Source organism: Chryseobacterium aurantiacum (assembly GCF_003020585.1).
Classification (GTDB): Bacteria; Bacteroidota; Bacteroidia; order Flavobacteriales; family Weeksellaceae; genus Chryseobacterium; species Chryseobacterium aurantiacum.
In genome coordinates this window covers 57,672-288,357 of sequence record NZ_PXUE01000001.1, presented here as the reverse complement: position 1 = coordinate 288,357, position 230,686 = coordinate 57,672, and the positions used below count along the sequence as shown (strand labels likewise).

The 230,686-nt window shown below is 35.4% G+C and carries 207 protein-coding genes, 9 tRNA genes, 1 other RNA gene, 2 pseudogenes and 1 riboswitch (2 of these 220 only partly in view); of the genes and pseudogenes, 107 read left to right on the top strand and 112 right to left on the bottom strand.

The annotated features are described in order from the left end of the window. From C7D53_RS01340 to C7D53_RS01275, 15 genes and pseudogenes are all read left to right on the top strand, one after another. Positions 1 to 1,127: the 3' portion of a cation:dicarboxylate symporter family transporter gene (locus C7D53_RS01340; RefSeq protein ID WP_106914611.1), read on the top strand. The gene continues 94 nt to the left of window position 1, outside the view; 1,127 of the gene's 1,221 nt are visible here — the last part of the coding sequence; its start codon lies beyond the left edge, outside the window; its stop codon occupies positions 1,125 to 1,127. Positions 1,128 to 1,204: 77 nt separating this feature from the next. Further along, the gene (locus C7D53_RS01335) at positions 1,205 to 1,924 is read left to right on the top strand and encodes a DUF3108 domain-containing protein (protein WP_106914610.1); all 720 of its coding nucleotides are present in this window, start codon (positions 1,205 to 1,207) and stop codon (positions 1,922 to 1,924) included. Positions 1,925 to 2,099: 175 nt separating this feature from the next. Next, positions 2,100 to 2,234, top strand: coding sequence for a hypothetical protein (locus tag C7D53_RS21185; RefSeq protein WP_262497847.1), 135 nt, complete (start codon positions 2,100 to 2,102; stop codon positions 2,232 to 2,234). 170 nt (positions 2,235 to 2,404) lie between these two features. Then, a complete protein-coding gene (locus C7D53_RS01330; protein ID WP_034696138.1) occupies positions 2,405 to 2,683 on the top strand; it encodes a co-chaperone GroES in 279 nt (92 codons plus the stop codon). A gap of 95 nt (positions 2,684 to 2,778) precedes the next feature. Further along, the gene (groL, locus tag C7D53_RS01325; protein WP_077418951.1) at positions 2,779 to 4,404 is read left to right on the top strand and encodes a chaperonin GroEL; all 1,626 of its coding nucleotides are present in this window, start codon (positions 2,779 to 2,781) and stop codon (positions 4,402 to 4,404) included. Positions 4,405 to 4,582: 178 nt separating this feature from the next. After that, positions 4,583 to 5,038, top strand: coding sequence for an NTF2 fold immunity protein (locus C7D53_RS01320; protein WP_162926050.1), 456 nt, complete (start codon positions 4,583 to 4,585; stop codon positions 5,036 to 5,038). A 437-nt stretch (positions 5,039 to 5,475) separates the two neighbouring features. Then, positions 5,476 to 7,545 (top strand): YCF48-related protein, encoded by a 2,070-nt coding sequence (locus tag C7D53_RS21095; protein WP_106914608.1) that lies wholly within the window; start codon positions 5,476 to 5,478, stop codon positions 7,543 to 7,545. A 41-nt stretch (positions 7,546 to 7,586) separates the two neighbouring features. Continuing rightward, positions 7,587 to 7,787, top strand: a pseudogene (gene groEL / locus C7D53_RS21090) (chaperonin GroEL); the annotation flags it as partial. An 80-nt stretch (positions 7,788 to 7,867) separates the two neighbouring features. Further along, complete coding sequence (locus tag C7D53_RS01305) at positions 7,868 to 8,767, top strand: alpha/beta hydrolase family protein (protein ID WP_106914607.1); 900 nt, start codon at positions 7,868 to 7,870, stop codon at positions 8,765 to 8,767. Between the two features lie 163 nt (positions 8,768 to 8,930). Next, positions 8,931 to 9,737 carry an HNH endonuclease gene (locus tag C7D53_RS01300; RefSeq protein ID WP_106914606.1) on the top strand — a complete coding sequence of 269 codons (807 nt, stop codon included), beginning with the start codon at positions 8,931 to 8,933 and terminating at the stop codon, positions 9,735 to 9,737. 87 nt (positions 9,738 to 9,824) lie between these two features. After that, positions 9,825 to 11,267, top strand: a complete 1,443-nt coding sequence (locus C7D53_RS01295) for a S41 family peptidase (RefSeq protein ID WP_185126677.1) — start codon at positions 9,825 to 9,827, stop codon at positions 11,265 to 11,267. 206 nt (positions 11,268 to 11,473) lie between these two features. Next, the gene (locus C7D53_RS01290) at positions 11,474 to 12,430 is read left to right on the top strand and encodes a hypothetical protein (protein ID WP_106914605.1); all 957 of its coding nucleotides are present in this window, start codon (positions 11,474 to 11,476) and stop codon (positions 12,428 to 12,430) included. Between the two features lie 929 nt (positions 12,431 to 13,359). After that, entirely contained in the window at positions 13,360 to 14,076 is a 717-nt protein-coding gene (locus C7D53_RS01285; RefSeq protein WP_106914604.1) for a hypothetical protein, read from the top strand. A gap of 254 nt (positions 14,077 to 14,330) precedes the next feature. Next, positions 14,331 to 15,722 (top strand): DUF3696 domain-containing protein, encoded by a 1,392-nt coding sequence (locus tag C7D53_RS01280; protein WP_106914603.1) that lies wholly within the window; start codon positions 14,331 to 14,333, stop codon positions 15,720 to 15,722. After that, positions 15,722 to 16,579, top strand: a complete 858-nt coding sequence (locus C7D53_RS01275) for a hypothetical protein (protein ID WP_106914602.1) — start codon at positions 15,722 to 15,724, stop codon at positions 16,577 to 16,579. Before C7D53_RS01280 ends, C7D53_RS01275 begins: the two co-directional genes overlap by 1 nt. Positions 16,580 to 16,791: 212 nt before the next feature. Here the strand turns inward: C7D53_RS01275 and C7D53_RS01270 are convergent, their stop codons facing one another. After that, positions 16,792 to 17,049 carry a hypothetical protein gene (locus C7D53_RS01270; protein ID WP_106914601.1) on the bottom strand — a complete coding sequence of 86 codons (258 nt, stop codon included), beginning with the start codon at positions 17,047 to 17,049 and terminating at the stop codon, positions 16,792 to 16,794. A gap of 653 nt (positions 17,050 to 17,702) precedes the next feature. Here C7D53_RS01270 and C7D53_RS01265 point away from each other — a divergent pair. From C7D53_RS01265 to C7D53_RS01130, 27 genes and pseudogenes are all read left to right on the top strand, one after another. Continuing rightward, a complete protein-coding gene (locus C7D53_RS01265) occupies positions 17,703 to 18,227 on the top strand; it encodes a hypothetical protein (RefSeq protein WP_162926049.1) in 525 nt (174 codons plus the stop codon). 134 nt (positions 18,228 to 18,361) lie between these two features. Next, a complete protein-coding gene (locus C7D53_RS01260; protein WP_106914599.1) occupies positions 18,362 to 18,931 on the top strand; it encodes a hypothetical protein in 570 nt (189 codons plus the stop codon). 56 nt (positions 18,932 to 18,987) lie between these two features. Further along, positions 18,988 to 19,647 (top strand): DUF2461 domain-containing protein, encoded by a 660-nt coding sequence (locus C7D53_RS01255; RefSeq protein ID WP_106914598.1) that lies wholly within the window; start codon positions 18,988 to 18,990, stop codon positions 19,645 to 19,647. Between the two features lie 367 nt (positions 19,648 to 20,014). Beyond that, the gene (locus C7D53_RS01250; protein WP_106914597.1) at positions 20,015 to 21,316 is read left to right on the top strand and encodes a hypothetical protein; all 1,302 of its coding nucleotides are present in this window, start codon (positions 20,015 to 20,017) and stop codon (positions 21,314 to 21,316) included. A 54-nt stretch (positions 21,317 to 21,370) separates the two neighbouring features. After that, complete coding sequence (locus tag C7D53_RS01245) at positions 21,371 to 21,778, top strand: NUDIX hydrolase (RefSeq protein ID WP_106915538.1); 408 nt, start codon at positions 21,371 to 21,373, stop codon at positions 21,776 to 21,778. Positions 21,779 to 21,953: 175 nt separating this feature from the next. Next, positions 21,954 to 22,514, top strand: a complete 561-nt coding sequence (locus C7D53_RS01240; RefSeq protein WP_106914596.1) for an SHOCT domain-containing protein — start codon at positions 21,954 to 21,956, stop codon at positions 22,512 to 22,514. 56 nt (positions 22,515 to 22,570) lie between these two features. Beyond that, on the top strand, positions 22,571 to 23,995 hold the full coding sequence (locus C7D53_RS01235; protein WP_228422141.1) for a hypothetical protein: 1,425 nt from the start codon (positions 22,571 to 22,573) through the stop codon (positions 23,993 to 23,995). A gap of 22 nt (positions 23,996 to 24,017) precedes the next feature. After that, complete coding sequence (locus C7D53_RS01230) at positions 24,018 to 24,443, top strand: DUF1801 domain-containing protein (RefSeq protein WP_106914595.1); 426 nt, start codon at positions 24,018 to 24,020, stop codon at positions 24,441 to 24,443. A gap of 49 nt (positions 24,444 to 24,492) precedes the next feature. Beyond that, positions 24,493 to 24,771 (top strand): hypothetical protein, encoded by a 279-nt coding sequence (locus tag C7D53_RS01225; RefSeq protein WP_106914594.1) that lies wholly within the window; start codon positions 24,493 to 24,495, stop codon positions 24,769 to 24,771. A gap of 16 nt (positions 24,772 to 24,787) precedes the next feature. Then, positions 24,788 to 25,453 (top strand): hypothetical protein, encoded by a 666-nt coding sequence (locus C7D53_RS01220; protein WP_106914593.1) that lies wholly within the window; start codon positions 24,788 to 24,790, stop codon positions 25,451 to 25,453. 106 nt (positions 25,454 to 25,559) lie between these two features. Then, complete coding sequence (locus tag C7D53_RS21120; protein ID WP_228422139.1) at positions 25,560 to 26,507, top strand: DUF6985 domain-containing protein; 948 nt, start codon at positions 25,560 to 25,562, stop codon at positions 26,505 to 26,507. A gap of 136 nt (positions 26,508 to 26,643) precedes the next feature. Beyond that, entirely contained in the window at positions 26,644 to 27,237 is a 594-nt protein-coding gene (locus tag C7D53_RS01205; RefSeq protein WP_228422137.1) for a phosphodiester glycosidase family protein, read from the top strand. 77 nt (positions 27,238 to 27,314) lie between these two features. Next, complete coding sequence (locus tag C7D53_RS01200) at positions 27,315 to 27,854, top strand: dihydrofolate reductase family protein (protein WP_106914591.1); 540 nt, start codon at positions 27,315 to 27,317, stop codon at positions 27,852 to 27,854. 63 nt (positions 27,855 to 27,917) lie between these two features. Further along, the gene (locus C7D53_RS01195; RefSeq protein ID WP_106914590.1) at positions 27,918 to 28,292 is read left to right on the top strand and encodes a VOC family protein; all 375 of its coding nucleotides are present in this window, start codon (positions 27,918 to 27,920) and stop codon (positions 28,290 to 28,292) included. Next, positions 28,292 to 28,795: a hypothetical protein gene (locus C7D53_RS01190; RefSeq protein WP_106914589.1), complete on the top strand. Its 504-nt coding sequence runs from the start codon at positions 28,292 to 28,294 to the stop codon at positions 28,793 to 28,795. Before C7D53_RS01195 ends, C7D53_RS01190 begins: the two co-directional genes overlap by 1 nt. A 128-nt stretch (positions 28,796 to 28,923) precedes the next feature. Further along, positions 28,924 to 29,679, top strand: coding sequence for a hypothetical protein (locus tag C7D53_RS01185; RefSeq protein WP_106914588.1), 756 nt, complete (start codon positions 28,924 to 28,926; stop codon positions 29,677 to 29,679). Between the two features lie 105 nt (positions 29,680 to 29,784). Further along, a complete protein-coding gene (locus C7D53_RS01180; protein ID WP_106914587.1) occupies positions 29,785 to 31,392 on the top strand; it encodes a serine hydrolase in 1,608 nt (535 codons plus the stop codon). Positions 31,393 to 31,541: 149 nt separating this feature from the next. Beyond that, on the top strand, positions 31,542 to 31,994 hold the full coding sequence (locus C7D53_RS01175; protein WP_106914586.1) for a nuclear transport factor 2 family protein: 453 nt from the start codon (positions 31,542 to 31,544) through the stop codon (positions 31,992 to 31,994). An 11-nt stretch (positions 31,995 to 32,005) separates the two neighbouring features. After that, positions 32,006 to 32,389 carry a 5-carboxymethyl-2-hydroxymuconate Delta-isomerase gene (locus tag C7D53_RS01170; RefSeq protein ID WP_106914585.1) on the top strand — a complete coding sequence of 128 codons (384 nt, stop codon included), beginning with the start codon at positions 32,006 to 32,008 and terminating at the stop codon, positions 32,387 to 32,389. A 30-nt stretch (positions 32,390 to 32,419) separates the two neighbouring features. Then, a complete protein-coding gene (locus tag C7D53_RS01165) occupies positions 32,420 to 32,923 on the top strand; it encodes a DinB family protein (RefSeq protein WP_106914584.1) in 504 nt (167 codons plus the stop codon). A 282-nt stretch (positions 32,924 to 33,205) separates the two neighbouring features. Next, positions 33,206 to 33,991 (top strand): CHM family subclass B1 metallo-beta-lactamase, encoded by a 786-nt coding sequence (blaCHM, locus tag C7D53_RS01160; protein WP_106914583.1) that lies wholly within the window; start codon positions 33,206 to 33,208, stop codon positions 33,989 to 33,991. A gap of 50 nt (positions 33,992 to 34,041) precedes the next feature. Further along, positions 34,042 to 34,391, top strand: a pseudogene (locus tag C7D53_RS01155) (DUF2200 domain-containing protein). A gap of 59 nt (positions 34,392 to 34,450) precedes the next feature. Further along, positions 34,451 to 35,407 (top strand): DUF2157 domain-containing protein, encoded by a 957-nt coding sequence (locus tag C7D53_RS01150; RefSeq protein WP_106914582.1) that lies wholly within the window; start codon positions 34,451 to 34,453, stop codon positions 35,405 to 35,407. Further along, positions 35,397 to 36,464 (top strand): DUF4401 domain-containing protein, encoded by a 1,068-nt coding sequence (locus C7D53_RS01145; RefSeq protein ID WP_106914581.1) that lies wholly within the window; start codon positions 35,397 to 35,399, stop codon positions 36,462 to 36,464. The genes C7D53_RS01150 and C7D53_RS01145 overlap by 11 nt, the downstream gene beginning before the upstream one ends. Next, entirely contained in the window at positions 36,451 to 36,939 is a 489-nt protein-coding gene (locus C7D53_RS01140) for a GDYXXLXY domain-containing protein (RefSeq protein WP_106914580.1), read from the top strand. Before C7D53_RS01145 ends, C7D53_RS01140 begins: the two co-directional genes overlap by 14 nt. A 205-nt stretch (positions 36,940 to 37,144) precedes the next feature. Next, positions 37,145 to 37,270: riboswitch (FMN riboswitch) on the top strand. A gap of 92 nt (positions 37,271 to 37,362) precedes the next feature. Then, complete coding sequence (gene ribB / locus C7D53_RS01135; RefSeq protein ID WP_106914579.1) at positions 37,363 to 38,010, top strand: 3,4-dihydroxy-2-butanone-4-phosphate synthase; 648 nt, start codon at positions 37,363 to 37,365, stop codon at positions 38,008 to 38,010. 126 nt (positions 38,011 to 38,136) lie between these two features. Next, positions 38,137 to 39,135, top strand: a complete 999-nt coding sequence (locus C7D53_RS01130) for a T9SS type A sorting domain-containing protein (protein ID WP_106914578.1) — start codon at positions 38,137 to 38,139, stop codon at positions 39,133 to 39,135. Between the two features lie 63 nt (positions 39,136 to 39,198). Here C7D53_RS01130 and C7D53_RS01125 read toward each other — a convergent pair whose 3' ends face one another. Continuing rightward, entirely contained in the window at positions 39,199 to 41,283 is a 2,085-nt protein-coding gene (locus tag C7D53_RS01125) for a TonB-dependent receptor domain-containing protein (RefSeq protein ID WP_106914577.1), read from the bottom strand. A 165-nt stretch (positions 41,284 to 41,448) separates the two neighbouring features. Between C7D53_RS01125 and C7D53_RS01120 the strand changes: the two genes are divergently transcribed. Both C7D53_RS01120 and C7D53_RS01115 read left to right on the top strand, forming a co-directional pair. Beyond that, the gene (locus tag C7D53_RS01120; protein WP_106914576.1) at positions 41,449 to 42,201 is read left to right on the top strand and encodes a DUF3575 domain-containing protein; all 753 of its coding nucleotides are present in this window, start codon (positions 41,449 to 41,451) and stop codon (positions 42,199 to 42,201) included. 109 nt (positions 42,202 to 42,310) lie between these two features. Then, the gene (locus tag C7D53_RS01115; protein ID WP_106914575.1) at positions 42,311 to 43,603 is read left to right on the top strand and encodes an MFS transporter; all 1,293 of its coding nucleotides are present in this window, start codon (positions 42,311 to 42,313) and stop codon (positions 43,601 to 43,603) included. A gap of 56 nt (positions 43,604 to 43,659) precedes the next feature. On the opposite strand, the gene C7D53_RS01110 is transcribed toward C7D53_RS01115, so the two are convergent. Then, positions 43,660 to 43,875, bottom strand: a complete 216-nt coding sequence (locus tag C7D53_RS01110) for a hypothetical protein (RefSeq protein WP_106914574.1) — start codon at positions 43,873 to 43,875, stop codon at positions 43,660 to 43,662. Between the two features lie 226 nt (positions 43,876 to 44,101). Between C7D53_RS01110 and C7D53_RS01105 the strand changes: the two genes are divergently transcribed. The 6 genes from C7D53_RS01105 (at position 44,102) to C7D53_RS01080 (ending at position 49,336) form a co-directional block, all read left to right on the top strand. After that, a complete protein-coding gene (locus tag C7D53_RS01105) occupies positions 44,102 to 44,776 on the top strand; it encodes a DUF4919 domain-containing protein (protein WP_106915535.1) in 675 nt (224 codons plus the stop codon). A gap of 200 nt (positions 44,777 to 44,976) precedes the next feature. Beyond that, on the top strand, positions 44,977 to 45,828 hold the full coding sequence (locus C7D53_RS01100; RefSeq protein ID WP_106914573.1) for an alpha/beta fold hydrolase: 852 nt from the start codon (positions 44,977 to 44,979) through the stop codon (positions 45,826 to 45,828). Beyond that, positions 45,828 to 46,298, top strand: coding sequence for an RNA polymerase sigma factor (locus C7D53_RS01095; RefSeq protein ID WP_106914572.1), 471 nt, complete (start codon positions 45,828 to 45,830; stop codon positions 46,296 to 46,298). Before C7D53_RS01100 ends, C7D53_RS01095 begins: the two co-directional genes overlap by 1 nt. After that, positions 46,288 to 46,878, top strand: a complete 591-nt coding sequence (locus C7D53_RS01090; protein WP_106914571.1) for a hypothetical protein — start codon at positions 46,288 to 46,290, stop codon at positions 46,876 to 46,878. The genes C7D53_RS01095 and C7D53_RS01090 overlap by 11 nt, the downstream gene beginning before the upstream one ends. Then, on the top strand, positions 46,875 to 47,492 hold the full coding sequence (locus C7D53_RS01085; RefSeq protein ID WP_106914570.1) for a class I SAM-dependent methyltransferase: 618 nt from the start codon (positions 46,875 to 46,877) through the stop codon (positions 47,490 to 47,492). Before C7D53_RS01090 ends, C7D53_RS01085 begins: the two co-directional genes overlap by 4 nt. A 59-nt stretch (positions 47,493 to 47,551) precedes the next feature. Continuing rightward, the gene (locus C7D53_RS01080; protein ID WP_106914569.1) at positions 47,552 to 49,336 is read left to right on the top strand and encodes a GEVED domain-containing protein; all 1,785 of its coding nucleotides are present in this window, start codon (positions 47,552 to 47,554) and stop codon (positions 49,334 to 49,336) included. Positions 49,337 to 49,425: 89 nt separating this feature from the next. Here the strand turns inward: C7D53_RS01080 and C7D53_RS01075 are convergent, their stop codons facing one another. The 3 genes from C7D53_RS01075 to truA form a co-directional block, all read right to left on the bottom strand. After that, a complete protein-coding gene (locus C7D53_RS01075) occupies positions 49,426 to 51,183 on the bottom strand; it encodes an ABC transporter ATP-binding protein (RefSeq protein ID WP_106914568.1) in 1,758 nt (585 codons plus the stop codon). 161 nt (positions 51,184 to 51,344) lie between these two features. Continuing rightward, a complete protein-coding gene (locus C7D53_RS01070) occupies positions 51,345 to 51,692 on the bottom strand; it encodes a hypothetical protein (RefSeq protein WP_106914567.1) in 348 nt (115 codons plus the stop codon). 25 nt (positions 51,693 to 51,717) lie between these two features. Further along, positions 51,718 to 52,449 (bottom strand): tRNA pseudouridine(38-40) synthase TruA, encoded by a 732-nt coding sequence (truA, locus tag C7D53_RS01065; RefSeq protein WP_106914566.1) that lies wholly within the window; start codon positions 52,447 to 52,449, stop codon positions 51,718 to 51,720. Between the two features lie 109 nt (positions 52,450 to 52,558). Between truA and lpxK the strand changes: the two genes are divergently transcribed. From lpxK to C7D53_RS01035, 6 genes are all read left to right on the top strand, one after another. Further along, entirely contained in the window at positions 52,559 to 53,584 is a 1,026-nt protein-coding gene (gene lpxK / locus C7D53_RS01060; RefSeq protein ID WP_106914565.1) for a tetraacyldisaccharide 4'-kinase, read from the top strand. Then, a complete protein-coding gene (locus tag C7D53_RS01055; RefSeq protein ID WP_106914564.1) occupies positions 53,568 to 54,383 on the top strand; it encodes a purine-nucleoside phosphorylase in 816 nt (271 codons plus the stop codon). Before lpxK ends, C7D53_RS01055 begins: the two co-directional genes overlap by 17 nt. A gap of 131 nt (positions 54,384 to 54,514) precedes the next feature. Then, entirely contained in the window at positions 54,515 to 55,030 is a 516-nt protein-coding gene (locus tag C7D53_RS01050; protein ID WP_106914563.1) for a TlpA family protein disulfide reductase, read from the top strand. A 20-nt stretch (positions 55,031 to 55,050) separates the two neighbouring features. Next, positions 55,051 to 55,506, top strand: a complete 456-nt coding sequence (locus C7D53_RS01045; protein WP_106914562.1) for a GNAT family N-acetyltransferase — start codon at positions 55,051 to 55,053, stop codon at positions 55,504 to 55,506. Positions 55,507 to 55,548: 42 nt separating this feature from the next. Next, positions 55,549 to 56,646 carry a DNA polymerase IV gene (gene dinB / locus C7D53_RS01040; protein ID WP_106914561.1) on the top strand — a complete coding sequence of 366 codons (1,098 nt, stop codon included), beginning with the start codon at positions 55,549 to 55,551 and terminating at the stop codon, positions 56,644 to 56,646. A 45-nt stretch (positions 56,647 to 56,691) separates the two neighbouring features. Next, positions 56,692 to 58,173, top strand: coding sequence for an alpha-amylase (locus C7D53_RS01035; protein WP_106914560.1), 1,482 nt, complete (start codon positions 56,692 to 56,694; stop codon positions 58,171 to 58,173). Positions 58,174 to 58,238: 65 nt separating this feature from the next. On the opposite strand, the gene C7D53_RS20795 is transcribed toward C7D53_RS01035, so the two are convergent. The 3 genes from C7D53_RS20795 to C7D53_RS01025 all read right to left on the bottom strand — a co-directional run bounded on the left by C7D53_RS20795 (position 58,239) and on the right by C7D53_RS01025 (position 60,924). Continuing rightward, entirely contained in the window at positions 58,239 to 58,406 is a 168-nt protein-coding gene (locus C7D53_RS20795) for a hypothetical protein (protein ID WP_162926048.1), read from the bottom strand. Between the two features lie 121 nt (positions 58,407 to 58,527). Further along, on the bottom strand, positions 58,528 to 59,889 hold the full coding sequence (locus C7D53_RS01030) for a carboxylesterase family protein (RefSeq protein WP_106914559.1): 1,362 nt from the start codon (positions 59,887 to 59,889) through the stop codon (positions 58,528 to 58,530). Positions 59,890 to 60,021: 132 nt separating this feature from the next. After that, positions 60,022 to 60,924, bottom strand: coding sequence for a helix-turn-helix domain-containing protein (locus tag C7D53_RS01025; RefSeq protein ID WP_106914558.1), 903 nt, complete (start codon positions 60,922 to 60,924; stop codon positions 60,022 to 60,024). A gap of 131 nt (positions 60,925 to 61,055) precedes the next feature. On the opposite strand from C7D53_RS01025, the gene C7D53_RS01020 reads away from it, so the two are divergent. Next, positions 61,056 to 61,475, top strand: a complete 420-nt coding sequence (locus C7D53_RS01020) for a cupin domain-containing protein (RefSeq protein ID WP_106914557.1) — start codon at positions 61,056 to 61,058, stop codon at positions 61,473 to 61,475. A gap of 14 nt (positions 61,476 to 61,489) precedes the next feature. After that, on the top strand, positions 61,490 to 62,542 hold the full coding sequence (locus tag C7D53_RS01015) for an NAD(P)-dependent alcohol dehydrogenase (protein WP_106914556.1): 1,053 nt from the start codon (positions 61,490 to 61,492) through the stop codon (positions 62,540 to 62,542). 53 nt (positions 62,543 to 62,595) lie between these two features. On the opposite strand, the gene C7D53_RS01010 is transcribed toward C7D53_RS01015, so the two are convergent. After that, complete coding sequence (locus C7D53_RS01010; protein WP_106915534.1) at positions 62,596 to 63,024, bottom strand: winged helix-turn-helix transcriptional regulator; 429 nt, start codon at positions 63,022 to 63,024, stop codon at positions 62,596 to 62,598. A 169-nt stretch (positions 63,025 to 63,193) separates the two neighbouring features. On the opposite strand from C7D53_RS01010, the gene C7D53_RS01005 reads away from it, so the two are divergent. Continuing rightward, complete coding sequence (locus C7D53_RS01005; RefSeq protein ID WP_106914555.1) at positions 63,194 to 64,072, top strand: NAD(P)H-binding protein; 879 nt, start codon at positions 63,194 to 63,196, stop codon at positions 64,070 to 64,072. Positions 64,073 to 64,154: 82 nt separating this feature from the next. Here the strand turns inward: C7D53_RS01005 and C7D53_RS01000 are convergent, their stop codons facing one another. The 42 genes from C7D53_RS01000 to rpsU all read right to left on the bottom strand — a co-directional run bounded on the left by C7D53_RS01000 (position 64,155) and on the right by rpsU (position 105,688). Continuing rightward, the gene (locus C7D53_RS01000; protein ID WP_106914554.1) at positions 64,155 to 65,438 is read right to left on the bottom strand and encodes an alkaline phosphatase family protein; all 1,284 of its coding nucleotides are present in this window, start codon (positions 65,436 to 65,438) and stop codon (positions 64,155 to 64,157) included. Positions 65,439 to 65,532: 94 nt separating this feature from the next. Beyond that, positions 65,533 to 66,375 carry a GNAT family N-acetyltransferase gene (locus tag C7D53_RS00995; protein ID WP_106914553.1) on the bottom strand — a complete coding sequence of 281 codons (843 nt, stop codon included), beginning with the start codon at positions 66,373 to 66,375 and terminating at the stop codon, positions 65,533 to 65,535. Positions 66,376 to 66,667: 292 nt separating this feature from the next. Beyond that, a complete protein-coding gene (locus C7D53_RS00990) occupies positions 66,668 to 67,414 on the bottom strand; it encodes a T9SS type A sorting domain-containing protein (protein ID WP_106914552.1) in 747 nt (248 codons plus the stop codon). Position 67,415: 1 nt separating this feature from the next. Then, positions 67,416 to 67,940 (bottom strand): ankyrin repeat domain-containing protein, encoded by a 525-nt coding sequence (locus C7D53_RS00985; protein ID WP_106914551.1) that lies wholly within the window; start codon positions 67,938 to 67,940, stop codon positions 67,416 to 67,418. Continuing rightward, positions 67,940 to 68,482, bottom strand: a complete 543-nt coding sequence (locus C7D53_RS00980) for a YceI family protein (protein ID WP_106914550.1) — start codon at positions 68,480 to 68,482, stop codon at positions 67,940 to 67,942. The genes C7D53_RS00985 and C7D53_RS00980 overlap by 1 nt, the downstream gene beginning before the upstream one ends. Positions 68,483 to 68,493: 11 nt before the next feature. Continuing rightward, positions 68,494 to 68,841 (bottom strand): hypothetical protein, encoded by a 348-nt coding sequence (locus tag C7D53_RS00975; protein WP_106914549.1) that lies wholly within the window; start codon positions 68,839 to 68,841, stop codon positions 68,494 to 68,496. Positions 68,842 to 68,843: 2 nt separating this feature from the next. Next, the gene (locus C7D53_RS00970; RefSeq protein ID WP_106914548.1) at positions 68,844 to 69,686 is read right to left on the bottom strand and encodes a DUF5777 family beta-barrel protein; all 843 of its coding nucleotides are present in this window, start codon (positions 69,684 to 69,686) and stop codon (positions 68,844 to 68,846) included. Positions 69,687 to 69,811: 125 nt separating this feature from the next. Then, a complete protein-coding gene (locus C7D53_RS00965) occupies positions 69,812 to 70,462 on the bottom strand; it encodes a Crp/Fnr family transcriptional regulator (RefSeq protein WP_106915533.1) in 651 nt (216 codons plus the stop codon). Between the two features lie 193 nt (positions 70,463 to 70,655). Next, positions 70,656 to 70,961, bottom strand: coding sequence for a DUF3467 domain-containing protein (locus C7D53_RS00960; protein ID WP_002976436.1), 306 nt, complete (start codon positions 70,959 to 70,961; stop codon positions 70,656 to 70,658). An 87-nt stretch (positions 70,962 to 71,048) separates the two neighbouring features. Continuing rightward, positions 71,049 to 75,314 (bottom strand): DNA-directed RNA polymerase subunit beta', encoded by a 4,266-nt coding sequence (rpoC, locus tag C7D53_RS00955; protein ID WP_106914547.1) that lies wholly within the window; start codon positions 75,312 to 75,314, stop codon positions 71,049 to 71,051. Positions 75,315 to 75,397: 83 nt separating this feature from the next. Continuing rightward, entirely contained in the window at positions 75,398 to 79,219 is a 3,822-nt protein-coding gene (rpoB, locus tag C7D53_RS00950) for a DNA-directed RNA polymerase subunit beta (RefSeq protein ID WP_106914546.1), read from the bottom strand. A 456-nt stretch (positions 79,220 to 79,675) separates the two neighbouring features. Next, positions 79,676 to 82,276 carry a T9SS type A sorting domain-containing protein gene (locus C7D53_RS00945; RefSeq protein WP_106914545.1) on the bottom strand — a complete coding sequence of 867 codons (2,601 nt, stop codon included), beginning with the start codon at positions 82,274 to 82,276 and terminating at the stop codon, positions 79,676 to 79,678. 36 nt (positions 82,277 to 82,312) lie between these two features. Then, entirely contained in the window at positions 82,313 to 83,440 is a 1,128-nt protein-coding gene (locus tag C7D53_RS00940; RefSeq protein ID WP_162926047.1) for a hypothetical protein, read from the bottom strand. Between the two features lie 118 nt (positions 83,441 to 83,558). After that, the gene (locus tag C7D53_RS00935) at positions 83,559 to 84,053 is read right to left on the bottom strand and encodes a hypothetical protein (protein WP_106914543.1); all 495 of its coding nucleotides are present in this window, start codon (positions 84,051 to 84,053) and stop codon (positions 83,559 to 83,561) included. Between the two features lie 274 nt (positions 84,054 to 84,327). Next, a complete protein-coding gene (gene rplL, locus C7D53_RS00930) occupies positions 84,328 to 84,693 on the bottom strand; it encodes a 50S ribosomal protein L7/L12 (RefSeq protein WP_047493581.1) in 366 nt (121 codons plus the stop codon). 46 nt (positions 84,694 to 84,739) lie between these two features. After that, positions 84,740 to 85,324 carry a 50S ribosomal protein L10 gene (gene rplJ, locus C7D53_RS00925; protein ID WP_076354936.1) on the bottom strand — a complete coding sequence of 195 codons (585 nt, stop codon included), beginning with the start codon at positions 85,322 to 85,324 and terminating at the stop codon, positions 84,740 to 84,742. 17 nt (positions 85,325 to 85,341) lie between these two features. Next, positions 85,342 to 86,034 carry a 50S ribosomal protein L1 gene (gene rplA, locus C7D53_RS00920; RefSeq protein ID WP_002976422.1) on the bottom strand — a complete coding sequence of 231 codons (693 nt, stop codon included), beginning with the start codon at positions 86,032 to 86,034 and terminating at the stop codon, positions 85,342 to 85,344. Positions 86,035 to 86,045: 11 nt separating this feature from the next. Continuing rightward, positions 86,046 to 86,492, bottom strand: coding sequence for a 50S ribosomal protein L11 (gene rplK / locus C7D53_RS00915; protein WP_034723381.1), 447 nt, complete (start codon positions 86,490 to 86,492; stop codon positions 86,046 to 86,048). A gap of 355 nt (positions 86,493 to 86,847) precedes the next feature. After that, positions 86,848 to 88,476, bottom strand: a complete 1,629-nt coding sequence (locus tag C7D53_RS00910; RefSeq protein WP_106914542.1) for a T9SS type A sorting domain-containing protein — start codon at positions 88,474 to 88,476, stop codon at positions 86,848 to 86,850. A gap of 143 nt (positions 88,477 to 88,619) precedes the next feature. Next, a complete protein-coding gene (locus tag C7D53_RS00905) occupies positions 88,620 to 90,179 on the bottom strand; it encodes a tetratricopeptide repeat protein (protein ID WP_106914541.1) in 1,560 nt (519 codons plus the stop codon). Positions 90,180 to 90,343: 164 nt separating this feature from the next. Continuing rightward, entirely contained in the window at positions 90,344 to 91,012 is a 669-nt protein-coding gene (locus C7D53_RS00900) for a hypothetical protein (protein ID WP_106914540.1), read from the bottom strand. A 7-nt stretch (positions 91,013 to 91,019) separates the two neighbouring features. After that, on the bottom strand, positions 91,020 to 91,661 hold the full coding sequence (locus C7D53_RS00895) for a hypothetical protein (RefSeq protein WP_106914539.1): 642 nt from the start codon (positions 91,659 to 91,661) through the stop codon (positions 91,020 to 91,022). An 11-nt stretch (positions 91,662 to 91,672) separates the two neighbouring features. Next, a complete protein-coding gene (locus C7D53_RS00890) occupies positions 91,673 to 92,293 on the bottom strand; it encodes a hypothetical protein (protein WP_106914538.1) in 621 nt (206 codons plus the stop codon). A gap of 618 nt (positions 92,294 to 92,911) precedes the next feature. Further along, entirely contained in the window at positions 92,912 to 93,454 is a 543-nt protein-coding gene (nusG, locus tag C7D53_RS00885) for a transcription termination/antitermination protein NusG (protein WP_002976412.1), read from the bottom strand. Between the two features lie 19 nt (positions 93,455 to 93,473). Continuing rightward, a complete protein-coding gene (secE, locus tag C7D53_RS00880) occupies positions 93,474 to 93,680 on the bottom strand; it encodes a preprotein translocase subunit SecE (RefSeq protein ID WP_002976410.1) in 207 nt (68 codons plus the stop codon). 12 nt (positions 93,681 to 93,692) lie between these two features. Further along, a tRNA-Trp gene (locus C7D53_RS00875) sits at positions 93,693 to 93,763 on the bottom strand. Between the two features lie 55 nt (positions 93,764 to 93,818). Then, positions 93,819 to 95,030: an elongation factor Tu gene (gene tuf, locus C7D53_RS00870; RefSeq protein WP_106914537.1), complete on the bottom strand. Its 1,212-nt coding sequence runs from the start codon at positions 95,028 to 95,030 to the stop codon at positions 93,819 to 93,821. Positions 95,031 to 95,285: 255 nt separating this feature from the next. After that, positions 95,286 to 98,384 carry an efflux RND transporter permease subunit gene (locus C7D53_RS00860; protein WP_106914535.1) on the bottom strand — a complete coding sequence of 1,033 codons (3,099 nt, stop codon included), beginning with the start codon at positions 98,382 to 98,384 and terminating at the stop codon, positions 95,286 to 95,288. A gap of 60 nt (positions 98,385 to 98,444) precedes the next feature. Beyond that, on the bottom strand, positions 98,445 to 99,530 hold the full coding sequence (locus C7D53_RS00855) for an efflux RND transporter periplasmic adaptor subunit (RefSeq protein WP_106914534.1): 1,086 nt from the start codon (positions 99,528 to 99,530) through the stop codon (positions 98,445 to 98,447). A 4-nt stretch (positions 99,531 to 99,534) separates the two neighbouring features. After that, positions 99,535 to 100,776: a TolC family protein gene (locus C7D53_RS00850; protein WP_106914533.1), complete on the bottom strand. Its 1,242-nt coding sequence runs from the start codon at positions 100,774 to 100,776 to the stop codon at positions 99,535 to 99,537. A gap of 220 nt (positions 100,777 to 100,996) precedes the next feature. Further along, positions 100,997 to 102,361 carry an ATP-binding protein gene (locus tag C7D53_RS00845; RefSeq protein WP_106914532.1) on the bottom strand — a complete coding sequence of 455 codons (1,365 nt, stop codon included), beginning with the start codon at positions 102,359 to 102,361 and terminating at the stop codon, positions 100,997 to 100,999. 4 nt (positions 102,362 to 102,365) lie between these two features. Then, positions 102,366 to 103,046 (bottom strand): response regulator transcription factor, encoded by a 681-nt coding sequence (locus tag C7D53_RS00840; RefSeq protein WP_106914531.1) that lies wholly within the window; start codon positions 103,044 to 103,046, stop codon positions 102,366 to 102,368. A 212-nt stretch (positions 103,047 to 103,258) separates the two neighbouring features. Beyond that, positions 103,259 to 103,330, bottom strand: a tRNA-Thr gene (locus tag C7D53_RS00835). Between the two features lie 41 nt (positions 103,331 to 103,371). After that, positions 103,372 to 103,444, bottom strand: a tRNA-Gly gene (locus tag C7D53_RS00830). An 87-nt stretch (positions 103,445 to 103,531) separates the two neighbouring features. After that, positions 103,532 to 103,612: transfer RNA gene (locus tag C7D53_RS00825), tRNA-Tyr, on the bottom strand. Positions 103,613 to 103,632: 20 nt separating this feature from the next. Continuing rightward, positions 103,633 to 103,706, bottom strand: a tRNA-Thr gene (locus C7D53_RS00820). Between the two features lie 89 nt (positions 103,707 to 103,795). Further along, positions 103,796 to 103,868, bottom strand: a tRNA-Gly gene (locus C7D53_RS00815). An 88-nt stretch (positions 103,869 to 103,956) separates the two neighbouring features. Further along, positions 103,957 to 104,037: transfer RNA gene (locus C7D53_RS00810), tRNA-Tyr, on the bottom strand. A gap of 18 nt (positions 104,038 to 104,055) precedes the next feature. Then, positions 104,056 to 104,129: transfer RNA gene (locus C7D53_RS00805), tRNA-Thr, on the bottom strand. 109 nt (positions 104,130 to 104,238) lie between these two features. After that, positions 104,239 to 104,529, bottom strand: a complete 291-nt coding sequence (locus C7D53_RS00800) for an HPF/RaiA family ribosome-associated protein (RefSeq protein WP_106914530.1) — start codon at positions 104,527 to 104,529, stop codon at positions 104,239 to 104,241. Continuing rightward, complete coding sequence (locus tag C7D53_RS00795) at positions 104,526 to 105,413, bottom strand: tyrosine-type recombinase/integrase (RefSeq protein WP_106914529.1); 888 nt, start codon at positions 105,411 to 105,413, stop codon at positions 104,526 to 104,528. The genes C7D53_RS00800 and C7D53_RS00795 overlap by 4 nt, the downstream gene beginning before the upstream one ends. Before the next feature lie 77 nt (positions 105,414 to 105,490). After that, positions 105,491 to 105,688: a 30S ribosomal protein S21 gene (gene rpsU / locus C7D53_RS00790; RefSeq protein ID WP_045501128.1), complete on the bottom strand. Its 198-nt coding sequence runs from the start codon at positions 105,686 to 105,688 to the stop codon at positions 105,491 to 105,493. Between the two features lie 433 nt (positions 105,689 to 106,121). Here rpsU and ssrA point away from each other — a divergent pair. Next, positions 106,122 to 106,523, top strand: a transfer-messenger RNA (tmRNA) gene (gene ssrA / locus C7D53_RS00785). A 96-nt stretch (positions 106,524 to 106,619) separates the two neighbouring features. Here ssrA and C7D53_RS00780 read toward each other — a convergent pair. From C7D53_RS00780 to C7D53_RS00725, 12 genes are all read right to left on the bottom strand, one after another. Continuing rightward, positions 106,620 to 107,228: a hypothetical protein gene (locus C7D53_RS00780; protein WP_162926046.1), complete on the bottom strand. Its 609-nt coding sequence runs from the start codon at positions 107,226 to 107,228 to the stop codon at positions 106,620 to 106,622. Further along, positions 107,218 to 108,300: a PIN domain-containing protein gene (locus C7D53_RS00775; protein WP_106914527.1), complete on the bottom strand. Its 1,083-nt coding sequence runs from the start codon at positions 108,298 to 108,300 to the stop codon at positions 107,218 to 107,220. Before C7D53_RS00775 ends, C7D53_RS00780 begins: the two co-directional genes overlap by 11 nt. Continuing rightward, the gene (locus tag C7D53_RS00770) at positions 108,279 to 109,256 is read right to left on the bottom strand and encodes a hypothetical protein (RefSeq protein ID WP_106914526.1); all 978 of its coding nucleotides are present in this window, start codon (positions 109,254 to 109,256) and stop codon (positions 108,279 to 108,281) included. Before C7D53_RS00770 ends, C7D53_RS00775 begins: the two co-directional genes overlap by 22 nt. A 24-nt stretch (positions 109,257 to 109,280) precedes the next feature. Continuing rightward, entirely contained in the window at positions 109,281 to 109,637 is a 357-nt protein-coding gene (locus tag C7D53_RS00765; RefSeq protein WP_106914525.1) for a hypothetical protein, read from the bottom strand. A 23-nt stretch (positions 109,638 to 109,660) separates the two neighbouring features. Next, complete coding sequence (locus C7D53_RS00760; RefSeq protein WP_106914524.1) at positions 109,661 to 110,752, bottom strand: putative toxin; 1,092 nt, start codon at positions 110,750 to 110,752, stop codon at positions 109,661 to 109,663. 4 nt (positions 110,753 to 110,756) lie between these two features. Continuing rightward, the gene (locus tag C7D53_RS00755; protein ID WP_228422134.1) at positions 110,757 to 111,863 is read right to left on the bottom strand and encodes a tetratricopeptide repeat protein; all 1,107 of its coding nucleotides are present in this window, start codon (positions 111,861 to 111,863) and stop codon (positions 110,757 to 110,759) included. Continuing rightward, the gene (locus C7D53_RS00750; RefSeq protein ID WP_106914523.1) at positions 111,860 to 113,347 is read right to left on the bottom strand and encodes a hypothetical protein; all 1,488 of its coding nucleotides are present in this window, start codon (positions 113,345 to 113,347) and stop codon (positions 111,860 to 111,862) included. The genes C7D53_RS00755 and C7D53_RS00750 overlap by 4 nt, the downstream gene beginning before the upstream one ends. Before the next feature lie 174 nt (positions 113,348 to 113,521). Next, complete coding sequence (locus tag C7D53_RS00745; RefSeq protein ID WP_106914522.1) at positions 113,522 to 114,166, bottom strand: hypothetical protein; 645 nt, start codon at positions 114,164 to 114,166, stop codon at positions 113,522 to 113,524. Positions 114,167 to 115,338: 1,172 nt separating this feature from the next. Then, positions 115,339 to 116,274, bottom strand: a complete 936-nt coding sequence (locus tag C7D53_RS00740; RefSeq protein ID WP_106914521.1) for a hypothetical protein — start codon at positions 116,272 to 116,274, stop codon at positions 115,339 to 115,341. 2 nt (positions 116,275 to 116,276) lie between these two features. Continuing rightward, a complete protein-coding gene (locus C7D53_RS00735; protein WP_106915531.1) occupies positions 116,277 to 116,555 on the bottom strand; it encodes a helix-turn-helix domain-containing protein in 279 nt (92 codons plus the stop codon). Between the two features lie 61 nt (positions 116,556 to 116,616). Continuing rightward, on the bottom strand, positions 116,617 to 117,375 hold the full coding sequence (locus C7D53_RS00730; protein WP_106914520.1) for a polysaccharide deacetylase family protein: 759 nt from the start codon (positions 117,373 to 117,375) through the stop codon (positions 116,617 to 116,619). A gap of 5 nt (positions 117,376 to 117,380) precedes the next feature. Next, on the bottom strand, positions 117,381 to 118,628 hold the full coding sequence (locus C7D53_RS00725) for a site-specific integrase (protein ID WP_106915530.1): 1,248 nt from the start codon (positions 118,626 to 118,628) through the stop codon (positions 117,381 to 117,383). Between the two features lie 659 nt (positions 118,629 to 119,287). On the opposite strand from C7D53_RS00725, the gene C7D53_RS00720 reads away from it, so the two are divergent. Genes C7D53_RS00720 through pyk form a run of 5 tightly spaced genes read left to right on the top strand, consistent with a single transcriptional unit; the run spans position 119,288 to position 123,468 of the window. Further along, the gene (locus tag C7D53_RS00720; protein WP_002976354.1) at positions 119,288 to 119,527 is read left to right on the top strand and encodes an acyl carrier protein; all 240 of its coding nucleotides are present in this window, start codon (positions 119,288 to 119,290) and stop codon (positions 119,525 to 119,527) included. A gap of 33 nt (positions 119,528 to 119,560) precedes the next feature. Continuing rightward, positions 119,561 to 120,805 (top strand): beta-ketoacyl-ACP synthase II, encoded by a 1,245-nt coding sequence (gene fabF / locus C7D53_RS00715; protein WP_106914519.1) that lies wholly within the window; start codon positions 119,561 to 119,563, stop codon positions 120,803 to 120,805. A gap of 9 nt (positions 120,806 to 120,814) precedes the next feature. Then, positions 120,815 to 121,579: a ribonuclease III gene (gene rnc, locus C7D53_RS00710; RefSeq protein WP_106914518.1), complete on the top strand. Its 765-nt coding sequence runs from the start codon at positions 120,815 to 120,817 to the stop codon at positions 121,577 to 121,579. Beyond that, positions 121,557 to 122,030 carry an IPExxxVDY family protein gene (locus C7D53_RS00705; protein ID WP_076354982.1) on the top strand — a complete coding sequence of 158 codons (474 nt, stop codon included), beginning with the start codon at positions 121,557 to 121,559 and terminating at the stop codon, positions 122,028 to 122,030. The genes rnc and C7D53_RS00705 overlap by 23 nt, the downstream gene beginning before the upstream one ends. Next, complete coding sequence (gene pyk / locus C7D53_RS00700; RefSeq protein ID WP_106914517.1) at positions 122,023 to 123,468, top strand: pyruvate kinase; 1,446 nt, start codon at positions 122,023 to 122,025, stop codon at positions 123,466 to 123,468. The genes C7D53_RS00705 and pyk overlap by 8 nt, the downstream gene beginning before the upstream one ends. A gap of 129 nt (positions 123,469 to 123,597) precedes the next feature. Here pyk and C7D53_RS00695 read toward each other — a convergent pair whose 3' ends face one another. The 4 genes from C7D53_RS00695 to hutI form a co-directional block, all read right to left on the bottom strand. Next, positions 123,598 to 124,890, bottom strand: a complete 1,293-nt coding sequence (locus tag C7D53_RS00695; RefSeq protein ID WP_106914516.1) for an aldehyde dehydrogenase family protein — start codon at positions 124,888 to 124,890, stop codon at positions 123,598 to 123,600. Between the two features lie 133 nt (positions 124,891 to 125,023). Next, entirely contained in the window at positions 125,024 to 125,947 is a 924-nt protein-coding gene (gene hutG / locus C7D53_RS00690) for a formimidoylglutamase (protein ID WP_106914515.1), read from the bottom strand. A 126-nt stretch (positions 125,948 to 126,073) separates the two neighbouring features. Continuing rightward, positions 126,074 to 126,334: a hypothetical protein gene (locus C7D53_RS00685; protein ID WP_106914514.1), complete on the bottom strand. Its 261-nt coding sequence runs from the start codon at positions 126,332 to 126,334 to the stop codon at positions 126,074 to 126,076. Positions 126,335 to 126,388: 54 nt separating this feature from the next. Continuing rightward, positions 126,389 to 127,615 (bottom strand): imidazolonepropionase, encoded by a 1,227-nt coding sequence (hutI, locus tag C7D53_RS00680; RefSeq protein WP_106914513.1) that lies wholly within the window; start codon positions 127,613 to 127,615, stop codon positions 126,389 to 126,391. A gap of 312 nt (positions 127,616 to 127,927) precedes the next feature. Here hutI and ruvB point away from each other — a divergent pair, with 312 nt between their 5' ends. From ruvB to coaE, 4 genes are read left to right on the top strand one after another with little or no spacing between them, the layout of a single operon-like run. Next, on the top strand, positions 127,928 to 128,950 hold the full coding sequence (gene ruvB, locus C7D53_RS00675) for a Holliday junction branch migration DNA helicase RuvB (RefSeq protein ID WP_106914512.1): 1,023 nt from the start codon (positions 127,928 to 127,930) through the stop codon (positions 128,948 to 128,950). A 38-nt stretch (positions 128,951 to 128,988) separates the two neighbouring features. Then, a complete protein-coding gene (locus C7D53_RS00670) occupies positions 128,989 to 129,600 on the top strand; it encodes an FMN-binding negative transcriptional regulator (protein ID WP_106914511.1) in 612 nt (203 codons plus the stop codon). 13 nt (positions 129,601 to 129,613) lie between these two features. Continuing rightward, positions 129,614 to 130,480, top strand: coding sequence for an MBL fold metallo-hydrolase (locus C7D53_RS00665; RefSeq protein WP_106914510.1), 867 nt, complete (start codon positions 129,614 to 129,616; stop codon positions 130,478 to 130,480). Between the two features lie 9 nt (positions 130,481 to 130,489). Continuing rightward, a complete protein-coding gene (gene coaE, locus C7D53_RS00660; RefSeq protein WP_106914509.1) occupies positions 130,490 to 131,116 on the top strand; it encodes a dephospho-CoA kinase in 627 nt (208 codons plus the stop codon). Positions 131,117 to 131,433: 317 nt separating this feature from the next. On the opposite strand, the gene C7D53_RS00655 is transcribed toward coaE, so the two are convergent. Together C7D53_RS00655 and C7D53_RS00650 are read right to left on the bottom strand one after the other, a co-directional pair. Continuing rightward, entirely contained in the window at positions 131,434 to 136,611 is a 5,178-nt protein-coding gene (locus C7D53_RS00655) for a fibronectin type III domain-containing protein (RefSeq protein ID WP_106914508.1), read from the bottom strand. Between the two features lie 290 nt (positions 136,612 to 136,901). Beyond that, positions 136,902 to 138,917, bottom strand: coding sequence for a M43 family zinc metalloprotease (locus tag C7D53_RS00650; protein ID WP_106914507.1), 2,016 nt, complete (start codon positions 138,915 to 138,917; stop codon positions 136,902 to 136,904). 124 nt (positions 138,918 to 139,041) lie between these two features. Here C7D53_RS00650 and C7D53_RS00645 point away from each other — a divergent pair, with 124 nt between their 5' ends. After that, positions 139,042 to 139,464 carry a hypothetical protein gene (locus C7D53_RS00645; RefSeq protein ID WP_106914506.1) on the top strand — a complete coding sequence of 141 codons (423 nt, stop codon included), beginning with the start codon at positions 139,042 to 139,044 and terminating at the stop codon, positions 139,462 to 139,464. A 70-nt stretch (positions 139,465 to 139,534) separates the two neighbouring features. Here the strand turns inward: C7D53_RS00645 and C7D53_RS00640 are convergent, their stop codons facing one another. From C7D53_RS00640 to lpxB, 10 genes are all read right to left on the bottom strand, one after another. Next, on the bottom strand, positions 139,535 to 140,197 hold the full coding sequence (locus C7D53_RS00640; RefSeq protein WP_106914505.1) for a DUF6048 family protein: 663 nt from the start codon (positions 140,195 to 140,197) through the stop codon (positions 139,535 to 139,537). After that, positions 140,163 to 140,615: a DUF6452 family protein gene (locus tag C7D53_RS00635; RefSeq protein WP_228422133.1), complete on the bottom strand. Its 453-nt coding sequence runs from the start codon at positions 140,613 to 140,615 to the stop codon at positions 140,163 to 140,165. The genes C7D53_RS00640 and C7D53_RS00635 overlap by 35 nt, the downstream gene beginning before the upstream one ends. Before the next feature lie 53 nt (positions 140,616 to 140,668). After that, on the bottom strand, positions 140,669 to 142,075 hold the full coding sequence (gene rlmD / locus C7D53_RS00630) for a 23S rRNA (uracil(1939)-C(5))-methyltransferase RlmD (RefSeq protein ID WP_106914503.1): 1,407 nt from the start codon (positions 142,073 to 142,075) through the stop codon (positions 140,669 to 140,671). A gap of 159 nt (positions 142,076 to 142,234) precedes the next feature. Then, on the bottom strand, positions 142,235 to 143,764 hold the full coding sequence (locus tag C7D53_RS00625; protein WP_106914502.1) for a TlpA family protein disulfide reductase: 1,530 nt from the start codon (positions 143,762 to 143,764) through the stop codon (positions 142,235 to 142,237). Between the two features lie 310 nt (positions 143,765 to 144,074). Next, positions 144,075 to 144,842: a succinate dehydrogenase/fumarate reductase iron-sulfur subunit gene (locus C7D53_RS00620; protein WP_106914501.1), complete on the bottom strand. Its 768-nt coding sequence runs from the start codon at positions 144,840 to 144,842 to the stop codon at positions 144,075 to 144,077. A 24-nt stretch (positions 144,843 to 144,866) separates the two neighbouring features. Beyond that, on the bottom strand, positions 144,867 to 146,879 hold the full coding sequence (locus tag C7D53_RS00615; RefSeq protein WP_106914500.1) for a fumarate reductase/succinate dehydrogenase flavoprotein subunit: 2,013 nt from the start codon (positions 146,877 to 146,879) through the stop codon (positions 144,867 to 144,869). 15 nt (positions 146,880 to 146,894) lie between these two features. Continuing rightward, positions 146,895 to 147,557 carry a succinate dehydrogenase cytochrome b subunit gene (locus C7D53_RS00610; protein ID WP_076355016.1) on the bottom strand — a complete coding sequence of 221 codons (663 nt, stop codon included), beginning with the start codon at positions 147,555 to 147,557 and terminating at the stop codon, positions 146,895 to 146,897. Between the two features lie 147 nt (positions 147,558 to 147,704). Then, positions 147,705 to 149,477, bottom strand: a complete 1,773-nt coding sequence (locus C7D53_RS00605; protein ID WP_228422131.1) for a ComEC/Rec2 family competence protein — start codon at positions 149,475 to 149,477, stop codon at positions 147,705 to 147,707. A gap of 152 nt (positions 149,478 to 149,629) precedes the next feature. Next, a complete protein-coding gene (locus tag C7D53_RS00600; protein WP_106914498.1) occupies positions 149,630 to 150,721 on the bottom strand; it encodes a glycoside hydrolase family 99 protein in 1,092 nt (363 codons plus the stop codon). 39 nt (positions 150,722 to 150,760) lie between these two features. Then, a complete protein-coding gene (gene lpxB / locus C7D53_RS00595) occupies positions 150,761 to 151,864 on the bottom strand; it encodes a lipid-A-disaccharide synthase (RefSeq protein ID WP_106914497.1) in 1,104 nt (367 codons plus the stop codon). A 156-nt stretch (positions 151,865 to 152,020) separates the two neighbouring features. Here lpxB and C7D53_RS00590 point away from each other — a divergent pair, with 156 nt between their 5' ends. From C7D53_RS00590 to C7D53_RS00580, 3 genes are all read left to right on the top strand, one after another. Next, the gene (locus C7D53_RS00590; protein WP_106914496.1) at positions 152,021 to 152,530 is read left to right on the top strand and encodes a DUF2480 family protein; all 510 of its coding nucleotides are present in this window, start codon (positions 152,021 to 152,023) and stop codon (positions 152,528 to 152,530) included. Positions 152,531 to 152,532: 2 nt separating this feature from the next. After that, complete coding sequence (locus tag C7D53_RS00585; RefSeq protein WP_106914495.1) at positions 152,533 to 153,792, top strand: protein O-mannosyl-transferase family; 1,260 nt, start codon at positions 152,533 to 152,535, stop codon at positions 153,790 to 153,792. A 79-nt stretch (positions 153,793 to 153,871) separates the two neighbouring features. Continuing rightward, entirely contained in the window at positions 153,872 to 154,525 is a 654-nt protein-coding gene (locus tag C7D53_RS00580) for a DUF937 domain-containing protein (protein ID WP_106914494.1), read from the top strand. A gap of 60 nt (positions 154,526 to 154,585) precedes the next feature. Here the strand turns inward: C7D53_RS00580 and C7D53_RS00575 are convergent, their stop codons facing one another. Both C7D53_RS00575 and C7D53_RS00570 read right to left on the bottom strand, forming a co-directional pair. Continuing rightward, positions 154,586 to 154,705: a 30S ribosomal protein THX gene (locus tag C7D53_RS00575; protein ID WP_106914493.1), complete on the bottom strand. Its 120-nt coding sequence runs from the start codon at positions 154,703 to 154,705 to the stop codon at positions 154,586 to 154,588. A 144-nt stretch (positions 154,706 to 154,849) separates the two neighbouring features. Then, positions 154,850 to 156,244: an MATE family efflux transporter gene (locus tag C7D53_RS00570; RefSeq protein ID WP_106914492.1), complete on the bottom strand. Its 1,395-nt coding sequence runs from the start codon at positions 156,242 to 156,244 to the stop codon at positions 154,850 to 154,852. A 111-nt stretch (positions 156,245 to 156,355) separates the two neighbouring features. Here C7D53_RS00570 and C7D53_RS00565 point away from each other — a divergent pair, with 111 nt between their 5' ends. The 3 genes from C7D53_RS00565 (at position 156,356) to C7D53_RS00555 (ending at position 159,280) form a co-directional block, all read left to right on the top strand. Beyond that, positions 156,356 to 156,715, top strand: coding sequence for an ankyrin repeat domain-containing protein (locus C7D53_RS00565; protein WP_106914491.1), 360 nt, complete (start codon positions 156,356 to 156,358; stop codon positions 156,713 to 156,715). Between the two features lie 136 nt (positions 156,716 to 156,851). Beyond that, entirely contained in the window at positions 156,852 to 158,606 is a 1,755-nt protein-coding gene (gene aspS / locus C7D53_RS00560; protein WP_106914490.1) for an aspartate--tRNA ligase, read from the top strand. A 56-nt stretch (positions 158,607 to 158,662) separates the two neighbouring features. Continuing rightward, positions 158,663 to 159,280: a hypothetical protein gene (locus C7D53_RS00555; RefSeq protein WP_106914489.1), complete on the top strand. Its 618-nt coding sequence runs from the start codon at positions 158,663 to 158,665 to the stop codon at positions 159,278 to 159,280. A gap of 25 nt (positions 159,281 to 159,305) precedes the next feature. Here C7D53_RS00555 and C7D53_RS00550 read toward each other — a convergent pair whose 3' ends face one another. The 7 genes from C7D53_RS00550 to C7D53_RS00520 all read right to left on the bottom strand — a co-directional run bounded on the left by C7D53_RS00550 (position 159,306) and on the right by C7D53_RS00520 (position 165,344). Then, the gene (locus C7D53_RS00550; RefSeq protein WP_106914488.1) at positions 159,306 to 160,574 is read right to left on the bottom strand and encodes an adenylosuccinate synthase; all 1,269 of its coding nucleotides are present in this window, start codon (positions 160,572 to 160,574) and stop codon (positions 159,306 to 159,308) included. 210 nt (positions 160,575 to 160,784) lie between these two features. After that, positions 160,785 to 161,354, bottom strand: coding sequence for a Crp/Fnr family transcriptional regulator (locus C7D53_RS00545; RefSeq protein ID WP_106915529.1), 570 nt, complete (start codon positions 161,352 to 161,354; stop codon positions 160,785 to 160,787). Positions 161,355 to 161,500: 146 nt separating this feature from the next. Further along, a complete protein-coding gene (locus C7D53_RS00540; RefSeq protein ID WP_106914487.1) occupies positions 161,501 to 162,355 on the bottom strand; it encodes a mechanosensitive ion channel family protein in 855 nt (284 codons plus the stop codon). 385 nt (positions 162,356 to 162,740) lie between these two features. Beyond that, the gene (locus C7D53_RS00535) at positions 162,741 to 163,475 is read right to left on the bottom strand and encodes an SDR family NAD(P)-dependent oxidoreductase (RefSeq protein WP_106914486.1); all 735 of its coding nucleotides are present in this window, start codon (positions 163,473 to 163,475) and stop codon (positions 162,741 to 162,743) included. A 97-nt stretch (positions 163,476 to 163,572) separates the two neighbouring features. After that, positions 163,573 to 163,926 carry a preprotein translocase subunit YajC gene (gene yajC, locus C7D53_RS00530; protein WP_106914485.1) on the bottom strand — a complete coding sequence of 118 codons (354 nt, stop codon included), beginning with the start codon at positions 163,924 to 163,926 and terminating at the stop codon, positions 163,573 to 163,575. A gap of 4 nt (positions 163,927 to 163,930) precedes the next feature. Beyond that, positions 163,931 to 164,437, bottom strand: coding sequence for a DUF1573 domain-containing protein (locus tag C7D53_RS00525; protein WP_106914484.1), 507 nt, complete (start codon positions 164,435 to 164,437; stop codon positions 163,931 to 163,933). A 1-nt stretch (position 164,438) separates the two neighbouring features. Beyond that, positions 164,439 to 165,344 carry a transcription antitermination protein NusB gene (locus C7D53_RS00520; protein WP_106914483.1) on the bottom strand — a complete coding sequence of 302 codons (906 nt, stop codon included), beginning with the start codon at positions 165,342 to 165,344 and terminating at the stop codon, positions 164,439 to 164,441. A 91-nt stretch (positions 165,345 to 165,435) separates the two neighbouring features. Between C7D53_RS00520 and C7D53_RS00515 the strand changes: the two genes are divergently transcribed. Both C7D53_RS00515 and C7D53_RS00510 read left to right on the top strand, forming a co-directional pair. Continuing rightward, a complete protein-coding gene (locus C7D53_RS00515) occupies positions 165,436 to 167,097 on the top strand; it encodes an ABC transporter ATP-binding protein (protein ID WP_106914482.1) in 1,662 nt (553 codons plus the stop codon). Positions 167,098 to 167,196: 99 nt separating this feature from the next. Next, a complete protein-coding gene (locus C7D53_RS00510) occupies positions 167,197 to 167,532 on the top strand; it encodes a DUF3276 family protein (RefSeq protein WP_106914481.1) in 336 nt (111 codons plus the stop codon). 125 nt (positions 167,533 to 167,657) lie between these two features. On the opposite strand, the gene C7D53_RS00505 is transcribed toward C7D53_RS00510, so the two are convergent. From C7D53_RS00505 to C7D53_RS00445, 13 genes are all read right to left on the bottom strand, one after another. Next, positions 167,658 to 172,703, bottom strand: coding sequence for a DUF4132 domain-containing protein (locus tag C7D53_RS00505; protein ID WP_106914480.1), 5,046 nt, complete (start codon positions 172,701 to 172,703; stop codon positions 167,658 to 167,660). Between the two features lie 26 nt (positions 172,704 to 172,729). After that, positions 172,730 to 173,164: a hypothetical protein gene (locus C7D53_RS00500; protein ID WP_106914479.1), complete on the bottom strand. Its 435-nt coding sequence runs from the start codon at positions 173,162 to 173,164 to the stop codon at positions 172,730 to 172,732. Positions 173,165 to 173,496: 332 nt separating this feature from the next. Next, positions 173,497 to 173,572: transfer RNA gene (locus tag C7D53_RS00495), tRNA-His, on the bottom strand. Between the two features lie 35 nt (positions 173,573 to 173,607). Then, on the bottom strand, positions 173,608 to 174,327 hold the full coding sequence (gene bshB1, locus C7D53_RS00490; protein ID WP_106914478.1) for a bacillithiol biosynthesis deacetylase BshB1: 720 nt from the start codon (positions 174,325 to 174,327) through the stop codon (positions 173,608 to 173,610). Positions 174,328 to 174,408: 81 nt separating this feature from the next. Further along, positions 174,409 to 176,061 carry a tetratricopeptide repeat protein gene (locus C7D53_RS00485; protein WP_106914477.1) on the bottom strand — a complete coding sequence of 551 codons (1,653 nt, stop codon included), beginning with the start codon at positions 176,059 to 176,061 and terminating at the stop codon, positions 174,409 to 174,411. 91 nt (positions 176,062 to 176,152) lie between these two features. After that, positions 176,153 to 177,025, bottom strand: a complete 873-nt coding sequence (locus tag C7D53_RS00480; protein WP_106914476.1) for a PstS family phosphate ABC transporter substrate-binding protein — start codon at positions 177,023 to 177,025, stop codon at positions 176,153 to 176,155. Next, positions 177,015 to 177,212, bottom strand: a complete 198-nt coding sequence (locus C7D53_RS00475; RefSeq protein ID WP_174567026.1) for a DUF308 domain-containing protein — start codon at positions 177,210 to 177,212, stop codon at positions 177,015 to 177,017. Before C7D53_RS00475 ends, C7D53_RS00480 begins: the two co-directional genes overlap by 11 nt. Positions 177,213 to 177,289: 77 nt before the next feature. Further along, complete coding sequence (locus tag C7D53_RS00470; protein ID WP_106914475.1) at positions 177,290 to 178,129, bottom strand: energy transducer TonB; 840 nt, start codon at positions 178,127 to 178,129, stop codon at positions 177,290 to 177,292. A 29-nt stretch (positions 178,130 to 178,158) separates the two neighbouring features. After that, the gene (locus C7D53_RS00465; protein WP_106914474.1) at positions 178,159 to 178,725 is read right to left on the bottom strand and encodes an ExbD/TolR family protein; all 567 of its coding nucleotides are present in this window, start codon (positions 178,723 to 178,725) and stop codon (positions 178,159 to 178,161) included. Between the two features lie 11 nt (positions 178,726 to 178,736). Then, the gene (locus C7D53_RS00460) at positions 178,737 to 179,345 is read right to left on the bottom strand and encodes an ExbD/TolR family protein (protein WP_076355070.1); all 609 of its coding nucleotides are present in this window, start codon (positions 179,343 to 179,345) and stop codon (positions 178,737 to 178,739) included. Between the two features lie 61 nt (positions 179,346 to 179,406). Then, positions 179,407 to 180,270, bottom strand: coding sequence for a MotA/TolQ/ExbB proton channel family protein (locus tag C7D53_RS00455; protein ID WP_089738024.1), 864 nt, complete (start codon positions 180,268 to 180,270; stop codon positions 179,407 to 179,409). A 240-nt stretch (positions 180,271 to 180,510) separates the two neighbouring features. Beyond that, entirely contained in the window at positions 180,511 to 183,324 is a 2,814-nt protein-coding gene (gene leuS / locus C7D53_RS00450; protein WP_106914473.1) for a leucine--tRNA ligase, read from the bottom strand. Positions 183,325 to 183,503: 179 nt separating this feature from the next. Next, entirely contained in the window at positions 183,504 to 183,983 is a 480-nt protein-coding gene (locus C7D53_RS00445) for a lipocalin family protein (RefSeq protein ID WP_106914472.1), read from the bottom strand. A 199-nt stretch (positions 183,984 to 184,182) separates the two neighbouring features. Between C7D53_RS00445 and C7D53_RS00440 the strand changes: the two genes are divergently transcribed. Genes C7D53_RS00440 through C7D53_RS00430 form a run of 3 tightly spaced genes read left to right on the top strand, consistent with a single transcriptional unit; the run spans position 184,183 to position 186,567 of the window. Then, entirely contained in the window at positions 184,183 to 185,160 is a 978-nt protein-coding gene (locus C7D53_RS00440) for an acyltransferase family protein (protein ID WP_106914471.1), read from the top strand. Between the two features lie 25 nt (positions 185,161 to 185,185). Beyond that, on the top strand, positions 185,186 to 185,941 hold the full coding sequence (locus C7D53_RS00435) for a glycosyltransferase family 2 protein (RefSeq protein WP_106914470.1): 756 nt from the start codon (positions 185,186 to 185,188) through the stop codon (positions 185,939 to 185,941). Continuing rightward, the gene (locus C7D53_RS00430; protein ID WP_106914469.1) at positions 185,941 to 186,567 is read left to right on the top strand and encodes a calponin homology domain-containing protein; all 627 of its coding nucleotides are present in this window, start codon (positions 185,941 to 185,943) and stop codon (positions 186,565 to 186,567) included. The genes C7D53_RS00435 and C7D53_RS00430 overlap by 1 nt, the downstream gene beginning before the upstream one ends. Here C7D53_RS00430 and C7D53_RS00425 read toward each other — a convergent pair. The 5 genes from C7D53_RS00425 to C7D53_RS00400 form a co-directional block, all read right to left on the bottom strand. Beyond that, the gene (locus C7D53_RS00425; protein WP_106914468.1) at positions 186,559 to 187,797 is read right to left on the bottom strand and encodes a 3-deoxy-D-manno-octulosonic acid transferase; all 1,239 of its coding nucleotides are present in this window, start codon (positions 187,795 to 187,797) and stop codon (positions 186,559 to 186,561) included. The two genes, C7D53_RS00430 and C7D53_RS00425, sit on opposite strands and share 9 nt — an antisense overlap. 41 nt (positions 187,798 to 187,838) lie before the next feature. Continuing rightward, positions 187,839 to 188,555 (bottom strand): C40 family peptidase, encoded by a 717-nt coding sequence (locus C7D53_RS00420; RefSeq protein ID WP_106914467.1) that lies wholly within the window; start codon positions 188,553 to 188,555, stop codon positions 187,839 to 187,841. Between the two features lie 85 nt (positions 188,556 to 188,640). After that, complete coding sequence (locus tag C7D53_RS00415) at positions 188,641 to 189,288, bottom strand: O-methyltransferase (RefSeq protein ID WP_106914466.1); 648 nt, start codon at positions 189,286 to 189,288, stop codon at positions 188,641 to 188,643. Between the two features lie 113 nt (positions 189,289 to 189,401). Then, on the bottom strand, positions 189,402 to 189,560 hold the full coding sequence (locus C7D53_RS21225; protein ID WP_106914465.1) for a CCPGW family putative bacteriocin: 159 nt from the start codon (positions 189,558 to 189,560) through the stop codon (positions 189,402 to 189,404). Between the two features lie 465 nt (positions 189,561 to 190,025). Beyond that, positions 190,026 to 190,859, bottom strand: a complete 834-nt coding sequence (locus C7D53_RS00400; protein ID WP_106914463.1) for an OmpA family protein — start codon at positions 190,857 to 190,859, stop codon at positions 190,026 to 190,028. 87 nt (positions 190,860 to 190,946) lie between these two features. Here C7D53_RS00400 and tilS point away from each other — a divergent pair, with 87 nt between their 5' ends. The 5 genes from tilS to C7D53_RS00375 all read left to right on the top strand — a co-directional run bounded on the left by tilS (position 190,947) and on the right by C7D53_RS00375 (position 196,937). Then, the gene (gene tilS / locus C7D53_RS00395) at positions 190,947 to 192,296 is read left to right on the top strand and encodes a tRNA lysidine(34) synthetase TilS (protein ID WP_106914462.1); all 1,350 of its coding nucleotides are present in this window, start codon (positions 190,947 to 190,949) and stop codon (positions 192,294 to 192,296) included. Next, on the top strand, positions 192,286 to 194,352 hold the full coding sequence (locus tag C7D53_RS00390) for a protein-disulfide reductase DsbD family protein (RefSeq protein WP_106915528.1): 2,067 nt from the start codon (positions 192,286 to 192,288) through the stop codon (positions 194,350 to 194,352). Before tilS ends, C7D53_RS00390 begins: the two co-directional genes overlap by 11 nt. A gap of 276 nt (positions 194,353 to 194,628) precedes the next feature. Continuing rightward, on the top strand, positions 194,629 to 195,156 hold the full coding sequence (locus C7D53_RS00385) for a biopolymer transporter ExbD (RefSeq protein WP_106914461.1): 528 nt from the start codon (positions 194,629 to 194,631) through the stop codon (positions 195,154 to 195,156). A 123-nt stretch (positions 195,157 to 195,279) separates the two neighbouring features. Then, on the top strand, positions 195,280 to 196,062 hold the full coding sequence (locus tag C7D53_RS00380) for an alpha/beta fold hydrolase (RefSeq protein WP_106914460.1): 783 nt from the start codon (positions 195,280 to 195,282) through the stop codon (positions 196,060 to 196,062). A gap of 62 nt (positions 196,063 to 196,124) precedes the next feature. Beyond that, positions 196,125 to 196,937 carry a patatin-like phospholipase family protein gene (locus C7D53_RS00375; RefSeq protein ID WP_106914459.1) on the top strand — a complete coding sequence of 271 codons (813 nt, stop codon included), beginning with the start codon at positions 196,125 to 196,127 and terminating at the stop codon, positions 196,935 to 196,937. Between the two features lie 88 nt (positions 196,938 to 197,025). On the opposite strand, the gene C7D53_RS00370 is transcribed toward C7D53_RS00375, so the two are convergent. Further along, complete coding sequence (locus tag C7D53_RS00370) at positions 197,026 to 198,030, bottom strand: DHH family phosphoesterase (RefSeq protein ID WP_106914458.1); 1,005 nt, start codon at positions 198,028 to 198,030, stop codon at positions 197,026 to 197,028. Between the two features lie 234 nt (positions 198,031 to 198,264). Between C7D53_RS00370 and rpmH the strand changes: the two genes are divergently transcribed. Together rpmH and C7D53_RS00360 are read left to right on the top strand one after the other, a co-directional pair. Next, a complete protein-coding gene (gene rpmH / locus C7D53_RS00365; protein ID WP_034701860.1) occupies positions 198,265 to 198,423 on the top strand; it encodes a 50S ribosomal protein L34 in 159 nt (52 codons plus the stop codon). 154 nt (positions 198,424 to 198,577) lie between these two features. Next, positions 198,578 to 199,288, top strand: coding sequence for a cell division ATP-binding protein FtsE (locus C7D53_RS00360; RefSeq protein ID WP_106914457.1), 711 nt, complete (start codon positions 198,578 to 198,580; stop codon positions 199,286 to 199,288). Positions 199,289 to 199,338: 50 nt separating this feature from the next. Here C7D53_RS00360 and C7D53_RS00355 read toward each other — a convergent pair whose 3' ends face one another. Genes C7D53_RS00355 through C7D53_RS00345 form a run of 3 tightly spaced genes read right to left on the bottom strand, consistent with a single transcriptional unit; the run spans position 199,339 to position 202,074 of the window. Continuing rightward, entirely contained in the window at positions 199,339 to 200,034 is a 696-nt protein-coding gene (locus tag C7D53_RS00355) for a tRNA1(Val) (adenine(37)-N6)-methyltransferase (RefSeq protein ID WP_106914456.1), read from the bottom strand. After that, positions 200,034 to 201,488: a sensor histidine kinase gene (locus C7D53_RS00350; protein WP_106914455.1), complete on the bottom strand. Its 1,455-nt coding sequence runs from the start codon at positions 201,486 to 201,488 to the stop codon at positions 200,034 to 200,036. The genes C7D53_RS00355 and C7D53_RS00350 overlap by 1 nt, the downstream gene beginning before the upstream one ends. A 1-nt stretch (position 201,489) precedes the next feature. Beyond that, the gene (locus tag C7D53_RS00345) at positions 201,490 to 202,074 is read right to left on the bottom strand and encodes a riboflavin synthase (RefSeq protein WP_106914454.1); all 585 of its coding nucleotides are present in this window, start codon (positions 202,072 to 202,074) and stop codon (positions 201,490 to 201,492) included. 48 nt (positions 202,075 to 202,122) lie between these two features. Here C7D53_RS00345 and pdxA point away from each other — a divergent pair, with 48 nt between their 5' ends. From pdxA to C7D53_RS00275, 14 genes are all read left to right on the top strand, one after another. Further along, on the top strand, positions 202,123 to 203,214 hold the full coding sequence (pdxA, locus tag C7D53_RS00340) for a 4-hydroxythreonine-4-phosphate dehydrogenase PdxA (protein ID WP_106914453.1): 1,092 nt from the start codon (positions 202,123 to 202,125) through the stop codon (positions 203,212 to 203,214). 84 nt (positions 203,215 to 203,298) lie between these two features. Continuing rightward, on the top strand, positions 203,299 to 203,835 hold the full coding sequence (locus tag C7D53_RS00335; RefSeq protein WP_106914452.1) for a YceD family protein: 537 nt from the start codon (positions 203,299 to 203,301) through the stop codon (positions 203,833 to 203,835). Between the two features lie 67 nt (positions 203,836 to 203,902). After that, the gene (rpmF, locus tag C7D53_RS00330; protein WP_007843326.1) at positions 203,903 to 204,106 is read left to right on the top strand and encodes a 50S ribosomal protein L32; all 204 of its coding nucleotides are present in this window, start codon (positions 203,903 to 203,905) and stop codon (positions 204,104 to 204,106) included. A 127-nt stretch (positions 204,107 to 204,233) separates the two neighbouring features. Further along, positions 204,234 to 204,713, top strand: coding sequence for an acetyl-CoA carboxylase biotin carboxyl carrier protein (gene accB / locus C7D53_RS00325; RefSeq protein ID WP_076355118.1), 480 nt, complete (start codon positions 204,234 to 204,236; stop codon positions 204,711 to 204,713). Positions 204,714 to 204,804: 91 nt separating this feature from the next. Further along, positions 204,805 to 206,160, top strand: a complete 1,356-nt coding sequence (gene accC, locus C7D53_RS00320; protein WP_068944864.1) for an acetyl-CoA carboxylase biotin carboxylase subunit — start codon at positions 204,805 to 204,807, stop codon at positions 206,158 to 206,160. A 213-nt stretch (positions 206,161 to 206,373) separates the two neighbouring features. Beyond that, a complete protein-coding gene (locus C7D53_RS00315) occupies positions 206,374 to 207,405 on the top strand; it encodes an MAC/perforin domain-containing protein (protein ID WP_106914451.1) in 1,032 nt (343 codons plus the stop codon). A 360-nt stretch (positions 207,406 to 207,765) separates the two neighbouring features. Then, positions 207,766 to 209,016 (top strand): ornithine--oxo-acid transaminase, encoded by a 1,251-nt coding sequence (gene rocD / locus C7D53_RS00310; RefSeq protein ID WP_106914450.1) that lies wholly within the window; start codon positions 207,766 to 207,768, stop codon positions 209,014 to 209,016. 385 nt (positions 209,017 to 209,401) lie between these two features. Next, complete coding sequence (locus C7D53_RS00305; RefSeq protein WP_106914449.1) at positions 209,402 to 210,148, top strand: glycosyltransferase family 2 protein; 747 nt, start codon at positions 209,402 to 209,404, stop codon at positions 210,146 to 210,148. Between the two features lie 4 nt (positions 210,149 to 210,152). Next, entirely contained in the window at positions 210,153 to 211,139 is a 987-nt protein-coding gene (locus tag C7D53_RS00300; RefSeq protein ID WP_106914448.1) for a glycosyltransferase family protein, read from the top strand. Between the two features lie 3 nt (positions 211,140 to 211,142). Continuing rightward, entirely contained in the window at positions 211,143 to 212,330 is a 1,188-nt protein-coding gene (locus C7D53_RS00295; protein ID WP_106914447.1) for a glycosyltransferase, read from the top strand. A 6-nt stretch (positions 212,331 to 212,336) separates the two neighbouring features. Next, complete coding sequence (locus tag C7D53_RS00290; RefSeq protein WP_106914446.1) at positions 212,337 to 213,374, top strand: glycosyltransferase family 2 protein; 1,038 nt, start codon at positions 212,337 to 212,339, stop codon at positions 213,372 to 213,374. A gap of 5 nt (positions 213,375 to 213,379) precedes the next feature. After that, positions 213,380 to 215,260: a glycosyltransferase family 2 protein gene (locus C7D53_RS21115; RefSeq protein WP_167392464.1), complete on the top strand. Its 1,881-nt coding sequence runs from the start codon at positions 213,380 to 213,382 to the stop codon at positions 215,258 to 215,260. A gap of 203 nt (positions 215,261 to 215,463) precedes the next feature. Beyond that, complete coding sequence (gltX, locus tag C7D53_RS00280; protein ID WP_106914444.1) at positions 215,464 to 216,972, top strand: glutamate--tRNA ligase; 1,509 nt, start codon at positions 215,464 to 215,466, stop codon at positions 216,970 to 216,972. A gap of 49 nt (positions 216,973 to 217,021) precedes the next feature. Continuing rightward, positions 217,022 to 217,978 carry an acetyl-CoA carboxylase carboxyltransferase subunit alpha gene (locus tag C7D53_RS00275; protein ID WP_106914443.1) on the top strand — a complete coding sequence of 319 codons (957 nt, stop codon included), beginning with the start codon at positions 217,022 to 217,024 and terminating at the stop codon, positions 217,976 to 217,978. A gap of 55 nt (positions 217,979 to 218,033) precedes the next feature. On the opposite strand, the gene C7D53_RS00270 is transcribed toward C7D53_RS00275, so the two are convergent. Then, on the bottom strand, positions 218,034 to 218,816 hold the full coding sequence (locus C7D53_RS00270) for a DUF6759 domain-containing protein (RefSeq protein WP_106914442.1): 783 nt from the start codon (positions 218,814 to 218,816) through the stop codon (positions 218,034 to 218,036). A 143-nt stretch (positions 218,817 to 218,959) separates the two neighbouring features. On the opposite strand from C7D53_RS00270, the gene tsf reads away from it, so the two are divergent. The 5 genes from tsf to C7D53_RS00245 all read left to right on the top strand — a co-directional run. Beyond that, positions 218,960 to 219,787 carry a translation elongation factor Ts gene (tsf, locus tag C7D53_RS00265; protein ID WP_106914441.1) on the top strand — a complete coding sequence of 276 codons (828 nt, stop codon included), beginning with the start codon at positions 218,960 to 218,962 and terminating at the stop codon, positions 219,785 to 219,787. Between the two features lie 197 nt (positions 219,788 to 219,984). Then, positions 219,985 to 223,332 carry a T9SS type B sorting domain-containing protein gene (locus C7D53_RS00260; RefSeq protein ID WP_228422129.1) on the top strand — a complete coding sequence of 1,116 codons (3,348 nt, stop codon included), beginning with the start codon at positions 219,985 to 219,987 and terminating at the stop codon, positions 223,330 to 223,332. A gap of 78 nt (positions 223,333 to 223,410) precedes the next feature. Further along, positions 223,411 to 226,221: a T9SS type B sorting domain-containing protein gene (locus tag C7D53_RS00255; protein WP_106914440.1), complete on the top strand. Its 2,811-nt coding sequence runs from the start codon at positions 223,411 to 223,413 to the stop codon at positions 226,219 to 226,221. Between the two features lie 113 nt (positions 226,222 to 226,334). Then, on the top strand, positions 226,335 to 229,730 hold the full coding sequence (locus C7D53_RS00250; protein WP_106914439.1) for a T9SS type B sorting domain-containing protein: 3,396 nt from the start codon (positions 226,335 to 226,337) through the stop codon (positions 229,728 to 229,730). Between the two features lie 195 nt (positions 229,731 to 229,925). Beyond that, positions 229,926 to 230,686, top strand: partial view of a hypothetical protein gene (locus tag C7D53_RS00245; RefSeq protein WP_106914438.1) — the 5' portion only. The gene runs 31 nt beyond the window's last position; the window shows 761 of its 792 coding nt (coding positions 1–761); it begins with the start codon at positions 229,926 to 229,928; its stop codon lies beyond the right edge, outside the window.

The window sequence follows — 230,686 nt, the reverse complement described above, 5'->3', positions numbered from 1 at the left end:
CTGGGCACTACGCTCCCGAGCAAAGCATTAAGCTGGGAGTGGTAAGCCGGTATTTTTTTATGATTCTGGAAACCCTGATTCTTCCTGTTATCTTTATGGCAGTCATGTATGGAATCAGCCAATTGTCTGAAATCAAAAATGCAAGAAATGTGATAGGACAAACCATTTTATATTTTTTGATCCTGAGTTCGGCAGCCATTATGATAGGTTTTATTTTTGGGTTAATGATGCAGCCCGGCGCTGATACAGGAATTGATATCACCAGAATCAATACTTCTCTTCCCAAAACATTTGAAATCAAAGACGGTAGTTTATCTACTCTTTTATATCTCAACAGGCATGGTATTTTTCTTCTTCTCTCTATTTTGATGGGAATTGCCATGAACCTTACGCCCCAAAAAGCAAAGTTCCTGAACATATTGGATCGTGGAGGAAATATCTTCTACACGGTTATTAAGTATCTTTATATTATCCTGCCACTTATTATTTTCTGCAACATCGCATATGGTGTCGCTGTATATGGTATCAATACCCTTTTACCTTTGAGTAAGGTGGTTGCCACAGTATATATTGCAGATATTGTATTCATTTTTGGGGTTCTGGGGCTTGTTTCTTACCTGTTTAAATTTAATCTCTGGAAATTCTTACTGGATATCAAGGAAGAAATTATTCTGGTTGTGAGTACATCTTCCTCTAAAACAGCTTTTCCTTTAATTTTTGAGAAAATGGAATCTCAGGGATACAGCAGAAAAATCTTAAGATTTATTATTCCTTTGGGATATAATTTCAATTTAGCAGGAGCCTGTATCTACCTTTCCGTCACTTGTTGCTTTCTCGTCCAGTTTTATAATATTTCATTGAATATTTATGATTATCTATGGCTGTTTATTATTATTTCCATTACTTCAAAAACAGCCTCCGGAGTGCCTGGTTCAGGATTTCTGGCCCTTATTTTTACATTGAACAGATTCGGAAAAATTCCGTTGACGGATATTGCTCTTCTTTACAGTGTAGATCGCTTTATGAATGAAGCCAGATCCGTCACCAATTTTATAGGAATTGCAGTTTCAGGCGCCATTATTTCAAAGATCAATCAACAGCAGAAAAACAAATCACTTTCTGCTTAGTGCTATTTTTTTATGAACTCCTTGTATCCCATCATGTAACTTTTTAAATATCAGTACAACTAACTATTAAAAAGATCATGAAAACATTTATTTTTCTTTTGTTAGTTAGCACTACTCATTTTTTTTCACAACAGCTTCTTACCCCGCAAAATGTAAATATCAATTCCAAATTGATAAAAGACGAAACATCAGAGGCCGTATGGTATACTGAAAATGCAGGCTCCAAAACAGAGATCGGAAGTATTATCACAGAATTTAAAAAGCTTAGCAAAAACGATCTGCTCATTAAGACCACCGTCAAGATGAAACAGATGCCTGATGCCAGCTGGGTAGATTCCGCTATCGTAAAGACTGCTAATTTTCAGCCGGTACAACATTCATCTTATAATATGATGAGAAATATGGCTCTTATCTATAATAAAGGTAAAGTAACCGGTTATTACCTCGATAAAAAGACCCAGCAAAAAGAAGATATAGAAATTCCTGCAGAAAATTATTTTGACAGCAGCAGTTACCCAATGTTGTTACGCTTCTTTCCATTGAAAGAAAATAGTACCACAGAGCTTTCCATTTTCGATTATAATCCACGGGCTAAAAAAGGAGTAATCAAAGCCTATATTCTGGATGTAAAGAAAACCGATCTGAACGGTAAAAAAGTTTGGGCTGTAAAAACAACTGATGACATTAGTGATAAAACAACAATTGTTACCTACTACATCGATCCAGAAACAAGAAAGATGATGAGGCAGGACATCGACATGAATGGAAGAAAAATGTATATGGAAACTATAAAATAAAGACAATCCATTAATTACAATCTGATAACCAATTATTTAATTAAAAATAAATTTTAAAAATATATCACATATTAAGGAAAAAGTTTTATATTTGAAATACCACTTCAACACCAAATGTCAAAAACCTGATTGACTTTAAATGTTCAGGAACTGTACAAATAAAACATTATTAACTATGAAAAATGCTAAATTACTAAGCAGAGATGCTCAGAAAACGATCAATGGCGGAGCTGCAGGACGCTTCTGCTGCGAGTACAATTATAAAGGACAATGTATCCTATGGATTGGGCCAGGACAGCACTGTCCATAATAAAATCAACTCATAACATACAAAAATAAAAGTCGGAGAATTCCGGCTTTTTTTATTTTTCTGCCAAATTTTCACATTCAGAAACAAAAGTCTGCCATTTCATCCACCGGCATCTCGTGGCATACATTTAGAGTCTTACAAGACAGGAATAATTAAAAAATAAATATATTATGTCAGTAAACTTTAAACCATTAGCAGACAGAGTTCTAGTAGAACCAATTGCTGCAGAAACTAAAACAGCTTCAGGTATTATTATCCCGGACACTGCAAAGGAAAAGCCGCAAGAAGGTACTGTAGTGGCAGTAGGTCCTGGTAAAAAAGATGAGCCTACAACTGTTCAGGTAGGTGACAAAGTTCTTTATGGAAAATATTCAGGTGCTGAATTAAAGTTAGAAGGAAAAGACTATCTAATCGTAAGAGAAGCTGATCTATTAGGAATCATCGGTTAATTTGTAAAAAGTAAAATGTATTCATGTAAAATGATATTTTCGGAATACAAAATCATTAATACATTGTACAAAGTACATTAATACAATAAAAAAATATGGCAAAAGAAATAAAATTCGATATTGAATCAAGAGACGCTCTAAAGAGAGGGGTAGATGCATTGGCTAATGCGGTAAAGGTAACTTTAGGTCCTAAAGGTAGAAACGTGGTAATCGAAAAATCTTTCGGTGCTCCTCACGTAACTAAGGACGGTGTTTCTGTTGCAAAAGAAATCGAACTTGAAGACAGAGTAGAAAATATGGGTGCGCAAATGGTAAAAGAAGTTGCGTCCAAAACTAATGATATTGCAGGAGATGGTACTACTACCGCTACTGTTTTAGCACAGGCTATCGTAAGAGAAGGTCTTAAGAATGTAGCTGCTGGTGCTAACCCAATGGATCTTAAAAGAGGAATTGACAAAGCAGTAACTGCAGTTGTTGAAAACCTTAAAACACAGTCTCAAACTGTTGGAGATTCTACAGAAATGGTGAAGCAGGTTGCTTCAGTTTCTGCTAACAATGACGAAACTATCGGTGCATTAATCGCTGAAGCTTTCGGAAAAGTTGGAAAAGAAGGGGTAATTACTGTAGAAGAAGCTAAAGGTATTGACACAACAGTAGACGTTGTAGAAGGAATGCAGTTTGACAGAGGTTACCAGTCACCTTACTTCGTGACTAACCCTGAGAAAATGTTAGCTGAACTAGAAAACCCATATATCCTTTTAGTAGAGAAGAAAATTTCTTCAATGAAAGAATTACTTCCAGTTCTTGAGCCAATTGCACAAGGTGGTAAGTCTCTATTAATTATCTCTGAAGAAGTTGAAGGTGAAGCTTTAGCTACTTTGGTAGTAAACAAACTAAGAGGTTCTCTTAAAATTGCTGCTGTAAAAGCTCCAGGATTCGGAGACAGGAGAAAAGCAATGTTAGAAGATATCGCTATCCTTACAGGAGGTCAGGTAATCTCTGAAGAGCAAGGTTTCACTATGGAAAACATCTCTTTGGATATGCTTGGAACTGCTGAGAAAGTAACGATTGATAAAGACAACACAACTGTTGTAAACGGGGGTGGTGACGAAGCTAAAATCAAAGGAAGAGTAGCTCAGATCAAAGCTCAGATGGAAACATCTACTTCTGATTATGATAAAGAAAAACTTCAGGAAAGATTAGCTAAATTAGCTGGTGGTGTTGCTGTACTTTATGTAGGTGCTGCTTCTGAAGTTGAAATGAAGGAGAAAAAAGACAGAGTTGATGATGCCCTTCACGCTACAAGAGCAGCTGTTGAAGAAGGTATCGTAGCTGGAGGTGGTGTTGCTTTAGTAAGAGCAATCTCTGCTTTAGAAAACCTTACTGGAATTAACTCTGACGAAACTACAGGGATCAAAATCGTGAAAAGAGCAATCGAAGAGCCATTAAGACAAATCGTTGCTAACGCAGGTGGAGAAGGTTCTGTAATTGTTGCTAAAGTAGCAGAAGGAACAGGTGACTTCGGATACAATGCGAAAACTGACGAGTATGTTCACATGCTTGAAGCAGGTATCATTGACCCAACTAAAGTAACAAGAGTTGCCCTTGAAAACGCAGCTTCTGTATCTGGAATGCTTCTTACAACTGAATGTGTAATCACTGAAGTGAAGAGCGCAGAACCAGCTATGCCAATGGGTGGTGGAATGCCAGGAATGATGTAGTCTTAGCTACTATATATAATAAACTAAAACCGTTCTATTTTATAGAGCGGTTTTTTTGTGGTCTTGATATAAAATAGGGTTACAAAAAATATATATAATAACTATAGGTCTATACTATTTACACAATGTGTAAATTTGGGTGTTAGCAGGAACTTTAAGCTATACATCACTGATCAAAATGGACTTCGATAAATACATAGAAAATACTTTGCCAGACACCGACAGAACATCAATGGAAACTGTTATTGAGTTCGTAAAAGTCTATAACAAATGGGCGAACGACTGTCATAATTTGGTAAAAAGAGACCGAACTCAATTAGATGAACTTGCAAAAATTGACAGTGTGGCAAGAAAAGTTTTGCAGAGCATTTACAACAAATACTGCACTTCAAAAAACAGACAATATCATAGGGCACATACAGGTTATTTTTTCTATGGTGGAACTTATAACTCGAGCTCTGAAATTGCAATGTGCACAGAATTAACAAAAAATAAAGTAGAAATACAAACACCAAAAATTAAAAACATAACTCCGTCGAAAAAATATAGCGTGGTTAAACAAGGGAAAGTTTGGAAAATTGATACCGTTGAAAGCCTAGCAGGAAACAACAAATGGACCTCTGATATTTTATAAATTTTTGACAACAGAAATAACTAAGATATGTACTGTTATCGAATTGCTTGACAAAAAAGAGGCTTGGCAATAGTTGTTAACAACTGAATGTATTATCACTAAAGCGAAGAGCACAGAACCAGCTATGCCAATGGGTGGTGGAATACCAGGAATGATGTAATAGCGTATCGCTAAAACAAATTAATATATTAACCGTTCTGCCTTGCAGAGCGGTTTTTTTATCTGTATTAGTTTTTTAACTATATTTGGACCTCTAAATAAAACCATGAAAACATACAATAAAGTTCTTGATTATACAAACTTTAAACTTGAATCAAAGCTCTAAAAAGATTTAGCAATTAACTAAAATTGCATTCACAATATTTTTGCTTATAAATATTATATTTCCCCTGATCACACTTGATCACAATAAAAACGTTATAAAAAGAAAATCATAAATGAAAAAAATACTTTTACTATTTTTAATTACTATTACTTTTAATGAAACATTTTCTCAGACTAATTGGGAATTATTAAATCCCAAACCAACAGCAAACACTGGGAAGCATATTGAATTCATTTCTAGCAATAAAGGTTTTATAATTACATCAAATGAACTCCTAGAAACTATAGATTCTGGTACAACTTGGACAAAAAAACAAAATATTTACAGCGGTAATGATATTAGTTTTAAGAATGGGATTGGGTACATTGTAGGGAATTCCGGCTATATTTTAAAGTCCATAGATAATGGTGTAAATTGGCAACAAATAGCTACTGGTTTTAATGATTCTTTTAATACAGTAAATATTATAGACAATAACACAATTATTCTATCAGGTTCGAATAGTATTATTAAAACCCTTGACGGTGGAATTACATGGTTAAATTATACTATTCCAAACGTAACTGTTGTCAAAACTGCCTTTACAAGTTCTTTGGTTGGACATGCTGTTTGTAATGACGGCAAGATACAAAAGACTGTAGATGGTGGAAACACTTGGTACAATACTTATAATACAAATGGAGCCCCATCTGACTTTTTCACAGTTTATTTCATAAACCAGAATATCGGTTTTGCATCAAGAGAACACGATTCCTTATTTAAAACCACAAATGGTGGCGAAACTTGGACAGAAATTACAGGATCATTTGAAGCAATGTATGATTTTTACTTTTTAGATGAAAATAATGGTTTTGCTACAGGAAAGTATGGAGCAACTTATAAAACAACCAATGGTGGAATTACTTGGAGCTATATTCTTTTCCAAAACGGATACTTTTACAATACTTCAATGTATGGCATTTTCTTTCAGGACAGTAACAAAGGCTTTGCTACAGGGGCAAGAGGACGAATAATTAAAACCATAGATGGAGGAAACACATGGACACAACATTCGCCCACCTACGATGATTTTAGCCAACTACAAATAGTCAATAATAATGTTGGTTTTGCATTAACTGGTAATCAATTTTACAAAACCAATAATTTTGGTGACACTTGGACATTGGTTGGCACCTTAAATCTTGGCACTTCTGTTAATAGTAGTGATTTCACATTTATTAATGAAAACTTAGGGTATGCAACTACTGGAGGAACATATGGAGGACATGTTTATAAAACAACTGATGGAGGAGCAACATGGTCTATATTAAATAATGGAAATGATATTATAGACGAAGGGATAACTGCAATTTGTTTTTTAGATGGTAATATTGGTTTTATTTCTGGTGGTTTTAACCAAAGAAAAGTCATGAAAACAACAAACGGAGGAGACAGTTGGACACAGGTATCAAACCAAGCCTTTGGAAATATTCAGTTTGTAAACTCGCTTGTGGGTTATGCCAATAGAATCGGGAATTATGATGGTGCGATGTATAAAACAATAGATGGAGGTAACACATGGAATCCTCTCATTGAATTAGCAGGAAAGGGAATCAACTCTTTTCATTTTGTTGATGAAAATAATGGTTACTTTGCGGGAGATAATTCTCTATTTTACAAAACAACTAATGGTGGTACAAGTTGGACACAAATATCTGTTCCTTACAACGATTATACGTTAACAAAATTTTACACCCCTAATATAGGATATATTGTAAATAAAAATGGTGAAATATACAAAACCATAAATGGCGGAATAGATTGGTCATCATTAACAACTCAGTATAGCTTAAACTCTCTTGAATTAGTTAATAATTATATTTTCACAGCAGGAACAAATGGAAAAATATACAGAAGCTTTACCGGGGATACAGTTTTAGGTACATCAGAAAAAGAAACTGAAAAACAATTTGTTGTATATCCAAATCCTACTTCCGATTATATCAATGTAAGTTTAAATGGTAAAGCCGAAAAAGTAGAATTATATAGTACTGATGGAAGGTTTTTAACTCCTAAATTCATTACAAATACAAAAGATTTCATTAAATTAGATATGACTGATTTTTCTCTTGGAATATATTACTTAAAATTAACTTTCAAAAACAATAAATCCCTCACAAAGCAAGTTATTGTAAAAAAATAAATACAATTACTCTTGACACAAATCCTTACAAAACAATATATTTTGGACACAACGCAAAAATCGACGAGTAGTTCAATATACTTGAAGCAGGAATCATTGACCCAACTAAAGTAACAAGAGTTGCCCTTGAAAACGCAGCTTCTGTATCTGGAATGCTTCTTACAACTGAATGTGTAATCACTGAAGTGAAGAGCGCAGAACCGGCTATGCCAATGGGTGGTGGAATGCCAGGAATGATGTAGTCTTAACTACTATATATAAACTAAAACCGTTCTATTTTATAGAGCGGTTTTTTATTATATTTGACCCGTAACTATAACCCATGAAAAATAACTTTTTTTCTAACCTATTTATTTGGCTGTTATTAATAGCCTTACCAGAAATGGTATTTTCACAATCAGTCGATTTTACCATTCAGGATGTAAAGTTTGAAAGTCAGAATATCACTCTTGCGGGCTCCATTTTAGAACCTAAGAAATCAGTTGCAGCAGTGGTCATTGTTCACGGATCAGATCCGGTAAAAAGAGAAATGGAATTCGCAAAACGTCTTGCCAAAGAAGGCATTGCCGTATTCACCTACGACAAACGCGGAGTTGGAGAATCTGGTGGTGTATATGTAGGTCCCTCAGTGGGCACCAATAATATAGATCCTGCCAATCTTACTTTACTGGCTCAGGATGCCAATGCAGCCGTAGCAACATTTCAAACCTATTTGAAAGATAAAAAAATACCCATTGGATTAGTTGGCTTCAGTCAGGCAGGATGGATCATCCCGATGGCGGCAAGCAAAAACCCGCAGATTGACTTTATGGTGTTATTTAGCGGCCCTACCATTACCACTCTGGAACAACTTCGATTTCAGTTTTATACCAATGGAAACAAAAATTTCTGGGAAAATCATACCGAAGCAGATGCCGTTGAGCATACTAAAAATGATCCGGACAAATACCAATTTGTAGCCACCGACCCCAAAACCTATCTGAATACCCTTTCAATTCCCGGGCTTTGGCTTTTTGGTGAAAAAGATATACAGATTCCTGTAAAGTTGTGTATAGAGGAATTGAATACCCTTAAAGCTCAGGGCAAACCTTTCGAATATGTTTCTTTCCCCCAATTGGGACACAATACTTCCTCCAGCAAAGATACAGCCCCTGTTGATACTGCCGTACAATGGATACAGCAGAAAGCATTGAATAGTAAAAAATCTAAATCTTCAAAGTAAAGCATACATAAGAGACCATTTAATATCCTAACCGTTCTAATAATATCTAAACCTCACGAAAGGACCCGTGCGGTAGTAGGACTACAAGGATTTATTTTCCTAACATTGGTTTCGCAGAATACAACATACTGTTTTACAAAATAATCTTAAAGAAAATTCAACAATGAATTATACCCATATAGAAATCTTTAATATTGGAACTTCAATAGTGAATGGAACCATATCCAAGCAAGATGGAATTAAATTATTAGTAGAAAAAACCAATTTTAATAAAGGCTATGCTCAAATGATTATTGGACAGATTTTTCCAAAGTTTTTTACTGGTGAAAAATTTACAAGAACTCTAAATGTTCAACTTTTTGATGATCTGCTACTTCTTACTTTTGAAAACTATGGAATCAAACAATTAGAAATTACACTAAATGCTTTAAAACAACATATTGATTACATTAAGACAAAAGGAGATGCAAAGGTAAAACTCAGAAAAGTTTTCAAAAGATATATTGAATTAATTGAAAATACAGCCATTCTTGAGATAAGCGAAAATTTCATTAATGAAAAAGAACAAAGAGAAATTGCTGAATTTTATACAAAGGAGAAAAGCAGAGATGAATTAATAGAAGAATTACAGAAAAACAGAAATTTCGAGGATGAAGAAGTGACAGTTAATGTAAAAAAATACAAAAGAAATAATAAAACAATTGCATTAATTAAGTTGCTAAGAAACTTTGAATGTCAAATTTGCAACACATTCATATTGAAAAAAGATGGCTCTAAATATATTGAAGCAGCACATATAAATCCAAAGCATAAAAAAGGTAAAGAGATAGAGGAAAACATTATTCTTTTATGCCCTAATCATCATAAAGAATTTGATTATGGAGATTTAAACATTATTGAACATACAAAAGAAAGAATAGAGTTTATTCTTAATAAACAAAATTACTATATCAACCTAAAAATATCATAGCTATTACCTCGTTAACGTACGAAAGAATTCTTGTGCAAGCCACGCCGGATATCATTCAAGAAAACTCAAGTATAAAGAAAATCAAAGATGAATTTTAAATTATTATTACCCTTATTGCTTTTAGCCATTCATACTGTTTTCGGACAAAATACAAAGACTGAAAATCTGTTGTTTGAAAAATCATTAAAAAAAGACAGCGTTCTGGCAGAGTTTGCAGAACTGTATCGCCTTACCAATACCATTCATCCGGGACAGTTTTTGTTCTGTTCTAAAAATGAATTCGACAAAACCTACCTATCACTAAGAAAGTCAATCAAAACAGATCTTTCCATTCCAGAATACTACAAGATAACGGCAACTTTAATGGCAAAAATTAAAGATGGACATACCGCTGTTGACAGAAACCAAATTACAACTTTACTCAAAGAAAGGCCTGTATTTCCATTCAGTATTTATAAAATTAAAGACAAGTATTATCTGGATAAATCCACTATTGAAAACAAGGATTATACGGGCTTGCAAGTATTAAAAATCAATGGAAAAGAGATGAATTCTATTGTGAAAGAAATCCAGAAATTCATTCATCTTGAGGGTAGAAATGAAACAGGACTGAACACCCGATTTAAAAACTTTCCTTTTTTCTATTTTATTTTTAATCCAACAAATAAATTTGAGATAGAATATTTAGACCATAACAATCATAAGCAAAAAGAAAAACTTCAAGGGATCACTTTTGAAACTTACACAAAAAATAATACTGAAAAAATTGACCCTTTAACAACCGAATTTAAAACCGATAATTTGGCAATTTTGAAATTTCATTCATTTGAAAATGGTTATAATGAAAATGACAGAAAAATTGCTGAAAAGCAAATCGATCGATTCTTTAAACAACTGGACAGTTTAAATACAAAAAACTTAATTATAGATTTACGAAATAATGGTGGTGGTTCTGCGGATATTGCAAGCTATCTTTTCTCCTATTTATCCGGCAAACCTTTTTACTATCTTGATTATAGAGGAGCCAAATATAGCACGGTAAAAGAATGGAAACATTATGCCCAATATCCGGACTATATTGAAGAAATAGATTTGAGTGAAACAAAATTTAAAAATGGGCTGCACTGCTATACAGAAACTGATGGCACAGATGATTGGTGGTTTGAAAAACAGCAAAACAAGCCCAATTATTACAAAGGTAAAATCAGCGTATTAATAAACGGAGGATGTTTTTCTACAACAGGACATTTATTGGCCTTGATGAGGGAATATAAAATCGGAAGTTTTTTTGGCGAATATTCCCAAGGAAGTAATTATAGCAATGCAGGCGGGCAAGCCTTTATTCTACCCTATTCCAAAACACTGGTTTGGATCCCTACTTTCCAATACAAAATGAGGACACCCAATTTTCAGTCTGATCCAAAAGGCATTAAACCAGACGTAGAAATACAAATTGAACCAAGTGACTTGAAGACAAAATTTGACAGACCTATGGACTTTTTAATACAACAGATTGAACAGAATAAATAAACACCGCGCTATCTTATGAAATTAGCTTTTAGGTTATTTATTTGAATGTTTCATTTATACTATTTAAATCACACAAAAGGATTTGTGCGAGAACAGAGGAAATAATACATTTAATGATTAATAAATAGATAGCTAAAACCAAAACAACATTAGCGCAATGCGTAAATTTGGATGTTGTACAATGTTTTGACCGAAAAAAACTAAAAATGAAAAACCTATTAATTTTTGCTCTAATTTTTAATCTTTTATCTTGTAAAGCACAAGAATTCGAAAAACTATCTGTTTCAAAAACAGATGATTCTGACCTGTACATTAATGATGATGATTCTACAGAATTATTTTATTATAAATATGTACCAAAAACTAGTATTAAAGGTGTTTTGGTTATTATTCCTTCTGGTGGAGAACTTGTTGAAAATACAATAAAACAAATAACTCTGCCAAAAATAGCAGTTGAAAAAGGAATTATGGTCATTGTTCCATCAATCAATTGGGGAACAGATAATCGAGAAGCAGAATTCAAATTACTTGATAAAATTTTCAGTGAAATTGTCGCAAAGCATAAAGTACCGAAAGATAAATTTATAATCGGGGGCCTTTCAAGTGGCGCAATGATTTCTTTAACCTACGCTGAAAAGGCAACTAAAAATCCGGAAAAGTTCTTTCTAATACCAAAAGGAGTTTTTGCATTAGACGCCCCTTTAGACCAGGCCAGATTTTACAAATATTGCGAAAGAGAAATCGAAAGAAATATTTATCAGCCTGCAGTAGATGAAGCAAAATGGATAAAGAATAATTGGGACAGTATTTATGGAGGATCTCCAGACAAATTTCCGGAAAAATATCTGGAAAATTCTATTTATTCTTACGGAGCAAAAGATGGCGGAAACGCAAAGTATTTAAAGAAAATGCCTCTTTTAATGTTTACTGATTTGGATACAGATTGGTTAATTAATCAAAGACATCGTGACCTACATGATTGGAATGGAATTGATATCATCTCAATGATAAACCAATTAAAAATAATGGGAAATGAAAACGCCAGAGTAATCGTTAGTCAAGGAAAAGGAGTTCGATTAGACGGAACCAAAAATCCACATTCTTGGTCAATTATGGATTCCGAAGTTTGCCTGAATTGGCTACTAGAAACATTAGAAAAATAAAAACATCACACAACAGGTGTTTGGCAAGATTGCAAATTTTGTAGTGAATACACGTTTACAGTTCGCGAAAAATTTCATCTTTCATAGAAAACAATCGGTTCCGTAGTTCGCAACCTCTCCAAGCCCCGAAACATTATTCCATTACCTAATCAATTAATAAAGAAAAAATCCCGGTTCTCACTAGGATTTTTTCTTTATTTCTCTTACCAATTCATATTTCTCCTCCAAGATTGGTTCCTCTGGCTAGAAGTCTTTTGGAAAGCATCCCCTATCATAACCCCCTCTAGGGACTATGATAAGGGGTGACCCCCTCTTCATAACGGCCTGAAGCCCGTTGGGTAAGTATCTCTAGCCCGTTATGTAACCGGTTCTACCCCCTTAGGTAAGGGGGTATAGGCACTTCCTCAAGGGGGTAAAGGGGGTTAGGTAAGTGCCCAGAGGTGCTTTGGAACCGCCTATAGCCCGTTTGGTAAGTGTCCCGAGGCCGTTTATAACTGGCTCTACCCCATTGGGGAAGGGGGTATTTGCGGTTCCTCAACTACGTTTGGGCTATTGGAAAGAACCTTGATATAGTTGAGGAATTGCCTAGTGGCACTTTGGAACGGTCTACAGACTTTGTAGTGAGGTTTTAATGAATTGTATTGTTCTTGTTTGAAATAAAATCTCCGAAGTTGAGAGAGTTTGGAGAGCACGGTAATACTAAAAACCACATGAAAAGATTCGTGTGGGAGCGGTAGTTAAATAAAAAAATAAAGCATATATAAACATACTTGAAGTAGATCACTGAAGTAAAGAGCGCTAAACCAACTATGTCAATGGGTGGTGGAGTGCTAGGAATGATGCAACAACGTGTCGTTGAGACAAATTTAATATATTACCGCTCTGCTTTTGTAGGGCGGTTTTTTTATCTATTTTAAAAATTAATAATTATGGAATACAGTAGAAAATTTGGGATTACTAAAGATAGCCCAGCTTTGTGGACAGAAATATTTTTGATTGAATATGACATTAGTCTGTCAATTGATGCTTTAAAAGCAATGATTGATTTACAAAATAGAGCTTATTCCGTTTTAGATGCTGAATTATATATGAAAATAAAATCTACTCGACGGGATAATGGGTCTATGAACGAGAATGAACTTGAGCAATACATTGGACATTTACATGGTATTGAGGAGAGTATTTTATTGGAAATGGAAAATATTCAAACTGCAAATCAAATAGGTGCTATATTCAGTGTTTTTGAAAATAAAATGAAAATGATTTGCGAAAAATTGAAGAAATATTTTAATTTTGACTTCCCAAAAAAAGAAGGATCATATATTCCTTATTATTGGAAAATATTAAAAGGATTTCTTGAAGAAGAATCAAATCAAGTAGAGAGATATTATACTCCAATATGTAATAAATACACTACCAGAAATGTATTGCAGCATCAGAATAATGTAGCTAACAAAAGACAGTTTGAAGCTTTTAAACACCTTAAAGAAATAGAAACTATAGAATTCGAAAACGAGCATCATATAATAAAAATAGATAGTCGATTTTGCGAAGTTTTATTGTTTGAAATTAATCTTTTTTTCGAAAAGCTAATATTAGCTTTAAAAACTAAAACATCCAATATATATCTGACAGAGCGGATTTAAAACCGTGACTTCTCTATAATATAAATCCACGCTATCTAATTAACAGCGCATATCTTAGATAATTTAATATATAACCGCTCTGTTTTTATAGGGCGATTTTTTGTTTGAATTATAATTTTCCGTTAAGGAAAAATAGTATATTTAGATTTTAATTTAATTATTAATAAATAGCTAAAGCCAAGATAACATTAGCTCAATTGTGCAAGCTACATTGGTGCAGTGCGTAAATTAGAAGCAATAATAAAACAAATACTATGTTTAATATAAATATAAATAATTTTAGAAGTTTTCAAGAACAAGATTTTAATTTCTCAAGAATAAATATTTTAATCGGAGAAAATAGTGGTGGTAAAAGCTCTCTTATAAAATTCTTACTTGCTTGCAAACAAACGCTTAAATCCCAAGTAGAATCTAATTTTAAATTGAAAGGTAACTTAATTGATTTAGGAAATTATGAAGAAATGATTTACCAAAAGGATCCTAATAGGGACTTAAAATTCAAATTCTCAAACACTGTAAAATATGCACAATATTTCACAGATAACTATCAATATTACATTGACTTTGATGAAGATGAAAAAAAAAGAAAATCTCTTTTAAAAATTGTTGAAAAATACATAAATGAGGAAACATCTGTTGAATTCACAATTAATAAGAATTTATCTATTCACAATAATATAAAAACTATTTTTTCAAATACAAAAGCAGGAACCTTAGAAATCATACCACAATTAAGAAGTGATAATGAAGATTTTTTCAATGAAATGAAATGCGACCTAGTTTTTAATTTTAAAAAGATTAAAGGTGTACTAAAAAATGTAACTTTTTATAAAGAAGGTTTTTTCAGCATAATTAACGCAAATCTAAAAAAGACACTTACTGAACAACATCCTGAACATAAAGATTATTTATTTTATACAATTGCATATTTGCTTCTGTATCAAAACTTTTTGATTATCAACATTGATAAGCTGAGATATGTCAATCCAATAGTTGGAAGTTCACCAAAAAGATTCTATTTTCAGGAAGATAGAAAATCAAGTTACAATATAACTGACATTGAGAAATTTATAAATATAATAGGAGATCCTTTTTTGACAAAACAAGAATCAAAGGATAGACTTGACACTTTAAATAAAGTTATTAAGAAACTTGGAATTGCTGAGAAAATAGAGATTAAAAAAAATGAAGAAATGTCAATTCTTAGCATAAATGTAAAAACTAAAGAATTCTGGTCAAATTTAACTGATGTAGGGTATGGAGTTTCACTACAACTTCCAATTCTATTTCAGGCAATATTATCTGAAAATTATACGAACGGACAAACTCTATTAATTGAGCAACCAGAAGTTCATTTACACCCTAAATTACAAGCTAATTTCATAGAAACATTATTAAGTATTGGTAATAAAAACTCATATTTCATAGAAACTCACAGTGAACATATGGTTAGAAAACTTCAAGTTTTAGTAAAAAATAAAACTTTTGGAATTTCTAATGAAGATATACGTATTTATTATTTTAAAAGAGGAGAAAAGAAATTTGAAATCACCGAACACAAAATTATGGAAGATGGATTATTAGACCATATCTTTCCAAATGGTTTTTATGATACATCTTACAATTTAGCAAAAGACTTAATTTAATGAATATTCTCCCTGAATTAGAATTTTACGAAGAAATCTTTTGTAATGATAAAATCATTACAAAAGATTTAATAAATATTGTTTTTAATGAGCATAACGAATTTGTAATAAATAGAGAAATTATTGATTATATCGAAAACAATGTTCATGAAAAAAAGAAAGACTTACTCCAAGCTTTTATAAAAGAATTAGTAGATTTCCAAAGATTAAAATCTGAAAAAAGTTTAAAGGTAAGTGACTATCTTAACACTGCAAAAAATTATTATTCAAAATGCAGTGAATATTATTTAACGCCGTTAACATTAAATAAATTAAAGTTCAACGAAATTGATTTTATGAACCTAATTAATTTATCAGACACTACAAAAAATAACTATAATTATATTGGTAAAGAATTACTAACTAAAAGCTTTATTTCAACTGATTTTGGTAGTTTTACTACAGACGATGAGATTATAAATTTTATTGGAGAACTATTTAAAATTCCTAGAAATATTCAATTAGTTGAATGTTTTAATAGGGATTATAGTTCAAAATTCCTGGATAAATTAAAAGGGAAAAAAGTAAATTACTATTCACTAGTAAGAAGAGAATTCCCTACTAACATTGCTGAGTACAAAGGATATAAGGCTGAAATGAAAAAAAACGTAGGAAGTAAATTGAATATTTACTACACTAAAAAGAAAACACTTATCCACGAAAGGAAAATTTTCATAGGACCACTAAGTCTAACCTTTGATAATGCATTTGAAAATATTTGTATTGCAGAACCTACATGGGAAATATTTATCGAATTTAATAAAAAGAAACATTTAAAATGGCAGGAAAAAACTAAACATTTTAAATTATTAAACTAGAATATTACTGCTGCTAACAAGGGCTTTGCAAAATGGCGGGTTAAGTGATAGTTGAAAGTTTGGGTTTCGTAATCCGCAAAAGCCAATTTTATTGGCTTTTTTGTATAAATTAGCAAATAGAAACCCCGCTGCGCAAAGTCTCCTGACTTTGAACCAATAAAATAAATCTATTAAAAAATAATCTCCGAAGTTTTCAAACTTCGGAGATTATTTTATTTATCTAATTCAGAATAATATTCTTCAAAATCAAAAACAATATCAAATAATTCTTTTGGGTGTATTCTTAATCCAGTCGCAATTTCAATGAAAGTACTGAGTTGACAATCAATCTTGTTATTAGCAACATCACTAATTCTAGCAGCAGTAACATTACACCTTTCAGAAATCTTAGAATAAGGAGTTTCTCCTTTTATTTCTTTTATTCTTTCTGATACCATTTTTTTGATTTCATCAGTCTTAAACTCGTTCATAATCGCACTGTTTAGTGCAAATTGTAATTATTAGCATAAATTATCATTACCGAATTCGGTAACAATAAGATATTTTTATTATATTTGGAAAAGATTACTCATTAAAGTAATTTTGCGATACTTCAACGAAATATAGAAGCTATTGCTTAGAATCTTGTAATAGAAAACTGGTAATTTTTAAGAGACAAGAAGATAAGCAGGAAGCTCACGACCTAGGCGTGGGTTCTCCTTATCTGTCTCACGGTATACCAGTACCTCTATTACAGATATTGTAGAGTCCCATGCCGTTTTTATTTTCATGTTGTTCTGCTTTTCTACAATTATCTTTTCTAAGCCCGCTTTCCCACATTAAGTATCATGAGATGTTACAATGGGGTGTACAATCCATTGGGGCCATAGGCTTTTCAGGAAAACACAGTTATGTCATATTATTTTTAGGTTCGTATGGGCAGGGGGCTCGACATTTTTGGGCTTCCTCTTTTACAGCCCCTAAAAATCGTTAACAGAAAACCAATAGTATCTAGCACAGAAGAATTACAAGACAATTCGGCTTTTATTGGTATCATGAAATCTTCATGGTGCATAATGCGCTGTGCCCAACCCAAAACCACCCAAGCATGATGAAAAAAGACGTATTACAAAAACACAACCCCATGAAGAAAACAATAGCTACCTTTGAAGCCAGCTTTTGGGCAGGCAATAGGAAGCGCTCAGGATTGCAGCTAATGGAGACCTTCTTTCAGTTCCATGACCTTACAGCCTCTAAGGAAAGACTCAACAACATTATGAACTACGCGGTAAAGAGAAATAGCTGGATCAATGAGGATCCATCCGTTATCTTTCAGTTTCACCAGTCTATACGGTCCTTTGTACGGGCAAGCTATCTCATCCATTTGAAAAAAAAGAAGAAAAATATCAATGTCCCTTTGGAAAGTGTTTCTCCATCTCTTCTCGGCTTGCTCTCTGAGAAAGAATATCAAAATCCTCTGCTGGTCTTCAAAAAAGCATTTAGGGAATACAGCATTAAGGAGTTTGATTATTTTATGTCGGGTATCGTCTACTTCTCAATGGGAGTATATGATAACCTGCCGGAAAGAAATATTGTGAGTCCTTACATTCACCTCACTAAAATGCTGGATGCCGCCCATCTTATTCTTGAAAGAAAAGAGAAAAAATAAAGTTATTCCCTGGCAAGTTTGAGCCAGTCAACAATCATCAATCTATTTTACAATATAAAACTACCTTACAAAACGGTTTTTTATCAACAAAAATAGTATTGTAATTCGTAGATTTGGTGATTAATAACCGTAATATGACTGCTCAGGAACTAGAAACAGATTATATCGAAAGAATACATTCAAATTTTATCGGACAAAAAATAGAACAGGTTTTTTATGAAGAAATAAATTATGAAACAGAGTTAGAATATTGGAATTTTGCAGAAAATATTCACTCTGTTGATATGAATGTCATTTTCAAAATGGAAAATGGGAAATTGTTTCAAATAAAATGGGACAGTGAATTTTACTCCTATGGAATAGGGTTTGAAGAAATTGGTGAGCTGAAAATAAAAGAGGGTTTCAAAACAATTAATGTCACAGAAAATGAAAATTGGAAGTCCAAAATTCTAAAAAACATATCATCCATTACTATTTATTGGGATGAAGCTGAAATTCAGCAATATCGGGAAATGACTAACAGTCTGGTTTCAAAAAATATTAAAAAAACTATTAGAATACCTTTAACCTGGGAAATCAATGTAGATAAAGAAAAAGTATATATTTCAGCATTTGAGATCAATGAAGATGGAAACAATAATTATTGGACAGATCATCTCACCATACATTTTAATGAACAGGAATTAAAGAAGCATAAATTATAAAAGATCAAAACAGATTCCTACCACAAACCTACAGCATCAAACATCATTATACCCACATGAAAAAAGCATTTGAATTCCTTACTCATTTAAAAGAAAATAACAATCGGGAATGGTTTTCCAATCATAAGTCTGAATATGATTCGATTGTAAAAGAAAACAAAGTTCTTTTTAATCAGATCTTTACTGAGCTTCAGGAATATGACAAGTTAAAAGGAATTCATATTTTCAGAATTTACAGAGATGTTCGTTTTTCCAAGGATCAGACTCCTTACAAAACCAATTTTGGAGTGGGATATTCTCGATCTAAACCGATGTTGAGAGGTGGCTATTATATTCAACTGGAACCCGGCAACAGTTTTGTAGGAGGTGGATTTTGGGGCCCTGAAGCCAAGGACTTACTCCGCATCCGTAAAGAATTTGAACTTAATACCACAGAAATCGAAAAAATTACCTCTGACGAAACCTTTGTGAAATATTTTGGAGAGCTTAAAGGAGATTCTGTAAAAACGGCTCCACGAGGTTTTGATAAAAATCATCCGGCCATAGATTTAATCAGAAAAAAGCAATTCGTAGTGATGCGAAAATTTACAGATAAGGAGGTTTTCTCTGACAGTTTTCAAAAGGAAGCTCTTCTCACCTTACTGGCCATGCGTCCTTTTTTTGATTATATGACTGAAGTGCTGACGACGGATCTCAATGGGGAACCTTTATTTTAAAACCGGAACCCACTGGATAAAAAAATATTTTACTGTATTAGCCTTCAGTTAAATCTGGCCAGCATTTCACCTCTATTTTTTCCGTTAGTGACTATATGACACTTCCATTTTTATCTTGACTTTTGAATCTCTTTACGATCAAAAGAAAGTGTTGACAGTTCCGTTTGACTTTCAGAAAAACAGTTTAACGGCTGTATGACAGGATGGAAGTATTCGGAAGCACTTTGACACTGTACTATACCACCACAAAAGACAAAAAGTTAAACCTGAAAATAAATTTAAAAAAATAGAGAGCGTACACATCTGACCAACAATAAGATTTAATACGTAAATTTATCTGTTAGAGATCTAACCCAACTAAGCATTCATGAAAAGAAAATTTTTAAACTTTATATTTCTCATTCATATTGCCGCTATATCCGCACAAAAATCGGAAGTGCAAAATTTAGAGCCTATTTCTAATTATTTTGAAGAAATTAAAACAGCAACACAGCAAGAGACTCCATTATGGAATCAAAACTTGTATGGTGGAATTCTATTGGTAGAACCTAAAACCAGACAAGTATACAGCAATGAACCAGATTCTCACAACAGTTTAAAAGAAAACGGAAATATCTATACAGGAATACTTCCGGAAAACATTAATATTGCCAACACCTCTATTTTATGGAATGGTAAAAACTGGGCAATGATTATGCTTCCTCTTCCAGAGAATAAATATGACAGAATCAACTTATTGGCTCATGAACTTTTCCACAAAGCACAGTCTTCTTTAGGATTTATACAAAGCAATAAAGAAAGTAATCATTTAGATCAAAAAAATGGAAGGGTCTATCTTCGTTTAGAGCTTGCAGCCCTTACAAAATCAGTTCTTTCCAGTTCCAAAGCAGAGCAAAAAAAACACCTTACTCATGCACTTATCTTCAGGAAATACAGAAATTCTCTTTACCCGGAGTCTTCAACCCTTGAAAACCAACTGGAATTGAATGAAGGTCTTGCAGAATATACCGGATTTATAATCAGTAGAAGAGATGAAACACAAGCAAAAGAACATTTTTTAAATACCATTAATCGTTTTCTTAAAAACCCTACATATGTCCGCTCATTTGCTTACAGTACAACTCCTGTTTATGGGTACTTACTCAGCTTACAAAATCAATATTGGAATCAAAAAATAAAAGCAAATACTAACCTTATAGATTTTTTTATTCAGGATTTTGGAGTAGAAATACCAGTAAACCTGAAAACATCTGTTGAAAGCATTGCTCCCCAATATAACGGAAGAAATATTGTATTGGAAGAAAAAACGAGAGAAAAAAAAATAAAAAAACAAATCGCCGCATATACAAATAAATTGATTGAACAGCCACATCTTGATATACAATTTGAGAAAATGAACGTCTCCTTTGATCCTAGAAATATTCTTCCGATCGAAGACAAAGGCACTGTTTATCCACAGATCAGAGTAACTGACAACTGGGGAATTCTGGAGGTAGAAAAGGGAGCATTAATGGAGAAAAACTGGAAAAAAATTTCGGTAAGTTTTCCCACAAAAATAAATGAAAAAATGGTGGAAGGTGATGGCTGGACACTCCTGCTCAACAAAGGGTATATCATCAAAAAAGATGAAAAAAGCAGACACTACAAGCTTACTAAAAATAAGGATTGATTATTTATGATCAAAATCCCGAACAATCACGTATTAAATATTATAGCTAAAAAAATGCAAAACAAAACAATCATTGATAAACTCGCCTGGATAGAATTGAAAGACAAATCCATTCTCTCCACAAAAAGTTTTGGAAAAGAAAAATATTACATCCCCGGAGGCAAAAGAGAAGCGGGAGAAACGGATGAACAAGCCCTGGTTCGTGAAATATGGGAAGAATTAAATGTCACAATTGACAGCAAAACATTACATTATATTGGAACTTTTGAAGCCCAAGCCCACGGACATGCGGATGGTATCATCGTAAAAATGACCTGCTATTCCGGAGAATATTCTGGGGAATTAAATGCCAGCTCTGAAATTGAAGAAATGAAATGGCTTACCTATTCAGACAAGGATAAAATATCTGAGGTTGACAAAATAATTTTTGACAGTTTACATCAGAATAATTTATTGGATTAATATTTTTCATTACCGTATTAAGCATAAAAACAAAAGCCGTTCTGAAAACAGAGCGGCTTTTGTTCTTCAAAGATAATTAGTATAGAATTTCCCTCCTGATAAGGATTCCCGTAAGGTTTGCCTTGCCACTTGTTTTACTTTTGGATTTCAATTTTTGACCATTAAAAATAAAACAATGAAACAAGTACTATTAATTTTTTCCCTTTTAATCTCTGGAATCTTTTATTCTCAAATCGCTCCAAAATTTGAAAATGACACCCTCACCACTTCAACAGGCTTTAAAGTATATGAAGGTCTCGATCTAAAAATAGGAACCGGTTCTATGAATGACGGTGACTTTAAATTTATCCGAACCAATGCTTCTTCAATGTTTAATTATTCTTCAACAACGGGATATCAGGGGCTTGCCAATCAGGCCAACTCTTTTAAAAGAAGTAATTCAGGATTGACTTTTAAGGTTAGAAAAATAATGACAAGAGGAAACAAAAAAAATGGTTTTGTCTATTATGCTAAAATTGGAAACGGAATAATGAACTATGAAATTGATCTTGAAAATGCAATTAAATCAGGTGAGTTGATTGTTCCCGATGAGTTTTTGCCTAAAGAAAAATCCCAACTTCTTCATTCAGAAACAAAATATGATAAACTGAAAAAAATAAAGGATCTTAAAGATTCCGGAGTTTTATCTGAAGATGAATACCAAAAGGAAAAAGATAAGATAATGACTGAAAAATAACTCATACATCACCGTTCTGTTTTGCAGAGCGGTTTTTTATTATTCAAAAAACAATCATGGTAGAATATCTCGATAATTATTTACATTTGGATACTCATTATACAAACACCATGAAACAGAAATTTTTTGCATTATTTTTTTTACTGTCCTTTTTCGCTTTTGGGCAGAAAATTAATTTCAATATTAAATATTCTGAGCAATTGGCTGTTTTTGTTTTTATACAAAACCTTTCGGATAATTATCCTGAAAATATTTTTAAAACAGAATTTAGTCAATCAAAATATAATACTCAAAAATATAAGGATCTCATTGTCAACTTTGATAAACTGCCTATTGATTACAGTTATTCGTTTACAGAATATCCTTATGGTTCAAAAATACCGATGCAGTCGAGGGACATTTTGAAAAAAAACCTTGTTGAGACCAAAAATTTAAATGATTTTAAACTTCGCACCATCGGAATTCTTCCTAATGCAACCCTACATAGTCTGGCTGAAATTATCTCAATATTCATGCCTGTCTACAATGAGCTCATTTATATTCCGAATAAAGAAAAATTTGAAGCTCAACTGAAAGCCATGAGTGCATATTCTGTTGATAAAAATATGGAATCTTATTTTCAGACAGGTTTACTTTTTTATAATTCAAGTTGGGATCCTGCTATCCCTTTTGAAATTGCACTTTATCCCTTGCCTAATTCAACAGGCTTTACAGCGCAGGCCTTTTACAACAATTTTATAAGTGCTGTTCAAACAAATTTGAGAGATTACAAAGACCTGTTCAGTGTTATGCTGCATGAAACTTATCATATTCTTTATGATGAACAGTCTCTGGAGATGAAAAATGAAATTGCTCAAAACTTTAAAAAAAATCCATCAAAATACAGCAATTACGCCTACCAATTATTAAATGAGGCATTGGCAACTGCTTTAGGAAACGGATATGTCTACGAGAGCCTAAATGGAAAGACAGAAACCGATGAGTGGTACAACAGCAAATACATAGATCTGATGGCAAAAAAAATATATCCACTGGTAAAAGAATATATTGCTCTGAAGAAACCTATGGATAAGAATTTTATTGATACCTACATCAGGCTTTATGAGGAAAGTTTTCCTGAGTGGATCAGTGAGCTTGATCATATCATGACTTACAGATATATATTGTCTGAGAATAAAACCGATTTTAATACGATACGCCAAATATATCCAGCCCGTTCAAGCGAGGAAACTGAGACCGAAATTTCTATGCTTAGTATTGAAAAAATGAAAAAAACATCTTTAACAAAGATTATTATTGTATCAAAAAATAATAATGAAAAACTTAAGTTAATTAAAAGCCAGTTCAAGGAATTAAAGCAATGGAAATATACACCTGACAAAGAGTTTCAGTACAAAATTCTTTTGGATGATAACAGCCAGCTTTTGATCATTAATCAACAAAAATCAAGTCTTCAAACTCTTTTTGCAAATTTCAAATAGAAGACTTTAAAACTAACAAAACATGCGCACCGAGGAACAAATCAAAGACTATATTGACAGCCAGCCTGAACCCAAACGTGAAGATATGCAAAAGCTGCATCACTTTATTCTGGACCTCATGCCGGCATGTAAGCTATGGTTTCTGGATGGTAAAAACAGTGAAAACAAAACAGTTTCCAACCCGAATATAGGCTATGGAGTTTATACCATTCAATATGCTGACGGAACAAACAAGGAGTTTTATCAAATTGGAATGAGTGCCAACACAACAGGAATTTCTGTCTATATTATGGGGATGAATGATAAGACCTACCTGTCTGAAAATTTTGGAGAAAAAATAGGCAAGGCAAGTGTGACCGGATATTGCATCAAATTCAAAGCTTTGAAAGACATCAACATTGAGGTACTTGGAGCTGCAATACGATATGGAGCTGAACAAAAACCTTAATTTTAAAAACTAATTTCCTAACAAAAGACGGAAAACACCATCCATTACAATGACAAAAAAACTTACTTTATTTTTTATTTTAGGACTATTAACGGTTCTTGGCGGATTGATTTTTGCCGTCGTTGCATTCAACAGCGTTTCTGCGGTAGATGGACTGGCAGGAATTTATGCATTATTCGGGCTGATTCCTGTGATAATAATCATTATATTGGACAGAATTTGTGTCTGGAAATTTGGATCTCAAAAAGTGAATAAAGTAGAGTTCTACATTGCCGGAATATTTATTTTACTTTTTATTCTTAACTGGATAAGACTACAACTTCAATAAAAAAACTAAATACCTTATGAACGTAAAAAAATTACTTAAAGCCGTAGGAATCACCTTGGGAATCATTGTATTATTTCTCATCGCCAGCAACTTTATATGGCTTAACGAAAGAGAAAATCTCCTTTACAAAATTCAGCAATATGCAACTTACAGCAAAGAAGACTGGAAAAACTACGAAACCAATGAAAAATTACTGGCTGAAAATCCTGTGAGTAGCAACCAAACGGATGTAGCAGCACCTGTGCTAGATTTTCATCCTTATGATGTTAATATGCTAACGCCAAGTGCCAAGGAAGAGGAATTGAAAAAGATTCAAAATGCACACTTTGAAAACCTAGTTCCTGCCAAAAACAAACCGTCTGATGATGAAGCCCAGGCTGCTTTAATACGACTAACAAAAGGTCAATTAACGGATGTGATCATCAATCAAAAATTGGATATAAAAATCGGAAAATGTTATGAAAATCCAAATACAGAGGGAAACTTCAACTGTGTAAGCTGTATGATCTTATTGTATAACAGGGATAAAAAAGATTGGCAGGAAGCTCCCGACGGAGATAACTTCTTGTCTAATTCTTATGATTTTTATCAGCCTTCTGAAGGAGATATCTGGGAAGCAAAAGATTTATCAATCATGATTCCTTATGATTATGATTTGATTAAAAAATATGAAAAAAAGTAGACTGGTTGTATTCAATCATTTTTATCTCATAATAATATAGTGAATAATGAAATGCAATAATGGGATATGATAAAAAGAAAGATAATCTATTGTTATAAAAAACACCATGCCAAACGCAGAAAAAACTATTGAAGAAATCAATGTATTTCTAGAAAAATCAATGTTGAAAACTTCCAAAACGACTAAAGAAGAAGTTATTAATTTTATTGAAGAAAAATGGAAAGAGGCTGATGATGAAAAATATAATAATTACACAGCCTATATTATAATTAACAGAATGATCCAGGAATATATCTGGAAAAAGGATTTCAACAATATGATGAGATGGCTTGAAATTTCGGATCTCCATAAAGCATCTCAGAACAATGCCCTTTATATCCGGAATTATTATGCAGGTCAATGCTGTCTGGAATGTGGCAATGAAGAAAAGGCTCTTGAGTATTTTAATTTGTGTTATGCAGAAAATCCTGATTATATTTTTTCCCGTGCTCCTTTCTGCTATGAATTTTTTAATAAACATCTTGAAAATCCCCGAGACTTATCTCAAACTGAAATTTGTGAATATGAATCCATTGACTACCCTCCACTCCAATTAGAATATTGGCAATCTTTTTTCGATGAAGAGGACGAAGAACTGAGCTACGAAATATTGGATGAAGATGATGACTATGCAGAAGAACCAACTCCAGAGCAGCAAAATGGCCTTGATTATCTACAGGAAAACCAGAAAATAATCTTGGAAAATATCCTGAATGAACTTTTGAAAAAATATAAAGAACTGCAAAAAATATATGATTATTCCGAAGAAGATAAGGTAGATTTTATGCCAGATTTAAAAGATAGTATAGGCTTTGCTCCTCTTTTATCTCCGAACTGTTTCTATATCACCTCTATGATTAAGGATAATTACCCCTACATTGGCATTAGCTTTTCCTGTTCTTGGGATAATGAACATGGTTTAGGAATAATGACCCATAAAGACAGGATAATTGAGATTGGAGGCGCAGATACTGCCTTTAGTAGTTGGGCCGCCGAAGAGGATCTATCTATTTAGAAAATTATTTATGCAACTAAAATATCACCATCTCCTCTCCCTCCTACTCCTACTTTTCATATGTTGTCAAGAAAAAATACAGGATGAAAATAAGTTTATCATTTATCAGGTTAATCCCCAAAAACAGAGCTTAAAGTTGTATTGGAAAAATGATAAAAATGAGATTCTGAAAAGTATCGATCACTTAAAGAATCAAGTAGAATCCAAAAACGAAAGGCTTGTATTTGCCATGAACGGCGGAATGTTTGAGCTGGATAATTCTCCGAAAGGCCTTTACATTGAGAATTCTAAAATATTGAAATCTATAGACACTCTGCAAGGTTCCGGAAACTTTTATCTTCAGCCTAATGGGATATTTTATGTAAACCAAAACAATCAGCCGGGAATTTCTGAAACAAAAAAATATATTCAAAATACAAGCATCAAGTACGCAACTCAATCCGGGCCAATGTTACTACTGAACGGAAAAATAAATCCAATTTTCCAAAAGGATTCTAAAAATCTGAATATCAGAAATGGAGTCGGAATTCTGGAAAATGGGGAAATTATTTTTGCCATGTCTAAAAAAGAGGTCAATTTCTATAGCCTCGCAGAGCTGTTCAAAGAAATGGGATGCAAAAATGCGCTGTATTTGGATGGATATGTTTCAAGAGCTTATCTTCCTGAGAAAAAATGGATTCAGAAAGATGGAAATTTCGGGGTCATCATAGGAGTTACAGAACCAAAATAAAGGTTGATGATCATTAAAAATTAAAATATCCTTATCTTTAAAACTCTCATTTAATACTCAATTATTTAGTACTTACCATGAAAAAAATAATAGTAGACCTAGCCACAACATTAGACGGATTTATTGAAGGTCCCAACGGAGAAATCGATTGGTGCATTATGGATGATGACATGGATTTTGATGGCTTTATTTCAGGTATTGATACTATTTTCTATGGAAGAGTGAGCTATGATGCATGGGGAAATTACCATCCCGACGAAAATGCTGACCCAAAAGAACATGACTTCTGGAAAACCATTCATGCAAAAAATAAATTTGTGTTTTCAAGCCAGAACCGCGAAGATGAAAATGCCACTTTTATCAATTCTGATCTTATAGAAAAAGTTTCAGAGATAAAAAAGAAAGGAGGAAAAGACATCTGGCTGTATGGAGGAGCAAGCCTTATCAAAAACTTTATTCAAAATAACTTGGTTGATATTTACAGAATATCTGTTCACCCAGTAGCTTTAGGAAAAGGGAAACCTCTTTTTGAAGATCTAAAGGAAAGATTAAATTTAAAGCTTGTTGAAACGAATGTTTTCAAATCCGGTGTTGTACAGCTTATTTACCATCCATAAAATACAAAGCTTAGATTATCTTATTTATTCCACAACTGAATATTTATCAATACACCTTAGGAAATGAATGTAAAACTGAACTCCATTATCCTGTACGTACAAAATATTGAACTGCTCAAAAACTTTTATGTTGAAAATTTCAATCTAAAAGTGATTGAGGAAGATCACATTTGGGTCCTTATGAGTGCCGGTGATATCAATATTGGACTTCATAAAATCGGAAATGAATATTTGGAAAAAATAGAAGCCGGATATCGGTTTGATAGCAATACCAAGCTCGTTTTTGAAATTAATGTGAATATTGAAGCTGCAAGAAATGAATTATTGTCAAGAAATATCCAGATGAGAGAAATCAAGACATTTGAAAATTATGATTTTTGGTTGTGTGACGGCACCGATCCAGAAGGCAATGTATTTCAATTAAAATATAGAAAATAATGCCTGTAACTATTGAAATAAAGAACAGTACGAACTGGCTACTCACTGTTGCCATGAGTATTGGATTAATACTATCTTCTTGCGTCATCGTTATTATTCTTCTTATTGGGCTTCTTCAGAATATTGATATTTCTGCTATTTTAAGCATCCTATCAATGGCTGGAGTTGCAATTGGATTTTTTATACTATTCCTGTACATCTGGCTATGGAATACCCTTGGGAGAACAGTATTTCATGTTGAAGCAGATGCTATTACGATAAGCTATAAAAATAAATTATTTGCAAAGCCAAAGACATTCTTGAAAAATGAGATTAAGGATATTCAGGCAATAGATTATAGCATAGAACATTATAAATATGGAGTCCGTTATCATTTTTCATGGACAGGAACTACCTATTCTGTTGTTTTGATAACTCAAGATTATGAAAAAAGATTAATCAACTGGATTACGGAAGACAAGGCCAATGAAATAGTAGACAAAGTAAAAAAAGCATGGCGCTAAATTTTTAAACATCTTTTACAGTTCTATTTTATTTAATTTTAATTATTGCCATATCTACTTATAGTTCAGATCAATCCAATAAAAATTTTCATAATTCTTCTTTACAATTAAAAAACTACCCTTAATAGATGCATAATCCAGTCAGAAGAAACAGAAATATAGGAACTGAAAAGCAAGGTTATGGACAAAATAACAAGTTAAAAATATCTTCACCTTATGGAAGTTTAAAATCATTTCACGAACAGCTTACCATTTATCGAACAGAAATCTGGACAATAAATAATCATGAATTTGTATTTATTGTTGAAGAAACACGCAAGCATTCTATCCACTCTTGCTCCATCAGTGACATAAAAAAAATAATAGAACAAATTCCTACAGAAGACTATGGAGAATTACGGTTCATTATTTTAAGACAGCCAAAACGAAAGGAGGAAATACTATCTCCTGTTTGGGGAAGATTAATTTACAGTTATGAATTCGAAGATGAATACTACCCTGCTATAATTTTAGATGCAATTGACCTGGAAAAGAAATTATTATGGCCAAAAAAGCAAACTATTGAAGATCAAAAAGAATTCGAAAGACTGAAAACAGATGGCCATATCTTTACTGAAACAAAAAGAAACTTTATAGCTGAATTTAAACCTGACCTAGTAAGAAACACCCAGCTTTACAGAACTTTACCTCACGAATTTGGGCATTATGTTCATTATTTAGAAGTAGTAGAACGTCCTGAAAATGATGATGAGAACGATGAAGAGAAAGAAAGAAGGTTGGATTTTTATTTTAATATTCCTAAGAGTGAAAAGGAAAAATTTGCACATACCTATGCAGAAAAACTTAAAAGCAAATTAATCTCTGAAAATAGGATACCTTTTTGAAGTCATCCAAGTAAAAGAAAAAATTAACTTAGAAAACAAATTGACTTTTTTTGAAAACAATCTGTAATACTATTTCATTTACAATTGTCTTACTTAAAAAAATACATGAAATCTATTTTAACCTGCCTTATTTTACTAGTGGCCGTTAATCCTTTTTTATCTCAGAAAACCAAGCAATTAGAACAATTATTAGCTAATTATGATAAAGCCGGACAATTCAGCGGGTCCGTGCTCGTTGCTGAAAAAGGAAAAATTATTTTCGAAAAAAGCTATGGGTATAGAAATGGGCCTAAAAAAGAAAAAAATACCAATAATAGTCTTTATAGAATCTACTCTACTACAAAAATGTTTACAGCAACAGTTATTCTCAAGCTGGAAGAACAGGGAAAACTGTCTATAAATGATAAACTATCCAAATATTATCCGGGCTTTCCAAAAGGAGACAGTATTACTGTTGCCAACTTACTTTCTCATACCGCGGGAATTCCCAGTGACGAAAATACTGACAACACGGTAGATGAAGCAACATTCATAAAGTATATTTCTGCAAAACCGTTGGATTTTTCGCCAGGTACAAAATGGAGTTATTCTAATTCCGGATATTATATCCTTGGATATATCATCAAAAAGGTAACAGGTTTAGATTATGATAAAGCTATAGAAAACTACATCCTTAAACCTTTACAGATGAACAATAGCGGCTTTAATTTTAATGCTTTAAACCATGAAAACAAGGCTTTAGGATATGAGTTTTTATCTGAGAATACTTCCAACGAAGCGCTTCGTTTTAAAACCGATCATCCTTTTGCTGCAGGAGCTATGTATTCTACTGTTGAAGATCTTTTCAAATTCAATGAGAGCCTGAAAAATTATAAGATTCTGAAAAAAGAAACTATTGAAAAAATGTTTACCCCTTATCTTAATGATCATTATGGACTGGGGACTGACAGCTCCACCGTATTTGGTAAAAAGAAAGCGGGACATGATGGTGGCGGGCCTGGCTACCGAAGCAGATATTATAGGGTTTTGGAAGATGACATTTGCGTTATTGTAATTTCTAATTCTGAATTATCCCATACAGATGCCATTATCCCAAAGATAGAAAGCATATTATACAACAAGCCTTACACTACAGTAGCAGCTAAGATAAATCCGCAGGACTTAAAAAAACTGGAGGGAATATATACTGCTGAAGATACCTACTTCAATGTAACAGTGGTAGACGGGCTGGTTATCTTTAAGGAAAAAAATTATCCAAGATGTTCATTATTCCCTATTACCAATACTTCATTTCAATTGTATGACAAGATTTTTTTTACATTTAAGCCCGATGAAACAGGGAAAATAAATTCACTTACTGTTCAATTTCGAGACGGCAGTGTAAAAACAGGGAAGAGAGAAATGAAAAGTATCCGTTGGGGAATTATCGGAAACGCAACCCCTGCCGGTTGGGGTGAAAATGATATTCCATTGCAGAATGATCCCAAAAATCCGGACATTTATTTTCTTAAAAACTATCAGCTAAATAAAGGCGGGTTAAAATTCAGACAAAATAATGATTGGGGTTACAACCTTGGTTTAAATAACGATGGTAAAAGCATTGCCCTTGATGCCTATGATTTCCCCATAGAAGAAAATGGGATTTATGATATTGTCCTTGACATGTCTAATAAAATGAAACCTACTTACAGCATTAAGAAATCTGTGAAGTAAAACCTGATATTCAAACAATACAAAAAACATCCCTTGAAAAATTGTTGTTTTTTGTATTGTCTTTTTTATTAATTTCGATGGTATTCTAATCGGCTATCTCACCCATAGTCAAATCGTTGGAAGCACAGATCACCATTAATAAATTGTATATGAAATATTTTTTCATTTATATTCTTTTCTTTTCAATAAACCAGCTTGTTTCAGGCCAAACCCAACAGGATTCATTGGCTATAAAACAGGCGGCACTGGATTATATTGAATCACAGCATACCCCCAACACATCCAGAATGGAACGTGCTTTACACCCCAGAATGGTAAAAAGAACTTTCTGGAAAGACAAAGCCACAGGTAAAGATTATCTGCGTGAAACCAATGCTGAATCCATGATTTTACTTGCAGAAAGCTATAACAAAAACAAGGATAAATTTCCTGCTTCCCCAAGAAAAGAAGTCAAATTTCTTGATGTTTCTCAAAAAACAGCTTCGGTCAAATTAATTGCAGATGAATGGATTGATTATATGCATCTTGCCAAACTAAACGATACATGGAAGATTGTCAATGTTCTTTGGCAATACAATGATCCCCAGCGACAAACTAATTAAAATTAACCGCTATGCCTCATTTTATCATAGATTGTTCACAGGATATTCTCCTGCAAAAGACGCCTGAAGAAATCATGGATGCTGTATATAAAGTTGCAGATTCTACGGGTTTGTTTGCCATCAATGATATTAAAGTGCGGCTCCAACCCTATCAATATTACCAATTGGGTGACCAAAAGAAAAACTTCCTGCATGTTTTCGGATATATTATGGAGGGCCGTAGTACAGAACAAAAGGCCAGTCTATCCAGGCAGATTAGCATCCGGCTTACAGAATTATTGCAGGATATTTCCTTTCTATCTGTAAACATCAGTGAATTTGAAGCTGCCACCTACAGCAATAAGGCCCTCATTAATCCTGAAAATAGAGATCAGGATAGGCATTTTGGGCTTTAATTTTCTTTAAAACCAACACAAAACAATACAATGAGCTTAAAAACATTAATCAACAAAACCGTTCAGTACAATAATTGGGTGGTCAATAAATACATTGACTGGTTATCCACAAAATCTGATGAACAGCTTAATCAGGAAACCATCTCCAGCTTTCCTACCATTTTAAAAACCCTACATCATATTTGGCAGACCCAAGAATATTGGTGGAGTCATATTTCTGAAAACAACGACTTTGATTTTGCCAAAACAACTGCTGAAACCAGCAAAGAAGAAGTTTTTAGAAATATCAAAAGTAATTCGCAAAAGCTAATGGATTATGTGGAAAGCCTTTCTGAGGAAGATCTTACAAAAAATGTAAAGATAGAATCTCAATGGTTTCAGTGTGATTTTTCAAAATATGAATACATCCAACATGTTATTCTTCATGGGACCTATCACAGGGGGCAAATTGTAACCATGGGGAGAAATGTAGGAATAACGGATGCACCCATGACAGATTACAACTTCTGGAATATTTATAAGGATCAGAAATAAAATAAGTATTCTATTTTTTTAGGTTATTTATAATGTTCAATATTATGTGGATAACTTTTCCACACTCATCATTTCCTTACGAATAAAATGTGGATAACTTTTTTTAAACCACAAGAATTAAAAATAAATAAACTGATAATTAATACATTAAATTAAAACAAACAACCCATATAGTTTATCCACATTTATTTTTAAATTGTGGATAAATTATGTGAATAACTTTTTCATCATGATGATTACTTGTTGAAATTTAGTAATTTTCTCTACAGAAAACCAATCATCATGATATCTATAAAAAATCACAAGCCAGCACTATTCACCATTAAGCATATATTTATCATTTTATTTTCGTTCATTATTTTCAGTTGCAGCTCTCAGCATTCTGATAAATTTAAGGCTAAGGAAATTTACAAATCTGACAATTTAATTATTACTCAAATTTCTGAAAACTCGTTTGTCCATACCTCTTTTAAACAGACCAATGACTTCGGAAATGTCCCCTGCAATGGTCTCATCGTCACAAGCAAGCAGGAAGCAATCGTTTTTGACACTCCAACAAATGACAAAGATTCAGAAGAACTGATCCAATGGATCACCGGAACGCTCCATTCTAAGATCAACGCTGTTATTCCAACTCATTTTCATGACGACAGCATGGGCGGGTTGCAGGTATTTCATAATCATAATATCCCCTCGTATTCCTACTCTAAAACCATTGAACTTGGGAAGAAGAATAATTTTGTTGTTTCTAAAAACAGCTTTAATGATTTCATAACTTTAAAAGTAGGCAATGAAGAAGTGGTCGCCAAGTTTTTCGGAGAAGGACATACAAGAGACAATACTGTCGGTTATTTTCCAAGCGAAAATATTTTGTTCGGAGGATGCCTGTTAAAAGAATTAGAAGCCAGCAAAGGATATTTAGGAGACGCCAACGTTTCAACATGGTCCAACACTGTTGAAAAAGTAAAAAAGGAGTATCCGAATGTAAAAATTGTAATTCCGGGGCATGGGGAATATGGAGATAAAAAATTGCTTGACTATACCATTAAGCTATTTAAAGTTCAATAAAAAAAACAGCTCCTGATTGAGCTAAAAAACTAATCTAAAAATACGGAGCCATGCAAAACACTAAAATCTTTACCACAGCTTTTGCCAGTGTTTATCCACATTATATTCAAAAGGCAGAAAAAAAGGACGCACCCAATCAGAGGTTCACGAAATTATCTGCTGGCTTACCGGCTATGATGAACAGGGCCTGCAACAACAACTGGAACATAGAAATGATTTTAAAACTTTTTTCAACGAGGCTCCTCACATGAATCCCAATGTATCATTAATAAAGGGTGTGATTTGTGGATACAGAGTAGAAGACATTCAGGATGAACTAATGAGAAACATCCGCTATCTTGATAAATTGATAGATGAACTGGCCAAAGGAAAAAAAATGGAAAAGATATTGAGGGAATGATTTTAGCTATCCTCAATATTGTCTAAAAATTTTAAAATAGACTATTAAAAAAAACTTAAATGAAGAACGTACAAAGAGAAGACATTCAAATCCTTAACCGGCACAGCAATCTGACCGAAAAAGACATCTCCGAAATTCTTACCAACAATGTTTATAGCAGTAAAGATGCCTGGCAGAAATTTCTTCGGTTTTTTCTTATCAGTCTTGGAATTGGCTTTACAGTATCCGGCATTATTTTCTTCTTTGCCTACAACTGGGCAGAGCTGCCAAAATTTGCAAAATTAGGATTAACAGAAGCCCTTGTAATTGCTACTACCGGACTGGTTTTATTACCCAAAATCAACATTACCATCCGGAATATTATTCTCACCGGAGCCTCGGCCCTTGTGGGAGTTTTATTTGCCGTATTTGGACAAATCTATCAAACCGGAGCCGATGCCTATGATTTCTTCCTGGCTTGGACAATTTTTATAACACTATGGGTGCTCATCTCGGATTTTGCTCCTTTGTGGCTTCTTTATGTAGCCTTAGTTAATACCACTCTGGTTTTATATTCACAACAAGTGGTAAAAGACTGGGATACCATGGTCCTCAATCTCTTACTTTTTGCGCTGAATACCGTTATATTGATAGGCTCCCTTCTTTTTTCTCACTATAAAAAAACAGTCAGTGTTCCCAATTGGTTTACTAATATTCTGTCTCTGGCCATTGTAAGCATATCTACTTTCGGGATCTCTATAGGAATTATGGATAGAGATGAAACATCATTATATCTTTTATGCTTACTGAGTGCCTGCGTATATGCCTTGGGAATCTGGTATGGTTTTAAAACAAAAAACAGCTTTTATTTTGCCATCATTCCACTTAGTATTGTCATTATTATTTGCTCTTTACTTTTCCGGACAGGAGATAATGAAATTGTATTTCTATTGGTATGCCTTTTTGTTATTGTGAGCATTACTTTCATTATTAAAAATCTGATGGACCTTCAAAAAAAATGGAAAAATGAGAAATAAAGAAAATATAAAAAATTTACTGGACGATCTTCGTGCCGCAAGCAGTAAAGAAATTCATTTTGATGAAGAAGCCATTATTGCAGCCTATCAGGAAAAAAGCACCAACCACCAGTCATTATCCATCAAAATACTCTCTATTTTCGGAGGGGTAATGGCGTGTCTTGCGTTTTTAGGTTTTATTTTTATAGCACAAATCTTCGATTCTAAAATAGGACTCATTATACTGGGAGGCATCTGTATTGCAGGGTCTGGCTTTATCAGCAGGTTATCCGACAAAACCATCATGGATACTCTGAGTGTTACCTTTTTTATTACAGGATTTACCCTTCTGGGTTTTGGTATTTCCAAGGATGAAAATATCGTCTATATTGTGTTTATCCTCTTGTCATTATGTACCCTATTTTTCGTACAAACCTATATTCTTTCCTTTATTTCAGTTTTGATTATCAACGGATGTATTATAGCATTTGCTGCAGACAACAATATGTACAGCCTACCTTATATCATTATGGCACTGCAGGTTATCGCCATCACTTTTCTTTTTCTACAGGAAGCAAAGATCATAACAAGGAACAGGACTTTCTCTAAGCTGTATGATCCGGTTAGAACAGGAATGGTATTTTCATTCTTATCTACACTTGCATTTTTGAGTATGGAACCCCTTGTTGCTGTACCTGTTTTTTACAATTATATCACCTCTATCGTGATCGTTTTAGCCATCCTTTATGTGGTAACCCTTTTATTCAAAACTCTGCATATTACCAATACAACACACAAGGGCATTGTTTATGTTCTTACTGTTTTACTTCTATTACCCACCTTGTTAACACCTACTATATCAGGAGCCATGCTTATTATTCTGTTAAGCTTTTTTGTTAATTACAGAACCGGATTTGCTGTAGCCATTATTGCCTTAGTTTACTTTATTGGAAAGTTTTACTATGACCTTCACTTTACATTGCTAACCAAATCAATACTCTTATTCGTGTCCGGAGTTATTTTTCTGGCAATTTATTTCTTCACCCACAAAAAACTGACAACAGATGACAAAGTATAAATGGATAATCATACTCTTAAACCTGGTTTTGTTACTGGTATATTTCAACTATTCGGTAGCAGAAAAAGAGACATTATTAAAGGAAGGGCAACCCATTTTATTAAAACTAGCCCCCGTTGATCCCCGCTCATTAATGCAGGGTGACTATATGAGTCTGAGATATGATATTTCAAGAAATATAGACGCAGAAAAGATTCCCAAACGAGGCTATTGTGTTGTAACACTAGATACAAAGGGCATTGCCCGGGCAGTAAGGTTTCAAAAAGATCCAATACCTCTGAAAGCAGGAGAACATTTGATTAAATATTCTTCTCCTAATCAGTGGAACATTAATATTGGTGCCGAATCTTTCTTTTTTCAGGAAGGGCATGCCAAAAAATATGAAAAAGCAGCCTATGGCGGCATAAAAACTGATAAAGACGGAAATAGTTTATTAATAGGACTTTATAATGAACAATTACAACAAATTAAGTAGAACAGAACCGTTTTTTCTTTAAAATTCAAAACCTATGCAACTGAATGATTAAAAGTCACCTGCATAGTTTTTTTTGTATCCATTGATAAAAAAAATCAAAGAATTGTACTCATTTCAAAAAACTTCCCGAAATTAGCGGCCTGTGCATTAAATTTATTCAATGAAATAAAAATTTAAATTAAAACATACAGCAAAACTTAGTATAAGTTTTCTTCGGGGCAGGGTGAAATTCCCTACCGGCGGTTACAGTCCGCGACTCCTTTCTTTTGAGAGGACTGATTTGGTGAAATTCCAAAACCGACAGTTAAAGTCTGGATGGGAGAAGAAAATGAAACGAACAGTAAGATTCCTTACGGATTCTTGTTGTGACGTATTTCATTTCCATGTACCGAAGACTATTTTAACTTTTAAAAGTAAAATAACATGGAAAAATTATTAGAACAATTCGGAGCAACCTCCAAAGAACGTGTAGAAAAGGCACTTTCAACATTACAACAGGGAAAAGGTATTCTTTTAGTAGATGATGAAAACCGTGAAAACGAAGGTGACATCATCTTTCCCGCATCCACTATTACAGAACAGGACATGGCACTTTTGATCCGCGAATGCAGCGGCATCGTTTGTTTATGCATTTCTGAGGAAAAAAGTAAACACCTCAACCTGCGTCCAATGGTGGAAAACAACAATTCAAAAAATCAAACTGCATTTACCATTACAATCGAAGCCAGAGAAGGAGTAGAATCCGGTGTTTCAGCTAAAGATCGTGTAACAACCATCAGAACGGCAATAGCAGCCAATGCTCAGGCAGAACATATTGCAAGCCCTGGGCATGTTTTTCCTTTGATCGCCAAAAAAGGAGGAGTCTTTGAAAGACGTGGTCATACCGAAGGGAGTGTAGATCTTGTGAAAATGGCAGACCTTGGTGATGATGCCGTACTTTGTGAGCTTACCAATGAGGATGGTTCCATGGCAAGACTTCCGGAAATTGTAGATTTTGCAATCAAAAAAGGGATGAGCGTCGTTACCATTGAAGATATTCATGCTTACCGCAAAATGATCATGAGCAACTAAACTTATATATTTAATGCACAGAACAACCGTCCGAAGTTATCGGGCGGTTTTTTTAGATATTTCATTGAAAGTAAATTATATTAAAATACAATAACTGTTTTTAACTATATTTAACAAAAAATTGACATGAAAAAATCTATACTCTTTTTACTGGGAACTTCAGCTGTTCTTTCCGCACAGATTACCCTTACAAAAGCTTCTCACGATCCTGTTATCAGTGATGTCGTTAACAACAATTTGATAACCGGAACGGTAGATAACTCTGCCACAGGACCTAATGTTACATTTTCTAATGGTAGCCTTGTCATGGGAAGTGCTTCACAAACCAATTACTTAGCTCCAATATCTTCTGAAATTACTACATTTCCTGGATCAAACCTTAAAATGATAGATGGGGCAACAACAATCTTTTATAAAGCATCGGCTACAAAACTTGAAATTACCGGAATTGTAAATCCTCAAGCTACTTTGAATTTCACACTGGATAATGGAACCTATATTACCTATCCCACAGCTTACAACACTCCACAAAATGACACTGCTAAAGGAACATTTTCTTCATCTGTAGCCAACGGGTTATTCAATGGTACACTAAATACCGTCGCTGATGCCTACGGAACATTGATGGTAGGCGGACATACTTATAGCAATGTTCTCAGAGTAAAATTTACACAGAACTTTAACCTATACTCACCTATCGATCTAACCTATTCTAACCCCATAGGAACCGTAACCAATACTGCTTATTCTTATTATGACGCCACCCACAGATATCCACTGCTAAGTTCTACCAATGGAAATATCACCGTTACATTATTAGGAATCAATCAGTCTACGTCAAGCGCACAAGCTTTGAGTGAGACGTTTCTGGCAGTAAGCAATGTGATTAAAAAAGAAAACTTAATTGTATACCCTAATCCTGCACAGGATTTTATCGGGTTTAAGGGAAATACCGACAATTATTCTACAGCAAAAATCTATAGCCTCGATGGTCAACTTATCAAGACATCAGACATAAAATCCGGAAATATTTCGGTTTCTGATCTTCCTCCGGCTTCCTACTTCATTGAAGTAAGCGGGAAAAGTTCTGAAGCAAAGAAAAACACGAAATTCATCAAGAAATAACAATAAAAAATCCTCGTTCAAAAGTAAAGAACGGGGATTTTTTCTATTAAGGAATATATTGATTTAAAAAGTAGCAGCCGGCGCTGTTTCATTATTCAGTTTTCTCTGAATTTCAGTTTTCTTTCCTTTGGAAAAATCATAGCTTATTCCTAATACAAACATTGATTTATTATTCATGATTTGGGTATGAACTTTATAATCAACCAAGCTTTCCGGTAGACTTTTCGTTTTATATTCAGATGGCATTCCCATCCAGTACATTCCGGTAGAAAGCGTCCAGTTTTTGTGCTTGTAGCTCACAAAAATATTATTCTGATTCTCATTGGTATTAAGAAAAGCTCCGTTAAGATTATACGTTGGAATATTGAACTGATACTGAAGTGAAAAAGCTTTATATTCCGAAGACAGCACAAAATAGTTCCCCAGATAATCATTCTTGATTAAAGCTCCCTTGCTTGTTCTCACGGTTTCAGAAGTAGGTACCAATACGGCTTTTATAACAAGCAGGCTGTTTCCAAAGGGTTTATAAGAACCTGTAAGCTGTACTCCATATCTTTGTCCGCTTTTCCCGTTTTCATAAGTCAATGCATAACCTCCCAATTCATTATCTTGAATATAATATTGATTGATTACCCGATCTGTATAGCGATAAAATAAAGCAGCATTGAAATCAAAATATTTATTATTAAAAGAATACGTCAGATTATTGGAAAAGACCTGCTGCGACTTCAGAAAAGGATTACCTCTTTGCACAATATTAGGAGCCAATTGTACCACATTACTACTCAACGCATTACTTACCGGGCTTACCGGACTATAGCTTCCCGTAAAGCGAATGCTCTGATTATTTTTCACCTGATACCCTAAAACAACTTTGGGAGTAAAGCTCCACTCATCGAAAACATTTTCAGCACTCTTATTATGGATATTGGTAAGACCCGCTCCTACTCGGTAACTGAATTGATTTATTTTTCCTGAAAACTCCGTATAAAAATATTGCTCCAAATAAGTAACGCTATATTGAGAATAGCCTGCAAGATTATTCAGGTCATTGGAAATAGAAGATCTAGAAATACGATATCCTGATGACAATTTTCCACTTTTAAAATCATGAACATGAGCAAGCTCTCCTACTATACTTGTTTGTTTTGCTTTCAGCATCATATCATTATCATATACAGAAATCCCGGAACCTACGATCCATTCTTTAGCTGTTTCTGAAGTATTGGTCGTGTAATGCGACCCCACCAGATTAATACTCAGTTCATCTTTTTCACCGATCTTTTTAGAATAATACAAATCTAATTTAGGGATCACATAATCTGATCCATTATTTTTAAACATCGCATGTGATTCACTAAAATTATCTTCCGAGAAAATACTTTGCCCAACTCCTTTTGAAAATCTACTGAAAATATCCATGTTTAATTTTGCCTGAAAAGCATAATTATCCGGAACAAGCCTCGTATAACGTAATGCTATATTCTGAAAAGTATAACCAAAATGATCTTTCCTGTTCTCATCAGAACGGTAATGATTACCATTCAGTTGATAATCGTAGATGCTGTTTACACGTCTGTCATTGTAATCTCTAATATTTAGGGAATATTCTAGTCCGAAATTATTTTTCCCTTTGGTATAATTGGCATAAGCAGAACCATTAACAAACCCTGTATCTAAAGCAGAAAATACATCAGCACCAAAAACATATCCTGTCTCTGTAGATCTTGTCAGAATATTGATCACTGTATCTGCCCTCGTAGACCATCTTGCCGGCGGAATATCATAATATTCCACTTTTACCACTTCAGCAGGCGCCACACTGCGAACCTGTAAGTCTGTTGCCTCTACTCCATTGATTAAAAATAAGGTAGTTCCTCCCTTGGTACTGGTTATTGTATTCGAAACAGGATCCAGCTGTAGCTCGGGAAGTGTGCGGAGTAAATCTTTTGCATAGCGTGCTCTTTCCAAAGCTTCTTTATCAAAGGTATAAACAGCTTTATCAGCAAACTGTTTTTTTCTTTGTGATTTTAAAACAACCTCCTGAATTTCCTTTGTAGCCACAGCATCTGTAGAGTCATTTTTCTTTTCCTGTGCAAATATGAATGTTCCACAAAGAAGGCATAGGGTATATATCGTTTTTTTCATATCAGAAATGGAATTATACTTTTAGGACAATCAATTACTGATGTATATTACATTTATCCCTTTCTGACATTTAAAAAAATTCATTTTTTTTATTAAAATTCAAATTATTATGTTAAATTCATATTGCTTTTTGCTGTACTTTTTAACATCACAAAATATATTGCTATGAAAAAATTAGTCATGCTGCTTCCAATCTTATTGTTTTCTACAATAAGTGCACAGGAAATTGAAAACAGCTCTGCAGAAAAGATGAATATCATCAAGACCAACGTTACTGCTTATGCGTTCAGAAATATTAATCTCACCTATGAAAGAGCGATCAACCAGTGGTTTTCTGTAAATGTAGGCTTCGGAACAATGCCCGAGGGAAAAGTACCTTTCATCAACGCTTTTTTGAAAGATGAGGATGAAAAAAGATTTCAGAACCTTAGAGTAAAAGCCACTAATTTTACGATAGAACCCAGATTTTATATTGGAAAAGGATATGGAAAAGGATTTTATTTTGCACCTTACTATCGCTATTCTGATGTTTCATCCAACACTTTTGATTTTTATTATGACTATAATGGTCCTGGGAATGTCACCTATCAAATCCCTCTTAAAGGCCAAGGGGACACCAATGGAAACAGCGGAGGCCTGATGGTGGGAGTACAGTTTTTCCTTACCAGAAGCCAAAATCTTGTACTCGATTTCTGGATTGCCGGAGCTCACTACGGAAGTGGAAAAGGTGATTTTACAATGACCAGTGATTACGTTTTGACTCCCGATATGCAGGAGCAGCTCAAAAAAGAGATAGAGAATCTGGATATTCCATTTGTAAAATATACCGTAGAAACCAATGCCAATGGTGCCAAAATAAAAGTAGACGGTCCTTGGGCTGGTTTCAGAAGCGGACTTTCCTTAGGATATAGATTTTAAAAATTACAACCTTATCATATTAAACCGTTCTTTTCCAGAATGGTTTATTTTTTTCTAAAATTTGTATTTTAGATGCCGTTATTACAAAATTTTCGGGAAAATAATACATATGAATTCATCCTCTATTACCACCAGTCAAAGAATTAAAGCCATTATAGGCGGTTCCATCGGAAATCTTGTAGAATGGTATGATTGGTATGCCTATGCAGCCTTTGCCATTTATTTTTCTCACTCCTTTTTTCCGGATTCAGACCTCAATGCACAGTTGATGAATACTGCAGGTATATTCGCTGTTGGTTTTCTTATGAGACCTATTGGCGGATGGATGTTTGGAAGTATTGCGGATAAGATTGGAAGAAAAAGAGCGATGACGCTTTCCGTCCTGTTGATGTCTTTTGGTTCATTGCTTATTGCCCTTACACCCACCTATCAATCAATAGGAATTTTGGCACCGGCATTATTGCTCCTTGCCAGATTACTTCAGGGGCTGAGTGTAGGTGGTGAATATGGAGTTTCTGCCACTTACCTCAGCGAAATGGCAACCCAGGACAGACGAGGATTTTATTCCAGCTTTCAATATGTAACATTAATTGGCGGACAGCTTATTGCACTGGGAATTCAGCTTATTTTACAAAAATTATTACTGACTGAAGCCCAGCTGGAAGATTGGGGATGGAGAATTCCCTTTGTAATAGGAGCAATGCTTTCCATTATTGCATTGTATCTTCGGGCCAATCTTCATGAGACAGAAGCCTTTGAAAACAAGAAAAAAGTGAATGATGAGAAAAAAGGCACTGTAAAAGAACTTCTGAAGCACCCTAGAGCTTTACTTACTGTTGTAGGCTTAACATTGGGTGGTACTCTTGCTTTTTATACGTATACCACCTACATGCAGAAATTTTTGGTGAATACCGTTCATCTTACCAAGGAAGAATCTACCTTAATTTCATTTATATCTTTATTTATATTCGCCTGCCTTCAGCCTGTTTTTGGAGGATTATCTGATAAAATAGGAAGACGTCCTCTTCTTTTAGGCTTTGGTATTCTTGGAACATTATGTACAGTTCCGCTTTTGACGGCACTTAGCACTACAACCTCAATGTGGAGTGCATTTTTCCTCATTATGGCTGCATTAATTATTGTAAGTGGCTACACTTCCATTAATGCTGTGGTAAAGGCTGAGCTTTTCCCATCCGAGATCCGTGCTTTGGGGGTAGGACTTCCCTATGCCATTACGGTAGCTGTTTTTGGAGGAACTGCAGAATATATTGCCCTTTGGTTTAAAAAAATTGGTTCTGAAGAATACTTCTATTGGTACATTACAGGTTGTATCTTATTTTCTCTTGTAGTATATATCGGAATGAAAGACACCAAAAAAACCTCAACACTGGATAAAGATTAGATGATTAATCCTATAAAAAGTGAGCGCCGCAGATTTTCTGCGGCGCTCATTATATTTTAATGATAAGCTTGTTTAAATTTCTCTATCATACTGTCCAGATTATGACGTTGGACATACACACTCTTTACCTCTTCATACCTTGGAGATTTGTAGAAAACCTCATGAAAGTCCATACTTCCATTTCCTACTTTTACAACTTTCTGTACTTCGATATTCAACTTCTTCAATTCGTCTTTAAAGACTTTAAATTCATCTTGGATGTTATTGCTCATTTATATTTTTGGATTTAATTAAAAAACTACTATTCACATTGGGCACCCTCCCAACACTAGGGGTAGTGTCCCAAATTCCGAATAAAGTTAGTAAATTTATTGACACAAAGTAACACTTTGTTAATATTTTATTGTTTTTTTTGCAAATATCAAGTCGATATAATTCGATTAATACATATTCCGTATTTTTAACATGTCAAAAATTGATAATAACGTCATACAAACCATGAATATTAAAGTATTTTTTTCTTTATTCTTTTTAATTCTGCTTCCTTTCTTTCATGCTCAAAAAATGGAATTGAAGGCTCCTGATTATTTTCTGATTCAAAAAAATATTGAGGATAAAAATTCAGAATACTATTATCCGAACCTTTTAAAAAGATTAAAACAGAATGATCCGAGTCTTACCAACAATCACTACAGCCATCTTTATTTCGGTTATACCTTCCAAAAAGAATATCAGCCGTATAAAATTGGTAAGAAAGCGGAAGAGGTTGCCAAGTATTATCGTGGGGAGGGTATTTCGCAAAAAGATCTTTCTAAAGGAATTCAGCTTTTTCTGGATGTTTTGGAGGAAAATCCACTGGATCTACGGGCAATGAATTATCTTGCTCATTTATATCATTTAAGTAATGATGATGCCACAGCAGAAAAAATTGCCGGAAATTTCCATGGATTATTAAATGCAATTCTTACCTCCGGGGATGGTCTGAAATGTGAGACAGGCTTTCATGTGATTTCTGTTACGGATGAGTATGTCCTTTTAAACAGATTTCAAATGGAAACCCAAGCACAAAGCCACACTGGCAAATGTGATTATCAGGAATTTGAAAAAGGTAAGTATAAAATTTCGGGATTCTATTTTGACATCAGTAGATTCTACGGAAGAATATTAGATTAATAATCTTCTGTTTTTCATCATTTTTTTATCATTAAAAACAATGATCAATTTTTATAAAAATAAATTTCATGTAATTTTCCCCTAACAATAAGGGTTTCTAAGAAGTAGAAATGTTTTTTCAAAAAATAAATAAATTTGAGTGTAACATTTTTTCAAGGTTCGTCTCTAAAAGGCAAATAAACTTTAAAACTTTAGAAATCATGAAAAAATTCACGTTCCTTCTTATTATCATGCTATTTTTTGCTGCGGTATGCAATGTTTTTGGTCAGAAAAAAACATATCCGTTTGAAGTAAAGAAAACCGGAAAAGGAAAACAATCTTTACTATTTATTCCTGGATTTGCCTCTTCAGGAGATGTATGGAATGAAACAACAGCTAAGTTTGAAAAAGATTTCACCTGTTATACTTTAACAATGGCTGGATTTGCTGGAGCAAAGCCAGATACGGACCCTACCTTTAAAGACTGGGAAAAAGGAATTGCTGCTTATATAAAAGAGAACAACATTCAAAAGCCTGTTATTATTGGACACAGTATGGGTGGCGGCCTTGCCCTGGCCATTGCAGCAGACTATCCGGATCTTGTGGGTAAAATTGTTATTGTGGATACTTTACCCTGTCTGGCTGCTATTTCCAACCCTGCTTTTACTTCCAGGGAAAATAATGACTGCTCGGCGATGATTAATACCTTCACAGCGATGTCTGATGAACAGTTCAAAAAAATGCAGATTCAGTCTATTCCGCGTCTTCTCGCAGATACTTCTATGCAGAACACGGTGATTGACTGGAGCATGAAGTCTGACAGGAAAACTTTTGCAAAAATGTTCTGTGATTTCTCCAATACAGATCTTAGAGAAACCATAAAAAATATCCAATGCCCTTCCCTTATTCTGCTTGAAGCCTATTTTGTTTCGATGAAACCAGCCATTGAAGCACAATATAAAAATCTTAAAAATGCCAATTTTCAATATTCCACAAAAGGCTTGCACTTCATTATGTATGATGATAAAGAGTGGTATTTTAACCAGTTAAATAATTTTTTATCTTCGAAATAATGGTATTTGAGGATATATACGAACTCTACTGGCAGAAAATATTCCGTTTGTGCATGGGATATGTAAATGATACTGAACTGGCTCAGGATCTGGCCCAGGAAACCTTTATCATTGTATGGCAGCAACTCCCAAAATTCAGGAATGAATCCAGTATTGGAACATGGATATTCAGAATCGCTTCCAACAACTGCCTCCGACAGATTGAAAAGGAAAAAAGGTTTGCTAAAACAGATCTCCCGATCAATTTGGAAGAGAAAAAGCAGGAATCAATGGAGCCCCAGATACAAATGCTTTATCAGTTTATTTCTGAACTGCCGGAAACAGACAGAATTATCATTTCTCTGGAACTGGAAGAGGTAAAACAGTCTGAAATTGCTCATATCGTGGGACTTTCAGAATCCAACATACGGGTAAAGATTCATAGGATAAAAGAAAAATTAACGCAAAAGTTTAAAGAAAATGGCTACTAATATAGATTTCAAAAATATATGGAAGCAACAGACTTCCAACAAGCCCAATATGGAAGAGCTGTTGGGTAAGCTGAAAAAATTCAAGAATGAGAATCTGCGTAAACTTATTCTAACCAATATTTTACTGATTTCAACATGTTTGGGTATTGCTTTCATCTGGTATCATTATCAACCTCAGCTGGCTACAACTAAAATTGGGATTGTACTTGTTATTCTTGCAATGATTATTTTCTTACTTGCCTACAATAAGCTGTTTATGATCTTTTATAAGATCGATAATACTCAATCCAACAGTGATTATCTTCAAAATCTTTATCTGGTGAAGAATAAGCAGAAATTCATGCAAAACACAATGCTCAACCTATATTTCATCATGTTGCTTCTGGGAATTTGTCTGTACATGTATGAGTATGCCTCAAGAATGAAGTTGACTTACGGGATACTGGCTTATGGATTAACGTTTATCTGGATAGGAATCAATTGGTTTTATCTGAGACCAAAAACAATCAAAAAGCAACAATCGAAAATTGACGGATTAATTAATAAATTTGAAGAAATCAATAATCAGTTAAAAGAATGACAAGCTCTTCCGAAAATAAAAAGCACTGGGAAAATGTATATGAAACCAAGAACCCGGATCAGGTAAGCTGGACTCAGGAAAAACCTAATACTTCTCTTGAACTTATCCGTTCTTTTGGATTGGATAAAGGGGCAAAAATCATAGATATTGGCGGTGGAGACAGCAACCTTGTTGATTATCTGCTTGAAGAAGGCTATGAAAATATCACTGTCTTGGATATTTCTGCCAAGGCGTTGGAAAAAGCAAAGGAAAGGCTTGGAAGCTCAGCCAATACAATCAAATGGATTGCTACAGACATCACCACATTTGAGCCTACAGAAACCTACGATATCTGGCATGACAGGGCTGCCTTTCATTTTCTGACTACTCCAGAACAGGTTTCAAAATATATAGATATTGCAGAAAAAAATATAAAAGGTTTTATGGTTTTAGGAACATTTTCTAAAAACGGACCTACAAAGTGCAGCGGACTGGATATTCAACAATATGACGAGTTATCACTGACTGAAAAATTTGAAGCAGGATTTGAAAAAATAACCTGCATTACTGAAGATCATAAAACTCCTTTCGGAACTACCCAAAATTTTGTTTTCTGCACCTTTAAGAAGCCTTAGTTCTTTTATAGAATTTTTGATTTATCTTTAATAATGAAAAAACATTCAATATAAAAACTATGAAAAAACTATTATTTCTTTGTATTGCAGGGGCTTTGTCATCAAATTTTTATTCACAGAAGGTAGAATTTGAAGTATGCGGAACAGATGAATTAATGAAAAAACATTACGCAAGGTTCCCGGAACAGAAGGTGCAGGACGATGCTTTTAATCTGGAATTATCCCGAATGATCAAAAGTGGAAAGGTAGCCTCCAGACTCAATCAAAATCAAGTGTATGAAATTCCGATTGTTGTACACGTTGTAGGTGATGGAAGTGCAATTGGGACCGTTAATAATAAATCTGATGCAGATATTATTGCATGGGTTAATTATACCAACGGTGTTTTTGCAGGAAGTGCCTCCAGTGGAATGTCTTCTACAAGCTCTATCTTGCCCGTAAAGTTTGTTTTTGCCAAAATAAATCCCAGTTGTAATGCTACCAATGGAATCAACAGAATCAATGCTTCTCATCTTCCAAAATATGTAAGCGGAGGAGTGAATGATGATAATACGACTAATGCTGTACCGGCAACAGAGATTACAGCCTTGGGCTTATGGGATACCAGCAAATACTATAATATTTATGTTGTCAAAAAGCTAACCTCTAATGTTGGAGCGCTGAACGGCTATGCTTACTATCCGGGCGGGAGCAATGATTATTCTTTCATGTCTACCTCTGCCTCCTCTGTTAATGCCCAGACCCTAGCCCATGAATTTGGGCATGCTTTGGGACTTAGACACACCCATGAAGGATATAATACAAGTACCGGAGCCTGTCCCGTAAATAACGACTGTACTCTGGAGGGAGATCTTGTTTGTGATACCGAACCTATGAAAAGCCTCTATCACTCTTCTGTTCCTCAGAATTGCCAGGTAGGACAAATTAATCCATGTACCAGCCAAACCTATGCAGGTGGAGAAAAAAATGTAATGGCTTATACCTATTGCTTCAGAGATTTATTCACACAAGGGCAAGCAGACAGAGCAACTGCACAGCTTCTTCAGTACAGACAATCTTTAATCAACTCTCCTGTAGCCTCGGCAACGGCAATCAATAACAATGTATCTCTTACGAATGCATGTGCGCCAACATCCATAACCAATCCGGGAGGGTTTAACATTGGGATTACCTCTGTAAAGTTTGGCAGCATCAATAATTCTTCCAATAATTATAAGCAGGCTTCAAATAATTTTTATGAAAATTTTACGGGCAACTACTGCTTTGGAGTAAGCAAAACGACTATTCCGCAAAATACAGCAACTACAATTACTGTAGCTCCGGGAACGAGCAACTCACATATTATAAAAGCCTACATTGATTATAATAATGATGGCCAGTTTAATGAATCTACAGAATTGATACTTAATCAGAGTGGGATAAGCAATGGAGCATTTGCAACAGCTTCTGTCACTCCTCCATCCGGAGCTGTAACCAATACTCCTTTAAGAATGAGAGTAATCGGGGATTTTAACGGAACAGCCATCACTGCCTGCTCTACTCCGAAGTATGGACAAGTAGAAGATTATTCTGTAATTATTGAGCCTCAGACTTCATTATCTATACAAAACAGTCTGAAAAAAGATAACGCATTCATTACTAAAGATGAAAATTCTGTATATGTAAAAAGTGATTCTAAAATCTCAACACTACATATCTACGATGCCTCAGGAAAATTACTTACCCACAAGACAGATATCAACTCTTCAGAATTGAAAGTTCCGATAGATCAGAAAAACACCATCTTAATGGTGGCCATTGTTTTAAAAGACGGGAGAACAATTACCCAGAAATTAAAGTTCTAACAACCTTACCTATAATAAAAAAGAGAGCATTTTGCTCTCTTTTTCTATTAATTTAATCCAGTTATATTGCTTGGATATTGTATTATATACTATGATTCTTTCTCCACTTCTACTTCCACCTCGTGACGCAGTTGTGCTTTATAAAGGGTAGAATAATAACCATTCTTATCCAAAAGCTCCAAGTGTTTCCCTTCTTCTACAATTTTCCCATGCTCCATTACAATAATCTTATCTGCCTTTTCAATTGTGGAAAGTCTATGGGCAATAATGATGGATGTTCTGTTTTTGGTAATTTTTTCCGTGGCTCTCTGAATAAGCTTCTCACTTTCATGATCAATAGAAGATGTTGCTTCATCCAGAATTAAAATCTTCGGATCAGATAGATAGGCTCTAAGGAAAGATAATAATTGTCTTTGCCCTAAAGATATTGATGAGCCTCTTTCGCTTACCACATAATCGTACCCACCCGGAAGCTGTTCTATAAACTGATCTACTTCAATTTCCTTAGCACCGGCCTTTATTTTATCCAAAGTGATCGTGTCATCTCCAAAGGAAAGGTTTTCAAAAATACTTCCGTGGAAAAGGAAAACATCCTGCAATACAACACCGATATGACTTCTAAGGTTGTACAGTTCATAATCTTTTAAGTTCACATCATCAATGAGGATATTCCCGGAATTAATATCATAAAGTCTGGTAATCAAGCTGATAATTGTAGATTTTCCGGCACCGGTTGCTCCTACAATTGCTACAGTTTCTCCCGGATTTACCTTAAAATCAATCCCTTTCAATACTTCCTGCTTTTCATCATAGGCAAAATGTACTTTCTGGAATTCTATTTTACCGGCAAAATGATCTTTTTTCACAGTTCCAGTATTCGGCATTGAAATTTCTTCATCCATTAATCCCAATACTCTTTCTGCTCCTACAATCCCTCTCTGGATATTATTGAAACGATCTGCAATCTGCCTTAAAGGGCGGATTAGCATTGAAATATACTGAATAAATGCAATCACCACACCGGCACTGATTGTTATGTAACCTCCATAAAAAAGAATAAATCCGATGAACAGGGAAGAAATAAGTTCTACTACGGGAAAGAATAATGAGAAAATAAAAACTGTTCTCAGCAAAGCACCTTTCAGCGTAATATTAATATCATCAAATTTCTTGAATTCTGACTCCTGTCTGTTAAAAACCTGAATAATTGACATTCCCGCCAACCTTTCCTGTACAAAGGAGTTCTGGGTAGCCGTCCAGTTTCTTTCATCTCCAAATGCCTTTTTCAGCCTTTTTTGAAAGAATCTTGTGATAACCACCATTAAAGGTAGAATTGCCAATGTAATATAACTCAGGTGCACATTGGTACTGAACATCATTACCAACACAAACACAATTCTCAGGATATCACCGAAAACCATCAGGAAACCGTCGGTATAAACCGTTGCAATGGTTTCTACGTCACCTACAGCACGGGTAACCAATTGTCCGATAGGAGTTTTATCAAAAAATGATGTTTTGAAATAAATCAATTTAGAGTATAATCTTTCTCTGATATCCCTGATTACATTTTGTGAGATAAAATTTGAAAAATAGACTAAAAAAAAGTTTAAAACGGTTTCTGCAAAAACCAATCCCACAAGGATATAGATATGCTTCATCATTAAAGCCTTGTCCTGCAGCTTTGTGATGTCATTATCCACCACTTCCATGGTAAGGTATGGTCTGTAAGTAGAAACAATTGAAAGTATTACGGAGATGATTAAAGTAAGGATGAACCAAGAACGAAATTTCATTCCGATAAAGAACAGCCTTTTTACAATTCCCCAGGTATCTTGTTTTTTCATTGTACGAATCGAAGAAAAGAATTAAAATTCTATGCAAAAATAAGACTTTCTAAATTGCCAGCCTTTAGAACTTTTGCAAATCGTTATAGAAAATTTCAGATACCTATCATTTACAAAATGAATATCTTCCGTCTCCTGACGTTTCATGTATATCTATCAATTTACTGATGTTCAGAAATTTCACCTATTTTTTCTATTTCAATAGATGGTTTTTGAATATTTTCTCTTTTAAACTTTTTCTCAAGAAACTGATGAACTCCCCAAACTAAAGCGATGGAAATCAGCCAGCCGACAATATTAACCGCCGAAAAACCTGTATAGTTTACATTATTCAAAGATTCCGGGTTGGTTATAGTTAGATACATCCCGAAACTAAATGCTAAAAAGATTTGAGACCCAAGGTAAATTCCTATTGCCAAAAGGCCAAAATGCCACTTTGTTTTCCCAAACCTTTCAGCCAACTGGGCATAATATCGGTAGGCACCGATAAGGATAAAAATTGATAACATGATTATTATTTTGTTTTTTAGTTTTTTAAAATTCGTAGCCTACATCTACTAAGTAGAGTCCATGGGCTGGTGCTGAAGTTCCTGCTGCATTACGATTTTTATCTTCAATTACCCTACGCATATCCTCAGGCTTCAGTTTTCCGGTCCCCACTTCCACCATGGTTCCCACAATAGCACGTACCATATTTCTCAGAAAACGATTGGCAGAAACGGTGAACTTCAGTTCTGTTCCCTCCTGTTCCCAATGTGCTTTATACATTTTGCAGATGTTCGTCTTGTTGTCTGTTTTTAATTTTGCAAAGCTTGTAAAATCTTCATACTCGAATAAAATTTTACAGGCCTCATTCATTTTGTCGATATCCAATGACCTTTTCCAGTGCTGCCATGCTGATTCCTGGGTAAATGGATTTTTTTTCAGTGAAATATAATATTCATAGGTTCTGTATGTAGCATCAAAACGGGCATGAAAATCATCTTTCACCTTAAAAATCCTGTGGATGGAAATATCAGGAGGAAGAAAACCGTTCAGTCTGCGAGGAAATTCGTTATTCAGCTCATGTTCTGTATCAAAGTGAGCAAATATTTTTTTAGCGTGAACCCCTGTATCCGTTCTTCCGGCACCAGTAGTTTTAATCTCTTCCCTTAAAATTGTGGAAAGTGCTTTTTCCAGTTCTTCCTGTACAGAAATGGCGTCCGGCTGTATCTGATAGCCGAAATAATTCTTTCCGTTGTAAGAAAATTCAATAAAGTATCTCAAAGTATTATAATAACTCCACAAAAATACTTTAATTTAACGAAATATTTGTTGAAAAGTCTTTGAGAATATTATATCAAATCCCTATGAAAATTCCTATTTTTGCAATCGTATGAAAAGATGGTACCTTTATCCTTTTTCCCTTGGTTATCATTTGGTAACGGGTATCCGAAACACAATGTATGATTGGGGAATTTTTAAGTCGACAAAATTCAAGACACCGATAATCAATGTCGGGAACCTCTCTGTGGGCGGAAGCGGTAAGTCACCAATGGTGATGTATCTTGCCCAATACCTATCCAAACACTACAGAACCGGAGTTCTTTCGAGAGGCTACGGAAGACTGAGTAAAGGGTATGAGGTTACCAACTATGACAGTAATTACAAAGTAGTAGGCGATGAAGCCATGCAGCTTTTTGAACGTTTCAAAAACCGTTTTGTTATTGCTGTATCAGAAGAACGTGTGCCCGGTGCTAAAAAAGTAATTGATGATATGGATCTGGAAGTACTGGTATTGGATGATGCCCTACAGCACAGAGCCATTAAGGCTGGTTTCAATATTTTGATGACTGACTTTAATGATCCTTTCTTCAAGGATTACCTGCTTCCTGCCGGAGATCTTAGAGAATCCCGAGCGGGCGCAAACAGAGCAGACATTATTATGGTGAGCAAATGCCCTGATGAGCTTACGGAGGAAACCAAAAGGTATTATATTTCAAGGATCAGACCGTCTTATAGCCAGAAAGTATTCTTTTCATCTATTGGTTATGACGAGAATGTATACGGAAAAGATAAAATGCTTCCGGATAACAACCTGAATTATTATGATATTCTCCTGATCACAGGAATTGCCAATCCTAAACCACTTTTAGAGCATTTGGCTAAATTCTCGAAAAGAGTTAAGCATCTAAAATTCAGGGATCATCACAATTTTACGGATGATGATATTAAAAAAATTCTTGCTGAGTATAAAAAATTAGGAGAATATAAACTGATATTAACCACAGAGAAAGATTATGTCCGTCTGAAAACTTTTGACTACCTTAGAGATATTGTTTACTACTGGCCTATCAATGTCATTATTGATAAAAAAGAGGAATTCAATCAAATCATCTTAGATTATGTTAGAAAAAATTAATGAGACAGCTGATTTTATCAAGAATATCATTCAGGAAACACCTGATTTTGCTGTAATTTTAGGATCCGGACTTGGAAAACTGCAGAATGAAGTAGAACCGATCCATGTTTTAGAGTACAAAGACATACCCAACTTTCCACAAACTACAGTTGCCGGCCACACCGGTAAGCTTATCTATGGAATATTGGAAGGAAAAAAAGTTCTGATGATGAGTGGCCGCTTTCATTATTATGAAGGCCATTCCATGGAAACGGTAACTTTTCCTGTAAGGGTTTTCCACCTGTTAGGAATTCAAAATTTAATTCTGTCCAATGCTTGTGGAGGAGTAAATCCTGATTATAACATTGCAGATGTTGTGATATTGAAGGATCACATCAATATGATGCCTGAACACCCGCTTCGAGGGAAAAACATTGATGAACTCGGACCACGATTTGTGGATATGAGTGAACCATACAACAAAAAAATGATTGCCGTAGCCGAAAAGGCAGCCTCTGAAAATAATATTAAAATCCACCAGGGAATCTACGTTGCCTTACAGGGCCCAACTTTTGAAACTCCTGCGGAGTACGGAATGATCAAAGCCATTGGAGGTGATATGGTAGGAATGAGTACCGTACCTGAGGTGATTGTTGCCAAACATATGGGAATGGATGCGTTCTGTATCTCTGTTATTACTGATCTTGGCGGACCGGATATTGCGTTTGCAGTTTCTCACGAAGAGGTTTTAAATGCAGCCAACAAAGCAATGCCTAATGTGATTACAGTAGTGAAAGGCTTAGTTAAAGACTATCAATAGAACAGTTCTTTTGTAAGCACTCCCTATCTATCCATAGAAATTTTCAATTTTATAAATTTTTCCTAATTCATGAAAAATCAATCTCAAATTGCAATTCATTGTTTAGATTTGTATAAATGAAATTGTAAGAAATGAGAAAGTTGTTATTAATTTTTATGATAGGAATATTTGGATTAAGCTATTCACAGAAAATTCCTACTGTTCTTAAAACCGGATTTTCCAAGGAAGCCTTAAAGCAGAAACTGGAAGATGAAGACGGAAAAGCAATTACCATCCAGCAGATTCTGAATCAACATAAAGGAAAAGTTTTGGTGATTGATTTCTGGGCAGGATGGTGTAGAGATTGTTTACAGGCTCTTCCAAAAGCCGAAATACTGGAAAAAAATAATCCCAATGTTGATTTTGTCTTCCTATCTCTGGAGAGATCTAAAGAAGGATTTGATAAGAGTCTTGTAAGATTCAATATGAAAGATAAGGATAACTACTGGTTTGCATCAGGATGGAAAAATGATTTCAACAATTATATTGATCTGAACTGGATTCCAAGATATATGATTATTGACCAAAAATCGTCTATTGCAAAATACTATGCAATATCTCCGGAAGATCCTGAAATACAAAAAACTATAGATAATCTTTTAAAATAATCTCACCTATTTTTCATACCATGATTACAAGAGAAGCTACGAAGGAGGATTTAAAGACTCTTTTAGAATTTGAACAAGGAATAGTTTTTGCGGAAAGACCTTTTAACAGTACATTAATTGATGGAGAAATTCATTATTATGACCTGAATGAGTTTATACAATCACCAGATGCAACATTAATTGTTGTAGAAGACAATAATGAAATTGTAGCATCAGGTTATGCCCTGATTAAGAAGTCTGATAAGGACTACAACAATTTTAAAAGCTATGCTTATCTGGGGTTTATGTATGTAAAACCTGAATATAGAGGAAAAGGAATCAACAAGCTGATTACCGATGAATTAGTAAACTGGGCAAAATCCAGGAATATTTCAGAAGTAAGGCTGGATGTTTATGCTCAAAATGATTCTGCTATAAAAGCTTATGAGAAAGCAGGATTTGAACCACTGCTTCTTACAATGAGGCTGAAAGCGTAACGAAACATTTACAATAAATAAAGGAATCCATATCTTTGTGATATGGATTTTTCTTTGCCGCTTCGTAAAATTATTCACGTAGATATGGATGCATTCTATGCTTCTGTGGAGCAATATGATAATCCAACATTGAAAGGAAAACCTATTGCAGTAGGTGGGCAGCATCGAGGTGTAGTGGCAGCAGCAAGCTATGAAGCCAGAAAGTATGGGGTTCGTTCCGCAATGCCTAGCAAAACAGCAAAGGAAAGGTGTCCTGATCTTATCTTTGTACCACCCCGCTTTGCCCGCTATAAAGAAATTTCAAAAAAAATCCGCGAAATATTCTACGAATATACCGATCTGGTAGAGCCGTTATCTCTGGATGAAGCCTATCTGGATGTTACCGAAAATAAAAAGGGAATGGAATCTGCCAACCTCATCGCCAGAGAAATTCGTCAGAAAATATTTGATGAAACTGGGCTAACGGCCTCTGCAGGGATTTCTGTAAATAAATTTTTGGCAAAGGTAGCTTCAGATATCAATAAACCCAATGGCCAAAAGACCATTCACCCTGATAAGGTGGAAAGTTTTCTGGAGGAGCTGCCCGTTGAAAAATTTTATGGTGTAGGAAAGGTTACGGCTAATAAAATGTTTAGTTTAGGAATTTATAAAGGAAAAGACTTAAAAAAAAGATCTTTGGAAGATTTGGTAAGACTCTTCGGAAAATCCGGTAATCATTATTACAACGTGGTGCGTGGTATTCATACTTCGGAAGTAAAACCTCATCGTATCCAGAAAAGTGTTGCCGTGGAAAGAACTTTCTTTGAGGATCTTTTTGATGAACAACAGATTAATGAGAAGCTGGAAAGCCTTAGCCAGGAGCTTCACCAAAGATTACAGAAAAATAATATTCTGGGAAGAACCTTAACCTTAAAAATTAAGTACAAAGATTTCTCTCTTTTTACGAGAAGTATGACCAGAGAGGATTATTTTACTTCTCCTGAACAGTATTTCAATACCGGAAAAAAACTATGGGAACTTCGCCCCTATGATAAAGCCGTCCGTCTGCTCGGATTATCTCTCTCACACCTTAATACAGAGGAAAAAAAACAAATTTCGGTTCAACTAAAAATCCCGTTTGAGGAATTCGAAAATCAGTAGGTCATATTTTTTCGCTAACTTGTAAAAACCAAATCAGCAAAATTTATGAACTCAACAATGATTCAGTTTTTCCACTGGTATTCTGAAGGTGATGCAAAGTTGTGGAAAGAGGCTCAAAAACAAGCTCAATATTTAGCAAAACTGGGAATTACCTCTGTATGGTTTCCTCCAGCCTACAAAGGGACAAATGGAGGTTATTCTGTGGGATATGATGCCTATGATCTTTATGATCTGGGGGAATTTGATCAAAAAGGGACTATTGCTACCAAATACGGAACTAAGGAGGATTATTTAAAAGCGATTAAAGCTTTAAAAAAACAAAATATAGAAGTCATTGTAGACATCGTTCTGGGCCATAAAGCTGGTGGCGATGAGCTGGAAAAATTCAAGGTGGTAAAAGTAGATGAAAATAATAGGGATAAGGTTATTTCCGATGTCCTTGAAATAGAATCCTATACCAAATTTACCTTTCCGGGAAGAGGAAAAAAATATTCTGATTTTGAATGGAATTTCACCTGCTTCAGTGGTGTTGACTATGCAGAGGGAATGGATTCTCATATTTATAAAATTCAATCTGAATATGGGGATGACTGGGAGGAAATGATTCATGATGAGAAAGGAAACTACGATTACCTGATGTATAATGACATTGAGCACAGAAATCCTTTTGTACGTGAAGAACTTAATGAATGGGCAAAATGGTACTTTGATCAGACAAATTTTGATGGTGTCCGGCTTGATGCTTTAAAGCACATATCTCATGATTTTTATAAGGAATGGATTACCCTGCTGCGTTCCAATTCAGGCAAAAATATCTTTGCTGTAGGAGAATATTGGGCACCGGGTTACCTTCATCTTCTCCAAAAATATATTGAAGTTACCGAAGGCTGTATGAGTCTTTTTGATAGCTCGTTACAAAACAATTTTCATAATGCTTCAAAGGAAGGAAATTCTTATGATCTTAGAAAAATTTTTGACGAAACCCTTACACAGGCAGACCCTTTACATGCTGTAAGTATTGTTGCCAATCATGATACTCAACCTCTTCAAGACCTGGAAGCCCCTGTTGAAGCTTGGTTTAAACCTCTCGCCTATGCTCTGATTTTACTAAGGAAGGATGGTTATCCGTGTGTATTCTATCCCGATTTGTATGGTGCTCATTATGTGGATAAAGACAAGGCAGGAAATGACCAGGAAATTTTCATGCCGAAAGTAGATGGAATTGAAGAGCTGCTTAAAGCCAGAAAAGAGCATGCCTATGGAGAGCAACGTGATTATTTTGAGGACGCCAACTGTCTGGGATGGGTACGGGAAGGAGATGATCAGTATAGCGGGTGTGCTGTTGTACTCAGCAATAAAGATGCTTACAACAAACCCATGGAAATAGGGAAAGCCTATGCTGGTAAAAAGTTTATGGATCTACTAAAACGATTCAAGGATAAAGTAACGATTGATGAAAACGGTTGGGGAAATTTTCCTGTGCCTGCAGGAAATGTAAGTGTATGGGTTCCTGAACAGAAACTATAGTAAACCTAATACAATATAAAAGCGTACATCAATGATATACGCTTTATTTTATATACTACTGAGTATTAGCATTTAATTCCGCGGCAGCTCCATAGATCCTGAGCCCATTCACAGCAATAATTGTCTTCGTTATAAAAACAGCATATTCTGTCTCTGATGATAATTCCGCCTTTTAAATTTTTAAGTTCTTCTCTGTTAACTTTTCTTGCGTTTTGAAGTTTTGTTGATTTCATAGTTTACTGTTTTAGAATTTGGTTCTATAAATATAATAAAAAAACACCACCAATATCATAATCAACTACAAAACAACTAAATAGAGCCGTAACATTACAAAAACAGCACTTAAATTAAAAATTATTTCTTCGAATTTATTGACAACTCTATTTTTTTAATTTTTAAAATTTCCGGTCTTTCTGATTGATCAGAAATGATCCCTGTTCTGGCAAATTCAGTCCAAAGTGCCCTTAGCTTTTTACCGTTTTCATGAATATGTTCCCAAGGAATATTTTTCAACATTTCTGAGGATTTCCAGGCAGATTCGTTGCCAAAGATTAAAGGAAGATCAACGCAATGGGATGCTCCAATAGGATTTTCTTTTAATTGAGAATGTATCCTGAATAAATAGGCATTTCCACCGCCTTTTGAATGGTTTTCCGCAAATTGTCTGGATGGAACTCCATAGATAAATTCTGTAGTTTTTTCAACCACCTTATCCATGATCTTTAATCCCAATCCTTTTCCAAAGTATTTATTTAAAGCTTCTGAAGTTTTAAGATAAAATGCTGTTTCATCATTATTCAGGCCAATCAGCAGATCATATTTTTTTGCATTTTCTCTCCACTTTTCAACAGCCTCTTCTTCTTTACACAAGGGTGGAAAACCATACTGGGTCCCGAAAGGCATAGCAGATTTCAAACCGAATTTCATAAAAGAGGGTACCAATTTATCGTATTCATCCATCATTTTTAAGACATCGGGGTCATCTTTCATATCTTCAGTTTTTTTCAGAAATTCTACAGACATTTTCTGTCTTTTATGTCGCAAACCCAAAGGTGCACTTTGAATAATGACCCGCTTAAATAAATCATCAATACCGTCCGAGATCATCAAATGGGCTATGGCATCTCCTCCTGAAGATTGCCCAAGCAATGTAATATTTTCAGCATCTCCACCAAAGTCTGTGATATTTGTCTTTATCCATTTCAAAGCTTCAATCATATCAAATAACCCAAGGTTTGCAGGTCTTTTTTCATTGCCTCCCAAAAAACCAAAGAGCCCTAAACGATAGGAAACAGTAACGATAATGATATGCTGTTCCTTTACCCATTCTGCAGGATCTGCAGTAGCCAGATCTCCACACCCAATTTCATGGGAACCACCATGAATCCAGACCAACACAGGAAGTTTTTCTTTTTCAATTATATTTTCAGGACGGGTTATTGAAAGATACTGGGTAGATTCTTTAGCCTCAAATTCTTCAACGGGAGTTCTCCCAATCATTTTTTCTACAAGTGGGCTGAGCTTCTGTGGGCAAACCGGAGTTTTATCCGGATAAAGGCTATCGGAAGCTGAATATTGTATCGGAACAGGTTTTTGAAATCGTTCGGAACGGGCATACCGAATACTTTTAGCCCTGATCACTCCGTCTTTCTTTAAAGCTGCAATTTTCCCAAAACGGGTATCAAAAATAAGTATCCCTTTCTGTTGTGATTTCATTTTAAAAAAAATTATGAAAACTTCTATCCTTAAAATTAATTCGGTTTTTTGAGAAGAAAAAATTTAATTGATTCTTTTAAACACAAATACTTATTGATAGATTCCATCAATAGAAACGGTATCATTTGTCCTTTAATTGAGGACCTTGTATTCGCTTGGGGAAATACCTACTTTTGTTTTGAAGAGCCTTGTAAAGTGCTGTGGATACTTGAAGCCTAGGTCATAGGAAATTTCACTGATGGATTTTCTATGATCCAGAATTTGTTCTTTGGCTACATCTATTAATTTATTGTGGATAAATTCCTGTGGGGAAATTCCTAATTCTTTTTTAATCAAATCTCCAAAGTAATTGGCAGATAAATTGAGTTTTTCGGCAAAGTAATTCACCATTGGAAAGCCTATATTCTTAGGGTTGTCAGATTTTAAATAATCATCAACAAGATTTTCAAATTTTCCGATTACTCCCTGATTGATGTGATCTCTTGTGATGAACTGGCGGTCATAAAAACGCATACAGTAATTTAAAAACAACTCAATATTATTCACTACTAAAGACTTACTGTGCTTATCAATGTTTTGCTCGAGTTCCCATCTGATATTCTTAAAGCACTCCAAAACAGTTTCTCGTTCTTTTTCAGAGAGATGCAGGGCCTCGTGTACATCATAGGAAAAGAAATTATAGTCTTTGATGTGCTTTCCTAGATTTGTTCCTTTTATTAAATCAGGATGGAAAATTAATGCAGAACCTGCGGGTTGAACATATTTGTCTTTATTATAAATCCCATAAGTCTGCCCCGGGGCGATGAAAACGAGTGTTCCTTCCTGATAATCGTAGCTATGTTTCCCATACAGCATGTCTCCACACATAACATCTTTCAGAAAAACGGTATAAAACCCAAATTTCCTTTTATGCTGGCAAATAGGATCAGATTTGGAAAAATCAATGACACTGACTAAGGGATGCAGGGTTTCATGATTGGCCATTTTATTGTATTCCGAGACACTATTATAGATTTCAACCTCCTGATTTTCCATGAAGTATATTTTTATTACCATTCAAAATTACCACTTTCCTTTGTAACTGAAATGATGTCTGTAAAATTGGTAAGTAATTCGGTAATCTGTATAAGTTAGGTTTACTAAAAAGTTTCGACTTTTGTATCGTTATGGAAACTTTGAATACAAACATTTTTCCAAAAGGAGAAAAAGCTCCATCCGATTATTTTTCGGGAGGAACAGCTTGGGTACATATTATAAAACCCAACGAAGATCAACTCAACTGTCAGATTGGAAATGTCGTCTTTGAGCCCGGGTGCAGAAATAACTGGCATACTCATGGAGGTGGACAGATATTAATCGTAACTTCAGGAACAGGTTTTTATCAGGAAAAGGGTAAACCTGCACAGATTTTAAAGCCGGGCGATGTGGTTAATATCCTCCCCAATGTGGTCCATTGGCATGGTGCTGCTTCTGACAGTGAATTTACACATATTGCCATTAACCCTAATACCCTAAACGGAATTGTGGAATGGCTGGAACCTGTAACGGATGAAGAATACAACAATTTAGAACTTAAACCTAATTAAAAATAAATAATCAAATGAGCACATTTACAGTAAAAGCCTATGGAGCAGAGTCTACCACGGCAGATCTGAAAGAAATGAATATTGAAAGAAGAGAGGTTACCCCCAAGGATGTAGAAATTGAGATTCTATACTGCGGAGTATGCCACTCTGATCTTCATACTGCAAGAAACGACTGGGGAGGAACCATCTACCCTGCTGTTCCGGGACATGAAATTGTAGGAAGAATTACAAAGATTGGAAGTGATGTAACGAAGTTTAAAGTAGGTGACCTTGCCGGCGTAGGATGCATTGTGGATTCTTGCGGTCATTGCGGAAGCTGCCAACACGATTTGGAACAATATTGCGAAAATGGATTTACCGGAACTTATAACGGGCAGGACAAACATTTGGGAGGACATACTTTCGGGGGATATTCTCAAAAAGTGGTAGTGGATTCTCAGCATGTATTAAAAGTTCCTGAAAACCTTGATCTGGCAGCTGTAGCACCTCTTTTGTGTGCAGGAATTACTACATGGTCACCTTTGAGACACTGGAACGTAGGACCGGATTCTAAAGTTGCTGTAGTTGGACTGGGAGGATTAGGTCATATGGCCATCAAATTAGCAAAAGGATTGGGAGCTGAAGTTACTCTATTCTCCAGAACTCCGGGAAAAACTGAGGATGCTAAGCAATTGGGAGCGGATCATGTTATCATTTCCACAGATGAAGCACAAATGAAGTCTGTAAAAGGAAAATTCGATCTGATTATTGATACGGTTCCTTATGTACATGATGTGAATCCTTATGTTGCCACCTTAACTATTGATGGGACCCATGTTCTTGTTGGTTACCTTGGAGGTCTGGAACCAATGCTGAATACCGTTCCTATGATTTTGGGAAGAAAATCTGTAGCCGGATCTGTAATTGGCGGTATTGCAGAAACTCAGGAACTATTGGATTTCTGCGGTGAACATAATATTGTTTCAGAAATTGAGATGATTAAAATGCAGGAAATTAACGAAGCCTATGAGAGAATGCTGAAAAGTGATGTGAGATATCGTTTCGTTATTGACATGCAGTCTTTATAATTCTTTTATAGAATAGTAACAGAAACAGGCTCTTCGGATTGAAGAGCCTGTTTTTATTTTTTAAGGTTTTGACTAAAAGCATTCTGATCCTGATTTGTGATGTATCTGTTTGCTTCAGCACCTTTGATATCGTTTCTTTCCATATCCTGAAAAGCCCATGCAGCCATGGCATCAATTACGGGAGCCAGCTCATTACCGGCTTCACTTAGCTTATAAGTCACATGAGGTGGTACTACGGGTTTTGCCTTTCTTATGATTAATCCGTCTACTTCAAGTTGTTTTAAATGCTGAATGAGCATTTTTTCTGTTACTGCAGGAATGGCTCTTTTCAATTCACTGTATCTTTTTTCTCCTGTGGAAAGATTAAACAGGATGATAGGTTTCCAGAATCCTCCAATTCTTTCCATAACATACATTACAGGACAATCCTGTACTGTTTTCTTATTCTCCTGAATGGTTGAACTTTCTTTGATAGCTGTCATATCTACATACTTTAGGGTAAGTACTTGCATAAAAGTAAGTACAAATATAACTTTGTATTACGAAATAAAAAAATATTTATTATAAAATCACTGTCGTTTGATCAATTCATCAATACTCATCAATATGCAGTGATTACATAGGATCATTAAAACAATAAAAAATTTACATATGAAAATTATAATCACAGGATCACTAGGAAATGTAGCCAAGCCTTTAGCACAGCAACTTGTAGAACAAGGACATGACATCACCGTAATCAGTAGTAATGAGGCAAGAAAGCACGATATTGAATCATTGGGAGCAACGTCTGCCATCGGATCAATTACAGATATTGATTTCTTAACTCAAACTTTTGACGGAGCAGATGCTGTCTTTGTGATGACCCCTCCTGCTATAAGCCCCGACAACATTGTTCAAAATACAATAAGCGTAGGAAAAAACTATGCGGAAGCTTTACAAAAAGCTAATGTAAAAAAAGCAGTAATGCTAAGCAGTGTAGGTGCTGAATCTCCCGTGGAAAACGGTCCTATTAAAGGTCTATATCATATAGAAAAAATTTACAATCAGCTAGAAAACATTTCATTTACTTTTTTAAGAGCCGGATATTTTTATACGAATTTCTTTAATGATATTCCGTTGGTTAAAAATGCAGGAATCATAGGTGGAAATTATTCGGAAAACATAGAAATCCCTGTGGTTCATCCCATTGATATTGCTAATGCCGCAGCTGAAGAACTTGTAAAAAATGAAATCGGAAAAAACATCCGATATATCGTAAGTGACTCCCGAAAAGCTTCTGATTTTGCAAAAGTACTGGGAAGTTCTGTAGAAAAACCTGAATTGCCATGGGTAGAATTTTCGGATGAAGAAGCCCTCAACGGAATGCTGCAGGCAGGTCTTCCCCAAGATATGGCGGAATTATATGTTGAAATGGGGCTAGGAATGAGAACCGGAGTGGTACAGAAAGGGTTTATAAAAAATGGTTCTCCTGTAACAGGAAGAATTAAACTGGAAGATTTTGCCAAAGAATTTTCAAGTCAGTTTTAATTTATTTCTTTGGTATTACTCTACAACATAAGCTTCGGCGCACCAAAGGTGCGCCGAAGCTTATGTTGTAGAGATTATTATATTATTTTTTTTCTTTTAATGTTTCTTTCAACACCTTTATTTTTCCGTCAATAGGCTGGTCAATTTTTAATCCTAAAATTTCAGCGACCAAAGGATAAACATTAATATTGGTAAATTCATCAATGACCAGATTATTTTTAAATTCCGGGCCCCATGCATAGAATGTGGCTTTCATTTCAGGAACTAATCTAGGATTGTATCCATGTTTTCCTACTGATGTTTTTTTCCCTTTTTCAAGGAAGATCTTTGGAGCTTTCGGAATCAGGAGAATCTGCCCAATTCTGTTGTACTGATCATCTCTAGTTGCAAAATGCAGATATTTTGGAAGCTTTTTATCTAAATAAACTTCATAGTCATCTGTTTTATTCTTTTTTAATTCTTTATAAACAGATTTTACCTCATCCTTATTTTTAACATATACTCTTAAAAGGGTCTGAGAGTTGTAAAAATCAAACCTGTTTTTATCAAAAAGCAGAGTCGGAATTTCCAATGGAGTCCCCCCATCTACCTTAATCATACCATGATCGGAAACAAAAATAAAGTTGACATTTTTCAATCCTAAATCATTTACTTTCTGAACTAAATTTCCTATTGCCCCATCAATCAGGTGAACAGCAGTTTCTGTTTCCTTGGCATCAGGTCCGTAATGATGTCCGCTTCCATCCACTTCAGGAAAATATAGGGAAATAAAATGGGGTCTTTTGTCTTCAGGCAATTTCAGCCAGTTGACCACTTTTTCTATTTTTTCGGAGGGGGTAAATTTTTCGTGATAAGGATAATAATACGATGGTCTCATTCCACCTGCATCACTGGCAGAGCCTACCCACATTAATGAAGCAGAAACCATTCCTTGTTTTTCGGCTAATCCCCAAAGCGGAGTTCCGCCATACCAACTTCCGTCTTCTGCATTTTTTTTATTGCTCATGGCATAAGCTTCCTTTCTCTTATAATCATAGAAAAAGTTATCAATTAAACCGTGATGTGATGGATAAAGCCCGGTGATCAGACTCCAGTGATTGGGAAAAGTAATACTTGGGTAGCTCGGAATCATTGCTTCAGCCCTTACTCCGCTATTGGAGAACTTCAAGAGGTTTTCAGCATTATATTTTTTAGCATAATCATATCGGAAACCATCTGTAGAAATCATGATAACATATGGTTTGGACTGGGTTTCCGTACTATTCTGTCTTTCCGGAACGACTACCTGAGCCGTATCAATATTTACTTGTTGAGCAAAAGCCGTTAAGGAAATAAACAGCAGTAAAAAATGTATTCCTCGCTTCATTATTAAAATTTTCGACAAAGTTACATTCTCTACTGCACCCTGAAAAGTTTAAAAGATTAAAAGTATATTAAAACCTGTTATTTTTGAGTTGTAATCAGATTTCTCTTTTCATTTCAAATTGTGAAACCTTGTTTTCAAGACCTATTTTATTTAGAAAAATACGTGTGCCTTCGGAAATTTCATCTACGTTATTTAGAGATACTGTCTGCCCGTTGATATTACTTTTAATAGCTTCAAAAAGTGTGGTACCAATACTCTGTTTTCTATAGTTTTTATCAACTGCAACCTGATATATTTTCCTTACTTTAGAATTATAAACAGCATATCCTACAAGCCTTTCGCCCTTAAAAGCTCCCAGAACCGTACAATCTTTTTTCATGTCTTTAAGTACAAAAGCTGATCCCTGCCATGATGGTTCAATATCCCAGAATGAACAGAATGTTTCCCATTGAAAACCTGTCAATTCTTTAATTACAATCTCTGGGTTATCCTTCATTGGATTAATATTTCCATTAAAGCAAAGTAATCTTCTGACGATGGTAAATCCAAGATTTTCATATGCCCTGATAGCCTTTTGATTCTCATCAATGACTTCCAGAACCAAAGTATTAATATTTTTTTCCTTTAAAACCGGTATTATAAAATCATACATTTTTCTTACCAAGCCCTTTCCTCTACCCTCAGGAACAACTCCGGTTCCGGCATTGTAAGCCATTCCCTCTCCGTTCTCCATTTTTTCTGCCTGAAGAATAAACCCTATCAGCTTTTCATTTTCAAATGCTCCTACTGATAAACTTAGGTCAATTTTTTCAGTAGCTATTTTAAAATTTAACAATTCCCTTGTCAGATGAAAGGGAACTACATAATCTGAAAAAGAAAGGTTGAACACTGATAAAAGTTCTTCTACATCTAAATTCTTTAAGGTTTTAAACTCCATTGATCTTTATTTAAAAAATTATTCATTTGCAATTACCACTCCCTATCAATATCTTCTTTCCAATCGTAGGGCATAAGTATTTTAAAGTTACAGAAGCACGGTTTGTAATGGATTCAAATTCACTTTTCCAAAAGTAATTTTCATGGGTATCCGGCTCCTACACAAATATACAAAAACTCAATCAATCCCTTTAGAATTAAGCATTTTAGAGGTTTTATCAAAATCTGAAAATAATCAATACCCCTGAAAAAACAGAGGCATTATTCTAAATATTTCGATTGTGTTCTTTTACTTATTCTTTAATCAATTTTTCATAGGATAAGGTTCCGTCTTTCAATTTGATTTCAAAATAATAAATTCCTGATTTCAGGTCTTCAACATTCATATTTTGCTGATCAGACTGTAATGACTTTACTTTTCTGCCGGTAGCTTCATAGACATCAATAGATTTTATTTTGTCAAAATTATTAAAGCTTATACTTGTCTTGGCCGGATTGGGATAAAAATTAACTTTCTTGCCAGAAGCAGTAATTTCATTTGTAGATAAAGTGCTGGCAGTCATTGTTAAAGTTGCATACCCTCTTCCTGCATCATGATATCCTATGCCGGTACCTGTTTTTCTTGCATAAAAGATATTGATTGCTCCTGCTGCATTGGAAATAGCAAAGTCTCCTGCACTTCCGGATAGAGATCTTGTAGCAACTACAGTTCTTGTGCTTCCGGATACTGTATTGGAAGTTTCTGTCCAATCTTGTGACGGGTCAATGGTGGGCGGCATCATAGGACCTGGAAATGTATAATCTCTGTTGGAAGAGGAGTTATATATAAATCCATCGGAACCCGTAGCCATCCCTACGCTTCCAAAACCAATTCCAAGCATTGAATTACTGTCTCCTGTCACTGTAATTGTTGCTCCTGTAGGGGTAGTGTCTAATTTCACCGTCATGGTAGTAGCCGAAAGGGGTACTGTTCCCGATGAAAACTGGGCCCAGGCAAAATTGGCAAGGACCATACTGACTGTTAGTAAAAGTTTTTTCATATCAATTTTTTAAAAGGCTAATGATTTCTTTGTTGTCTGTTTTCAAAGCATATTCAAAAGGGGTTACCCCCATTGAGTCTTTTATTGATTTATCTGCTTTGTATTTAAGCAGCAGTTCAACCAATTCTTTGTTTCCTAGCTTTACTGCCCAAAAAAGGGGTGTAGAGCCTGTGTCATCTGCAATATTGGGATTGGCGTTTTTATTCAATAAGCTTTCCACCAATTTTTTGTTATACTTTACTGAAAGGCCGGCCAACGCTGTTCCCTCCCGGCTTTTATAGTTTACATCTTTTACATGATCTATCAAAAATTCGCCAACATCTACATTTCCTCTATAACAGGCCAAAATAAGGGGTGAGAAACCTCCTTCATTGGTTTGATTGATAATGTCCGGGTTCTGTTTCATCAGTTCTTTCACTTCGGATACTGTTCCGCTTCTGGCAACATCAAATATTGACTTCACTTTTTCCTGAGCAAAGAACAGGGAACTCAAAAATAGGCCTACCACTAAAATCAGGTTTCTCATTACTTTATCAAGATATAGTTATACTCAACATTAACATTTTCTGCAATTTTCTTAGTAACCATTTTAGGAATCGTTACTTTATAATCTACAGGTTTTGCTACAAAATTTCCCTGCATATAGATTTTTCCGTCTTTTGTATAAATGGCTGCTGTAGAGACCACGGCCTTATCTACTCCATGAAAGTTTAATGTTCCCTGAACGGTATATTTCTGAGGGCTGGCTGTAATTTTCGTTTTATCAAAACCTGCAATTTTTCCTTTAAAGGTAGCTTTCGGATATTTCGAGGTTTCTGCATAACTTTCATTGAAGTGCTCTTCCATTAATTTGGTTTTAAAGCGAAAATTTTTAACTGCGGAAACAGAAGCCATCTCTCCATTATCGGCATTGAGGATCACAAGATTATTATCATCCTGTGCATAAATATCTTCAAACAAAGGAACTGAGGCTTCAAAAATTATTTTACCTGTTTTGGAACTGTATTTCTGTGCAGATGCGTAACCCGCAAAAAGTAAGGAAACGCTAAGTAGTGCTATTTTTTTCATATCAAATCTTTTTAATTTTCCGTTAATCCGTCTGCTTTCCATTTGATGAAGACATTGATTTGTGTTGCAGACAATGAGCCGCCTTTGGGCATTCTTTGTGGATCACCATTTGGCCTTTGAATTCTGTCCAAGATTCCATCTATATTATTTTTCACCTGATCATAAGTAACCAAAGGTTTAAAGCTTCCTGCGGAATGACATCCATTGCAGCTGTTATCCATAATTGGCTTTATATCTGATGTATAATTTACAGGCAATATAACAGGAGTATTGTCTGAAATTTCTTCGTAGGTTCTGCTTTCACAAGCAATGGTTGCTAATGCAGATGACAGGGTAAGTAGGTATATTATCTTTTTCATATTTAAAAAACTCTATAAAGGTTAAATCCAAAGAAAATATGTCCTTTTCCCCAGTTTCCAGAAGCATTCGTAAGATACCCGATATCTGAATTGAGCTGGGAGTTCGTGAATAAAAGCTGGAAAATATGTCCGCCGGTTTCTATATCCACGCCTAATGATAATGGATTTTTATAGAAACTGTGATTGTCGAAATTCACAAAATATTCTGCATTTACAGAAACTCTTTTTGAAATTTTATAGCGTCCTCCTATGCCGGCTAAAAATTGATTTTTATCTTCAATAGTTAGTTCGTAGAGATTTTTATGAACATATGATGGGGTAAGCTGCAATGAAAATTTATCGCTAAATCTTCTGGAAATTAAAGCTTGGGTAAGGTAAGAAAGTCTGTCACTGAACCTTAAATGTGGATAGGCATCCTTATCGAGATCTGTATTGGCCCCCATTACATGATATCCCAGAATATCCACAGGGAAGTTTTCATTTTGCTTTACCAATCTGTATTTAACTCCGCCCTCAAAGGTTTTCATGTTGGTTTCCCGTGACAGGCTTACGGAAACGGCGTCAGTAACACCATATATAACCCCCAGTTTAGTAGAAGCATTATCTAGTCCGAAAAAATTTTTGAACCCTGTACTCACATCACCAAACCGGTGTGCTACCACCATGTACCATTCTTTTTTGGCGGCAAGTTTTGTGGATTGCCCTGTAACAATCTGCAATGCCTTAAAGGCAGGTTGTGAGGATTCTGTATGGGTTGTAATGGTATCAATATCTTTCAGCAGATCTTCCTGTGCAAAGGCAAAAACTGATGAAAATACTGATAAAAATAAGAAAGCTTTTGTCATATACAATTTGTATTAAATTATGATATAACAAAACTATAGAGTTATTAATTCAAATACATGTGATAAAAGTCACCAAGAAGATCGTTTTTATCAATCATAAAACAAAAACTTTCAAACAATTTTAATTAGATCAATCTAACTTTTTCATTTACAATGACTTTTATGCCTTCTTTTGTTTGTGAAATATCGCCATCACTTTCTATTTTTTTTAATACCCTGCTTACCACTTCTCTGGAAGTACCAAGATTATTGGCAATTTCGCGATGTGTTATTTTGATGGGATTGTTTCCGGTGATAGAAATTTGCTGCTTGATGTAATTCAGTACCCTTTTATCCAGCCTGTGGAAAACGGCATCATTTACCATACCCATAACTTCTGAGAAACGCTTGTCATATTCGCGATAAAACAATTTATTGATCTCAGGAAATCTGATCAGCCAATCGTGCATTATGGAAACAGGTATTAGTAAGGCTTCTGAGTCCTCTTCAGCAATGGCATATACCCTGCTTACGTAATCCGTAAAAATAGATGAAAAGGTCATAAGACAGCTGTCATTTTCTTTGATGTAGTAGTAGATCAACTCTCTTCCATCGTTGAGTGTAAAAACTTTTATAGATCCTTTAACCAGAAAGGGAACATATTTATTTTTCTGGCCTTCTCTTATTATTTCAGTCTTTGCTTTTATATCTGTAATAACGGCATGCTGCTGAAGTGCGTTTAAAAAATCACTTCCTAAAAAACCAAATTTACTTAGGATGAATGAACTATTAACCATATCAATATTTTCTACTTTTTCTAAAAACAAATATATAAAAATGAAATATCGATATGGTATTTTTTTATTTTATTAAATATTATTAACAATTCAATAAATAATTTAACTTTTTAAAAGAATCATTGCTATTTTAGGCAGCCAAAAAAAATACCCCGGTAAAACCGAGGTATTCTATTTTATTGTAAGAGAAATCTTAAGCTTGTACGTTGTTTCCTCCTAATACGAAAGGCTCAACTTCTTTAATTTCTCCGAACTGTTGCTCGTAGTTAGCGATGTTCTGTTGAAGAGCGTTTAATACTCTTTTAGCGTGAAGTGGAGCAAGAATTACTCTTGATCTTACTTTAGCTTGCTGAACACCTGGCATCAACTGAATAAAGTCTACTACAAATTCAGATGGAGAGTGGTTTACTAAAGCTAGGTTAGCATAGATACCAGCAGCTACCATTTCGTTTAATTCGATGTTGATGTTTCCGTCTTGTGGATTTTGATTGTTGTCCATTGTTATAAATTATGTTTTTAAAATTCGAAATTTGAGATTGTGAAAATATAAAAATAAATTCAAATCCCAAATTTCAAATCATTAATTTTAGTTAAGGTCTTCGAATTCTTTCTTAGAACCTACGATAACATTCTGATACTCTTTAAGACCTGTACCTGCAGGAATTCTGTGACCTACAATTACATTTTCTTTAAGACCACCAAGAGAGTCAACTTTACCAGCAACTGCTGCTTCATTAAGAACCTTAGTTGTTTCCTGGAATGATGCTGCAGACATGAATGACTTAGTTTGAAGTGCTGCTCTTGTAATACCTTGTAATACAGGAGTTGCAGTAGCAGGAAGTGCTTCTCTTACTTCTACTAAAGCCTGATCTTCACGCTTCAACTTAGAGTTTTCGTCTCTTAATTCTCTTGCAGTGATCATCTGACCTGGTTTAAATTCTTTAGAATCACCAGCTTCAGTAACTACTTTAAGACCGAATACTCTGTTGTTTTCTTCCAAGAAGTCATACTTATGTTCAAGAGCGCCTTCAAGGAATTGAGTATCACCTCCATCTACGATAGATACTTTTGTCATCATCTGTCTTACGATGATTTCGAAGTGTTTGTCGTCGATTTTTACCCCTTGTAGACGGTAAACTTCCTGAATTTCGTTTACTAAGTATTCCTGAACCGCAGTTGGGCCTTTAATTCTTAGGATATCGTCCGGTGTAATAGAACCGTCAGAAAGTGGAGAACCTGCTCTTACGAAGTCATTCTCCTGAACCAAGATCTGGTTAGAAAGTTTTACTAAGTAAATTTTTCTTTCTCCAGTTTTAGCTTCAACAATAAGTTCACGGTTACCTCTCTTAATTTTTCCGTAAGAAACTACCCCGTCGATTTCAGTAACAACCGCTGGGTTTGAAGGGTTTCTTGCTTCGAATAATTCGGTAACTCTCGGAAGACCTCCGGTGATATCCCCTGCTTTTGCAGATTTTCTTGGGATCTTGATTAGGACTTTACCAGCCTTAATTTTTTCACCATCGTTTACCATTAAGTGGGCTCCTACCGGTAAGTTGTAAGCTTTTTGCTCAACACCTTTAGAGTCTACCACCTTCAGGGTAGGTACGGCTTTCTTATTTCTAGATTCAGAGATTACTTTCTCTTCAAATCCTGTTTGTTCGTCAATTTCAAGTTGGAATGAAATACCCTGGATGATATCCTCGTATTCTACCTTACCTGAAGTTTCAGCAATGATAACCGCGTTATATGGATCCCATCTACAGATTGTATCTCCTTTCTTCACTTTATCACCTGGTTTTACAGCTAATATAGATCCGTAAGGTACGTTAGCTACCATTAATGGAGTTCTAGACTCATTATCAGCAACTAATCTAAATTCTGTTGAACGAGAAACTACAACCTCAGCTGTATTACCGTTTTCATCTTCAGAAGTAATTGTTCTTACTTCGTCCATTTCAACGATACCATCTCTTCTAGCTACAATGGATGGGTTTTCAGAAACGTTACCTGCAGTACCACCTTGGTGGAAAGTTCTCAACGTAAGCTGAGTACCTGGTTCCCCAATTGATTGTGCTGCAATTACACCTACTGCTTCACCCATGTGAATCACTTTACCTGTTGCTAAGTTTCTACCGTAACATTTCGCACAGATACCTTTCTTAGCTTCACAAGTTAATGGTGAACGAACCTCCACAGCTTCTAATCCTGCTTCTTCGATTCTCTTCGCCAATGATTCAATGATCACCTGATCTGCGCTAGCAATAAGCTCGTCACTTTCAGGATCGTAGATATTATGAAGGGATACTCTACCTAAGATTCTTTCAGAGATTCTTTCAACGATCTCGTCATTTTTCTTAAGTGCAGTAACTTCTGTACCTCTTAGTGTTCCACAGTCATCTTCTGTAACGATAACGTCCTGTGCAACGTCTACCAATCTTCTCGTTAAGTAACCAGCATCGGCTGTCTTAAGAGCGGTATCCGCAAGACCCTTACGAGCACCGTGGGTAGAGATAAAGTACTCTAGAATCGAAAGACCTTCCTTAAAGTTTGCAAGGATCGGGTTTTCGATGATCTCCGCTCCGGTAGAACCGGCTTTTTGCGGTTTTGCCATCAAACCTCTCATCCCTGATAACTGACGGATCTGTTCTTTAGAACCCCTCGCTCCAGAGTCAAGCATCATATATACAGAGTTGAAACCACCTTGGTCAGTTTTCATTCTGCTCATGATCATTTCAGTTAATCCTGCGTTGGTGTTTGTCCAAACGTCGATTACCTGGTTATAACGTTCTGTATCGGTAATTAGACCCATGTTATAGTTAGCTCTAATTTCGTCTACAGTTTCAATTGAAGTAGCAATCATCTGTTTTTTCTCAACAGGAACTACAATATCCCCAAGTGAGAATGAAAGACCTCCTTTAAATGCATTTGAATATCCTAAATCTTTCATTGCATCAAGGAACTTCACAGTTGTAGGGAAATCTGTATCAGCAAGGATCTTACCGATAACGTTTCTCAATGATTTCTTAGTAAGAAGTTCATTGATATATCCTACCTGCTTAGGTACAATCTGGTTAAATAAAATTCTACCTACAGAAGTTTCGATTAATCTTGTTACGATTACACCATCTTCTTTGATAGGAAGTCTACATCTTACTTTAGCATTTAAAGATACTCTACCTTCTGCATAAGCGATTTCCGCTTCTTCAGGAGAATAGAATGCAAGACCTTCTCCTTTCACTTTCATATCTTCTGTAGAGCTCAATTCTTTAGTCATGAAATAAAGACCAAGAACCATGTCCTGAGAAGGTACTGTAATTGGAGAACCGTTGGCAGGGTTCAAGATGTTTTGAGAACCTAGCATTAATAACTGAGCTTCAAGGATTGCTTCTGGTCCTAACGGTAAGTGTACCGCCATCTGGTCACCATCGAAATCGGCGTTGAATGCTGTTGTTACTAACGGGTGTAGCTGGATTGCCTTACCTTCGATCATCTTAGGTTGGAAAGCCTGAATACCCAATCTGTGAAGCGTAGGTGCTCTGTTCAGTAGAACAGGGTGACCTTTCATCACGTTTTCAAGGATATCATAAACTACTGGTTCTTTTCTATCAATAATTCTCTTTGCAGATTTTACTGTTTTTACAATTCCTCTTTCAATTAGTTTTCTAATGATGAATGGTTTGTAAAGTTCAGCTGCCATATCTTTAGGAATACCACATTCGTGAAGCTGTAAGTTTGGACCTACAACAATTACCGAACGCGCAGAGTAATCTACCCTTTTCCCTAGTAAGTTCTGACGGAAACGACCTTGCTTACCTTTCAATGAATCAGAAAGTGATTTCAATGGTCTGTTTGATTCAGATTTTACTGCAGAAGATTTTCTTGTGTTATCGAATAATGAATCTACTGATTCCTGAAGCATACGCTTCTCGTTTCTCAAGATTACTTCAGGAGCTTTGATCTCCAATAATCTCTTCAAACGGTTATTTCTGATAATAACTCTTCTATAAAGGTCATTTAAGTCAGAAGTTGCGAAACGTCCTCCATCCAATGGAACTAATGGTCTTAGTTCTGGTGGTATAACAGGAAGTACACGCATGATCATCCACTCTGGTCTGTTGATCATTCTTGTATTAGCACCTCTTAATGCTTCTACAACGTTCAATCTTTTTAGAGCTTCAGTTCTTCTTTGCTTAGAACCTTCATTGTGAGCTTTGTGTCTCAAGTCGAAAGACAATGCATCAAGATCGATTCTTTTTAATAGATCTTCTACCGCTTCAGCACCCATTCTGGCGATGAATTTGTTTGGATCAGAATCATCAAGATACTGGTTTTCTACAGGAAGAGTCTCCATGATATCAAGATACTCTTCTTCTGTAAGGAATTCCATATTTTCAAAATCAGAACCGTCTAATTTCTTAGCAATACCTTGTTGAATCACTACATATCTTTCGTAGTAGATGATCATATCTAATTTCTTAGAAGGAATTCCTAGAAGGTAACCGATTTTGTTTGGTAAAGAACGGAAATACCAGATGTGAGCGATAGGAACTACAAGATTAATGTGTCCGATTCTCTCTCTTCTTACTTTTTTCTCAGTAACTTCTACTCCACAACGGTCACAAACGATCCCTTTGTAACGAATTCTCTTGTATTTACCACAAGCACATTCGTAATCCTTTACAGGACCAAAAATTTTCTCACAGAATAATCCGTCTCTTTCCGGTTTGTGAGTTCTGTAGTTAATAGTTTCCGGTTTTAAAACTTCCCCTCTTGAGTCTTGTAAAATAGACTCCGGTGAAGCTAAACCGATGGTTATTTTATTAAATCTACTTGATTTATTTTTATTTGACATTTTTTAGATTTTAGATTTTGGATTATAAATTTTGGATTATAAAATTTTGAATTGATTCAAAATTTGACATTCAAAATTTAAAATTATTCCTCAAGTCTTACGTCAAGTCCAAGTCCTTGTAACTCGTGAAGTAATACGTTGAATGATTCCGGAATACCTGGTTCAGGCATAGATTCACCCTTAGCAATTGCTTCATAAGTTTTCGCTCTACCAATCACGTCATCTGACTTCACAGTCAAGATTTCTCTCAAGATGTTTGATGCACCGAATGCTTCAAGTGCCCAAACCTCCATCTCTCCGAATCTCTGACCACCGAACTGAGCTTTACCTCCTAACGGCTGCTGAGTAATCAATGAGTAAGGTCCGATAGAACGTGCGTGCATTTTGTCATCAACCATGTGTCCTAGTTTCAACATGTAAATGATACCTACAGTTGCAGCCTGAGTAAATCTTTCTCCGGTACCACCATCATAAAGGTGAGTGTGACCGAATTTAGGAAGACCTGCTTTCTCTGTATATTCAGTAATCTGATCAAGAGTTGCCCCATCAAAAATTGGCGTAGCGAACTTCATACCCAGCTTCTGACCAGCCCATCCAAGAACTGTTTCATAGATCTGACCGATGTTCATACGAGAAGGTACCCCTAGTGGATTCAATACGATATCTACTGGTGTTCCATCTTCTAAGAATGGCATATCTTCTTCACGAACGATTCTTGAAACGATACCTTTGTTACCGTGACGTCCTGCCATTTTATCTCCTACATTCAGTTTACGTTTCTTAGCGATGTAAACTTTAGCTAGCTTCATGATACCTGCAGGAAGTTCATCTCCGATTGAAATTGCGAATTTCTCACGGTTTTTAACTCCTTGGATGTCGTTATATTTGATTTTGTAATTGTGAATTAATTGTTTGATCAATTCATTCTTGTCAGCGTCTACTGTCCAGTCTGCACCACTAACGTTTACATAATCTTCAACTGAAGTTAACAATTTGTGAGTGAACTTCACACCTTTACCGATGATCTCTTCGTCAAGGTCATTTTGTACCCCTTGAGAAGTTTTACCGCTTACCAGTGTATTTAATTTTTCAATTAAAGTGTTTCTCAACTCATCAAACTTAGCCTTATAAGTGTTTTCAATCTCTTCTAGTCTAAGTTTTTCTTCAGTTCTTTTCTTTTTGTCTTTAATGTTTCTAGAGAACAATTTCTTGTTGATAACAACTCCTCTTAATGAAGAGTCAGCTTTTAATGATGCATCTTTTACATCACCAGCTTTATCACCAAAGATTGCTCTAAGAAGTTTTTCTTCAGGAGTCGGGTCAGATTCACCTTTTGGAGTAATTTTACCAATCATGATATCTCCAGGCTTCACTTCAGCACCGATTCTGATCATACCGTTCTCGTCAAGATCTTTAGTAGCTTCTTCAGAAACGTTTGGAATATCTGCTGTAAGTTCTTCCATACCTAATTTGGTATCACGAACTTCAAGAGAGTACTCATCCACGTGGATTGAAGTAAACCAGTCTTCACGTACAACTTTTTCGTTGATTACGATTGCATCCTCAAAGTTGTATCCTTTCCAAGGCATGAACGCTACCACTAAGTTTCTACCAAGAGCTAATTCTCCTTTTTCAGTAGCATAACCGTCGCAAAGTACTTGTCCTTTCTCCACTACGTCACCTACTCTTACGTTTGGTCTTAGTGTGATTGTTGTACTCTGGTTGGTTTTTCTAAACTTAGTAAGTTTGTATGTTTTAGTAGCAGACTCGAATTGTACTAAATCTTCGTCTTCGCTTCTTTCGTATTTAATAGTGATCTTATCAGCATCCACATACTCTACAGTACCTGTACCTTCAGCATTGATCAAAATTCTTGAATCTCTTGCAACTTGCTGCTCAAGCCCAGTACCAACAATTGGAGCCTGTGGCTTCAATAGAGGAACGGCCTGACGCATCATGTTAGATCCCATCAATGCACGGTTCGCATCATCATGCTCAAGGAACGGAATCAATGAAGCAGAGATACCAGAGATCTGGTTTGGTGCAACATCAATAAGGTTAACCTGAGATGGCTCAACTACAGGGTAGTCACCATCTAATCTTGCAATAATTCTGTCTGTTAAGAAGTCTCCATTATCACTCAATTCAACGTTTGCCTGAGCAATTACTTTGTCTTCTTCGTCTTCTGCATTAAGATAAATAGGGTCAGCATTAAGATTAATCTTGCTGTCTTCTACTTTTCTATATGGAGTTTCGATGAAACCTAGTCTGTTGATTTTAGCATAAATACCTAGAGATGAAATCAAACCGATGTTTGGTCCTTCCGGAGTTTCAATCGGACAAATTCTTCCGTAGTGAGTATGGTGAACGTCACGAACCTCGAAACCTGCTCTTTCTCTTGATAAACCACCAGGCCCTAGTGCAGAAAGTCTACGCTTGTGCGTGATTTCTGATAGAGGGTTGGTTTGGTCCATGAACTGAGAAAGCTGGTTGGTACCAAAGAACGAGTTAATTACAGATGTTAAAGTCTTAGCATTTACAAGGTCAAGCGGAGTAAAGATTTCGTTATCTCTAACGTTCATTCTTTCCTTGATTGTTCTTGCAATTCTTGAAAGACCTACCCCGAACTGTCCTGCTAATTGCTCACCAACAGTTTTAATTCTTCTGTTTGATAAGTGGTCAATATCATCAACCTCAGCTTTAGAGTTTACAAGCTCGATTAAGTGTCTTACGATAGCAATGATATCTTCTTTTGTAAGAACCTCAGTTGTAGTTGGGATGTTTAGACCTAACTTTTTGTTCAATCTGTAACGTCCAACTTCACCCAATGAATATCTTTGCTCAGAGAAGAATAATTTTTCAATAATTCCTCTTGCAGTTTCCTCGTCTGGTGGATCTGCATTTCTTAACTGACGATAAATATACTCTACCGCTTCTTTTTCAGAGTTAGTAGGGTCTTTTTGTAATGTATTCTGGATGATAGAGAATTCATTGCTGTTTTCTTTGTGAATCAAGATAGACTTCACACCAGCATCCAAGATAAGATCTAAGTGTTCTTTTTCAAGAATAGTTTCTCTATCTAAGATGATTTCGTTTCTTTCGATAGAAACTACTTCACCTGTATCTTCGTCTACGAAATCTTCGAACCAAGTGTTCAATACTCTCGCAGCCAATGTTCTCCCTTCTACTTTTTTAAGTGCCGCTTTAGAAACTTTCACTTCTTCTGCAAGGTCGAAGATCTGAAGGATATCCTTGTCAGATTCGTAACCGATAGCTCTTAATAAAGTTGTTAATGGTAATTTTTTCTTACGGTCGATATACGCGTACATTACGCTGTTAATATCTGTTGTAAATTCCATCCAAGATCCTTTGAAAGGGATAATTCTTGAATAGTAAAGTTTGGTTCCGTTAGCGTGGTAAGTTTGTCCGAAGAATACACCCGGAGATCTGTGTAACTGAGTTACGATTACACGCTCTGCTCCATTGATAATGAATGAACCAGAAGGAGTCATATAAGGAACCGGACCTAAATATACATCCTGAACCACTGTTTGGAAATCTTCGTGTTCCGGGTCAGTACAATATAATTTAAGTCTTGCTTTTAGAGGAACTGAATAAGTAAGTCCTCTTTCCACACATTCATCGATTGAATAACGTGGAGAATCTACCAGATAGTCCAAGAATTCCAATACGAATTGATTTCTAGAATCTGTAATTGGAAAGTTCTCTTGGAAAGTCTTGTAAAGAGCTTCTGTCTTTCTGGCTTCAGGAAGTGTATCAAGCTGGAAAAATTCTCTGAAAGACTCGATTTGGATATCCAAGAAGTCTGGAGTGATGATTTTTCCTTTCGCTGATGAGAAATTAATTCTCGGATTTCCTTGAGTTGTTGATTTTGTTTTACTCATAAAACTTTTAAGAAAGGGTTAAAAAATATTTTGATTCATTAAAAAATATCAGGAGAGAAAAAGGGAAAAGAGTAATAAAAAAAGAAAAAGAGAAGAAAATTTTGGCGCAATTATCGATCTTTGTTCTTTATTCTATGTTCTTTAGGTCTTTTATCTGATTCCTAACTGCAACACTGGTATATCTTTTCACAGCGTAATGCAAAATACTTTTATTACTTTTGAGGCTATATTACCTGCAATATCCATAAACACGAAACCCCTTTCATGTTTTTACACAATGAAAGAGTTGATTTTCAATATTTTATAAATTTACATACAAATTTTCGCGCCAAAAGAGGTGCAAAGATACAAAATTTCATTCACAAATACAAACAAATACGCTCATTTTGAGATTATTAAAATAAAAAAGACTGCCCATTATTGGACAGCCCTTATTAACATTAAGAATTTTTATATTTATTTTACAATCACCTTATAAGATTTTACCGTAGACTTAGTTTCTATCTTAATAATATAGATGCCTGTAGGCAATGAAGAGGTATTAATACCTGTACGTGCGGTGAATTTATCAGACTTAACTACTTGTCCCTGTGATGAGAACAATGTATAAACTCCTTCTTCCGCCGCTGTAATCATAAGGTTATCCCCTGATTTTACCGGATTAGGAAATACCTTAACATCGTTTGCAACACCCGTTATTTCTGAACTTTTTGTAATTTTCTCAAAATTCATTGATGCATTTTTCAACAATGAGGCATAAGGAGAAAGTGGAGAATTAGGTGATCCTCTCTTCACCAGATCAGTATCTACCACTGCCTGAATACCATCTCTATCCTTATCATCAATCGTAGAAATAAAGCCTCCTCCTGTTGTATCCAGATTACCTTTTCCAATTTGGTACAAGTCAAGATCTGAACCATTGGAAGTAAGATCAAGGAAATCAGGAAGACCGTCTCCGTCTGTATTTTTAATAGGATATTTCAAAGTACCTGAATCCGGATAAGTCTCCAGTACATCAGCTAAACCATTGTTTCCTACCACTACCCCAGCATCTATGACCCCATTATGATCTGCATCAATTTGATTGATTACTGAGGTAGGAATTCCAGATTCGAATAGATCCAGGATTCCGTCATTATCAGAATCCAGGTCACGATAATTTGGAATGGCATCTCCAAGTATAGGCGTAATTAAAATATCTCCTTCCATATCATCATCTTCAAATTTTCCGTTTTTATCAAAATCTTCCATTGAATCCGGAATACCATCATTATCAGAATCAAAATCACAAGCATCAACAATACCATCGCCATCTGTATCTAATGTTGGCGACTTATCATTAACCACCGTACATCCTTCTGCGCAATCCGGAATACCATTTCCGTTATTATCAATGCTGTCATCACCTCCAGGGCAGCGATCAAAGCAATTTGGTGTTCCGTCATTATCATCATCTTTACTTGCAAAGGCATTGTAGATATAGTAGTTCTGAGGAATACGAACAGCGGTTCCGCTATTGAAAGTAATCTTCATACGGTTAAAGGGCTTTGTAGCTTTACCTCCTACATAGAACTTATTTGAGTTGGTAGTAAAGAAGTTTCCGCTGATAAGACTTCCTGAGCTTGTAAAGGTATCTGTAACGGCGTTTCCATTGTACAAGGTCACTGTAATATTTTCCAGAACGCTTACTCCAAGAAGGTTTCCTGCCTTTTCTACTGTAAATCCGGCCATTGTATTGACAGGCAGTATGGAGTTACTGCTTACTGTAGCAAATGCTGAGAAAATACTAAAGATTGATGCCGCAGGAACTGTTGCTGTTGCATAATTGGATGGATTATTATCAACAATAGCCTCTGGATTTGTCATTTTTGCTAAAATAAGTCCCAGAAAACCAGGTCCTGATGTCCAGCTTCCTCCTGTTACCAAGTTTCCGGGGATAGCAGAGCCACTTGTCTGTATTTTATCATCACATTCACATGACAGGGGTTCTTCAAAAGCATAATATACTTTAAGCGCTCCTAAGTTAAACCCTAAAGTCTGGGTAATTTTCAATCTTACTTCATTGAATGGCTTGGTAGTCGTAAGGGTAACTTTTTGTTTTCCGGAACCATAACCAAGAACTTTAATATTGATTAATCCTCCACCATCTGATAATTGTCTTGAATCCTGAAGTTGTCCGAATAAATAAGTTTCAATGGTAATATTTTTTAAGAATTCAGCACTTAAAAGTTTCCCCTGATCATCTGGTTCTATTACAAACCCCGTTCTATTACCAGCAGGATACACCTGATTTTTATCCAAAACTCCCACTGAATAAGATCCTAACAACCCTATTGGAAGAACTACTTTCCCGAAAGAGTTTTTATTTCCGTCTCCAATATTTTCTTTATTCTGAACATAGGAAAGCGGAGCAAGGAAACTACTGCTTCCAGACACATTACCATCTACACCGCTTCCTGCAATGATATCATCACAAATACCATTATTATCCGTAGGTACTTTTGCCGGATCAAATGCAAATGCATAATACACATTCATAGCACTGAAAACAGAAAGAACGTTTGTCTGGTATAGCCTCACTTCATCAAACTCCTTGGTGGTTTTTAAATGTAAGAATATTCTGTTTTTGCTTCCTCCAAATGCGGGCACCGATAAAAGAGTACTGCTGGTAGTTGTTTCCTGAAGAACACCATTTTTATACGTACTGATCCTCAAAGAACTTAGCAGATCAATTGTAATAAAGCTTGTCCCAAGATCAACATTAAATCCGGTGATATATCCTGCCGGATAAGAGGTATTCTTATTCTTCACAGAGATTCCGTTTCCACTTACCAGAGAGGCAAAATTCCCCATACTTACGCTGTTATCTAAGTTAGCATCTACTACCGGATTCATACTTCCGTTGTAACATGCCAGACAAATCCCTGAATTGTTTACAGGTTTTGCTTCTACTCCCATCCCTCGGATAGGTTCATAGCCTTGTTGTGCAAATACTACAGCAGACATTACTAATGTCATGAGCATTGCAGTCAATTTCTCGAATAATTTTTTGGTCATTTTTTTATTTTTAAGGTTTGTGTTTAATTTTTTTTGCTAGAATGTTTTCCATATTGTTCCATTACATCCCTCGTGCGCTTTCGCTGTCGCATTGTAACGGATAGCTCCTTCTTCTTTGCTTGTACATGTATTATTGGATGGAGCGATTCCTTTCATTTGAATAGCTGCTCCGGATGCTGTATCTGCTGTGGGCACCATATTAACTCCAACAATGGCATCAGTCCCGTTTCCTATATTAAAAAAGGCATGAGCTTTATTGGCATATACTGATTGGCCTGCTAATGCTTTTCCTGTAAATCCTATGGCTATGGCCTGCCCTCCTGAAACATCATTTGCAGAACCTATGGCAACGGTATTGGTTACTGCTGTATTTCCGGCTCCCACAATAATACCTCCGTTATTAGTATTACTGTTTCCAAGGGTTAACCCTGTAATTCCTGTTATTGTGTTCAGATTTCCAAAAACTAAATTATTGGCTCCCGATGCATTATTAGAGTTTCCAATAACCTTAGCACCATTATTTGCTGTATTACCTAATCCGATCGCAACTGCAGGAAAATTTCCCTGTGCAGAAACTGTATTATCTTTTCCTAAGGCCACATTGGAAGAAGTACTATTTGTGAGCGTATTATTAGACCCCCATGTGAATGATGCAAAAGTCCCTGATGTAGAATTAGAATTCCCTCCACGCAGGGTTCCGTTTACATCCAAAATTCCTTTTACATTTTTCTGGGTTGCCAGTATCAAATTTTGCCCATCATTGGTTCCTAAATAATTACCGGAGGAAACATCATTTCCCAAGCCAGCAGTGGCAGCTACAGTTCCTGTATTTCCTGTTGTCCGCCAGTCAGAACCTAAGTTGCTCCATTTTGTACCATCAAAATAATAATAGCCGGGCACTACAACATCAACGGTTTGTCCGGTAGGCGTTGTTTCCGCTACAGTTACATATACTATTGCCCCTGTTTGGGCTGTTGTATAGGTCTTGGCTTTCAACTGTACCCCTGTAAGCCTTGGGGCAATAACGCCGTCCAGTTTATTATTATCGGATGGAAAACCTACCACGTCAAGAGAGGCCTGTGGCATCGATACATTAATCCCAACCTGTGCATATATAGAAATACCTGCAGATAAGAATGCTAGTGTGAATAATTTGCTTTTCATTGTAATGATATTTGTTGTTTTTTTTGTGTTTGTTTTATAAAATAGGCAAACCGATAGCTTTCTCATTTAAAATTGTAAATGAAAATATTCATGGCTTAGCCAAAGAGTTGTAAAATTTTTAGAAAATAATTAGAGGAGTAACTGATTTATCCGGAATCTTGATGATACACATAAAGCCATCAATCAATTTGAAAGAATTGAAAGTAAACTTCTTGACTTTTTCAAATGCATCTTTTGTATTTTCACTATCACCTGAGTATTGTTCTTTCCATTTATACTGTATGGAAATAAACTTCATATTCTCAACAGAAAACAGAAAGAAATCTTTGTCATTAATGATTGGAGAATTGTTTTGTAAAGTAGGATGATGAAATTCAGTATATTGAAATGTATCATCATCTTCTGTATGATGATAGGGTTTCACATTCATATTCTTTTGGATTTCTTTATTTTCCGTCAGCTGATATGAACCAGTTTTATTTATATCTGTATAATGCAGCAATTCAGACTTACTGATCGTAACAGATACAAACTGAGTGTTTAGTTTCCCTATAGCCGATATAAGCAATAAGAATGCAATTTGACTATAGGAAAGAAAATAATTTCTATCCAATTATATTGTGTTTTTCTTACTGCAAATATAATAATTTTTCAATAAAAACAATTTTTTAATAAAAAAAACACATACAAAACATAAAATACATGTAATAAATATAAAATATACTCTTAGTTTTTAAGAAATAAATAACAATAATTAAATATTACACAATACAAAGCAAAGATATTTTAATACATATATCAATTAAATGACTGATTTTTAAGGGATAACAACAAAAAAAAGCCCGGGCAAATGCCCGGGCTTCTTATATTTATAATAAAATTGAAAATTATTTCAATTCTACTTCAGCACCAGCTTCTTCTAATTGCTTCTTAAGAGCTTCAGCTTCGTCTTTAGAAACTCCTTGCTTAATTGCAGCTGGAGCACCATCTACGATATCTTTAGCTTCTTTAAGACCAGCACCAGTTAAATCTTTTACTAATTTAACGATAGCTAATTTAGAAGCACCTGCAGACTTAAGAATTACATCGAATTCAGTCTTTTCTTCAGCAGCTTCTCCACCACCTGCAGCAACAACTACAGCAGCAGCAGCTGGCTCAATTCCGTACTCATCCTTAAGGATAGTAGCTAATTCGTTTACGTCTTTTACAGTTAGGTTTACTAGCGTTTCAGCTAAATTTTTTAAATCTGACATTGTTGTAATGTTTTTGTTGATTATTTATTTAATTTTTTGAGTATAATTATTCAGCACTTGTTTCTTCAGTGCTTTCTGCAGCAGCTTCTGGAGCTTCAGCAGGAGTTTCTTCTACAGCAGGAGCAGCTTCTTCAGCTTTAGCTTCTACAGTTTCAGATTTGTTTTGAAGAGCAGAAACAACTCTTTGAATTGGAGATTGAAGTAATCCAATGATTTCTCCGATCATTTCTTCTCTAGACTTGATGTTAGCAAGTGCAGATAAGTTTTCGTCTCCAACGTAGAAAGTTTCTTGAACAAAAGCAGACTTTAAAGCTGGCTTTTCTTCTTTCTTTCTGAACCCTTGGATTAATTTTGCTGGACCGTTTGCAGTCTCAGAAATCATTAATGCAGAGTTTCCTTTAAAAGTTTGGAACATTTCAGAGTAATCTACTCCTTCAATTTGTTCCATTGCTTTTTGTAAAAGTGTATTTTTTACAACTTTTACTTTGATATTTTGTTTGAAAGCCTGTCTTCTGAATTCTGAAGACTTAGCAGCGTTCAATCCGTCTAGATCTGCTACGTATACTACTTTTGCATCCTGAAGCAAGTCTTTGATCTCTTGTATTGCTACAACTTTTTGGTCTTTTGTCATTGTCTTAAGGATTTATATTAGTTAACAGATTTAGTATCAATTGCAATACCAGGGCTCATTGTAGAAGACAAATAAATGCTCTTTACATAAGTTCCTTTAGCAGCAGTTGGCTTCATTTTGATCAATGTCTGGATAAGTTCCTGAGCATTTTCTTTGATCTTAGCAGCATCGAAAGATACTTTACCAATACCAGCATGGATAATACCATACTTATCTACTTTGAAATCAATTTTACCTGCTTTTACTTCAGTTACTGCTTTACCAATTTCCATTGTTACAGTTCCTGATTTAGGGTTAGGCATTAAACCTCTTGGACCTAATACTCTACCTAATGGACCTAATTTACCCATTACAGCTGGCATAGTAACGATAACGTCAACATCTGTCCAACCTTCTTTGATTTTTTGTAAATATTCGTCAAGACCTACATAATCAGCACCAGCAGCTTTAGCTTCTGCTTCTTTATCTGGAGTTACAAGAGCTAATACTTTAACATCTTTACCAGTACCGTGAGGAAGAGATACAACACCTCTTACCATTTGGTTTGCTTTTCTTGGGTCTACACCTAATCTTACAGCGATATCTACTGAAGCATCAAACTTTGTAGTGTTCACTTCTTTTACAAGAGCTGAACCTTCTTCAAGGTTATAGATTCTTCCTTTTTCTACTTTGCTTAAAGCTTCCTTTTGCTTTTTAGTTAATTTTGCCATTTCTTTAGGTTTTAAGCGTTAAAAGTTGGTTTAGTTCCTGTTACTCTTAATCCCATAGATCTAGCAGTACCTGCAACCATAGAAACTGCAGAATCGATTGTAAAGCAGTTAAGGTCAGTCATTTTGTCCTCAGCGATTTTCTTCACTTGATCCCAAGATACAGAACCTACTTTGTTTCTGTTTGGTTCACCAGAACCACCCTTGATCTTAGCCGCATCCATTAACTGGATTGCTGCAGGAGGAGTTTTAATTACGAATTCAAAAGATTTGTCTTCGTATACTGTAATTACTACAGGTAAAACTTGTCCTGGCTTATCTTGAGTTCTTCCGTTAAATTGCTTACAAAACTCCATGATGTTCACACCTGCAGAACCCAATGCTGGACCTACTGGTGGAGAAGGGTTAGCTGCGCCACCTTTCACCTGAAGCTTTACCATTTTAAAGACTTTCTTAGCCATTGTTTGTTTTTTAAATTTGAATAATTAATGAGTTTGGAAGCATTTATTATTCAGCAGGTTATGCACTCACATAACAATAAACCTACTTTTTGGACTGCAAAAGTATAAAATATTTTTGAAACCACAAACGGATAATGCTGATTTTTAAAAAGTTTTGTATTTTTTTTCTTTGTGAATTTTTTTTCCGTTCAAAAATTTATTTAAAGTTTATGCTTGTACTATTGAAAAAATAAATTGACAGTAAGGCTTATAGAGCGTAAGCATTCTCAGCAACATTTATACGAAGAAAAAGAAGAGCAAATACATGCTCTCCTTCTCCCATTGTAATCCTATTTATTATTACTATTCTGATGGATTATTTTTTTATGAACTTCATCCCTTGCTCATTTTCCTTTATTTTTAAAATATAAATCCCTTTTACAAGATCCCTAACTTCTGCTATTCCCTGTTTTAGAGTCCCCGTTTTTATCAACTGTCCCGTTGTATTGTAGATTTTAAAGTCCTGATCTTTCACACCATCTATATGAATAAGGTCAACTGCGGGGTTTGGATACAGCTTAATATGGGAACTTTTACCAGGCAACTCATGAGTTCCCATTGTACCATTGGGTAAGATTAGGTTCTGTGCATATATTCCCATACCGGTATTTTCAGTTCCTTTATTTTCCTGAAATACCACTACTCCTTGTCCATTTACAGGCTTTAATACAGAGATATAGGCTTTAGAAGCGGGGAAAGTAGCCACCGGAAGATAGTTTTGAGGCCATGCAAAATCACCATTACCATTCAATAGTACAGCATTCAAAGAGATATTAAGAGCAGTTCCTTCTTTTTTCTGCACTACAAAATATGGGCTATCATTGACCAGCTGAAGTCCTCCATAATGATACATAGATAAATTATCCACCGGAAATACCTGTTTTGCATTATTTGTGAATAACCTTGCTCCGGTATTTTTATCAAATTTTTGTACAAATTCTCCATTCTCTCCCTGGGAAGAAGTACTGTAGTTAGCAATTGACCAGACATAAGGAGACCCGGACTTAAAGGCAATCTTCATATCTTTTTCAAAATAGGTCTGATTGGTATCAAAATCCATCCCGGTATTTCCCCACGGTAGACTGCTGTCTGCATTTACTCTTTGAAGATATCCGTCAAATCTCATATTCTCACCGGTACTAAATCCGTAATATACCACGTTCCCATCTACAGCTCCGGAGTATTTTGCATTATAGGCTGTAGATTTGGTTGTAATCTGCTTGGCTCCATCCCAAAGCAGAGATCCGTCTTTCAGGCTAATTTTCTGTGCAAACAAATAGCTTGTTGTACCAAAGGATAGTTGCTTATGAAAAATAATTTCACATTCGTCATTCATTAACTCGAAGAGATCACCGGGAATTGTATTTTTTGTGGTATCATTTGATAAAATCTGTACTGGGTTTGCCCATAATGGCTGCCCTGAGGGATTATATTTTTGAACTTTAGTATATTTTTGACTTGAAGGAAAATATCCCACCACAATATCTCCGTTAGACAATGGCAGAATAGTGGGCAGATAAGCTTCTCCTAAACTGATACCATTGGGCCAAACTGATGCTCCCTGTGGTGTAATTTTAAAAACATAGCCCGGTGTTCCTGCGCCGGTTCCTGTAACTCCTATATAAAAATTATCAGATGCATCCACAGCTGTTCTTTCTACCACAGTATAGGTACCCATTGGAATCTGATCGCTTATTTTCACTCCATTGATCCCTAATTGTTTATTTCCGTCCTTATCTAAAATCTGGACCCATAGCTCAAAGTTTACAGGAGCCGGAACTTTCTTCCAGAATCCAATATATGTTTTTCCGTCACTTGTGGTTTCGGCAAAGGAAGATCCTCCAGGATTTGTCACTAGAAAGTTTTGATCTACGGCAGGATTCCATTGAGCCATTCCCATAAAGTAAATTGAAAGGCTCATAAAAAGAGTAAGTAATTTTTTCATTGTGGTATTGTTTTAATAGGGAAGCAAAGGAATGCAATGTCTTGGAACAGCATTCAAAATTCCACACACAATTACCACTTAACAAGAGAAAAAGACCACACTATTTCCACACACCAAAAACCAAAACACTGCAAAACAGATCATTACAATTCATTCAGATATTGAGCAAGGTCTTCCTTTGTATTGGTTAAATTCATTTTTTTTCTCAAACGGGTTCTTGAGTTTTCGATCGTTTTAGGCGTAACATTCAGAAGATTAGAAATTTCCTTTGTAGATAGCTTAAGCTTCAGCATTGCTGCAAGCCGTTTATCATAAATGGTAAGGCCCGGATGCCTGCGGTCAAGGTTTTCATAAAACGATTCGTGAATATTCAGGAAATGATATTCAAAGTCTCCCCATGAATCCTGTTTAGTATTAAACTTAATTTCGTTAATGATTCTTGAGACTTCATTAATCTCGCTATCTTTGAGTTTAGATTTCAATACATTCACCTGCTCGAGAAGGGACTTAAAGATTTCTTCTATCTTGGATTGTTCCATAGATTTATAAACCAACATTTTTTCTTTCATCTGATTATCTACTTCCAATTGCTTTTCTCTGTTTTCGATCAGCTTCTTTTCCAATCGAAGTTTCTCTGCCTTATTTCTAAAATTAATCAACAATAGGATACTGATGATCACAACCAGTAAAAGAATAATGACCATCACTATATATAACATATTCTTTCGATCCTGTTCTATTTTATCCAGTCTTTTTTGCAGTTCATAGTCATGCTGTATTTTCACTCTTTCAACATTCACTGCTTTTTCTTCTACATTCAGCAGCTCCCGGATAGAATCATATTTTTTAAAGGTTTCAGTAGAAAGTTGATAGGCTTTGTTTAATTGATAGGCTTTATATAAGGTCCTTAAATAATTTGTGTTGTCAAAATTAACCGTATTGGAAACAATATATTTCCCCACGTTTTTTGCATACAGTAATGCTTTTTTAGGATTTCCTGTTTCGATATAAAAATTGGCAAGGTTATAATTGACCTGATAGTTTGATTTGTCATCCTCAATATTGCTTTCTTTAAGGATATTTCCTGCCTCCAGAAGATAATCCTCCGCCTTTGTATGATTTCCCTCCAGAAAATTAAGCTTACCAAAGTTTGAGAAAACAAATGCCTTTAAAACCGGATTGTCATAGGTCTCGAAAGCAGCCAGCCCTTTCTCAAAATAATACCTTGAAGAATCCAGTTTGGATACTACCAGATAAGCATTCCCCAAATTGTTGAAAGATTTTATGGTTTCTGTTTCCCGTTTTTGTTTCTGATAAAAGCTTAGGAGCTTTTTATAATATACAATAGCCCGTTTGGTATCGTTAAGCTGAGAATAGGTATAGGCAAAAACACCATCTATTTTCGCCATCTTCTCTTCATCTTTATCTAAAAATAGGTGATACGCTTTGTTTGAGTAATCCAATGCAAAATCAAAATAGTTTACATCGCTGTAAATTTTTGCAGTTTCCATATAGAAGTCTCCCAAATCCTTATCGGAAACCTTTTTTCTTGCCTGCTGTATATTGGCTTCTGCTTTTTTCCAGTCTTTAAACTTCAATTCATTGGCAGTATTTAGGTATTGCTCGTACTCTTTCTTATTCTGGCCAAAACAAAACACCGCTGAAAGCAATAACAATAATATAAAAGGTATATTTTTTCCCATTTTAATATAATTCCATATAAAATTATAAAATCATTTGAGAAAACAACAAGTAATATTCACCTATACTCAAAAACTGATAAAACCACAACTGCAAATTTATCAAAAACAAAAAACCAGACTATTTGCCTGGTTTTTCTTGAAAGTAAATATATAAGCTAATTATATTAAAAGCCTGAAGGTTTATTAATTGTCTGTGTAGAACCATTAGTCCCTCCCAGATCCGCATTAACATCACCGATATTTTGTTTTGTAATGAGTCTTTTGTAAGCCATTAAATAAAGATCTACTGTAAAATTATTATAGGATCTTGATGGCCCCCCAGTAACATTCGCAATAATTCTACTGTCAGTAAACTTTGCTCTTATGTGCCAGGTCCCATTGCTTTTGAATGCTACAACATCCGGTGACCCCTGTTTATTGTCATTAATTCCGTTATCAGCATAATCGAGCATTACATTTGTATTGCCATTATTAAGTCTAAAGGAATAATTATGCAGGACCACCAAAAAGCTACTCGCATCTATTTTCGTATCATAATCTGTAATTCCTTCTCCAGATACTCCCGTTAGTGAAAGTTTAATATAATTGAACAATCCACTACTTTCCTGATTTGGATCATACAGCTGCATTGCATTTTCTGATGTTGCCAGAAAGCTTCCTCCAGTCATAGTTGGTTCTCCTGGATTTCTAAGATATAGAGAGTTGGTATGTGTTTTACCATTTACATCAAGAGTTTCTGTAGGCTTATCTGTTTTGATCCCTACTTTACCGATCTGAGCATTCATAAATATCCCCAGAACCATCATTATTGTAATATAAATTCTTATTCTCATGTTTTTTCTATTGAAGCCCTAAAGGCGTGTTGGTTGATACTCCCGAAAAAGAGGCCGCCGCAGAAACGGAACCTGTAAATGTTCCCCAATCTTTTACCAGTGATTTTTCAAATACATTCAGGGTAAGAGTCCATGTACCATTCTGATCAGATGTAGTACCAGCTCCTTTAAAACTTAAATTAACTGCATGATAGTTTTTTCCACCTTTCGCTACTTTAGTTACTTCAGTAGAATAAGCACCATAAGATTTGGGGCTTGTAGAAGTATTTGCAGCTGATATAGCTCCACTAAAAACGGCTCCTGTAATTGCCAAAACATATTTATCAGCATCTAACCCTGTGTTTAGGTTAATTACTTCATCCAGCCTCACATTTTTTAAGATAACCCTATACATGTTTACCGGTGCTACGTTACGAAGTGTAATATCAAGAAGCTTAACCTTTCCTACAGGCGAAGTATCCTTGGAACGTGTAAGTAACAAATAGTTTCCCTTTGCAGTTGTATTTTCTGTATCAATCAAGTAAGATTCAACTAGTGTTTCGCCTTCTACATCCAGGGTACCTTTTGGATTGGGAGTATTTATTCCGACTTGTGCTTTCATGCCTAAAGAAGCAATTGCCACAAGAAATAATGCTGTAATTTTTTTCATTATTGTATTTTTTATTGAATTAAAGGTGCTGCCGCGGCACCTGTTGTAGAAGCTTTAAGATCTTGTGTAGAGTTAACTTCCTTGGCGTATGATCTGTCATATACCAATAAATTAAGTGTCCATTCTCCTGTAGGGAAAGATGCAGCGGGAGAAAACCCTTCATAATCGGCTTTCAACTTCCATGTTCCTCCTGAAGAATAGGCAAAAATCTGCGGTACCGGCGTTAACCAATCTGCAGTAGTAGTTCTTATAGGCTGGGTAAATCCAAAAGAAGAAATTACAACAAGAAATTTTTGGGAATTGATTTTAGTATCAAATTGGTTTACCCAGTCCTTATCTGAAGGATCACAGGTAATTTTAAACTGAATAATGTTAATGGGTGCCGGAGAGTTAGGCACAAAAGTGTCATTATAAGCTGTAATTTTATTTTCCGGTGCTGGAGACTTAATGATAAATGTATAATTCTCATCAGCACCAAGCTTTTCCATAGGTTTTTTGAATACCATTCCGGATGTCTTCATAGTACCATTAACGGTCAGTTCCTTTTCTGGTTTCGTAGTATTAATACCAACCTGAGCGTTCATAAGTCCTACTGACCCCATTAAAAGGATCATCGAAGTAATTTTTGTCATTATGTGGATGTGTTTATTTATAAACTTCTCTACCCAACTTTCCTCTAACTCATTTACGATTTAAAAATAAAACACAAAACCGTTTTGTACATCTGCCGGGCAGTGTACCAAATGAAAAACAAAAAGTTTTATGGGTTGATGCAGGTTAGGTTACAATAAACATGCCATCAAAGATGAAATAACCACTAGAAAAGTCCATGGATACAGGAAAACACAAACATTATCCCATAAGAGTGATTATTATATTTAGGCTAAACACTGTGCAGGAGCATGATACGAAAGTCTTGCAATTATATTTTCAATAAAATAATGTTTATTAAATTATGAAAAATAAAATAATAAGAATAAATATTAACTTTATTTTTCGATATTCATATATTTTCAAGAAAAACATGATTACGAGTTGAATTTTTATCCCCAAAAAACCTTATTGGATAACAGTTCCAAAAGCACAATAAAACCCTAATTAACAGTGGGTTATATTGTAATCTTGTAAATTATTACCTTGCGAGAAAAAGATTATTAAAGAGTTAGAAAATAACACAATAAATTAGAGCATTATAAAGCAAAAAAAAGACCGCTTAAATAGCAGTCTTTTTTATATTATATAAGTAATTATTATACTTTTTCTACTTGCATGTAGCTTAATTCCATTGGAGTTTTTCTACCGAAGATCAATACAGAAACTTCAATTTTCTTTTTGTCTTCAAGAATTTTCTCAACTGTACCATTGAATCCGTTGAAAGGACCATCGATCACTTTTACGTTTTCACCTACTACATATGGAATCTCCACGTCGCTTGCGAATTCTGAAAGCTCATCCATTCTTCCAAGCATTCTGTTCACTTCTGATTTTCTCATTGGAACAGGATCACCTCCTTTTGTTAAGCTTAAGAAAGAAATAACTCCAGGGATGTTTTTGATAACGTGAGGAATCTCCCCCATCAGGTCAGCTTCAATCATTAAGTATCCAGGATAGTAAGGTCTTTCTTTAGGAACTTTTTTACCGTTTCTAATTTGGATAACCTTTTCCATAGGAATAACCACTTGAGTAACGTACTGCTCAAACCCTAAACGTTTGATTTCTGTCTCAATATAGTTTTTCACTTTATTTTCCTGTCCGCTGATAGCTTTCAGCACATACCATTTCAATTCGCTCATTATGGGAAAATACTTTTAATTAATTGAACAAGTTGATTAGCATTCCGATGATGTTGCTGATTGCTTTTGAAAACAATTCATCAACTCCAAAGGTAAATAGAGCCAGAATAACTGTCGCAATAGTCACTACAATTGTAGAAGACTGAAGGTCAGCCCATTTTGGCCATTCAACTTTATGTCTGAATTCGTTATAAGAACCTTTTAAAAAATCGACAAATGAACTCATAATTTATATTTGCACGGGCACAAGGATTCGAACCCTGATCAACGGTTTTGGAGACCGGTATCCTACCATTGGACGATGCCCGTAGTTAAAAAAGCTTCCGAGAGTTTCCTTTCGGAAGCTTTATTTATTTTAAGATGATTAGTCTAAGATTTCAGTAACCTGACCTGAACCAACTGTTCTACCACCTTCTCTGATCGCAAATCTAAGACCTACGTTAAGAGCGATTGGTTGTAACAATTCTACAGTGATTTCTAAGTTATCTCCTGGCATTACCATTTCAACACCTTCTGGTAAGAAGATTTCACCTGTAACGTCAGTAGTTCTTACGTAGAACTGAGGACGGTACTTGTTGTGGAATGGAGTGTGACGTCCACCTTCTTCTTTAGAAAGGATATAAACAGAAGCCTTGAATTTTTTGTGTGGCTTAACTGAATCTTTCTTAGCGATAACCATACCTCTCTTGATGTCAGTTTTTTCAATACCTCTCAACAATAGACCTACGTTATCTCCAGCTTCACCTCTATCTAGGATCTTTCTGAACATCTCAACTCCTGTAATAGTAGAAGTTAATTTTTCGTCACCCATACCTACGATATCAACTGGATCACCAGTGTTGATAACACCAGCCTCGATTCTACCAGTTGCTACAGTACCTCTACCTGTAATAGAGAATACGTCTTCGATTGGCATCAAGAATGGCTTTTCAGTATCTCTTGGTGGTTGCTCGATCCAAGTATCAACAGCATCCATCAATTCTTCAACGCTCTTGAACCACTTGTCTTCTGTGTTAGCAGGAGATGAAGTAGCAGCAGTAAGAGCTCCTAGTGCAGAACCTTGAATTACTGGAGAGTTGTCTCCGTCAAATTCGTAAGTAGATAATAAGTCTCTAAGCTCCATTTCAACAAGCTCTAATAACTCTGGATCATCTACCATGTCAACTTTGTTCATGAAAACAACGATTCTTGGTACGTTTACCTGACGGCAAAGTAGGATATGTTCTCTAGTCTGAGGCATTGGACCGTCAGTTGCAGCACATACTACGATAGCTCCATCCATTTGAGCAGCACCAGTTACCATGTTCTTAACATAGTCGGCGTGACCTGGACAGTCAACGTGAGCATAGTGTCTTTTTTCAGTTTCGTATTCGATGTGAGCAGTATTGATAGTAATACCTCTTTCTTTTTCTTCTGGAGCAGAGTCAATTGCAGAGAAGTCTTTTTTCTCAGCAAGACCTTTGCTAGCTAATACAGCAGAAATAGCAGCTGTAAGAGTAGTTTTACCATGGTCAACGTGACCAATAGTACCAATGTTCAAGTGTGGTTTGTTACGATTAAACGTTTCCTTTGCCATGATTTAAAATTATTTATTTATTGTTTTTCAAATTTTCGGTGTGCAAATATAATGATTTTTTAAATACCAAAATCTTTTTCTTGGAAAAAAATTCAATATTTGCATCCAATGAAATACAATCTCTATATTTCAATGTATTGAGACTGCAAATTTACACATTTTTCTGGATTGAAAAAAACTTTCTAAAACCTTTTATGAAAAAGCCTGAAATACAGAATATTCCAGGCTTCGTTACTATATAAAATGAAAGATAAATCAGCTATTTCGCAGTTTTTTGGTCCTGTTGAAGATCCAGAAAATAATTGGAAAAATAAGCAGGGTAAGTACCGTTGCCGTGATCAGTCCGCCAATAATTACAATGGCCAATGGTTTTTGTGATTCTGAACCAATTCCTGTGGATAAAGCGGCAGGCATTAATCCGATGGAAGCCATAAGGGCTGTCATGATTACCGGTCTGGTTCTGGATTTCACTCCATTTAAGATGGCTGTATCTATATCCATCCCGTCTTTAACGTTCTGATGAAATTCTGTGATCAATATTACTCCGTTCTGTATGCAGATTCCCAGCAAGGCAATCATGCCTACTCCGGCAGAGATTCCAAAATTGATTCCCGTAACATGTAATGCAATAATTCCTCCTATCAATGCAAAAGGGACATTCGCTAACACAAGAAGGGAATCTTTCATGTTTCCAAACAGGATAAACAACAGAAAGAAGATCATCAGGATACTTACCGGAACTACCTGCGCCAGTCTGTGTGATGCACGCTGCTGGTTTTCAAACTGACCTGTCCAGCCAACAGAATATCCATCAGGAAGCTCAATGGTGGCCACTTTTTTCTGTGCATCTGCAATGGTACTTCCTAAATCTCGGTCACGAATAGAGAACTTCACCCCAATATACCTTTTAATATTATCTCTGTAAATGAATGCGGCTCCGTTGTCTTTAACGATAGTACTGATCTCCTTTAAAGGGATTTTTGCGCCATCCTGTGTAGGAACCATCAAGGCTGCAATATCATTCTCATTGGTTCTGTATTCCTGGGAATAACGAAGACGGATGGGAAACTTTCTTTCTCCATCAAACATTTCGGAGGCTGTTTTTCCTCCAAAGGCCATTTCCAATACAGCTTGTGCGTCGGCAGGCATTACTCCGTAGGCTGCCATTTTATCTCGATCTAAGACAACACTTACTTCCGGCTGACCAATATTTTTTATGATACCCGGATCTTTTACCCCTTCTACATCTTTAATTTTAACTAAGATTTCCTGAGCCAATTTATCCAGGGTTTCCAGATTATCTCCGTAGATTTTAATTCCGTTTTCAGCTTTAAAACCTGCTACAGCTTCTGCTACGTTATCCGAAATAGGCTGAGAATAGTTGAATGTGATCCCCTGATAACTTCTAAGCTTTTTATCAATTTCATTAATAAGTTCATCATAGGTGATCTTTCGTTTCCATTCCTCTCTTGGTTTAAGGTTGACGGCAAACTGTACAAACCCAAATCCGTTCGGGTCTGTTCCATCATTACTTCTCCCTGTCTGAGCCAGAACATCTGTAACTTCAGAAAAGCTCATGATATCCTTTTTTAAAAGATCCGCCGTTTTTAATGATTCTTTTAATGAAGAACTCATTGGCATCTCAGCAGTAATCCACAGTGAGCCTTCATTGAGCTGGGGTAGGAATTCTGTTCCCAGAAATTTCCCGGAGAATAATGTCAATGCAAGAAATGAGATGGCAACAATCATACTGGTTTTTTTATGCTTAAATGTAGTATTGAAGCCTTTTAGCACAATTCTATCCCAGAAATTAACGAATGGGTTATTTTTTTCCCTTACATTTTTATTTAAAAGAATATGCGAAAGCACCGGAACAAGGGTTAATGTAAAGATCAAAGCCCCAATTAGTGCAAATCCCAAGGTAAAGGCCAGCGGTGAAAACATTTTTCCTTCTACTTTTTGGAATGAAAAAATAGGAATCAAAGAAGTAATAATGATAAGCTTTGAAAAGAAGATTGCTTTTCCTAAGCCTGTTCCTGTCTGCTTAATCCAACCACCTTTTGCCAATTTATTGAACTTTTCCATACCGTATTTGTTGGCTTTGTGGTCGAGCATTACAAAGAGCCCTTCCACCATGACGACGGCCCCGTCTATAATGATTCCGAAATCTACAGCTCCTAACGAAAGTAAATTGGCACTCATACCTGCAAGCTTTAAACATAAAAAGGCAAATAATAAGGATAGAGGAATGATGATGGAGACAATAAGTGTCGTTCTCCAGTCTGCCATAAAGATCAAAACGATTACTGTTACCAATACAATTCCCTCAATCAGGTTGTGCATTACGGTATGGGTGGTAAAGTCCATCAGGTTATCCCTGTCATAGAATGTCACCATTTTTACGTCTTTCGGAAGGATCTTTTCATTCAGTTCTTTAATTTTAGCTTTCACTCCAATCAGAACTTCTCTTGGGTTCTCTCCTTTTCTCATTACGACAATTCCTTCTACAGTGTCATCATGATTATTCAATGCAGCCTGTCCTACTCTAGGCATAGAGCTTTCGTGAACTTCGGCAACATTCTTTACTAAAACCGGGTTTCCGCTGTCATTCTGAATGGTAATATTTCCGATATCGGCAATCGATTTTACCAAACCAATTCCTCTTACTACATAGGCCTGTCCGTTTTTTTCAATTACATCTCCTCCTACGTTCAAATTACTTTTGGTAACTGCATCATATACCTGAAGTGGGGTCAAATTGTATTTATCCAAGGCTCTTGGATCAATGCTTAACTCGAAGACCTTGTCCTGTCCTCCAAAAACATTAATGTCTGCAACTCCGGGCACTCCTCTTAGGGCACGGTCTATCACCCAATTTTGCAGGGTAAGTAACTTACGGGAATCCTTTGTTTTACTTTCCAGTGTGTATCTGAAAATTTCTCCGGTTGGCCCGTAGGGTGGCTGTACTTCAGGATCTACCTCATCAGGAAGGCTAATGGTTCTTAATTGGTTATTGACCTGATTTCTGGCAAAAGTATCATCCACCCCATCATCAAACAGAATTTTAACAATGGAAAGTCCAAACATTGTTGTACTTCTCACGCTTGTTTTCTTCTGAACCGGGCTCATTGCCAACTCGATAGGTGTAGTGACAAAACGTTCTACTTCTTCTGCACTACGCCCATTCCATTGGGTAATGATTACAATCTGGGTATTGGTAACGTCCGGAAATGCTTCAATGGGCATGTTCTTGAAGCTGATAAAACCGGCAATCGCTAAAATAGCTACCCAAATAAAGGTAAATGCTTTATTTTTTAAGGAAAAAGCGATTATATTTTTTATGAATTTATTCATGATAGATAATTGATGACCTAAAAAAGTCGTTGAAAGATTTATTTTAAATCATTACTGTCTTTAGCTGTTCAAAGAACGATATATAAGCAGTTGATTATTGGTAATCACCTCTTCTCCCTCTTTAAGACCGTCTGCTATGTAAGTAACATCACCCACCTGTTTTGATACTTTAATCTCACGAACTTTCACATCTGTTCTTGATTTAAAGATCACAACAAAGCTTTTGTTATCATCAAAGATCACTGCCTTAGACGGGACAGTAAGCATCGTATTACTTTCCAGGCTGGAAACTTTTATGGTTGCTTTACTATCGGGAATCAGCAGACCATTGGCATTATCCAGAACCACTCTTGCCTGCATGGCATTGGTTTGCGGATCGATGATTTTAAATATTTTGTCAATTTTACCATCAAATAGCTTATCTGGATAAGAAAGTGTAGAAACCTGAGCTTTCATTCCAAGACTTATTTTATCAATATCTGATTCATTAACGTTCATAATGGCCCATACGTTGGTGGTATTGGCAACATCAAAAATATTTTCACTTCGGTCACTTCTCAGCTGCATATCCTTATTGATACTTTTCTGAACAATATATCCGTTAATTGGTGCTACTACACTGTATATATTTCCTGTTTTAACGTTATAAACCGTACTTACTGCGGTCGCTCTCTGTAGCTGGTCTTCTGCTTTCTGCAACTGGCTTTTTGCTTCCAGTACATCTCTCTCCGTATTCAGTTTTCCCTCATACATCTCTTTGGCAACACGAAGATTATTCTTGGCTACCACCATATCCGTTTTTGCATCGCTTACATCCTTTTGAATTTCTGCCAGCTCTGTACTCCTGATAGTTGCCAATACCTGCCCTTTCTTCACGTAGTCTCCCAGCTCCACATTTACGCTCATTACATTTCCTCCCACTAGTGGATAAACATCGATATAACTGTTCTTATCTGCAGAAATCTTCCCGTAAAAACTATATTCGTCTTCTACGTTCTTTTTTTCAACCTTTGCCAGAGAAATGGAACTTAGCATGGTATTACTAAGCTCAAATCCTTTTTGGGCCTGATTTTTTTTCTCTCCCTCTTTTTTTGAGCAGGCTATTAATGATAATACCATCAATACCGGAATAATATAAGTTTTCATTGTTTTAATAGAAGATTTTCGTTTGTACTAGTTGATTAAGTTGTTCTGCAGACTGCATAATCTCGTTTTTCATATCATAGATCTGAAGTGCTGTCTCTCGATAGCTGTCCATAAAGTCTGTAAATTCAATAAGGTTGACATTTCCTTTTCTGAAATTGGTCATCATCCCGTTATATACCAACTCCATATTTTTTAGATCTGTGGTTTTAATATCCAATAACTGATCGTACTGTGCTTTCCAGGTTTTATAGGCAGACTGCACTTTGGTTTCAAGGGTCAATTTTTGAAAGTCTGCATTTTTTTGGTTCTGCTGAATGGCATAATTGGCCTTTTCTACATTTCCCTGGTTCACTCTCCATAAAGGAAGGGGGATTCCCAGTGTCAGATTAGCTTCATTATTAAAGGTCCCACCCGCTTGATCCCAAGCTGCGCCTACATTCAGATCCGGAACATTTAATGATTTTTGCCATTGGGCATACAGCTTACTATTGTCAATTAATTTTAAATTGTAGCGATAATCTGCATTATTTTCCAATGCTTTCCTCTTCAGCTCTTCTTCTTCACCAAAAGGCTGGGTTGCCAAAGCTTCCTTGGCTTCAGCTTCAGACATCAATGGTTCAATATCTTCTGTAACTCCTGTAAGAACTTTCAGGTTTTGTTCAAACCCGAGAATATTTTTGTTGATTTCAAGTTTATCATGATTCAACTGGATCACAAGGCTCTGAAGCCTTACAGCATCCTTAAGAGATACATTTCCTTTTGCCGACTGTACACGATAAGCGCTTAGTAGCTCATTCATATACCCTAGCTGCTTTTCAGTATTTTCAAGTTTGAGTCTTTCGTAGTAAAGATTGAAGTACGCGGCACGTAGTTGAGCTCTTAAATCAACAAGAAGTTGTGAAAACTGAAGCTGTGCTAATTCTTTATTAGATTTTGCAAAGGCAATTTCATTTTTCTTTTTACCACCCATATAAATTAATTGAGTGATTCCTGCTCCTTTGGAATGCCCTACATCAAAAAACTTTTTGCCTTGTGGATTGTAAGCATTGAACTGCCCGCTTAGTTGTGGGAGTTCCCAGATTTTGGCCTGTAGAATATCAGCATCTGCCATATTGATGTTGTATTGTTCGGCGAGCAGCTGGAGGTTGTTCTTTTGAAAGGCTTCTTCGCAATCCAAAAGAGACATTTGCTGTTGTGCCGCCATGAATGAGGAAACGGCAAGACACAGCACTGCAATTCTGTTCATTATTTTTATTTTTAAATTACAAAATTGCTTGGATACGATTAAAAGAAACTTAAATGAGGCTTAAAAAAATATTAAAATCGCCTTAAACAGACTATTTTCAAATAGGTTTAGTACAATAAGAAGAAATATTTTATTCTCCAACCTTTGAGTTTTTTCTGAAGTTCAATCTGTTGTTTAACAAAAAACAACTCTGACTTTTGAGAACAACAATGAAAAGAATTTATTTCTTGAAAATTATAGTGAATTTATTCATGTATTCGGAAGGAGAAGAATAGATGATCTCCGCATCATGATATTCCAGAATTCTTTTGACAATTCTAAGTCCCAGACCGGATCCGGCTATATTTTGAGCATTATTTCCACGGGTAAAGGCTTCGAATAGCTTCGTCTGCTCTTCTTCGGAAATAGTATCGCCATGGGATATTACGTCAACACTAAGGTTCTCATTGGTCTCTGTAATAAGAACCTTTACCTGGGTATTATTGGAATATACTGCCGCGTTTTTAAATAAATTGATAAAGACAATCACCAATAATGACTGAATCCCTGCTATGGTCAGATAGGCATTCTCCGAGGTATCTTCAGTGATGAGGAAATCCAGTTTGAGATCCGGATAGCTTTTTTCAACTCCATCAAAGGCTTCGAAAATAACTTCATCAATTCTTACTTCTTCATAAATACTCTGAATATTTTCTTTATCAAATTTTGTGAGAAGCAATAATGAGTTGGTTAAGTCAGACAATTGGTAAACGTCCCGTTGTATTTGCTGCAGGGAGGAAAGCGTTTCTGGAGAATGTTCTTCAAACTTAATCAGATTTTCTAGCTGAAAGGCCATTCTTGTAATAGGAGTTCTGATTTCATGTGATGCACTGGCTGTAAAGTCTTTCTGAGACTGAAATACATCATCCAGCCTTCCAATCATGGTATTAAATGATTTTGCCAAAACACTGATCTCATCACTGGAGTGCTGAACAGGAATCTGAGTGGTTAGTTTATGAGCCGTAACTTCTGATATTTCCTTATTCAGATCTTCCAGGGGTCTTAAAAATTTTTCAACGAAATAATAGCTGAAAAAACCAATAAGAAGTGTACTCATTACATAAGCTGTGATCAAAAGATATTTAAGATAGCTTAATTTCGACTTTCCATTGGTGTCAAGGGCACTTGTAAGGATATAATAATTTTCACCATTAATATTCCTAAGTGCGGCATAAATCTCCGGAACGGTTTTTTCAGTGTAAATAATCTTCTTTTTATCAAGCTCTTTCAGCATGGCACTATCCCAGGTAACATTGCGATCCTTAATAGTACTATAGATAAGTTCTTTTTGTTCATTAAAGATTAAAATCTTTTCATTCAAAAGGATATTATCTGAATTTTCATTGAAAAAAATAGGAGCTTCTTCTTCAAAATCCTTGGACTTTGAGATAAAATGAGTGGTAAACTCTAATCGTTGCCTGAACCTTTCCTTAAATTCATCTCTTCTAAAATCATTGAAAGATAAATAAATAACCGCCATCACCATTCCAAAAAGCAATGAAAAGGCGATACTGATCGTTAAGGCTATCTTTCTTTTTAAAGACATTGATCTATAATGGGCTTAGGTAATATCCGAACCCTGAGCGGGTATGGATTAACTTTATTTTAAAATCCTTATCAATCTTCTTTCTTAAGAAATTGATATAAACTTCTACGGTATTTGTGTTTGTGTTGAAATTATGCTCCCAGACATGTTCCGTGATCTGTTGTTTGGATACAGTTCTACCCTGCGCTTCTGCAAGATAAACCAATAGCTGAAATTCTTTCAGGGTAAGCGTAATTTCGATTCCACCGCGGTAAACCTTCTGTTCCGTTTTATTGATAATAAGGTCATCCACTCTCAAAATATCCTGATCGGAGGTATCTGACGGCATTTTTCTTCTTAGCAAAGAATTTATCCTTAAAAGCAACTCTTCAAATTGAAAAGGTTTCACCAGATAATCATCCGCAAGTCTGGTAAAAGCATCCTTTTTATCGGAAAGATCTCCATAGGCAGAGATAATAATGATGGGGGTATTTTTATCAAAAGAACGAATGGTCTGGCAGACATCCAGTCCGTTTATTTTGGGAACATTGATGTCCAGCAAATACAGATCATAGGTCTTACTTTTAATCTGGCGAAGAAATGTTTCTCCGTCATATATTTTATCACAGACAAAATTATTTGATTCTAAAAATCTGCAAAGTTCTGCAGAAAGAATGAGATCATCTTCTAATAAAAGAATATTCATCAAAAATTATTTTACACGAATTTAACGAAAATTTTTAGGATTCTTCTTTTTATTAGTCTCAGGGAAAAAGTTTTTAGATATAATATGGATAAAGGCAGGAGCGGTACAAAGGATTTTATTGAAAATTGAATGATGCATTTGATCTCTCCTATAGGGATACCTTGTAAATTTTGGGCAAAAAAAATTCCCGAAAGAAATTCGGGAGCTTCGAGAGCCAACTACGGGACTTGAACCCGTGACCTCTTCCTTACCAAGGAAGCACTCTACCGCTGAGCTAAGTCGGCATTAATTAAAAAAATCACACTGAATAGCGTGATTTTTATTGAGCGGAAGACGGGGGTCGAACCCGCGACATTCAGCTTGGAAGGCTGACGCTCTACCAACTGAGCTACTTCCGCAATTTTGTTTCCAAAATTATTGGTAAACGCTGTGCAAAACTAAGAAATTTAATTTAATCTTGCAAGTTTTTTTTATAATATAAAATGTGGGGAGAGCAGGATTCGAACCTACGAAGCCGAAGCAACTGAGTTACAGTCAGTCCCATTTAGCCACTCTGGAATCTCCCCAGATATTTTATATTAAAATGAGCCTCCAGAGGGATTCGAACCCACGACCCCGAGATTACAAATCACGTGCTCTGGCCAACTGAGCTATGGAGGCATTTTAATAATTGACTGAAAGTGATAGAGAAACTCTACTCTACACGTTTCAGTGTTAAAAAAAATCACTTTTAAAGTGTGATTTTATTGAGCGGAAGACGGGGGTCGAACCCGCGACATTCAGCTTGGAAGGCTGACGCTCTACCAACTGAGCTACTTCCGCAATTTTGTTTCCAAAACCATTGGTAAACGCTGTGCAAAACTAAGAAATTTAATTTAATCTTGCAAGTTTTTTTTATAAAAATATAAAGTGGGGAGAGCAGGATTCGAACCTACGAAGCCGAAGCAACTGAGTTACAGTCAGTCCCATTTAGCCACTCTGGAATCTCCCCAAAGTTTTATATTTTATGAGCCTCCAGAGGGATTCGAACCCACGACCCCGAGATTACAAATCACGTGCTCTGGCCAACTGAGCTATGGAGGCAAATATAAAAAAGAATTCAAAAGATCGCTGTTCCTTTTTTGCGAGTGCAAATATAGAACGGATTTTTTGAATTCTCAAATATTTTATAAACTTTTTTTAACTTTTTTTTCTAAGCCATTTCTTTTTTCTTGATTAGTAGCTTTTTAGCTGTATCAACACAAAGGTCCAAACTTTCTTCAAAACTTGCAGAAGTCTTCTTTACCACGATATCATCTCCCGGAACGGCTAAAATAAGTTCAGCAGTTTTATTTGCTTTATCAGCATTGTTTTCTACTTTTAGAAATACTTTACACTCCTGAATCTTGTCATAGAATGTATCTAATTTGCTTACTTTTTTGTCAATGTGTGATTCTAATGGTTCGTGTGGTGTTAAACCAATTGATTGTACTGAAATCTTCATAATTCTTCTTTTTTTGACGCTCGAGGGTGAGCCTGATTAAACACTTTTTTCAATTGTTCAATATTAGCATTCGTATAGACTTGAGTACTTGCAAGACTTGAATGCCCTAATATTTTTTTCACTTTGGAGATCTCCGCCCCATTATCCAAAACGTGAGTAGCAAAGCTATGACGAAGGATGTGAGGACTTTTTTTTTCTTTCGTTGTTATAAGACTAAGGTACTTATTAACTACCACATAAACAAATTTTTCGCTGAGTTTTTTCCCTTTCTTATTTACAAAAAAATATGATTCATATTCTGCCTGGGGTTTTCTTATTTCCTGATAACTTTTAAGAAGCCCGGACAAATCCCCGGAAATAGGAATTACCCTTTCTTTATTCCCTTTACCGACGACTTTTAATTCATATTCATTTAGATCAACATGCTCAAATATCAGGCCACAAAGTTCAGCTTTCCTCATACCGGTTTGATAAAGAACTTCCATGATACATTTTTCCAGCAAATCCCGCACCTGTTCGAATACCCGGTCATTCAGATCGGCCATTTCCTCTTTAGACATAGGAATTTGCTTCTCTGCATAAAATTTCAGGGAAGAGATACCTTCTGTAGGAGAAACCTTAATTTCACCTATCTTTAAAAGGAAAAGATAAAAACTTCGGAGTGAGGACAGTTTTCTGTTGATACTTCTCTTGGAAATATTGTTTTCGCTGAGCTCCACAATAAAATTTCTGATAATTTTCTTGTCGGCTTTACTTATATCTTCAGATGACTCTGTTCGGAGATAGAAATGAAAAAAGTCATCAAGGTCTTTTTTATAGCTTGTAATGGTGTGAGGTGAGTACCTCTTTTCGAATTGTAGATATTCTAAGAACTTATCCAGCATCATGGTATAAAAACAAAAATTCACTTCTCAAATATAAGAATTTAAGAAGTGAATTAGTATATGGTTAAGAAAAAATCTTAAGCCTGCTCTTCCTTGCTAAGTGCTCTTTGTTTGTAAGCAGCTTTTAACTTAGATTGTCTCAAAGTTACAGAAGGCTTGATAAACGCTTGTCTAGATCTTAATTGACGAACTGTACCTGTTTTATCAAATTTTCTCTTGTATTTTTTTAAAGCTCTGTCGATGGATTCACCATCTTTTACTGGAATTATTAACATATTTTACATCTCATTTTGGATTGCAAAACTAGACCTTTTTTCTTAAAGTACAAAATATCATTACCCTTTTCTTTAAAAAAATTACAACATTGCTCTACTACAAAGGGTTTAAGGAACCAATAAAACATCAATACAAAATCAACAGAAAACAGAATCTATAGATTAAAGTCTAATATACCTCATTCTATTATTTGGCAAATAAAACATCCTATTGACAACAAATTATACTGAAAATCGTTAAAACTTTCCATAAAACCCTTGAATCTTAAAGTATTTTACTTTCCTCATGCTCAAATACAAGGCATTATGTTGACACCTTGTTATGATTGAGCAGACCACAATAAATATACCTCTCATTATAATTTAAAAAAGCAATGACTAGTATTAACGGTATTTAAACAAAATATTCTATCTTTGCAGTCACTTAATTCATGGGGTTGACTGGTTTCGACAGCAAGACCAATGGGTAAGTAAGCATGCAGAGAACCGTAGCGCGATCTCTATAATCCCTTGCTACAAAATTTTAACTGGCAACGAAGAGTTCGCTCTTGCAGCTTAATATCGAAGTATAGTAGATCAAGCGTTTTCCCGAAGATTTCAGTAGGGAAGCAAGATATTCCACAAATGCTCTGTTCTGCGGCGTTTGATTCTGGGATATAGGAATGCGGAAATAAGATTTCAGAAGCTTCGGCTGAAATTCGAAAACCTTAGAAGATAAGTTGGAAGTTGGGTGTCTACTCTCTGCTTTCAGTCGAAAACCAATAGTAGAATAAGCATGTAGAAAGCTTATGTATTGCTTGTTTGGACGAGGGTTCGAATCCCTCCAACTCCACAAAAACAAAGCCTTAATTAACTAATTATCAGTTATTTAAGGCTTTTATTTTATCTTGATTTGTACGATTATTGTACGGTAGATATTTTTTTACAATTATTACTCATTAATTACATCTTTGTAATTCTCAATAAACTCGCAATAAACATCTTTATATGATTCTAAAAACCCTTCAATAATTTCGTGTAAGGTTTTTAAATCTACAAAATATTCGTCTTTAATATCATTTTCAATAAGAATACTTAAAATATCAATGCTTTCTAACTCCTTTAAAAGTTCATTATCAGCTATTTTCTTATAATGCTCATTGTTTAATTGCTCCAACCTAAACGCTTTTTCTTGCCCTAACCGATGTATTGCAATGTTGTTATAAAATGCATCTTCATCATTCTTACCAAAATATTTAAAACAATACTCTAATGTTTGGGATTGTGAAAAATATGATTGAAAAAGACACCCATATATATAGCTTACAAGATTTTCAGATAACGTCTCATAGAATAATATATTCTTTTTGTAATCTTTAGGTTTTATAGGTTCGGTCTTTCCGCAAAATTCATCTTGTTTATTTTCGCACCTATGTATTTTAATATATTCTGAGCCATAACCAGTAAAGTATTTTTTATTTAAAAATGCAGACACATAATGTCCTAATTCGTGATAAAAAACTCTTCTTATTTTATGTCTATCATTACTTTTAATACTCATAATCATGTGGGCTTATTTTCAAAGAAACATCCTTATTAATCTCTGTAATTTCTAAAAACTTATCATAATCGTTTTTATCAGTTATATATGCTAATGCAGTAACTGTTGCCGTAGTAGTCCTTTCAATAGGCTCAATACGCACTCCATAAAAATGCATAATTTTTTCCTCATCATCATAATATGAATTTTCTTCATCATCAATAGTCAATTCAACATAATATGATAACTCTACATCTATTTCTATCTCTATACATTCTTCTTCAATCGAAATTATTTGGTAAGACTTTTCTAAAATTGTAATATCGGTAACTTTCAAATTATGTATCTCGTAATATATAAAATGATAATAAAGAGTTTCATCATCCAAACTCTGAGTATACCATTTGATAATTTCTTCATCAATTCTATCCGAATTAGTTTCGAAAATTTCATCTAAAACCTCAACCCTTTCTTCTTCCAGTATTTCTTTCAGTTTATTATTTAAATAATTTTCGTAATCTTTAGTTATGAATAAAACAGGACTTATATATCCTAAGAAGTCTTTATCAGTAGAAAAACAAGTACATTTAATTTTCTTTTTATTACACCATTTTTCTAAAAGTGCCAAAGAGAATGCGTCAGGAAATTCATTCTTTTTATCGGCATTATTAAATGGATATTGTCCTTTAAAATATTTCTCAAAAATTGGCTCTACATTTATTTCAGAATAATCAATAATAATAACATTTGACCTTAATAATAATTCATCTAAATCACTATTAAATTTTTCTGAAATAGGTTTATCATAAAGGCGTTGAAAAATATCTTTACCATGTATATCATTTTTCAAAACAATATTATCATAGTTATTCTTAAATTTTCCAAACTCTTCCAGAGCCTTTTTAATTTGTTTTTTAAATCTTACCTTAACTTCTTCAATTGTAATTTTTGTCATTACAATATTTATCTTTCTCTCCTCAGATAATTTCATTAATTCCCTAATACGACCTCCCTCAAGAAAGTTTTCTTTCACAAAAATACTTGTATCTAAAAAAATATAATCCATATTCATTATAAAATATTTTTTATCCATTGCGCCGACTTCAAAAATCGTTTTGCTGTATCATCAGCCCATTGCGCTCCATAATCGAACTCATAGTTTTTACAGTTTTCATTTTCTAAAATTGATTGCACAATTTGTAAAAACTTGTTTTTATCAATAGTTACAGACAGCTCTTTGAATTTTTTTTTCCAACTGGTCGTAGGATTAGCACCTTTGGCTGTATCGAAAAAATTAATCAGAAGAACTTTAATCTCAAAGTCATTCCAATTGTTATCTGATATTTTCAAATTTAAAATGTCATTAATAATCTTATAACATCCCTGTTTATTTTCTACTTTAAATTTCTTCAAATACTCAATTAACTCTGTATCTTTTTCTGAAACTAATTTTAAAATCTTTTTAAAGCAGATTATATCATGGTGATAAGTCTTTTGATATATAATGTGCAATATATTCTTCAAAGTTTCATACTTTACTTTAATCGTAGCGTGTTTAAGAATACCCCGTACCTGTTCTATCTTAAATATGTCTTCCAAAAAATTACTATTTGGAGAAACAAAATAATTATCTCTAAGATAAGCGGTAGTATGTAAAAAATCTTCTGGTGAATAGATAATCATGTTATCATTTACAAGTTTGGGTATTAAGTTCTCTCTAAGTAAAGTCCCTAATCTTGCAACATATAGTGACCTTAAAAATGAGCCATTAAATTCGTTATTATAATTCAATAACTTGGTTAATACATATTTATAGCTTTTTCTTTCAATTTCTGATGAAATAAGTTCGCTGAATTTGGTTTCTAAATCTTTTTCTGCTTTTAATTGCTTCTCTCTATCACTACTCGATTCTTCATGCTTCAAAAGTAACAAATCAAACCAATTTTGAATGTTGATGAAATCATTTTCAGAAATATTTAGCTCTTTAGCTAAAATTTTCGATTTTGTCAATTCATCGTTTTTAAAAGTCAAATATGGATTATTAGTCATTATTTTTAGAAATTAATAAATTCATTAAAGCTGTTCGCCAAATTTCACCTTTTTATTTTCTATGGTGTAGGGATAGATTTGTTGATATTTATTTTCTGGTGATAGAATAAATTCAACAACTAACACATCTTTTCCATGATACTTCCCGTCCATAGCAATACCATAGATTCGAACGTCCTCATCTTTTAAGTCGTCATAAGCTCCAGCTAATAAAATATCATATAATTCTTGTGAGTCGGTTGATTCCGAGTAAGCACCAATATATGTAAGTTTTCCGTTCGCTCTAATATGAGTAGCATACGGAGCAAATTCGCCATTTTCAAGTAAGAATTTTTCTGCTTGTTCTTTAATTGCTTCAAGCAATTTTTCAACATTATTCATTTTTAAATATAATAAATTTTAAACTATGCACAATTAGGAATACCAGCACAAGGGTTCTTGGGCTTGGGCACAGGTATAAGTTTTGGAGCAGGAGCAGGAGTAACTTTAATATTATCTATTTTAGGTTTTGCAGGAGGTGTATATCTTTGAATATTAATTCCTGACTTTTCTAATGGCTTGGATAGTTTAGCCGTTTCATTTATTTTTAATAACGCTTCCTGTCCATTCGCTTTTGAAATTTCCTGCTGTCCTCTTAATTGTTTAGTAAGAGATTGTTTTTGTACGTGCTTTATCTCTACAGTTCCTCCTTCATCGGTAATAGCATCAGGTATGGTTCTCTCTGTTTTTCCAGTTTTTGGGTCTTTAAATTCAAATGTTCTATTATTTTTTTCAAGACCCATTTCTTCGAGTTGCTTTTTTTCGACATATCTACCAAAATTAAAGTGTTCTTGTTGAGCTGATGACTCTCCTGCTTTAGTTCCTGCCTCACCTGTTTTTGTAAGAGTTTCAATAACAGTTGGCTTGATAGATGTTTCTTCAAATAATGGCATTAATCTAAACCACCAACAACATTGTGTTGCATCTTCTGGTGCTAATCCTGTCGGGTCTGTAAATCTCATCGGATTATTAAACGCATAATTATATGGTGACCAACTCGGAAACTCTTCACTCAATGGGTCAGGGCTTATCCAACGTCCCGCTGTATCTAAATACGGTTGTGTATCGGGGTCGCTCAAATCAATCTCTCTAAATTCTATGATAGATTTTGTTTTCCTGTTGAATCGCACTGAACCAATGCTTACAATACTATCCATATCGTGAAATTCCAGATACTTTCCTTTGCTGAGTGTTGCAATTTTCGGATAAACTCCATACTTCGCAAAAGGATTTCCGACAGCAATATTTTTTCTACGTCTTTCTGCTTCCTGTGGTGTTAATGAATCTCGGGTTTTCAAAACCTCATCCATATAAGGACGGTTTCGCTCTTCTTTTGTCAGTTTAACAGGGTTTACCCATTTCTTTTCCGTTTTTTGTCTGGTGGAGGTGTGTTTCTTTGTCTGTGCCTGTAAAAATCCTGCTAATATGGCAAAGACAATTAATAATATTTTTTTCATTTGGTTATTTTGTAAAGTTGTTTAATAATTTTTTGTTCTCAAATTTTTCTCTTTCAGTTTTTAGTGACACCAACCAATCTAAATACATTTCTTCGGGCATTTGTCGGTAGCCTATTTCGTAAATATGTCCGTACTCCTTATTCATCAATTCAAACAGTTCTTTCGCTTTTGGGTCTTGCTGTTGTACGAGTTTTAAATTTTCGGCATTATCTGTTTTCAGGTTGTGTCTATCCATCAATTTAGTAAACTGCTCTTTGTGGGTTTCTGCTTGTAATATCAGTGCTTTAGCAAAATTTGGATAGACTTCTAATGCTCTGACAAGCGTTTTTAAAACAAATTCTCCGTCATTACTGGGAAAACTTCTATTGTAAGCCTGTGCTAAATCAAATAAGCATAATGCTAAACTTTCCTTGTTGTTCAGGGCTTTCATAAATACACCATTTTTAATGGCATCCAAATGAATATACCCCGAAGCTGTCAACCACGCATCAATAGGAAAAATACCGCTTGTAAGCTCCGTATTGAACCAACCACCTGCTTTAATGTTATGCTTGATATAAACATGGTTCGGTGCTAACGCTAAATTGGCATCTGCTCCGATTTCCTCTGCCAAAATCTTGTATAGATACGGCATTGAATTGCAGTTTCCTTTTTTCGTTACCAATAACTTTGATACAAACAGGTTGCTAATATCATTATGTCCGAACACATCTGTAAAATCATAAGTAAATGGTTTGTACTGTATCACAGTATCTTTGTAGGCAACAGGTAAGGTTTGGCACATAATGGAATATACTGTTGCATACTTGCTTACCTTGTCTTTATCGGATTCTTTGTATGTTAAATCTCGGCTCTTCAAAATAGAGTTTGCGAAGTTCTTTAAAAAGCCGATTTCTCCGTTTAATTTGTTAATATCTAACTTCCCTTGATAATAGGCATTTTCCACGCTAAAAACGGCTTCTTTGAAGCTGTACAGCTGTGTATCATTAAGCATATTATCAATAGTCTGGTAGGAATCATTGTAAAACTGATTATTTTGTGCTTTTATGCTTGTAATACTGCTGATAAAAAGTATTGTAAAGAGTTTAATGTGTAATAGTTTTTTCATCATAATTTTGTTGGGTCTATTGGGAAATATTGGGCTTTTCCCTTTGATTTCTCTGATTCTTTTTTCTTCTGTTCCTGTGCTTTTCTTACTGCTTCCTGCTGTTGTTTATCTATTTGTTTTTGACGTTGGTACAGATATATTTTTTGTGCGAGTGCTTCGCTTTCCTGTTTATTCTTCTCCGTTTTCAGACTTGTCAACCACGATTCATAAGCTGATGCAGGCATTTCCGTATAACCAAGTTCATCAATCTTGTTAAATTGCTGATTAACATTATTTAGTTGTTCAATCGCCTTTGGGAAATATCCAATCCTCTGTAAATCTTGTCTGTTTTCGGGATTGATTCCTAAGTTTTTCATTACACGGGCAAATCTTGCCTGACTTACATTTGCCTTTTCCATGTTCGGAGCAAGTCCGTTCGGATAAAGTTCTAACGCCTTTTCTACTACCTTGCCTACAAACTCGTCATATCCAAATTTTTTAACATATCCTCTCGCCAAATCGAAATAAGCCATTCCTAATAATTCATTTTTGGAAAGGTTTTCCATGTATGCTTTATTCTGCAAGGCTTCGGACTTGATGTAACCAGATTCTAACAAAGAGGTATCCGTTGAAAACATACCGTTGGTAAGTTCAATATTTCTGTACTGTCCTTCATCATCCATAAAACGAACGTAAGAATGATTCGGAGCTAATGACAAGTGCGCTTCTGCTCCCATAGCTTCTGCAATAATCAGGTATAATAAAGGCATTGAGTGGCATTGTCCTGAACCCGTCTTTAGCAATTTAGAAACGAACATCTTTGAGTAATCTTTTTCGCCCATATAATCCTTAAAATCATATTCAAAGGCTTTATGGGTTGTTCCTCCTAATTTCATATCCTTAGAAAAATATTCAAACAACATCAGGTTTTTAGAAACATTGCTTTCCGTGTCCTGCTTTCGTTCCTTCATTTTCTGCAATAATTGTTTGGCTGTTTTTTGGATTCCCGATTTGAAGCCTTTTAAATCTCGTTTATTGTCGTAATAAGCATTTTCTACTGTAAAATTGACATCAGCTAACGAGTAATTTTCGGAATCCATTCCTGAAAGTGTACTAAAAGCATCATAATAAGATTGTGTTCCTGCTTTTGCTGATAATGACGGTAAATCATACGGCATATTTCTACCGTTGTTTACCCACTCACGGAATTGCATTTCCTGAACTTCTGCCATATCCCTATCTATATTCTGCATGACAGCATTATTCTGTGACCTTGACTGTTGTAGTGCATAATCATTTTGTTGCTGTGCGGAGTTTGAACGATTCGGAATATTGGGAGTATAGTTTCTTGGGGAGCTTCTACCACTTACAGAACTTCCAAAATCATTACTGGAGTAATTGCCTAACCCACTTGCTTGTGGTCTGGAGATAGTAGGTAAGTTAGGAATTTGCGTAAATCCTAACTGATAGATACATAATGAGATAGCGGTAAAATAAATTTTTCGCATTGCATTGGTGTTTTATAGTGACAATTATAATTAAAATGTCTTTAACATATTATAGGTATTTTCACGGTATTTTGAATTTACACCTATATTTTTGACAAATCTAAAAACAGAATGCGACAAAAAACGTCGCATTAACTTTTGATGTCTGTTTTTTTTCTTTTTTTTCTGAGGTTGCTATTTACCCGTTTTGATAATAGGGCTAATTTTCTCCTTAAACGCTTCAAATTCTTCTTTAGTAATAATATCGAGGTCTAACTCCTCCTTTTTCTTTTTAAGAAGTTCTATCGCTTCCTCTCGCGTTAATGGTCGGGTGCTTCTCAACGGCTTAATTTCTCCTTTCATAATAGCATTATCAACCATTGTCAAGGTAATATACTGGTCAAGCAGATTAAAGTTAGTAGAAGGTAAAGGCTTTACATAGAAGAAAACATAATTTTCCAGACCTAAAGAACCTTTATTAAACTGAATCTTTTCAACTGTTACTTTGTAATCTTTGTATTCTTCCTCGACATACCTCATCCCTTTAAGCAATACACCCGCAGGCTTTCCGTAAAAAAGGTATTCGAAATTTCTTTTTTTGCTGAATGCGGATTTTGATTCTCCCGTAGGATTACCAAGCACTAATGTATCTCCAACCTTGTAAACATTCTTATCTGAGGCTAAATAATGTTTAATATCCATTCCCATTTTAAAACTCTTTGCTTCCTGCTTATCAAGCATTTTTGTATAGGTCAAAGTGTCAATTTCAGAGAGCTTTTGCGCATTCGTTGAGGTAAAGACAATAAGAACCAGTCCTGCGATGTAAAATTTTGATTTCATTTATTTGATTTTAATAGGTTTTAAGATTCAGAGGTAAGGCTTTATACACTGTATTAGAGTAAAAGGATTTTTGAGCCTCTTTTGAAGCAAATAAGAATGCAAATACTTAATAATGGATGAGGTTTCCTTACGGGAATCCGCAGGAAAAAACAAAAATTTAGTAAAAACACTTTTTTTCATTCTCAAAAGGTGTTCTACCATGTCTCGAAGTAGAGTAATTATAATGCAAAAGGCGTGAGACAAAAGCCAATCCGTTACAGAGGCACTCGGATGCCTAAAGACCAGAAAGACTTCGCCCACGCCCACTATAAGGCACGGGCGTAAGTCTATCGAGTTTGGTCTTTTAGAAGATTCCGAGTTTTCTGTAACCGACACGATAGCTTACGCTTGTTTATCGTAAAAATTTGAATGTCAAAAGTAGTGTTTTTTTCTTTCCTGCAAAATGAATATAAAAACGAAAAATTGAGAGTTTTGTTTTGGCATTGCTACTATAGTCGTTTTTTACATGGCAACTGATTCGAGTTATTCGCTGTAACATCTATTGATAGTGGCATTACAGCAGTTTTTTATCACCCGAAATAGATTTTAATAAAAAGACCGCTTTTTTGCTTTTCAGTTCTTTCTACTTTCTAAAGTCAAACATCTTTAAACAGACAGTTTAAAGTGTTCATTTACTTTATTCTTTTGAAAAGTATCTAATCATGAAAAGTATATTTATATGATATTCTAAAAATAATTTTTCCTGCGGAAAACATTGCTTTATTTGACATGAGAGAAAGAAAAACGGTGAAAAACACTTTTTATTAAAATTAGAAAGCCTCTTTAGCTGAAAACATAGTAAAGCGAAAAAGAGATGAAAAAGGCTATGAACAAAGCTTTTTCGTTTCTTAAAAGGAAGCTTTACACCTGACTCATGTTGTGTTTACTTTTCCTCTCCCATTGGCGTACCATAACGTGACATATATTTACGCTTCTTTTTGTAAGCAAAGCACCATGAATAGGAAGAAATAGGCTACTTCACAAAATCATTCAATTTGCCTTTTTTGTTTCTCATAACATCTATACTTGCAATATTATAAGTGTAGGCTTACGAATCTTTGAATAGCACAATACTACTTGAGTTTTACTGCTCGGGTTTATTTATGTATAAAAAAATCCCCATGTTTCCGAACTCACATTTGAACTTCGGAAACATGGGATTTTGTAAAATATTCTTTTTGCAAGAGCTCTAAAGTCCATATAACATTTTCTTTGACAATCGATAAATAATTTTCGTCACCATATTTTTTAATGATAGTACGAAATTTATCTTTTGCGCTCCTGCGTTCCTCCGCATCCAACCCCCTATACAAGGTGTTTTTTTGCTTTTTATTTTTCCTGCACCAATATTCACTATTTCGATACTTTGCCAGTTCTACCTGTTGTTTGGTCGTTAATTCGTTTTCGTTTATACTCCAATCATCGAAAATAAAAAGGTTGAATATTTTTAATAGTTCATTTGCAAGTTTTTGTACATTTAATTTTTTGAATAGGTCTGCCAGTGTATAAATACCCTTTGCACGCAAATAACCACTATCCTTAACCTTTCTTTCAATTCTTAGAACATGGGTAGATAGACGGCATTGAAAACTCTTGCTATAAAACTTATCCTCATACTCTGTAAGGGTAAATTTACGCCCAATCTTTCCCATACGGTCAAAAGATGTGTGTCCATAGGCAATCAATCGGTTAATAAAATCGAACGGGTCAAAATCAATTGGTACATTTATTCCGAACTCCAGTTTTAATATCAAACAATCTCTAAGTTTAATACCGAATTTATCTAACAAATGAGTAAACGCCTCTTCTATCTCAGTAAGTGTAATAGAACTGTAATTGTTTCCGTTCCAGTACTTATGGATACTACCACTTATCCACACCCTGCCTGTTTCAAATTGAGTAAGCTCAAAACAACATCCTTTTATATCGAATATTTTTAAGTAGGCTTTGTAGTTCTTTCCTGTTATATCTCCTGTTTTTTTGCCCGTAAGTATTTCCCAGTCTAATTTTTCTATAAGAATATCCGAAAAAGGTCTTAATACCTCTATTTTAAGCCAGTCGTAGCACATAGCTATTTTTTTAGGATTAGACTTTCTAATAGCTCACTCTTTTTGTAATAACGACGATTGGCTATACCATAGGCTTTTACTTTGCCTTTATTTGTCCAGTGCCATAATGTAGAGGCATCAATTTTGAGTAGTTCACATACCTCAGCACGAGTTAACAGCTCTTCGGAGTCTTTAGGAGAGTAGGATTTTAAAACCTCTTCCAACTGAATACGTACAGTTTCGCTAATAAGCTCCGAAAGAGCGTCTTTGTCAATGCTTTGTAAAATGATTGCTTTGTCCATATCTGTTTGCTTTGAGAGCAAAATTAGATGCATTGCAAACCATACAAATTATTGATACGTATTACTTTTGTATTGTTTTTGATTCATGTTGAATAGTATTGTATTTATCGAGAAACTCATCGCAAAGCTCAATATTATTTTCAATACAATATTCATAAATTATTTGTGTATGATCGGGGTCGAAATAAATATTTTTATTTCTATCAGGAGTACTATTATCAAAAGAAGAACTAAAATACGGAGCATAACTTTTATTTCCCAATTCACCAGCTATAAAATCAAAAGATTTTAACCGCCCATTAAGTTGCTTTTCCTTTCTCATTCTGTATAAATCCCCGTTTGCAATATGTATTCCCGCCTTAAACCAAACTCTATCCATAAAATCACTAACGCTTTGAGTACTTTCATTTATTTTTTTGGTAGAATACTTTTGTTCTAACTGAATTACTCCTATAAGCTCTTCAATACGACTTTTAAAATATTTGTATTGAATTTTATTGATAAGGTTATCCGCTTTGCGTGTTTTCAGTGCATTTAATAGTAACTGATACATATCTAAGAATATAACCAAGTCATACTCTTTAGTCTGAATTTTTTTAAACTCCTCACTGTAAAATGCGTCAATACAGTGCTTAAAATCCTCATTAAATATATCCTTTGAATCGTAATCAGGCTTCCTGCCTGCCAGCCTTTTAAATCGCTCTACATAAGCTTTTCTTAAATGAAAATTTTCATCGATGTTAATAAATTCAGGACGCTTTTGTAAAAAATCTTCAATCGGTATTTTGTTACCATCTTCGTCTATAATGTGTGTAATCATAAAGCCTAAAAATAATTAAACAGTTCAAGCGCAGTATCTTTTGTACTTTTCCCTATATATTCTAAAAACATTCTTTCGGTAGTGTGTCCCGTCATAAAAATTAAATGGCTTGTAGGTATTTTACCATAGAAGTTGGTGGCAAAAGAACGCCGTCCTATATGCGAGGATACAAGCTCCCATTTTTCATATATTCCTTCATCTTTCCTATATTTCCCGCTGTTTAACTCTACTTCCATTTTTTTGCTACCCTCAATTTCTTGATTTATTTTCGCTTTTTTACAAACCTCTTTTAAATAATCATTATATTTTTGGTCGGATATTTTGTTGGGAAACTCCCCACCTCTTTTTTCTAATATCTGCATTACTTTAGGAAGCACTGGGATAGTCATTAATTTATTGGTTTTCTTTTGTCTAAATTCAAGCAGGGATTTACCATTTTCTACACGTATCATACCTGTATTAAAATTCATAAAATCAGATATTCTCTGCCCTGTATAGCACGAAATAATTAGCCAGTCCCTAACATTTGAAAGGCTATCGCTTAGCTCCGCTTTCTCTATTTGTTCAAGTTCGGAAAGTGATAAATAAGGGTGCTTAATTTCTTTTTTTACTTTTATTCGCAATTTGCTGAGGTTTCTATCTACCTCTAATCCTTTTTCGTAGGCATAATTGCAAAAAGTTTTAATAAATACTAAATCTCTTTGCACAGTACCAATAGCGTAATTTTCCTTTGTACAGTACGCTATAAAATTATTTTTGAATTGTTCGTTAATCTCCGAAATAAGTAAGGTTACTTTTTTTTCTTTTTCGTAACGCTCTAATTTATGCTTGACTACATTTAGCTTTTTAACTGTAGAGGGAGTAATATCATTCCCTTTCTCTTGTATATAATAATCAACAAACTGTATTAGTCCTTGCGGGATTCGAACCCTATCAGGTTCTCTGTTATAATAGCTATCTATTTTTGTTTGTAGCCAAACTTTATCAATCTCAGTCGGCAAGGCTTTTTCAAACGCATTTAAAACGAAGTTCTGAATATCGTTTATCTCTGTGTTTACCTCCCTTTGCCTGTTTGCTATTTCAATGGTTTTAGGGCGCTTTTGGTCGTGATATTTTTCCCAGTACTCTTTATCTACTTTTAGCAGGGTTTTTGCCCCGTACACATAATCTACTCCATCACACCTAAATAATAACCTTATGTTGAGGGGTGCTTGCTCTTTGGCAGAGCGGTAAAGAAAGTTTATTGTAGCCAAGTCTTTTTGTTTTACCGTACAAATATATAAAATACTGTACGGTTTTTGTACGGTAAATTTCAATTTAATTAAATTCACCTCAACTTAAATCAAAATAAACCAGTTCTAAAATCATACTTAAACCATTGTAAACAAAGGTAATTACATTTAAAACAGGTGCTTTATAAGATTTGTAAAATTGAATTATTCGTACTCCCTCCAACTCCACAAAAACACTGATATTTTCAGTGTTTTTTTTTATTTTACTCCCTACCTATCCTCCCCCTTCTACTCTATTATATATAAGTAAAGAACTTTTACACATCTGTCAAAATCAGTATTTATAATTTTTGAATACAACCATTGAAAAACACTCTTTCAAAAAACTGATATTTTAATTTCTCAACATCAAAAAACACGCTCTTTTGATTCTTTTTTATGTTAAATAGGATCAAAATCGACGTTTTTAAAATATTTTACACCCTAAATAAGTCAGCTAAACAGAAAATAAAAATTAATCATCTATAATACAATGAAATATAAATAGCTGAAAATTAAAACACTAAAGCTACCCAATCTAAAATGACAGCTACGTGTCCACAAAAAAGACTAAAAAAATGTTTTATCGTAAAGAATTTTATATATTTGCACCATCTAACAATTAAAAAAAATAATTTACTATGTCAGACATTGCATCAAGAGTAAAAGCTATCATCGCTGATAAGCTTGACGTTGAAGAAACAGAAGTAACTCCTGAAGCTAGCTTCACTAACGATTTAGGAGCTGATTCACTAGATACAGTTGAACTAATCATGGAATTTGAAAAAGAATTTAACATTCAAATCCCTGATGATCAAGCTGAAAAAATTACTACTGTAGGACACGCTATCGCTTACATCGAAGAAGTAGTAAATAAATAATATTCTTCAACAAAAAGAAATTAAACAAAGTTTATGGAATTAAAAAGAGTAGTTGTAACCGGATTTGGAGCAATAACACCAATTGGAAATAATGCAAAAGAATACTGGGAAAATCTTGTGAAAGGTGAGAGCGGAGCCGCTCCGATTACTCTTTTTGATGCCACAAACTTTAAAACAAAGTTCGCTTGCGAGGTAAAAAATTTCGATCCATTACAGCATTTCGATAAGAAAGAAGCTAAAAAAATGGACCGAAATACTCAATTGGGACTTGTTGCCGCTAGAGAAGCAGTAGCACATTCCAGAATTATGGAAGACAATGTGGATAAAAACAGAGTCGGTGTAATCTGGGGTTCCGGAATCGGAGGTTTAGAGACTTTTGAAACAGAAGTTTTAGGATGGGCTAATACGGAAATTCCGAGATTCAACCCGTTTTTTATTCCTAAGATGATTGCGGACATCACTCCTGGACATATTTCTATTGAATATGGTTTCCATGGGCCCAATTATACTACTGTATCTGCATGTGCTTCTTCAGCAAATGCTATTATCGATTCCAAAATGCTGATCCAACTAGGAAAAGCAGATGTAATTGTATGCGGAGGCTCTGAAGCAGCCGTTACAGCAAGTGGTGTCGGTGGATTTAATGCAATGATGGCACTTTCTACAAGAAATGATGATCCAAAAACAGCTTCAAGACCTTTTGACAAAGACAGAGATGGATTTGTACTAGGTGAAGGGGCAGGATCTATTATTCTTGAAGAATATGAGCACGCGGTAAAACGTGGTGCAACAATTTATGCAGAATTACTAGGAGGAGGTCTAAGTGCTGATGCACATCATATGACTGCTCCGCATCCTGAAGGTCTTGGTGCTTATCTGGTAATGAAAAGTTGTCTGGAAGATGCAGGTTTAACTGCTGATGAAGTAGATCACATCAATATGCATGGTACATCTACTCCATTAGGAGACATCGCAGAATCCAATGCAATTTCAAAGTTATTAGGCGAGCATGCTTTTGACATTCAGATTAATTCTACAAAATCAATGACGGGTCACCTTTTAGGTGCTGCTGGTGTTATTGAAGCTATCGCTGCATTGGGAACTATTATTCATGGTACTGTTCCTCCTACCATCAACCATTTCACTGATGATGAAAATATTGACAGCAGACTAAACTTTACGTTTAACACTGCTGTGAAGAAAGATGTAAAAGTAGCCATGAGCAATACTTTTGGATTTGGCGGGCATAATGCTTGCGTTCTATTTAAGAAAATCTAAATTCAATGAATGGAGTTACAGAAATACTTTTCTAAATTCCTTCTCAAAAAAAGAAAAAGACAATTAACGGAAAGAGATTATTTTCTCAGTACCGAGCTTAAAAAAGTTCTAGGTACAGAGGTACAAAATATTGCTCTTTATCGTGAGGCTTTTTCTTTAAAAAATTCTTCTAAAAATCAAGACAGCAACTACGAAAGACTTGAATTTTTGGGAGATTCTGTTTTGGGTACAATTATATCTTGTCATTTGTTCCAGACCTATCCTCAAGCCAATGAAGGATACCTGACACAGATGAAATCTAAGATTGTTAATAGGAAAAATCTCAATAAATTAGGAGAAGACCTTAAGCTCACAAGTCTTCTGCAAAAGCAGAATAATTCTTCGGCTTTAGGGGAAAATATCTCCGGAAACTTATTTGAAGCCCTTATTGGTGCTGTATATTTGGACTTCCATTATGATGCTTGCAGAAGAATCATTTTGGAAAAACTTTTGACCCCTTCCGAGATTAACAAGCTTGAAAACAAAATTGTAAGCTACAAAGGTCTCCTTCTTGAATGGAGCCAAAAGAAGAAGGTAAATATAAAGTACGAAACCTGTGAGGAAATACAGGCCAATAAAGCCATTGTATTTCGATGTCATGTATGGTTGGGAGATGAAAAGATTGCCAATGCATCAGAAACTTCCAAGAAAAAAGCAGAAGAAAAAGCTGCACAAAGGGCATTTTATATTTTAAATAAAAAAGAAAATATACTTGGAAATTCAAAAACTTTATGATCTTGATGATATAGAATTTGAAGATATTGCCATAGGATTGGTAAGATTAGCAAAAGATATACCCGCTCATGAGTTTTTCTACAAAATAAATCAAAATAACAATCTCAGTTTTTCAAGAAAAAAAGATCTTGTTTTTCATGGGGATTACTTTGACTATTTTTTCCCAAGATATGAGGCCTACCACAAGTTTTCAAAGACCTGCTTTACCTTTATTTCTAATAAATCTTCGGAAAGTAAGCAAAAAAAAGTTCAAACCGAGCTCTTTACAGAAGAAGAAAATATTAAGTTTTTATTAAATAATCAGGTAGATGTAGAATATATTCTGCATAGTTCGGAACAGTTTCCTGATTTTTCCGTAATTTTGCTCCCTGAAAATCTTGTGTTTCCAATTCAAGATTATACACTGAGTTCTGATGAGGAACTTTATCAAATTATCCAGTATTATGAATAAGTATTTAAAGAAGACAAAAATTATCGCAACACTAGGCCCTGCTTCGTCATCGAAGGAGGTGATGTTAGATTTAATGAAAGCGGGTGTTGATATTTTCAGAATAAATTTTTCACATGCAGATTACGACTTAGTTCGAAAAAATATTGAAATAATTAGAGAGCTCAATAATGAGTATGGTTATTCAGTGGGTATTTTGGGAGACCTTCAGGGGCCTAAACTAAGAGTAGGTGTTGTAAAGGAAGGTTCTTACCTAAACCCTGGAGATATTCTTACTTTCACCAATGAGAAGATAGAGGGTGACTCTACTAAGGTATACATGACCTACCAACAGTTCCCACAGGACGTAAAAGTAGGTGAAAGAATCCTTATTGATGATGGTAAGCTGGTGTTGGAGGTTACTGAAACCAATGAAATTGATACTGTAAAGGCTAAAACAATTCAAGGGGGGCCTCTGAGCTCTAAGAAAGGAGTAAACCTGCCTAATACGCTTGTATCTCTTCCTGCATTGACAGAAAAAGACATCCAAGATGCTAATTTCATGCTTGATATGGAAGTAGACTGGATTGCTCTTTCTTTCGTACGTCATGCTCAGGATATCATTGACCTGAAAGAATTAATTTCAAAACATCCAAACGGTAAATTCAAGACTCCAATTATTGCGAAGATTGAAAAACCTGAGGGGGTTAAAAATATTGAGGAAATTTTATTGGAATGTGACGGATTAATGGTTGCCCGTGGTGACCTTGGAGTTGAAGTCCCAATGGAAGAAGTTCCTGCTATCCAAAAAAATCTGGTAGAAAAGGCAAGATTCTATTCTAAGCCGGTAATTATTGCTACCCAGATGATGGAAACTATGATTAACAGCTTAACTCCAACAAGAGCAGAGGTGAACGACGTTGCTAACTCTGTATTGGATGGTGCTGATGCTGTAATGCTTTCTGGTGAGACTTCTGTAGGTAGATATCCGGTACAGGTGGTAGAAAACATGGCTAAAATTGTGAAAAACATTGAAACCACTCACTTCTACCAACACAAGAATGAACCTATTGAAAAAGACTACAACTGTATTGACGAAAGATTCATTACCAACAGAGTATGTCTTGCAGCAGTAAGAATTGCTAAAACAACCAATGTTTCTGCTATTGTAACACTTACTCACTCGGGATATACGGCTTTCCAGCTTGCAGCTCACAGACCAAACTCTCAGATTATTGTCTACAGTGGAAACAAAAGGGTTATCACAATGCTAAACCTTCTTTGGGGTGTTCACGCTTACTACTATGATATGAAAAAGTCTACTGACGAAACGATCATTCAGGTAAATATGTTAACCCATAATTATGGATATATCGAAACAGGTGACTTTGTAATCAACATTAATGCAACTCCATCATACGAGGGTGGAAAAACAAATACGTTGAGATTAACAACAGTTTAGGCAAAATCGTAAAATATCGAAATAGCTTAAGTTCAAGATAAAAAAGCTCCCGAAAATTAATTTTCGGGAGCTTTTTATTTATTAGCTAGATCTTTATTATCAATCCAATTTACATAATCATTGTACGAATTAATTTCCGACAATAGTTTTTGCCGTTACAAACTCTTTTAATGCCAATAAAGAAAGCTCGGTTCCATATCCTGAGCCCTTGCTTCCACCGAAAGGAAAACGCGGGTCAGAACTTGTCATTCTGTTGATGTTTACTGTTCCGGATTCAAGGTTTTCAATAAAGAATACTTGACGCTCCACTTTCTTTGTCCAAACTGAATTTGAAAGCCCGAAGGGAATATCATTGGCTATTCGTAGAGCTTCTTCATCATTTTTAGCAGTCATTACCATTCCAAGAGGTCCGAAAAGTTCTTCTTTTAGAATTGGATTACCCTCCTTAACTCGGATTAACCCAGGTATAAATTCGTTATCGGAAATTCTTTCTAAAGGAATAATAATTTCTGCTCCATTTTCTAAAGCCCTGTTGAATTGAGCTTCCAGTTCATCTGCCAAGTCCGGTCTTGCCATTCCTGCCAGGTTAGTTTCCTTGTTTAAAGGATCTCCAACTTTATATTTTTTATATTCTTCAATGAATATTGGTAAAAACTCATCTTCAATCTTTTCATCAATGATAAATCTTTTCGCAGCAGTACAAGTTTGTCCACAATTTTGAAGCCTAGATTTTACTCCCGCCTTTGCTGCTTGTTCCAAATCTGCATCATCAAAAATGATAAAAGCATCACTACCACCTAATTCAAGTAGGGACTTCTTGATATTTAATCCAGCTATTGAAGCTACTTCTCCTCCTGCTTTTCCACTACCAGTAAGACTTACTCCTCTTACCACATCATGTTCAAGAATTTCTTTTACTGCTTTATGCCCTACTTCAAGGTTTTGAAAAATCCCCTCAGGGAAACCTGCTTCTCGAAAAGCTTCTTCAATTGCATTACCGCTTCCAAAACATATTGAAGCATGCTTTAATACAACCGTATTTCCTGATAAAATTGCAGGTGTAGCAAATCTTAAGACTTGCCAGAAAGGAAAATTCCAAGGCATTACTCCTAAAATTACACCTTTCGGAACATAATGAACTTCAGAATAAGCAAATTCAGATTCAACTCTTTCGGGTTTCAAAATATTCTCAGCATCCGCATAATACTTCATCATTAAAGCGCATTTCTCCACCTCAGCAATAGATTCTGTGATTGGCTTATTCATTTCAGTAGTAATGATCCTCCCAAACTTCTCTGAATTATTTTTAAAAATTTCTGCTGCTTTGGCAATTAACTTCTGCCTTTCCTCAAACGGCACTTTTCTCCACACTGAAAACGCATCATCTGCTTTAATAAGCTTGTTTTCAATTAATTGTTCCATAATATAATTTCTGTTTTAAATTCAGCTGATGAATTTATGAGCGCTTTTATTTTAAAAGCACGAATAAGTCAGCAAATTCTATTCCTTAAGGGTAAATAAAATAATGATTTTCTCTATCGGAAGAATATACTTGTTACATCATTAGCCATTCATTCACCAGACAAGCTGCCAGTCTTGCCGTTCTATCCTGAATATCGAATGACGGATTGACTTCTGCTACATCCAGTGCAACAAGTTTTTTGTTTTTTAAGATATGTCTGTAAAAATGCATAAAAGCTGTATCTGCAAAGATACCATTATATGCAGAAGCTGAAACTCCGGGAGCAATGGAAGCATTAAAAACATCCATACAAATGGTGAGATAGACAAAATCTACATTATTCAGTAATTCATCAATGCGTTGATAAATTGATGTTAAGTTTTCAAAGAATAATTCATCAGCAAGAACGTACTTCATCCCATACTGATGTGCGGTATCAAAAAGCTTTAAGGTATTGGAGTTCCTTTGAATACCGATATGCAGAGAATTAATAGGTCCATCCTGAGCAATCTGCCAAAATCCTGTTCCTGAGCTTGGCCCCACTCCTTTTTCCGGTTGTCTGTTATCAAAATGGGCATCTATATTGATAATTCCGATTTTTTGTTCCGGAAAAGCTGTTTTTACACCTAAATAATGGGCGTAAGTTACTTCATGACCTCCACCAAGCACTAGGGATTTTCCTCCTTTTAAAAGTACTTTGGATACATTTTTAGCAAGATTATTCTGGGTATTTTCTAAGTTACCATCGTCACAGGTAATATTCCCAAAATCCAATAACCTGAAATCCGGAAGAATCACAGGGAAGTTGGACATATTTTTTCTGATCACATCCGGAGCTTCTTTTGCTCCCTGACGACCTTTATTTCTTCTTACTCCTTCATCAACAGCAAATCCGTGTAAAACGAAATCACCCGTTGAAATATTGTCGTAATTGTGTTCTTCTTTTACTCTCTGAAATAGTCTGTGGAAGAGAAGTTCTTCTCCATCCAATCTACCCTGCCAAATATTTTGAAGCATAATTCTTTAAAAATTCAATTTTAGTCACATCATTATATCCAGTAAAGCTAATTAATATTGTTTATATAAAAAAACTCCTGTTACTTATTGTATAAAGATTTCATTATAAAGACAATACATTACATTTTAATTCTTTTTCTCATTGATATTGCTGCCGACAAACATTTCATTTCGTTCTTCTGAGATAATTTCAAGAAATCTTTCATAGTGTTTCGGTACGTCAGAAATCAACTCATTATTGGTAAAATACTGTACATCATATCTCTCCCCTTCATCTCCAAAATAATGATTTATTTGGAAAAGTTTCTGCCGTAATATTTTTGGCCAATAATAAGTCCTTTCATGAGGCTTACAATAAATAAAAAAATGGAAGAGTTTTTCTTCCACTTTGATTTATCTAAATAAGTTTTAAAGATTATTCCTAATCTATGTTATCTATGTTTAATCAATAAGGTTTCCATCGATATAAACATGTTTAGCATTCAAACTTCCTTGATTATAAAGTACATTCTGGAAATTATTGGTTTCAAAAGTAACAAAGTCTGCCTTTTTACCAACTTCCAGCTTTCCTCTGTCTTCTAGATTAAGCGCAAATGCTGCACGGAAAGTCATTCCTGCCAATACCTCAGCAGTAGTCAGCTTTTGAAAAGTTGCCAATATGGAAGCCTGAGTAATTAAGTTCCCCATTGGTGCTGATCCCGGATTCCAGTCGCTTGCAATGGCTACAATGGCTCCTGCATCCAGCAGTTTTCTGGCTGGTGTAAATTTTTCTCCCAATCCTAGGCTTGCTCCGGGAAGAGCTGTTGCAACGGTATTAGATTGTGCTAAAAATTCAATATCTTCATCAATAGTTGCCTCTAAATGATCTGCTGATTTCGCCCCCACTTCTACTGCAATTCTTGAGCTTCCCGGTGTAAACTGGTCAGCATGAACGGTTATTTCAAAACCTAAATCTTTAGTTTTAAGTAAGAAATCTTTACTTTCTTCTGGTTGGAAAGCTGATTTTTCAATAAAGATATCTACACGACTGGCAAGGTTCTCTTCTTTTACTTTTGGTAAAATTTCGGTAAGGATATATTCCAGGTACTCTGGATTACTTCCTTCAAAATCTCTTGGTTTTAAATGAGCAGAAAGACAAGTTGGAACTAAGGTAGCTTTTGTAGATTCCTGAGCTTTTTTAATGATTCTAAGCATTTTCAACTCGTTTTCCACATCAAGACCATAGCCGCTTTTTACTTCAATTGTTGTGATACCTAGATCAATCAGAAAATTAATTCTTTCTAATAAAGTTGTCAGTAATTCTTCTTCTGAGGCGTTTCTTGTGTGTTGTACAGAGCTCCAGATTCCGCCACCACTTTCGGCAATTTCCAGATATGTTTTCCCAGCATTACGCATTGCAAAGTCATTGGCTCGGTTTCCTCCAAAACAAATATGAGTATGTGAGTCTACAAAAGCAGGAAGAACAATCTGCTCCCCTCCCATTTGTTCGATTTCTATGGTAGGATTTTCATTTCTTAAAGTTTCAAAGCTTCCGATATGCTGGATAATGTTATTATCTACTACAATTCCTCCATCAACAATAATTTCCAGTTGTTCATCGGTAAGTTTTCCTCTTAATGGTAAGTTGGCAAGGGTTACTACTTGCTTAAATGGTCCTATTAATTTCATTAGTTTAAGCTAAAGGTTAGAAAATGAATTATTTTGTTTTATCATTTCAAATATCCAGATGCTTAGGTATGACAAATCCCCTATTTAGGTTGTCATTTCTTAGGAATCCAGACAAAGTAAATAATTTCAACTCCTGATAATTCAAACTTTATTTTTCTTCTCAAAAATACTTAAAATATATCAATTGACTGCATTCATTCCGGAGGCTACTATTAATATTTGGCTTAACCGAAGCATCAATCTCACCTTTTGTCAATCTTGATTTCAACCTTAGCCTAAATTTGTTATCTTTGAAGTAAATGAAATGAATTAATGCCAGATTTTTTACATCCAGATAAGGAAAACTACTCACGAGAGGAGCTGATGCAGGAGGAACAGATTCGCCCCCAAAGCTTTAAAGATTTTGCGGGTCAGAGGAAAACGCTGGAAAATCTTGAGGTTTTTGTGACCGCTGCCAAGAGACGTGGTGGTGCGCTTGATCATGTCCTTTTACATGGTCCTCCGGGTCTGGGAAAAACGACTTTAGCCAATATTATTGCCAACGAGCTTGGTGTTAATTGTAAGATTACTTCGGGGCCCGTATTGGATAAACCCGGAAGTTTAGCAGGTCTATTGACTAATCTGGAAGAGAATGATGTTCTTTTCATTGATGAGATCCATCGTCTTTCTCCTGTGGTTGAAGAGTATTTATATTCAGCTATGGAAGATTATAAGATTGATATCATGCTGGAGACGGGGCCTAATGCAAGAAGTGTACAAATTGGACTGAATCCTTTTACACTGGTAGGAGCAACAACCAGGAGCGGGATGCTAACTAAGCCTATGCTTGCCAGATTTGGGATTCAAAGCAGGTTAGAATACTACTCTATTGAGCTTTTATCCATGATTATTCAAAGAAGTGCAAGGGTATTGGGAGTAACCATTTATGAAGATGCAGCTATTGAAGTGGCAAGAAGAAGCCGTGGAACGCCAAGGATAGCCAATGCATTACTGAGAAGGGTTCGTGATTTCGCAGAAATCAAGGGAAATGGAGAAATTGAGATCAACATTACAAAATATGCACTAAACTCTCTGAACGTAGATGAATTTGGACTAGATGAAATGGATAACAAAATTATGCGTGTCATGATTGAAAACTTCAAGGGAAAGCCTGTAGGAATATCTGCGCTGGCTACATCCATTGGGGAAAATACGGAAACGTTGGAAGAGGTGTATGAGCCATTCCTTATTCAGGAGGGTTTCATCATTAGAACACCACGAGGCAGAGAGGTTACTGATAAGGCTTATCAGCATTTAAATATTTCAAGACCCAGAAATCCGGGAGAACTTTTTTAATTTTAAAGTTCAAGAGGGTTTAAGAAAACAAGTTATTTATGTTTGTTCCTAAATTATACAAAAGTGAAGACATGAATCTGATGAGAGAAATTATCAGAGAAAATTCTTTTGCTTTACTTATTTCATCTGTTGACAAGATCCGAGCTACCCATTCCATGATGATGTTGAATGAAAATGATCCGGAAAATGTTTATATTGAAACTCATATTTCAAGAGCTAATCCGCAGGCAAAAAGCTTAAAAGATGGAGATGAAGTATTGTGTGATTTTTTAGGTGCACATGCTTATATTTCAAGCAGCTGGTATGACCACATTAATGTTTCTACATGGAATTATGAAGCAGTGCAAGTTTATGGAAAGGTAGAATTGATGGATCATAATGAGCTTTACGCACATTTAGATAAGTTGACATCGAAGTATGAAAAGTTTCAGCAGTGTCCCATGATGGTAAAAGATATGGAAAATGAATTTGTAGAAAAGGAAATGAAAGGGGCTTTTGGTATTAAAATAAAACCCACTGAAATTTTCATCAAACAAAAGCTGTCTCAAAACAGGAAAGAGGCCGATTTTCAAAATATCATTTCACAACTTGAACAATCGGATGATAATGCCCGAAAAGTTGCTGAAAAAATGAAATTAATAAAGAAATAATCAAAATATACATATGAAGCTATATCCAATACAATGTGGAAAATTTAAACTGGATGGCGGTGCCATGTTTGGAGTCGTCCCAAAGAGTCTGTGGGAGAAAACCAACCCGGCAGACGAAAAAAACCTAATTGAGTTGGGAACCCGTTCCCTGCTTATTGAAGATGGAAAAAAACTGATTCTTGTAGACTGCGGTCTGGGAAACAAACAGGATGATAAATTCTTCGGACATTATTCTCTTTGGGGAGATGACAATCTAGATAAAAATTTAAAGAAATACGGTTTTATAAAGGAGGACATTACGGATGTATTCCTTACTCACCTACACTTTGACCACTGTGGTGGTGCCATAGAATGGAATGATGACCGAACAGGATACAGACCTGCTTTTAAAAATGCCCAATTCTGGACAAATGAAAACCACTGGCAATGGGCAACTGAGCCAAACGCTAGAGAAAAAGCAAGCTTCCTGAAAGAAAACATCATCCCAATACAGGAAAGCGGCCAGCTTAACTTTTTACCACTTCCAACAACTGGAAATTATGGATTTGCTCCGGACCTGAAAATGGATGTCATTTTTGTGGATGGGCATACGGAAAAACAAATGCTTCCTGTCATTCAGTATCAGGAAAAAACGGTTGTTTTTGCTGCTGACCTTATCCCTACTGCCGGACATATCAATCAGGTTTATGTAATGGGATATGATACAAGACCTCTTTTAACACTGGAAGAAAAAGGAAAATTCCTAAAACAGTGTGTAGATAACGAATATTTATTATTCTTTGAACATGACGCCCACAATGAACTGGCAAGCCTTAAAATGACTGAGAAAGGGGTGAGACTTGATGAAACGTTCAGCTTTAATGATGTTTTTGGATATTAATTTTTAATTATGGAAGAATTACATTCAGAAGCACAACAGGCAGAGCCGCCCGCACCCAAGATCATAGGTTTAACAGGTGGTATTGGCTCAGGGAAAACTACGGTTGCTAAATTTATTGAGGAATTTGGTTTTCCGGTTTATTATTCTGACGACAGGGCTAAAGCCATCGTCAATGAAAATGATGATCTGAAAATTAAAATCAAAGACCTTCTAGGCGAAGAATCTTATGATGAAAATGGAATGTATGACAGGAAGTTTGTTGCCGATAAGGTTTTTAAAAATAAAGATCTTCTTCAGCACTTAAATGAAATTATTCATCCTGCTGTTCGCATTGATTTTGAAAATTGGGTTAAAAAGCAAACCAAATATTTAGTTTTTAAGGAGACTGCGCTGTTATTTGAGCTAAGACTTAACAGACAATGCTATAAGTCTCTTCTGGTAACAGCTGAGGACAATATCCGAACCAAAAGGGTAATGGACAGGGACAACAAAACCTACCGTGAAGTAGAAGCTGTAATGGAAAAACAAATGCCTGAAAAGGATAAAATAAAAATGGCAGATTGTATCATTTATAATAATACAAATCTGGAAGAATTAAAAGAACAAACCGAAAAAATGATCTTCTCTATTGAATAATGAAGAATCATTTTCTAGTTTTAAATAACGAAACGCCCTCAAAAATGAGGGCGTTTCGTTATTTAAAACTCTTATCTGATCATTACTATTATCATCCTTATTTAAGGCCAAACCATGGGGAGTTACTTGCATCTTTAAGGATCATCCATGTTCATGTATTATGAGTAATTCTATATGATGTATTCCTATAAACATATTACGATATTATAAGGGTATTAAATCGGGATCTTATGGTCAACAGGTGACACGTATTTACATTCTTAATAAAAAAATAAGCCTCCATTTCTGGAGGCTTATTCTATCTGAAATTTAGCTTATTATTCTTTGATAAATTTCTTTTGAACAGTTTTATCGTTGTCTTCGATATCTATTACATAAACACCATTAATCAATCGGCTTACGTTGATTTGGTTGTTTAGTAGGATACCGTTTCCGATTACCTGTCCTGCAGCATTGTAAATTTTGTATTTAGCTTTCTTGCTAATATTTTTAACAAACAATACTGAACTTACAGGGTTAGGATAGATCATGATATCTGTCTGATCAATTGGGTTAGCAACTGATTTTTTAGAAATTCTCACTGTATAATCCTCAACTTCTCCATTCTTAAGGTTCACGCAACTAACAGGGATACCATCTCTTTCCATTGCAACTCTCATTACTACATATTTGTAGTCTGTTGTACTTACAAAGGCATCTGTTGGTACACTAAATTTACCTGATACCGGACTTGTTGTATTTGGAGATGAAGTAAATACTCTCTCGTTGATATCGAAGTCTCCATTTCTGTTGAAATCGATCCACACTGCAACTCCTTCATTATAAGTATTTCCTGTCCATTTTTTCTCGACAATGATTTCATTATCTGTAGATCCTTGGATCAATTCGATGAACGCTTTAGGAACTCCTGTATAATCTGTATAAGTTGATGCACCTGAAGCATTTTCCATTGTAGGTTTTCCATTTGGAATAACAGTTACCTTAGAAATATGCTCACCTGTTGCACTTGCAGAAGCCATCTTACAATACACTACCGTAGGTGTTGTAAAGTAGTAAGGAGGCGTATAATTTCCTGGTGTACCGCTGCAGATATTCACTACCTGCATTTCGTACTTAGTCATTTCTACAAGACCAGTCAATACAATATTATTAACAACTGTAGGAACTTCTGTCCAGCTTGGAATACCTACTTTTCTGTATCTAAGAACATATGTTGCTCCTGGGAACGGATCCCATGTAATTTCTGCAGATGTTGGCAATAATTGAGTAATTGTTAAACCTGGAGGAGGAATCTGACATATTCTTTCTGTAGTAAATACTTTAGGGTTTGAATAATCGTTAAATACAGTTTCTCCATTACATTTATTTGCAATCTGAACCTCATAAGTAACGAATGACTCTAAAGGAATTACACTACCTAATACATAAGTATTTGCTGGTGCAGCTGGTAAATCAATTTCTGCATTTGGCCATCCTGTAGTCCCTACTTTTCTCCATCTCATCTTGTATGTAGAACTTGCAGCAAGTGGCGCCCAAGTAATCAACGCTGAAGTTGGGGTGATGTTACTGATAGTCACATTCGGAGGGGTAGGATCACATCTTGTAGTGAATGTCTTGATTGGTGTAGCTGTACCAATAGTACCTCCACAAACTGCTGCTACTTCAATTTCATAAGTTGTAGCCGGAGTTAATCCATTAATTGTAAGTGGAACATTCCCTAATACAGCAGAAGCATATACTTCTGTCCATGCAGTAGTTCCTGCTACTCTATAACGTACAAGGTAAGTTGACGTTGTAGCTCCTCCAGTTAGATTAACAATCACAGATGTATGTGTAGTTGTACCAAATGTAGGTGCGTTTGGAGTAACATTACTACATGGTCTGATTCTTACCGCATAATCCTCAACTTCTCCATCAATAGCGTTTGCACACGCCGTAGGAATAGCTGTTCCTGTTGAACGCTTCAATACCACTCTCATTGTAGTTGTATATGGTCCAACATAGGAAGTTGGTGTAGGAGGAACGTTAAATGTAGCTGTAACCGGCGTAGTAGTACTTCCTGCAGAACCAAGAATTCTTTCGGTGGTTTCAAACTGTCCATTTCTGTTAAAGTCAATCCAAACTGCTACTGCATCATTACCTGATGAAGCTGTCCATGCTTTAGCAACAGAAATCTTATTATTACTAGAATCAGCATCCAAAGTAACAAGGGTTGCTGCAGATGTATAACTTGTATAATTATTCTGAACAGTATTATTACTCATTGTAGGTACCCCTAAGTTAGAAGAAATAACTGTTACATTTGAAATATGATCGTTAGCTCCACTTCCTGTTATTGGACAATACTGTAATGGTAATGTCGTAAATAGTACAGATCCAGAGAATGAACCAAATGTAGTGGTACATTTTGTAGATACCTGAACTTCATATTGAGTCTGTTCTTTTAAAGGAGCTGTTGCAGGAATAGTGTAAACGTTACCTGGGGCAGGAATAGTAGTTACCGTTGTCCAAGCAGCAGTTCCCACTTCCCTATATCTTAACTGATATGTTGCTCCGGTAGCAGCTAGCCATGAGAACGTGGCACTAATATCAGTAATGTTTGATACTGTAATATTTGTTGGAGGGTTAGTAGAACATGCTGGCTGATCAATAAGCTTCACGGCATAATCCTCTACTTCTCCTTCGTTATATGACGCAAATGGTCCACAAGCAGAAGATACAGTTCCATCCATCATTACTACACGCATACGGGTAAGAAGAGTACCTGTATAAGTAGCTGCATTTGGAGGAAGTTGTATATCAAAACCTGCTGTTCCATTAGTTACAGGAGTTGTAGTGTTACTAGCTGCTGTAAGCATTCTTTCACTAGCTTCAAAAACTCCATTTCTATTTAAATCTATCCACACACCTACTCCATAACTAGATGTAGAACCTGGCCAGAATTTAGTGATGCTTATTTTATTAGCTGTTGTACCTCTCACTAAAGTAACCAATCTTGTAGGATCAGCAGAGTAATCTTTATAGCCATCATACCCAGAATTGCTTACCATTAATGGTGCATTTGTAGGGGTAACAACTACTTTACTAATATACCCTTCTGATGAAGCATTAGGAGGAACATTCGTACAATAAGTAAGTGCCGGCGTTGTAAATAAAGTACTCGGAGAGAATGCTCCCGTATTAGTTTGGCAAACAGTAAGGATCTGAACTTCATACTGAGTCTGATCTGCTAGATTAATAAGAAGCTGACTGCTAGCAAAAGGAGCTGTTACGTTAATTGTTGGCTGCCATGCAGTAGCTGTTACTGCCTTATATCTAATTTGATAAGTTGCTCCCGCAGCAGGTAACCAGCTAACCATAGCAGTACTTGCCGTAATATTAGTAACGGTAATACCCGTAGGAGGAGCTGTAGTACAAGGTTGTAGGTCTACTCCTGAAAGTAATAATCTTGGGATATCAGCATATCTTCCAGACGCCGTTGGTGGAGATACAGGATCAGGATTAGAGCTATCATTACGATATAATATTCCTCTGTTTGCTCCTGCATTATATGATCCCCATGTAGCAGTACCTCCTAATGTGTAGTTAGCTGCATTTTCATCCACAGCAATTACAACATTGCTTGTTCCATCCCATACAAATGGAGCTGCTAAAGGAATTGTCACCCAATTTCCAGCTGTCATTGTAGCAATTGTACCAGCAAAAATCTGAGACATAGTACCTACCGGCACCCAGTCTGTATCACTTGTAAAACTTGCTTTGGATGTATTTCCCATATAAACGATCCAATCGTTATATGTTGTTTGAGGAGTTTGAGGAGTCTCAACATAAAACTTCACTTCAGTAATCAAACGAGCAGTACCTAATGCTGCTGAAAGTTCAGCGGCTTTATAAAGTTGTTGAGAATAATTGAATCCCCAGTTAGAGTTCACTGGAAGCTGTGTAGTTGTAGCAGTACCAGTACCTATCTGGCCCGGAACAACTCTAGGTCCGGCTACCCATGTACTTTTATCTGTAGGTGTACAGATTGCTCTTACCCACCAGTAATAGGTAGTCCCTGCAACTAGTGGTGATAAAGTAGTTGTAGTCCCTGGAACCACTGTTCCTACTGTAGCAGCAGTTGGTGGCGTATTGGAAGTACTGTAATATACTTCATACCCTCCCGCTGGTGCAGGGGTAGGTGCAGTCCAGTTAATAACTGCACTGGTAAGTGTTACTGTACCTACAGTTAAAGATCCTGCAGCTGATGGTACAGGCAGACACGTAGGTGGTGTAGCAAAGGACTTTGGTCCTGACCACGTACTTTGATCTGTTGCACTACATCTTGCTCTTACCCATGCATAATAGGTTGTAGCAGGAATTAATGGGGTAAGCGTTGCTGTTGTTCCTGTTGGAACAGTTTGCGAAGGTACTGTTGCAGCATTTGGAGCAGCAGCAGTAGTACTATAATATATATCATATCCTCCGGCAGGCACATAAGAGTAAGCAGTCCAGTTTAGTACTGCAGTCGTTGGTGTTATTGTTCCTGTAGTGATTGTTCCCGTGGTAGGCATAGCCGGACATGTAGCCGGTGTTGCAAAGGATTTTGGACCTGACCAAACACTTTGATCGGTTGCACTACATCTTGCCCTTACCCATACATAATAAGTTGTAGTTGGCGCAAGCGGAGTAAGAGTTGCTGTTGGCCCTGGCACTGTTTGTGAGGGTGCAGTAGCAGCCGTTGGAGCAACATTGGTTGTACTATAATATACATCATACCCACCTGCTGGCACAGGGTTATAAGGAGTCCAGTTAATAACAGCACTGGTTGCAGCTATTGTTCCTGTAGTGATTGCCCCACCTGGAGGCATTGGTAAACATGTAGGAGGTGTACCAAAAGTTAGCTGAATATCAGGTCTGTTATTTCCAACTGTACCATTTCCTGTAGGAGGATTGGTATCAGCCTGAAGAGTCATGTGTCCTGAAGCTGCATTGGAATAAGTGAATTTAGCACCTGTGGCAGATCCTCCTCCGGATCCCCCATAATTGGTTTCCACTAATACCATAAGGTTATCTGTTCCGTTATAATTATAAGGCAGTTGTAACGGAATAGTATACCACCCCACTGGAATACTGTCTATATTTCCACTGAAAAGCAAAGTAGCTCCAGTAGTTGCATTAGCCCAGTTTTGTGCAGTAAGGGTTGTGGTTGTACTTGGTACAGATTTTATATAAACTTTTACAGGAACGGCAACGTTCACACTTGCCGTTGCTTTCCATCCTACAGATAAGATATTCCCGGCAGCTCCCCCCGCAGCAGTTATTTCTGCAGCGGTATAAAGCGATGCTGACCGCTCAAATCCCCAGTTACAACCCAAAGGATATTTCTGAGTTGTTGTTGTTCCTGTACCAATTGTAATTGTTTGTGCCTGCATGGACAGTCCGATGACCATACAGAGCAATGCAATGAGCACCTTAAAAGGCCGGCTCATTTTACAGAGTAAAAGTCCACTCATATTTTTCTTAATTTAATAATGATAACGATAATAAAAGAATTATAGTATTTCCTTTTTTGTGGGATTCAAATACGATTTTGAAACATCCCTTTTTACAGAGTATCTGTAGTGAAAAAATAATTTTACCTCATACGCTAATATTTTAATAATTACACAAATCTAATCATTTTTTCATTATAATACATTCAACAAAATGATTTTTTGCAAAAATTCAACTACAATACCCTATATGATTGTAAATAAAAAAATCCCCAGAAATTCTGAGGATTTATTAGGATTTAATGTTATTCTTATTTTTTAATGAATTTAAAGCTCTCTGAAATATTATTATCTTTTACTGTAATAATATAATTTCCTTTTAATAATTCTGATACATTTACCTTATTATTATCAATTGACCCTTTTTTCACAATTTGACCTACTGCATTGTGGATTTCGAAAGTTGCTTTATGAGAAACCTTGGTAATGTTTAGGATATCATTTACAGGGTTTGGATAAATTCCAAAGTTATTATCTTTCTTATTTACCTCGCTTGTTCCTAAAGTCTGAGCTTTCATGAACTTACTTTGATTAAGTCCAAAGCTTGAACCTGCAATTAAAGTAGTTCCTGCCTGGTTTTTAATGTTATAATACCCACCTTCCAGATAAATACCATCTCCATAGCTATCAGAAATCTTGAATGTATAACATTCATCTGGGTTTAAAACCCAGTTTAGAGTAATTAATTCAGGAAGCGAAGTAGCATTATTAGGTGAATTTGGATAACCACTTCCACTGTATACAACGGTACCAGCACTATTTTTCAGTTCCCAGCTTGTTTCGGATCCATAGTAATCTAGCTGAAGATTAAATACAACATTAACTCCTACTGCTATTGGCGCACCAACATAAGTGGAATTAACAGTATTATTAGATGTTCTTTGATCTGCTCCTCCATTTACCGTTGCAATACTGATAGTCATTGGGCCACCTAAAGTTCCTGCTGCTACCGGAAGGCTTAGTGATTGAAATTTATCCTGAGCCAAGTTACCCGTCCAAGTGAATGGAGTCTGAGCAACACCGTTAATAGTATAGTTAATAGTAGCTGCTGTAAGCGCTCCTGTTCCTCTATTAAATAATGATACCGGAACATTCTGAGAAGCTGAACAAGTTATTGCTCCACACGTTTTTTCCAATTTTACTTCAGCATCATTTGGAAATAAAGGAATTGGAAGATCCCTAGTGGAAGCTTTTAACGATTGTCTTCTAGGAGAGTTGTTCATAACCGCTGTAATTCTATCTTTCTGATTAATAGTAAAGATATTCATACAGGCATCATTGGTATAATCCATATAGTTCTGAACCATTTCCAATACTGCAGGGTCATTACAGCTTACAATTTCTATACACTCATAGTTATCCTCATGAGCTACAGGTGTATCTGCACAAAAATCATCTCCACATGGAGCATCTCCCCAAATATGTCTTAAACCAAGGAAGTGCCCTACTTCGTGAGTCATAGTTCTTCCTTTGTTGTAAATAGGATTCAATAAAAAGTTATTTCCAAAATCACTACTTCCAAAAGCATCATAACCAGCCACAACTCCATCAGTCATATCATATCCCATTAGAGGATCCAATCCTGGAAGGTTAGAAGCATCAGGAAACTGAGCATATCCCAATAAATTGGTATTTGGAGCAGCAAACTTTACACTCCACATATTCATATATTGAGTAGGATCCCAGATTGTTTCTGGTTTTACATACGCTTCAATCTCTTTTTTGTTAAAAGCTGTAGTACATAAATTTACTCTATCAATTCCATTGGTAGGATTTCCATTTGGATCTACTTTTGCCAATGCAAACTGAAGCTCTACATCTGCTCCTACAACGTTATTATTAAATCCCGGAGTTCCAGCCAGTCTACGATAATCCTGATTCATCACCGTTATTTGTGACATCACCTGCTCATCTATAATGTTTGGAGCAGTACCTAGAGGCTGCCCGCCATGAATAACGTGAACCACTACAGGAATGGTAACAATACCTCCATTCTGTGATCTCTCATTTTTAGCTTTCTGAACCAATGGCTTTAACCAAGCCTCAAATTGATCCGTACTCATTCTTCCATGAAAGTTTCTTTTCAAAAACTCTTCATATTCAACAGTACCACATTTTTCGAAACCATGAGATTTAACTAGTTGTTGTGGAGTTTTTTGAGTAAATTCAAATTTCTTTCCTATTCCATTAATATTCTGTGCGCTCATTAAGCCGGCACATAATAAAGGTAATAAAAAGAGGGATTTTGAAGTAGTAGATTTTTGCATTTCTTATTTTTATTAACTTTACAAATATATCAGTTTTAGATGTAAATAATAATAGATATAAAATAAATAATAAAAAAACATAAACAAATTTAAAAGAATGAAAGTAAAATCATTATTAATACTTATGTTAGCAACCTCACTAAACATAAATTGCACTTCTCAACAAAAAGCAGAAATAAACAACAACATCTCAACATCTGATGTTCAAAAGCCAAAAATTGAGAAAATAGAATTAAAAGAACAAACAAGAGGAACAAGGAGATTTGTCACATTCACTCCCAATGCAAAAACTGTATCCTTAAATGGAGAGATTACCACTTTCCCATTGTCATCTAATGAATGGAAAACGATTACTGAGCAGGTGAATCGGGTAGAATTATCAAAAATATCAGCCTTGCAGTCTCCTACTACGGCCCGCTTTTCGGACGGAGCACTTACTGCAAATGTTTATATTACTTCCGATGGCAAAACTTATATATCTTCAAGCTTTGACTCCGGTTTCCCTCCAAAAGAACTTGAAAAACTATACAAGGTTATTACAAAATGATAATTGGTAAAAACAACAAACCCAGGAGACTATCCTGGGTTTACTAATATGATAATTGACTATCTGTTTTCTAAAATTTGTATGCAATATTCCATGCAAAACCCATATTGAATTTTGAAGAACTCCTTCCAAATCCCGGAACAATCATTGGGGAAATTTCATCCTGCTTAGAGGTATATACCAAATAGCGGGGTTGAAGGTTCACATCAATATAAAAATTGGATTCAAACAGTTGTACTCGCCCTCCTAAAGTACCTTCAAGCCAAAAGGAAGATTGCGATGATGCAGGAAAGGATTCTGAAGAGTTACTCCCTCCAAATCCTCGGATAGGAATGGCCATATATTCCTGGTTATAAAATGATCCGGCCACTTTTCCACCTGCATAGAATCCGTTAAATTCATTTTCCGCATCTTTTGCCAGCATATAAAATGCCCCCAACTTAACGAAAGGACCATTTACTTTAGCATCATAACCATTCTTCTGGTATACATTCTTCTCAAATCCGGCCTCAGCAATTGCATGAACATTTCCATTTATCTTTGAGGAAATAAATCCCTGATACAACTTTCTGTCCGAAAAGAATCCTAGTCCGGTATTCAAAACATCAAATCCCACCATAAAATTAGGTTCATACTTCCAATGAACCTTTTTCACTTCTTCTTTTTTCTCTTGTGCCCAGCTTATTGTGGCAAATAAACTAAAAAGAAAGGTAAAGATTAGTCTTGTCTTCATTCTCTATTTGATTTTGTCCCTCTTCCACTTTAAGAACAGGATTAGGAGTTATTAATTCTGAAGTTAAATTTTCATAGTTCTTTTTGGCACCACATCCAGGAGATACATAGATTGACTTTGTAGTATATTTCACTCTTAGCTTGGATTCTGGCCCTTTAATTCTCGTTTTAAAATAGATATCTGTATAAGGTGAATCGTCTACCCTTAAAGGAATAAGCCTTGAGTCAATTTTTGCAAGTTTCCCCAGGTCCACTTTTCCTGCACCATAGTCTACTGATACATATAGTGTATCCACCGTCGATTCCTTTCCCGTTGAGAGTGTTCTGAAAGCAACCTTCATTCTCGGAGTTCCTTCTCCACTTTCACAGATATCATCATCCCCACCGCAGGAAAAAAACATTCCTACAAAGCAGAACATTATGAGAAATTTAAAATACTTCATACTAAAATTTGAATTCAAATTTAATTAAATTATTTTTTAATCAATAATGCTATGTTTTCCACGTGGTGGGTTTGTGGAAACATATCTACCGGCAATATTTTCACCAGGGTATAGTGATCTTTCATTAATGCCAGGTCTCTTGCCTGTGTAGCAGAATTACAGCTTACATATACTACCTTTTCAGGAGAAAGCTTTAAGATCTGTTCTACAACTTTCTGGTGCATTCCGTCTCTTGGAGGGTCGGTAATCAAAACATCTGCTTTTGGATGATTTTCTAAAAACTCGTCATTAAAGACATTTTTCATATCTCCACAGTAGAAAGTTGTATTGGTTAAACCATTCAGTTCAGCATGTTCGATTGCAGCATCAATTGCTTCCTGCACAGATTCGATTCCGATAACCTGTTTTGCATTTCTTGCAACGTATTGAGCAATAGTTCCAGTTCCTGTATATAAATCGTAAACAACTTCATCACCTTTCAAGTCAGCAAACTCTAATGTTTTTCTGTATAGCTCCAACGCTTGTTTGTAGTTGGTCTGGAAGAATGATTTTGGTCCTATCTTAAATTTCAACCCGTCCATTTCTTCCATAAGGTAACCATCTCCGAAATACACATTGATATTTAAATCATAAATAGAATCATTCTGCTTAGGATTAATGGCATACACCAACGTTTTTATCTGTGGGAACTGCTCCAACAAATAATCAAAAAGCTGAGTACGATTTTCTTTTTCTTCTCTATAAAGCTGGAATAAAACCATCCATTCTCCTTTAGAGTTTTGTCTCATCATTAAAGTTCTCAGGAAGCCTTCCTGATTTTTCACATCAAAGAAATCTAACCCTTTATTCTCAGCAAATTTTTTAACTGCCAAACGAATTGCATTCGACGGATCTTCTTGAAGGAAACATTCTTTTAAATCTAAAATCTTGCTCCACATTCCCGGAATATGGAAACCAAGCGCATCTCTGCTTCCGAAGTTTTCTTCAGAACTGATTTCATATTGAGTCAACCATCTTGCATTAGAAAAAGAAAATTCCATTTTATTTCTATAGAAATATTGTTCTTCAGCCCCTAAAATTGGAACGGTTTCAAAATCTTCAATTCCTCCAATTCTTTTAATATTATTGTAAACTTCTTCTTGTTTAAAATCAAGCTGCTTTTCGTAGCTCATATTCTGCCATTTGCAACCACCACAAGTTCCGAAGTGAACACATTTTGGATCAATTCTGAATGGTGATTTCTCAACGATTTCTTTTACTTCAGCCTCAAAATATTTTGACTTTGATTTTTTAACTCTTGCATTTACAACGTCTCCAGGAATCGCTCCGGAAACCAGAACCGTTTTGCCTTCCTCAGTTTTTCCGATAGCTACACCTTTTGCTCCTGCTGCAAAAAGTTTTATATTTTCTAGAATTACATCTTTCTTCTTTCTCATATCAATTTCTTGTGACGAAGATAGCTTTCTACTCTACACTTCATCTATTTTCTATTTTTTCTAATAAACTTTAAAACCTTTCAGTTCTAATTTCGTTTGCAAAAATACAATAAAAAAAACCTTATCCGAAGATAAGGTTTCTTTCTATGTTAAAGTTTATTATTTTGTTTGAGCCGGCTGAGGGTTTGCTTGTTGTTGCATAGACGGATCAACCTGTAATTGTTGCTGCATTTGTATATTCGGATCTACTTTTGGAGCTGAAAGACCGGTTAATTTATCCAGGATCGTTACCAGTTCCGGTTCTCCTAGATTTACAAGAGATCTACTTGCAATTTTACCATCTTTATCAATGATCACGAAACAAGGTAGCTTGAATCCGTATACTCCATATTTTTTAGCAATATCAGACTCCATTCCTCCTTCTGCATAAGCATTTACTCCCTGAACTCCTTTTAATAAAGAATTACTAGTTTTTGTAAACTGATCTTTTGTATCATCTACATTTACAAATACGAAGTTCATTTTAGATTTGTAGAAATTAACAATTTCTTTCAAAACAGGCACTGCTGCTTCACCAATGTAAGGATTCCAAGAAGCATAGAAAAATACCATATATGGTTTTCCTTTGTTTTCAGAAAGCTTATAAGCTTTACCATCTTGTTTCACTAAAGAAGCATCAGGTGCTACTTCTCCAATTTTAAGTCCTGTAATGGCCATCTGCATTTTCAACAGGTCAGCTTTAATGGTGGCATCTTTAATATCAGTATCGATAATTTTCTTGATTTTGTCAATATTTGTACCCGGAGTTGTTGGATGAATATCAGACTGAGCCATTACAAATGCCAAAAGGTAATCTTTTGCAATCTGTGGCAAATCATTTTTAGTTTTTAAATACTGAGCAAACATTTCTGAAGTAGTAACTCCAGTTTTCCCCTTGCTGTTTGCCTCTGCATATTTTTGGAAATCAGGAGTCATTTTTACAAGTAGGTACTGTCTGTAAAGAGGGATGGTCTTTACCATTGCTTCTTTATCACTATCCAATTTCGCTTCATAATCCTTGAAAGCTTTAGAAGCTTTGTAAGATGGATTTCCCGCCATTGGGCCATGTGACATTTCATAATTGGCAAGCAAGTTTAGAATAGTTACCTTAACATCATTCTTCTTCCATTCCAAAAGATTTTTGTTTGGATTATTTTTCTTTGCAAGGTCTTCTACATTTTTATTAATGTCTGCTTCTACTTTGTGCATTCCCTTTAAGAATGTACTTTCGTCACTACTCATTAATTGTCCTAAGTTCACTTTGTTACCATATTCTGCTAGAAACTTCTGATTACCCTGAAGGAAATCGTTATTCTTTTTAGCATCACCGGTAATGATATATTCATTCGGGAAAGTCATTGCATTTCCTGAAATATTAACTTTTTGGCCTCTTTCAAGGTAGATTAGATTCTGTTTGTTGGCATAATTGATAACATACATTCCATCCTTTGGAGCTTCGAAGCTGCCTGAAAAGTTACCATCCTTATCTAAACCTATATTAATTAAAGGTAAGGTTCCTACTCCCGAAGCTTCTACAAACTCAATTCTTTCTAATGGTGAGCTTCCGGTAATTTTTCCTTTTACTTCTACTTTTTTTGAACAAGACATCACGAAAACCGCAATGATAAACAATAAAAGATATTTTTTCATTTCAATTTTTAATATTACACAAAAATACGCTTTTTAGGGCTTCTTAATTCACACTAATTATTTTTTTTAAAAATTTTATTATTACTGATTAAAAGGGAGCTTTCAATTACTTTATCTGTCCTTTTTTTCAGCAAAATAATAATTGAAATATATGTTTTCAATACAATCCAACTACCCTCCAAATATATACTTATTAAATAAAGAAAACCTAAGTTCTGACAATAAGTTAACAAACTTTAACAACAAAATAGTCTGCATAAAAAAAACGTCTTCGAAATGAAGACGTTTTTTTATCTATTTTGAATCAATTCTATCCTTGATCTACAAGAGCAGACATGTATTCTCTGTTCATTCTTGCGATGTTTTCAAGAGAAATACCTTTAGGGCATTCAACTTCACAAGCACCGGTATTTGAACAGTTACCGAATCCTTCTTCGTCCATAGCTTTCACCATGTTCAGAACTCTTCTCTTCGCTTCTACTCTACCCTGAGGTAATAAAGCGTACTGAGAAACTTTAGCTCCTACGAATAACATTGCAGATCCGTTTTTACAAGTAGCTACACAAGCTCCACATCCGATACAAGCCGCAGCATCCATTGCTTTGTCTGCATCTTCTTTAGGAACAGGAATTGCGTTAGCATCCAGCGTATTACCAGAGGTGTTTACAGAAATGAAACCTCCTGCAGCCATTACTCTGTCAAATGCGCTTCTGTCTACCATTAAGTCTTTAATAACTGGGAAAGCAGCACTTCTCCAAGGTTCAATAACGATAGTTTCACCGTCTTTGAACATTCTCATGTGAAGCTGACAAGTTGTAATCCCTGTATCCGGACCGTGTGCTCTACCGTTGATGTAAAGAGAACACATTCCGCAGATTCCTTCACGACAGTCGTGATCGAAAGCGATAGGTTCCTTTCCTTCGTTAATGATATTTTCATTCAAAATATCTAACATTTCTAAGAAAGAAGAGTCTGTAGAAACATCTGATATTTTGTAGGTCTCGAACTGACCTTTAGTTTTGCTATTTTTTTGTCTCCAAATTTTTAGGGTAAGATGAAGGCCTTTTTTTGCACTCATAATTATTTTTTTATAGGTTGGAGATTATTTGTAACTTCTTGCTTTAACTTCAATGTTTTCGTAGATCAAGTCTTCTTTATGCAGAACTTCTGTTGTGATATCATCTGTTTGATATTCCCAAGCTCCAACATATTTAAAGTTAACATCATCTCTTTCTGCCTCACCTTCTGAAGTAGCATGATCTTCTCTGAAGTGTCCACCACAAGATTCGTTTCTGTGTAAAGCATCGATAGCCATCAATTGTCCAAGCTCAATAAAATCTGCCACTCTGAATGCTTTTTCAAGCTCAGTGTTCATTCCATCGGCATCACCAGGAACTTTCACGTCTGCCCAGAATTCTTTTTTCACTTGAGCAATTTCAGCAATAGCTTCTTTCAAACCTTCAGGAGTTCTTCCCATTCCTACCTTATTCCACATGATGTGTCCTAATTTTTTGTGGAAATGATCTACTGAATAAGTTCCTTTATTATTTAAGAAGAAATCAACTTTATCTTTAATTTCTTTTTCAGCTTTATCAAAATCTGCAGAGTTTGTAGGAATTGCACCTGTTCTGATGTCTGCTGAAAGGTAATCTGCAATCGTGTAAGGAAGTACGAAATATCCGTCTGCCAAACCTTGCATCAAAGCAGAAGCACCCAGTCTGTTTGCTCCGTGATCAGAGAAATTAGCTTCACCAATTACGAAACATCCCGGGATTGTAGACTGAAGGTTATAATCAACCCATACACCACCCATTGTATAGTGAACTGCAGGATAGATCTTCATTGGAGTTTTATAAGGATCATCAGCAGTAATCTTTTCGTACATTACGAATAAGTTACCGTATTTCTCCTCGATCCAAGCTTTTCCTAAATCATAGATCTGCTGATCTGTAGGATTGTGAATATGTTTTTCGATAGCGGCTTCTTTACCTTTCTTAATGATTTCTGTAGAGAAATCTAAGTAAACACCTTCTTTCGTTTCATTATTTTCGATTCCGAACCCAGCATCACATCTTTCTTTACCCGCTCTAGACGCAACGTCTCTAGGCACCAAGTTTCCGAATGCAGGATATCTTCTCTCTAAATAATAATCTCTATCTTCTTCTTTAATATTTTCAGGTCTTAATTTACCTTCTCTGATCGCAACTGAATCTTCAATTTTCTTAGGAACCCAAATTCTTCCTGAGTTTCTTAATGATTCAGACATCAAAGTCAGTTTAGACTGCTGTGTTCCGTGAACTGGAATACAAGTCGGGTGAATCTGTACATAACAAGGGTTTGCGAAATACGCTCCTTTTTTGTGGATTTTCCAAGCCGCAGAAACGTTTGAACCCATTGCGTTTGTAGAAAGGAAATATACGTTTCCATAACCTCCAGAAGCAATAACAACAGCGTGAGCAGAATGTCTTTCGATTTCACCTGTCACCAGGTTTCTTGCAATGATTCCTCTTGCTTTTCCATCTACAATTACCAATTCCATCATTTCGTGACGGTTGTACATTTTAATTCTACCTTTACCGATCTGACGGCTCATTGAAGAATATGCACCTAATAATAACTGCTGACCTGTTTGTCCTTTAGCATAGAAAGTCCTTTTTACCTGAACCCCACCAAATGAACGGTTATCTAACTGACCGCCGTAATCTCTACCAAAAGGAACCCCTTGGGAAACACACTGGTCAATAATATTTGCAGAAACTTCAGCTAATCTGTAAACGTTTGCCTCTCTTGCTCTATAGTCACCACCTTTGATGGTATCGTAGAACAATCTGTAAGTAGAGTCACCGTCTCCCTGATAATTTTTAGCTGCGTTAATACCTCCTTGAGCCGCAATAGAGTGCGCTCTTCTTGGAGAATCTTGGTAGCAAAATGCTTTTACATTATATCCCTGCTCTGCTAAAGTTGCAGCAGCAGAACCACCTGCTAAACCTGTACCAACAACAATAATATCAATCTTATCTCTGTTGTTTGGTGCAACAAGGTTCATATGGTCTTTATGATTTTTCCATTTATCCTTTAGAGGACCCGCTGGAATTCTTGAATCTAACTTACTCATACTAGTATATTGATATTATTGAGTTACAAAATGAAAAACTGCAACGATGATGAATCCTGCAGGAATAAGGATTGAATACCACTTCCCAAAAGCCTTAATTACCGGCGTATACTTTGGATGTCTTGCTCCAATTGACTGGAAAGAAGACTGGAATCCGTGAGCCAGGTGTAATCCCAATAATACAAAAGAGATCACATATAAAGCCACTCTCCAAAGATCAGCAAACTTCTCATGAAGTTCCGGCCAGAAACGTTCAGCATCAGGAGCCGTTCCATCAACATACTTGTAAGTGATTTCGTGTAGCCAGAAATCATATAAGTGAAGCGCCAAGAAAGCCAATACAACAGCTCCAGAAATAATCATATTTCTAGACATCCATGAAGAATTCACAGAAGCATTGTTGGATGCATACTTTACCGGACGTGCTTTATTATTCTTAATCTCCAGTACAAATCCCATCGCAAAATGGAAAATTACTGCAAAACCAAGAATAGGCTGCATTAAGAACTGCACAAAAGGATTATAGCCCATAAAGTCAGATGCTGTATTGAAAGCATCCCTGTTCAGGACTGATAACAAATTGGTTGTCAAATGCAGTATAAGAAAAATCAGCAAAAACATAGCTGATAATGCCATAGCGTATTTTCTACCTATCGTAGAACTCGTTAAACCTGCCATATAAGTTTAAATTTGAATTTCCCACAAAATTAAGAAATGTTAACAATATCGAAAAGTGAGAAATCTCACAATTAGGCAGTTTGTAATCTTTCTAAATAAGATCGCGACATATTGTAAAATAAAGGAAAATAAAAAAAAGAGAAAATCTTATTTTATTTCGTAGATGTGCTCTCTGAAAACTATTTTTTGAGCTGATGGAGGAATTACTTTTATTTTAAAATCATCTATTCTTCGTGAGGAACAATAAGGAGCAATAATAAACCGTGAAACCTTTTCCTGCTCTGCCCTATCAGGAATCCAAAAACAGACCCTACTTCCTTTTTTCAGGGAAAAAACTTTACTTTTTTTAAAGGTATGCATCAGTATTTCTTCTTTTTGATTTTCAAAAATATCAAATCCCATCCTTACCATGAAAAGGAGCAAACAAGCCATTGTCAATTTCATGCTATTTTTAAAATTAAATTTTAAAATCGTTGGTCTTAGCAAATATACTATCACTAATGCAGCCCATACTTCGATCAGATTCATCGGAATATTTTTAAAAAACAGAAAATCAACCTCCGCAAACCAGTGGATGCATCTCAATAAAATCTGAATAACAAGGTCGTACACTTTATCAATAAATATAAAATTAATTCCGAAGGCGATAAGCGTCGTCATAAGGAATGAAAAAACAATAATTACTTCGGAAAAAGGAACTATGATAAAATTAGCAAGAATGGAAACAAGAGAAAACTGATGAAAATAATACAAAACCAAAGGAAGGGTGGCCAGCTGTGCAGAAATAGAGATTGTGACCGTATTAAAAATCAATTTCTTCAAATAATGATCTTGCCTTGGAAAATATTTTAGCAGGGGCTGATTGAGCCAAAATATCCCCAGCACGGCAGCAAAGCTAAGTTGAAACCCAACGTCAAAAATCTGCTGGGTATCCAAAATAAGAATAACAAATGCGGATAATGCCAACGAGTGAAGTAAGTCTGGCTTTCTCTGAAGCAGTACAAAGATAAAATAGACACTCAGCATGATGCAGGACCTCAACACAGAATTTCCAAAGCCAATGAAGATGGCAAATAGCCAGATGAATCCTAAGCTTAGAATAACAGCATATTTTCGGAACTGTAAAGGTGTAAAACGAACTATCAAAAAATAAAAAATTCCGAAAATAACAACGATATGAGTTCCGGAAATAGTAAGAAAATGCACTAGTCCTGATCTGTTGAAATCCAGCACCATATCTGCTTCCATTTCCGTTCTGTCAGCCAAGATGATTCCTTTTAAAAAGTCTCTGGTTTTTGCTGACATTTTTGTTTTATCAATTTTTTTCAGAACATCAAACCTATGCTGTTTTATATAATCTGTAAAGCTCATATCATTTCGTTTTACAGAAAGTATTTCCTTTGAAAAATAGATCTGATATTCAATATTTTTTCTTTTCAGATAACGAGCGTAATCGAACTGAAAATCATGTGGTGGAGAATTTGGTTTTGTGATATAGGCTTCTGAGGTATAATAATGGGTAAAGTCCAGTTCCTTAATACCTTTTGGAAGATAAAGGATAGAGTTAAAGTTCCTGGATCCAGCCTGTACTTCACCCTCATATTTTCTATATTTCTCAGTAGAATTTAATTTATTGGAAATTTTAAAAATAACGGTTTCTTTCTTTTTTACAGGTACTTCCACACGTATGGAAAAAGTATTAGAAAAATGAAGTATAATGCCTATTCCAAAGAATAATAGACCTAGTAAAACCGTTCTGGCTTTATGTAAAAAATAAGCCTGAAAAAACATTGACATTAAGATACTGAGGACAATAGCACCTACTCCATACACTGCGTTTTTTTCCAATAAGATCTTGTCCTGAAAAAAAATTCCAAGAATAAAGCAGATGACTAAAATAAGGAGAGGTTGTCTATTCAAATTCAATTAATTAGAAATCCAAAATAGGAAATTAATCAATTGAATATAAGCTCTATAATTGCTAAACAAACGTATTGACTCTGATTAAACAGAGCAATAGAACGCTTATTTTTTTGCTTTAAAAAACAAGGTTTACAATAAAAAATTCAAATCTATTTAGTTTTCAAAAATTCATTGGTCAATTGCTTAGTTTGTTTAATGTAAAACCATGGATCACTACCATAATCTTCATAGGTGAAATTTCCTGCCTTTTTAGGAATTGCAGGTTCTATTTGTGTTCCTTCATGCCACTCATTAAATGAAGTAATCCCAATAAACTCAGGATTTACTTTTATAGCGGCATCAAACATCGTTTCGTAGTACTTACCATTGTCCCTGCTTTTAAAATTGTCTTCATTCCAGGGTCTTATTCTTGTATCGGAATATCCAGGTCCTACACAAGGTATAAAAATAAGCTTATGCTCTTTTGCATAAGTGGAAAGAAAATTCCAATTAGAAGTAGTACTGCCAAAAACAAATCCTTCGCTGGCAAAGTAGGTGTAGAAGCCATCAAAACTGGCTTTATCAAAAAAAGCAGAATCATTTTTCTCTACCCACAATCCTATGTAAAGAGCATCCAGTTCTGTATTTCGAACAGTTTTATCTCCATCTTTAGACAGAAGTCTTGACCATTCTTCCGGAGCAATTTTATAGCTGTCATATACATAGTACAAAGGTTTTCCATCTTTTTTGTAAAAAGCAGGGTGCTTAGAATAGCTTTTCACAAGATAAGAAAGCTGATCCCGAAGTTCTGTGATATTTTTATAAAATGGCTCTATATGAAAAGCTACTTTTAAATTGAAACGATCTGCAATATCCAGATAATTCTTTACGCTTTTATCTGTAAAAGAATCTTTACCTAGCCAGCTTAGAATAACGACTCCCACTCCAGCTTCCTTCATCATCTTCATATGCTTTTTAATGATATTCACATCGCTGGAACTGTAGTTACCTAGGGCAGGATAAAAATTGGCCCCTATATCATCTCCTCCTTTGTAATGTCCCAGATTATTCCATTTAGGGTTACTCCAGTGAGGGATTATTTCATGGTTCCAATGCTGCAAACTTCCATCCGTTGACTGGTTTCCGTACCAGCCGTAATAAAAGATCTGAACTTGATCTCTTGAGTTGTTCTGCTGTGCAAAACTATTTGAGAAAAAAAACGTACAAACAATGAATAACAAAAGATTTTTAAAACAATTCATTTTTAACAAAGTAATTTAAGTTCTCACAAAAAAGATATTTTAAACGCTCAAAATCACCTCAGCAGCATGATCACTGGCTCCTTTCCCTCCTAGCTTTTCTCTCAAAAGGCTATAGTCATTCAAAACCTGTTCTCTTTTTGCTCCTTCTATGATTTTATTAAGTTCCTCTACAAGGTTTTTGGTATTTAAATCATTCTGAATCAATTCTTTTACAACTTCTCTATCCATAATCAGATTAACCAGAGAAATGTAATTGATATTTTTCACCAATCTTTTGGCAATAGCATAGGAAATTTTACTTCCACGGTAGCAAACAACCTCAGGAATATTCAGTAAGGCAGTTTCTAAAGTAGCAGTTCCGGAAGTGACCAAAGCAGCTTTTGAGCACCTCAACAAATCGTATGTTTTATTGGAAACAAAGTGAACACTATCATCCACATATTTTTGGTAAAATTCTTTCGGAAGACTTGGCGCACCGGCAATCACAAACTGATAATTTTTAAAATGCGGTCTTACAGAAAGCATTATTTCAAGCATTTTTTCAACTTCCTGTTTTCTGGAGCCCGGTAAAAGTGCAATGATTTCTTTTTCGTTCAGTCCGTTTTCTTCTTTAAACTTCTCAATACTAATTTCCTTTAAATCAGAAATAGCATCCAGTAAAGGATGACCTACAAAGTGGGAATGAACGCCATGTTTTCTATAAAAATCTTCTTCAAACGGAAGAATCACCATCATTTCATCCACATATTTTTTGATGATTTCCACTCTCCCTTCCTTCCAGGCCCAAAGCTGTGGAGAAATATAATAAATCACTTTAATTCCAAGCTCTTTGGCAAATCTGGCAATCCTTAAATTAAAACCAGGATAGTCTACCAGGATCAAAACATCGGGTTTGTTTTGAATAATATCCTCTTTACAAAATTTGATATTATTCAAAATGGTTCTTAAATTCATAACCACTTCCAAAAATCCCATAAAAGCAAGATCACGGTAATGCTTCACCAACGTTCCGCCCTGAGCTGCCATAAGGTCTCCACCCCAAAATCTAAATTCTGCATTTGGATCCTTGTGTTTTAAGGCTTTCATTAAATTACTTCCATGCAAATCACCAGAAGCTTCTCCTGCAATAATGTAATATTTCATTTCCTCCGAAATCTTTGTTGTTTGTTTTAATGACCATCAGAAACATCCCAAAACTTTCATTGTTGGATCATGGGTGGTCTCTATGGTAAGGATAGAGAACAAATTAAAATGTATATTGATCTTAATTCGTAAATTTGTTCAAAGATAATGATAAAAATGTCAGAAGAATTTGAAATCCGAAATAAAGTTGCTGAAAGCGGCCTTGTGAATTTTGACCTTGCCACTCTACTTCCAAAGGGCACAAGAAAAGGTATAGACCTTAAAGATTTTCTTTTTCAGGAAATGATCCTGAAGGAGAAAGATTTCCGTGAAAAGGTGGAAGCAATTAATGTAGAGGAATATAGTGACTGTTATGTGTATATCTATAATTCTGTGGACACCATCATTCCGCTTTGGGCCTATTTTGTATTAACAGCAAAGATTACTGATGTTACCAAAAAGATTGTATTCGGAAACCGTGAAGATCTTGAAGTTCTGCTGATGCACAAAGCCATCCAGACTTATGATTTTGAAGATATGAGGGGGAAAAGAGTATTGGTAAAAGGCTGTTCAGATAAAGAAATTCCTGAAAACGCTTATATAGAGCTGGTAGAACAGCTAAAACCTTTAGTAAAATCTCTGATGTTTGGGGAAGCCTGCTCCAATGTTCCAATTGTAAAGAACTAAGAATGAAGAGATCTCTATCTGCTATCGTTTTATTTTTTGTTTTTTTAGTAATTTATTATATCGGGAGTTTTACCAAAATTCCCTTTGCTGATTGTGTAGGATTTGTTCTTTCCGTAGAAAAGGGTGAATTTGAAACCACAGCTACGGCTACCAGTCATTTTTTATATACTAACACTGCTATTTTAATTAAAAACCTGATAGACCTTAGCGCCATTGAAGCCAGTCGGTTTCTTGTTGTTACTTCAGGTGCGGCGACCGTTTCTGTTATTTACCTTACTGTAAAAAGTATTGCAAGGACCGAATGGGCCGCCATTACAGCAGCTTTTGTATTTGGTTTCAGTTTTTCTTTCTGGAGAAATGCTGAAATTGTAGAAGTATATACCTACAACTCTTTATGGGTAAGTCTTTTTTTCTTTTCGATGGCCAAAGTTTTTATTGAAAAGAAAAACATTCATATTATACTGAGCAGTTTGTTTCTGGGAATCAGTCTTTGGGTACATATCCAGAACATTTTGTTAATTCCTGCTTTGCTTCTTTTTTTATTTTATTTCAAAGAAGAAAAAAGGCATGTGTATTCATCGCTTGCTCTTTTTATTATATTGTTTTCATCCTTGTTTATTCTGAATATTGCACAAGGCTTGCCTTTCAAGTCTCCTTACTCTTCAGATCAGGGAACATGGGTTCAGGATTCATTGAAGCAGACAACGGTACAATTAATAAAAGATCTCCTTTTATCTTTTACCTACCTGGTTTATAACTTCAATATTTTTATATTTTTCGGGATCGCAGGAATTGCTTTGCTATATCGCTTAAACAAGAAAATGTTTTATGTATTCTTTGTGGCAGCTGTCTTGGTATATGGTTTTTCTACATTTTATATTGTTTCCGACAATTATGTATTCTTTATCCCTTTTAATATTATTTTTGCTCTTTCCATCGGATATGGATTGTCTTCAGCAAGATATGCTTCATTCAAAAAAGTATCATGGATTTGTCTGCTTATCCCTCTAGGATATGTACTTTGCTATAATATTGCCCTCTTTACAGAAAAAGGAAAGCAGGCTCATGAATTTAAAAAGTATAAGGGTGGTATGAACTATTACTTACTTCCTTGGATGAACAACAATGCAGGCATCCTTGAATTTACGATTGATAAGAAAACTGCTCCTGAACCTATCCATTGGATGACCTTCAGCGCACTGGAATATATAAAGGTCTTAAAAAGCAAAGGTTACACAGAGGAGCAGATCCGAAAACTTTAACAATAATTATGAATCCAAAATATTTTGGAAGGCATATTTTTTGATAACTTTGGTACAGTTAACACGTTAAACACAAACAATGAGCTTAATAGACCTACTTACAGGGAACACTAGCAACCAGGTTGCTGAACAGGCTGAAAACAAATTCGGAATCAATAGAAATCAAGTAATTGCTCTATTAGCCGTTGCTACCCCTCTTATCATTTCTTATCTTAGAAATAAGTCACAAGATGCAAAAGAAGCTGAGGCTTTGAATAGTGCTCTTGATAAAGATCATAATGGAAGTATCTTAAATGATCCTTCACAAATTGAGGCAAGACAAGCGGAAGGCGGCTCTATCCTTGACCATATTTTTGGCGGGCAAAAAAGTACTGTAGAAAACCAGCTATCACAAAATACTGGAATTTCAATAGATAAAATAGGACCTATCCTTGCCATGTTAGCTCCTGTAGTAATGGGATACATTGGTCAGCAAAAACAGCAAAGCAATGTTGGAGCAGGAGGTTTAGGAGATCTTTTGGGAGGAATCCTTGGAAATGCTTCTAACCAGGCTCAGACTCAGCAGTCAAATCCTTTAAATGACATTCTTGGAAGTGTTTTGGGTGGCGGACAATCTCAATCATCAGGTAACCCTTTAAATGATATATTAGGAAGTGTACTTGGCGGAGGTGGAAATCAGCAACAGCAAGGAGGCGGACTAGGAGGTATCCTGGGAAATATTTTTGGAAAATAGTTAATTTAATTTTTAATAAAAAAAGACCGAAGAATATCTCTTTGGTCTTTTTTATTGTTTTTACTTTTTAGGCTTCTCTTCTGTTGCTACAAAAGATTTTGAAGCCTTTTTAGGTCTTCTTTTTCCATAACTTCCGGAATTGATCTTACCTCTTCTCGATTTCTTGTCTCCTTTTCCCATAGTAATAAATATTTGTTGTTACTACGAATTTAGGAAACATCCTATTAAAACACAACGGATTAAGCTGTTAAAGTTTTATAAATTAAATAAAATTTTGCTCCTCATTTTCTTTTCAACATTCTCTTTCTGTAAATCTCCAATTCTCTAAACCTTTACTGTTTTCCATTTTCCTCTTTTAAATAAAATAAAAGCAACGATGGTAATCAGGGTCTCTGCTGCAGGAATTGAGATAAAAACTCCTTTTGGCCCCATTCCCATATATTTTGCAAGAAAAAAAGCCAAGGGAATCTGAAACAACCAGAATCCAAAAAGATTGACCCACGTTGGCGTCCAGGTATCTCCCGCTCCGTTGAATGCATTAATCATTACCATTCCCACTCCGTAAAAAATAAAACCAACACTCATAATATGAAGAGCATTCTTAGCAAAATCTTTTATCTCTGCCTCCTGAGTGAAAAAACTAACTAAAATATCACCCAAAAGAATAAATATCAGGCTTACCGCCAACATGAAAACCACATTATACTTAACGGTCTTCATCACAGACTGCTCTGCCCGAAGCATTTCATTGGCCCCCATATTCTGCCCTACCAAAGTAGAAGCTGCATTGCTTAGTCCCCATGCAGGAAGCATAAAGAACATCATAAGCCTTAATGCAGTCTGATAGCCTGCTGAAGCATTTTCACCGCCTGTAGTAGCAACCAACTCCGCAAGGAAAATCCAGCTGCATGATGCAATCACAAACTGAAAAATTCCGGGAGTTGCAATTTTTACAATCGATCCAATAAGATCATATTTGGGCTTAAAGTACTCAAGCTTAATACGAATCTGGGTATCTGCTACTAAAAGATGATACAGCTGGTAAATTACCCCTATACTTCTGCCTATTGTTGTTGCCAACGCAGCCCCTGTAAGTCCCAACGCGGGAATAGGTCCCATCCCTTTTATCAGGATAGGACAAAGGATAATATTGGCGATATTGGCAATCCATAAACTCTTCATTGCAATCATCGCATTTCCTGCTCCTCTAAAAATACCATTGATAAGAAATAAAAGCATTATAATTGTACTGCTTCCCATCATAATCCTTGTAAAGTCTTTTCCGTAGGCAGCAGCTTCCGGCTTAGATCCCATAAGAACCAAAATTTCCTCTGCGTAGATCACCCCGAATAAACTTAAAATAAAAGTTATGGCAAATGAAACCAACAGAACCTGCGCCGCACTTCTGGAGGCCTGTTCCGGATTTTTCTCGCCAATTCTTCTCGCTACCAGGGCTGTTGCGGCCATACTCATCCCAATGGCAATAGAGTACATGATGGAAAGAACAGATTCTGTAAGCCCAACCGTCTGAATAGCGTATCCGCTCTCTTTCAAATGTCCTACAAAGTACAGATCAACCAGTGCAAATACTGATTCCATAGCCATTTCCAGCATCATAGGAATCGCCAAGAGAAGAACAGCACTTCTAATATTAACCTTTGTAAAATCGGTTTCTTCTCCGCTAAAGGCTTTTTTCAAAAAGTCAACATATTTTGTCATTTGTCAATCAATAATTTATATAAATTCAAAAATACAAATCCATTTATTACTAAAACTTGGCAAATGATAATAAAAATTAATTAGATTTGTACATTCTTAAAAATAATTCTTATGAAAAAAATAATCTCTACAATTTTTCTTTTTGGAATTTTAGCATCTGCCAATATGCTGTCAGCTCAGAAAATGACTCAGGACAAAATGAAATCCATTCATTCTGATGATATTGCAACATTTAAAAAGCAGTTTACCCCAGGGGATTATAATAAGTGTTTCATGGTAGGAAACGAATCATTTTCTCCACTTGGTTTCAGTGCATTATCTGGGAAAAACACTCTTATAGCTTTTCTGTTAGACAATAAGGTAAATGTGAATAAGAAATGCCAAAACCAAACACCTCTTGAATTGGCAGAGATAGGAAAAAATCCTGAGACTATAAAATTATTAATTGCCAGAGGTGGTAACACGAACTAAAAAATCAAAAAACAATATTCAAAAACTTCCGAAAGGGAGTTTTTTTTATTTATAAAACCTGTAAAAATCTTATCTTTGCAAACGAAAAAAAAGGTTCGAAGCTGAACCTTAAACATTGAACTTTAAACAAATAATTATGTTTCGATCGCACACAAACGGAGAGCTATCTCTGAAAAATCTGAATGAAGAAGTTACACTATCAGGATGGGTACAGACTATCCGTGATAAAGGATTTATGATTTGGGTAGATCTTCGAGATCGTTACGGAATTACCCAATTGGTTCTTGACCAGGAGCGTTCTTCAGCACAATTGATGGAAGAAGCTAAAAAATTGGGGCGTGAATTTGTCATTCAGGCTACCGGAAAAGTAATTGAAAGAGTAAGTAAAAATCCTAATATTCCTACAGGAGAAATTGAAATTTTAGTTGAGAAACTAACAATTCTAAATGATTCCCAACTTCCTCCATTCACCATTGAAGATGAAACTGACGGTGGTGAGGAATTAAGAATGAAATACCGTTACCTTGATATCAGAAGAAATCCGGTAAAGGATAAATTGATTTTCCGTCATAAAATGGCTCAGAAAGTAAGAAATTATTTATCTGATGAAGGTTTCATTGAAGTAGAAACTCCTGTTTTAATTAAATCTACGCCAGAAGGAGCAAGAGACTTTGTTGTACCAAGCAGAATGAATCCCGGGCAGTTTTACGCTTTGCCACAGTCTCCACAGACATTCAAACAGCTTTTGATGGTAGGTGGTATGGATAAGTATTTCCAGATTGTAAAATGTTTCCGTGATGAGGATTTAAGAGCTGACAGACAGCCGGAATTTACACAAATCGACTGCGAGATGGCTTTTGTAGAGCAGGAAGATGTAATGAATGTTTTCGAGGGAATGACTAAAACCCTTATAAAGGATATTACAGGTCAGGAATTCGGAGATTTCCCAAGAATGACTTTCGCAGATGCGATGAGAAAATACGGAAATGATAAGCCGGATATTCGTTTTGGGATGGAGTTTGTAGAGCTTAATGAGCTTGTAAAAGGAAAAGACTTTAAAATATTTGATGAAGCAGAACTGGTTGTTGGAATTAATGTTGAAGGATGTGCAGAATATACAAGAAAGCAGATTGATGAGCTTGTAGACTGGGTAAAACGTCCTCAGGTTGGAGCTTCAGGAATGGTTTGGGCAAAATTCCAGAATGATGGAGTGAAAACCTCATCTGTTAACAAGTTCTATAATGAAGAAGACCTTGGTAAGATCATTGAAAAATTTGGAGCAAAAGAAGGAGACTTAATGTTGATTCTTTCAGGAAACGAAAACAAGGTAAGAGCTCAGCTTTCTGCATTGAGAATGGAACTTGGAAACCGTTTGGGATTAAGAAAAGGAAATGTATTTGCACCACTTTGGGTAGTTGACTTCCCTCTATTGGAATGGGATGAAGATACCGAAAGATACCACGCAATGCACCACCCTTTTACCTCTCCAAAACCTGAAGATTTTCATTTATTAGAAACTGATCCTGGTAAGGCAAGAGCAAACGCTTATGATATGGTACTGAACGGAAACGAAATTGGAGGTGGATCTATCAGAATTTTTGACAGAGATCTGCAATCTAAAATGTTTGATTTATTAGGATTCACAAAAGAAGAAGCTGAGGCTCAGTTCGGATTCCTAATGAATGCCTTTAAGTATGGAGCACCTCCACATGGTGGTTTGGCGTTTGGTTTTGACCGTTTGGTGGCGATTCTTGACGGAAACGAAGTAATCAGAGATTATATCGCATTCCCTAAGAATAACTCAGGTCGTGATGTAATGATTGACGCGCCGGCTTCTATTGCTGATGCACAGCTCGATGAACTTGAACTGAAATTGAATTTAAAAGCATAAATTAGAAGCGGGGTATTTGCCCCGCTTTTTTTATATCTAAAAAGAAAATTCAACAGATGAATACATTCGAGGAAAAGCCAAGCACTCCTCTTCCGAAAAATAAAAAAAAGACACCATGGAAATGGGCAATCAATATCATTTGGCTGGTTGGCCTCCTTTGTTTTTATCACGGAATTGGTTATTCAAAATATAAAAGTAATTTAGATTTTAAGGCTGGTTATTTTGTAATCGGAATTCTTATCCTTGCTCCTATTTACTATTATATTCATTCGATTATTGAAAGTGAAAAAGGATTTCCTCTTGAAAATTTTAATAAAGACATTGTTATTCAAGATATAAAACGTCACAAAATCTATGAAAATATAGATTTGAGTCGCTGTATTATAGAGAATTATGTTTTTGGAGTTGGTAAAGACCAAAATGATTATGCTAATATTTTCTACAATAAAGAAGATATTGAGTTTGTAAAATCCAAAATTACCATTGAACACATCCAAAACAATTCTTTAATTACACTTACTGCTTTTACAAATATTGATAAGATACAATTAAAAGAAATTTTTCAGCAATACAGCTCAACAAAGGTTTACTTTGACAAATACATTCCAACCAATTATTATCTGGATCTGGAATTCATAAAAAACTGGAAAAAACAAAATGAAAGCGGGAAATAACTCCCGCTTTTATAATTATAGAAAATTATTTCATTTTCAATATTTGTTCTCTTCCCGGACCGGTAGAAAGATAAGTCACAGGAATTTCCAACTCCTCTTCTAAAAACGAAAGGAAATCCATTAGTTCTTGCGGAAGTGCTGTAGGATCCTTAATAATTGAAAAGTCTGCATCCCAGCCATTCATCCATTTTAAGATGGGCTTGGCAGTTTCAGGAAGTATTCCGGAAACAGACTGAATTGTTCCGTCTTCCAATTCATACTGTGTACATACTGCAACAGACTTCAATCCGCTTAAAACATCAGCTTTAGTCAGTACTAAATGGGTAACCCCATTGATCATCACTGCATATTTTAAAGCGGGCAGATCCAGCCAGCCAATTCTTCTGGGACGCCCTGTATTGGACCCAAACTCATTCCCTTTGATTCTGATTTCATTACCCAGTTCATCAAAAAGCTCAGTGGGGAATACACCGTTACCAACCCTTGTGCAATATGCTTTTGCAATCCCATAGATTTCACCTATTTTTTTCGGTGATATACCTAATCCGCTGCAAGCTCCCGCAGCTGTTGTTGAAGATGAGGTTACATGAGGATAGGTACCATGATCAATATCCAGCATTGCTGCCTGGGAACCTTCTCCCAATATTTTTTTTCCATCAGATAAAGCCTTATTCAAAACAATTTCTGTTTCCGTAATATTGAATTGCTTTAGAAAGTCTACCGCCTCAAAAAACTCTGTAGTAATAGATTCCAGAGAAGGCAGCTCCATATTTCTTTCGGCAATAAATCTGTATTCCCTTTCCATTACCTGTTCTACTCTACTTTTAAAATCAGGTGAAAACAGATCTCCAACCCTTAGGTTTTGTCTTAAAATTTTATTTGAATAAGCTTGTGCAATTCCATTTTTTGTTGTCCCAATCGTTGTATACTCTGGGCTTTCCTCCATGAAAATATCCAAAAGCTTGTGGGTAGGTAGTACGAAATGTGCTTTTCGGGAAATGATTATATTTTTTTCCGGCTGAATACTTCCGTCAAATATCTTAAGATTTAAAATTTCCTTTTTAAAGCTCACAGGATCAAGAACCGTTCCTGTCCCGATAACATTCAGAACATTCTTCATAAAAATTCCTGAGGGAATCATTTTAAGTGTAATTCTCTGTCCATTTCGCTCTATACTATGTCCAGCATTGGAACCTCCATTAAAACGTGCTGTAATGTCATAATTTTCACTGATCAGATCAATAAACTTTCCCTTTCCTTCATCACCCCACTGCAATCCTAATACGATATCCATATATTTAAATTTTATGATGCAAAGCTATGGAGGTTTAAAAAGGAGGCCATTGTCATTTGGCAAAAAGGATCAATTTCTATAATGCATGATATAGAGTGTAAAAAGTAGTGATGATAGTTGAAAGCAAAGCTAGAGGTAGTTTGCAATCACGTTTTATAGTTTGCCTGTAAAGACCGTAAACATTAAAGTTCTTAATTGTTACTTAAGATTCTATACGATGTTTCTTCTAATGCGGCTTAAGGAAGATGGAGTAACCCCCAGATAAGAGGCCAGCATAGATTGTGGAACTCTGTTTGCCAAACCGGGATAATGATTCAGAAAATGGGTATAACGGGCTTTTGCATCCTGATTAAGCATGATACTTGCGACCTTAAGTTTATTCTCTGCCACAAAACCATGAATTCTTGCAAATAAAACAGGCCAAATGGCAATCTTTTCTTCAAGGGTTTTGAAATACTTCAAGTCAATAACCAGAAGAACGGCATCCGTAATGGCTTCAATATATTCGTGGGCAGGCAGCTGATCTGTAAATCCTTGAAAATCTCCGATAAATCTTCCCTCATAAATAAAGTAGCGGGTAAAGTCATCTCCTTCTTTATTGTAATACAAAGACCGGAAAACCCCCTCCTTTACAAAGGCAATTTTCTGACTTACTTTTCCTGCTTCCACAAAAACTTCTCCTTTACGTACAGAAATCTCCTGAATACCCTCAGCAATGAGTAATTCATCCTGTTCATTCAACAGCCCAAATTTCTTGATGTAATTAAAAAGTTCTTCCATAGTTTTTTTGCCCATGAATTGGAAATATAAAGGTATAAAAGTGAAAGGTAAAAACAATTGTCATTTGACAACAAAATCTTTTATTTACGTGAAAAAAATCCTGCATTATGATTGATGCAGGATTTTTCTATTATTTAAAATCAAAGTTATATTGATTGTTTTTGATAAACATGAACGTCTCTTTGTGGAAAGGGGATTCCTATGCCGGCTTTATCTAAAGATTCTTTACAATCAATGATGAGTTCTTCATTCATTTTCCAGAAATTTTCTGTGGAAGAGCTAACTCTTATTGATAAATTGATTGCACTATCACCAAGCGTTGTTACTACCACTTGTGGCGCAGGATCCGTAAGGGCATATTCATTATTTTTAATGACTCCCATTAATATATCTTTTGTTTTCTTAAGGTCGGCATCATAAGCAACCCCAATATCTAATGATGTTCTTCGGGTACCTAACTGGGTGAAATTAGTAATGCTATTGTTTGAAACTACTCCATTAGGAATAACAATTAAGTGGTTTTGCGGTGTAACCAATTTTGTATGAAAAATATCTATTGCCTGTACTGTTCCTGAAGCCCCGGAATTGGTAGAGATAAAGTCTCCTATCTTAAATGGTTTTAATAATAATATAAGAATTCCTCCTGCGAAATTGGTCAAAGACCCCTGCAGGGCTAAACCTATAGCCAAACCTGCTGCACCAATCATTGCAACAAATGCAGAGGTTTGTACTCCCAATTGAGTTACTACAACAATAAAAAGCAGAATATTAAGCCCCCAATTGATAATATTTAAAAGGAAATGCTGTAATGAAGCTTCCATATTACGTTTTTTGAAGCCTTTTGCAGCAAGCTTCTTAATCATTCTTATCATCCAGGAACCGATTAGGTAAATCAGTAATGCAGAAATAACTGCCGTAAAAATTCTTGGTGCCCACGAAATTGCTGAAGTAATTAAGGTATCCCAATGTTGCTGAATGTTATTCAATTTTAAATCGTCCATTTTTATATACTACTTATTTTTTGTACTAGCCTATTAATTTCTTTGGCAAAAGGATTTTAAAATGAAATTGAACAAAAACATAATCTATTTTCAAAAGAAAATTTAACCTTAACCTTTAGAGTGAAAGTCAATAGTATTATGAATTAAAATAGATGGGTAGCAGAAAAGATGATTGCTGCTTTACCAATGATCATTTTAGAAATTTCTTGCTGGGAAGAAATAGTTTGGTTTCTATAATAACAAAAAAAATACCGAAGTATCTTTTTCAAAGATTAAAATCTCTTATTTGTTAATAAAAGAACATTTTTTTTTAATTTAAGGCTTATAAATAGAAAATGGAATCAACTGTTTTTAAGTTGTAAAAACATTATTTTTCATCCTATGGCTAAGGTAGTTTTGCGGCTAGGCTTTCCGGTAAGAGCCTAAGAATGTGATAAATTATTTTCCATTTAAAATTGGGAACGATGGTAAAAGAATTTCCGGCATTAACAATAAATTTCGCTACATAATCCGGCTCCATTATCAAGGATTCATTCAATTCTAATCCTTCATTAATCTTTGTTCTGATATAACCTATAACTAAGGCATTAACCATTATTTTTCTGGAAGCCAATTCCTGTCTTAAACCTGCGAGATATTGTGTGAAAGCTGCTTTTGTACTTCCGTAAACAAAATTACTTTTTCGCCCTCTCACTCCTGATAATGAAGATAATCCAATGATTCTTTCCAGGTTACGGTTGCTTTCATCCATGGCAATAATGCTTAGAATAGAAACTCCCCCCATATAATTAACTTCCATCATCTGCTTTGCACCTTTAAAATCAGTGAGTGCTTTTTGATTATCTACCAAAAAACCAGCAGCATAAACCACAATATGAGGCTTTACGGGAAGTTCTGAATAGAATTTCTGATGAGAATCAAAATCAGCAGCATCAAAATACAAAACTGAACACTTAGATTGATCCAGATTATTATCCTGAATAAAATTCTCCAGAGATTGTGTATTTCGTGAAGCAGCTATTACTGAAAAACCTTTTCCAAGATATTGCCTGATGCATTGCTTTGCCACATCTGAATTAGCACCAAGGATAAGAACAGTTTTGTTTGTGTTTTGATTCATGGGGCAAAGATAATTTCTTTTTTAAAAGTAAGGGGCATAAAAAAGCTGCGGCGGGTGAACTTCGTTCACCCGCCGCAGCTTGTATTTTCAAACTGAATTATTTATTCTCTTCAGTTGTTGCTGGAGTTTCTTTTTTGTCGGCAGTCTTTGCTTTATCTCCAAAACGAGTTTCTGTCATTTCTCTGGAAACAGCTGCTTTTTCGAATTTCAACTTTCCTGATAATGTTTCGATTACAAAACCGTCATCCTGAACCTGAGCAATTCTCCCGTGAAGACCAGAGGTAAGAACTACTCTTGTTCCTACTTTAAGGTTTTCCTGAAAGTTTTTTTCCTGCTTCTGTTTTCTCATCTGAGGTCTTATCATCAGGAAGTAAAACCCTACAAACATCACACCCATCATGATCAGCATCATTGGTGAAGATCCTTGTGCCTGTAAAAATAATGTCAACATATTATTATGGTTGAATGTTCGCAGTGAACGTTAATTTAATTGGAGCTTTTTCTACGTTTGCAAAAACATCTGCATACTTCTGAACGTTACCGTCAAAGCTTGAAGAGTCAAAATGCAAAGTAATTTTTCCTTTTTTACCAGGCATGATTGGTTCTTTTGTAAAATCAGGAGCAGTACATCCGCATCCAGGCTTTACTTCAGAAATAATCAAAGGATTTTTTCCTGTATTGGTAACTTCATATACGTGCTCTACTTTGTCTCCTTTTTTGATTTTTCCAAAATCGAAGCTGCTTTCAGATAAAGCAATAGAAGTAGATGGTTCGTTAGAAACCGGTGCAACAGCTTCACCTGTAACAGGAGCAGCAGCAGAATCTGTAATTACCGAAGCACCTGCAGCTGCAGAGTCAGTAACGATAGTTTCAGGGCTTTGAGTTTCTTTGTTTTCTTTTTTACATGAAACTAAACCAAAGCCTATAATTGACAAGGCGATAATTGATAACGTCTTTTTCATTTTATATTCTATTTTGATCTTTACAATATTTATCTAAAATACCATTAATGAAGATATTTGAACGGTCTGTTGCAAATACTTTAGCAATCTCAATATATTCATTAATAATAACTCTTGAAGGAGTGAAAGCAAAGTTATCAAGTTCTGCAATTGCAGTAGACAAGATCACTTTATCCATTAAAGAAACTCTTTCCAGATCCCAGTTTTCTAATCTTTCTTCAAGCTTTTTCTCATTGTTTTCCCAGTTATTCAGGGTATCTCTCAATAATTTGCCTGCAAAAGTTTTATCCTCTTCATCTTTAATCATCTTGATTAGAGTTCTGCTTTCTTCATCTTCTCTTAGGAATCCGATTGTTTTTTGTACCATTGAGTTGGCAATGTGGATATCATCATACCAAGAAAGTTCTTTATCTCCAAGGTAATCATGAAAATCTTCATTCTCAGCAATATATCTTAAAAATAATTTTCCGATAAATTTCTGATCTTCTTCAAAGGAGTATCCTTCTTCTTTCATGAAATCCTGATAACGCTTTCCGGCAGTAATTCTTTGGAAAGTTTTCACCAATAAATCATCATGCATATCCCATTTCAGCTGCTTGTGCTGACCTGTGAAGAACAATCTTTCTGGATTTTCTTCCAGTTTAAGCAATACTTGGTTGTTGATGAATTTTTGGTTAGGGTTGATGTCTGCATCAGTTTTCAGATACTTATTTTTCCCGATTTCAATCTGATGTTCCGCTAAATCTTTAAGTCCTACTAAAAAATTAAGCTGATAGATATAGAGATAATAGATTTTCTCTATTCCAGCGAACATGTTTTTCTCTAAAACATCAAATTTCACAGGATTCTGATAGTATGAATACACTGTCTGTACTACTTTTTCACGGATTTGTCGTCTTCCTAACATTCAAAGAGCTTTTTTATGACTGCAAAGATACAAAATTTAAAATTGATTGAATTCGTAGTCTGACTACATTTTTGTAAATTTGTAAAACTATATGAAAGCGCTAAAAACCTTAAACCCCTATTTTTGGAAGCACAAAATACTATTGTTTTGGGGGGTATTATTTATCATTGCCAGTAATTTTTTCAATATATATAAAGTTCAGTTTGTAGGAAAATCTGTAGATGAACTTACTAAAAACGGGAACCTTGGTTTCAACAACCAGGTTTTAATTTATGTTGGAATCATTGTGGGCTGTTCACTTTTAACAGGATTCTTCACCTTTATGATGAGGCAAACCATCATTGTGGCTTCCAGAAGAATTGAATATGAACTGAAGAATAAAATCTACAGACATTATCAGGATTTGTCCTTAACGGATTACAAGCAAACCACCATTGGAGACTTAATGAACAGATTGAGTGAAGATGTGGTAGCGGTAAGAATGTATTTGGGTCCCGGTGTAATGTATGTTGCCAACCTTATAGTTCTGGTGGTGATTACTGCCATTTATATGGTGAAAACAGATGCTTCCATGACGGTATGGACATTGCTGCCTCTTCCTATTTTATCCTATGCTATTTATAAGGTAAGTTCAATTATCAACAAAAAATCGAAAGTAATGCAGAAAAGCCAGTCTGCTATTTCAACTTTTGTACAGGATAGTTTTTCGGGAATTCGTGTTGTAAAGTTTTTTGCAAGAGAAAAATACATTCAAAAAAACTATGGAATCAAGGTAACAGATTATCAAAACAAAGCATTAGATCTTGCTAAAACAGAAGCCTATTTCTTTACTATTATTTTATTTGTAATTGGATTATTGAATGTTGCCGTTATCTGGATTGGAGGAACAAAATATATTGCAGGAGAATTAAGCATTGGTAAAATTGCTGATTTCTTTATGTATATCAACACCCTGATCTTTCCATTCTCTATGGTAGGCTGGGTAACTTCAGTCAATCAAAGAGCTGAAGCTTCCATGCAAAGGATTAATGAGTTTATGGATAAAGAATCGGAAATCGTTAATACGAACTTCGAGAATTATCCTATCAAAGGAGACATTGAATTCAGGAATGTGTCTTATATATATCCTAATACAGGAATCAAGGCTCTGGATAATCTAAGCTTTACGATTAAAGCAGGTAAATCATTGGCCATCATGGGTAAAACCGGAAGTGGAAAATCTACTATTGCACTTCTTTTATGTAGGCTTATAGACCCTACTGAAGGGGAAATTTTGATTGACGGTAAAAACCTGAAAGATCATAATCTGACTAATTACAGGAACTTCATTGGATATATTCCTCAGGAGAGCTATTTATTCTCAGATTCTATTGAAAATAATATAGGTTTTGCAATTGATCATCCCTCTCATGAAAAGGTAGTGGAGTATTCTCAGATTGCAGATGTACACAAAAATATTGTTGAGTTTAAGGAACAATATAAAACACTTGTTGGTGAACGCGGAGTGATGCTTTCGGGAGGACAAAAGCAGAGAATTTGTATAGCAAGAGCCTTAATCAAGGACCCAAATATCATTATTTTTGATGATTCTTTGTCTGCTTTAGATACGGAAACAGAGCAGAATATTCTTGAAAATATTGATAAAAAAATTGGTAATGCGACATCCATAATCATCACACACAGAGAGTCTAGCGCTCAAAAAGCTGATCAAATCATCAATCTAACCGAAATTGCCAATTCTGTAACCGCTTAGCTGTTTCGTTCTCAATTGTTAAATAAATCATAAAAAAAATTTTGTGATTAAAAGAATTCTTTTATATTTGTTCTTAACAAGATTAAAAAATATCTAACAATGAGTGAATACAAGGAACGCCATGAAAATGAGATTTTCACGAAGGTGTTAAAAGCAGGGAGAAGAACTTATTTCTTTGATGTGCGCGAGACGAAAGCAGGAGATTATTATCTTACAATCACTGAGAGTAAGAAAAATTTCGGAGAGAATGGGGAAGCTACATTCGAGAAGCATAAAATTTACCTTTACAAGGAAGATTTTAAGAGTTTTCAGGAGATGTTTAATGAGTCCACAGATTTCATCATTAATGAAAAGGGTGAGGATGTAATTTCAGAAAAACATGACAAAGATTTCAAAAGCAGATCTTACACAATAGATTCTGACGAAGAAGTTTAAAAAAAGAATATCTAAAAACACAAGCATCTGAAAAAGATGCTTTTTTTATGCCATAAAGCCCAAATATTCACTCTTTATTTAAGACATAAAAAAAGGTGTACTTTTTTGAAAAGTACACCTTTTTTTTATACATATTCCCGGTTTATCTGGGAAAGTATTGTTGGATCCTGTATTTCATTATCCCTAGCCAGTAATAAGACCTTGGACAGTACTTCTGCAGACTTTGGATCATCGTCTGCGAAAGGTAAGAACAGCCTGCCTCTATGCTGAGAATGAACTGGTAGGATAGACAGATATTTGCCCGGAACCTGATGTACAACTGCACTTCCTAAATGCACACTATATTCCGCCATCTGCCCTTTCACAAGTACATGTGAACCATCAATCCTTACATTATCCAATTTAAATAAACGTGCTGTTTCTTTCATTAATACAGCTCTCATTTCAATAGAAGAATGACTTGCTTCAGGATCTACATCTCCTACATGAGCAACTGAAACAACCAGATCTATATCTCTCATCACTTCCGAAAACAGCCTTGGATTGATGTCGTCAAAAGGGATGTTCTTGTAATCCTTTAATGAATGGAACTCTATTGTTTCTAAGGTTGGACTTTCCACATCTGCCGGAGAGAACCAGTCTGCCATGGCATATAACTTAACCTGGAAGCCTTCCTTATGATATACTTTCTGCAATCCGTCTTCATAATCCACTTTCCAGCCTCTGGTTTTAAGGAGTGCCAAAGTTTGTTTTGGCTGGATCTGATGTCCTGCATAACGGCGTGAAATAGATTTTTCAGTTAATTCATCTGGCGTTGGGACATACAATTCTCTGAATATCTGCTTGAATGGCTGTACAAGCTTTTCTTTAAAACAATAATGCTGATAATCACTCCAAACAGAATGCTGGTAAAGATCTACGCAATGGGCAATACGAAGGCTATTCTCTTCATTCAATTCATGAATTTCTCCATGAGCATTTACCAAACCTCCATCATGGAAGAATCCTATTTTCTGATCATTGGAAATAAATACGAGCTTTTCCAGATGTTTTACAATAACAGGGTGTTCAAAAAGGGTCTTGATCTCTTTTAAAAGAAATTCATCACCTCTTATCATTGCTTCTTCCAGTCCTTTTCTGGAGCGGGTCCATTGCTCACGCATAATCTTACGATTATTCCCCAACTCTACAACTGCTTTATCTTTCTTAATTTTTGGCGGAATAGATTTTAGTTGTTTATCATCCCTGAAAACGACCAATTCAGCTTTTCCATTATCTTCTATAATTAAACCTATTGTAACCCCATCTATGGTAACCTGAGTATCCTTTGATAATAGGGACTGAATTTGCTTGGTTTCCATTGCCCACGTTAATCGGATTGGATCCGGATACCCTGCATTTCTCGCAAGATTTTCCAATGCTACGCGAATAGCCAGAGCTTCACTGGACTGCTTCATGGAACCAAAGTCTTTACTTTCTTTCTTGAATTGCTGGATATATTCATATCTGTTCAGAACATCTTTCTCCGGATTGGCCTTACTTAAAGGCACAAGTCCATATACACGCAGATAATCCTGATCACGCTTATCCTTTACTTTTGCTGTTACTTCTTTTATTTTTAAGCTTCCTGCCAAAGTATCGGAATAAAGCCTTGCTCTTCGGTGTCCATTTCCATCTGATATATATTTCGCAGATTCATAAAGCATTTCCCAGCGGGCTTTACCGAGTTCTTTATAAGCTTTTGTAAACCAATCTTTATCTACAGCACCGTCTTTAAATTCCTGAATGTCTACTGATGAATATTTGGCAACTTCACTTTCCAGTTTTGCATTTTGGGCCTCATAGGCTCCGGTCTTAGTATGGGCATGCATCCACCAGATCGCTGAATCTAACCCTTTCCAACCTAAATGATTACTTATAAACTGCTGCCATTGCGGAGCATATACTGCAGCCTGTATTAAACGAAGTTCTGTAATCTTTTCTTTTTTGATGAGCTCATCGAATGATTTCTGAATATCACTTTCTAGAGGATAGCAGTTAGAAATAAGCCAGGAGAAAAGTTTTTGCTTGGTCATACTTTCGCTTCCATAGCTGTATATATAATTGGCATATAATCCGGATTTACCTAATCCTTTCAAAATCTGAACGAAACGATGGGCTCCATATATAGACCTAAACTGTTGTACAAAATGTGAAACGGAGGTATTGGCATCGCCACGAATCAGTTCTATATCCAGAAACTTATCCTGAATTTCTTTAATCATGGGCTTAAGGAAAGGAAATAATTCTACATATTTTTCATTGTTGTAATTGGATTTAATTGTTGTAAGATCATTGATGGCTGAGCTAGCAGTCAGAATTCCCTCAAACAATTCTTCTTTTGTAATAACTTTTAATTCATAAGCTTTACAGAAGAAATAGAAATCGGGAACAAATTTTTTGATGTTTTCCGACAACCCATTAAACTGCATCCATCGGTATAAATTCCATTGCTTGATATACTGTTCGTCTGTTAGGTTCTTCATTGGAATAACCCTTAAAAAGACATCAAAAAAACCTAGTTGCTGCCAACCGTTTCCTTGATCCCGGTAATAATAATCTCCGCTATCTTTTCCTTTATAGTTAATAACATCTTCAGGAAGATGGGCAAATAATGTACTACAAGCATCTATTGCAAAATCAACCACTTCCTCAAAAACGAATTTATTCTTTAATGAGCCCAAAATCCTTATGATAGGATTCTCCCAATAATAGGTCCCTTTTGTAGGGTTAGGAATAATCTCTTTATGATAGAATACATAATCTTTCAGAAAGTTTCTAAAGATTTTTCGGTCGCAACTCTCGGCAAATGTCAGCAAAAATAAATCTCTCGGCAGCAATCCAGAATCTTTGAACCATTGTTCCCATACTTCATGAAGGGGATAATTTTCGGCTAATTGCTGAGGAGTAAATCCTTCTGTATTTCTTTTTATCTCACGGAAGGTATTTCCCATTAATACTTTGGTTACAGAATTATCCCATTCTTCTGATTCGTATTCGTGGTCTTTGTGCTGAAGAAATAAATCATTAAGCTTTTTTAGTTCTTCCTTTATTCTAGCAACGGATACCGTAAAGCCATATTTATTATTTTTCGTTGCCTGTAGATAGATTGAATCTTCCTTTACTTTGGGTAATGCAAACTCTGAGATTACAGTAGGATCATAAAACCCAAATCCGTTTTCAGCGGAAAGTATAGCCTGATCTCCTGATGGATTAATTTGCTCAAGTAAGCCTTTTTCTCTTTCTGAAATTTTTGACCTTTCAGAATATTGTTGTGTCCAACGGATAATCTGAGAAGATGCCCTTTTTCCTTTCTGAAGCTGAAGCATAATATCCAGGGAGGCAGCCCTCTGCTCCACATCACCTTTGGTCATTAATTCTTCAACCAGCGGCGTCACAATTTCATCTTCCTGGGCTGTAACAAGCTCTGTAAGCTTTTGACGCAAAACGCCTCCTTTTCTTTTAAACATATCAAAGAAAACCATAATTTCTTCTTTGTTTAAAGGATTTTGAAGCAAGATATTCATTCCTGAGGCAATCAAGGATTCTCCCCTGTCTTTTATAATTTTAAACGCAAACTCTTTTTGAAAAGGAGTTACTTCTTTTTTCTTCTTTCCTAGCCCATAAGAGAATGAGTAGCAATAGAATTCTCCTAAAATATTTCGGGTCAGTAATTCGCGCAGGGCAAGATCAAACTGATCAAAGTAAGACAAAATAATATCCAGCTTATTGCTATCCTCTCCTACCAGATAAAACATGGAGGCATACAGATCACTCTTCTTAAACGTCACATTAAGCCATGAAAATATTTTCCCTTCAAATTTCTTTTCTTTCACTTCTATCTTCTGCGTCAGTTCGTGCAGTTTTTCAAAGAAATCCGGATAATCTGCATTATTGATAAAAAATTTCGATTGGGTATTGGCTCCTAATAAATCCGACAGATGGCTTCCCACAAACGCAAGCACTTCTACATTCCCCTCAAGTACGGCTTTATAATACAAAGGCATTTGAATATAAGGGTCACCTGTTTCTGTGGCAAATTTTATCGCTAGACATTTTTTCTCTATACTTCCTTTGTCAAATAAGTAATGCAGGTAAGGAACCGTTTTATCCACATCCCACACCCCCTGTACCCAAAGAGCCATATATACTTCGTTATTATTCTTGCTCTTAATAGCATCAGGCACAAGTTCCGGATTGCTGAAGTATGCATGAGCCAGTGATACAATATTCTTTACGACTGATTCTTTTTCTGCTTCCCAACCTAATCCCGTCCAAGTATCTATAGAACGTACGACAGACGAAAAACGGGTAAGCTTATGTTCCACAATCACGTTGGTCATATATTCCAAAGCTCCAATACTGGTTTCATCCAAAGCTTCCAATATGGTCTGCCTTAGCCCTTCTTGTCGCTGTGCTGCCAGTAAAAGCTTTTCCACCAATTCCCAACAATGCTTCTGCTCACTGTTGAGTAAAGCTTTAATGATATTTCTGGAAACCTTTCCGTCCGCATGTTTATTAAAAATAATATCTTCTATTAATTGATAGATCGTTGTATTACCTGTATCAATTGCAGCTGCCCAAACATAGAACTGGCTGGAGTTGTTTGAGACCTCATTATCATAGATAATCTGTTCTTCCAATGATAAATCATAGTTCTGATCATTACTTGCATAAGAGTAAACATAAGGAGAACGCAGCAGTTCTCTTATCAGGTTAGCCTGATTCATGAGGACATATCTTTCATTATGAGGAGCGCGAAACGAACGACGGAAATAACTCGTCTGATACATTTTGTAAGGCATTCTGCTCCAAACGTGTTTTACAAGATCTGCATTTTCTCCAAAATAGTAAACCAGGAGCTGATGATACTCTGCATCTTCCCAAATATCAGGCTTTATATATTCTTTCAGCTTCTCTGCATCCTTTGAACCCAGAGTCATTGCCTCATAATAATTTGTCTTCCCCATTAAGAATAAACCTAATTCTGCTACTTCTTTCTTAAGTATAGGTTTATCCGGAAAAACCTCTGTAGACAAGCCTTTTTCAGATTGTTCTACCAGATCTTTCCTTAGTTTCTCGTAATAATTCTTAACAAGTTTTTTCGATTCTAATTTTTTTGTGATTTCCATGTATGTTATTACTTAATATAATTTGATTACCAATAGCTTCCTGCAAGAAATGTAAGCCTGATAAATGTGAATGTATGTTTTAAGCCCAAATCGATGGTTTGGGTAAGATTTTCAAGTTGTTCATCATTGTAAAACACAGCAAACATCCTGTCTTCAAAAGCCTGAAGAGCATTTTCCTGTGCTTTTTGCGGGTCTGCCTTTTTGAGATTATAGATACTTCCAAAACCTACTTTCCCGGTATCTGTGAGTAGATTCAGATAATTATCTTGCGGAATTTTGGGATGATCTTCATCTTCCAACTCAAAAGATTTTGTGTTAAATTCATCTACCTGTTGTTGAACGATTAGTTTTAATAAACTCTCTAAGGTGATATTGACATCTTCGTAGGCGATCTCAATGTTTTGTTCCGAAAGAACAGGATGTTTCTTCCCCAACTGCTTTACAGTGACTTTTATTTCCATATTTGAACTTAGTGTGACTAAATATAGGAAAATTTCACTGTGCTATTGGATCAATTTGAGATTTTATGAGGAATATCAAGAAAAGGAGATAATACTTAAAGAAGTATAAAAGAAATTATATAATATTGATTTTTGGCTACAATTGTTTGAACATTAGCCCCGATAGAAACGGTTACCCCGCAACAGGCAATGCCCTTTTTATGCGTCGGCGTGAGGAGTATGAGTGGATAACGGGAAAAAGCTTCTAAGAAAAAGCAGAAAATTGAGATTTATTTCCCTTCTAAAACAGGTATAAAATAAAAAAGTACACTTTCAAAAAGTGTACTTTCTTTGGGTGAATGAGGGGTCTCGAACCCCCGACCTTCGGAACCACAATCCGACGCTCTAACCAACTGAGCTACAATCACCGTTTTCTGAGTGCAAATATAGGACAATTTCCTCAACTACCAAACAATTCCGTCAAAATTTTTCAAAGAAATTAACTTCTCAGACGTAAATCCCTCAGCATAAGTAACTCCCGATAATCGCCCTAAATCCTGAGCACGGTAAGTTAAGCTCTCATAAAAGTCTTTTGTTGTAATTGGAGTTTCTGGCTCCTTAGAAGTTGGGTCATAAAATTGAGTTTTATAAGCCATACATGCTTCTAGTTTTTTATCCAGATGCCCAGATATATCAATCACAAACTCCGGTTTTATATCTTTCCACTGAATGTAATGAAAAACATGCTTCGGTCTCCATACTTCCTGAATTTCTCCATCCTCAGTTGTTTCAATTTTCCTCAGTCCGGACAAAAAGCACGCATCCGATACTAATTTCGCTCCTTTTGCATGATCGGGATGTCTATCATCAATTGCATTCGCCAAGACGATTTCCGGGCGGTATTTGCGAATCATTTTTACAATCCTCATTTGATATTCTTCAGAATTGACCAGGAAGCCATCTTTCATTCCAAGGTTCTCTCTGGCAGAGAGTCCTAAGATATTGGCAGCATCTGCCGCTTCCGCTTTCCTTGTTTCATCTGTACCTCTTGTACCAAGCTCTCCTCTGGTAAGATCTACCACTACACATTTTTTACCCTCTGAAACCATTTTGGCAATAGTTCCTCCACATCCCAACTCTACATCATCAGGGTGTGCTCCAAAAGCAAGTATATCAGTTTTCATAAAATCAAAGATAGGTTTTAAATAAAAACTTCCCAAACATTACGAATGGGAAGTTTTAATATCTATAATTTAAAATTTAAATTACTTGTTGATCTCTGCATTTAATTTTACAGCATCCTGGTAAGTAGGATCCAATTGTAAAGATTTTGCAACATAATCTTTTGCTTTTGCAGCATCAGAATCTTTACTCATATAAGCTACTGCGAAGTAAGCATAAGCAAGAGTTTGCTTGTTAGCCTCCTGATCAGCAGGTTTTACAGTAGTGATGAATTTCTCGTAAGCCAATTTTGCAGCATCATTATTTCCTGCTTGTTGGTAAGAATATCCCTGGCTGTAGTATGCCGGAGCCCAATCAGGAAGAAGAGCTGACATTTTTTGCCATGTAAGGATTGCTCCATTCCAGTTTTTAACATCCTGATAAGCAGTAGCTAGCTTAAATAATGCATCAGAATCCTGAGCATTAGCAGCAACTTGCTTTTTCAATCCTTCAATTGCAGGGTTTGTAGGTCCTTTGTCTACATCTGCCTGAGAAGCACCACCACCTCCTGCGATGTTGGCCAATTCAAGATCCCATTTCATTGTTTCATCTTTTGCAGCTTTTGCAATAGCGATTTTTTGTTGAGATTCTGTAGTTAAAGCAGATTTTTTAGCTGCATCTTTTTCGTCTTTAGCTAAACCAGCAGCAATAAGCCCCTGTAAACCTTGGTCAGCAGGCTGCAGTCTTGATTTTTCAGCTTGAGAAGCGAAAGTATCCATATTTTTCTTAGCTTCTGCATAGTTCTTATCTGCATAAGACTGGTAAGCTCTTAATTTGAATTTGATAGGATCTTCAATCTTATCAAAAATCTTGTCTAATACTGTTTTAGAGTTTACATAATCCTCATTAGTGAAGTATAATTTTGCAATTTCTAATTGAGTATATGGATCTTCATCAGCATATTTTGTATAGTTGATAAGGTCTTGTGTAGCCTTAGCATTTTGTTGGTATCTGATGTCATAACCAGCCAATGCTTTATATGCAGGAGCATATGTAGGGTCTACAGCAATAGCTTTATCTACACTTTCTTTAGCTTTTTGCCATACTTGAGCAGCCATCCATAGAGTAGCCATTCTTGTATAAACAGAAGCTTTATTTTTAGCTAAAGGCAATGCTTTGTCATAAGCAGACATAGCTTCACCTGGCGCTCTTTTTAGTCTGTAAGCATCTCCTAATGTATAATAGTAATGTGCAGGAACTCCTTTTTTCTCAGCTTTTTCAATAGCCTTAGTTAAGAATTGGATGGCAAGGTCAGGTGAGCTGTTTTTTTCAAATAAAGTTAAAGCTTCTGCTGCTCTGAACAATACTTCAGCATCTTTTTCTCTTGAATCCGTTACTACTTTCTGAATTTCAGCAATAGCACTTTTATCCCCTTTACCTAATTTAACGGCTGCTAGACCAATTTTATTAAGATAGCTTTTACCGTCAGCTGCTAATCCTTTGTTAAAGCTTTCTGTAGCCTTAGCATAATCCGGTTCTCCTTGTTTTAAGAAAGTATTTCCTAAATAGAAGTAGTTTTCAGCAGTAGGCTCTTTAGCGATCATATCAGTGAAGTTGGTTTTTGCCTGAGCAAATTTATCACTGTCTATACTGTTAATACCATCCTGCAGTGTTTGTGCAGAGGCGAAACCGGTAAAAAATACCACGGCTGCTCCAAAAGCAATCTTTTTTACATTCATATTCATTATATCTTTCATTTTATATTTTCTAAATAATTGAGTTATATTCTACACAACTTTCAGACCAAAACATTTTTTTTAATGGGAATAAATTGTGAATTTAATATTTTTAGCGCATTTGTACCTCTCTTTTATAGATGTTATAAGGCTGTAAACCCTCTTTCTGAACAATTTTTTGTCCTAAGTGCGTACATGAAAATCGTATAAAGCCATTAGCAATATTAAAGTTTCCTTCATTGATAAGGAAATAAAGTACTCTTGTGAATGGATACTCCATAGAACGAAGCCCTTCGAAGTCGGCATTGTATAATTTCCCATTATTTACTACGGGAAGTACTTTCACCATCTCTCTAAGTTTCTCAGAAGTTTTATCGTAGGGACGGCTGAATGTATTAAGTCCTATAACTCCTACCTTATCAGGATATTTTCCTAGTTCCTCTATAATCTTCTGATTCCCGGGAATAATGGAAAATTTAAGATCCTTAGGTTGTTTTTTCACCTTCTCTGCAACAAAGTTCAGATTGCTAGAATTGGTTCCGTCAAAAATAAATTTCTTATCCTCCGAAAGAAGTCCACTATTGATTTCATCCATCGAAATACTTTCTTTAGGAGAGTCTTTTGGAACGACAAAAACCACCGCATCGGCTGCAAATTTAGCAGGAAGAAACTTTAGATCTGTTCTTTCTTCGTAGGTTTTTATTTCTTCAGGATTAAGGTTTCTGGACATCACAATTACCTTGGCATTTCCTTTCAACAAATCTAGAAGACCCAAATCTTCTTTTTTTGTCTCCACTTGAATGCGTGTTTCGGGATAATTGATCATATAGCCGTCAGCTAATGCCTCTGTAACACTTTGAAAAGATTCGTCTGTAAAAATCGTAAGATCACCTTTATGGTAGGACGGAGATTTCTCCTCTTTTTTGCATCCTGCCAGCATAATTCCTATTACGAAGACAAGCGCAACTTTAAAACTATTCTTCATCTTTCGATTTTTTGATTTTAGAAACAGCTCTATAGATTCTAAATATACCATAAACAATTAAAAGCGCACCCAATGCATAAGCAATAGCAGGTTCTAAAATGGTAAAGAAGAATTTATAGATAATTACTACAATTCCTAAAACGATATAAAACAATCCCGTAACCAGGGATAACCAATTGAACATCATATAACAAAAATACAAAAAAAATAAAAAGGGAAGCATAAGCTTCCCTTTTTATTTATATTCTGAATAAATAAGTCTAATTATTCAAAGTTCATAGTAAATGGTACGCTATAGTAAGATCTAACGCTTTCTCCATTTCTCTTAGCAGGAGTCCACTTTTTAAGTTTCTTAACTACACGTACAGCTTCACTGTTGAAGTCGCCATTTGGAGATTTCTCTTCAATAGTAACTGCAGAAACAGTTCCGTCTCTTTCTACAACGAACTTAAGCTTAGCTTTAAGTGTACCTTCACCTCCTTCCATTAGGGAAGTATCGAAGTTATCTCCTAAGAATTTTCTTAATGCACCCATACCTCCAGGATATTCTGCAGACTGGTCTACATCTTTGTAGATTTCATTAGGGTTATTCGCCTTCACTTCTACTGTGGTAGCTTTAGTACCTGTAGATGGTGGTGGTGGTGGTGGCGTATAAGCCGGAGCTTTCACCCCTTCCTGATTATTCAAACCAGTTGTTGTTTCCAACTGCTTAGAAATTGGTGGAGGTGGAGTTTCAATTTTCGGAGCTTTTACAGGCTCTGGAACTACGTTTTGAATTACCTCAATTTTTTCCTCTTCTTTTGGAGGAGGTGGTGGAGGTGGTTCTTCTTCTTTAGGCTGCTCGATAATCGGATCTTCTTCGATAATATCTACTAGATCTGCCTTTACTTCTTGCTTAGGCGGAGCTGTAAGATTTTTAATCGTAAGATAGATGAACGGAGACAAAGCTGCCAAAAGGAATAAAGCTGTTCCGATGATAAAAGACTTTGTTAAAAGTCTCGGATACTGATGTCTAAGATCATAGGCACCATATTCCTTGTTTCTATTTTCAAATACAATCTCGTCTAAAGTAAGATTCTGATTGTATACATTTTCATCTGCCATAGATTAGATATAACAATTTTATGGTTAAATTACTTTGTAGCAGCCGGTGCAGCAGCACCACCTATTTTCTTTTCATAAATAGCTTTCTCCCAAGGTTTGATATCAGTAACACCGTACTGCTCACTTTTGGTAATTGCCATTTCGTCAAGAATATCAACAAAGTTCTTATATACAGCATCGTCAGTTGGCTTAATGATCACGGTAAATTTCGTTTGATCTGCAGCTCTAGATTTTGCCTGCTGAATTACTTTTCTAATTCCTTCTCTATCCAGAGTAGTTTCCATAAGAGTTTGATCATTCAGCGAAGAATTATCCTGCTGATGCCAAAATACTCTATTGTCTTTTCCTAATAAGATAGAAATTGAGTTCGAAAGTTTAATTTCTGTTGGAGGTGGTTTTTGTTTTTCATCTTTCGGTTTAGCCGGAAGACCCAAATCCATAACATTCGGTTTACTAAATGTAGTTGTGAACATAAAGAAGGTAATCAATAGAAAACCCAAGTCTACCATCGGAGTCATATCGACTCTGGTGTTCTGCTTCTTGGAACGGACCTTGCCGCCCTTGCCGCCTTTTTCTTGTACTTGTACTTCTGCCATTTCTATCGATATTATTCGTTAGGTTTACCTTCTTGTGATGTAATCAACCAAAATTTAAGAAAATCAATATCTCTTAAACCCTCAAATAGACTTTTAACTTTAGGATATTGAGTTGTAACGTCTCCTTTAATGGCTAACTTGTAGTCAGGGTTAACGCTTAAACTTTCTTTTACCCAATCAATTAATTGCTTATTTGTACTGTCCATAGGAATACCTGTAGGACTCTTATAATTTTTCTGCTCATCTCCAGACATATCCAAGTAACCTTTAAGTTGGTTCATTGGAACTCCAATTGCCTGAACTTTCTGGAAAGCTGCTTTTTGATTATTGTCAAAAGTAATACCATACTTTTGTCCCATTTTATCCAAAAGGGCAACTCTTTCTGATGCGTTTTCTACTGGCTGGAAATAGAATTTTCCGTCCGGAGTAGCGTTGATAGTCATTAAACTAGCATCAGGAAGCAATTTTTCCGAAATTGAAGATGGCGGTTTGATCTGCTCCACGTCAGGTTTTTTAAACTGAGTGGTCAAGATAAAGAACGTAAGAAGTAGGAACGCAACGTCACACATTGCGGTCATGTCCGTCACTACTCCATGTCTTTTTGGTTTGACTCTCGCCATTATTATAAAATATTTTTAATTAAACTTCTTTTAATTGCTAATGCAAATTTCTTGCTAATTCTTAGTTGAATTCAGCGAAAGACTGCTGGATGCTCATAGAGATCTCATCGATCTTATAAGTTAATCCATCAATTTTAGATGTAAAGAAGTTATAAAGGATAATAGCGATTGCAGAAGTACCAATACCTAATGCAGTGTTGATCAATGCTTCAGAGATACCAGTAGATAGAGCAGCAGCATCTGGAGTACCACCTCCTGAACCTAATGCGAAGAATGCCTTGATCATCCCGATTACAGTTCCTAGTAGTGCTACTAACGTTGCAACTGTACCTAAAGTAGAAAGGATCATCATGTTTTTCTCAAGCATTGGCATCTCAAGAGTAGTAGCTTCTTCGATAGCTTTGTTAAGCGCTACCATTTTCTGCTCTTTATTTAATGTATTATCGTGAGAAAGTGCTTTGTAAGTAGTAAGACCTTCTTTTACTACGTTACCTACAGAACCTTGTTGTCTGTCACATTCTTCGATAGCTTCGTCAATTTTGTTTTGGTTAAGTAAGCTTCTTACTTGTACTACGAAGTTGTCTAAGTTTCCTTTTCCAGCAGCTTTACCAAGAACGAAATATCTTTCAAAAGAGAAAACAATTACCGTAATCATGAAAGTAATCAAGATTGGTACAATGATACCTCCTTTGTAGATAATACCTAAGAACGATTCTGGATGAATGTCTTTTCCTTCAATGCTTGAAAAAGCTACAGACCCACTTCCTAGTTTATCTGCATCTTTAAAGTTTCCTGGGCTCCCAAGAACGAATAAATAAATACATACTCCTATAGCAAATAGAATAGGAATAATAACAGCTGGATTTAAACCTCCTGCCTTTCTAGCAACTACTTGCTCATCATTTTTTGAAACATTCATTTCCATATTTAACTAAATTATATTGTTTTAAAATTTTACAGGGTGTAAATTAAAGGCAAAATTAATTAAAATGCAAGAGTCTTAATTAAACATTTTGCTTTTTTTTGATAAAGAAATTTTAATACGATTTCGATATAATAATTATTCTTAAATATTTTATTTATTTTTCCCAAATTTAACATTTGAGTTAAAAAATCATAAAAATAAGACACCCATTTTTTTTAATTTCCCAATGTTAATTTTTTTTTAAATTACGATATTCACAATACGGTGAGGGACAACAATGATTTTTTTAGGGGTTTTACCTTCCAAAATCTGTTGCATTTTCTCATTTGAAATCACCAAATCTTCGACTTCCTTCGCAGATAATTGTGCTGAAAGCGAAATTTTGAACTTCATTTTACCATTTACGCTTACCGGATATTCAATTTCATCCTCAACCAGATAATCCTCATTTAATGTAGGGAATTGTTCAAATTCTATTGAAGTATCGTGACCTAATAAACTCCATAGTTCTTCACAAATGTGGGGAGCATATGGAGAGATGATAACGGCAAGTGGTTCTAAAATATTGCGTTTGTTGCATTTTATTTTCTGAAGCTCGTTTACAGCAATCATGAATGAAGATACAGAGGTATTGAATGAGAAGTTTTCTATATCATAAACTACCTTCTTTATTAAGGTATGCAATACTTTATATTCTGCCTTTGTAGGTTCTTCTTCAGAAACTTCAAATGTATCTCCATTGAAATGTAGGTTCCAGAATTTTTTAAGGAAACTATATACTCCACTCAGACCTTGTGTATTCCAAGGCTTGGATTGCTCCAATGGTCCCAGGAACATTTCATATAGTCTTAATCCGTCTGCTCCGTATTCTTCACAAATATCATCCGGGTTTACTACATTATATTTAGACTTGGACATTTTTTCTACCTCACGGTCTGTGATGTATTTTCCATCTTCCAAGATAAATTCTGCATTTGCATAATCTGGTCTCCAGGCCTTGAATGCTTCTGTGTCTAATTCATCTGATGCTCCTTTTAATAAGGATACGTCTACGTGAATCTGCTGAGTCTGATAATTACCGGCTAAGTTTTTAGAAACATATTGGTTGGTTCCGTCAATTCTGTATACAAATGCACTCATTCCTAAGATCATCCCTTGGTTGATCAATTTTTGGAAAGGCTCATCGTGGTTAATGTATCCTCTATCTTTTAAGAACATGTTCCAGAAACGGGAATATAATAAGTGACCTGTTGCATGTTCACTACCTCCAATGTAAAGATCTACCTGTCCCCAATAATCTGAAAGTTCTTTTGCGAAGAATTCTCCTTCATTATGAGGATCCATATATCTAAGGAAATACCATGAGCTTCCAGCCCAGCCAGGCATTGTAGATAATTCTAGCGGGAAAATAGTTTGATCATCTATTAAATCTGTAGAAACTACTTTCTGGTTCACCTCATCCCAGGCAAATTCTTTTGCATTTCCTAGTGGTGGATCTCCATCTTCTGTTGGTAAATATTTTTCAACTTCAGGAAGTTCCAGCGGTAATGCAGATGCCGGTAATGTGTAAGGCATTCCTTCCTTATAATATATAGGAACTGGTTCTCCCCAATAACGTTGTCTTGAGAAAATAGCATCACGTTGTCTATAATTAGTTGTTCCGTGGCCAATTCCTTTGGTTTCGATTTCTGAAATCATTTTTGACTTCGCATCGTTATAATGTAATCCGTTTAAGAATTCAGAGTTTATACATACGGAATCTTTGGAATCAAAAACTTTCTCCTGAACGTCTTCTTCAGTTTCAATTACTTTTTTAATTTCAAGATTAAATTTCTTTGCAAATCTGTGATCACGTTCATCATGTGCAGGAACAGCCATTACCGCTCCGGTTCCATATCCCATCAATACGTAGTCTGAAATATAGATAGGCATTTTTGCTCCACTGAAAGGATTGATTGCATAACTTCCGGTGAAAGCTCCACTCACGTTTTTCACGTCAGACATTCTATCTCTTTCCGTTTTCTTGGAAGTTTCTTCAATATAGGTATCTACTTCTACTTTTTGAGCATCTGTAGTAATTGTTTCTACCAAAGGATTTTCCGGAGCCAAAACCATGAATGTTGCTCCGAAAATAGTATCAGGTCTTGTAGTGAAAACCTCAACGATTTCCTCGTGACTTTCTACTTTGAACTGAACCTGGGCTCCCTGAGATTTCCCAATCCAGTATTCCTGGGCATCTTTCAAGGGTTGTGGCCAGTCTAGTGTGGAAAGCCCTTGTAATAATCTTTCAGAGTATGCAGAGATTCTCATGCTCCACTGCATCATTTTCTTTTGGAATACAGGGAATCCTCCTCTTTCGGATTTTCCGTCTTTTATCTCATCGTTCGCTAAAACAGTCCCTAATGCCGGGCACCAGTTTACGGTAGTCTCCGCTCTGTAAGAAAGACGATAATTTAATAAGATATCTTCTTTATCAATATCAGAAGCACCAGCCCACTCTTCTGCGGTAAAGCTTAACTCGTCATTTTGATTGGCATTTAATCCCTCTGTTCCTTTTTCTTCAAAATGTTTGATCAGGGTATTGATGGATTCTGCTTTGTCTGTATTTTTATTATACCAGGAATGATACAGTTCTATAAAGATCCACTGCGTCCACTTATAATAAGATGCGTCTGAAGTTCTTACTTCTCTGCTCCAGTCAAATGAAAATCCAATTTTTCTTAATTGTTCTTCGTATCTGTTGATATTTTGCTCTGTAGTAATTGCCGGATGCTGTCCTGTCTGGATTGCATACTGCTCAGCAGGAAGCCCGAAGCTATCATACCCTATCGGGTGGAGAACGTTAAACCCCTGATGTCTTTTGTACCTTGCGTAGATATCCGATGCAATGTATCCAAGCGGGTGACCTACGTGAAGTCCTGCCCCTGATGGATACGGGAACATATCGAGTACATAAAATTTAGGTTTATCTGTATTATTGGAGGTTTTATAGGTTTGATTGTCCTCCCAATATTTCTGCCACTTTTTTTCTATCTGCTGATGATCGTAAAACACTTTATATATATGTTATATGTTAGACTTTAAATATTTAGATTTTCTCTTTTTTACAAGATTCACAAAATTAATGATTTTAAAAGAAATAAAAATTTAATTTATGATGAATTATAATTCTCTGCTCAACAAAAAAGTCTCATCCGAAGATGAGACCTGTTTTATATCTTGAAGTACACTTATTAATGTTGAGGATTTACTCTCTTGAAAGTATAGGTTCTTGTTTTAAACACAGCCGGATCTTCTGTCTCTTCTCTTACAGCCAGGTTGAGGGTTGTTTCGCTAAGAGTTACCACTTTTGCGTTAACAGGAGCTACTATGCCCTGATATTTCATCTGCATATTCTTACTGCTATTATCATAGGTATAGGTAAAGTTGGCATCAGGCTGAATATCACACAATCCTGGTGTAACAGGATCTTTCACGTCAATTCTCTTTCCTTTTACTTCACTACTGAACCACCATCTGGACTCTTTCTGACAGTCTGTATAGGTAATCACATCCGAAATTGGTTGTTCGCCTACCTCTACAGTAGTAACCACCTCTTTTAACGGCTGCCAAAACCCAATAAGTGGAGCTTCTTCAACATAATCGTTACTAGTAGAACATCCGGAGGCTACCAGTAATGATAAGCCTGAAAATAGTAGTGCTAATTTCTTCATAGATTAATTTTTTCAAGGGCTAAAATTATAATTTTTTTGATTTATATTACTATTTTTTGTGAAAAATTATTTTATCGACCTTTATTTATATATATTTTAGAACAGTCAGAGGCCATATTCCCTTTATTTAACAAATATTGAACATCCGAAAATCCCTATGTTTTATTAAAAAAGTTATTTTTGTAGTCAAAGAAAAAAAATGCAAGATATAACGAAAAACAATTTTGACTTTATACGCGTTCTGCTCGCCTTTATTGTCTTTCTTGGACATCTTGGCACCCTTAGTGCATCTCCTGATCTCAAGATTTTTGAGCATAGTCCTATAGAAATTGCCGTTTTCGGTTTTTTTGCAGTGAGCGGATTTCTTATTGCAAGGAGCTATGACAGGTCTTCAAGCCTGAAAAGCTATTTAAAAAAGAGAGTCAAAAGAATTGTTCCCGCTTACTTATTGGTTATTTTTTTATGTGCGATTTTATTAAGTTTGGTAAGTACATATTCTTTCACCGAATATTTCAGTAATACACAAGTTTACAAATACCTTTTTTGGAATTCATTATTTTTAAATTTTAAAGCACCTTGGCTTCCCGGGGTTTTTGGAAATCAAGCAGTAAATGGTGCCCTATGGACGCTGAAAATAGAAATGTGTTACTATTTTGCGGTTCCTTTGTTGTTTTTGCTGTTCGGAAAGAATAATAAATACAGAAATATAAGTTTGGTTATTTTATACTTTCTATCTCTTATTTATCTAAACTATTTTGAATCTTTAAATAAAATTTCACTTGCCAAGCAGCTTCCCGGAACATTATCCTATTTTATCCCCGGAATGCTAATTTATTTTAATTTTGATAAATTCATCAAACATAAAAATATAATTTTCATCATTGCTATCGCTACTGTGTGGATTGATTTATACTTAAAAATTCAACTTTTTTCTCCAATGATGATCGGTGTTATCGTAATATACATTGCTTATTCATTCAAATTCTTAAATAATTTCGGGAAGTACGGAGACTTCACCTACGGAATTTATATCTTCCACTTCCCTATCATCAGGGTATTTGCCACGCTGGGGCTTTTTGCCAATTATAATCCTTTCTTGATGGGATTTGTCTGCATGCTGGTAGTAATTGGAGTCGGAATTGCCTCATGGCATCTTTATGAAAAAAGATTTTTATAATTTTGGAAGATATTTAAAAGCATAAATGAAAGACCTTGTCTCCATTATCACTCCCTGCTACAATTCTGCTGAATTTATCGAGGAAACCATACAGTCTGTCCTAAGCCAAACCTATGAAAATTGGGAATGGCTCATCACTGACGACCTTTCCAAGGATAATACAGTTGAAATTATCCGAAAATATAATGACCCCAGAATAAAGCTTCAAGTTTTGGAGAAAAACGGTGGTGCCGGAAATGCAAGAAACAATAGCCTTGAAAGAGCTAAAGGCAGATATATTGCATTTTTAGACTCTGATGATTATTGGTATCCCGAATACATTGAGACCATGACGGATTATATGCAGGAACATCATGCAGAACTTGTGTACTGCAACTACTCAAGGTGTAATGAGCAGCTTCAGCCTATTCTGAAAGATTTTCTTGCAGACAAAGTAGTTACATTTTCCAATCTTCTAAAGACATGCCGACTGGCCCCTGTTTCCACAATGTATGACACCAAAAGAGTTGGAAAGTTTTTATTCCCTGTTAAAAGTAAACGTGAAGATCATGTAATGTGGCTAAACCTGCTAAAGGTAATCCCTGAAGGAATGCCCATTAATAAAACCATGGCAAAATACAGAATGCGTGAGAACAGTGTTTCCAGAAATAAAAAAAACATCATTAAGGATCAATATCTTGTCTATAAAGATTTTATGGGATTCTCCACGCTAAAATCATTGTATTATACAGCTAACTGGGCTATAAATGGATTTCTAAAATATTCGAAAATTTTCAACTAATGGAGTATTCAAAAGAGTTTAAGGCAGCTTTAAGTGCTTTTTCCAGCACCGAAAAGGATAAGCTTATCTTCAGATTACTGAGAAAAGATAAATTGCTGTCTAAAAAATTGTACTTCGAGCTTATTGATCCGGCTACCACCGATGATAAGAGGAGTACCATGGAAGAAGATGTGGAGGAAAAAATTCTTTTATCTTCAAAATATATTGGCAATGCCAAATATTTCCTCACCATCATCCGAAAAATAAGTGCTGAAATTACTGAACATGTCAAAATAACAACCGACAAGTTTGGGGAAGTTTCTATTAATCTACTTATGATTAATAAGATTCTGGATTATAATAATGAGCTAAGCAGACAGAGGTTTGACAATGTTTACAAACTGTACATCTACATCATCAATAAAGTATTTAAATCCTTGATATTAATTAAGAAACTGGATGAAGATTATTGGATGGAAATTGATGAGTTTCTGCGAGATACTCAATCCAAAATATCAGAAAACCATTATCTCCAAAAATTATGCATCAATAACGGGCTGGATATTAACTGGCTGGAGTGCGATAACATTCCTGAAAATATTGAGCAAACAATGAAAGAGATAAAAAGTCAGGGATTTTTAAGATAGAATTTTCTGCAGAATCATTTCTGTGGAATTAGGCTTTTCATCAACGAAATTCCTTGCATTCTGGGACATTTCTTCAAGTTCTTCTTCATTCTCTTCATTGGCAAGAAATAAAACGAATTCTGCGGCGGTTTGCTCGTCTGCAAAGGACTTTCCTCCATTCATGGAAATAAGATCGTCTGCCTCAGGATTCTTTTTATAATGATTCCCAAAGATTACAGGAACCCCAAATGTTGCTGCTTCCAGGATATTATGTAATCCTGCATCATGAAAACCTCCCCCAACAACAGCCACATCTGCATAGGAATACAGTTTTGACAACAAACCTATACTGTCTATGATCAGCAGTTGAGAACTGAACGTTGAAAGGTTTGAACTTTGGATCTCACTATACAGCAGTGCATCCGTAAACATGTTTTTCAAGTGCCCTACCCTTTTCAAATCATGAGGTGCAATGATTATTTTTACGGTATTATTTTTACGGGAGATCATTTCTGCAATTTTCTCCTCGGCCTGCCAGGAGCTTCCAAAAACAATACTCCTATGTCCTCCTATAAACTCTGAAACATGATCAACATGGTTATCTCGCAGCCTAAGTTGTTTTACCCTATCAAACCTTGTATCTCCGGTTACAGAAGACTTCATTAACCCAACACTCTTAGCCAAAGCAAGGGAAAACTGAGTCTGGTGAAAAAACCAATCTACATTCTTCTGAAGCTGTTTCACAAACCACTTTCCATAGGAGGTAAAAAAAGACTGTCTTTCATAAAACAATGCAGAAATTACATAAACCTTTGCATCTCTATTTTTAAGTTCTGCAAGCAAATTATACCAATAATCATACTTAACCGTAAAAAATAGTTTAACATCAAACTGTGACACAAACTCTCTTACAGCACTCTTTTTATCAAAAGGCAGATAGCAAATTACATCTGCAATATGTTTCTTTTTAATAACATTCTCGTACCCTGACGGGGAAAAGAAAGTGACCAGAATTTTATGATCAGAAAATTGCTCTTTAAGCTTTTCTAAAACAGGAAGTCCTTGTTCATACTCACCCAGACTTGCTGCGTGCATCCAAATTACTTTATCTGTTTTTGAAAATACAGATTTCACTTTATTCAAAGATTCTCTTCTTCCCTCAACGCCTTTTTTAGTTTTATCATTAAACCATGAAAAAACTTTCATTCCAAAAATGAGAAGACTGATGAATATATTATAAAGTAAGTTCAATTTTTGATTGATTTAGTCGTTAGACTTTGGGGGTGTACTTTTTAAATAACACTTTTAAGAACCCTCAGTTTATGGGTATGCTTATTCATTTCTTTATTGAAAATTCCTGTAGAATCCAAAGTATCGATTCTTACTTTTCCTGATGCATGAATAATCTTTTGATTTTCCAACATAATTCCTACGTGGATAATCTTCCCATCAGCATTTTCAAAGAATGCAAGATCACCTGGCTGGGTTTCTTCTACAAAGGTAAGTGCTTCTCCTACCTCAGCTTGCTGGGAAGCATCTCTAGGAAGTTTAATATTATGAATTTTATAGATAAGTTGTGTAAATCCGGAACAGTCTACTGCAAAAAAACTTTTACCTCCCCACAAATAAGGAACATTAAGAAATTCTTTTGAGGCCAGAGCAATGCTTTCTCTTACATCATGACTTCTTCTTGAAGCCACAACGGGAAATTCTACTTCAGAACCCATTGAAAGCAACGTTTTTCCGTCATTCATCAGCACAGAAGAAAAGTCCTCCGTAACTACAGTTACTTTTCTATTGGCCAGTTCTTCATCTGTTACAGGTTTTAGCTGTTTGGTATCCATCCATCCTTCATAGCCATCATAATGCATTTTTATTCTGGTCCAGTTTTTATTTACCTCCAGAATATCCGCGCTTTCTCCAAACAACATTTCAGTAACAATTTCTGCCTTATCAGAACCTTCTGCACGAACCGGCGCTACTGTAACAATACAAATTCCTTTATTCATTAACTCTAAATTAAAAGATTGAATAATTAAAAGATTAAAATACCATAGGATATACCCCTTGAATATTTATTCCTTTACTATTTAGTTACTTCCTACGAAGAAAGTTTACTCCATCACGCAAAGGTAGAATAAGATTTTCAAAATCATCGTCTTTTGCGGCTAAATCATTCAACTCCTGGATGGACTGTGTAGATTTCAGCTTTGGATTTTCTTCCAGAACTTTTCCATACCATAAAACATTATCGAACATCACTACTGATCCTGATTTTGTATGAGGTTTTATTAATCTGAAATAGTCTGCATAATTTTCTTTGTCAGCATCTACAAAAATTAAATCAAAGACTTCATCTGTTTCTTTTAAAAATTCTTTGGCGTCCTGAAGTTTAAAATCAATCTGATTAACATATTCGCTGGATTCAAAATATTTTTTTGGAAGGTAAGCCAGATCTTCATTTACATCCAATGTTGTGATTTTACCATCCTTTGCCAACCCTGAAGCGAGGCACAAGGTAGCATATCCTGTAAACGTTCCTATTTCAAGAACATTTTTAGGCTGCAACATTTGTGAAATAATTGTCAGTAATCTTCCCTGTTGATATCCGGAGATCATATGTGGCTGTGTCGTCTTCTGATAAGTTTCTCTTCTCAGCTTTTTCAGAATTTCAGATTCCGCAGAAGCATGTGATTCCAAATACCTATCTATTTCAGGATTCTTTTCTTCAAAAAAACTCATACAATTTTAATTTAAACAAATTTAAGAATTTTAAAACTTCTTTTTGAATAACATATTGACACAAAAAAAGAGAGAAATCAATCTCTCTTCTCTTATATATACCTATTTAATCATTAATAAGCAATGCAATACTCTCCTTTTCCTCCACATACCCATCCTGGACAGCAGTCACTAGTTCTTTGACAAATAATCTGAGGATTACAATAGTCGTTGTCTTGAGAACCTTGTACATTTTTCATTTTTTCTCTTGAAAGTTTTTGTAGATTTTTCATAGTAATAATTTGTTGGTTTAGCTTTCCTACTCTATAAGATTTTCGGATACCTCTTTATATTATTTCCTTTTAAGGAGAATTAAATATACACATTATTTTATAAACCAAAGAATTAGAATTAAAAAAACTATTAGCAGCTCTACCCATTTTTGGGAAAACCCCCATGTAAAATACCGTGAAAATACGGATGTTTTTTCTGTGGTATTAGTTATAAGTTTGCACAGAGAACAAAGGGGTAAAAACACTAAGAGAAACAAAATGATTGCAGGAGAGAAACAAACTAACCATGGGAATCAAAAAAACGTATCACCGAAAGGTAATACGAGGTCTTCTGCAAAAAAAACCAAGACTGAAATATCCAATTCATTTTTACAGCGAATTATTTCTCTTTTAAAAAAAGAAGAATTAATTTGATTAAAAAAAAATCCCGAATTACTTCGGGATTTTTTTTGTATTAAGTTTTGCTTATTTCTTTGGAGCAATATCCATTAGTTTCATAAACTCATCCAGCTTAGGCATAATGATGATTTCTGTTCTTCTATTTTCAGATCTACCGGAAACACTCATATTGGTAGCTTTCGGATTGTACTCAGAACGTCCTCCTGCTGTAATTCTCGCCGGATCTACACCAAACTGAGTCTGAAGAACTTTAGCAACAGAGGTACCTCTCAATGCAGAAAGATCCCAGTTGTCTCTTGGCAGGTTTGGAGAATTTAATGCAGCATTATCTGTATTACCCTCAATTAATACTGAATATTTATCGTAATCATTGATAACTTTCGCAACCTTACCTAACACTTCCTGAGCTGCAGGCAAAATGTTATAATCTCCTGTTTTGTATAGCATTTTATCTGAAAGGGAGATCATTACTACTCCTTTCAATACTTTCACCTGTACATCTTCATCTGATACATTATCCAAAGATCTCTTCAGTTTGTTAGACAACGCTAGGTTCAAACTGTCATTTTTAGCATTACTTGAAATCAACTGCTTGATATAAGTATTAGAAGCATTAATTTCTCCTACCAGCTTATCAATATTTGCAGAACTTTTTCCTGTATTTGAAAGACATGCATCCAATGATGATTTTAAAGCATCATGTTGGCTTTTCAACAAATTGTTTTCACCTGTCAATGCAGAGTTTTGGGATTTTAGATCCTGAATTTCTCTCTGTCTTTCTCCGATATTTTCAATACACTGCTTATAGTTGCTGCTCAAGGCATCATATTGTTTCTTGCTCACACAAGAGGTCATTGCCAACGCCATTGCAGAAACCGCTAAAACTTTAAAAATCTTCATAAGTAATCATTTTTAGACTACTCAAAGTTAGGAAAATTCAATTGAATTATATGGTTTATCTTTGCATAAAAGAAATTCTCAACATATATGTTGAAAAAATTAAGCTTTAAAAATCAATTAGAAAATCTTGTTAACAAACCTGAAAATCACACCTATCTTTTGGCTGTGAGCGGAGGAGCCGATTCTATGGTTCTTGCCTCTTTATTTCAGGATTTGAGAGATAATATACCAGGAGAAGAGCATTCATTTCAGATTGCTCACATCAATTATAAACTTCGCGGAAAAGATTCAGATCTTGATCAAAATGTGGTACAGCGTTTTTGTGAGAAAAATCATATTAAATTCCATCTGTATGAAGTTTCGGGAAAAGATCAAAAACCGGAAAATTCTATCCAGCTTTGGGCAAGAGAACTTCGCTATGCATTTTTCAGGGAAATTCAGCAAAAGGAAAAACTGGAATTTCTTGTTACAGCACATCATTTGAACGACCAACTGGAGACATTCATTATTAACCTTTCAAAAGCTGCAGGAATGAAAGGTTTGAGCGGAATTCCCTCCCACTCAAATAATATCCTCCGTCCACTTTTAAATTTTTCAAAACAGGAAATTTATCAGTTTGCTGAACAAAATAATATTGAGTTCCGGGAAGATTTGTCCAATAAAAAAAGTGACTATCTAAGAAATAAAATTAGAAATGAAATCGTTCCCAAACTAGAGGAGACTAATGATCATTTTCTGGAAAACTTCAAAAAAAGTTCTTTTTATCTGAATCAAGCTCATGATTTTGTTCAAAAACAGATTCAGGAAATAGAAAATAAGCTAACGGTATTTAACCAAGAGCATAAAATACTATCAAAGGAAAAGCTGGATCAGGAAAGCAATTTTGTCAAGTTTGAAATTTTAAAAAAATACGGGTTCAATCAGGAAGAAGAAATTCCTAAGATTTTCAAGGCAGAAAACAACAGTTCTTTTTTTTCTAAAGAATATCAGTTGATTGTCAATAGAAATGAATTGATCTTTATTGATAAAAACAACGAACAGGAAATAAAAAATGAAACTTTACTGATTGATTATTTTGATTTTTCAGAAAACCAGACTGACATTAACCTCCGTAATTCTATTGAAGACATTGATGGAATCGATAAGGATTTTGAATGGAGCTTTGATGCTGAAAAACTTCACTTCCCGCTGCATTTAAGAAAACAGCAGGATGGTGATGAATTTTTCCCGACAGGTTTTTCAGGGAAAAAGAAAGTTTCTAAGTTTTTTAGGGACGAAAAATTATCTATTTTAGCGAGGCAAAAAATTTGGATACTGACTGACAGTAACAATTCCGTACTTGGAGTATTACCTTTCAGACAGGATAGAAGATATGCAAAGGATGAGAAAACAAAATGTATTCTCAAAATTTTTAATGAAACGAAAAATGAAATTTAGAAATTGGTTTTTATTAATTCTACTATTTTTAGCAACAGGAATCAATGCACAGATTAAGAATCCTGTAAAGTTTAAATTCACAGTCAATGACCTGGGCAATAACCAGTATGAAGCGGTCCTGAATGCTACAATGGAAAGCGGCTGGCATATCTATTCCAAGGATCTTCCTGAAGATACAGGAATCCCGACTGAGTATAAGGTTTCGGGGAAAAACATTGAACTTATAGGAAAGTTTACAGAGGTTGGTAAAAAGCATGAGGAGTTTTCTGAGGCTTTTGGCGGAACCATTGTTTATTACTCCAATTCAGCTGGGTTCAAGCAAAAATTCAAGCTAAAAGATCCTACAAAACCAGCAGATGTCACTTCTGAAATCACCTATCAAACTTGTGATGACAGGGTGTGCCTTGCGCCAAATACATTAGAATTCAATCAGAAAGTCACCCCTAAAGGTGCAACTGAAGAGGCTGTAACTGAAGAAGTAACAGCAGCAAAAGATTCTGTAAAAACTTTAGAAACCGTTACTGAAAGTCCAACAAAAGCAGATGTAACCATTACTGAGGCTTCAAAATTAGATCCAAAGCAATTAAAAATTGAAACATTGGACTTCAAAAATCCATTAACGGATTGTGGAACGGCTACGACCAAGGTAGAGGAAAATTATTGGACTTATTTATTTCTTGGCTTCATTGGAGGGCTAATTGCTTTATTAACACCATGTGTATTCCCAATGATTCCTCTAACTGTATCATTTTTCACTAAGGGAAGCAAGAACAAGGCAAAAGGTAAAAGAGATGCTATCATCTATGGGTTTTTCATTCTTCTTATTTTTGTTTTATTGAGTATTCCATTCCATATCATTGATGGAATTGCAGGAAATATCTTCAATGAGATTTCAACCAGTGTATGGCTGAACATTGCTTTCTTTATCATATTTATATTCTTTGCCGGAAGTTTCTTCGGGTATTATGATATCACATTACCTAGTTCAATTGCCAATAAATCATCAAGAGCTGAAGAGGCTGGAGGGATTATCGGTATTTTCTTTATGGCATTGACACTGGTTATTGTTTCTTTCTCTTGTACAGGCCCTATTTTGGGAAGCTTATTGGGAAGTGCAGTAACAGGATCATCCAATGTTCCAATGTTGCTAACATTTGCCTTGGCAGGATTTGGATTAGCATGGGCTATTGTTTTCGGACTATTGGCTTTATTCCCGCAAGCTTTACAAAGTCTTCCAAAATCAGGAGGATGGATGAATACGGTAAAAGTGGTTTTAGGTTTCGTAGAATTAGCTTTAGCTTTAAAATTCTTATCTAAGGCAGATTTGGTATCTAAAACTTTCTTCTTAAAAAGAGAACTTTTCATCGCCATATGGATTATCATTGCTTTAGGATTAGCTCTATATTTATTTGGGTTAATCAAATTCCCACATGATGATAAAAAGCCTAAAATTTCCATTACAAGAAAAATATTAGGAGCATTAGGAATCGGATTTGTGATTTACCTGATCCAGGGATTAATTCCGTCTGACCGTCCAAAACTTCAGATGTTAAGCGGAATCTTACCTCCATTGAATGTAAGCTACTTCCATGATGAAAAAGACGGAATTTTAGGAATGCATCCGGAACATGACTTTTTCAAGGCTATTGAAATTGCTAAAAAGGAAAATAAACCTATCCTGATTGACTTCACCGGCTATGGTTGTGAAAACTGTAGAAAAATGGAAGAGTTTGTATGGAGCGAGCCGGATATTTTACCAGTTCTACAAAATGATGTGGTTGTAGCTTCTTTATATGTAGATGATAAAGAAGAACTTCCTGAGGATCAAAAAACAAAGATTGACATTGGAGAGGGGCAAATCAAAAAGGTAAAAACAATTGGTGACAGATGGAGCTTATTCCAACAGGTTAACTTTAATAATAACTCTCAGCCTCACTATGTTTTAATAACTCCTGACGGAAAAGTAATTAACACTCCGGTTTCCGGGTACATGCCAAAAGAGGACTTTAAGAAATTCCTTGAATGTGGAGTAAATTTCTATAAAAAAAGTAAGTAAATCATTTACATAAATCTCTAAACTCACACCGAAAAGTGTGAGTTTTTTTATTACTAAAATTAAAATCAGTAACCGAAAATAAACTATTAGCCATCCTTGCTTACCACAACTTTAATGCATTGACTTTAACATCATTTAAGTATAATTACACAATAAAAACAAAAATTTATTATTTATTTTTAAAATTAGGTACAAACTTTGTATGAATTTATCAAAATCACGATCGGGTTTTTAAAGTTTTCATCAAATACCGTTTAACATTTTAAAATATTAATTATGGCTGAAGTAATTGCACAAGAGAAGCAGGGCAGCAAGCAAAAGAAAAAATTAATCAGAGTAGATATGACTCCCATGGTAGATTTGGGTTTCCTTCTGATCACTTTCTTTATGTTTACAACTAACTTTACAAAACCCAACGTAATGGATTTAGGATTACCGGCAAAAGATTCCAATCCAAATCCTATTAATACCCCTCCCGTTATTGGAGACAAAAACCAGGTGACTTTCATTCTTGGAAAAGATAACCGGGTATTTTATCACCAAAGCAATGAGAAAGATCTCAATACCACAAATCTTAAGGAAACCGATTTCAGTGGAATAAAAATTTCCAAGATCATTGCTGAGGCCTCTAAAAACGCCCCTAAACCGGATAACTTCACTGTTATAGTGAAACCAACCGATGAAGCTAATTATAAAAATTTTGTAGATATGCTGGACAATCTGGCTATTTCTAAAAAAGAACGATATGGTGTTACAGACATCAAGCCTTGGGAAACAAAAATTTACGAGGAATTAACTCAATAAAAGATAAAGAGCATTTTTAAAATGCTCTTTTTTGTTTACATTTGAAAGTAGAATCCATCCGCAGTAAGCCTCTACTACATCCAAGGCAAACTGCATTATTTTAACTTCTATAATTTTGAAATCATGCTGAACTTTGAAAGAAAAGGAAACGGAAAAGAAACATTAGTACTCCTTCATGGCTTTATGGAAAATCTATCTATCTGGAGTGATATGGAACCTCATCTTTCCAAGGATTTTTCACTGCTAAAAATAGATCTTCCCGGCCACGGACAATCTGACATCCTGGGAGAAGTTCACACAATGGAACTAATGGCTGATGAAGTGAAAAAAGTCCTGGATGATCAGAATCTAGAAAAAATACACCTATTGGGGCATTCTATGGGAGGCTATACTTCATTAGCCTTTGCTGAAAAATATCCGGATACTTTAAAAAGTCTAACCTTATTTTTCTCCACCTATTTTGCAGATGATGAAGAGAAAAAACAACAGCGTATAAAAAGCTATAGAATCATTAAGGATGCCTTTGCCCATTATGCAAGAGCCGGGGTCCCCAACCTGTTCAACCCCAATGAAAGGGACATTCTGGAGGGCAAAATTGAAATAGCCCTTGAAACGGCCCTTTCCACAAACAACATGGGAGCACTTGCCTGTGTAAAAGGAATGGTGGAAAGAACGGATAAAAAGCATATTATGGAAAATCTGGAAGCCAAAATTTTGGTATTGGCAGGAAAGCATGACAATGCTGTAAAAACAGATGTAACCATCAAGAATCTTCCGGACAGAACAAATATAAAATCCTATGTCTTAGATTGCGGCCACAACGGTCATTGGGAAAAACCAGGAATATGCGCAGAAATTATCAATACAGAGCTTCTTCATAATCTTCCTAAAAAACTGGTTTTATAAGGTTCATAACCAAGAATTGTTCATAAAAAATACTGTATATTAGTAAAGAATAATTTTTAGAAATGGGTTTATTCTCGTTCAAAAAAAAGAGACCACCGAAACCACCGGTTATCGGACTTACACTTTCAGGCGGAGGAATGCGTGGAATTGCCCACATTGCTGTTCTAAAGGCATTGGAAGAATATAATCTGAAACCCCACATCATTTCAGGAACAAGTGCAGGCTCTATCATTGGTGCTTTTTATTCTTATGGGAAAACTCCGGATGAAATGATGGAAATAGTAAAACACACTTCTTTCTTCTCCCGATCTTCCCTGAAATTATCTAAAAACGGAATATTTAGTTCGAGTTTTATTTTAAAACTATTCAAGGATTACTTCCCTGAGGATAATTTTAATATCTTAAAAATCCCTGTTTATGTTGCTGCCACAGAAATGACCCATGGAATTATTGATTTCTTTTCTGAAGGAGAACTTTTCAGTCCTCTTTTAGCCTCATCCAGTGTGCCATTTATTCTTCCTCCTGTAAGAATAGGGGATAAAATATATGTAGACGGCGGAGTTTTGGACAATCTTCCTATTGAACCCATCATGGACAAATGTGACTTTCTGATAGCCTCACATGTCAATTCAATAAGCTACGATGAACTCAATAAAATGAGCCTAATGAAAGAATTTGACAGGATCCTTCACTTAGCCATTGCAAAATCAGTCTATTCCAAGGTGAAATACTGTAACATATTCTTAGATCCTCCTAAAATGACAAAGTACAGCCTTTTTAACAAGAAATATATGGATGAAATGTTTCAGCAGGTCTATGAATACACCTGTATGGAACTGGAAGAAAAAGGTTATAAAAAAGGTTCAACAATCTAAAAATGAAAGTCTACTAAAGAAAAAAGTGCTATAGAAATCTATAACACTCAATATTTTAAACCTAAACAGGCTAATGATCTTTTATCTACTACAAATTCTCTTCAATTAATCTGTTCTTGAAAATTTCTATGGTTCCTGATAAAGAATCGTCAGATTTTCCTCCTGCAGCATTAATGTGGCCTCCTCCGTTGAAATATTTTCTGGAGAACTGGTTCACATCCACATCATCTTTGCTTCTGAATGAAATTTTAATAAAGTCATCATACAGGTCTTCCATGAAAAAAGCTGACATTTTTACTCCGGCAATGCTTAATCCATAGTTTACAAAACCTTCCGTATCTCCTTTCTGGAAACCAAATTCTTTAAGCTCGTTTCTTGTAAGACTTAGGATAGCTACTCTCCCTTCGTTTACCACTTCTATCCTCCCTAATACCAAAGCCAGCAAATGAAGACGGGAAACGGTATTCGTGTCCCATGTATTGGAAGTTATCATGGCGGGATCAGCTCCTTTTTCAATCAGGTTAGCGATAATTCTATGTGTAGTAGCACTGGTAGAACGAAAACGGAAACCTCCCGTATCAGTCATGATCCCGGTATACAAACATTCAGCAACATCCTGATTTACTAAATTTTCACCTTCCATTGCTTCAATGAAATGATAGATCATCTGGGAAGTGGCAGGAATTACAGTATCTGAATATACGAAGTCAAATGGTTCCGGCTGCTGGTGGTGGTCAATAAGCACTTTCTTGCCCGGGGCCTTTACCAACCAGTCTCCTAATAATCCTATTCTTGATGGGGAATTAAAATCTAGACAGAAAATCACATCTGCCCCGAAAATCATATCAGAAGCAAGTTTCCTTTTATATTCTGCAATGATAACTTTTTTAGATTCCGGCATCCATTTCAGAAACTTTGGAAAATCATTCGGAACAATAACCTCAGCATGAATTCCTTTAGCTGCTAAATAATGCTTCAATCCAAGACTGGACCCTATAGCATCTCCATCCGGGTTATAATGGGTAAGGATAACTATTTTGTTTTCAGGTGTAAGTAATGTATTGATCTCTAAAAGTTCTGCTGGTGTAAACATCTTGTGTTTATTTTCGTTAAAATTTAAGTTTTCAAAGATAGAGCTTTTATATAAATCATTTTAATATTATTTTTGCACTGAGAAATTCGTTTCTTATCAGGGTTTGGAAATGTTTAACAAAAAAACATTGTAAATATTTTCAAAAAAAGATATTCAAAGTTTGTATCTTATAAAAATTTCTATATCTTTGCAACCTGAAAATTAATAGATTAATTACGATTTAAACATATAGTAATGAGTAAAAGAACATTCCAGCCATCAGAAAGAAAAAAGAGAAACAAACACGGTTTCAGAGAAAGAATGTCTACGCCAAATGGAAGAAGAGTTTTGGCTGCGAGAAGAGCTAAAGGCAGAAAGAGTTTAACTGTAAGTGCTGCACGCGCTAAGAGATAATCTTTTTATTATCATATACAAAAAATGCTTGAAAAGTTGCTTTTCAGGCATTTTTTGTTGTTAAAATTTACTAAAATTAAAGTCAAATAGACTTATTTTTTCTATTTTTAAAAGTTGAAATATTTTTATTAGAAACAGCCTTTAAAATTTAATTATGCCACATACAAATATCTCCGGAGACAATATCATAAGTTTACAGCATGCAAAAATTGCACAGAAAAACTTTACGGTCCTTACTGATGTAAATCTTAACATTAAAAAAGGGAGATTCTGTTATCTTATCGGAAAAACAGGTTCTGGAAAAAGCTCACTTCTGAAAACGCTTTATGGTCACATTCCATTGGCATCAGGACACGGAGCTGTGGTAGGATTCGAACTGGCAAAGCTAAAGCCGTCTGATATCCCTAACCTTAGAAGAAAATTAGGAATTGTATTCCAGGATTTCCAGCTGCTTTCTGACAGAACGGTTGAGAAAAACCTAAAGTTCGTTCTGGAAGCTACAGGATGGAACGATAAGGTAAAAATAGAAGACCGCATCAATGAAGTACTCGGAAGTGTGAACATGAAAAGCAAAAAGCACAAAATGCCACACGAACTTTCTGGAGGAGAACAGCAGCGTATTGCCATCGCAAGAGCGCTACTTAATCACCCGGATCTAATCTTAGCGGATGAGCCAACAGGAAACCTTGACCCGGAAACTTCTAATGAAATCATGACGCTTCTGAAGCAGGTAGCCCTTGAAAACGGAGCGGCAGTAGTAATGGCAACACACGACTACCACATGATTCAAAACTTCCCTGGTGAAGCTATCAGATGTGAAGACGGAAAAGTGTCTGTATTGGATACTGCAGAATTGTTTGAATAAAAAAAAATTAGATTTAGAAATTATAAAGTTGTACAAACACCTTTATAATCTTATTTCTTAAAGACATGAAACTCCCTAGTGAGTTCAAGATATTGGTCCGAGTATATTCTCGGACTTTTTTCTATAATAAACTCAGACTCGTCAAGATTTTTTTCTGTTGGAGAAAATTCCAAAATAACCCTTTTTGCTTTTGACCCTTCAATACCTTTGATATTTATCCTGCGATTCAAAAACAGATTATTTTCTTCTGCAATTACAACAAAGACTTCCCCTGCTTCAATAGGAATAATGACCGAAAAAAGCCCATTTTCAGATAAAAGTTCTGCAGACTTTTCAATTAACTGTCTAAAATTTAACTCTACGGTCTGCCGTGCAATCTTATCTTTTTCAGATCCGGATTCTTCAAAATAAGGAGGATTAGAGACAATCAGGTCAAACTTTTTATCTGTATCAAAAGATTTAAAATCCTGATGAACATTGTTCAACCTTACATAAAAGGGTGAGTTTTGAAAATTCATCTTTGTAAGGCTCGCAGCCTCTTCATTAATATCAAGTCCTAAAAAATCAGCCTGTACATTTCTTTGTGCAAGCATTAAGGAGATTAACCCAGTACCCGTTCCTACTTCCAAAACATGAGAAGCATATGCAACATCAGCCAAGGCACCAAGCAAAACACCATCTGTTCCTACACGGAAGACGTTTTTAGACTGTTGAATTTCGAATTGTTTAAACTTAAAAGGCTTCACTATAAGTTGGTAGGTAATGTTATAATGAATGTTGACCCCTTTCCTACCTCAGATTTCACAGAAATTTCTCCTTTATAATCCTCGATCATCTTTCTTACCATGGATAAACCAAGTCCCATCCCACTACTCTTTGATGTAAAATTGGGTTCAAAGATTCTTTCGTACATATTTTCAGGAATTCCGATTCCGTTATCCTGAACAGAAACGATCACTCTTCTCTGATGCTGCTCTACATCAACATTAATGATGAGTTTTCTTTCATCACTTTCTGCCTGCTTGGCATTAGTAACAAGGTTGGTAATGATCCTGGAAAGATAAATCCTATCCATATTGATCATAATATTACTCTTATTGGCATGCATAAAGATACTGTCATCATTAAACACGCGAAGAATATCCTCAACCTCAGTATTCAGATTAATGACTTCATTATTCTTTTCAGGAAGTTTAGCAAATTCTGAGAAAGCTGACGCTACCGTGGCAATCAGGTCTATCTGATCCACCATTGTCTTGCTCATCTGCTTCACTCTTTCTTTGATATTCGGATCTTCAGGATCGAATTTTCTTTCAAAGTTCTGAATGGTAAGCTTCATAGGTGTAAGGGGGTTCTTCACTTCATGGGCAACCTGTTTTGCCATTTCTCTCCATGCTTCTTCTGAGGCCTTGAAACGCAATCTCTCTTTTTGATCCTGAATTTGAAGAATCATTCTGTTGTAAGCTCTTGCCAAAGCATTAAGCTCATCATTTTTATAATACCTGATAGGACGCATTTCATTTTCAAACAATGTAATACGGGTAATCATATCAGAGAACTTAGTAATGGTTTTTGCCAGACTATTGGAAGTCACCCAGCTAATCCAGACACTGAATAAAATAAGGAAAATATCTACTAAAAGAATATATTTTACATATTGATGAAGAACATCAAGATATGCAGATTCATTATGATATAAAGGAATATAAACAACACCAATGGGTTCAAGCTCATTGTTTTTCAACAGAAGATAGGAAGAGGTAAGCTTGGCATCTTTAGCGGCATCATACCTTGTCATATCCACTCTTGCGTCTGTAGCCAGAATTTTGTTGATAATTTCTATTGGCAGCGTCTTCTGATCAATCAGGCTTTCATCTTTATTAGAAAGGACATAATCACCTTTCAGATCATAAATAACAATATCATGCTGGTTGATGTCTGCTATTTCAAAGATTTTATTTCCTAATACTTTCGGAAGGTCTTTTGTTTCTACAAGCGTGCGGCTTACTGCATAATCCAGATACCTCATTACAGCATTGGTTTTCTCCTGCATATCAATATTACTCTGCTGGAGAGAGTTATTCCTTAAAACAAAGTAAGGAACAAGCGAAGTTGCCACAACACTTAAAAAACATACCAGTAGGAAACCGAAAAATACCCGATTCCTTAAGCTATATCCTTTATATTTATTAATTGACATCCTACTTTTTAATTAACCTAGCAATATACTTACCAATGATGTCAAATTCCAGGTTAACTTTATCACCAATTTTCAAGTGTTGCATATTGGTAAATTCCCATGTATAAGGAATAATAGCTACAGAAAACTGTGTATCCTCGCTTTTTGCAACCGTAAGACTGATTCCGTTTACAGTAATAGAGCCCTGAGGTACGGTCACAAAATTTCCGTCTGCTTCGTATTTCATTGTGATGAAGTAGCTTCCGTCTTTGTTTTCAATTCCTACAACCTCACCGGTTTTATCTACGTGACCCTGAACGATATGACCGTCTAACCTTCCGTCCATCTTCATGCAACGTTCAAGATTAACAACAGTTCCCAATTCCCATTTTCCAAGGTTGGTTTTCTCCAATGTTTCGTTAATGGCCGTTACCACATATTGATTGTCTTTAATCTCTACCACAGTAAGGCAACATCCGTTGTGTGCCAGGCTCTGATCAATTTTTAGTTCGTTTGTAAAAGGGCATGTCAGGGTGAAATCTATGTTGCTTCCTTTTTCCTCAATCTTTTCAATAACACCAACTGCTTCAATAATTCCTGTGAACATATTATTTTTTGCTAAATTTGTAAATTATAATCTTCAAAGATAATCAAAATGAGCCCAAAAAACCATAAAGTACGAGTAGGAATTTCAATAGGTGATTTCAACGGCATAGGTCCGGAGATTATCATGAAGTCTCTGAAAGACAAAACCATTACAGATTTTTTCACTCCTGTAATTTTTGGTTCGGGGAAATTATTCACTTATCAGAAAAATATTTTCAAGCTGAATCTTAATTTCAACTACGTTAATGAAGCTTCGCAGGCCCAGGGAGGAAAACTCAACATGGTTAACCTGACAAAGGAAAACGTAAACGTAGAACTTGGCATTCCTACTGAAGAATCTACCAGAATGGCTATTGATTCTTTAGAAGCAGCCACTGAAGCTTTAATGAAAGGAGAAATTGACGTTCTTGTAACAGCTCCTATCAACAAAGACGAAATGGTAAAAATGGGCTTTAAACACGCCGGACACACCGGATATTTTGAAGAAAAATTCAGTAAAAAAGGATTAATGTTCCTTGTAACTGAAGATCTGAAAGTAGCAGTTTCCACTCACCACATTCCTATTTCTCAGATTGCAGAGAATATTTCCAAGGAAAAAATAAAAAAACAGATCAGGGTACTTAACCAAACCTTGATTGAAGATTTCTGTGTTCAGAAGCCTAAAATTGCTGTGTTGGGATTAAACCCCCATGCAGGCGACGGTGGTGTAATCGGAAATGAAGAAATTGAAATCATTAGTCCGGCTATTCAGGAATTATCAGACAACGGAGTACTGGCATTTGGCCCTTTCCCTGCAGATAGTTTCTTCCAACCGAACAAATACAAGAACTTCGACGCTGTTTTAGCCATGTATCATGATCAGGGATTAGCCCCATTCAAAACACTGGCTTACGAGGAAGGGGTAAATTATACAGCGGGACTTCCTTTTATCAGAACTTCTCCAGACCACGGAGTAGCTTATGATATTGCAGGGAAAAATATAGCTGATGAGCAGAGCTTTACGGAAGCTATTTTCACTGCCATTAAGATTTTTAAGAACAGAAGTGAATACGGCGAACTAATGAGTACCCGTCTTCAGCCTAGAAAAGTAGCTGTAGACAATGGAATAGATGAAGATCTACCTGAGGAAACTGAAGCATAAACCATTGAAACAAATTTTAAATTAATTTGTTTTAGATTTTATTTGTTATTATAAAAAAAATGCATATTTTTGCACACTCATTTTATGGACAAGTTAAGAAACTATGACGTAAGCTTTTCCGGACTTAAAAACGGAAAACACGAGTTCAAGTTTGAGATAGATAAAACGTTCTTTCAATTATTTGATACTGAGCAGGAATTTACAAATCCTAGAATAACAGTAAGTGTATTACTTGATAAACACACTACTTTTCTGGAATTTGAGATTAAAATAGATGGACTGATCGAATTGGTTTGTGATATCACAAATGAAGATTTCGACTATCCTATTGAGAATGAAATCAAGATTTTGGTGAATTTCGGAGAAGAATATGATGACAGCAATGAAGATGTCATTACAATCCCTACAGGAGATCATGCATTCAATGTAGCACATTTGATATATGAAAATGTAATGCTTTCTATCCCGATGAAGAAAATATCACCCAACGTAAATGAAGAAGATCTAAAAATCCTTGATCAGTTCAGCCCAAAAGAAATTGAGGAAGCTGAAGAAGAAGAAAAAGAACATGAGAGCGATCCAAGATGGGACGCATTAAGAAAATTAAGAGACAATAATTAAATAGAATAATTTAAATATGATGAGATGATGAATCTCATCGCTCATCAATTAAAAAAGTTATTAGAAAATGGCACATCCAAAGAGAAGACAGTCGTCCACAAGAAGAGATAAGAGAAGAACTCACTACAAAGCTGTAGTTCCTCAATTAGCTAAAGATGCAACAACAGGAGAGCTTCACCTATACCACAGAGCTCACTGGCATGAAGGAAAACTTTACTACAGAGGTAAAGTAGTATTGGAAAAAGAAGTAGCTACTACTGAAGAAAACTAAGAGTCGCTTTTCATTGAAAAAGCCTCATTTTAATACAAAAACCGCCCAATTTTGATAAAATTTGGCGGTTTTTTGTTGTTTTTTACGTTTTTTTGGTATCTTTGAACCAAAATCAAATATCAAATTTATGGACATTAAAGACATACAGAATCTTATTAAGTTTGTATCTAAGGCTGAAGTTTCAGAGGTGAAGTACAAGACTAAGGATTTCGAAATCACTATTAAAACTCCATTAGCTGGAAACGATGCTGTTTATGCACAACCTGCAGTATACCACACAGCTCCACAAGCAGTAGCTGCACCAGCACCTGTTGCTACTCCTGCTGCTCCATCTGAAAAGGCTGAAGCTGCATCTGATGATAGCAAATATGTAACAATCAAGTCTCCAATGATCGGTACTTTCTACAGAAAGCCATCTCCAGATAAAGATGTATTTGTAAATGTAGGAGACGAAGTTTCTGTAGGTAAAGTAGTTTGCGTTATCGAAGCAATGAAATTATTTAACCAGATTGAGTCTGAAATCAGCGGAAAAATCGTTAAGATTCTAGTTGATGATGCTACTCCTGTAGAATACGACCAACCTTTATTCTTAGTAGACCCATCTTAATTTAGGTTGCAGTTTTTAGGTTGCAGAATAAAAAATGTTTTGCAGACTTAATTTTCTAGTACCTACTACCTATTACCTAAAATCTAAAAAGATGTTCAAAAAAATATTAATAGCCAATCGTGGCGAAATTGCAATGCGTATTTTACGTACTTGTAAAGAAATGGGGATCAAAACCGTAGCGGTATACTCTACTGCTGATAAAGACAGCCTTCACGTAAGATTTGCTGATGAAGCTGTTTGTATTGGTCCTGCAATGAGCAAAGACTCATACCTTAAAATCCCTAACATTATTGCTGCTGCGGAAATTACCAATGCGGATGCAATTCACCCAGGTTATGGATTCTTATCTGAAAATGCTAACTTCTCAAGAATCTGCGAAAAGAACGGTATCAAATTTATTGGTGCTTCTCCTGAACAGATTGAGAAAATGGGAGATAAAGCAAATGCTAAAGCTACCATGAAAGCAGCAGGTGTACCATGTGTACCTGGTTCTGATGGTTTGATCGAATCTTACGAGCACGCTGTAAAAGTTGCTGAAGAAACCGGATATCCGGTTATGATCAAGGCGACTGCAGGTGGTGGTGGTAAAGGGATGAGAGCTGTTTGGAAAGCTGAAGACCTTAAAGATCACTGGGAGTCTGCAATTCAAGAAGCTGTGGCTGCCTTTGGAAACGGAGGTATGTACATGGAAAAACTAATTGAAGAGCCTAGACACATCGAAATTCAGGTTGCAGGTGACCAATTCGGTAAAGCTTGTCACCTTTCTGAAAGAGACTGTTCTGTACAAAGAAGAAACCAGAAATTAACTGAAGAAACTCCATCTCCGTTCATGACTGATGAACTTCGTGAGAAAATGGGTGACGCTGCTGTAAAAGCTGCTGAATTTATTGGATATGAAGGAGTAGGAACTATTGAATTCCTTGTAGACAAACATAGAAATTTCTATTTCATGGAAATGAATACAAGAATTCAGGTAGAGCACCCTATTACTGAGCAGGTAATTGATTATGACCTAATCAGAGAACAAATTCTTCTTGCTGCCGGAACTCCTATTTCAGGGATCAACTACTACCCGAAATTACACTCAATTGAATGTAGAATCAATGCTGAAGATCCTTATGCAGACTTCAGACCCTCTCCAGGAAAAATCACAGGATTAAATATTCCTGGCGGACACGGAATCAGAGTAGACACTCACGTTTATTCAGGATATACAATCCCTTCCAACTATGACTCTATGATCGCTAAGCTTATCACGACGGCTCAAACCCGTGAGGAAGCTATTGCAAAAATGAGACGTGCTCTGGAAGAATTCTATATTGAGGGCGTAAAAACCACTATTCCTTTCCACAGACAACTGATGGATAATGAAGATTATCTTGCAGGAAACTATACTACAAAATTCATGGAAGATTTTGTGATGGATAGAAAATATGATAATCACTAAGATTATTTTAAAATAAAGACTTTAAACTGCCTCTTTTTGAGGCAGTTTTTTTTTGCAAGTATCCTTACAGAGCTGTGTTCATTACAATGCATTCATATTAACCCAAGCTATAACAATTTCACTGTAAATCCCTAATCATGACTTTTATCACACTTTATTATTTCCCGGTTTTTTGATTTACCTCTATTTTTGGTAAAAATTATTTTGATAACTATGAAAAGGCAAATTTTATTATGCATAAGTGCTTTACTTATGCTATCTACATCATCATGTTCAAATGATGAAACACTTGTTGAAACACACACTCAAAACCCGTCTAGTGAGAATCTAACATTACTCGAAAACAATAAAGTATTTGGAGCCTATAATGCCCTTGGATACGGCTATAATGCAACAGGAGAATATGCAAATACGAATGCTACAGGCTCTAAAGTAATCAATATTGATCTATTTCAAGCAGAACAAAGTGCAAGATTACTTGACGAAAACACCTTATCTCAGGAATACTCAGAGGAATATGGTGCAGATGCGGTTGCTTTTTCAAAAGTGATTTCCAAAAAAGTAAGTGCTACAGAACAGATGCAGCTTTACGGAAAAACAATATCAAGCATAATCAACTCGGCTACAACCAATAGCCCGACTCTTTTTGATGCTAAGTATATTTATGGAAGTTACAATCTTATCATTAAGCAAAAAAGATATCGTCTAAATACTACTCCTGACATGCTTAGCAATTACCTTACTCAAGGTTTCTTACAGGACCTCCAGTCCAAAACACCGGAACAAATTGTTCGTGATTACGGAACACATGTTACGGTGGACATTTACACAGGCGCTAAAGTAGATATGATTTTTCAGGCCCAAACAACCAATCCTGATCGTCAGCGTGCTGCAAGAGCAGGGGTAATGACGGTTATTAATACCCTGAACTCAAACGTATCAAATGATGCAGATGCACAGGAGGCTTCTAAAAATTATTCTAAAAAGCTATATTGCGTTACCAGAGGAGGAGACAAATCGAAAGGTTTCGCAAAAGTTTTTAATCTTGATCAACCCAACTCTAAAATCAATATTTCTGAATGGCAGAGCACCTCTACTAAAGACAATTCAGTTCTGGTAGATTTTGGAACCAATGGTTTGGTATTGATTTATGATGTAATAAAAGACCCATCAAAAAAGGCTCAGTTAAAATCATATGTTGATCAGTATCTGACCAATAACCAAGTATTTTTAGCATCTCATTAAGTTTAAAAATCTTCATATAGGAAAGAGGCTGTTTCACTTTTGAGACAGCCTCTTTCCTTTTTCAAAATATTCTATCAATAAGGATTTAGCTTTAATTCGAACCTTACAGCAGGAATGACTTAATATTAAGTCACTTCATATCATCCGGTTACAGATTAACAAAAAATAATCTAAAAAGAATATATGAAAATTCAATTTTTGTAAAGATATAATACCTGCGATATCCGTTCAAAAAAGAAAATATTCTCTAAATCGGCTTTATTCTTTCTCAAAATTTACTTCAATTACAGTTGTTAACCGCACTGGGTATTTGTTCATTCATCTCATTAATATTATGTAAATTTGTAAAAAACCAAACATATGTCAACAGCAGAACAAACAAAAAACTCACAGTATTTTATTGACCTTGAAGACAAACATGGAGCACACAACTATCACCCTCTTCCAGTAGTTCTGGATCGTGGCGAAGGTGTTTTCGTTTGGGATGTAGAGGGCAATAGGTATTATGATTTTCTTTCAGCATATTCTGCTGTGAACCAAGGGCACTCTCATCCTAAAATTGTAGGGGCATTGGTAGAGCAGGCTCAGAAGCTGGCTTTAACTTCAAGAGCATTCTACAACTCCAAATTAGGAGAATATGAGCAAAAGATCACTACTCTTTTCGGATTTGATAAGGTTTTACCTATGAATTCCGGAGCTGAGGCAGTAGAAACGGCTGTAAAACTTGCCAGAAAATGGAGTTATGAAGTAAAAGGAATTTCAGAAAACGCTGCAAAAATAATCGTTTGTGAAAACAACTTCCACGGAAGAACTACAACTATTGTTTCTTTCTCTAACGATCCTGATGCAAACCAAAACTACGGACCTTTTACCCCAGGATTTATCAAGATCCCTTATAATGACGTTGCAGCCCTGGAAGAAGTACTAAGCAGAGAAGCTGGAAATATTGCAGCATTCTTGGTAGAACCTATCCAGGGAGAAGCCGGTGTATATGTTCCGGATGAAAATTTCCTTAAAAATGCTTCTGAACTGTGTAAAAAATACAATGTTCTTTTCATTGCAGATGAAGTTCAGACAGGTATTGCAAGAACTGGTAAGCTAATTGCGTGTCACCATGAAAACGTACAACCGGATATCTTAATTCTTGGAAAAGCACTTTCTGGAGGGATGTATCCTGTATCTGCAGTATTGGCAAATGATGAAATCATGAATGTCATTAAACCTGGACAGCACGGTTCTACATTTGGAGGAAACCCAATTGCCTGCGCAGTGGCTGTAGCAGCATTAGATGTAGTTGCAGATGAAAAACTTTCTGAAAGAGCAGAACAGCTTGGACAGTTATTCAGAGCTGAAATTGAAAAGCTGATTGAAAAAACTGATCTTATTACCAAAGTAAGAGGAAAAGGACTTTTAAATGCGATTTTGATCAATGATACCCCAGACAGTTCTACTGCTTGGAATCTTTGCCTACAACTAAAAGAAAATGGATTATTGGCAAAACCAACACATGGAAACATTATCAGGTTGGCACCACCATTGGTAATTACTGAAGAGCAATTACTGGATTGTGTAAAAATTATAGAAAAGACGATTCTTGAATATAACAAATAAGAATTGTCTTCTCAAAGCATAGTATGATCAACAAGATTTTAATTGTTGAATCATAAAAATATGGGTATGGTTTGTTAAAAATCATACCCATACTTTATATATCCAAGGATAAGAATATAAAATCCGGCCTAAAATACGTTAAACTGATGTTAAAAAAATGACATTTTCCCTGTAAAGAAATTTAGGACTCGAATTTGCATTGTAAATTGTAATAAAGTAGATTTTTTTTCCTATATTATATTTATGACGCATATATAGAATGGATATAAATGGCAAGGATTCGTCTATAAAATTCAAATTAAAACTTATCTTTGACAGATAAAAATTGACTAAAAATGATATCAAACGAGATCGTAATTACATCTCTGTCTAACAATACGTTGTGATGAAAATAAGTGGTTTAATCATAACATATAATGAAGAAAAAAATATACAGGAAGTCCTGGAATGTTTCGATTTCTGTGATGAGATAATCATAATAGACTCATTCAGTACGGACAAAACTGTAGATATTGCAATAAAATTCCCTAATGTAAAGGTGATTCAAAATAAATTTGAAGACTTTACAAAGCAAAGAAATCTTGCCCTGGATGCCGCAACCCATGATTGGGTTTTATTTCTGGACGGAGATGAAAGAATTACTCCGGATCTAAAACAAGAGATTATAGATGAACTGAACAAGCCCGAGCAAAAAGATGCCTATTATTTTTACAGGAAATTCTTTTTCGCCCAAAAACCAATACATTTTTCAGGAACTCAATCTGATAAAAATTTCAGACTTTTCAGAAGATCAAAGGCAAGGTATATGGCTGGCAAAAAGGTGCACGAAACGCTTGAGGTAAACGGAAGCATTGGAATTTTAAAAAATAAATTATTACATTACTCCGTTTCAGATTATGAGTCCTACAAAAAGAAAATGATTCATTACGGAGTATTAAAGGGAAAAGAACTGGCTGCAAAAGGGAAAAAGTATAGTGTTTTAGTTCAATATCTTAAAACTGCTTTTAAATTCTTTAAAGCCTACATAATGAGACTTGGTATTCTAGACGGAAAAGAAGGCTATCAGCTTTCCTATCTGCAATCCTTAAGTGTGTTTGAAACCTATGAATCATTAAAAAAAGAGCAAAATTAGTTGAATGAAGATTTGTATCATTAGTTATGACTTCTGGGATTATGATAAGTATATTGTTGAAGCACTATGCAAACGAGGTATTGAATCCCATCATATAAAAATAAGTACCGTAACCCATTCCAACTTTAACGAAAGGGCTGTAAATGCCTTAAGCAAGACTTTTTTAAACAAGAACCTTAAGACAGAAAAAAGACAAAAATATGTTCTTGATTCCCTTGAAAAATTGGGACATCAGGATCAGATATTGGTTTTAAATCCGGACACCTTTGATCTTTCCACTCTTGAAAAGATCAGAAAATATACAGATAGACTGATCACTTATCTTTACGACAATCTTGAAAGAGTGCCTGTAGAAGACAAATTATATCTTTTTGACAAGGTATTTTCCTTTGATATTGCAGATGTAAAGCAACATGGTTTTGAGAAAATAACCAATTATATTTATCTCCCCCATATTCCAAAAGAAAACCAAAATCCTGAAATGGATTTATTCTATATCACATCCTACGATAGCAGAAGAGTTTCACTGGTGAAATTTTTGGCAAAAAAACTAATTGACCTGGAGCTGAAATTCCAGATCATGGTGATTGGAAAGAAATCCTGGAGACATCAGCTGACCAATATATTTATCAAGATCCCAAAGAACCTTTTCCTGATTTTCAGCATCAAAAAGATTCCGCATAATGATCTCCCGAAATATTATAAAAATTCCAGAGTTTTGCTTGATCTGATGCGCGAAGGCCAATATGGATTAAGCTTCAGGGTTTTTGAGGCCATGTCTTTGGAAAAGAAAATCATCACGGATAATGAGTCTATTAAAACCTATGATTTTTATAATCCAAACAATATTTTGATTTTAAATAAAAATATCACTAATCTTGACAGATCTTTTTTTGAAAGCCCCTATCAAAGTATTCCGGAGGATGTCTATGAAAGATATACTTTGGACAGCTGGATAAACAAAGTTTTTGGATTAGATAATAAAAGCTAACTGATGGGAATCTTAAAGGATATAAAAAAACATTTTAAAAGAAAGAAGAGGCTTAAAGATCTTCAAACTCCGGATATCATTAATATTCATCTGTATGATGAATCGAAAAAGACAATTCTTTTTACTTCAAGGGATTTCCCCACTCACGATAAGGATTCCGGATCCAACAGGCTGAAAGAAATCATTCTAATTTACAAGGAATTAGGATATAACTGTATTTTATTTGCTCCTCATATGTTTGAGGACAGTAGCTACGTAAAATTTTACCAGCAACAGGGCATCATTGTTTTTGTAGAGAATAATAAATATAAAAACATCTATGCTTTTCTTTCTTCATCTAAAAAAATAGATTACGTTTGGTTCAATGGGCCTCTTGCCCTGAATCTTTTCTACAAAAAAATGAAAAACATCCTGCCCCATACAAAGTTTATGTATGACATGGTGGATATTCATTTTTTGAGATATAAGAGAGCCATTGAAATAGAACCTACCCGTATTTCATTAAAGAAAAACTATAAACACTTTTTCCACCTGGAAACTGTTGTAGCTCCGCAATTGGATTATATCATTGCTATTTCTGACAAGGAAAAAGAGATTATGAGTCAATATGCGGACAAAAATAAAATCATTACAATTTCCAACATTCACTACCCAAAGATTGATATTTCGGACAGAAAAAACTTTGATGAAAGCAAGGGAATTATCTTCATCGGATCCATCCATGAGCCCAATATTGATGCGGTAAAGTTTTTATATGAAAAAATAATGCCCATTGTCTGGAAAACAAACCCTGATCTGGAAGTAAGCGTCATTGGTAATGTTGCAGATAAACTGGACATCAAGCAATATCCCAAGTTTAAGTTCTTAGGCTTTGTAGAAAGTATTGAAGAACATTTCATGCATTCAAAGATTATGGTAGCTCCATTAAGATTTGGGGCTGGCGTGAAAGGAAAGATTGGACAGGCTTTTGAATATTTTTTCCCGGTGGTGACTACAGATATAGGAGCTGAAGGAATGCAATTGATTGACAAAAAAAATGTATTGATTGCCAATGATGAAAAAAGTTTTGCAGAAGCTATTATTCAATTGAATAATAATGAAGAACTTTGGAATACATTAAGACAAAACTCCGTTGATAGCTTAAAACCTTTTTCAATAGAGGCCGTAAGCACTACTTTAAAAAAATTATAACCAACCATGAGTAAGTTTTTAGTAAGCATCATTGTTCCTTGCTATAATGCATCCTATTATGTAAAAGAGGTTCTTGAAAGCATTCAAAGCCAATCTTATAAAAATATTGAATGTATCATCATTAATGATGGCAGTACAGACGATACTCTGGATATCATTAATACTTTTTCTGATACCCGATTCAAGGTTTTCAGCCAGGAAAATAAAGGTCTTTCCGATACCCGAAACTTGGGAATGGAAAAAGCTACAGGAGATTTTATATTTTTTTGTGACAGTGATGACTTTCTTCCACCCAATGCCATAGAATCTCTATTATCCGCCTATACGGGTAAAGAAAATATTATTGTAGGTAGAACAGCACTTGTATCCTGGGAAGAAAAAAAGATTCTTTCCCACCTACCCCATCTGGAAAAAAAACAGACTATTGAGAATAAACATTCTGAGGTTCTTATTAAAAACATAACCGAAGGATTAAGTCCAATGGCTCAAAATAAGCTTTACAAAACAGAGTTTCTGAAAAAAAACAGGTTACAGTTCCTCAGTAAAATTTATCACGAGGATGAACTTTGGTTTTTCGAAGTTATGTTTGCCGCAGAAAATGTCACTTTTATACCGGAGGTTACCTACCACTACACTGCCGACAACTCTCAGTCGATTACCAAAAAAAACAGTGATAAAAATCTGCTTGGGTATCTTAGTGTAATCAAAACTATTTATGAGAAATATTATCTGAAGTTTCCTGATCAGAGTGTTATTGCTTATTATATTGCTTATCTGAAAAAAATAATCATTGGAAATTACAAGCACCATGGAAATTATTCTGTAGAAGCCCTTCAGGAAATGGAAAGAACATTCCGAGAAGTAAATCCTAAATTTAAGGATAATATTAAGCTGAGCAATACTGAAAAAAATTATTTTAAATTTCTCAATCATGTAAGTTTAAAAGACTCCGACACGATAAAAAAGGAATATTTTAATTCTCCTGTCAACAGTATCAGAAAACATTATAAAATAGTATTATTCAGTATCTTTAATTCAAAATAAGCAACGTGATAAAGAAGGAAAGATTTCTTTTGGTAATGCCGGACTATTCTGATTTTCCCAAACTATTTTTAGATAATTTGGAAAAAGAAGGATTTGAAACCTATTTGATAACAGATAAAGTTTCAAAGTTTAGATACCAAGGCACAGAAAGTATAAAAAATTTTTTCATTAAAAATATTCTGAGAAACAAGGGTTACAAGCAAGATCTTATTAACAAACATTTTCTTGAAGACCTTAATAAAAGTATTTCAGCCATTGAAGGAGAATTGGACTATATTTTAGTGATTCGTCCGGACATTTTTCCTATTTCCTTTATCAAGAATTTAAAAAAGAAAACAAAAAAACTTATTGCCTATCAATGGGATGGCATTGAGAAATTTCCTGAAATCAAAAATTATTTCAATCTGTTTGATTCATTCTTCTGTTTTGAAAATGTGGAATCTCAGCCCAATATCAAGTCCATTACTAATTTTTATTTTGATCATCTTCCTCCTGCTCACAAAGAATACAATACGGAGAAACCAAGACTGTATTTCGTGGGATTATACTGGAAAAGCCGTGAGGAAAAGATAGATAAGTTCATTGAAGAAGTTTCTGATCTGCCCGTTGACCTTTCAATTTTCATCCAATACTTTAAGGAGCCTGAAAAAAGAAATGATAAGATCAAATACATCCAAAACAGGATAAGCTTTGAAGAAAACCATGAACTGGTAAAAGATTCCGATGTTCTTTTAGATTTTGTAGATCCTTTACACAACGGGCTTTCCATCCGTTTTTTTGAAGGAATGTACTACAAGAAAAAAGTGATTACGGATAATATAATGGTAAAGCAATACAATTTCTACCATCCCGATAATATCTTTGTTGTAGAAAATAACAATTACAACAATATTGATCAGTTTTTACGTACGCCCTATCATGAATTACCGGATGAAATTGTAAAACAATATGGTTTCAGTAATTGGATCAGAGAAATAATTCAGGAGAAAAAAAATATAAAACAACCAGCACATATGAATAATTCCCTCAAGATATCTGTCATTGTTCCCTGCTATAATCAGGCTGTTTTTCTGGATGAATGTATAACTTCCCTAATCAACCAGACCTACTCCAACTGGGAATGTATTTTGGTGAATGACGGGAGTACGGATAATACCGAGGAAATAGCCCTGAACTGGCAGAAAAAGGACAACAGGATAAAGTATATCAAGAAGAGTAACGGAGGATTAAGTTCTGCAAGAAATGCCGGCATTCAAAATATCACGGGTGACTTTGTTCAGTTTCTGGATTGTGATGATTATTTATACAATGAAAAATTCGAGAAATCTGTTAAAGAGATCAAGAATCAAGAAAATGCCATTGTAATTACAGATTTCCAGCGATTTGACAGTGCTACACAAACAATTCTTCCTCCCCATTGTATTTTGAAGACGGAATATTTCAGTCAAAAAGAAATCTTATTGAAATGGGACAATACTTTTTCAATTCCTATTCACTGTGCTATTTTTTCCAGGGATATTGTAGAAAAATATAAGTTCAACGAAGAACTTAAAGCTAAAGAAGATTGGTTTTTTTGGCTTCAGGCTTATGAAAACTCACCGGAAACCCATTTTGTTCCAGAATATCTTTTGGCTTACAGAATGAATTCTGCCGGTATGACTCATAATTTATTTTTTATGCAGGAAAATAGAATAAAAGCCCTTGATAAGCTGGAACAGGTAATTTCAGATAAGGATTTACTTAGAGAATTCTTCAAGCAGGATCTTTTAGCTACCATGAAGGAGAACCTTCAACTAATGGAAAGAATTAAGCTGCTGGGCTATAAAAGAACTATGAAATATAAAATCAACAAGGTTTTAAAGGTCATAGGAATAAAAAAGAAGTAATACTATAACAATACAAAAAAGGCTGTCCGGATTATTCTGACAGCCTTTTTCAAAATTTCAATTAAATTCGGTCATCTCTCAATATCATTTTCTAACCTTCCGTCTTTTAGATTTATATTTAAAAACAAAAAAGCCAAGACGAAGTGATAAATCATCTCTTAACCGCATAATTTTAAGTAAATTTGCAAAAATTTAAATTGAAAATGGAGAAAGTAAGAGTACGTTTTGCTCCAAGTCCTACAGGACCTTTGCACTTGGGAGGCGTAAGAACCGCATTATATGATTATCTTTTTGCTAAAAATCAAGGGGGAGAATTTGTATTAAGAATTGAAGATACAGATACCGCAAGATATGTAGAAGGAGCTGAAGAATATATTGAAGAAGCTTTGGAATGGTGCGGAATTATTCCTGATGAAAGTCCTAAGAAAGGAGGAAAGTTTGCTCCCTACAGACAATCTGAAAGAAGAGACATCTATGACAGATATACAGAGCAGATTCTAAAGACAGATTATGCTTACATCGCTTTTGATACTCCGGAAGAGCTGGATGCCATCCGTGCAGAATTCGAAGCAAAAGGGGATGTTTTCTCTTATGACAACAAAACAAGAAACCGTTTAAGAAATAGCCTTGCACTTTCTGAAGAGGAAGTTCAAAGATTACTGGATGAAAAAACGCCTTATGTAGTAAGGTTTAAAATGCCTGTTGACAGAGTTTTAAATCTTGAGGATATCATCCGTGGAAAATCCTCTGTGAATACCAATACATTGGATGACAAAGTTCTTGTAAAAAATGACGGAATGCCTACTTACCATTTCGCCAATATCATTGATGACCACGAAATGGAGATTTCTCACGTGATTCGTGGTGAAGAATGGTTACCCTCTTTAGGATTACACACTTTATTATATGAAGCAATGCAGTGGGAAGCTCCACAATTTGCACACCTATCTTTAATTCTAAAGCCTGAAGGAAAAGGAAAACTAAGCAAGAGAGATGGTGATAAATTCGGATTCCCAGTATTCCCGCTTGATTTCAAGGATCCTGAAACAGGTGTAGTATCTAAAGGGTACAGAGAAAACGGCTATCTTCCTGATGCATTTATCAATATGGTAGCTTTATTGGGATGGTCTCCTGCGGATGATAAGGAAATTCTTCCTTTGGAAGAGATGATTAAGGAATTTGATCTTCATAAAGTACACAAGGCTGGGGCAAGATTCAGTAAGGAAAAATCAGAATGGTTTAACCACCAGTATATTCAGATGAAGTCTGATGAAGAGCTTCTTCAGATCCTTAAAAATACAGATCTTGATCTTTCTGCCGCTTCTGATGAAAAACTTTTAAAGGTGATTCACCTGATGAAAGAAAGAGCTACTTTCCCTAAGGATATCTATGAAAATGGAAAGTTCTTCTTTGAGGCTCCAACTTCTTATGATGAAAAGGCATCCAAAAAAGCTTGGAATGACGAAACATCTGCTATTTTAGGAGAATTATCCACAATATTTGAATCTACAGACTTTGTTGCTGAAACCTTAAAGCAGGCTATGCATGATTTCGCGGAAAACAAAGGCTTAGGAATGGGTAAGGTAATGATGCCTCTACGTTTATCTTTAGTAGGAGAATTGAAAGGACCAGATGTTCCGGACATTCTGGAAATCATTGGTAAAGAGGAAAGTACCTCTAGAATAAGCAATGCTATAAATAATTTTAAATAGAATTAACATAATTTTTCATACATTTGAAAGATTTAATTTACTTCAAGAAATGGAATATTTAAGTTTCGAACTTCCTATCAAAGAATTGATGGACCAATACCAGACGTGTTCTTTAGTAGGAGAAGAAAGTGGTGTTGATGTAAAATTAGCATGCAGCCAGATTGAGGATAAGATTTTAGAAAAGAAAAAAGAAATCTATGGAAATCTTACACCTTGGCAAAGAGTACAACTGTCCCGTCACCCGGATCGTCCTTATACATTGGACTATATTAACGGAATGGCAGACAAAGGCAGTTTCTTAGAACTTCACGGAGACAGAAATTTCGCTGATGATCCGGCAATGATTGGAGGATTGATTACCCTTGATGGTCAGAAAGTAATGATCATAGGGACTCAAAAAGGAAGAACAACTAAGGAAAGACAGCATAGAAGATTTGGAATGCCAAATCCAGAGGGATACAGAAAAGCTTTGAGACTAATGAAGCTTGCTGAAAAATTCAATATTCCTGTGGTAACTCTGGTAGATACACCGGGAGCTTATCCAGGATTAGAAGCTGAAGAAAGAGGACAAGGTGAAGCTATTGCAAGAAATATTTTTGAAATGGTTCAGCTGAAGACTCCAATTTTCACTTACATCATTGGTGAAGGAGCTAGTGGTGGAGCTTTAGGAATAGGTGTGGGTAACAAAGTATATATGTTGGAAAATACGTGGTATACTGTAATTGCACCAGAAAGCTGTTCTTCTATTCTATGGAGAAACTGGGATCACAAGGAAGATGCAGCCAATGCATTAAACCTTACTCCTCAGGATGCCTTAAGAGAAAAGTTCATTGACGGAATTGTTGAAGAACCACTAGGAGGCGCTCACTACGATCAGGAGACCACTTATTTAAACTTGAAAAATTCTATTTTACAAAATATCAAGGCTTTTTCCAAATTTACAGGACAGGAGCTTGAAACCCAGAGACAGGACAAGTTCATTGCGATGGGTCAGTTTAAAGGATAAAAATAAAAAAAGGTTAAGAAAATTTTCTTAACCTTTTTTACTTTAGTCTTCTTCTTTAATCCTCAGCAACATTGAGGGCAATCTCAATATCCTGGGTAATTTTCTTTAATGAAGAATATTTCGCATCACAAACCATTGTTGTCAGCACATATTCTCCTTTATCTATCAAAATAAAATTTTGTCCCCTCGCAGGAACAGTTAAATTATAATATTTCTTTCCACTGATTTTTACGACCAAATTACAACTGGACCTGTTTTTAATATTAATATAAGCTTCTTTAGAACTTATATCAGTATTAAAGATATGCGTCAACATTGCTGCTGTTCTTTTAGCATCGCTGCTAGGCTCCGATTTTGCAGTTCCGGCACTCTTGGCAGATCCTGCTGATGCATAGGTAACTCGTCTTTCTTCTTTCAAAGCATTAATAGCATCATTAATTTTATCAGTATTCTTTGCGTTATTTGTGGTGGCAGCTTTGGTATTACCCGAAGTATTATTGCTGGCCAGCACTTTACCGCTATTCAGTTCATTATTTTTTACAATCTTTTCGATTTTTTCTTTACTGATTGGCTTTATGGTAGGTTTAGCTTCCGGAGAATTATCTGCCATGATAATATCCATCAATCTTTTTTTCAAGTAATCAGTTTTCGCATGACCTGGGTTCTGCTTTATAAAGCCTGCAATGACTCTTGCTTCTTTAGAAGTCTCTGCTTCCTGCTCTGTATAAATGATCACAGTTTCTTTTTCTACAACAGCTTTAGATTTTGATTTTTTCTTTTTTTGAGAAAATCCAAGAGAAAAAACGCATATAAATAGGAGAAGGAAGATTTTTTTCATTAATCAAATCTTTAAAATAGTATTAAATATATTAATAACGTGAAAAGTCATTTTTTAGTTTATCATTAAAATCATTATCTTTGCACTGCTCTAAAATTAAGCTAAAAATTAATACTAATCTTAAATAAAAAATAATAGATATTATGTCTTATACACCAGTTGCTGCAGACGTAGCTAAATTAAGAAACCAAACAGGTGCAGGTATGATGGACTGCAAGAAAGCTCTAGTTGAAGCTGAAGGAGACTTCGAAAAAGCGGTAGATATCCTTAGAAAAAAAGGACAAAAAGTTGCTGCTAACAGAGCTGACAGAGATTCAAGTGAAGGTGCAGTAATCGCAAGAGTAAACGAAGATAACACTTTAGGTGTTGTAATTTCTTTAAACTGTGAAACTGACTTTGTTGCTAAAAACGAAGCTTTCATCGAGCTTGCTTACGAATTAGCTGAAATGGCTATTTTCGCTGCAACTAAAGAAGAATTATTGGCTACAGATTTCCACGGAATGACTGTTGCTGAGAAATTAATCGAGCAGACAGGAGTTATCGGTGAGAAAATCGAGATCGGTGCATTCGAAAGAATTACAGGTCCTTACCTAGGAGCTTACATCCACGCTGGAAACAAAATTGCTGCTATCACTTCACTTTCTGCTAAAGTAGAAGGAGCTGACGAAGCTGCTAAAGCTGTTTCTATGCAGGCTGCTGCAATGAACCCAATTGCTCTTGATGAAACTTCTGTTTCTCAGGAAACTATTGATAAAGAATTAGAGATCGAAAGACACAAACTTGTTGAAGAAGGGAAGCCTGCAAACATTATCGACAATATCTTGAAAGGTAAAATGCAGAGATTCTACAAAGACAACACTTTGGTACACCAAGATTTCATCAAAGACAGCTCTATTTCTGTAGCTGACTATGTAAAGTCTGTAAATGCAGATCTTAAAGTAACTGCATTTGTAAGAGTAAGCCTAGCTTAATCTCTCTTTCAAAGAAAATACTTAATCCCGATGAATTTCATCGGGATTTTTTTTTTGGAATCAATTCATCAATATGAACGCAAAATGAAGTAAATTTTAAATATTCAACAATTGTATAGCAATCTAAATTCCAACGCTTTTTTCACATAAAAAATGTGACTATTAATGCTTAGATTTGCGGCCCCTTATAATAATACATGAAAAAATTTCTACTAGCTATTTGCACTTTTTTTTGCTTAATTGTTAATGCACAATTGGATACCGAGCACTGGTTTGCTCCCATGTCTGCAAGTTCGCTTCAGGGAAATAATCCCCCGTTATGTTATTTGTATCTATCAACCAACGAGACGGCTCCGTTTTCTGTACAGGTCTCTAATAATAACATTGTATTTTCTACCGTACAGGTAAGTAAAGGAAATCCCGTGCAACTTGCAGTTCCAAGCACTTACATGATTGCTTCCACCATGAATAATCTGTTTAGCCAAAACACAATGGGGCTGCATGTAAAAGGATCTAAAAAATTCTTTGCTAACTTTAGATTTTCAGTTCCGCAACAGGCTGAAATTATTACTTCTAAAGGAATGGCCGGAGTTGGAAAAACTTTTTTCATAGGAACGGCTCCTACTACCTCTCCAAAAGACTATGTAAACTCCACTGTAGGAGTTACTGCTACAGAAGACAATACGACGGTAACTCTCTCAGGATATAGTCCTAATATTGTTTTTGCTGACGGCAGTGTAATGTCTTCCAGAACATTTACTATTAATAAAGGTAAATCTTATATCCTTGATGTAAATAGTGATATGGGCGGCGTTAATAACAGAAAAGGATTGCTAGGGGCAAAATTGGTTGCCAACAAACCAGTATCGGTAACTAACGGAAACTTCAATGGTCTGTATACAACTCAAAACAGCACCAATGTAGATATATTGATGGACCAGGCTGTTCCTACAGAGAGGCTTGGAAAAGATTTTATAATGGTAAAAGGAAATGGACCCAATACTGTAGGAATGGAAAAAGCATTGGTTATTGCTACAGAAAACAATACTACACTTACCGTTAACGGAAATCCACTAGCCGGTGTTAACCTTAATGCCGGAGAGTATCGTATGATTGAAGCGACAAGCTACATCAATCAGGGTAACGGAAATTATAACATGAATATTTCGGCCAGCAAAAACGTGTATGTGTACCAACTTCTTGCCGGAGCTTCAGGAAGTACAGTTTATCAGACAGGAGGGATGAATTTCATACCACCGTTAAGCTGTTTTCTACCAAAAGAAATTAACGAGATAGGTCTCATTAATATGATAGGCAGTACTGCTTATAATACAAAACTTAATATTATTACCCAAACCGGGGCTACTGTAACCGTTAATGGAAATCCTGTAACAGGATTTGCTCCTGTAAATGGAAATTCAAATTGGGTAACCTACTCCATGCCCAATGTAACGGGAAATATCACCGTAACTTCTACAAAACCCATTACAGCAGGAATTGCAGCAGGAAATGGTGCTGTAGGATATGGAGGATATTTCGCCGGTTTTTCTTCTATTCCGGTAATTTCCAAAAGCGGCGATTGTTACAATGGAGTACTTCTTGAGGTAGATGCGGGACATGATGCCTACAAGTGGTATCTTAACGGAGTTGAAATTCCCGGAGCCATAACACCTACCATCAATCCTGATTTATACGGATCTGGAATATATACCTGTTATATTACTAAAACCGGCTGTGAATCCAGAATGACTGCAGAGTACGACTATACAGCATGCCCGCCAATTTCTACAACAATCTATGATATTGGATCATGCAATACGAAAGCAATTACTCCTACATTTACAAGCTCAGGCCAGGCGGTAGTTCCGGCCAATACAAGCATTATTGTACAGCCAACTAATGGAACAGTGGCAATAAACCCTATAACAGGGCAAATTACTTATACCCCCAATGCAGGTATTACTACAGATATTACGGATACATTCACTTATTATATTCAGGGAAATGGAACTCCTGCAGCATTTGAATACTTTAAAATTGTAGTGAATACCCATGTTCTTCAGACCACTAATGACAGTCTGTTTTCTTGTGCTGCAGCCAACGGAAACGGAACTTTTAATCTGAAGACCGCCAATGTAACTCCGGATGCCAGCGCAACGGTAACTTACTTTACAAATGCTAATTTAACAGGACCAATAGCTACTCCCACTGCTTATTCAGGACCATCCGGAACTGTTTATGCCAATGTAACGTCTATTTATGGGTGTTCTAAAGTGTCTGCAATTACATTAACTATTTACCCTACCCCTAACATCAATACAAGTAACTTCAATGCTAATATTTGTGATGAAAATTTAGATGGAATAGTGAATGTTAATTTCAACAATGTAACACCACAAATTGTAGCTAATTCCGCCAACCTTACTGTAAAATATTACCTGAGCCAGGCAGATGCCAATGCAGGAAATAACAATACTCTTCCTGCCAACTGGACTTATACAGCCAGTACCATTGTATACGTAAGGGTAACTGCTAATGTGGGAGACTGCCCACCAGCCTTGGGGCAAATTAATTTTACCATTGGAAATAAAATCCCATTAATAACAGACAATGCAAAAACAGACCTCTGTGACAATGATCTTAATGGTTCAGAATCTGTAAACCTTAATGACTACAAGGCTTTATTTACAATAGATCCGGCAGTAGTTTTATCATTTTATGCTTCACTTGCCAATGCTCAGGCAGGAATCAACCCTATTGCTGCTTCACAAGTTGTTACATCTACGGGTGTATTTTATGTAAGATTCCAGAGCAGTACAGGATGTCCCAATTCCGGTGTATTAACAATTACGTTGAAGACTCCAAAAAAATCGAACACGCTTCATGATCAGATCATCTGTTCCAACGAAAAGATTCTATTGGATGCAGGGCCCGGGTTTTCTTCTTACTTATGGAGCAATGGAGCTACTACTCAAACTATTATTGGAAATGTGGGAAGCTATTATGTAGACCTGGGATTCAATGGATGTGTTTACCGTCAGCAGGTAAATGTAACAGCAGCACAATCTCCTACTATTACAAGAATAGAGGTTTCCGGTACTACGGCAACGGTTTATGTAACCGGAGGAACTCCTCCCTATAAGTATTCATTAAATGGTTTCGATTACCAGTCATCCAATGTTTTCACAGGATTATCAAGGGGTCTTCATACTGTATATGTATTGGGTTCAGATGGGTGTCGTCATATTACCAAGGAGTTTTTAGTGATCAATCTTATCAATACAATTACTCCTAATGGAGATGGCATCAATGATGTCCTTAATTATTCTGAATTAAGAATAAAACAAGACGTATCCATAGAAGTAGCAGATCGCTACGGAGCCTCTGTTTATAAGTCTTCGGATAAAAATTATATTTGGGACGGAAGATCAAATGGAAGAAACCTTCCTACGGGAACCTATTGGTATGTAATAAGATGGATTGAGCCAGATTCAAAATTACAAGTTTCACACTCAGGATGGCTTTTAATTAAAAATCGAGAGTAATTTCTAACATTTGTTTGTAATTTATTAAAGGTATTTGATTTTTTATTTTAATTTTGTAGAAATCCTAATTCCATACACATGAAAAGATTTCTACTCAGTTTGGTATTACTTTTTTTTACAATTAATACCCTCTTTGCGCAAAGGGATACTGAACATTGGATTGCACCTTATTACACAGCTCCCTCTGTAGGGGAATTTGAGAACAGGTTGTATCTATCCACAGATTCCACAACTCCCTTTCCCGTACAAGTATTTAATAACAATAACGTTCTTACAACGGTTACCATTAGTAAAGGAAACCCCCAGACTGTTGATGTAGATGCATCTATCATATCTGCCAGTGGGACTACTCAAGCTTTTAATGTTGGCAGCAAAGGGCTTTATCTAAAAGGAGAAAAGCCTTTTTACTGTAGTTTAAGATTAGCACAATCTGTACACGGTGAAATTATTACCAGTAAAGGAAAAGCCGGAATTGGTAAGCAGTTTTATGTGGCAGCCAGCCCTAATACAGACCTTAACAGTCTTTACAACTTTACAGCAGGAATTTTGGCTACTGAGAACAATACCACTGTAACAGTATCATGGAATACCCCGGGACTTGTATTCATTAACGGAACACCTCCCGGAAACACCCATACATTTGTTTTAAATAAAGGAGAATCTTTTATTTTTACAGGAAGTGGATCCAATGCAGCTAATAAGAACGGATTTATAGGTGCAAAGGTGGTTGCTGACAAACCGGTGACTCTTACGAACGGAAGTTGCAACGGTAACTTCTCAACACCTACAAGTGGCTCTGACCCTATTCTTGACCAGTCTGTTCCTGTGGATAGACTTGGAAGCACTTTTGCCATGGTAAAAACAAGATCCACAAATCCGTCACTTAACATGGAGGGTGGACTTATTATTGCTACTGAAGACAACACTGCAATTTACCTGAATGGCTCTTCAACGCCTATTGAAACTATTAACGCAGGAGGTTGGTACAGAATTAACGAAACCAGCTATGTAACACAACCTGGTGCCGGAAATCATTCTAACATGCTTATCTCAACATCCAAAAATGTGTATTTGTATCAGTTTATAGGAATAGATGGCAATGCAGCAACCAATGGATTTAACTATATCCCACCATTGAACTGTTTCTTACCAAGAAAAATTGATGAGATTGGTAAGATCAATGAAATGCCAGGAATTACCGATAATATTACATTAAAACTTAACATTCTAACTGAGGCCGGAGCTACCGTATTGGTAAACAGTAACCCTCCTAGCCCAGCGGAAGGACCCTATCCTCTTACAGGAAATACCCAGTGGGTAACTTATGCAATATCCGGAGTTGTTGACAACCTTACCATTACCTCTACAAAAGCTGTAACTGCTGGTATTAATGGAGGATACAGCTCTGCAGGATATGGAGGTTACTTTGCAGGATTCTCTTCAATTCCTGTCATTGCTAAAAAAACAGGAGACTGTGTTCCTGGACTTATTCTGGAAGTAGATGACGGATATGAAACTTACCAGTGGTTCAGAAACGGAGTGGCTATCCCAGGAGCAACATCTTACAGCTATACTCCTACGCAATCCGGAAATTATACGGTAAAAGTAACAATGGGAACATGTCCGCCTGTTACAACGCCTATTTATAAAGTACAAAACTGTTTAAAAATTACAAAACAAAACCTTGCAGTTTGTGCTACCAAAATAATTACACCTACTTTTACGTCTTCAACACAGACTCCTGTAGCAACTACAGTAAAGATTTTGACCCCTCCTACTAAAGGTACGGCAGTTGTAAATCCAAACGGAACAATTACCTATACACCAAATGCCAATTATGAGGGACCAGACAAAATCGTTTATACATTCTGTGGAGACTCTGTAGAGTTTACAGACTGTGAAGAGGTTACCTTGGAGCTTAATGTAATTCCTTTTGTTGTAAAAGATGACACTATTAAAGCTTGTTGGTATGATGTAGCACCTTATGCTTATTTTGACTTAACTAAGGCAAAAATTACAGATTACGGAGCTGCAATAAAGAAATACTACCGTTCATTAAATGACCTTAATGCAGGTATCAATGAAATAACTACACCTGACAACTTCCCTGCAACTGGTGGATTTGTATATGTAAAAGTATCTACTGCCGAAGGCTGTACCGCTATTTCAAAGATTGAACTTATTCCTCTTCCAATCAAGATGTCTCCGATCCTGGTAGATAGATATATTTGTATGGATGCTAAAATAGACTTAGATGCAGGACCTGGATATGACTCTTATCAGTGGAGCAATGGTGCTACTACTTCAGGAATCAGAAACGTTGGAGTTGGTGAATATTCTGTAATACTTAGTAAAAACGGATGTTTCCTTACACAAGTAGTAAGAGTGAAAAAAGCCGAAGATCCAGTAATTCAACAAATAGAAATCAACAATAACAGTGCAACAGTAATTGCAATAGGTGGTAAACCTCCTTATAAATTTGCTGTAGACGGTACTGCAAACTGGCAGGATTCTAACACTTTCACAGGATTAACCAGAGGCCAGCACACATTCTATGTAAAAGATGCCTACAACTGTACACCTGTTGCAACAGAAATTACAGTTCCAAATCTATTGAACGCCATTACTCCTAACGGAGATAATGTAAATGACTTCATTGATTACAGTGAACTTGCTTATAAAGACAACCTATCTTTTGTAGTGTATGACAGATATGGTAACATGATATTCACCGGAACTAAATTCAACAATTACAAGTGGGATGGAAAACATTTTGACAAGAGACTTGTAACCGGTACATACTGGTATCACGTTTCCTGGAATGAGGCTAATAAAGAAAAGACTCAGGTAAAATACACTGGCTGGATTTTAGTAAAAAACAGAGAATAACAAATTCAAAATACAACATTCAAAACCGCGATTTTAAAATCGCGGTTTTTTTATTACCTTTTCAACAATACAATACTTTTTATTATTAAATTTGTGATAAATACCCTTACTGAATGAAGAAAGTTCTATCTTTTTTATTTATATTCTACATTTTCACCTCTGCTTTTGCACAATTGGACCGAGAACATTGGTTTGCTCCAATGGTGGATAGATCAGGAGCACCCAGCCCCTACCAGAAAATTTATCTGTCTACCAGTAGAACGACCCCCTTTCCCGTGAATATTTATAACAATAATGTTCTCATCGGAACTGTAAATATCAGTAAAAACAATCCCCAGAAATTTGACGTTTTAAGGAATTATATTATTACCACACAACAGTCAGATGTATTTACCCCTACTACAAAAGGGCTATACCTAAAGGCTGAATTTCCTTTTTATGCCAACTTAAGATTTTCAGTACATAACCATGCAGAAATTATTACTTCCAAAGGAATTCCTTCCACCGGAAAAAATTTCTTCACCGCTTTTGCTCCTATTACCGTAAGCAATGGCATTCTAAACTTCATGACCAGTATTCTGGCAACAGAGGATAATACCATGGTTACCATTACTGGTTACAGCCCGCAGGTACAGTTTTCAAACGGAACTACAGGAGCAACGAATCCCACCATGACGATAGCCCTAAACAAAGGACAATCTTATATCATTGACGGGATTGGAGACATGACTGGAAATCTTGATGGATTTATCGGAGCCAAAATCACGTCAAACAAACCAGTGAATGTAACCAATGGAAACTTCAATGGCCAATACGCAGGAAATTTCTCCACAAGCTCTGATATCCTAATGGATCAGGCAGTACCGGTTGACCGTCTTGGTAATGAATTTGCCCTCGTGAAAGGCAACGGAACTATTGGCTCCAATATGGAAGGGGCCATCATTGTGGCCACCGAAGACAATACTCAAATTTATGTAAATAACGAACTGGTTCCTATTGCTACCCTCAACACCGGAAAATACTTTATTATTCCTGATACGAAATACATGCTTCAAGGTGGAGGACATTATAACTTATATATTAAAACTTCTAAAAACGCCTATGTCTACCAAATTTTATCGGGAGATTCTAATACAGGAAATGAAGTAGCTACCGGAGGTTTTAATTTTATTCCTGCCCTAAACTGTTATCTTCCCAAGCAAATCAATGAGCTGGGCTTTATTGATGAAAACTTTGTTCATTCTAATGGAAACCCTCTGGGAATTCTTAATATTCCTACAAAGCTGAATCTTATTACAGAAAGAGGAGCCACGGTTACTGTAAATGGTGTAAATCCACCAGCCTCAACCGGCCCCTACAATATGACAGGAACCAACAATTGGGTTACTTATGGAATTCCTAATACGACGGGAACAATAACCATAGTTTCCAACAAAGCAATCACTGCGGGTATTACTGCAGGCAGTGATGCAGTAGGCTATGGAGGATTCTTTGCAGGCTTCCCTACACAGCCAGTTATTATAAAATCAGGAGGAAATTGTGTTCCGGGAATTGTACTTACTGTAGATCCCATCATTTATGATACCTATCAATGGTACAGAAACGGCAATCCTGTTTCTGGTGCTACAGGTTCTTCAATTACTCCCACACAATCTGGATATTACATCTGTTCCGTAACTATGGGCAGCTGTGCCCCATTAGTTACCGAGCAGTTAAAAGTACTGAACTGTACCAAACTTACAGCCGCCTCCTATGACGTGTGTACCACCCAGACCATACCTCCTGCATTCAGTAATTCCCCACAAACTCCAGTACCTGCCACTGTTGCTATTACAACTCCACCCACGCTTGGCACAGCAGTTATAAATCCTACTACAGGAATCATCACCTATACAGTTAATACTCCTGGTACCGCCGGAACAGATACATTCACGTATACCTTCTGTGGCAATGATCCTGACTTCCCGGATTGTGAAACCGTGACAGTAACCATCAATATCAAAGCTATTACCGTTACCAATGTAACCATGAAAGCCTGTGACATCAATGGACAGGGAACATTCAATCTGACGACAGCCAATGTAACGGCAAATACCCCTGTAAATATCACCTATTACCCTACACTGCTAGATGCTCAAACGGAAAATCCTGCTGCATTGATTACAACAGCCAATTCCTATACCGCACCCAACGGAACCATCGTATATGCCGTAGTAAAAAATAGTCTGGGATGTAAAAGTATCGCGCAGATAACTCTTTCTCTTTACAACAAGGCCATAGTTGTGGATAACTACAATGGTACTTTCTGTGATGACAATATGGATGGAACAGTCAATATTATACTATCCAACATCACGGGTATTGTTCTTAATAACCCGACGTATTTTACAGTAAGATATTATGCAAACTTAGCTGATGCCAATGCAGGAAATGCCAACACACTTCCCAATATCTGGAGCTATACAGCTACAACAACCATTTACATCAGAGTAGATTCTCCTGATGGCTGCGCCTCAGTAATTAAACCTTTACAGTTCAGTATCGGAGCAAGGATACCATTATCCAGCAGATCTGTTACCGATACTGTGTGTGATGACGATCTGGATGGAGTAAAATCCGTAAATCTCGCTCAGTTCATTCCTATGTTCACAACCGATCCTACTGTAACGTATACATTTCATGGAAGCTTGTCGGATGCTCAAAATGACATCAACCCAATTGCTGCAACAATCAATATTACAGCTCCCCAGACTTTTTATATTCGTTTTGAAAAAAATGGAGTCTGTCCGGAAGTCGCTTCTATTAAAATTACCATTAAGATCCCAAAAAAATCAAATATACTGATAGACCAAACCATTTGTCCAAAAGCAACTACAACACTGGATGCCGGCCCTGGATTTGAAAAATACCTATGGAGTACCGGTGCAACTACCCACTCAATCACCAACGTTCCTGCAGGAAGCTATTGGGTAGAGCTTACTTTCAATGGATGTGTTTATAAACAACTTGTAAACGTTACAGAATATCAGCTTCCTCAAATTACTTCAATTGAAATTGATGGAACTACAGTAAAAGTTGGAGTAACCGGAGGTACACCTCCTTATCAATATTCACTGGATGGCGTTGTGTGGCAAAACTCAAATGTCTTTTATGATGTACCAAGAGGAGCACACTATGTTATGGTAAGAGACTCTAAGGTATGTGGTGAAGTTAAAAAGGAATTTGCCATTATTAATCTTATCAATACCATTACACCCAATGGTGACGGCCGCAATGAGGGCATTGATTATTCTGCTCTAATGGCCAATGATAATCTTGTATTCCGCATCTTTGACCGATATGGAGCCGAAATCTTCAGAGGAACTCCAGAAAACAGATATACCTGGGATGGAAGAATCGGGGGCAGATATGTTCCTACTGCTACTTATTGGTATTTTATCACCTGGACAGAATATGGGTCTTCAGTTTCCATAAAATATTCAAGCTGGCTGTTGGTAAAACACAGGTAAAAGATCAGAGGCTGAAAGAAAGCAAATCACCAAAACTTTCTTTCAGCCTCTTGCTTTTTAGGCCTTCATTTGAATTAAAACGAGGTTTATAACACTCATTAACAATTTAATCCTAAAGTTTAATATAACTTTAACCACTATTCTTTATCTAATGAGACACAAATTGCTGTATTTCTATGTAATTTTGCCAATTATATGAAGAAACTGTTTACTCTGTTGTTATTGGTTTTTCTGGCAAAAATCAATGCTCAAATGTATTCCGGAGAAGTATTTCTAAGGGATAACTCTATCTTGTATCTTAACCAGGTATATGTTACCAATCTGAACACACAAAAGACTGTTCTTACGGACTATAATGGTAATTTTAATGTTCCCGCAAATCCGGGTGATGTTATCCGTTTTACCTCTATTGTTACCGAAAGAAAAGACATCAAGATGACTCCGCAATTGCTGGGTCAGAAAAATCTTGTAGAACTAAAGATTGCGTATTATGAGATTCAGGAAATTGTACTCAACAGATTCAAGCCTACAGGAAATCTTCGATATGATGTAAATTCATTGAGGAAAGAAGACAAAGGATTAGCTATTAAGAAAGTAATTGGTCTTCCAGAACCTAAAGGTGACGGGACTCCTCCTGAGCTTCCGGTTGCCGGGTTAAGAGATGGTGGGCTTACTTTAAGCCTTGGAAGCATCTATGATATGCTGTCTGGGGAAAGAAAGAAAAAACAACGTTATCAGGCCTATGAAAAGATGAATAGTTCTGTTACCCAGATAAAGAATTATTTAGGTAAAGAATATTTCACCAGATTTAAAATTCCTGAAAACCTGATTGACAACTTCCTTCAGTTTGTTTATACGTCAGAAAATATACAGCCTTACGTATTGGCCGGAAACTTCGAAGCCATAAAAATCCCTATTGAGAAATATGTGCCTATCTACCAAAAAAGATTAAGAAA

Excerpts from the sequence above, each read along its gene's own strand:
- C7D53_RS01335 (WP_106914610.1), top strand. The coding sequence starts at position 1,205 with ATGAAAACATTTATTTTTCTTTTGTTAGTTAGCACTACTCATTTTTTT.
- C7D53_RS21185 (WP_262497847.1), top strand. The coding sequence starts at position 2,100 with ATGAAAAATGCTAAATTACTAAGCAGAGATGCTCAGAAAACGATCAAT.
- C7D53_RS01330 (WP_034696138.1), top strand. The coding sequence starts at position 2,405 with ATGTCAGTAAACTTTAAACCATTAGCAGACAGAGTTCTAGTAGAACCA.
- groL (WP_077418951.1), top strand. The coding sequence starts at position 2,779 with ATGGCAAAAGAAATAAAATTCGATATTGAATCAAGAGACGCTCTAAAG.
- C7D53_RS01320 (WP_162926050.1), top strand. The coding sequence starts at position 4,583 with ATGGACTTCGATAAATACATAGAAAATACTTTGCCAGACACCGACAGA.
- C7D53_RS21095 (WP_106914608.1), top strand. The coding sequence starts at position 5,476 with ATGAAAAAAATACTTTTACTATTTTTAATTACTATTACTTTTAATGAA.
- C7D53_RS01305 (WP_106914607.1), top strand. The coding sequence starts at position 7,868 with ATGAAAAATAACTTTTTTTCTAACCTATTTATTTGGCTGTTATTAATA.
- C7D53_RS01300 (WP_106914606.1), top strand. The coding sequence starts at position 8,931 with ATGAATTATACCCATATAGAAATCTTTAATATTGGAACTTCAATAGTG.
- C7D53_RS01295 (WP_185126677.1), top strand. The coding sequence starts at position 9,825 with ATGAATTTTAAATTATTATTACCCTTATTGCTTTTAGCCATTCATACT.
- C7D53_RS01290 (WP_106914605.1), top strand. The coding sequence starts at position 11,474 with ATGAAAAACCTATTAATTTTTGCTCTAATTTTTAATCTTTTATCTTGT.
- C7D53_RS01285 (WP_106914604.1), top strand. The coding sequence starts at position 13,360 with ATGGAATACAGTAGAAAATTTGGGATTACTAAAGATAGCCCAGCTTTG.
- C7D53_RS01280 (WP_106914603.1), top strand. The coding sequence starts at position 14,331 with ATGTTTAATATAAATATAAATAATTTTAGAAGTTTTCAAGAACAAGAT.
- C7D53_RS01275 (WP_106914602.1), top strand. The coding sequence starts at position 15,722 with ATGAATATTCTCCCTGAATTAGAATTTTACGAAGAAATCTTTTGTAAT.
- C7D53_RS01270 (WP_106914601.1), bottom strand. The coding sequence starts at position 17,049 with ATGAACGAGTTTAAGACTGATGAAATCAAAAAAATGGTATCAGAAAGA.
- C7D53_RS01265 (WP_162926049.1), top strand. The coding sequence starts at position 17,703 with ATGAAGAAAACAATAGCTACCTTTGAAGCCAGCTTTTGGGCAGGCAAT.
- C7D53_RS01260 (WP_106914599.1), top strand. The coding sequence starts at position 18,362 with ATGACTGCTCAGGAACTAGAAACAGATTATATCGAAAGAATACATTCA.
- C7D53_RS01255 (WP_106914598.1), top strand. The coding sequence starts at position 18,988 with ATGAAAAAAGCATTTGAATTCCTTACTCATTTAAAAGAAAATAACAAT.
- C7D53_RS01250 (WP_106914597.1), top strand. The coding sequence starts at position 20,015 with ATGAAAAGAAAATTTTTAAACTTTATATTTCTCATTCATATTGCCGCT.
- C7D53_RS01245 (WP_106915538.1), top strand. The coding sequence starts at position 21,371 with ATGCAAAACAAAACAATCATTGATAAACTCGCCTGGATAGAATTGAAA.
- C7D53_RS01240 (WP_106914596.1), top strand. The coding sequence starts at position 21,954 with ATGAAACAAGTACTATTAATTTTTTCCCTTTTAATCTCTGGAATCTTT.
- C7D53_RS01235 (WP_228422141.1), top strand. The coding sequence starts at position 22,571 with ATGGTAGAATATCTCGATAATTATTTACATTTGGATACTCATTATACA.
- C7D53_RS01230 (WP_106914595.1), top strand. The coding sequence starts at position 24,018 with ATGCGCACCGAGGAACAAATCAAAGACTATATTGACAGCCAGCCTGAA.
- C7D53_RS01225 (WP_106914594.1), top strand. The coding sequence starts at position 24,493 with ATGACAAAAAAACTTACTTTATTTTTTATTTTAGGACTATTAACGGTT.
- C7D53_RS01220 (WP_106914593.1), top strand. The coding sequence starts at position 24,788 with ATGAACGTAAAAAAATTACTTAAAGCCGTAGGAATCACCTTGGGAATC.
- C7D53_RS21120 (WP_228422139.1), top strand. The coding sequence starts at position 25,560 with ATGCCAAACGCAGAAAAAACTATTGAAGAAATCAATGTATTTCTAGAA.
- C7D53_RS01200 (WP_106914591.1), top strand. The coding sequence starts at position 27,315 with ATGAAAAAAATAATAGTAGACCTAGCCACAACATTAGACGGATTTATT.
- C7D53_RS01195 (WP_106914590.1), top strand. The coding sequence starts at position 27,918 with ATGAATGTAAAACTGAACTCCATTATCCTGTACGTACAAAATATTGAA.
- C7D53_RS01190 (WP_106914589.1), top strand. The coding sequence starts at position 28,292 with ATGCCTGTAACTATTGAAATAAAGAACAGTACGAACTGGCTACTCACT.
- C7D53_RS01185 (WP_106914588.1), top strand. The coding sequence starts at position 28,924 with ATGCATAATCCAGTCAGAAGAAACAGAAATATAGGAACTGAAAAGCAA.
- C7D53_RS01180 (WP_106914587.1), top strand. The coding sequence starts at position 29,785 with ATGAAATCTATTTTAACCTGCCTTATTTTACTAGTGGCCGTTAATCCT.
- C7D53_RS01175 (WP_106914586.1), top strand. The coding sequence starts at position 31,542 with ATGAAATATTTTTTCATTTATATTCTTTTCTTTTCAATAAACCAGCTT.
- C7D53_RS01170 (WP_106914585.1), top strand. The coding sequence starts at position 32,006 with ATGCCTCATTTTATCATAGATTGTTCACAGGATATTCTCCTGCAAAAG.
- C7D53_RS01165 (WP_106914584.1), top strand. The coding sequence starts at position 32,420 with ATGAGCTTAAAAACATTAATCAACAAAACCGTTCAGTACAATAATTGG.
- blaCHM (WP_106914583.1), top strand. The coding sequence starts at position 33,206 with ATGATATCTATAAAAAATCACAAGCCAGCACTATTCACCATTAAGCAT.
- C7D53_RS01150 (WP_106914582.1), top strand. The coding sequence starts at position 34,451 with ATGAAGAACGTACAAAGAGAAGACATTCAAATCCTTAACCGGCACAGC.
- C7D53_RS01145 (WP_106914581.1), top strand. The coding sequence starts at position 35,397 with ATGAGAAATAAAGAAAATATAAAAAATTTACTGGACGATCTTCGTGCC.
- C7D53_RS01140 (WP_106914580.1), top strand. The coding sequence starts at position 36,451 with ATGACAAAGTATAAATGGATAATCATACTCTTAAACCTGGTTTTGTTA.
- ribB (WP_106914579.1), top strand. The coding sequence starts at position 37,363 with ATGGAAAAATTATTAGAACAATTCGGAGCAACCTCCAAAGAACGTGTA.
- C7D53_RS01130 (WP_106914578.1), top strand. The coding sequence starts at position 38,137 with ATGAAAAAATCTATACTCTTTTTACTGGGAACTTCAGCTGTTCTTTCC.
- C7D53_RS01125 (WP_106914577.1), bottom strand. The coding sequence starts at position 41,283 with ATGAAAAAAACGATATATACCCTATGCCTTCTTTGTGGAACATTCATA.
- C7D53_RS01120 (WP_106914576.1), top strand. The coding sequence starts at position 41,449 with ATGAAAAAATTAGTCATGCTGCTTCCAATCTTATTGTTTTCTACAATA.
- C7D53_RS01115 (WP_106914575.1), top strand. The coding sequence starts at position 42,311 with ATGAATTCATCCTCTATTACCACCAGTCAAAGAATTAAAGCCATTATA.
- C7D53_RS01110 (WP_106914574.1), bottom strand. The coding sequence starts at position 43,875 with ATGAGCAATAACATCCAAGATGAATTTAAAGTCTTTAAAGACGAATTG.
- C7D53_RS01105 (WP_106915535.1), top strand. The coding sequence starts at position 44,102 with ATGAATATTAAAGTATTTTTTTCTTTATTCTTTTTAATTCTGCTTCCT.
- C7D53_RS01100 (WP_106914573.1), top strand. The coding sequence starts at position 44,977 with ATGAAAAAATTCACGTTCCTTCTTATTATCATGCTATTTTTTGCTGCG.
- C7D53_RS01095 (WP_106914572.1), top strand. The coding sequence starts at position 45,828 with ATGGTATTTGAGGATATATACGAACTCTACTGGCAGAAAATATTCCGT.
- C7D53_RS01090 (WP_106914571.1), top strand. The coding sequence starts at position 46,288 with ATGGCTACTAATATAGATTTCAAAAATATATGGAAGCAACAGACTTCC.
- C7D53_RS01085 (WP_106914570.1), top strand. The coding sequence starts at position 46,875 with ATGACAAGCTCTTCCGAAAATAAAAAGCACTGGGAAAATGTATATGAA.
- C7D53_RS01080 (WP_106914569.1), top strand. The coding sequence starts at position 47,552 with ATGAAAAAACTATTATTTCTTTGTATTGCAGGGGCTTTGTCATCAAAT.
- C7D53_RS01075 (WP_106914568.1), bottom strand. The coding sequence starts at position 51,183 with ATGAAAAAACAAGATACCTGGGGAATTGTAAAAAGGCTGTTCTTTATC.
- C7D53_RS01070 (WP_106914567.1), bottom strand. The coding sequence starts at position 51,692 with ATGTTATCAATTTTTATCCTTATCGGTGCCTACCGATATTATGCCCAG.
- lpxK (WP_106914565.1), top strand. The coding sequence starts at position 52,559 with ATGAAAAGATGGTACCTTTATCCTTTTTCCCTTGGTTATCATTTGGTA.
- C7D53_RS01055 (WP_106914564.1), top strand. The coding sequence starts at position 53,568 with ATGTTAGAAAAAATTAATGAGACAGCTGATTTTATCAAGAATATCATT.
- C7D53_RS01050 (WP_106914563.1), top strand. The coding sequence starts at position 54,515 with ATGAGAAAGTTGTTATTAATTTTTATGATAGGAATATTTGGATTAAGC.
- C7D53_RS01045 (WP_106914562.1), top strand. The coding sequence starts at position 55,051 with ATGATTACAAGAGAAGCTACGAAGGAGGATTTAAAGACTCTTTTAGAA.
- dinB (WP_106914561.1), top strand. The coding sequence starts at position 55,549 with ATGGATTTTTCTTTGCCGCTTCGTAAAATTATTCACGTAGATATGGAT.
- C7D53_RS01035 (WP_106914560.1), top strand. The coding sequence starts at position 56,692 with ATGAACTCAACAATGATTCAGTTTTTCCACTGGTATTCTGAAGGTGAT.
- C7D53_RS20795 (WP_162926048.1), bottom strand. The coding sequence starts at position 58,406 with ATGAAATCAACAAAACTTCAAAACGCAAGAAAAGTTAACAGAGAAGAA.
- C7D53_RS01030 (WP_106914559.1), bottom strand. The coding sequence starts at position 59,889 with ATGAAATCACAACAGAAAGGGATACTTATTTTTGATACCCGTTTTGGG.
- C7D53_RS01025 (WP_106914558.1), bottom strand. The coding sequence starts at position 60,924 with ATGGAAAATCAGGAGGTTGAAATCTATAATAGTGTCTCGGAATACAAT.
- C7D53_RS01020 (WP_106914557.1), top strand. The coding sequence starts at position 61,056 with ATGGAAACTTTGAATACAAACATTTTTCCAAAAGGAGAAAAAGCTCCA.
- C7D53_RS01015 (WP_106914556.1), top strand. The coding sequence starts at position 61,490 with ATGAGCACATTTACAGTAAAAGCCTATGGAGCAGAGTCTACCACGGCA.
- C7D53_RS01010 (WP_106915534.1), bottom strand. The coding sequence starts at position 63,024 with ATGACAGCTATCAAAGAAAGTTCAACCATTCAGGAGAATAAGAAAACA.
- C7D53_RS01005 (WP_106914555.1), top strand. The coding sequence starts at position 63,194 with ATGAAAATTATAATCACAGGATCACTAGGAAATGTAGCCAAGCCTTTA.
- C7D53_RS01000 (WP_106914554.1), bottom strand. The coding sequence starts at position 65,438 with ATGAAGCGAGGAATACATTTTTTACTGCTGTTTATTTCCTTAACGGCT.
- C7D53_RS00995 (WP_106914553.1), bottom strand. The coding sequence starts at position 66,375 with ATGGAGTTTAAAACCTTAAAGAATTTAGATGTAGAAGAACTTTTATCA.
- C7D53_RS00990 (WP_106914552.1), bottom strand. The coding sequence starts at position 67,414 with ATGAAAAAACTTTTACTAACAGTCAGTATGGTCCTTGCCAATTTTGCC.
- C7D53_RS00985 (WP_106914551.1), bottom strand. The coding sequence starts at position 67,940 with ATGAGAAACCTGATTTTAGTGGTAGGCCTATTTTTGAGTTCCCTGTTC.
- C7D53_RS00980 (WP_106914550.1), bottom strand. The coding sequence starts at position 68,482 with ATGAAAAAAATAGCACTACTTAGCGTTTCCTTACTTTTTGCGGGTTAC.
- C7D53_RS00975 (WP_106914549.1), bottom strand. The coding sequence starts at position 68,841 with ATGAAAAAGATAATATACCTACTTACCCTGTCATCTGCATTAGCAACC.
- C7D53_RS00970 (WP_106914548.1), bottom strand. The coding sequence starts at position 69,686 with ATGACAAAAGCTTTCTTATTTTTATCAGTATTTTCATCAGTTTTTGCC.
- C7D53_RS00965 (WP_106915533.1), bottom strand. The coding sequence starts at position 70,462 with ATGGTTAATAGTTCATTCATCCTAAGTAAATTTGGTTTTTTAGGAAGT.
- C7D53_RS00960 (WP_002976436.1), bottom strand. The coding sequence starts at position 70,961 with ATGGACAACAATCAAAATCCACAAGACGGAAACATCAACATCGAATTA.
- rpoC (WP_106914547.1), bottom strand. The coding sequence starts at position 75,314 with ATGTCAAATAAAAATAAATCAAGTAGATTTAATAAAATAACCATCGGT.
- rpoB (WP_106914546.1), bottom strand. The coding sequence starts at position 79,219 with ATGAGTAAAACAAAATCAACAACTCAAGGAAATCCGAGAATTAATTTC.
- C7D53_RS00945 (WP_106914545.1), bottom strand. The coding sequence starts at position 82,276 with ATGACCAAAAAATTATTCGAGAAATTGACTGCAATGCTCATGACATTA.
- C7D53_RS00940 (WP_162926047.1), bottom strand. The coding sequence starts at position 83,440 with ATGAAAAGCAAATTATTCACACTAGCATTCTTATCTGCAGGTATTTCT.
- rplL (WP_047493581.1), bottom strand. The coding sequence starts at position 84,693 with ATGTCAGATTTAAAAAATTTAGCTGAAACGCTAGTAAACCTAACTGTA.
- rplJ (WP_076354936.1), bottom strand. The coding sequence starts at position 85,324 with ATGACAAAAGACCAAAAAGTTGTAGCAATACAAGAGATCAAAGACTTG.
- rplA (WP_002976422.1), bottom strand. The coding sequence starts at position 86,034 with ATGGCAAAATTAACTAAAAAGCAAAAGGAAGCTTTAAGCAAAGTAGAA.
- rplK (WP_034723381.1), bottom strand. The coding sequence starts at position 86,492 with ATGGCTAAGAAAGTCTTTAAAATGGTAAAGCTTCAGGTGAAAGGTGGC.
- C7D53_RS00910 (WP_106914542.1), bottom strand. The coding sequence starts at position 88,476 with ATGAAAAAATTACTTACTCTTTTTATGAGCCTTTCAATTTACTTTATG.
- C7D53_RS00905 (WP_106914541.1), bottom strand. The coding sequence starts at position 90,179 with ATGGGAAAAAATATACCTTTTATATTATTGTTATTGCTTTCAGCGGTG.
- C7D53_RS00900 (WP_106914540.1), bottom strand. The coding sequence starts at position 91,012 with ATGAGAATAAGAATTTATATTACAATAATGATGGTTCTGGGGATATTT.
- C7D53_RS00895 (WP_106914539.1), bottom strand. The coding sequence starts at position 91,661 with ATGAAAAAAATTACAGCATTATTTCTTGTGGCAATTGCTTCTTTAGGC.
- C7D53_RS00890 (WP_106914538.1), bottom strand. The coding sequence starts at position 92,293 with ATGACAAAAATTACTTCGATGATCCTTTTAATGGGGTCAGTAGGACTT.
- nusG (WP_002976412.1), bottom strand. The coding sequence starts at position 93,454 with ATGAGCGAATTGAAATGGTATGTGCTGAAAGCTATCAGCGGACAGGAA.
- secE (WP_002976410.1), bottom strand. The coding sequence starts at position 93,680 with ATGAGTTCATTTGTCGATTTTTTAAAAGGTTCTTATAACGAATTCAGA.
- tuf (WP_106914537.1), bottom strand. The coding sequence starts at position 95,030 with ATGGCAAAGGAAACGTTTAATCGTAACAAACCACACTTGAACATTGGT.
- C7D53_RS00860 (WP_106914535.1), bottom strand. The coding sequence starts at position 98,384 with ATGAATAAATTCATAAAAAATATAATCGCTTTTTCCTTAAAAAATAAA.
- C7D53_RS00855 (WP_106914534.1), bottom strand. The coding sequence starts at position 99,530 with ATGAAAACTTATATTATTCCGGTATTGATGGTATTATCATTAATAGCC.
- C7D53_RS00850 (WP_106914533.1), bottom strand. The coding sequence starts at position 100,776 with ATGAACAGAATTGCAGTGCTGTGTCTTGCCGTTTCCTCATTCATGGCG.
- C7D53_RS00845 (WP_106914532.1), bottom strand. The coding sequence starts at position 102,361 with ATGTCTTTAAAAAGAAAGATAGCCTTAACGATCAGTATCGCCTTTTCA.
- C7D53_RS00840 (WP_106914531.1), bottom strand. The coding sequence starts at position 103,046 with ATGAATATTCTTTTATTAGAAGATGATCTCATTCTTTCTGCAGAACTT.
- C7D53_RS00800 (WP_106914530.1), bottom strand. The coding sequence starts at position 104,529 with ATGAAGATTTCAGTACAATCAATTGGTTTAACACCACACGAACCATTA.
- C7D53_RS00795 (WP_106914529.1), bottom strand. The coding sequence starts at position 105,413 with ATGCTGGATAAGTTCTTAGAATATCTACAATTCGAAAAGAGGTACTCA.
- rpsU (WP_045501128.1), bottom strand. The coding sequence starts at position 105,688 with ATGTTAATAATTCCAGTAAAAGATGGTGAATCCATCGACAGAGCTTTA.
- C7D53_RS00780 (WP_162926046.1), bottom strand. The coding sequence starts at position 107,228 with ATGAGTATTAAAAGTAATGATAGACATAAAATAAGAAGAGTTTTTTAT.
- C7D53_RS00775 (WP_106914527.1), bottom strand. The coding sequence starts at position 108,300 with ATGGATAAAAAATATTTTATAATGAATATGGATTATATTTTTTTAGAT.
- C7D53_RS00770 (WP_106914526.1), bottom strand. The coding sequence starts at position 109,256 with ATGACTAATAATCCATATTTGACTTTTAAAAACGATGAATTGACAAAA.
- C7D53_RS00765 (WP_106914525.1), bottom strand. The coding sequence starts at position 109,637 with ATGAATAATGTTGAAAAATTGCTTGAAGCAATTAAAGAACAAGCAGAA.
- C7D53_RS00760 (WP_106914524.1), bottom strand. The coding sequence starts at position 110,752 with ATGAAAAAAATATTATTAATTGTCTTTGCCATATTAGCAGGATTTTTA.
- C7D53_RS00755 (WP_228422134.1), bottom strand. The coding sequence starts at position 111,863 with ATGATGAAAAAACTATTACACATTAAACTCTTTACAATACTTTTTATC.
- C7D53_RS00750 (WP_106914523.1), bottom strand. The coding sequence starts at position 113,347 with ATGCGAAAAATTTATTTTACCGCTATCTCATTATGTATCTATCAGTTA.
- C7D53_RS00745 (WP_106914522.1), bottom strand. The coding sequence starts at position 114,166 with ATGAAATCAAAATTTTACATCGCAGGACTGGTTCTTATTGTCTTTACC.
- C7D53_RS00740 (WP_106914521.1), bottom strand. The coding sequence starts at position 116,274 with ATGTGCTACGACTGGCTTAAAATAGAGGTATTAAGACCTTTTTCGGAT.
- C7D53_RS00735 (WP_106915531.1), bottom strand. The coding sequence starts at position 116,555 with ATGGACAAAGCAATCATTTTACAAAGCATTGACAAAGACGCTCTTTCG.
- C7D53_RS00730 (WP_106914520.1), bottom strand. The coding sequence starts at position 117,375 with ATGATTACACACATTATAGACGAAGATGGTAACAAAATACCGATTGAA.
- C7D53_RS00720 (WP_002976354.1), top strand. The coding sequence starts at position 119,288 with ATGTCAGACATTGCATCAAGAGTAAAAGCTATCATCGCTGATAAGCTT.
- fabF (WP_106914519.1), top strand. The coding sequence starts at position 119,561 with ATGGAATTAAAAAGAGTAGTTGTAACCGGATTTGGAGCAATAACACCA.
- rnc (WP_106914518.1), top strand. The coding sequence starts at position 120,815 with ATGGAGTTACAGAAATACTTTTCTAAATTCCTTCTCAAAAAAAGAAAA.
- pyk (WP_106914517.1), top strand. The coding sequence starts at position 122,023 with ATGAATAAGTATTTAAAGAAGACAAAAATTATCGCAACACTAGGCCCT.
- C7D53_RS00695 (WP_106914516.1), bottom strand. The coding sequence starts at position 124,890 with ATGGAACAATTAATTGAAAACAAGCTTATTAAAGCAGATGATGCGTTT.
- hutG (WP_106914515.1), bottom strand. The coding sequence starts at position 125,947 with ATGCTTCAAAATATTTGGCAGGGTAGATTGGATGGAGAAGAACTTCTC.
- hutI (WP_106914513.1), bottom strand. The coding sequence starts at position 127,615 with ATGAAATTAATAGGACCATTTAAGCAAGTAGTAACCCTTGCCAACTTA.
- ruvB (WP_106914512.1), top strand. The coding sequence starts at position 127,928 with ATGCCAGATTTTTTACATCCAGATAAGGAAAACTACTCACGAGAGGAG.
- C7D53_RS00670 (WP_106914511.1), top strand. The coding sequence starts at position 128,989 with ATGTTTGTTCCTAAATTATACAAAAGTGAAGACATGAATCTGATGAGA.
- C7D53_RS00665 (WP_106914510.1), top strand. The coding sequence starts at position 129,614 with ATGAAGCTATATCCAATACAATGTGGAAAATTTAAACTGGATGGCGGT.
- coaE (WP_106914509.1), top strand. The coding sequence starts at position 130,490 with ATGGAAGAATTACATTCAGAAGCACAACAGGCAGAGCCGCCCGCACCC.
- C7D53_RS00655 (WP_106914508.1), bottom strand. The coding sequence starts at position 136,611 with ATGAGTGGACTTTTACTCTGTAAAATGAGCCGGCCTTTTAAGGTGCTC.
- C7D53_RS00650 (WP_106914507.1), bottom strand. The coding sequence starts at position 138,917 with ATGCAAAAATCTACTACTTCAAAATCCCTCTTTTTATTACCTTTATTA.
- C7D53_RS00645 (WP_106914506.1), top strand. The coding sequence starts at position 139,042 with ATGTTAGCAACCTCACTAAACATAAATTGCACTTCTCAACAAAAAGCA.
- C7D53_RS00640 (WP_106914505.1), bottom strand. The coding sequence starts at position 140,197 with ATGAAGACAAGACTAATCTTTACCTTTCTTTTTAGTTTATTTGCCACA.
- C7D53_RS00635 (WP_228422133.1), bottom strand. The coding sequence starts at position 140,615 with ATGTTCTGCTTTGTAGGAATGTTTTTTTCCTGCGGTGGGGATGATGAT.
- rlmD (WP_106914503.1), bottom strand. The coding sequence starts at position 142,075 with ATGAGAAAGAAGAAAGATGTAATTCTAGAAAATATAAAACTTTTTGCA.
- C7D53_RS00625 (WP_106914502.1), bottom strand. The coding sequence starts at position 143,764 with ATGAAAAAATATCTTTTATTGTTTATCATTGCGGTTTTCGTGATGTCT.
- C7D53_RS00620 (WP_106914501.1), bottom strand. The coding sequence starts at position 144,842 with ATGAGTGCAAAAAAAGGCCTTCATCTTACCCTAAAAATTTGGAGACAA.
- C7D53_RS00615 (WP_106914500.1), bottom strand. The coding sequence starts at position 146,879 with ATGAGTAAGTTAGATTCAAGAATTCCAGCGGGTCCTCTAAAGGATAAA.
- C7D53_RS00610 (WP_076355016.1), bottom strand. The coding sequence starts at position 147,557 with ATGGCAGGTTTAACGAGTTCTACGATAGGTAGAAAATACGCTATGGCA.
- C7D53_RS00600 (WP_106914498.1), bottom strand. The coding sequence starts at position 150,721 with ATGAATTGTTTTAAAAATCTTTTGTTATTCATTGTTTGTACGTTTTTT.
- lpxB (WP_106914497.1), bottom strand. The coding sequence starts at position 151,864 with ATGAAATATTACATTATTGCAGGAGAAGCTTCTGGTGATTTGCATGGA.
- C7D53_RS00590 (WP_106914496.1), top strand. The coding sequence starts at position 152,021 with ATGTCAGAAGAATTTGAAATCCGAAATAAAGTTGCTGAAAGCGGCCTT.
- C7D53_RS00585 (WP_106914495.1), top strand. The coding sequence starts at position 152,533 with ATGAAGAGATCTCTATCTGCTATCGTTTTATTTTTTGTTTTTTTAGTA.
- C7D53_RS00580 (WP_106914494.1), top strand. The coding sequence starts at position 153,872 with ATGAGCTTAATAGACCTACTTACAGGGAACACTAGCAACCAGGTTGCT.
- C7D53_RS00575 (WP_106914493.1), bottom strand. The coding sequence starts at position 154,705 with ATGGGAAAAGGAGACAAGAAATCGAGAAGAGGTAAGATCAATTCCGGA.
- C7D53_RS00570 (WP_106914492.1), bottom strand. The coding sequence starts at position 156,244 with ATGACAAAATATGTTGACTTTTTGAAAAAAGCCTTTAGCGGAGAAGAA.
- C7D53_RS00565 (WP_106914491.1), top strand. The coding sequence starts at position 156,356 with ATGAAAAAAATAATCTCTACAATTTTTCTTTTTGGAATTTTAGCATCT.
- aspS (WP_106914490.1), top strand. The coding sequence starts at position 156,852 with ATGTTTCGATCGCACACAAACGGAGAGCTATCTCTGAAAAATCTGAAT.
- C7D53_RS00555 (WP_106914489.1), top strand. The coding sequence starts at position 158,663 with ATGAATACATTCGAGGAAAAGCCAAGCACTCCTCTTCCGAAAAATAAA.
- C7D53_RS00550 (WP_106914488.1), bottom strand. The coding sequence starts at position 160,574 with ATGGATATCGTATTAGGATTGCAGTGGGGTGATGAAGGAAAGGGAAAG.
- C7D53_RS00545 (WP_106915529.1), bottom strand. The coding sequence starts at position 161,354 with ATGGAAGAACTTTTTAATTACATCAAGAAATTTGGGCTGTTGAATGAA.
- C7D53_RS00540 (WP_106914487.1), bottom strand. The coding sequence starts at position 162,355 with ATGGACGATTTAAAATTGAATAACATTCAGCAACATTGGGATACCTTA.
- C7D53_RS00535 (WP_106914486.1), bottom strand. The coding sequence starts at position 163,475 with ATGAATCAAAACACAAACAAAACTGTTCTTATCCTTGGTGCTAATTCA.
- yajC (WP_106914485.1), bottom strand. The coding sequence starts at position 163,926 with ATGTTGACATTATTTTTACAGGCACAAGGATCTTCACCAATGATGCTG.
- C7D53_RS00525 (WP_106914484.1), bottom strand. The coding sequence starts at position 164,437 with ATGAAAAAGACGTTATCAATTATCGCCTTGTCAATTATAGGCTTTGGT.
- C7D53_RS00520 (WP_106914483.1), bottom strand. The coding sequence starts at position 165,344 with ATGTTAGGAAGACGACAAATCCGTGAAAAAGTAGTACAGACAGTGTAT.
- C7D53_RS00515 (WP_106914482.1), top strand. The coding sequence starts at position 165,436 with ATGAAAGCGCTAAAAACCTTAAACCCCTATTTTTGGAAGCACAAAATA.
- C7D53_RS00510 (WP_106914481.1), top strand. The coding sequence starts at position 167,197 with ATGAGTGAATACAAGGAACGCCATGAAAATGAGATTTTCACGAAGGTG.
- C7D53_RS00505 (WP_106914480.1), bottom strand. The coding sequence starts at position 172,703 with ATGGAAATCACAAAAAAATTAGAATCGAAAAAACTTGTTAAGAATTAT.
- C7D53_RS00500 (WP_106914479.1), bottom strand. The coding sequence starts at position 173,164 with ATGGAAATAAAAGTCACTGTAAAGCAGTTGGGGAAGAAACATCCTGTT.
- bshB1 (WP_106914478.1), bottom strand. The coding sequence starts at position 174,327 with ATGAAAACTGATATACTTGCTTTTGGAGCACACCCTGATGATGTAGAG.
- C7D53_RS00485 (WP_106914477.1), bottom strand. The coding sequence starts at position 176,061 with ATGAAAGATATAATGAATATGAATGTAAAAAAGATTGCTTTTGGAGCA.
- C7D53_RS00480 (WP_106914476.1), bottom strand. The coding sequence starts at position 177,025 with ATGAAGAATAGTTTTAAAGTTGCGCTTGTCTTCGTAATAGGAATTATG.
- C7D53_RS00475 (WP_174567026.1), bottom strand. The coding sequence starts at position 177,212 with ATGATGTTCAATTGGTTATCCCTGGTTACGGGATTGTTTTATATCGTT.
- C7D53_RS00470 (WP_106914475.1), bottom strand. The coding sequence starts at position 178,129 with ATGGCAGATGAAAATGTATACAATCAGAATCTTACTTTAGACGAGATT.
- C7D53_RS00465 (WP_106914474.1), bottom strand. The coding sequence starts at position 178,725 with ATGGCAGAAGTACAAGTACAAGAAAAAGGCGGCAAGGGCGGCAAGGTC.
- C7D53_RS00460 (WP_076355070.1), bottom strand. The coding sequence starts at position 179,345 with ATGGCGAGAGTCAAACCAAAAAGACATGGAGTAGTGACGGACATGACC.
- C7D53_RS00455 (WP_089738024.1), bottom strand. The coding sequence starts at position 180,270 with ATGGAAATGAATGTTTCAAAAAATGATGAGCAAGTAGTTGCTAGAAAG.
- C7D53_RS00445 (WP_106914472.1), bottom strand. The coding sequence starts at position 183,983 with ATGAAGAAATTAGCACTACTATTTTCAGGCTTATCATTACTGGTAGCC.
- C7D53_RS00440 (WP_106914471.1), top strand. The coding sequence starts at position 184,183 with ATGCAAGATATAACGAAAAACAATTTTGACTTTATACGCGTTCTGCTC.
- C7D53_RS00435 (WP_106914470.1), top strand. The coding sequence starts at position 185,186 with ATGAAAGACCTTGTCTCCATTATCACTCCCTGCTACAATTCTGCTGAA.
- C7D53_RS00430 (WP_106914469.1), top strand. The coding sequence starts at position 185,941 with ATGGAGTATTCAAAAGAGTTTAAGGCAGCTTTAAGTGCTTTTTCCAGC.
- C7D53_RS00420 (WP_106914467.1), bottom strand. The coding sequence starts at position 188,555 with ATGAATAAAGGAATTTGTATTGTTACAGTAGCGCCGGTTCGTGCAGAA.
- C7D53_RS00415 (WP_106914466.1), bottom strand. The coding sequence starts at position 189,288 with ATGAGTTTTTTTGAAGAAAAGAATCCTGAAATAGATAGGTATTTGGAA.
- C7D53_RS21225 (WP_106914465.1), bottom strand. The coding sequence starts at position 189,560 with ATGAAAAATCTACAAAAACTTTCAAGAGAAAAAATGAAAAATGTACAA.
- C7D53_RS00400 (WP_106914463.1), bottom strand. The coding sequence starts at position 190,859 with ATGAAGATTTTTAAAGTTTTAGCGGTTTCTGCAATGGCGTTGGCAATG.
- tilS (WP_106914462.1), top strand. The coding sequence starts at position 190,947 with ATGTTGAAAAAATTAAGCTTTAAAAATCAATTAGAAAATCTTGTTAAC.
- C7D53_RS00390 (WP_106915528.1), top strand. The coding sequence starts at position 192,286 with ATGAAATTTAGAAATTGGTTTTTATTAATTCTACTATTTTTAGCAACA.
- C7D53_RS00385 (WP_106914461.1), top strand. The coding sequence starts at position 194,629 with ATGGCTGAAGTAATTGCACAAGAGAAGCAGGGCAGCAAGCAAAAGAAA.
- C7D53_RS00380 (WP_106914460.1), top strand. The coding sequence starts at position 195,280 with ATGCTGAACTTTGAAAGAAAAGGAAACGGAAAAGAAACATTAGTACTC.
- C7D53_RS00375 (WP_106914459.1), top strand. The coding sequence starts at position 196,125 with ATGGGTTTATTCTCGTTCAAAAAAAAGAGACCACCGAAACCACCGGTT.
- C7D53_RS00370 (WP_106914458.1), bottom strand. The coding sequence starts at position 198,030 with ATGTTTACACCAGCAGAACTTTTAGAGATCAATACATTACTTACACCT.
- rpmH (WP_034701860.1), top strand. The coding sequence starts at position 198,265 with ATGAGTAAAAGAACATTCCAGCCATCAGAAAGAAAAAAGAGAAACAAA.
- C7D53_RS00360 (WP_106914457.1), top strand. The coding sequence starts at position 198,578 with ATGCCACATACAAATATCTCCGGAGACAATATCATAAGTTTACAGCAT.
- C7D53_RS00350 (WP_106914455.1), bottom strand. The coding sequence starts at position 201,488 with ATGTCAATTAATAAATATAAAGGATATAGCTTAAGGAATCGGGTATTT.
- C7D53_RS00345 (WP_106914454.1), bottom strand. The coding sequence starts at position 202,074 with ATGTTCACAGGAATTATTGAAGCAGTTGGTGTTATTGAAAAGATTGAG.
- pdxA (WP_106914453.1), top strand. The coding sequence starts at position 202,123 with ATGAGCCCAAAAAACCATAAAGTACGAGTAGGAATTTCAATAGGTGAT.
- C7D53_RS00335 (WP_106914452.1), top strand. The coding sequence starts at position 203,299 with ATGGACAAGTTAAGAAACTATGACGTAAGCTTTTCCGGACTTAAAAAC.
- rpmF (WP_007843326.1), top strand. The coding sequence starts at position 203,903 with ATGGCACATCCAAAGAGAAGACAGTCGTCCACAAGAAGAGATAAGAGA.
- accB (WP_076355118.1), top strand. The coding sequence starts at position 204,234 with ATGGACATTAAAGACATACAGAATCTTATTAAGTTTGTATCTAAGGCT.
- accC (WP_068944864.1), top strand. The coding sequence starts at position 204,805 with ATGTTCAAAAAAATATTAATAGCCAATCGTGGCGAAATTGCAATGCGT.
- C7D53_RS00315 (WP_106914451.1), top strand. The coding sequence starts at position 206,374 with ATGAAAAGGCAAATTTTATTATGCATAAGTGCTTTACTTATGCTATCT.
- rocD (WP_106914450.1), top strand. The coding sequence starts at position 207,766 with ATGTCAACAGCAGAACAAACAAAAAACTCACAGTATTTTATTGACCTT.
- C7D53_RS00305 (WP_106914449.1), top strand. The coding sequence starts at position 209,402 with ATGAAAATAAGTGGTTTAATCATAACATATAATGAAGAAAAAAATATA.
- C7D53_RS00300 (WP_106914448.1), top strand. The coding sequence starts at position 210,153 with ATGAAGATTTGTATCATTAGTTATGACTTCTGGGATTATGATAAGTAT.
- C7D53_RS00295 (WP_106914447.1), top strand. The coding sequence starts at position 211,143 with ATGGGAATCTTAAAGGATATAAAAAAACATTTTAAAAGAAAGAAGAGG.
- C7D53_RS00290 (WP_106914446.1), top strand. The coding sequence starts at position 212,337 with ATGAGTAAGTTTTTAGTAAGCATCATTGTTCCTTGCTATAATGCATCC.
- gltX (WP_106914444.1), top strand. The coding sequence starts at position 215,464 with ATGGAGAAAGTAAGAGTACGTTTTGCTCCAAGTCCTACAGGACCTTTG.
- C7D53_RS00275 (WP_106914443.1), top strand. The coding sequence starts at position 217,022 with ATGGAATATTTAAGTTTCGAACTTCCTATCAAAGAATTGATGGACCAA.
- C7D53_RS00270 (WP_106914442.1), bottom strand. The coding sequence starts at position 218,816 with ATGAAAAAAATCTTCCTTCTCCTATTTATATGCGTTTTTTCTCTTGGA.
- tsf (WP_106914441.1), top strand. The coding sequence starts at position 218,960 with ATGTCTTATACACCAGTTGCTGCAGACGTAGCTAAATTAAGAAACCAA.
- C7D53_RS00260 (WP_228422129.1), top strand. The coding sequence starts at position 219,985 with ATGAAAAAATTTCTACTAGCTATTTGCACTTTTTTTTGCTTAATTGTT.
- C7D53_RS00255 (WP_106914440.1), top strand. The coding sequence starts at position 223,411 with ATGAAAAGATTTCTACTCAGTTTGGTATTACTTTTTTTTACAATTAAT.
- C7D53_RS00250 (WP_106914439.1), top strand. The coding sequence starts at position 226,335 with ATGAAGAAAGTTCTATCTTTTTTATTTATATTCTACATTTTCACCTCT.